At 44.8% G+C, this 230686-nt stretch carries 175 protein-coding genes, 1 tRNA gene and 1 riboswitch (2 of these 177 running past the window's edge); of the genes, 95 read left to right on the top strand and 81 right to left on the bottom strand.

Features of this window, described 5'->3' with window-relative positions; genetic code table 11:
- The 3 genes from NQ546_RS06570 to NQ546_RS06560 all read right to left on the bottom strand — a co-directional run.
- On the bottom strand, window positions 1-143 hold the 5' portion of the coding sequence (locus tag NQ546_RS06570; RefSeq protein ID WP_017141317.1) for a hypothetical protein. 61 nt of this gene lie to the left of the window's left edge; 143 of the gene's 204 nt are visible here — the first part of the coding sequence; it begins with the start codon at window positions 141-143; the stop codon falls past the left edge of the window.
- 166 nt (window positions 144-309) lie between these two features.
- Window positions 310-744 carry a hypothetical protein gene (locus NQ546_RS06565; protein WP_004289276.1) on the bottom strand — a complete coding sequence of 145 codons (435 nt, stop codon included), beginning with the start codon at window positions 742-744 and terminating at the stop codon, window positions 310-312.
- Window positions 741-1079, bottom strand: coding sequence for a hypothetical protein (locus NQ546_RS06560; RefSeq protein ID WP_029429403.1), 339 nt, complete (start codon window positions 1077-1079; stop codon window positions 741-743). Before NQ546_RS06560 ends, NQ546_RS06565 begins: the two co-directional genes overlap by 4 nt.
- A 467-nt stretch (window positions 1080-1546) precedes the next feature.
- On the opposite strand from NQ546_RS06560, the gene NQ546_RS06555 reads away from it, so the two are divergent.
- On the top strand, window positions 1547-2584 hold the full coding sequence (locus NQ546_RS06555; RefSeq protein WP_004289273.1) for an AAA family ATPase: 1038 nt from the start codon (window positions 1547-1549) through the stop codon (window positions 2582-2584).
- A 345-nt stretch (window positions 2585-2929) separates the two neighbouring features.
- Here NQ546_RS06555 and NQ546_RS06550 read toward each other — a convergent pair whose 3' ends face one another.
- Genes NQ546_RS06550 through NQ546_RS06525 form a run of 6 tightly spaced genes read right to left on the bottom strand, consistent with a single transcriptional unit; the run spans window position 2930 to window position 15235 of the window.
- Window positions 2930-5122 carry a hypothetical protein gene (locus tag NQ546_RS06550; protein WP_004289272.1) on the bottom strand — a complete coding sequence of 731 codons (2193 nt, stop codon included), beginning with the start codon at window positions 5120-5122 and terminating at the stop codon, window positions 2930-2932.
- A gap of 2 nt (window positions 5123-5124) precedes the next feature.
- The gene (locus NQ546_RS06545) at window positions 5125-7326 is read right to left on the bottom strand and encodes a HEAT repeat domain-containing protein (protein WP_004289271.1); all 2202 of its coding nucleotides are present in this window, start codon (window positions 7324-7326) and stop codon (window positions 5125-5127) included.
- A 6-nt stretch (window positions 7327-7332) separates the two neighbouring features.
- Window positions 7333-9507, bottom strand: a complete 2175-nt coding sequence (locus tag NQ546_RS06540; RefSeq protein WP_004289270.1) for a HEAT repeat domain-containing protein — start codon at window positions 9505-9507, stop codon at window positions 7333-7335.
- Between the two features lie 31 nt (window positions 9508-9538).
- The gene (locus NQ546_RS06535) at window positions 9539-11101 is read right to left on the bottom strand and encodes a DUF6850 family outer membrane beta-barrel protein (RefSeq protein WP_004289269.1); all 1563 of its coding nucleotides are present in this window, start codon (window positions 11099-11101) and stop codon (window positions 9539-9541) included.
- 20 nt (window positions 11102-11121) lie between these two features.
- Window positions 11122-12396 carry a DUF4876 domain-containing protein gene (locus tag NQ546_RS06530; RefSeq protein ID WP_004289268.1) on the bottom strand — a complete coding sequence of 425 codons (1275 nt, stop codon included), beginning with the start codon at window positions 12394-12396 and terminating at the stop codon, window positions 11122-11124.
- A 13-nt stretch (window positions 12397-12409) separates the two neighbouring features.
- Window positions 12410-15235: a TonB-dependent receptor gene (locus NQ546_RS06525; RefSeq protein WP_004295242.1), complete on the bottom strand. Its 2826-nt coding sequence runs from the start codon at window positions 15233-15235 to the stop codon at window positions 12410-12412.
- Window positions 15236-15738: 503 nt separating this feature from the next.
- On the opposite strand from NQ546_RS06525, the gene NQ546_RS06520 reads away from it, so the two are divergent.
- The 4 genes from NQ546_RS06520 to NQ546_RS06505 all read left to right on the top strand — a co-directional run bounded on the left by NQ546_RS06520 (window position 15739) and on the right by NQ546_RS06505 (window position 19486).
- Complete coding sequence (locus NQ546_RS06520) at window positions 15739-15957, top strand: hypothetical protein (RefSeq protein ID WP_004289266.1); 219 nt, start codon at window positions 15739-15741, stop codon at window positions 15955-15957.
- Window positions 15941-17635 carry a hypothetical protein gene (locus tag NQ546_RS06515; RefSeq protein ID WP_004289265.1) on the top strand — a complete coding sequence of 565 codons (1695 nt, stop codon included), beginning with the start codon at window positions 15941-15943 and terminating at the stop codon, window positions 17633-17635. Before NQ546_RS06520 ends, NQ546_RS06515 begins: the two co-directional genes overlap by 17 nt.
- Window positions 17636-18080: 445 nt before the next feature.
- Window positions 18081-19103 carry a BT4734/BF3469 family protein gene (locus NQ546_RS06510; protein WP_004289263.1) on the top strand — a complete coding sequence of 341 codons (1023 nt, stop codon included), beginning with the start codon at window positions 18081-18083 and terminating at the stop codon, window positions 19101-19103.
- A 179-nt stretch (window positions 19104-19282) separates the two neighbouring features.
- Window positions 19283-19486: a hypothetical protein gene (locus NQ546_RS06505; RefSeq protein WP_004289262.1), complete on the top strand. Its 204-nt coding sequence runs from the start codon at window positions 19283-19285 to the stop codon at window positions 19484-19486.
- Window positions 19487-19874: 388 nt separating this feature from the next.
- On the opposite strand, the gene NQ546_RS06500 is transcribed toward NQ546_RS06505, so the two are convergent.
- Window positions 19875-20153: a hypothetical protein gene (locus tag NQ546_RS06500; RefSeq protein WP_004289261.1), complete on the bottom strand. Its 279-nt coding sequence runs from the start codon at window positions 20151-20153 to the stop codon at window positions 19875-19877.
- A gap of 884 nt (window positions 20154-21037) precedes the next feature.
- On the opposite strand from NQ546_RS06500, the gene NQ546_RS06495 reads away from it, so the two are divergent.
- Window positions 21038-21919 carry a fimbrillin family protein gene (locus NQ546_RS06495; protein WP_004295240.1) on the top strand — a complete coding sequence of 294 codons (882 nt, stop codon included), beginning with the start codon at window positions 21038-21040 and terminating at the stop codon, window positions 21917-21919.
- Window positions 21920-22066: 147 nt separating this feature from the next.
- Window positions 22067-22777, top strand: a complete 711-nt coding sequence (locus NQ546_RS06490; RefSeq protein ID WP_017141312.1) for a fimbrillin family protein — start codon at window positions 22067-22069, stop codon at window positions 22775-22777.
- Between the two features lie 183 nt (window positions 22778-22960).
- On the opposite strand, the gene NQ546_RS06485 is transcribed toward NQ546_RS06490, so the two are convergent.
- Complete coding sequence (locus NQ546_RS06485) at window positions 22961-23620, bottom strand: hypothetical protein (RefSeq protein WP_004289259.1); 660 nt, start codon at window positions 23618-23620, stop codon at window positions 22961-22963.
- Window positions 23621-24194: 574 nt separating this feature from the next.
- Between NQ546_RS06485 and NQ546_RS06480 the strand changes: the two genes are divergently transcribed.
- Entirely contained in the window at window positions 24195-25070 is an 876-nt protein-coding gene (locus NQ546_RS06480) for a patatin-like phospholipase family protein (RefSeq protein WP_004289256.1), read from the top strand.
- Window positions 25071-25086: 16 nt separating this feature from the next.
- Here the strand turns inward: NQ546_RS06480 and NQ546_RS06475 are convergent, their stop codons facing one another.
- The 8 genes from NQ546_RS06475 to NQ546_RS06440 all read right to left on the bottom strand — a co-directional run bounded on the left by NQ546_RS06475 (window position 25087) and on the right by NQ546_RS06440 (window position 39146).
- Window positions 25087-25464 carry a DUF4377 domain-containing protein gene (locus NQ546_RS06475; protein ID WP_004289255.1) on the bottom strand — a complete coding sequence of 126 codons (378 nt, stop codon included), beginning with the start codon at window positions 25462-25464 and terminating at the stop codon, window positions 25087-25089.
- A gap of 1043 nt (window positions 25465-26507) precedes the next feature.
- Complete coding sequence (locus NQ546_RS06470) at window positions 26508-26744, bottom strand: DUF6965 family protein (protein WP_004295236.1); 237 nt, start codon at window positions 26742-26744, stop codon at window positions 26508-26510.
- Between the two features lie 1224 nt (window positions 26745-27968).
- Window positions 27969-28964, bottom strand: coding sequence for a BT4734/BF3469 family protein (locus NQ546_RS06465; protein ID WP_004289252.1), 996 nt, complete (start codon window positions 28962-28964; stop codon window positions 27969-27971).
- A complete protein-coding gene (locus NQ546_RS06460; protein ID WP_004289251.1) occupies window positions 28957-30849 on the bottom strand; it encodes a hypothetical protein in 1893 nt (630 codons plus the stop codon). The genes NQ546_RS06465 and NQ546_RS06460 overlap by 8 nt, the downstream gene beginning before the upstream one ends.
- A 2325-nt stretch (window positions 30850-33174) precedes the next feature.
- Window positions 33175-34809 (bottom strand): antiviral reverse transcriptase Drt3b, encoded by a 1635-nt coding sequence (drt3b, locus tag NQ546_RS06455; RefSeq protein WP_004289249.1) that lies wholly within the window; start codon window positions 34807-34809, stop codon window positions 33175-33177.
- Entirely contained in the window at window positions 34809-35087 is a 279-nt protein-coding gene (locus NQ546_RS06450) for a hypothetical protein (protein WP_081446752.1), read from the bottom strand. The genes drt3b and NQ546_RS06450 overlap by 1 nt, the downstream gene beginning before the upstream one ends.
- Window positions 35084-36382 (bottom strand): antiviral reverse transcriptase Drt3a, encoded by a 1299-nt coding sequence (gene drt3a, locus NQ546_RS06445; RefSeq protein WP_004289247.1) that lies wholly within the window; start codon window positions 36380-36382, stop codon window positions 35084-35086. The genes NQ546_RS06450 and drt3a overlap by 4 nt, the downstream gene beginning before the upstream one ends.
- A gap of 2155 nt (window positions 36383-38537) precedes the next feature.
- On the bottom strand, window positions 38538-39146 hold the full coding sequence (locus NQ546_RS06440) for a hypothetical protein (RefSeq protein WP_204381778.1): 609 nt from the start codon (window positions 39144-39146) through the stop codon (window positions 38538-38540).
- A 379-nt stretch (window positions 39147-39525) separates the two neighbouring features.
- On the opposite strand from NQ546_RS06440, the gene NQ546_RS06430 reads away from it, so the two are divergent.
- The gene (locus NQ546_RS06430) at window positions 39526-40755 is read left to right on the top strand and encodes a site-specific integrase (RefSeq protein WP_004289244.1); all 1230 of its coding nucleotides are present in this window, start codon (window positions 39526-39528) and stop codon (window positions 40753-40755) included.
- A gap of 20 nt (window positions 40756-40775) precedes the next feature.
- Window positions 40776-41993 (top strand): site-specific integrase, encoded by a 1218-nt coding sequence (locus tag NQ546_RS06425; protein WP_004289243.1) that lies wholly within the window; start codon window positions 40776-40778, stop codon window positions 41991-41993.
- 64 nt (window positions 41994-42057) lie between these two features.
- Here the strand turns inward: NQ546_RS06425 and NQ546_RS06420 are convergent, their stop codons facing one another.
- Both NQ546_RS06420 and NQ546_RS06415 read right to left on the bottom strand, forming a co-directional pair.
- Window positions 42058-42351, bottom strand: coding sequence for a helix-turn-helix domain-containing protein (locus tag NQ546_RS06420; protein ID WP_004289242.1), 294 nt, complete (start codon window positions 42349-42351; stop codon window positions 42058-42060).
- A gap of 12 nt (window positions 42352-42363) precedes the next feature.
- Window positions 42364-42567: a helix-turn-helix domain-containing protein gene (locus tag NQ546_RS06415; RefSeq protein WP_080693028.1), complete on the bottom strand. Its 204-nt coding sequence runs from the start codon at window positions 42565-42567 to the stop codon at window positions 42364-42366.
- 528 nt (window positions 42568-43095) lie between these two features.
- On the opposite strand from NQ546_RS06415, the gene NQ546_RS06410 reads away from it, so the two are divergent.
- Both NQ546_RS06410 and NQ546_RS06405 read left to right on the top strand, forming a co-directional pair.
- A complete protein-coding gene (locus tag NQ546_RS06410) occupies window positions 43096-43236 on the top strand; it encodes a histone H1 (RefSeq protein ID WP_192938491.1) in 141 nt (46 codons plus the stop codon).
- A 78-nt stretch (window positions 43237-43314) separates the two neighbouring features.
- A complete protein-coding gene (locus NQ546_RS06405; protein WP_004289239.1) occupies window positions 43315-45273 on the top strand; it encodes an ATP-binding protein in 1959 nt (652 codons plus the stop codon).
- A 76-nt stretch (window positions 45274-45349) separates the two neighbouring features.
- Here NQ546_RS06405 and NQ546_RS06400 read toward each other — a convergent pair whose 3' ends face one another.
- From NQ546_RS06400 to NQ546_RS06340, 13 genes are all read right to left on the bottom strand, one after another.
- Window positions 45350-45535, bottom strand: a complete 186-nt coding sequence (locus NQ546_RS06400; protein ID WP_004289238.1) for a hypothetical protein — start codon at window positions 45533-45535, stop codon at window positions 45350-45352.
- 2048 nt (window positions 45536-47583) lie between these two features.
- Window positions 47584-48150, bottom strand: a complete 567-nt coding sequence (locus NQ546_RS06395; protein ID WP_004289236.1) for a DUF2284 domain-containing protein — start codon at window positions 48148-48150, stop codon at window positions 47584-47586.
- A complete protein-coding gene (locus NQ546_RS06390) occupies window positions 48147-48905 on the bottom strand; it encodes an ABC transporter ATP-binding protein (RefSeq protein ID WP_004289235.1) in 759 nt (252 codons plus the stop codon). Before NQ546_RS06390 ends, NQ546_RS06395 begins: the two co-directional genes overlap by 4 nt.
- A complete protein-coding gene (locus NQ546_RS06385) occupies window positions 48902-49882 on the bottom strand; it encodes a FecCD family ABC transporter permease (RefSeq protein ID WP_004289234.1) in 981 nt (326 codons plus the stop codon). Before NQ546_RS06385 ends, NQ546_RS06390 begins: the two co-directional genes overlap by 4 nt.
- Window positions 49883-51022, bottom strand: coding sequence for an ABC transporter substrate-binding protein (locus tag NQ546_RS06380; protein ID WP_004289233.1), 1140 nt, complete (start codon window positions 51020-51022; stop codon window positions 49883-49885).
- A gap of 11 nt (window positions 51023-51033) precedes the next feature.
- Entirely contained in the window at window positions 51034-53112 is a 2079-nt protein-coding gene (locus NQ546_RS06375; RefSeq protein ID WP_004289232.1) for a TonB-dependent receptor plug domain-containing protein, read from the bottom strand.
- A gap of 18 nt (window positions 53113-53130) precedes the next feature.
- Complete coding sequence (locus NQ546_RS06370) at window positions 53131-54231, bottom strand: YncE family protein (RefSeq protein WP_004293828.1); 1101 nt, start codon at window positions 54229-54231, stop codon at window positions 53131-53133.
- Between the two features lie 28 nt (window positions 54232-54259).
- On the bottom strand, window positions 54260-56350 hold the full coding sequence (locus NQ546_RS06365; protein WP_004289230.1) for a receptor L domain-containing protein: 2091 nt from the start codon (window positions 56348-56350) through the stop codon (window positions 54260-54262).
- A 14-nt stretch (window positions 56351-56364) separates the two neighbouring features.
- Complete coding sequence (locus NQ546_RS06360; protein WP_004293827.1) at window positions 56365-58146, bottom strand: PKD-like domain-containing protein; 1782 nt, start codon at window positions 58144-58146, stop codon at window positions 56365-56367.
- 64 nt (window positions 58147-58210) lie between these two features.
- The gene (locus tag NQ546_RS06355; protein WP_004289228.1) at window positions 58211-59128 is read right to left on the bottom strand and encodes a DUF4465 domain-containing protein; all 918 of its coding nucleotides are present in this window, start codon (window positions 59126-59128) and stop codon (window positions 58211-58213) included.
- A gap of 155 nt (window positions 59129-59283) precedes the next feature.
- A riboswitch (cobalamin riboswitch) is annotated at window positions 59284-59475 on the bottom strand.
- Between the two features lie 386 nt (window positions 59476-59861).
- On the bottom strand, window positions 59862-60191 hold the full coding sequence (locus NQ546_RS06350) for a site-specific integrase (protein WP_004289226.1): 330 nt from the start codon (window positions 60189-60191) through the stop codon (window positions 59862-59864).
- Window positions 60192-60237: 46 nt separating this feature from the next.
- Entirely contained in the window at window positions 60238-61131 is an 894-nt protein-coding gene (locus tag NQ546_RS06345) for a phage integrase SAM-like domain-containing protein (RefSeq protein ID WP_004289225.1), read from the bottom strand.
- Between the two features lie 429 nt (window positions 61132-61560).
- On the bottom strand, window positions 61561-62751 hold the full coding sequence (locus NQ546_RS06340; protein ID WP_004289213.1) for a site-specific integrase: 1191 nt from the start codon (window positions 62749-62751) through the stop codon (window positions 61561-61563).
- Window positions 62752-62922: 171 nt separating this feature from the next.
- On the opposite strand from NQ546_RS06340, the gene hpt reads away from it, so the two are divergent.
- The 24 genes from hpt to miaA all read left to right on the top strand — a co-directional run bounded on the left by hpt (window position 62923) and on the right by miaA (window position 85468).
- Entirely contained in the window at window positions 62923-63459 is a 537-nt protein-coding gene (hpt, locus tag NQ546_RS06335) for a hypoxanthine phosphoribosyltransferase (RefSeq protein ID WP_004289211.1), read from the top strand.
- A 66-nt stretch (window positions 63460-63525) separates the two neighbouring features.
- Window positions 63526-64098: an adenylate kinase gene (locus tag NQ546_RS06330; RefSeq protein ID WP_004289209.1), complete on the top strand. Its 573-nt coding sequence runs from the start codon at window positions 63526-63528 to the stop codon at window positions 64096-64098.
- A 202-nt stretch (window positions 64099-64300) separates the two neighbouring features.
- Window positions 64301-65482: a GTPase ObgE gene (gene obgE, locus NQ546_RS06325; RefSeq protein WP_004289206.1), complete on the top strand. Its 1182-nt coding sequence runs from the start codon at window positions 64301-64303 to the stop codon at window positions 65480-65482.
- Window positions 65479-66291 carry a peptidoglycan editing factor PgeF gene (pgeF, locus tag NQ546_RS06320; protein ID WP_004289205.1) on the top strand — a complete coding sequence of 271 codons (813 nt, stop codon included), beginning with the start codon at window positions 65479-65481 and terminating at the stop codon, window positions 66289-66291. The genes obgE and pgeF overlap by 4 nt, the downstream gene beginning before the upstream one ends.
- 64 nt (window positions 66292-66355) lie before the next feature.
- Window positions 66356-66811, top strand: a complete 456-nt coding sequence (locus NQ546_RS06315) for a DUF6078 family protein (RefSeq protein ID WP_021939908.1) — start codon at window positions 66356-66358, stop codon at window positions 66809-66811.
- 210 nt (window positions 66812-67021) lie between these two features.
- Complete coding sequence (locus NQ546_RS06310; RefSeq protein ID WP_004289203.1) at window positions 67022-67687, top strand: B3/B4 domain-containing protein; 666 nt, start codon at window positions 67022-67024, stop codon at window positions 67685-67687.
- Window positions 67688-67812: 125 nt separating this feature from the next.
- Window positions 67813-68790, top strand: coding sequence for a PhoH family protein (locus NQ546_RS06305; RefSeq protein WP_004289202.1), 978 nt, complete (start codon window positions 67813-67815; stop codon window positions 68788-68790).
- A gap of 25 nt (window positions 68791-68815) precedes the next feature.
- Window positions 68816-69760, top strand: coding sequence for a phosphoribosylaminoimidazolesuccinocarboxamide synthase (locus NQ546_RS06300; protein ID WP_004289201.1), 945 nt, complete (start codon window positions 68816-68818; stop codon window positions 69758-69760).
- Window positions 69757-70494, top strand: a complete 738-nt coding sequence (gene ubiE / locus NQ546_RS06295; protein WP_004289200.1) for a bifunctional demethylmenaquinone methyltransferase/2-methoxy-6-polyprenyl-1,4-benzoquinol methylase UbiE — start codon at window positions 69757-69759, stop codon at window positions 70492-70494. The genes NQ546_RS06300 and ubiE overlap by 4 nt, the downstream gene beginning before the upstream one ends.
- Window positions 70495-70525: 31 nt before the next feature.
- Window positions 70526-71272 (top strand): shikimate dehydrogenase family protein, encoded by a 747-nt coding sequence (locus NQ546_RS06290; protein ID WP_004289199.1) that lies wholly within the window; start codon window positions 70526-70528, stop codon window positions 71270-71272.
- A gap of 1 nt (window position 71273) precedes the next feature.
- Window positions 71274-72224 (top strand): alpha/beta hydrolase, encoded by a 951-nt coding sequence (locus NQ546_RS06285; protein WP_004289198.1) that lies wholly within the window; start codon window positions 71274-71276, stop codon window positions 72222-72224.
- Between the two features lie 39 nt (window positions 72225-72263).
- Window positions 72264-73166: a TPM domain-containing protein gene (locus tag NQ546_RS06280; RefSeq protein ID WP_004289197.1), complete on the top strand. Its 903-nt coding sequence runs from the start codon at window positions 72264-72266 to the stop codon at window positions 73164-73166.
- Between the two features lie 140 nt (window positions 73167-73306).
- Window positions 73307-73888, top strand: a complete 582-nt coding sequence (locus NQ546_RS06275) for a LemA family protein (protein ID WP_004293816.1) — start codon at window positions 73307-73309, stop codon at window positions 73886-73888.
- A gap of 157 nt (window positions 73889-74045) precedes the next feature.
- The gene (locus NQ546_RS06270; RefSeq protein WP_021939907.1) at window positions 74046-75215 is read left to right on the top strand and encodes an AIR synthase-related protein; all 1170 of its coding nucleotides are present in this window, start codon (window positions 74046-74048) and stop codon (window positions 75213-75215) included.
- Between the two features lie 6 nt (window positions 75216-75221).
- A complete protein-coding gene (locus NQ546_RS06265) occupies window positions 75222-75464 on the top strand; it encodes a hypothetical protein (protein ID WP_004289193.1) in 243 nt (80 codons plus the stop codon).
- A gap of 46 nt (window positions 75465-75510) precedes the next feature.
- On the top strand, window positions 75511-76623 hold the full coding sequence (gene prfA / locus NQ546_RS06260; protein WP_004289192.1) for a peptide chain release factor 1: 1113 nt from the start codon (window positions 75511-75513) through the stop codon (window positions 76621-76623).
- 2 nt (window positions 76624-76625) lie between these two features.
- Window positions 76626-78398 carry a DUF4153 domain-containing protein gene (locus NQ546_RS06255; protein WP_004289191.1) on the top strand — a complete coding sequence of 591 codons (1773 nt, stop codon included), beginning with the start codon at window positions 76626-76628 and terminating at the stop codon, window positions 78396-78398.
- A 26-nt stretch (window positions 78399-78424) separates the two neighbouring features.
- Window positions 78425-79255 carry an orotidine-5'-phosphate decarboxylase gene (gene pyrF / locus NQ546_RS06250; RefSeq protein ID WP_004289190.1) on the top strand — a complete coding sequence of 277 codons (831 nt, stop codon included), beginning with the start codon at window positions 78425-78427 and terminating at the stop codon, window positions 79253-79255.
- 84 nt (window positions 79256-79339) lie between these two features.
- Window positions 79340-80566: an HD domain-containing protein gene (locus tag NQ546_RS06245; RefSeq protein ID WP_004289189.1), complete on the top strand. Its 1227-nt coding sequence runs from the start codon at window positions 79340-79342 to the stop codon at window positions 80564-80566.
- A gap of 84 nt (window positions 80567-80650) precedes the next feature.
- Window positions 80651-81691, top strand: a complete 1041-nt coding sequence (lpxD, locus tag NQ546_RS06240; protein ID WP_004289188.1) for a UDP-3-O-(3-hydroxymyristoyl)glucosamine N-acyltransferase — start codon at window positions 80651-80653, stop codon at window positions 81689-81691.
- Window positions 81692-81694: 3 nt separating this feature from the next.
- Window positions 81695-83080, top strand: a complete 1386-nt coding sequence (locus tag NQ546_RS06235) for a bifunctional UDP-3-O-[3-hydroxymyristoyl] N-acetylglucosamine deacetylase/3-hydroxyacyl-ACP dehydratase (RefSeq protein ID WP_004289187.1) — start codon at window positions 81695-81697, stop codon at window positions 83078-83080.
- A 7-nt stretch (window positions 83081-83087) separates the two neighbouring features.
- Window positions 83088-83864, top strand: a complete 777-nt coding sequence (gene lpxA / locus NQ546_RS06230) for an acyl-ACP--UDP-N-acetylglucosamine O-acyltransferase (RefSeq protein ID WP_004289186.1) — start codon at window positions 83088-83090, stop codon at window positions 83862-83864.
- A 13-nt stretch (window positions 83865-83877) separates the two neighbouring features.
- Entirely contained in the window at window positions 83878-84438 is a 561-nt protein-coding gene (locus NQ546_RS06225) for an IS1096 element passenger TnpR family protein (protein WP_004289185.1), read from the top strand.
- 115 nt (window positions 84439-84553) lie between these two features.
- Entirely contained in the window at window positions 84554-85468 is a 915-nt protein-coding gene (miaA, locus tag NQ546_RS06220) for a tRNA (adenosine(37)-N6)-dimethylallyltransferase MiaA (RefSeq protein WP_004289184.1), read from the top strand.
- A 93-nt stretch (window positions 85469-85561) separates the two neighbouring features.
- Here the strand turns inward: miaA and NQ546_RS06215 are convergent, their stop codons facing one another.
- Together NQ546_RS06215 and NQ546_RS06210 are read right to left on the bottom strand one after the other, a co-directional pair.
- The gene (locus NQ546_RS06215) at window positions 85562-87253 is read right to left on the bottom strand and encodes a M56 family metallopeptidase (protein ID WP_004289183.1); all 1692 of its coding nucleotides are present in this window, start codon (window positions 87251-87253) and stop codon (window positions 85562-85564) included.
- A gap of 23 nt (window positions 87254-87276) precedes the next feature.
- On the bottom strand, window positions 87277-87645 hold the full coding sequence (locus NQ546_RS06210) for a BlaI/MecI/CopY family transcriptional regulator (protein WP_004293808.1): 369 nt from the start codon (window positions 87643-87645) through the stop codon (window positions 87277-87279).
- 202 nt (window positions 87646-87847) lie between these two features.
- Between NQ546_RS06210 and NQ546_RS06205 the strand changes: the two genes are divergently transcribed.
- Both NQ546_RS06205 and NQ546_RS06200 read left to right on the top strand, forming a co-directional pair.
- Window positions 87848-88552 carry a hemerythrin domain-containing protein gene (locus tag NQ546_RS06205; protein WP_004289181.1) on the top strand — a complete coding sequence of 235 codons (705 nt, stop codon included), beginning with the start codon at window positions 87848-87850 and terminating at the stop codon, window positions 88550-88552.
- The gene (locus NQ546_RS06200; protein ID WP_004289180.1) at window positions 88542-89156 is read left to right on the top strand and encodes a response regulator transcription factor; all 615 of its coding nucleotides are present in this window, start codon (window positions 88542-88544) and stop codon (window positions 89154-89156) included. The genes NQ546_RS06205 and NQ546_RS06200 overlap by 11 nt, the downstream gene beginning before the upstream one ends.
- Window positions 89157-89625: 469 nt before the next feature.
- Here NQ546_RS06200 and NQ546_RS06195 read toward each other — a convergent pair whose 3' ends face one another.
- The 8 genes from NQ546_RS06195 to NQ546_RS06160 all read right to left on the bottom strand — a co-directional run bounded on the left by NQ546_RS06195 (window position 89626) and on the right by NQ546_RS06160 (window position 100439).
- Entirely contained in the window at window positions 89626-91689 is a 2064-nt protein-coding gene (locus NQ546_RS06195; protein ID WP_004289179.1) for a cytochrome c biogenesis protein CcsA, read from the bottom strand.
- Window positions 91690-91745: 56 nt separating this feature from the next.
- A complete protein-coding gene (locus NQ546_RS06190) occupies window positions 91746-92894 on the bottom strand; it encodes a Rid family hydrolase (protein WP_004289178.1) in 1149 nt (382 codons plus the stop codon).
- 32 nt (window positions 92895-92926) lie between these two features.
- Window positions 92927-93631, bottom strand: a complete 705-nt coding sequence (locus tag NQ546_RS06185) for a hypothetical protein (protein ID WP_004289177.1) — start codon at window positions 93629-93631, stop codon at window positions 92927-92929.
- A gap of 23 nt (window positions 93632-93654) precedes the next feature.
- Window positions 93655-94866 carry a porin gene (locus NQ546_RS06180; RefSeq protein WP_004289176.1) on the bottom strand — a complete coding sequence of 404 codons (1212 nt, stop codon included), beginning with the start codon at window positions 94864-94866 and terminating at the stop codon, window positions 93655-93657.
- A gap of 42 nt (window positions 94867-94908) precedes the next feature.
- Entirely contained in the window at window positions 94909-96342 is a 1434-nt protein-coding gene (locus tag NQ546_RS06175) for a di-heme oxidoredictase family protein (RefSeq protein WP_004289175.1), read from the bottom strand.
- A gap of 105 nt (window positions 96343-96447) precedes the next feature.
- Window positions 96448-97680 (bottom strand): imelysin family protein, encoded by a 1233-nt coding sequence (locus tag NQ546_RS06170; RefSeq protein WP_004289174.1) that lies wholly within the window; start codon window positions 97678-97680, stop codon window positions 96448-96450.
- Between the two features lie 23 nt (window positions 97681-97703).
- The gene (locus NQ546_RS06165; protein WP_004289173.1) at window positions 97704-99080 is read right to left on the bottom strand and encodes a hypothetical protein; all 1377 of its coding nucleotides are present in this window, start codon (window positions 99078-99080) and stop codon (window positions 97704-97706) included.
- Between the two features lie 177 nt (window positions 99081-99257).
- On the bottom strand, window positions 99258-100439 hold the full coding sequence (locus NQ546_RS06160; RefSeq protein WP_004289172.1) for a MalY/PatB family protein: 1182 nt from the start codon (window positions 100437-100439) through the stop codon (window positions 99258-99260).
- A 156-nt stretch (window positions 100440-100595) separates the two neighbouring features.
- Between NQ546_RS06160 and NQ546_RS06155 the strand changes: the two genes are divergently transcribed.
- The 4 genes from NQ546_RS06155 (at window position 100596) to NQ546_RS06140 (ending at window position 104927) form a co-directional block, all read left to right on the top strand.
- Window positions 100596-101387 carry a Cof-type HAD-IIB family hydrolase gene (locus NQ546_RS06155; protein ID WP_004289171.1) on the top strand — a complete coding sequence of 264 codons (792 nt, stop codon included), beginning with the start codon at window positions 100596-100598 and terminating at the stop codon, window positions 101385-101387.
- A 32-nt stretch (window positions 101388-101419) separates the two neighbouring features.
- A complete protein-coding gene (locus tag NQ546_RS06150; RefSeq protein WP_004289170.1) occupies window positions 101420-103162 on the top strand; it encodes an ATP-dependent DNA helicase in 1743 nt (580 codons plus the stop codon).
- A 63-nt stretch (window positions 103163-103225) separates the two neighbouring features.
- Window positions 103226-103840, top strand: coding sequence for an L-threonylcarbamoyladenylate synthase (locus tag NQ546_RS06145; RefSeq protein ID WP_004289169.1), 615 nt, complete (start codon window positions 103226-103228; stop codon window positions 103838-103840).
- Window positions 103841-103916: 76 nt separating this feature from the next.
- Window positions 103917-104927: an AI-2E family transporter gene (locus NQ546_RS06140; RefSeq protein ID WP_004289168.1), complete on the top strand. Its 1011-nt coding sequence runs from the start codon at window positions 103917-103919 to the stop codon at window positions 104925-104927.
- A gap of 80 nt (window positions 104928-105007) precedes the next feature.
- On the opposite strand, the gene nagB is transcribed toward NQ546_RS06140, so the two are convergent.
- The 4 genes from nagB to NQ546_RS06120 all read right to left on the bottom strand — a co-directional run bounded on the left by nagB (window position 105008) and on the right by NQ546_RS06120 (window position 109030).
- Window positions 105008-105820 (bottom strand): glucosamine-6-phosphate deaminase, encoded by an 813-nt coding sequence (nagB, locus tag NQ546_RS06135; protein WP_004289167.1) that lies wholly within the window; start codon window positions 105818-105820, stop codon window positions 105008-105010.
- Window positions 105821-105929: 109 nt separating this feature from the next.
- Window positions 105930-107129: an FprA family A-type flavoprotein gene (locus NQ546_RS06130; protein ID WP_004289166.1), complete on the bottom strand. Its 1200-nt coding sequence runs from the start codon at window positions 107127-107129 to the stop codon at window positions 105930-105932.
- A 62-nt stretch (window positions 107130-107191) separates the two neighbouring features.
- The gene (locus tag NQ546_RS06125) at window positions 107192-108118 is read right to left on the bottom strand and encodes a TIGR01212 family radical SAM protein (protein WP_004289165.1); all 927 of its coding nucleotides are present in this window, start codon (window positions 108116-108118) and stop codon (window positions 107192-107194) included.
- Window positions 108119-108352: 234 nt separating this feature from the next.
- Window positions 108353-109030, bottom strand: a complete 678-nt coding sequence (locus NQ546_RS06120) for an MIP family channel protein (RefSeq protein ID WP_004289164.1) — start codon at window positions 109028-109030, stop codon at window positions 108353-108355.
- Window positions 109031-109406: 376 nt separating this feature from the next.
- Between NQ546_RS06120 and NQ546_RS06115 the strand changes: the two genes are divergently transcribed.
- The 3 genes from NQ546_RS06115 to NQ546_RS06105 are packed head-to-tail and all read left to right on the top strand — an operon-like array spanning window position 109407 to window position 113666.
- Window positions 109407-111623: a S9 family peptidase gene (locus NQ546_RS06115; RefSeq protein WP_004289163.1), complete on the top strand. Its 2217-nt coding sequence runs from the start codon at window positions 109407-109409 to the stop codon at window positions 111621-111623.
- Complete coding sequence (lipA, locus tag NQ546_RS06110; RefSeq protein WP_004289162.1) at window positions 111624-112493, top strand: lipoyl synthase; 870 nt, start codon at window positions 111624-111626, stop codon at window positions 112491-112493.
- Between the two features lie 54 nt (window positions 112494-112547).
- Window positions 112548-113666, top strand: a complete 1119-nt coding sequence (locus NQ546_RS06105; RefSeq protein WP_004289161.1) for a hypothetical protein — start codon at window positions 112548-112550, stop codon at window positions 113664-113666.
- On the opposite strand, the gene NQ546_RS06100 is transcribed toward NQ546_RS06105, so the two are convergent.
- Both NQ546_RS06100 and NQ546_RS06095 read right to left on the bottom strand, forming a co-directional pair.
- On the bottom strand, window positions 113632-114336 hold the full coding sequence (locus NQ546_RS06100; protein WP_004289160.1) for an SAM-dependent methyltransferase: 705 nt from the start codon (window positions 114334-114336) through the stop codon (window positions 113632-113634). The two genes, NQ546_RS06105 and NQ546_RS06100, sit on opposite strands and share 35 nt — an antisense overlap.
- A 102-nt stretch (window positions 114337-114438) precedes the next feature.
- Complete coding sequence (locus NQ546_RS06095; protein WP_004289159.1) at window positions 114439-115296, bottom strand: enoyl-ACP reductase FabI; 858 nt, start codon at window positions 115294-115296, stop codon at window positions 114439-114441.
- 347 nt (window positions 115297-115643) lie between these two features.
- Here NQ546_RS06095 and NQ546_RS06090 point away from each other — a divergent pair, with 347 nt between their 5' ends.
- From NQ546_RS06090 to NQ546_RS06060, 7 genes are all read left to right on the top strand, one after another.
- Entirely contained in the window at window positions 115644-117245 is a 1602-nt protein-coding gene (locus NQ546_RS06090; RefSeq protein ID WP_004289158.1) for a glycoside hydrolase family 28 protein, read from the top strand.
- Between the two features lie 136 nt (window positions 117246-117381).
- Window positions 117382-118611 (top strand): DUF4861 domain-containing protein, encoded by a 1230-nt coding sequence (locus tag NQ546_RS06085; RefSeq protein ID WP_004289156.1) that lies wholly within the window; start codon window positions 117382-117384, stop codon window positions 118609-118611.
- A 13-nt stretch (window positions 118612-118624) separates the two neighbouring features.
- Window positions 118625-120301 carry a glycoside hydrolase family 43 protein gene (locus NQ546_RS06080; RefSeq protein ID WP_004289155.1) on the top strand — a complete coding sequence of 559 codons (1677 nt, stop codon included), beginning with the start codon at window positions 118625-118627 and terminating at the stop codon, window positions 120299-120301.
- An 85-nt stretch (window positions 120302-120386) separates the two neighbouring features.
- A complete protein-coding gene (locus NQ546_RS06075; protein WP_004289154.1) occupies window positions 120387-121040 on the top strand; it encodes an HAD family hydrolase in 654 nt (217 codons plus the stop codon).
- Window positions 121041-121412: 372 nt separating this feature from the next.
- Window positions 121413-124619 carry a SusC/RagA family TonB-linked outer membrane protein gene (locus tag NQ546_RS06070; protein ID WP_394364067.1) on the top strand — a complete coding sequence of 1069 codons (3207 nt, stop codon included), beginning with the start codon at window positions 121413-121415 and terminating at the stop codon, window positions 124617-124619.
- 25 nt (window positions 124620-124644) lie between these two features.
- Window positions 124645-126414 (top strand): RagB/SusD family nutrient uptake outer membrane protein, encoded by a 1770-nt coding sequence (locus tag NQ546_RS06065; RefSeq protein WP_039953094.1) that lies wholly within the window; start codon window positions 124645-124647, stop codon window positions 126412-126414.
- Window positions 126415-126446: 32 nt separating this feature from the next.
- Window positions 126447-128057, top strand: coding sequence for a DUF4957 domain-containing protein (locus NQ546_RS06060; protein WP_004289150.1), 1611 nt, complete (start codon window positions 126447-126449; stop codon window positions 128055-128057).
- A 367-nt stretch (window positions 128058-128424) separates the two neighbouring features.
- On the opposite strand, the gene NQ546_RS06055 is transcribed toward NQ546_RS06060, so the two are convergent.
- Both NQ546_RS06055 and NQ546_RS06050 read right to left on the bottom strand, forming a co-directional pair.
- Window positions 128425-132888, bottom strand: coding sequence for a hybrid sensor histidine kinase/response regulator transcription factor (locus tag NQ546_RS06055; RefSeq protein ID WP_004289149.1), 4464 nt, complete (start codon window positions 132886-132888; stop codon window positions 128425-128427).
- A 178-nt stretch (window positions 132889-133066) separates the two neighbouring features.
- Window positions 133067-134833, bottom strand: a complete 1767-nt coding sequence (locus tag NQ546_RS06050; protein WP_004289148.1) for a pectinesterase family protein — start codon at window positions 134831-134833, stop codon at window positions 133067-133069.
- A gap of 60 nt (window positions 134834-134893) precedes the next feature.
- On the opposite strand from NQ546_RS06050, the gene NQ546_RS06045 reads away from it, so the two are divergent.
- Window positions 134894-135247: a cupin domain-containing protein gene (locus tag NQ546_RS06045; protein ID WP_004289147.1), complete on the top strand. Its 354-nt coding sequence runs from the start codon at window positions 134894-134896 to the stop codon at window positions 135245-135247.
- Here NQ546_RS06045 and NQ546_RS06040 read toward each other — a convergent pair.
- Window positions 135244-136218, bottom strand: coding sequence for a pectinesterase family protein (locus NQ546_RS06040; protein WP_004289146.1), 975 nt, complete (start codon window positions 136216-136218; stop codon window positions 135244-135246). The two genes, NQ546_RS06045 and NQ546_RS06040, sit on opposite strands and share 4 nt — an antisense overlap.
- Before the next feature lie 21 nt (window positions 136219-136239).
- Window positions 136240-137463, bottom strand: coding sequence for a glycoside hydrolase family 88/105 protein (locus tag NQ546_RS06035; protein ID WP_004289145.1), 1224 nt, complete (start codon window positions 137461-137463; stop codon window positions 136240-136242).
- Between the two features lie 292 nt (window positions 137464-137755).
- Between NQ546_RS06035 and NQ546_RS06030 the strand changes: the two genes are divergently transcribed.
- From NQ546_RS06030 to NQ546_RS06015, 4 genes are all read left to right on the top strand, one after another.
- Window positions 137756-139129 (top strand): PTS galactitol transporter subunit IIC, encoded by a 1374-nt coding sequence (locus tag NQ546_RS06030; protein WP_004289144.1) that lies wholly within the window; start codon window positions 137756-137758, stop codon window positions 139127-139129.
- Between the two features lie 49 nt (window positions 139130-139178).
- Entirely contained in the window at window positions 139179-140135 is a 957-nt protein-coding gene (gene kduI, locus NQ546_RS06025; protein WP_004289143.1) for a 5-dehydro-4-deoxy-D-glucuronate isomerase, read from the top strand.
- Between the two features lie 138 nt (window positions 140136-140273).
- Window positions 140274-141716, top strand: coding sequence for an MFS transporter (locus NQ546_RS06020; RefSeq protein ID WP_004289142.1), 1443 nt, complete (start codon window positions 140274-140276; stop codon window positions 141714-141716).
- 186 nt (window positions 141717-141902) lie between these two features.
- On the top strand, window positions 141903-143261 hold the full coding sequence (locus tag NQ546_RS06015) for a transposase (protein WP_004292408.1): 1359 nt from the start codon (window positions 141903-141905) through the stop codon (window positions 143259-143261).
- A gap of 443 nt (window positions 143262-143704) precedes the next feature.
- Here NQ546_RS06015 and NQ546_RS06010 read toward each other — a convergent pair whose 3' ends face one another.
- The 6 genes from NQ546_RS06010 to NQ546_RS05985 form a co-directional block, all read right to left on the bottom strand.
- On the bottom strand, window positions 143705-147145 hold the full coding sequence (locus NQ546_RS06010; RefSeq protein WP_004289141.1) for an AAA domain-containing protein: 3441 nt from the start codon (window positions 147143-147145) through the stop codon (window positions 143705-143707).
- Complete coding sequence (gene tatC / locus NQ546_RS06005) at window positions 147142-147966, bottom strand: twin-arginine translocase subunit TatC (protein ID WP_004289140.1); 825 nt, start codon at window positions 147964-147966, stop codon at window positions 147142-147144. Before tatC ends, NQ546_RS06010 begins: the two co-directional genes overlap by 4 nt.
- Window positions 147967-147993: 27 nt before the next feature.
- Window positions 147994-148206 carry a Sec-independent protein translocase subunit TatA/TatB gene (locus NQ546_RS06000; RefSeq protein WP_004293781.1) on the bottom strand — a complete coding sequence of 71 codons (213 nt, stop codon included), beginning with the start codon at window positions 148204-148206 and terminating at the stop codon, window positions 147994-147996.
- 135 nt (window positions 148207-148341) lie between these two features.
- Complete coding sequence (locus tag NQ546_RS05995; RefSeq protein ID WP_004289138.1) at window positions 148342-150828, bottom strand: bifunctional UDP-N-acetylmuramoyl-tripeptide:D-alanyl-D-alanine ligase/alanine racemase; 2487 nt, start codon at window positions 150826-150828, stop codon at window positions 148342-148344.
- Window positions 150804-151793 (bottom strand): GSCFA domain-containing protein, encoded by a 990-nt coding sequence (locus tag NQ546_RS05990; RefSeq protein WP_004289137.1) that lies wholly within the window; start codon window positions 151791-151793, stop codon window positions 150804-150806. Before NQ546_RS05990 ends, NQ546_RS05995 begins: the two co-directional genes overlap by 25 nt.
- Before the next feature lie 21 nt (window positions 151794-151814).
- Window positions 151815-152447, bottom strand: coding sequence for an HU family DNA-binding protein (locus NQ546_RS05985; protein WP_039953092.1), 633 nt, complete (start codon window positions 152445-152447; stop codon window positions 151815-151817).
- 381 nt (window positions 152448-152828) lie between these two features.
- On the opposite strand from NQ546_RS05985, the gene dxs reads away from it, so the two are divergent.
- From dxs to NQ546_RS05915, 14 genes are all read left to right on the top strand, one after another.
- Complete coding sequence (gene dxs, locus NQ546_RS05980; RefSeq protein ID WP_004289134.1) at window positions 152829-154736, top strand: 1-deoxy-D-xylulose-5-phosphate synthase; 1908 nt, start codon at window positions 152829-152831, stop codon at window positions 154734-154736.
- Between the two features lie 75 nt (window positions 154737-154811).
- Window positions 154812-156152, top strand: a complete 1341-nt coding sequence (gene trkA / locus NQ546_RS05975; protein ID WP_004289132.1) for a Trk system potassium transporter TrkA — start codon at window positions 154812-154814, stop codon at window positions 156150-156152.
- 27 nt (window positions 156153-156179) lie between these two features.
- On the top strand, window positions 156180-157631 hold the full coding sequence (locus tag NQ546_RS05970; RefSeq protein WP_004289131.1) for a TrkH family potassium uptake protein: 1452 nt from the start codon (window positions 156180-156182) through the stop codon (window positions 157629-157631).
- 102 nt (window positions 157632-157733) lie between these two features.
- The gene (locus NQ546_RS05965; RefSeq protein ID WP_239463457.1) at window positions 157734-158105 is read left to right on the top strand and encodes a hypothetical protein; all 372 of its coding nucleotides are present in this window, start codon (window positions 157734-157736) and stop codon (window positions 158103-158105) included.
- Window positions 158106-158222: 117 nt separating this feature from the next.
- The gene (locus NQ546_RS05960; protein ID WP_004289129.1) at window positions 158223-158573 is read left to right on the top strand and encodes an NADH-quinone oxidoreductase subunit A; all 351 of its coding nucleotides are present in this window, start codon (window positions 158223-158225) and stop codon (window positions 158571-158573) included.
- Window positions 158564-159148: an NADH-quinone oxidoreductase subunit B gene (locus NQ546_RS05955; RefSeq protein WP_004289128.1), complete on the top strand. Its 585-nt coding sequence runs from the start codon at window positions 158564-158566 to the stop codon at window positions 159146-159148. Before NQ546_RS05960 ends, NQ546_RS05955 begins: the two co-directional genes overlap by 10 nt.
- A 111-nt stretch (window positions 159149-159259) precedes the next feature.
- On the top strand, window positions 159260-160852 hold the full coding sequence (locus NQ546_RS05950; RefSeq protein ID WP_004289127.1) for an NADH-quinone oxidoreductase subunit D: 1593 nt from the start codon (window positions 159260-159262) through the stop codon (window positions 160850-160852).
- A gap of 99 nt (window positions 160853-160951) precedes the next feature.
- A complete protein-coding gene (nuoH, locus tag NQ546_RS05945) occupies window positions 160952-162028 on the top strand; it encodes an NADH-quinone oxidoreductase subunit NuoH (RefSeq protein ID WP_004293776.1) in 1077 nt (358 codons plus the stop codon).
- 61 nt (window positions 162029-162089) lie between these two features.
- Window positions 162090-162602 (top strand): 4Fe-4S binding protein, encoded by a 513-nt coding sequence (locus NQ546_RS05940; RefSeq protein ID WP_004289125.1) that lies wholly within the window; start codon window positions 162090-162092, stop codon window positions 162600-162602.
- 29 nt (window positions 162603-162631) lie between these two features.
- The gene (locus tag NQ546_RS05935; protein WP_004289124.1) at window positions 162632-163144 is read left to right on the top strand and encodes an NADH-quinone oxidoreductase subunit J family protein; all 513 of its coding nucleotides are present in this window, start codon (window positions 162632-162634) and stop codon (window positions 163142-163144) included.
- 5 nt (window positions 163145-163149) lie between these two features.
- Complete coding sequence (gene nuoK, locus NQ546_RS05930; RefSeq protein WP_004289123.1) at window positions 163150-163458, top strand: NADH-quinone oxidoreductase subunit NuoK; 309 nt, start codon at window positions 163150-163152, stop codon at window positions 163456-163458.
- 5 nt (window positions 163459-163463) lie between these two features.
- A complete protein-coding gene (nuoL, locus tag NQ546_RS05925) occupies window positions 163464-165374 on the top strand; it encodes an NADH-quinone oxidoreductase subunit L (protein WP_039953194.1) in 1911 nt (636 codons plus the stop codon).
- 70 nt (window positions 165375-165444) lie between these two features.
- Window positions 165445-166932: a complex I subunit 4 family protein gene (locus NQ546_RS05920; protein ID WP_004289121.1), complete on the top strand. Its 1488-nt coding sequence runs from the start codon at window positions 165445-165447 to the stop codon at window positions 166930-166932.
- 74 nt (window positions 166933-167006) lie between these two features.
- Window positions 167007-168446, top strand: a complete 1440-nt coding sequence (locus NQ546_RS05915) for an NADH-quinone oxidoreductase subunit N (protein WP_004289120.1) — start codon at window positions 167007-167009, stop codon at window positions 168444-168446.
- A 131-nt stretch (window positions 168447-168577) separates the two neighbouring features.
- Here the strand turns inward: NQ546_RS05915 and NQ546_RS05910 are convergent, their stop codons facing one another.
- Window positions 168578-169447: an AraC family transcriptional regulator gene (locus tag NQ546_RS05910; RefSeq protein ID WP_004293768.1), complete on the bottom strand. Its 870-nt coding sequence runs from the start codon at window positions 169445-169447 to the stop codon at window positions 168578-168580.
- Window positions 169448-169871: 424 nt separating this feature from the next.
- On the opposite strand from NQ546_RS05910, the gene uxuA reads away from it, so the two are divergent.
- From uxuA to NQ546_RS05890, 4 genes are all read left to right on the top strand, one after another.
- Window positions 169872-171044 carry a mannonate dehydratase gene (uxuA, locus tag NQ546_RS05905; protein WP_004289115.1) on the top strand — a complete coding sequence of 391 codons (1173 nt, stop codon included), beginning with the start codon at window positions 169872-169874 and terminating at the stop codon, window positions 171042-171044.
- Between the two features lie 29 nt (window positions 171045-171073).
- Window positions 171074-171889: an SDR family oxidoreductase gene (locus NQ546_RS05900; protein ID WP_004289114.1), complete on the top strand. Its 816-nt coding sequence runs from the start codon at window positions 171074-171076 to the stop codon at window positions 171887-171889.
- Between the two features lie 212 nt (window positions 171890-172101).
- A complete protein-coding gene (locus tag NQ546_RS05895) occupies window positions 172102-174804 on the top strand; it encodes a TonB-dependent receptor (protein WP_004289113.1) in 2703 nt (900 codons plus the stop codon).
- A gap of 63 nt (window positions 174805-174867) precedes the next feature.
- The gene (locus NQ546_RS05890) at window positions 174868-176019 is read left to right on the top strand and encodes a hypothetical protein (protein ID WP_004289112.1); all 1152 of its coding nucleotides are present in this window, start codon (window positions 174868-174870) and stop codon (window positions 176017-176019) included.
- 146 nt (window positions 176020-176165) lie between these two features.
- Here NQ546_RS05890 and NQ546_RS05885 read toward each other — a convergent pair whose 3' ends face one another.
- From NQ546_RS05885 to NQ546_RS05875, 3 genes are read right to left on the bottom strand one after another with little or no spacing between them, the layout of a single operon-like run.
- Complete coding sequence (locus tag NQ546_RS05885; RefSeq protein ID WP_004289111.1) at window positions 176166-177419, bottom strand: mechanosensitive ion channel family protein; 1254 nt, start codon at window positions 177417-177419, stop codon at window positions 176166-176168.
- Window positions 177420-177467: 48 nt separating this feature from the next.
- On the bottom strand, window positions 177468-178472 hold the full coding sequence (locus NQ546_RS05880) for a DUF4435 domain-containing protein (RefSeq protein WP_021940430.1): 1005 nt from the start codon (window positions 178470-178472) through the stop codon (window positions 177468-177470).
- Window positions 178473-178490: 18 nt separating this feature from the next.
- Window positions 178491-179318: an AAA family ATPase gene (locus NQ546_RS05875; RefSeq protein ID WP_004289109.1), complete on the bottom strand. Its 828-nt coding sequence runs from the start codon at window positions 179316-179318 to the stop codon at window positions 178491-178493.
- Between the two features lie 128 nt (window positions 179319-179446).
- Between NQ546_RS05875 and NQ546_RS05870 the strand changes: the two genes are divergently transcribed.
- Complete coding sequence (locus tag NQ546_RS05870; protein WP_004293764.1) at window positions 179447-180358, top strand: DMT family transporter; 912 nt, start codon at window positions 179447-179449, stop codon at window positions 180356-180358.
- 115 nt (window positions 180359-180473) lie between these two features.
- Here NQ546_RS05870 and meaB read toward each other — a convergent pair whose 3' ends face one another.
- From meaB to NQ546_RS05845, 5 genes are all read right to left on the bottom strand, one after another.
- Window positions 180474-181571: a methylmalonyl Co-A mutase-associated GTPase MeaB gene (gene meaB / locus NQ546_RS05865; RefSeq protein WP_004289107.1), complete on the bottom strand. Its 1098-nt coding sequence runs from the start codon at window positions 181569-181571 to the stop codon at window positions 180474-180476.
- A 19-nt stretch (window positions 181572-181590) separates the two neighbouring features.
- Window positions 181591-182661 carry a DUF1573 domain-containing protein gene (locus NQ546_RS05860; protein ID WP_004289106.1) on the bottom strand — a complete coding sequence of 357 codons (1071 nt, stop codon included), beginning with the start codon at window positions 182659-182661 and terminating at the stop codon, window positions 181591-181593.
- Window positions 182662-182775: 114 nt separating this feature from the next.
- Entirely contained in the window at window positions 182776-188592 is a 5817-nt protein-coding gene (locus NQ546_RS05855) for an alpha-2-macroglobulin family protein (protein WP_004289105.1), read from the bottom strand.
- Between the two features lie 1130 nt (window positions 188593-189722).
- Entirely contained in the window at window positions 189723-191180 is a 1458-nt protein-coding gene (locus NQ546_RS05850) for an aminoacyl-histidine dipeptidase (protein WP_004289103.1), read from the bottom strand.
- 174 nt (window positions 191181-191354) lie between these two features.
- Window positions 191355-192338 (bottom strand): lysylphosphatidylglycerol synthase transmembrane domain-containing protein, encoded by a 984-nt coding sequence (locus NQ546_RS05845; RefSeq protein WP_004289102.1) that lies wholly within the window; start codon window positions 192336-192338, stop codon window positions 191355-191357.
- Window positions 192339-192447: 109 nt separating this feature from the next.
- Between NQ546_RS05845 and rsmA the strand changes: the two genes are divergently transcribed.
- The 3 genes from rsmA to NQ546_RS05830 all read left to right on the top strand — a co-directional run bounded on the left by rsmA (window position 192448) and on the right by NQ546_RS05830 (window position 196605).
- Window positions 192448-193233, top strand: coding sequence for a 16S rRNA (adenine(1518)-N(6)/adenine(1519)-N(6))-dimethyltransferase RsmA (gene rsmA / locus NQ546_RS05840; protein WP_004289101.1), 786 nt, complete (start codon window positions 192448-192450; stop codon window positions 193231-193233).
- 56 nt (window positions 193234-193289) lie between these two features.
- Window positions 193290-194636, top strand: coding sequence for a magnesium transporter (mgtE, locus tag NQ546_RS05835; RefSeq protein WP_004289100.1), 1347 nt, complete (start codon window positions 193290-193292; stop codon window positions 194634-194636).
- 115 nt (window positions 194637-194751) lie between these two features.
- Window positions 194752-196605, top strand: coding sequence for a DUF349 domain-containing protein (locus tag NQ546_RS05830; RefSeq protein WP_004289099.1), 1854 nt, complete (start codon window positions 194752-194754; stop codon window positions 196603-196605).
- A 103-nt stretch (window positions 196606-196708) separates the two neighbouring features.
- Here the strand turns inward: NQ546_RS05830 and NQ546_RS05825 are convergent, their stop codons facing one another.
- Entirely contained in the window at window positions 196709-197887 is a 1179-nt protein-coding gene (locus NQ546_RS05825; protein ID WP_004289098.1) for a phosphoribosylaminoimidazolecarboxamide formyltransferase, read from the bottom strand.
- A gap of 94 nt (window positions 197888-197981) precedes the next feature.
- A tRNA-Gln gene (locus NQ546_RS05820) sits at window positions 197982-198055 on the bottom strand.
- A gap of 219 nt (window positions 198056-198274) precedes the next feature.
- Here NQ546_RS05820 and rsfS point away from each other — a divergent pair.
- From rsfS to NQ546_RS05805, 3 genes are read left to right on the top strand one after another with little or no spacing between them, the layout of a single operon-like run.
- Complete coding sequence (gene rsfS / locus NQ546_RS05815) at window positions 198275-198634, top strand: ribosome silencing factor (protein WP_004289097.1); 360 nt, start codon at window positions 198275-198277, stop codon at window positions 198632-198634.
- Window positions 198635-198643: 9 nt separating this feature from the next.
- Entirely contained in the window at window positions 198644-200689 is a 2046-nt protein-coding gene (ftsH, locus tag NQ546_RS05810; protein ID WP_004289096.1) for an ATP-dependent zinc metalloprotease FtsH, read from the top strand.
- Between the two features lie 12 nt (window positions 200690-200701).
- The gene (locus tag NQ546_RS05805; RefSeq protein ID WP_004289095.1) at window positions 200702-201541 is read left to right on the top strand and encodes a phosphatidate cytidylyltransferase; all 840 of its coding nucleotides are present in this window, start codon (window positions 200702-200704) and stop codon (window positions 201539-201541) included.
- A 96-nt stretch (window positions 201542-201637) separates the two neighbouring features.
- Here the strand turns inward: NQ546_RS05805 and NQ546_RS05800 are convergent, their stop codons facing one another.
- The 4 genes from NQ546_RS05800 to NQ546_RS05785 all read right to left on the bottom strand — a co-directional run bounded on the left by NQ546_RS05800 (window position 201638) and on the right by NQ546_RS05785 (window position 205938).
- The gene (locus NQ546_RS05800) at window positions 201638-202381 is read right to left on the bottom strand and encodes a NigD1/NigD2 family lipoprotein (protein ID WP_039953193.1); all 744 of its coding nucleotides are present in this window, start codon (window positions 202379-202381) and stop codon (window positions 201638-201640) included.
- Window positions 202382-202478: 97 nt separating this feature from the next.
- A complete protein-coding gene (gene lpxB, locus NQ546_RS05795; protein WP_004289093.1) occupies window positions 202479-203627 on the bottom strand; it encodes a lipid-A-disaccharide synthase in 1149 nt (382 codons plus the stop codon).
- A gap of 46 nt (window positions 203628-203673) precedes the next feature.
- Window positions 203674-204438 carry a 5'/3'-nucleotidase SurE gene (gene surE, locus NQ546_RS05790; protein WP_004289092.1) on the bottom strand — a complete coding sequence of 255 codons (765 nt, stop codon included), beginning with the start codon at window positions 204436-204438 and terminating at the stop codon, window positions 203674-203676.
- Between the two features lie 381 nt (window positions 204439-204819).
- Window positions 204820-205938, bottom strand: coding sequence for a DUF418 domain-containing protein (locus tag NQ546_RS05785; protein ID WP_039953192.1), 1119 nt, complete (start codon window positions 205936-205938; stop codon window positions 204820-204822).
- 136 nt (window positions 205939-206074) lie between these two features.
- On the opposite strand from NQ546_RS05785, the gene NQ546_RS05780 reads away from it, so the two are divergent.
- The 6 genes from NQ546_RS05780 to NQ546_RS05755 all read left to right on the top strand — a co-directional run bounded on the left by NQ546_RS05780 (window position 206075) and on the right by NQ546_RS05755 (window position 213252).
- Entirely contained in the window at window positions 206075-206554 is a 480-nt protein-coding gene (locus NQ546_RS05780) for a DUF456 domain-containing protein (RefSeq protein WP_004289089.1), read from the top strand.
- Between the two features lie 468 nt (window positions 206555-207022).
- Window positions 207023-207790: a ParA family protein gene (locus NQ546_RS05775; protein ID WP_004289088.1), complete on the top strand. Its 768-nt coding sequence runs from the start codon at window positions 207023-207025 to the stop codon at window positions 207788-207790.
- Window positions 207791-207836: 46 nt separating this feature from the next.
- Entirely contained in the window at window positions 207837-208724 is an 888-nt protein-coding gene (locus NQ546_RS05770) for a ParB/RepB/Spo0J family partition protein (protein ID WP_004289087.1), read from the top strand.
- Complete coding sequence (locus tag NQ546_RS05765) at window positions 208725-209576, top strand: DUF5683 domain-containing protein (RefSeq protein WP_004289086.1); 852 nt, start codon at window positions 208725-208727, stop codon at window positions 209574-209576.
- Window positions 209577-209622: 46 nt separating this feature from the next.
- A complete protein-coding gene (locus NQ546_RS05760) occupies window positions 209623-210921 on the top strand; it encodes a lytic transglycosylase domain-containing protein (protein ID WP_017140917.1) in 1299 nt (432 codons plus the stop codon).
- Window positions 210922-210993: 72 nt separating this feature from the next.
- A complete protein-coding gene (locus NQ546_RS05755) occupies window positions 210994-213252 on the top strand; it encodes a RelA/SpoT family protein (RefSeq protein WP_021940413.1) in 2259 nt (752 codons plus the stop codon).
- A 4-nt stretch (window positions 213253-213256) separates the two neighbouring features.
- On the opposite strand, the gene NQ546_RS05750 is transcribed toward NQ546_RS05755, so the two are convergent.
- Both NQ546_RS05750 and NQ546_RS05745 read right to left on the bottom strand, forming a co-directional pair.
- Complete coding sequence (locus tag NQ546_RS05750) at window positions 213257-213649, bottom strand: MerR family transcriptional regulator (RefSeq protein ID WP_004289083.1); 393 nt, start codon at window positions 213647-213649, stop codon at window positions 213257-213259.
- 31 nt (window positions 213650-213680) lie between these two features.
- Window positions 213681-214649 carry a M23 family metallopeptidase gene (locus tag NQ546_RS05745; protein ID WP_017140915.1) on the bottom strand — a complete coding sequence of 323 codons (969 nt, stop codon included), beginning with the start codon at window positions 214647-214649 and terminating at the stop codon, window positions 213681-213683.
- A gap of 187 nt (window positions 214650-214836) precedes the next feature.
- Here NQ546_RS05745 and alaS point away from each other — a divergent pair, with 187 nt between their 5' ends.
- From alaS to NQ546_RS05730, 3 genes are all read left to right on the top strand, one after another.
- Window positions 214837-217458, top strand: coding sequence for an alanine--tRNA ligase (alaS, locus tag NQ546_RS05740; protein WP_004289081.1), 2622 nt, complete (start codon window positions 214837-214839; stop codon window positions 217456-217458).
- Between the two features lie 502 nt (window positions 217459-217960).
- The gene (locus tag NQ546_RS05735; protein ID WP_004289080.1) at window positions 217961-219403 is read left to right on the top strand and encodes an MBOAT family O-acyltransferase; all 1443 of its coding nucleotides are present in this window, start codon (window positions 217961-217963) and stop codon (window positions 219401-219403) included.
- A gap of 4 nt (window positions 219404-219407) precedes the next feature.
- A complete protein-coding gene (locus NQ546_RS05730) occupies window positions 219408-220325 on the top strand; it encodes a hypothetical protein (protein WP_004289079.1) in 918 nt (305 codons plus the stop codon).
- Window positions 220326-220971: 646 nt separating this feature from the next.
- Here NQ546_RS05730 and NQ546_RS05725 read toward each other — a convergent pair.
- Window positions 220972-222435 (bottom strand): ATP-dependent DNA helicase, encoded by a 1464-nt coding sequence (locus NQ546_RS05725; protein WP_004289078.1) that lies wholly within the window; start codon window positions 222433-222435, stop codon window positions 220972-220974.
- Between the two features lie 95 nt (window positions 222436-222530).
- Here NQ546_RS05725 and NQ546_RS05720 point away from each other — a divergent pair, with 95 nt between their 5' ends.
- The 3 genes from NQ546_RS05720 to rsmD are packed head-to-tail and all read left to right on the top strand — an operon-like array spanning window position 222531 to window position 224548.
- Complete coding sequence (locus NQ546_RS05720) at window positions 222531-223217, top strand: hypothetical protein (protein ID WP_004289077.1); 687 nt, start codon at window positions 222531-222533, stop codon at window positions 223215-223217.
- 15 nt (window positions 223218-223232) lie between these two features.
- Window positions 223233-224012: a DUF3822 family protein gene (locus tag NQ546_RS05715; RefSeq protein ID WP_004289076.1), complete on the top strand. Its 780-nt coding sequence runs from the start codon at window positions 223233-223235 to the stop codon at window positions 224010-224012.
- Complete coding sequence (gene rsmD / locus NQ546_RS05710) at window positions 224003-224548, top strand: 16S rRNA (guanine(966)-N(2))-methyltransferase RsmD (protein ID WP_004289075.1); 546 nt, start codon at window positions 224003-224005, stop codon at window positions 224546-224548. Before NQ546_RS05715 ends, rsmD begins: the two co-directional genes overlap by 10 nt.
- Here rsmD and cls read toward each other — a convergent pair.
- The 3 genes from cls to NQ546_RS05695 form a co-directional block, all read right to left on the bottom strand.
- Window positions 224543-225982, bottom strand: coding sequence for a cardiolipin synthase (gene cls, locus NQ546_RS05705; RefSeq protein WP_004289074.1), 1440 nt, complete (start codon window positions 225980-225982; stop codon window positions 224543-224545). The two genes, rsmD and cls, sit on opposite strands and share 6 nt — an antisense overlap.
- A gap of 73 nt (window positions 225983-226055) precedes the next feature.
- On the bottom strand, window positions 226056-228950 hold the full coding sequence (locus NQ546_RS05700; protein ID WP_004289073.1) for a TonB-dependent receptor: 2895 nt from the start codon (window positions 228948-228950) through the stop codon (window positions 226056-226058).
- 100 nt (window positions 228951-229050) lie between these two features.
- Window positions 229051-229464, bottom strand: coding sequence for a hypothetical protein (locus NQ546_RS05695; protein ID WP_004289072.1), 414 nt, complete (start codon window positions 229462-229464; stop codon window positions 229051-229053).
- 193 nt (window positions 229465-229657) lie between these two features.
- On the opposite strand from NQ546_RS05695, the gene aroB reads away from it, so the two are divergent.
- Window positions 229658-230686, top strand: the 5' portion of a protein-coding gene (gene aroB, locus NQ546_RS05690) for a 3-dehydroquinate synthase (RefSeq protein ID WP_004289071.1). It continues 33 nt past the right edge of the window; the window shows 1029 of its 1062 coding nt (coding positions 1-1029); its start codon is at window positions 229658-229660; its stop codon lies beyond the right edge, outside the window.

Raw genomic sequence — 230686 nt, 5'->3', positions numbered from 1 at the left:
TCTTTGGCAACAGAAGCGCGGGAAGAAAAGACATGGATTTTTCGTGGCGGATTGTCCCGGAAGAACGGTTTACGCCTTTTTCCCTCCAGGAATGTCAGTTTCAGGAACACGGCAATCTTAGTTCCTTCATCGAATATATCCAAGGCTTTCTCTATAAATTCCAGGGCTATTTTATAAGGTGGGTTGGTAATGATAGCCCCATGAAAATTTTTCGGTAGCTTTCAGGAAATCAACACCACCGATACTATAGCCCCGGTCTATAAGGTCAGTAGAATACACCTTTTTTGCCAAGTTCTATCTTTCGTAGCTTTAGAATATTATCTGCATTAAGATCCTGTCCGAATAGCATCTCAGGCCGATATGTTCCACTGTCTGCCCTATCTCTTCAAACAGCTGGAATTTATAGAACCTGATGAAGCTTGTGATGCCAGTATAGAAATTCTTCCCGGCAAAACTCAAGGGATAAATCATCGGGTATCCTCCAACTTGTTGTGGCTGGAATGCGCCTATTCCCACCCCGGTTATCAAGGCCATGTCCGCATCAAAAATGATCGGTTTGTCGGGATCATAGTTGAAGTCCCTGACAAAGAACATTCTGACCTCCTTCTCGCTGATCTCCTTGATCCTGAACTGTGCCATCCCGGAAGTGTTCTCGTCCAATGATTCCTGTACCCGTGATTCCATTTCTTCAATGCTCATATTTGTATTGAGCACTTCTCCGTTTGCTATAAAATAATTTTTCATAATGATTTAGGTTTGGATTTCTGTGATGTGATTGTTAATGTTATGCCCAATTCCCTTTTCAGATAAGAGACAAGGCCGGAATAGGCGTCAATCCGTTTTCTTTCCCTATGTATGATTGATAAAGCCTCTTGTAGGGTCAGATTGATGCAGAGACCGGTTTTAAAAGCGTCTCCATATTTCTGTCGGAGCGCTTCTATGTCTCTTTGGTATTTTTCAGGGATAGGTTTGGATGATACTGCTTTTTCGGTGACATCAGGTGCGGTAACAGTTTCCTGACGATTGGGCATAGGCTCCCGCTCAACTCCCAATATTTTATTGATTAGATTTTCAAACATGTTGCTGTGTGCCATTTATGTTTCAGTTATTAGGCGTTGGGCCGGTAGGAATGGCAAAAACGCGATTTGGAAAAAGGAGAAGAAAAAAATAAAAAGGGCGCCGTCAATCACCTGGTCATTCCCTTTGCCTTTTCCCAGCTATGGCAATTTATATCCCAGATGTTTGTTTCGGCGCTCTTTCTTTGTGAGCATTGTTTCTTCGGTAATAAGGTTTTGGGAAATATCGGACGGAGAGAGACTGTACACCTTATCATATAATAGCGCGCCAAACATGAAAAACGCGCGTCATTTCCAGCCATGCCCTAATCTGTGTATAAGTTCTTTTCAGTTTTCAGTCATGGAAAGGATGGCGGAACAGTGGAGGTTTTGTCATCCTTCCTTCATTAGTATCAAAAAGGCGGTCTGAAAGCGGGAGATTTTTATACGTGTAAAAGTTAAATCAATGTACAACTCAAAACTGTAATAAAATGATGACTGAAAAATTAGAACCTGATGAAAAAACTATCGCTTCCCTTAACGCCAGTCTTGAGAAATGCTGGAATGATGCGGAAAATCCATTGCCGTACATACCTCTTGTTGTGCCACCCATAGAAGTGCCGGAATTCAACCTCTTCGGCAACGGGAAAGAATGGCATACGGAAAAGAAGGATGAATACACGACACCTGCAACACCTGCATCCACACCCAGAGATACACTACAGGCAGACGGAGCGGACGAACTTGACTTTATAATGGGACAATCCTTAAACAATATGATGATGGAAGAGCAACGGAAACCAGTACCGGAGATATTATGGGGAGGTGACGGGAATGGTAACGCGCTATGGTTCGAGAATGAGTTCGCCATCCTTTTCGGGCGGACAAATACGGGCAAGAGCCTCTATGCGGTCCAGATAGCGGAGCATATAAGCGGGCGACTGGGGAAAACCGTATTATACCTCGACCTTGAACTCTCCATGAAGCAGTTCCAGGAGAGATATACCTCAAAGGACGGTGAACTGCATGTATGGCCCGAAAATCTCCACCGCCCGGATCTAAGCATGATCGGAGACGGCCTCTATGATTCGGACAAGTTCCTGCCGTTGATAAGGAGGATGATGGTCAGGGTGAACGCAAAGGTACTGATCCTTGACAACCTCACCTTTCTTGTCAATAACGGGGGAATGAAGGCGGAGGATGTGAAGCCTATCTGCCAGGAGTTCTGTAGCTGGGCGAAGGAAGGCTATTCGATTCTCGTGGTCAACCATACCCCGAAGATTCAGCCGTTCACCACTCTCGACATCAACCACTGTTTGGGCTCAAGCATGCTCACCAACTTCGTACAGTCGGTCTTCGCCATAGGAACGGACAGCAACAATCCCTCGACGGGCAGATATGTGAAACAGCTCAAGAGCAGGAACGGCAGGATAGTATGGGACGGGAACCATGTGATACCTTATGTGATTGACAAGACGCTCGATCCTACAATGCTCCGTTTCATACAGCCTCTTTATTTACTTGTGTAAAATTGTTATGGGTATAGCCAGTTATTATGCTTGTTGCGATTGTTATGTTATCAGCTTTAGTACAGTACATCTGATAATGTATAGGGGAAAGGCTCTTTTATGTAATAAAAAGTATGTAAGTCTGATAGTTACTTAGGCCATATATACTTTAGTAGAAACTATGGCATAACATTTTCCGCAATACTCATTGGCTTCGGGAATGACCATTCAAAGATTTCACATTGAATTAATAAAAATAACCGGAGTAGGATTATGATTTCCTTCTCCGGTTATAATGAGAGTAAAAGTAAAGAAAACACTTTATTGTAATAGGGCGAGATTATACTAAATTATATATCAAAGACTTTACCTATTTTTACCTTTCAACCTATTAATTGTCTTGACGATTTCGTTCATTACCTTTTTCTTAGAAGTTTGGAATGTTTCAAGTTCCTTAATAATGCTTGTCTTATCATGATATAAATTATACCAACCTAATGTTTCGGCAGCCGCTATACGAAGCTCTTCTTCTTGGCTTTCATTTTTGATAATATTCAGTAATGGATCAATGGCTTTAGTGATAGGTTTATTTCGGAACCTACTTATTTCGCTTTGTATCTGTTTGGTAGTGCTTTCCGGATTGCCAATAAGTGCAAAATCCCTTTCAAGTCCTTTCTTTTGGCGAGGAAAGTATTCCAACAATTCATTCACATAGGAAGAATCGTAGAAAGACCAATCGGCAGCCTGTTTTTTCAATTCATTCAAAGCCATATCATGGTCGAATGTATTGATAGCACTAAAAATTCTGAAACGATGGCGGTTTTCATGTCCGCGCAACAGATAGCTTTCTATCCATGCCGGCAACAATTCCGGATTGCAGTTCTTTTCAACATATTCCACCGCATAGCGACGGATCAGCTCATAACTGTCATTCATGGCTGTCTGCAATACATCGGCAACTTCTGTCGGATAGTTCAAAGCTAATAGGCGTAATGCTTCTAACCGCACTACGAAATAGTTCGATTCGTAGTAACTTTTCTTCAGTAGCTCGACGAGCCCACTATAATTTGCCATTGACAATTGGCGGAGCGCCATTGCCTGCATGTCAGCCATAGGGGAATTCAGCTGTTTTTTCCAGAATGTAACATTTCCTTCCTGCACAACTAAAGCTTGGTTGATGTCCATATCCAGCCCGGCATTATTGGTGAAATGAAAAGTCGGGTCACCGATCAGATGATTTTCCAAGAAGCAGGTAAAACGGGTGAACTGCCCGATGCGCATACCGGCAGCTAACAAGCCGAGAAATTCATCCGGCCATTTATCTTGAATGGTGTTAACCGTACATCCCATAGTAGCAATGGTCTTACCCTTATTAAATATGTAAGAACCTACAATGTTGTCATCCAAATGGAAAGAAGCGTTGAAACAAGCATCAAACAATATAAAACGCGCATTAGGAGTCAAAAGACGAATATCTTCAGTATAGATATCCATATTACGATTTACAATGGAATCCGATTTTATTTTCTCCTCATCGAAAGCTTCCGCACACCAACTTTCAGGTACCCCATACTGCTTGGCATATTCTCTGATAGCAGCTTCACGCCCATGTTTCTTGGCGTATGAAGGCACTTTGCTTCGCAAGAATATTTTGGCATTCTCAATACTCAAATTAATACCGGAACCATTTTCATAGCCATTGATATACTGCATGGTGGGGCCACCATGGTGATGGAATAGCATGACATCTAATCCTTCGCGCTGAATCTCGTTCAAGTATAATGGTTTCATCGGATAGCGCATGTCAAAATCATAGAACTTCACTGTATTACCCGATTTGAATATTTGCGGCAATTGCTCACGTAAGGCCATTTGCTCACCGCTCCATGCCAAAGGATCTTCGGAATTGTAACCATGGCCGCGGGCCATAGTCAGTTGGTCAAATGCATTTTGCTTTGCTTTTTCGGCAACTGCCTTTTTTAAGTAATCGCGTAGCATCTGATACCGGTTCTCCCCTTCTAAATGCAATGGACGGATACGGGCCGAATAAATATCCGGTGAAATATACTGTTTAGAATCAGCACGCAATGTCATATAATGATAGTCAGGTATCAAACTGTCTTGTTTAATATAATCAAATTTTAATCCGAAGTCATCATAATAACGGTCGGAAGGAACACTTGATTTCTGCCAATTGGCTTTGGGAGACCTTTTGAAAGCCGAAGATAGATGATGTGCATCACGAATCATTGGAATAGGGATGTCACCTATAAATACGCAACCCTCCAAAGGCATTTTCTCATTCTCATGCAATTTGACAAGCTGCTCACGAATAGGTTCGGGCCTTTTCCAATCATCAATTAGCAAGTAAGTACCTAAGCCTTCTTTTTCTATACTGGTACGATAAGCATCAATTTCACTTTTCGCTTCATCATAACTTTTCTGATCGACTACAATTGCAAAAGTAGTCTTTGTTTTTATACTAGGATGTACAACTGTTTGCGCCTGCATATCCTGTAAGCACAAAGCGGTAATTGCCAAAAGGATGTATTTCTTCATATTTATAAACTTAATCTTTTGATTGTCTGTTCAAGTTCTGCTTTTAAATCTTCCGGAAGATTGGCTGTTTGTTGCATCTTCTTTATTTCTTCAAGAATGTGTGGACGTTGTACAGAATTGGTAAACCATCCTAATGCTTCGGCCATTACTACACGTACTTCCTGTGGATTACCTGCATCACGAATTACATTCAAATAATCATCCACGTGGAAATGGAACGTATAGTTACGCACATTGCGGATTGCACTGATACGTTTTGCTTCCGGTGCAGCTACATCCATCAAAGTCTGATGGACTTTTGCCTCTTGTACACACATTCTCTCCAGACTTCTTAGTAACCGCTTTTTCTCCTCGTTTTCATTCAAACGGTCAACTTTTGCATAAAAGTCTTCTATTACTTTTTCTACTTTCTCTTTCGGATAAAGGCTTAAAGCTTTGTTGGCACTCATTTGTACGCGTAAACGTTCATTATGTTCGACCAATGCTTCCACAATAGCGGGCAATAAGGAATCGTCACCTACAAATCCAGCATAAATGGCACTTTGGCGAGCTACCATTTCATAAGCATCGTTCAAACCTTCGCGTAATGCTTCGATGAAGTTATCGTCCTGATAACGGCTCAACAACTTGATAGCCTCCATACGAACCGTATTGAAACCGCTTTCCCGGTACTTTTTCAGGAGCAACGGAGACAATTCCTTTTGGGTATCGGTATCAGCCAACATACGCATGGCCAAACTTTGTACATCAGCGTATGGGCTGTTTAACAAATTCTTCCAATAAGCTTTGTCATTTTTGTGTAGCGTTATATCGGTACTTAAAGTATTGGCTTCGACAGGAGCAAAACGGAAAGTGGGATCACCAAACAAATGACCCTCAAGTGATGCGATCAGCTTATTGTATTGCCCGGCTCGTACACCATGGGACAACAAACCAATCATTTCAATAGTCCAGCGGTCTTGCAATACGTTACGGGTATTTCCTTGTGCCACCAATGTCTGACCGTCATTAAAAATATATTGTCCTGCTATATAGTCGTTTTCGTGAAAAGAACCGTTGTAGCACGCATCAAACATTATCATCTTCGGATTGGTGGAAAGATTTCTCTTCATTAAATCTTCCGTTACGATACGTTCATCAGCGTAGTGAAGAGAGTCTGCTTCCCAGAACTTAGGATTATCCAGGTCTTTAAAAAACACCTCATTCACTTGTCGCTTTTCCTGCATCTGAATACGTAAGGTGTCTTTATCACGTTTTCCAACATGGGCCATGACTGCATTATAAAGTGTACTCTTCAACATTTTATAACGATTATTGAAATCTGTGCATGCCAATTCATCATTAATAAGCTGCCCTGTTGGCATTCCATGCTCATGAAACATAAATAAGTCAAGGTCCTTTCGTTGCAATTCGCTGAATAACTTATATTTCATAGGGTGTTTCATTCGGAAGTTCCAATGTTTGAATCCCATTTGACGACCAAAAGCTAATGGAAAGTTCTCCATATAAGCTTTTTCGTCATCCATCCATACAATCAGGCAATCGGAATTGTAAGAACCACCATTGAATGAGAATACCCGATCCAATTGATTATGCTTATCTGCCTTGGCAGCAGCAGCTTTCTTCAAATATGAGGCAATGGCCGCATATTTATCCCCTTCCTTTTTTTCCGGATACTTGATACGAGCCGAATAGAAAGTAGGATTTAGCCGCTGGGGACTGTCTTCCGTCAATTTGTAGTAGAAATGCTGATGATTTACTGAGTCTTGCCTGATGAACTCAAACTTTAAGTTCAGATCATCATAAAAGCGGTCGGTAGGTACGGAAGACTGATCCCAAGGAAAGGCTTTCTCATTCATTTTGAATGCAGTAGTCATGTGTTGTGCATTACGTACCAATGCGACAGGCACATCACCGATTAAAACCAGACCTTCCAATGAAGGGCATTCTTGATATGTTTTGATGATCATCTGTTTGACTTGATCTGGATTTTGCCAATCACCGCTGATCAGATAAGTTGCCAAACCATCATCTTCAACCGCAGTTTTGTACTGATGCATGGCATCTTTGGTATTTGCATAAGTCTGGTTATCTGTTATAATAGCAAAAGCGGTAGGTTGCTTGACCAATGGCTTTATGACTGTTGTTTGTGCATTTCCTGCCAGTGGCAAAAGAAATGCCAGATATATTATTTTTTTAATCATGGCCAATTAATTTTTAAGTCTGTAATATGTACGGTCGGCTTCTTCACGAAGGTTCTCGGATAAGCTCTTATCTTTTCTCAGTTGATCGCATACCCGAAGGATGTCAGGCTTCCGATAAGAATGAGTGAACCAAGCAAAAGCCTCCAATAAACAAGTTTTTAGCTTTTCACTTTCACTGGAGTCGGTAAGTAAAGCCAAGAGGCCGTCTACACAGGCATGTGCCATATAATTTTTCAGAGAATTGCAATAAAGGATGCGCCAACGTTCGGAGGTTTCTTTGCTTAATAACTCTTTTTGCATGCTACGACTATTATTGGCATCCTCCAAAACCTTACGCATATCCTCCTTGTCTTGCAACACATAGGTCTCAGCCATTACTTTATCAATTGCCGCCTGTACGGCTGCCTGATCAAAGACCTGAAGCCCCAAACTCACATTAAATGCCACACGCTCGGATAGGTTGTCTTCTACATAGGCTTTGATTTGCGGATAAACATACTCGTTCAGTCCCACATGTTGCATCATACGAACAGAGGTACGACGAATAAATTCATAGGAATCCGTAATGGCCAAGTGTAAGACTTCCCGGAAGTTTTTGTCACCAATCTTCTCAAGCAATGCCAAGCAGGTGAAACGTACCATCATGAACGGGGAAGTTTCAAAAGTTTTTCTTAATAAATCAGAAATACCCGGATAGTCATTGCGATAAAGGTTGTGCAAAGCAAAATTCTGTATGTCGGCATAGGGCGACTGTAATAACTCCAACATGCGGGACTCACTATATGGTTCTTTGAACAAAGCATTGGCATCTACCTCATTGATAGATTGAAAACGTAGAGTAGGGTCACCGGTAATGTGCGATTCGAGAATATTCGTCAATTTAGCCCATTGCCCCACTCGTGCTCCCATGCCTAACAGGCCGAGCATCTCGTTTGCCATTTTATCTTGCAGTACATTGACTGAATTGGCAAAAGTAGTTACGCATTTTCCCTCCGACATGATATAACGTCCGGCAATGTAATCTTTTTCCCGAAAATCACCATTATAGCATGCATCGAAAATTACCATACGGCTATTAGGCTTAAACTCTGTAACTTCCGATAGGATAATACCGGTGCGCAGGTCTAGTAAAGAATCTTCTGCAATTACTTTGGGATCATCATAGCCTGCAATCCAAGTAGTGTCCAAACCATATGTGTTTTTCATCATATCCAGCATTTCGTCGAAAGACTTTTTGTTGTCTTGCTTTCTACGTGCTAAACCACGATAATAGTACTTCATTGCATCTACATGAGCATTCCACCTATTAGTAGCGGGACTACCGGAAAGATATTGACGTTCGGGCATACCATGCTCATGAAAAATAGACAAGTCCAGATCTGTGCGTTTCAGCATATTAATGACATCGTCCTTGGGATAATCGCTGAAATTATAACGGATGAAACGGGCCCGTCCTTCTTTATCGAATACGCCCGGCATCTGTTCGCGGATAGTAAAGGTTTCCGGTGTCCATGCAGTCAATGAGTTAGAGTAAGAGCCATCACCTGTATAGGAGAAGAATTGGTCTAATTTATTGTTTGTCTGGTGCTCAGCCACCACTTTTTTTAAATAGCGGCTGATTTGCGCATGCGGTTCTTCGCCGTTATCAACAGCTTTGACACGTGCAGAATATATGTCACACCGAATTTGCTGTGGAGATTTTATAGCCAAATTATAATAGAAGAAATTATTTTCGACACTGTCCTGTTTCAAAAAATCGAATTGTAGGTCGAAATCATCGTAGAAACGGTCGCTGGGCACTGAAGAGTCTCTCCAGTCATTGTTTTTCTCATCCATTTTAAAAGCGGAAGTCATATGCTGGGCTTTGCGGAGCATTGGAATAGGAATATCACCGACAAATACCACTCCTTCCAATTTATCCTTTTTGTAGAGCTTAACAATAACTTTCTTTACATCTTCCGGTTTCTTCCATTCATTGTATACGATGAACGTAGGCAACCCTTCCTTTCCTAGAATCTCCTGATAGGCTTTAAGCTCGGCTTCGCAAGCCTGAAATGTCCCTTTATCTGTAATTACAGCAAAAGAGGTATCCTTTACTTTCACAGCCGGTTTAACAAATGTCTGTGCCCGCAGAGATAATATGCTGCAGAGCATCAAACTTCCAGTTATTAATTTACGCATGTTTTTGTAATATAGATTTCGTTATGTAGCATTAAAAATTACATCCTAAACTTATCGACAAGTAAGTACGCCCATCATAATCATAGTCAGAGGTATTTATACGATCGAATACAACTTTTGCAAATAAGTTCATACGTCTGTTTTCTCTGACTTGTTGCGAATACGTAACCGACCCGCCAATACGATAGTAATCACAAGTATAATAATTAGTCAGCCCTTGTTGTAATTCGGTTACTGTCGGATAGTCTGCATGGCTACCACCATATACATATTCACCTCCCAGATTATTGTTATACGCAACATGAACATCTATTAAAAGCCTGCGATTCAAGCTATTTCCTAACACAAAATTCTTTTTACCGCCTAAGCCTAAAGATAAATTTTCTGCATTCTGTACAGAATTAGGCATTAAATATTCATCGTCTTGCTTGGTATAATTCACATTTAATTCTGCTTTCCAACTATATTCATTCCCGCGGTTTCTGCTTAATGCATAATTAAGAGAAGCGGTTTGTGTCTTGTACGTAGAACGGATGTTATTATATAATTCCACCCAGCCACTTTGTGATTCAGAGTTATCGCGTTGAGAAATATACTGAATACCATCGATATTGCGGTTTGTATATGTGGTTCTCATATAATTGGTATAGTTCTTTCCTTCCTGAATCATCGTTAAAGAAACATGGGCGGTTTTATCTTTTACACCGGCTATTTTTTTAGGAGTCGTATAGCTCTGCTGAACAGTTTCCGCTTTTACATCGTAACTGCCCTCAAGCAGTAAATTGAAAGACGGCATACTGAAGTTGTACTGGAGAGCTCCACCGAAACGGTCTCCAATATAATTGCTGGTTACACCGCTGCCTATTCCTTTTATGGCTGTTCCCAAACCGTATAATATATAATAATCTTGATCCACATAAGAGTTGACATTACTCATTCTTGAGTCTTCCTTGATAGAACTATACTTGAAACTTGCACCAAACTTGTGTGAATTATTCAACCTGTAAGTAATCCCCGGTGTCAGTTCCAGCGTATAAAAACGGGTATCCACACGCGGGTCACGCTGTTTGGCAGCTAATGTAGCTACATAATTACCTTCCAAACCCAATGCCCAATGATTACCAAATAAAGGAGTAGCTGCACGAAACTTCAGATCGTAATATTGATTTCTCCATTTACTTAAGTGCTGGTCTGCGATATAGTAAGGCATTCCCCTGAATGGATCGGCAATGGAGGCATTATATCCGGCATCCGTCAGATTTTTTTGTGCAAAATTAAATGCTCCCCATACATATGCATTTTTCAGATTGATAAAGCCTTCACTGGATACACCTACGATAGTCTCTTTCTGCCCCTCTTGCGGACGGCAATAGTTTCCGTCCTGTAAGTCATATCCCAATATAACATTCGAATAATTCTGAATATCATCGAATGGCATACCGGCAGCATTCTGTGAATGAGACCATAGTCGTTTTGTTTTCAATTGTTCCATAGCGGCAGGAGAGAAACCCTGTGCCGCTCCCACCATACTTACAAAGCAGGCTATCACTACCAGCAGGCAGCTTTTCATATAGTTCATATATTGTTTTTTCATTGTTCTGTCCTTTTAATTAATTATTGCAATGTGTGATTCCATGAAGGCATTTTTGCTCCATTACGACGCATTACAGGAACAACGCCACGTTCAAAGTCATCCGTACTGTTGTTTGTATCCTGATATATGTATGTGCCTGTTTCTTCGCGAATAATAGGATTACCTTCTTCGCCTGTGGACAATTTACGAGCAATACCTAAACCGCAGTAAGTAGCTCCTACCCAAGTAATACCTGCATCAAGTACACCGGGAACACGTTTTGCATTCATCTTTGACTCATTGTCTACTGCTTCAACAGCATCCAATACATATTTAACAGGTATTTTAGCATAATAAACATTACTGTTCGGTTTGCTTAGATCTGTTGTCTTCATATTTTCATCATTGACCGGATCCCAAGTTTCTCCTTCAGGAACACGAAAAATCGCATAAGCGCCTCCAAATACGGATGTCAAATACTGTGGTATGCTTCCCATCTCTGCTTTTCCTTGATAGAAAACATGTTGCATATCATAAGCTGCCTGGTCAGGGAAATTTGGATTATTCATATTAAACTCAAACTCAGAACTACTGCCGTCGATAGGACTTTGAGGGTTATAGATGTCCAACTGATGATTAGCGGCAAATTGAGAAATAATGCAAGATTCACCTGGTGCTAACGGATATTCGGTTCCATTTCCTGGAAATTTCCACACACGTTCTCCATATGCATAATTATTACCATCCGCTTCCGGCCAAATTGGTAGTTTAGTAGTAGCTGTACCTGGAGTTAGATTTGCGAAATAAATACCGTCCAAATACAAAACGTCAGCAGAGTTATTGTATATCTCATAGAACTGGTCGCGGAAATAGACTCCCCCCTTTTCCGGACGGCTACCGCAATAATAAATCTCCTTGAAAATTAAAGGGCTCACTTTAAGGCCTTGCACTTCAATATTCAATGCGCTGCCATGTTTAAATAATGCTGCATTTACAGAGTTACCATTGATATAATACTCGCTATTTTCTGTATCAATAGCTGTACCGGATACTGTTACTGAATAAATTCCGGGGATAATCCCGTCTACTTTCACACTATTATCAGTTACTTCTTTTACATAATGTAAATCTTCATCGTAATTGTCAAACTTTACAGTCAGATCTTTCAGCGTGGATATATTTTCAACGGTAATATCCAAATATACATCAACTGTGATAGGATTCACTTCTGCTGCGCCAGACATGTCCCTGAAGGAATCGCATCCTATCAAAAGGGTACTTGCCAATGCAAACAAATATATTAAATATTTTTTCATAACTTCCTAAACATTATAAAGTGAGTGATAATTCCAGCCCAAAGAAAAATCGGTTATTCAATTGAGTATACGAACCCGGATTACGTTTGGATTCTCTGCGCGGATAACTTCTGAACATATTGTTGGCAAAGAAAGAAACACGTAGCATATCGCTAATTTCTTTAGTTACATTCAAGTTAAAACAAAAATAAGGACTATATGATTCTTTTATAGCATTATTATGACTTACATTATTCAACATATATCCATATCCTGCATCTTTTACTTGCTGGGTAGTGGTATATTGCCCTTCGGGAAACATATTTACAGACGCATCTTCCAATGCTAAATAGCCCACAGGTATAGAATCGTTTCCAAACGTATTCCAATTAGACTGCTGCCAAATAGCTTGTGCTGTCATCGTAACAACAAAACCGATACGCGGGATATTGTGAGTGGCACGTAAAGTCGTTACAAATTGCTGTTTATAACTTGCATTGCCATCTTGAGAATAAATGGCCACCGGTTTACGGGCTGAAGCAGCATCTTCGCTATTGTCATAGAAGCTATAACCCTGACGCCAACTTTTAGTACGCATCCATGAACCATTTATTTGGAAAGCCGTACGGATAGCATCAATACGTCCGATGTTCAAATCAAATTCTAAACCTTTGGTTTCTATATTTAAATTATTAGTTGGTTTTGCATAAGTAGACAATACCGGTAAGCTACTACTAAGTTCTATTCCGTTTTCTGTGCGCTGGTATTCATTATAGATAAATGTATTGAAGGTATTGAAAGTTTGGCTCATTACATAACCATCCTTCAGACGCTCCTTATAAGCTATTACATTCAGATTGGTTTTACCCACTCGTAAATTAAATCCGACTTCCGCCTTATGATTTTGGGCAATCTTTAAATCTGAGTTATCTACTTGCCGAACTTCTGTGGTGGTCATGAACAAACGCTGGCTTTCCGGAATATTTTCATTGGCAAGCTCATTTATATTGATATATTCAAAATATGCATTTTCCGGATATAAATAGAGAAGAGAAGGCATCTTTGCAGCAATACCGTAACCTCCCTGAAGACTTAATAAATTCGGAATCAAATCAATGGATGCATTTACACGTGGCGAGAAAATACCCCCTACTACTGAGGTATGATCATAACGCACACCAGCCTGAATGTTCAAATCATGCGTACCACTTATAGACCATTTAAAATTATCTTCCACATATGCACCAAATTGGTTAATGAAAGGAATATCCTTATAGTTACGTGGACGGAAAGATGAATTATGACCATATTGACTACGATAAGGAGGAGTACTTGGATCATAAGTTTTTCCCTTACCAACGTTACCGTCACTCCGGAAATCCGCACCAATCAAGATGCGGTTGTTTACATGACCGCTCGCCTTGAATAGAGAACTCGTTACCTTAGCAAACAAATTAACTTCACGACTATCAATCTCATAGTGTCCCAAATAGCTGCTTGGCAGATAAACAGCATAATGATTTATGTCTTCCGGTCCAAAATTAGTAATTTGATTACCATTGACATCATAGATGTGCTGACCTGCAAAGTTACTAAGCACCGCACCGTTTGTAGTGGTCATGGAATAAGGAGATGTGGCAGAACTGTATACGGTTTCATAATAACTGTCTTTATCCATATACGTACCCGACAATACATAGCGTAGTGTTTTTAACCAGCCCTTATTTATATTCCATGTACCATTGGTATTCAAAGTAAAACCTACATCACGACCTTCCGAAGCTGTTTTAGTTTGTTCGTCATCAGGATTACGTTCACGCTGATCCTTACCATAAACAAAATCAAAGCTGGAATTGGTACGTAACTTATTATTAAAGAAAGTATTTGAATAGAGCAACTTTGTTGTGGCACGCTGATAGTGCTGGTAACTGGATATGGGATTGTTCGTATTATAAGCATAATCTGCACTTACATTTAAAGCACCTTTCTTTTTTCCAAGTTCAAAACCGGTTCCCATAGACACCTGATAGATATTAGGATTGGCTTTTGCTTTGATACGTAGCGGCTCACGACCAGCTTTTGTATTAATAATTACTGCTCCTGAGGTCAGATCACCATATTCAACAGAAGGGATACCACGAACAATTTGTATAGACTCTATATTTTCTGTAGAAATACTGCGAACATCGGTTCCACCAGCCGGCGAGGCACCTCCGGCCAATGAAGCGGGTGTTTCCGTACCACTTAATACCGTAGGGTTCATCGCAGATAAATTAGCATTATTTGAGATGGGGGCACCATCACGAATTATTGCAGTACCCATAGCATTCATCGGAGCTTCCGGACCACTGGAACTGGAAACTTGACGGATGTTAATCTGTTGTGCCGAACTCATATCCTGATTCTGTGAAATTCCACCTGGCATCAATGACATTACATCATATAAACTGGTCGCTTGCATATGATCCATAGCAGAGCGGGAAATGTGAGAAGATGTGGATTTGCCCGAACGGCTGTTGGTTGCGGTTACTGTTACTTCTTTCAACTTAAAATCCTCATTCCTCATTGTAAAATTAAGAACCAGGTCCTTACTTACATTTATTAAGGTGTCAATAGAAACTTTGCCCAAATATTGAATTTGCATACGAATTTTACCAGTAGGTACATTTTCCAGCGTGTATCTACCATTTTCATTAGAGGTTGTTCCCAATGCAATTTCAGGAATGGACACAGCAGCAAATTCTAAAGGCAAACGCCTGTTGTTGTGACCGTACTCATAAACAGTGCCTGTAAGTTTTACTTTGTAATTGTTTTGCGATCTAACTGGGAGAGCTACTCCTAAACTAATAACCACAAGCATGTAGATAATAGTATTCCATATACCTATTTTTACTTTCCTTTTCATAAAAATTATAGTATTAGCATTCTTTTTGACAAAGGAAAATGTTTTTTTATTAATATACAAATGTTTATTATGAAAAATATAAATATAATTTCAAAATAAACAATAAAAGCGAGATAATGTAATAAAATGTAATTTGTTATTTTAATGCTAAAACCAGATTGGAATATTAACCGTCTTCTTTTTTCCAGTATCCAGTTCATAATTCTATAGAAACAATTTTCTCTACTTGTTTCTAATCCTCTTTGTTTTGAAATACATACAATAATATTCTCTCAATAAATATGTAATCTAATATAATATTTGGGGGATGGCCTTTGGTTCAATTTCATCAAATGGAATATAATAGCGCACCAGACATGAAAAACGCACTTCATTTCCAGGCATGCCCTAATCTGTGTAATAAGGGCATGTTCCCGTGAGCATGTCCGATTGAGTGTTAAATCTAATTTTTTTAGACAATGAAAAGCAAGAAAGAAATTGTGAGGAAATTCGAACTCCTCGCACAGATCAGAGCCGACCTCAAGGCATGGGAGAAGGCGGAACCCGACTTTGACGATAACTACTTCGACGAGTCGGACGTGATATCCTACTATGACTTCCTGGTCAATAAGTACCAGGACGAGTGGGTCATAATCGATGATATCAGGGAAGGAGGCAGCGATGAGGGAGCTGTTTGACATCACTCCCCATTCCACCGGCCCCGGATTCAGAATGAGGCTCAAGACCGGAGAGATAGATGTTCCCGATGGGCGTGGCGGATACATCGTCAGCTCGGGGATGGGTTCGGGAAAGACCGAGAGCATCAAGAGCCTTATCCGTCACAAACATGATGAGGGTATTCTCTATTGTGTCGATACCAGGGACGAGCTGGAAAAGATGTTCGGCTGGATAGTGGAGAACCTTGTGGTGGAAGGGGTATTGAGGATGGAGGATGTGATGATCATATCCAGTGACCCCGGGAGAGCCGATTTCCTGGGGCAATACAGGGACAACCCCGAAGTGCTCATGGAAAAGAAGGTGATTCTGATAACTCATGTACGCTTCTGGACAGACCTGATAAACCATTTCCTCATCTATAAGCCACAGAAGGAGGTGGCACCGTTCGACGGTGACTTCAGGACGTTGATGGGAAGGGATGACCTGAGGGGATATGTCATCTTTGACGAGACGCCGACCTTCATCAATCCCTTTGTGGAGTTCGACAGGAGCATGCTGGGGATATTCGGAAAGACTGATGAGAACGGCAATATCATCTGCAAGCCCCCTGAAGAGTTGGGCCGGTATTATGACCTTTTCATCAGGGGCGGAAGGAACGACCTCTTCAACCAGGCCTACAGGATCAACCGTATGAAGCGTGACGTGGTGCTGGGGCTCATTCCAAAGTATTATGGTTCATGGGTGATGTCCGATACCGACAAGGTAGGCATTACATTCTACCCGGTTGACCTCTGTCCCGGAGGCATGACAATCTCCACGCATATCCTCATCTTCGAGGGGGCGGGCAATATCCTTTTCAGAGGCTCCACCCGCTTCACCCTTCTGGATACGGAGAGCAAGTACAACACCGTAACGGAGTTCAGGAAAATGGATTTCGGACTGTCCAGAAAATGTTTTGATGAGGCGGGGTTCGGTATATTCGTAGAGAGGATAGGCAGGCTGATAGACAAACCCACCCTGATTGTATGCTGGAAGGATATAAACGGTGACGATGACGGCCCGGGAAAATCCGGATATGCGGAACGTTTCAAGAGGTTACTGGTTGCCGAAGGTGTCGATCCCGGGTTGTTCACCGTCACCTATTATGGAGCGACCGACAACAAGAGCACCAACTCATACAGGGATGTTGGACAGATTCTCCTGTGTGGTGACTGGAACCTTCCGAACACCGAATCGGCTAAAATCCGGAGGGCCTATGGTACCTCCACTGACCCGCACAGTCAGAAGGACTGGTATTTCTCACAGCTCATAACGAGGATAGGCATCAGGAAGCATATCGAGGGTGAGGTATATACGGTCTGGTATACTGATGATTTTGATGAAAGGTTCATAGAAAGGATGGACGCCTACTTCAATGAAAACAGGGTCATAGGCAAGGCTTCCGTTTCTCATAATGACTGGGAAAAGAGGCTGGACGGGATGAAGATCAGGAGCAACATTAAAGAGGAAATCAGACTGTTGGCCAGGTATGACAAGGATATGCAGAGGGCTATAACCATGGATAGTGAATATACGAAGGAGGTTACTTTTGCCTATCTGGAGATGATTGGTATAAAAAGGTATGTCAGGGAAAGACGTAAATATGACAGACTACTGGAAACCTTGAATAAATTGAAGATTACCCTGGTGATAAAGTAAAAACGGAATGGGCGGGATTTGTGGCCACGCCCATCCCTTTCCTTATATCAGCTGTTAGGATAAATATTTACTCACCCGCCTTTTTTTGATGTACAATCTAATATATATAGAGAAGTAAAAAAAAGCGGGTATTATAGTAAACAAAGGGGTTGTGGAATAGAAAGTGAAGAAAGAGACCTGCTTCGCGGTCTACCAAAGTGAGAGAAAAAAAATAAACAAAATAAAAAAACATCCTTCTCTCTCCACTCTGGCAGGATACGAAGTAGCCTCTCTCTTCAATCTTTCATCAACCGTTTCCATAGCTCCTTTACTGAAAAATAGTGGTTCTTCCTGAGAGACGAAGATACTGAGAGGACCGGCTTTCTCCCAAAGAAAAGCCCGGTCCGGTCTCTGGGAAGGTTCACGATACAATAAAACGAATAACCTATAAAAACAAGTTACTATTATGATAAACAAAAACATAAGCTACTACTTTAATTCAAGCGATTCAAAAAGCAGGATCTATTATAACTTCGACCATATCCTTGAACTTATAGCATCCAATCCCAAACTTTCCAAGCAGACAGACATGGTTAGAAAACAGACAACAGAGAAAGCCTACAAAGAAGAGAAACACAAACTCCCCATGATAGCCCCTTCCGGAATATTCGACTACAGAAACGATGACTCGACCAACCTGCGCCAGTATTCCAATCTTCTTGTGCTTGACTTTGATGATTTCGGGTCACATGAGGCGGCAGGAGAATTCAAGGAAAGACTCATTCAATATACCAATCCTCTCCATCTTTACGCAGTATGGTTCTCCCCGGGTAATAGAGGTGTGAAGGCGGCTATGATCCATGACAACACCAACCCGGACCATCATTACAATCTTTTTTGGCAGGTGAAGCAAAGGTTATATCCAAAGACTGATGAATTCGATAAGAGTTGTCATAATCTAAGCCGCACGTTCTTCCTGAGTTATGATCCTGATGTCTATGTCAACCCCGGGAAAGACACGTTGGTTCCCTACCACTTTGAATATGACCCTTCCATTCCTGAACCTGCTGCGAAGAGTTATAATCATGGTGGTTCCGGCGGTTGTTTTATCCATACGCCGGAAGAGATTGAAAGGAATACAGGTTTTCAGAGGTTATGGAAGGACAAGACACTGATTAACTACGTGGACAGGAAATGGAGAAAAGAGTATCCGGACAGCTATGAAGATGGTAACAGACACAAATCCATCCTTTCTAGAGCAAAATGGTTGTGTCTGTATGGTGTCTTGTATGATACTGCACTGGAATATCTCATCGGTACATTCGGCAGGCATGGTATCTCTGAGAATGACATTGAAAGTATGGCAGTCAACAACTATAATGCCAACCGTGAAAGCTTTGGTGTCTCAAGGATGGAACTGTATGATAAGAAAGAACGGGGAATAGTGTACAGGAATCAGATGTTGAGGGAGAATACACCGTTCAGATAAGATTTAGGGTATCGGTTGGTAAAAGAGGTAAATATGGAACGCTTACCTCTTATTTTTTCTTCTTATGGTATGAAAAATATACCATAAGAATTAACATATTTCCAGGAAGTTTTGTATTTTTGTAACGTATTATTGCCATAACTGTTGAAATTAGATCTATACTTCAGAACACAAAAGATATGAAGAAATTCGTAGAACTCAAGACCGTTGAGAAAGGGAATGTCCTTGTCAATGTCAACCATATAGTCAGTATTGAAAGCTTGACAGACGACACCTTGAGAATACTGCTTGTCGGAAGCAGTAAAGATTCTTCTATGCTGTACTATACCGTATCCGAGAGTACGGAAACAATGAAAAGGAAATTATGGGAACTCCTGTTGTAGTAAGAAAAGAAATCTTATCATCACTGGACCGACTTTTATATAGTCCCTGCCCAAATCAGAAAAAAGAGCAACAAGTATGGCAACCTGAATAACAACCCGGGTAAAGAGAGATAATACAGGTAATATTCTAATCTTTTTCCGGGAGTTTTTTATTGTTATCCGATTAGCCAATATAGAAAGTCAAAATTTCCAAACCTACAGTATACCTTGTTTCGTTACGATATGTTTGCAGGTCATTAGGCAGTCTCTGAAAAAGCAGCATTTGCCTCCACTGGTCATAAGATTAATTGATCCCCCTCTTGCCAGTGTAGTTGTCGGTATATGCCCCGAAATAAAATGATTTCCGGATGACTTTCCCCATAATTTACCCCAAGGATGCAAGAACGGCTTATCCAACCACTATTTCCACGGTCTCCATCACAGCGGTGCCTGATTCCAAGCGGAACCAATACCATAGCCAGAGCAGAATCCCGCCCAGCCAAAGCAAGACCACATCAATATGCTCCACCCGCAGTATTCGGCTGATCAGTATACAAAAAAGTACCCCACAAAGCACATGGGAGGTCACCATGGTAACAAGCTGGTCGTTGGTCACTCTTATCAATACAAAAATACCTATAATAGGAATAAGAGATGTATAGTCAATAAAATGTTGTCTGTCATTCATGATGTGAACTTGGAGATTAGGAGTATAAAGATAAGAAAATAAAAGCAAATCACAATTGGTATGAAAAAAAGTAAAAGTTAATTTATGTTTTCAACAAACCAAAAGTCACAATTATTTCATGAAACAATCCTCTATAATAAAAATACTTGAGAAAACTAAGAAGAATTATTATTGTATGTTATTCTTGTACTTGACGTTGAATATGAGATTTGCGCCCTTAATGGAATGTCATCTTTATTCCATCGTAAGTAATATCAGTTATATACAGGCGAGAAGAAAGAAGTAATACCGCCCTTCTTGAACGTACTGCCATGTTATCTGTTACTTCCGGTTTTGAACATAACCAACTTCTCTTTGGTTGTAAATCCATCATATTGACAGTTCTCTGAAAATAAGGAATATTGAAAGCTGGAGATTCATAAAAAAAACTCCGGTTCTTTATTTTTATGCCCATTTTGGAAGGTCAACCAAATTGAAACGGCACACAATTTTGCGTGCCTCTCATTTTATTGCCAATGTCCCTATCGTCTTTCCAAAATCTTGAAAAAAAGAAAGAAGCCTCTGTGCTGATGACGATGCGGAGTTTTATACTATCTGCACCCATATTGCCCCGAATAATTGATATAGCCGAAGTATGGCTTATAGCGCTTGTGCCTAAAACAATTACATTCATGTTCGGTATCGCGCAACGAACCTACTCTTCACCGAAATATCCCATTTTGTGAGGAAACCGATAATAGGGGGAAACGTGGGAAAATTTTCCAAGTAAGAGAATTCAAATGACCAAACATTTCCCAGTCTATATTGTTATAACAGCAAAAGTATATCTGTTTGATTATAACAGCCTTTTTAAAACGATTAATAAACAGCAAAAACCTTGACGTATGAAAAAGTTTATACTAATGACAATGACTGCAACCCTTATGGCAGGTTGCAGTACCGATGAAGAGAATGAATGTACTTCTCCTCCAAACGAATACCCCGTTGAAATCATGGCAAGTGCAGGTGTCTCAGGTATCCAGACAAGAGGCCCGATCAACACCGGCCAATCTGTCACTGCCGGTTTCATAGCTTCTGCAAGCGGCGGAGACTATAGCACCAACTTGTGGACCGCAGCCGGCACCTTTACCGCTTCGACCACAGCCTCCGCCACCTTTTCACTCACCCCCGCGCAATACTACCCCGCTGACGGCAGTACAGTCCATATCAAGGGGTACTATCCCCAAGGAACGCTATCCGGCAACACTGTCACATTCTCGGAAACAGACGGTTCCAATGACGTGATGATTTCAGGCGAAGCCAGCGGGAACAAAACAACAGGCGGAGCACTGGCTTTCACTTTCAACCATCTGCTGACCCAGTTGCAATTCACCTTTAAGGCAGGTACAGGATTTCCCGCTACCGGAAAAACCGTAACCAGTATTACCCTCAAAAACCAGCAGACTCCCGCCTCGCTTAATATCAACGACGGTACCGTCTCTTACAATCCGGCAGGTGCCGGCATCACTTTCACCGGTTCGTATGCCATCAGTGCTGACCCCGGTACTACAGCCACAATCTATCCGATGGTAAAAAGCGGCGCCACGAATGTGGTGATGGACATCGTTGCGGGTGGAGTGACCTATCCTAACGTAACGGTAAACTTAAATACGGAAACAGGAAAGGCCCACAATATCATACTGACTTTTACCCCCAAAGGTATTATAGTCTCCGCGATCGTCACGCCATGGGTTACCGGAGGAACGGGGGCGTCTGTTGTGCAGTAATTCATCCTATAATACACATTCCGACAGTGAAGTTCTCCACCCGAATACTCATAGTAATAATGCCGCTGTTATCCGTAAGTTGCGGCAGTGATATGGAGGAAGTATCTTTCAACAGTGAAGGGTACCCCTCCCCAATCCACCTTGCCATTGTGGAAGCCCCCCCACACAAGGTCCATCGTCAACAGTATCAACGATATCAGTGTCGGTTCTTTGGGAATCTATGAAGTGGCGGAAAGTGGAACTTCCGGTACATTTCCCTGGACAACTTCCCCTTTATTGAACAATGTAGCTCCTGCCGGTATAAGTGGAAATGAACTCACTTTCTCGCCTCCATTATACTATCCGGCAGGAGGGCATAAAGTCATCTTTTACGGTTATTATCCACGTACCACAGCTACGAACGGAACCAGCTACATCACCCCTCCCGGAAACGGGACAGCTCCCACTTTCAATTTCACCCTTACAGGACAGGAGGACATCATGCATGGTGCCAGCGTTGCCGGTGGAAGCTATTCTCCCGGAACGGCCATACCGATTACCTTCAAGCACAAGCTAACGCAAATACAGCTTAATGTCTCGGCTTTGGGTACCCTGCTTTCAAGTATCAAAATTCTAAATGTAAGAAATACCGGCTCCATGAATCTGGAAACTGGTGCGGTTACCTACGGCAACAATACGGTGGACATCACACTTGACAAAGCCGGTCTGACAACCACCGCCCCAGTGATGGTACCAGCCGATGTCCCCGTTTATCTGGTGGAAGTTGCTTTCATGGGACAGCTGCTTCCCCGCAAATATCTGATAAGACCGACATCAGGAAAATTCCTGGAGGGAGTAATCTATACGGTAACACTGTGAAAACGGTTTTGACCGGGTATTCTCATTCGGTACTGTAGCAATTACCCAATTATTAGCAGTAGACAATTAAGAATACATAATGTGTAAATCTTATGGAAATTCTCTCTTAACTATTGATTATAAAACCGTTCCCTCTTGTCATACATTGTAATAGTCAAGACTTGTCCACAGGTTCCGTTTACTTTATCTGTGATGGCTCCCTTTTTCCTTGACCAATATGACTTCCAGCTGGTCATCTTTCAGCATCTGTCTCCCTCTGGGTGAAGCCAACAGCATGAACTTGCTCGTCCTGTGCCTCCAGGTCAGCAAATCAATGGAGCGGTGCAGTCTTTCTTTTATGGTGGAATACCACCAGCAGGGGAATGACAATGCACAGACCGCTTTCCCATCAACAATTTTTTGCAGTATAGAGATACAGGAGTTACATTCCTCCTCGCTTATTTTCTCCGGTTTGTCAAAAGGAACATAATAGGATGTATAATACCCGTTTTTCGTGAAAAGCCTCAAGGCTTCCAAATTTCTGCTTTCAACAATCAGGTTGTCTTTTCCGATATGACAAAACCCGACAAGCTTTTCCAATTCTGACAGCATTTCCGTCTTGTTTTCCTGCTCCAGATTCTTGATACCCATCCACATTTTGCCGTCTGTTTTCTCCATATGTGAAAAATAGGGATCTATCACAAGACTAAAACTCGTGTTGACATCATGGGTTACATCAAATGTTCCGTCCTTCCTGAAAACGACATCCACCTCCACATTTGGGTACTTGGCATCCAGCTCATGAAGCTTTTCCAGTGAGTCACAACGGTGCAGCCATATTTTTTCCTGAAAATCATCCAACATACTCCATTAATAGAATCAACTCCCACCCATACAAAGAGCATTGTCGGTAATAATACGGTTAGAATCCTCTTTTTATACATATTATAGAACTTTATAACAGTGGTCTATTGACAAAAGTATGAAATAATCGGCAACTAACACATTGCCATTTGAAAAAAGAGGATGTATCCAGGCAGCTGATAATTAAAATATAGAGGCAATATAAACACGGATAGTATAAGATTCCGTATCGACATCAACGTGGGGACTTCCCTCATTCTTCTCAAGATTTTGGAGAGATAACAGGGACACTGGAAATAAAAATGGACAGGCACGTAAAATCATGCACCGTTTCAATTTGACCGACTTCCTAAAATTGCCATAGAAATAATGAGCGGGAGTTCTTTTATGAGTCTCCCGCTTTCAATATTCCTGATTTTCAAAGAACTGCCAATATCATGGATTCCCCCCCCCAAAAAAACAAGTGATGCTCAGAACCGGAAGCGACGGAATGTGAATTTCATAGAAATATGAGCGAAAAACTTTTCTGTAAATCAAAAAAAATCCTTTATTTGCAAATCAAAACGCTTTGAACATGAATACAGACAAATCCGGACTTGTTCTGGAAGGAGGTGGATTGCGGGGCGCATTCACCATAGGGGTACTTGACGCTTTTATGGAAGGCAACTTGTTTTTCCCATATGCGATAGGAGTGTCGGCAGGGGCAATCAATGGATTGTCCTATATTGCGCGCCAGCCGAAACGGGCTTTCCATTGCAATATCCTTTCGCTGAAAGAGCACGCTTATGTAGGAATCGGACACTTTCTAAAAGGAAAAGGATACATTGACCTGGAGTGGCTTATACGTACGTATCCCGAACAGACGTTTCCTCTTGATTTCAGGACATACAGTGCTTCCCGAGAGCGTTTTGTCATGGTCACGAGCAACTGCCTTACCGGAGAGGCCGAATATTTTGAGGAAAAAAGTGACAAGGACAGAGTTCTTGATATCTGCGAGGCTTCCGGCTCCCTTCCCGTCATGTGTCCCGTTAAACATTTAGATGGAATTCCCATGACAGACGGAGGCGTATGCGATTCCATCCCCTTACTTCATACAATAAATGAAGGATATATTGACAATGTGGTGATACTGACGCGAAACAAGGGATACCGGAAGCCGCAAAGGGACTTCAATCTTCCTGCATTCCTCCTACGAAAATACCCTGAGATACGCCGAAAGCTCATATTACGCTATAAGCTATACAATGAACAGCTTGACTATGTTGAAGAATTGGAGAGTAAAGGAAAAGTCCGGGTGATACGTCCTCAAAAACGGATGAATGTCACCCGTACAACGACAGACATAAGAAAGTTGGAGCGGCTCTATTGGGAAGGTCTTGAGGAGGGGAGACGGTTTATAGAGGAAAACCGGCAGGGACATCAAGGATGGGGTGACAAAAGCCTCCTTTAACACGACATTCTAAAATTTATGGCAGACCGGCAGACCCTTTTTTTTCTTTTGACAACACCTTTATCAGCTCAAACATATATCTGGAAGTGTCTTGGGGAGGATTCTCATGCTCTACCCGAAGCACAAGCAATCTGTATTCATACCCGGGTTCATAGTTGAATCCCTTGATTTCCGAATACATATACTGCCATTTTTCTGCCGGCTCATGCTTGACAAGCAGACAGGCCATTGGACCTACCCCGTACCCGATGCGTGTTTCCGACGCGACCGTAAGAAGGACCTCTTCCTGTCTGTTATCCACTACCCCGGTCATGACTGTATTTTTGGTACTTTGACACCCCTGCATTACTGACAGTACCAGACAAAGCATTCCAACGTACATTGTTCTTTTCATATCATATGCAAATAGTCTGAATCCAATGCAAATATATGCATATAAACCGTATCAATGGCAATATCATATAATAAAAAATCCTATTACTGAACTCTCTTGATGTAGGAGATGGGAAGACAAACAAACTTTCCACCCCTTACAGAAAAGAGATACAGCCATATCTTCAAAATAAATAATGTCATGTTCCCTAATCGTGGTTCCAGTATACGACACGTGCATTCATTGTCTATCTGTTATTTTTACAAAAGTAGCATAGTTGCTTAAAGCCTGATATTAAATAGATTGAGCTATTACAAAAATTATCTAAGATTATAATATACAAAAAAGACAAGTTTGGTTCATGGAATACTATGTCAGATATGGACTGGTATTGACAATGGAGAACTTCTCAGAACATTCCACACATGGTTTCCGTTCTATCCATCCAAGCCTTCCGGATAATGGTGCATAATGGTTACGGTTACATCTCTTCCCGGTAGTGCCATCATATTTTGGAAGGCTTTTTATTTTTTATAGAGTGAGAAAGACAGTCCGATTTGAAATTAGCGAATATCCTCACGAACCAATAATATTCCCGGGCTGTGTTTTATCATTAGCTAAAAATCAAAACGTTTATTGATCAAATTTCCTCAAAGATAAGGCAACCGGATGAGATAAGCAAATACCCGTCCTGTCATCACTGGCAGAACGGGCATAAAATACTACTCAAACACATTGTATCCATATATTGAGATGAAAACCGGATGTATACACACAATTCATAAGGGAAGTCAGCAAAAATGAAACAGTTTATTATGATGATTTATCCTCTTGAAAAAACAAATACCGGCTCTGACTACCCTTGAATACAACTTCTAAATCTATGTCTGAAAGTTAGGATATTCAGATGAAATATGCAAATGAAATCATACAAAAAACTCTCATCCTATCATCACTGACCGGACAAGAAATTGGATTTATTATTGGAGATATGTTATCATGGCTAAACAAAGGTAAGGGATATGTCAGGCTTCCGGTTATGCTGGCGTGATAAAAACAGCCTGCTATGGGATACCCTCCACAAAATCCTTGAGCCTATATAACCGGATGATGGCTGAATTGTATAAAGGGTTGGGATAATATAAGTTTATTTCCCGGATACTTGTCTTTACATATTCACATACATCCGTTATATGCTCCGAATCAATATATATTTCTTGGGGAAGTTGTGCCGTCAATGCCCAGCGGACAATATCCCTTACAGACTCCTCGTCAAACCGGCAACTTTCTTTTCCTATCATACTGCCATCCATTTTTCGGTGCAAATATAAGATTTATCCGCTGAAGAAAGGTTACGGCACTTCCTTGTTCTGATATAAAAAACTCATGACCTGTATCTCCCAATACACATCACTCGATAAAATATGCCCCATCCATCACCGGACAGAGCATATCGACAGTAGTTCTATTGCTATTGTTATGTAGAGAGAGTTTCGATGGCACAAAGATAATACGAAATCAGGATATATTCACCGCCGCCGTCAATTTCCCCCACTGATATCTCTCCAGTTTTCCAAATGATGGATATTCAAGTTGTCTATGTGGGAGAATAAAACCGGCATTTTTTTTGTTGGCTTATTTTAATATTATTGATATCTTTGTCAGGGAGTTGTGAAATTCCATAATAGAATAGTTTAATTAATACTACAATTTGAGTTTTTGTACTTGAAGGGCTTTTTGTCTTGGCGTAGTTCAGAAAGTTCTTCTTTATTGCTTTCTAGAGATTGGGATTTTAGAGAGAAAATAAAAAAAATTACCCAGTTTTTTTTATGCACATTCTAATATATAGAGAGAAGTAAAAAAATACGGGTAAAATAATAGATAGATAAAGATAAAGATAAAGAAGAGTAGACCGGCTTCGCAGTCTACTAAAGTGAGGATAAAAAAATAACAAAACAAATCTTCTTCTCTCCACTCTAGCAGGGTACGTAGTAGCCTCTCTTATTCAATCTCTCATCAACACCAACCATAGCCTCCTTATCTAATTCCAGTGCCTCTCTTCTCTTCGGGTCATTCCTACCGGGAAGAAAAAAGAAAGGGAAACCATAAATATCACCGTCTCCCTTCTGATTTATAATAGATCTACAGCCCGAACTCCTTTCCCAATCTCCGGACCATACTTACACTCACTTTCCCGGTACCGGCTATTATCTTCATTGAGCCATCATCCGCATATTCTTCCCCTTCAACTTACACACATAAAAAAACGCGTTTTTCAAACGTATCTTGATTGTATTACTAATTTACAAATCGACAGAAACAGAGACCGTCATTTGCGTGACGCCCCTTTTTACTACATAGGACAAACGAGCAATCGATACAGCTGATTGTAACACCCATAATGCCCATAAAAACGGATCAGAAGTATCAGAGGTAAATTCACATCCAAGGAATTGGGAGACAAGGACTATCGGAGTTACATTTAGAGGCTCGTGGATATTATTGTCAAGGATAATGCACCACCTCTAAACAGACCTCTGTTTCCTGTATTCATTATAGCTTTTATAATTACCCCGCTCGGAACCGAACAGATTTCCATAGGTCCGGTAGGCTTTGGAAACCTCCGCTTGAATTTCATGCAAAGGAGAGCCTGCGGGAATAAATACGCTTTCCAGATATTGCAATGTTTTTACACTTTCAATTCCTGCCCTGCATAAGACCGCCGCCTGTTGAAAGATGGAATTTCTGCGATTTCCAACTTGATAATTCTGTTTGTATCTGTGAAATTTCAAGTCGCATATATTCAAAATCTGTTCATCAGTCAGTGAATTGATCTGTGAATTCAAGCGATTGATAAATGATTCTGTCACTGTCGGCTGATGGACTTCAAAACGGCTTATTCCCGAAGGTACAGGGTTGTTTTGGTCGCTTGCCCGTTTATCGTCATAATCAGGATTATAGCGGAAGGGATAATCCTGTGCATTGTCATTCACATACAGATCCGGGTCATAACTGGCATAACAGGCTTTAGAATACTCCCGACAGGACTGGTCTACCTCACAGTGGTAATGAAGCTTGAAATGTTCAATGACCTGTGCGTAGCAATTCTCATATTCTTCCGGTGTCGTGACCGGTGACTGGACAAGCACTTTCAGACCGTCCCCGCTAGGACTCGTGAAATATGCCAACACCCATGGCTCTTGTGAAAGTATATGCCTGAGGTATCGAAGTTCTTCCGTTGCCTTATGGTCAATATCAATGCACATAACTCCGGATAATTGTTGCATTCCGGCTTTATTCCTTTGCGAGAATATTCCTTGCCACATGATTACTTGAAGTCTCTTTTTTAATTCGGAGCGTCGGGAGGGATCTGCCCGAATTAACCGGATTTTTTCTGCAAGTTGATGGTTTTGCCCGCCAGTTCTGATCGACCTCAACAGGGATTCAATCGTTGCCGTCTGCCTTGAAGTGGTATCCAGAATGTTGTTATACCACGACACATATTGTTCCAATTTACTCATATATTCTATATCCGTTATTTTCTTTCCCGTCAATTACGACTTTTGTAGGATAGGATTTTGGGAAAAACATCGTTATCTGTTTTGCAAATCCTGTTTTGGCCAGACCATTTTTTTGATAGGCCGATTGCAGGATGGCTTTTGGAAGTCTGTTTGTATATTCCTTGCCGATCAGAATTGATTTCTTAAGTTCTGCGGCAATCCTCTCTTTGGCATTCAGAAAATCCAGCTCCGAATCCAATTTTTTCCTGTCATAGTTCAAATTCCGTATAACCTCCGGTCCTAAAACATTATAGTACTCTTTATAACGGCTTGGAATATCCGGGCATGCTTCAGCCCATTGTCGCAGTTGCTGGCTGCTGAGACACCCTGAGGTATATATCCTGATCCTGTCGTTATAAGTTGGTGCCTTGTCAATCTCATTGAGGAATCGGGCAAACATCGGGTCAAGCCCCTCATAAAGGTCCCGCGCAACTATCCGGTTGTCTTTGAGCAATGCGAGCAGGGTATTCTTGCTTCTATATTGTTTCTTGATGTCTATGGCTCTCAATTCTGCAAGTCTGACCAAATGGTTTATGCCTACCTTCCGCTCTCCACCGACATCTTCGAATACAGTCAGATAGTTTTTTCCATAAGGCCTTTTTCCTGTCTGTGCGTCCTCGACAATATCAAGCACATCCGGATCTGACACATTCTGATAGTATTGAAAAAGTTTGTATGAAACATCCGTCTTGTGATTGATAGTATCCGTTGCCTCATTCAAATCAATGTCCTCAGCATCCTTACACTTATAATAATACCTGATTTCATCCCGGTAAGGATTGGAAAAGGTCCTGCAACGGCCAATGATCTGAACCAGATCAATGGAAATGTCAAGGCTGAGATTATCCCTGTTGGAATCGGAGAAAATATAGACACATGCACAGTCAGAATGCAAGTCCGCTCCTTCAAAAGAACATCTTGTGGCGAAAGTAAAGGTCCTGTTTTCTGTTTTATATTCATCCCTACCCGGGAAGTGACCTATCTCAAAACCGATTCTTCTTAAGTTTTTTGCATTTTCGTAATTATCGGCACAAATAACCCGGGTATCATCAGGAGTAAGTTTGTTGTCCGCAATGATTTTGAGGATGTCTGTCATGCTGTTAAGATAGAACACCGCCTCTGTCGACGGGTAGGGCGCATTCATCTTTTTCTGGAAATAGCCGTCCTGCCGATAGTCGTTTATTATATCCCGGACGGTTTGCCTTGTGCTGCCCATTTGCTGGATAATGGGATGTACATATAATAGCCTTTCCGGTGCCCAATCGAAAGACACATAGGTCATATCTTTGAATACGGGCACTTCATCAAGATACACTTCGTTCAATGGCGTTGCAGTGATAAAGATGCAACGGTTTGGAAGCCTGCCAAACAGGTTGACAATTTCCATAGACTTGGCGCCTTTCATCGGTGCGTCGGTGAAGATGCAGGTCATTTCATCTCCGACTATCGTGAACAGGTCAATCAGGTTCCATCGGGTCAGGCAATCGACCACTTCACCCAAAGAATCATACGTACACATTATCTTCGGCACATCCCTGACCCCGTTGCGTATATAGTTCTGCAGTCTGTTCCTGGAAATATTCAGGTCAATGGCCGGATCACTCCGGTCAAAGTAATATGCGTGTCCGGTCAATGCATCCTTTGTCTTGCTGGTAATCAGCTCTCTTCTGGGGCTTGCAAGAATGACCGGTATAGTACAGTCTGTAAGATAGTAATTGGTCATTCCACAGCCACACACAATCTTGTTTACAATAATCTTTTTCCCGAACTGCCTCAGTGCCACGTCAAGGCCGGGCCACTGGGAAAGATAATGTACGTTCGGAATTGATAGTCTTTCTTTTTTCATTTTTTCTGAATTTAATTTTGTACAACCATACTTTTCTTATTATTAAGAGAATCAGTGGATTTGAAAGTCTGTATTCCTCTATTTTTTTGAAATTTACTATAATAGAAGAGGTAGAAAAAAGGAGGAGGGACATCGCTTCGCTCAAAACCCCAACACTACAGGATGAGAGAAAATGTATATTGCGGGGTTTAGGCTGACGCAGGAAGCCTGTTCTTTCCTTTCCGTTCTCTCTCTTAAAATTTCTTTTACACAATGCTCTGTAAATAACAGTGTATGTTATCCTTATTTCCGGATTTAATATCATTGGAAGCGGGCTCTTTGGGGATAAGCTCATAAAGATTAGGCTAATGAGATTTCAATTGTCAATCCCCTGAAAAAGTTATCTGAACCGGTTCGAGCCCTTGACTTAAAAATGTCATACTTTTGCTTATAGGGAGAACTGACATCACTCTCCCGTACAATCCTGCCATTTGTGGCACTGTAATTACGATAAGATCTCATTTCTTCTTTTTCTGTCTTATAAGTTTCCATAATGAATTTTATATATAGAATCGTATAACGCTCAAATATATCCAGCGTCACGATACTTTTTCATGTTTAAGGTTCACGATGAGACTTGACCTCCCTTTTTGTCATTTAGAACGCAGTCAGGAAGCCCCAGAATGGAAAGTATGACAATGATGTAACCAATGCGGAGACCGTTTGAAATGAACCACTCTCTGTATTGTCTATCAGTCTGAAATCACCCGGTAGGCTTATATGTTGAAGACTACAAATTACAGGCCTCCTCTGTGTTTTTTAATCATTTGAATGGCAATATGTTATAATGCATGTGGAATTTGTACCCTTTTGAATTTGTATCCCTCTGTCAAACCTTTACAATGTATATCTTTCCACCGGTACTTTCGGCACTATCGACTGACAGAGGGAACCATTAAATGACTATACCGGACCGGTCCTATATATCATTTGCGGTCAGCCGAAGGTAGACTATATATCAGTTATACTACAGATCAATATCCACTCAAGCGGCGTGAGCCTACAACTGACGAAGAAAAAAAGATATATAATGTTTTATACAATTTTTTTTCTTAAAATGAGGAATATACCTTAAAGAGAGAATGATTTCCAGTTAAAAAAATTGATTGCGTTCCGTTAACCTGTCTGATAGCAATTATGGTAATCAGAAATCTTGCAAGTATTATGCCGGACTCCATTATGATCTGTCATCATAGTAACCAATTGTAATACCAGCCATGTGGAGTTTAGGGCAATCGGATTCAGAAGTGACGGTTTGGGTATCTCTATCGTTAAGGGCAATTCGGTTCAGTGCCTATATATTCGGGAGATTATGATATAATACTTGCTCTCCCGATAAACCAAGGTACTTCAGTTTTTTGCCCGTTCATATCTCCCGGCCTTTGTGAAATGTTAGACAGGCATTTAGCCGGTAAGAGTATAACGACTCTTTGCTGCTGTCCTGACCAATACTTAAGTAGATCGGAAGGTAGTTATAAAGAAGCGATGAGTATAGGATATGGTTTGCTGTCAGTTCATCATTGGTAGAAGGGTTATCTCAGTATCAGTATGGGAACTAATCCGGTAACTGGACTCTATATTGGCTACTCATCCACTCTATTCATCATTACCCGTACGGATTTGGGATGAAGTGTTGGTTATATGGCTACTTGGAAAATGGAATAATGTAAAATATTTTATATATCATACAATACTATGCCCGTTCTGTGGGGCATGATAAGTCAGCCTTTTTTCTTATGTTTATATTATATATAGGTGGGTAGCGTTTTACACACTCTAAGGATAGATAGTTTTTCACCGGTTAATAAATTGATATCCAATTTAGAAAGTCGTATTATATTGTTTTTTCCCAAAGAGCCGCATTTTGAACATTTACCCGCCTGAAATGTAGTGTTTACCCACCAGCGGATGATATTTACCCCCCTGAAAAAAAGAAAAAGGAGGGCACCGATAATATATCCCCCAATTTTTGGAATTATAAGTTAATCGGGCCTTTCAAAAGGCATTTACAAGCATTTTCAAACAACGTTTGCAACCACTCCCCCCTAATAAAGTTATGCAACCACACTAAAGTTATATACTCAAATATTTACTTGCAGATTCAATATATTAAATAAAAAAAAGCAGTATCCTTTCCGGACAAATGTGTGTGAGGATTACCCTCTCGCTTGACATTTACTAAGGAATTTTCCTTTCATTACTTTATAATTTATATATGCCCAGCGTATTAGTGAGTTACCCAATTCAGCAACTAAACTACTGCCATACTCAGATACTACTTCTTATTTATTCATAGGCAGGTCTATATTCTTTCTTTGTTAAATATCGCTCCAAATTTACACTTTTATTCCAATTAAAAAACCAATAATTACTTTTATTTATTTCAGTCCAAATTTCTCCAGCTTTTTTTCTATCTACTTTTCTTACAGATTCTATAATGTCTAATTGATCTTTTTTTTCAATATAAGGGCATACAATCCAATCAAAATAAAGCATAGCTAACTCCGCGCTTTTTAAACTATCATGCGTCTCTTCGTATCTCCTTTTTACTTCACGAATAATTTCCTCTTTTATCTTATGAAATACAACTTCATCCTTTATCACATATAGAATTGTACAAATTTGAAAATAGTTTAATTCCATATAACACTGAGGACTTTTATCTACATATAAACCAAATAAATCCTTGATAATTGATAGGTCAAGTTTCCTATCCAACAAACAGCTTATTGCAATAAGAATATTTAACACTTCAATATTTGTATCTCCTTTACGATCTTGAAATCTATAAATATCAAAACAACGCTTTACTTCTCTATTAATTTTATCTTCTACTTCTAATTTCATATCTCTTGACATACCAATCATTGTGCCTATTGATAATTGGATTATACGACATATTTTAAATGAGGCAGTAGCACACATATCCAAAGAATAAACATAAAAACTTATATCCAATATTGTTAAAAGAATATTAGTATCAGAAAAAAAAGTACCTTCTTTAATTTTTGATATAAACGTACCCTTTAGTAAACGAACAATTAACCCTAGCAGATGCCTATTCAGCGCATCATAAGATACGCTATATTTATGAGCCAATGTACGAAATTGATGTAGAAATAAATTTGCAACTTTATATGGCTTACTTATACTTCTAAACTCACCTTCTTCGGTTATGACATATTTGTCAACAAATGAAGTAAACATCAATAATAATTCTTGTCGAGCACAGGTTACATTAGTCGGAAATGGCTTTTCTTGAATATTTGTTTTAGATTCATTAATATACAATTTATATATTTCCAATTGTTCCTTAAAAACATCAAGAATCAAACTCAATGTTTCTTTTTTATTAGCAAATATAAAATGATCATCTACATAGCGCCGTATTTCATAATCGGACCCCAATTTTAAATTCTTTTCCCTTAATATATTAAGAACATTAAGATCTATACGCTGAAAGATAATCTCTGCAAAAATTCTGGAAACTTCTGGTCCTACTAAAATTCCATTTGTTTCGTTATAATTACTTCTTTGCATTAATTTATCAAAGGTTGTCTCAAAAGATATGGCATCAATATTATTTTTGGCACACTCTTTACCTTTTATAGCCCACGCTATAGAGTGAGTATAGATATGATAAAAACAACTAGCAATATCCATATTCATCATAAAATGGAACTTTTGTTCTAGTCTTAACAAATCCATTTGTTGGTGAAATTTAAAAATCATATCAATTGTCCTATAAGTGAAATAAGAACGATATATAGGAACTTCTTTATCTTGAATTTCATCCTCTAACTCCACTATCTTTTCCTCTTTATCAATTACCTTTTCTGCACTTTCCAAATTAAAAGTACACTTTGCTACATTATGTATATGTCGTAATGAATATGGACTAATATTGCAGAGATGTATCATTAACAGTTCATAATGTTCATATAAATCCACAAAATCAAGTTGGGATGCATAATACTTAGTAATCGACTTTTAATCCCACCATTCTTCTTTATTGTATAGTTAAAGGGAATTGTCCATGTGTTTGAAAAAGAAAACTGATGATTAAAAATCGCTCTTAACTTTTCATCCAACATATTATAGTAAAAACCACTATTGTCCAATAATAAAGGAATTTCATAGGGAAGCATTTCTGTTAATAAAGCTCTATACTTATTTTTAACTATAGGAGTGTCATTCATAGCCAACATTTTTTTATTTCACAAAGTAATTTGGAATGAAAATAATGAGACACATGATTTTCAAATCCAAAATAAAAAGAATACTTAGACAATCTTTTTTTTTGTTCTTTACTCAATAAAGAAGACAGTTTATATCCAAAACTGCCTTTTTTACAGTGCAACATCTTATTATAATATAAATTTAGCTCTCGAAGTTGCCTTTCTTTTTCTGATTCACTTATCATTTTATAATTAAAATAAACCCCTGATTTTATGGGAGTTAAATCAGCAATGTTACCAACTGTAAAATTCCCAGTAAGATATTTTATTCTATTAACAAGCATATCATAATTTTTATCGTGAATAAATCTCACAAATGCCTTTGTTAATTTCGTTTTTATCACTTCTACCTTATTTTCAGCAATTGATACCAATAATTCATTTTTTTGTTTCCTATTTTTTCCTATTTTTTTTAGAGAAAAAGAATATCCTAAATAACTAAACTTCTGATTTGAAGTCAATTTCGTTTCATCTAAAACATAAGATTTGTCCTGATTTAAAGTTAATTTCATTTTTTCTAGCAACACAGGGATTGTATTATACACTTCATCTCTAGCTTTTTCACAATTACAAAAAATAATTATATCATCAACAAATCTCGCATAATAGTATACTCCATTAATTCTTTGTACATCCAAATCAAAATACTTCATAAATAATTCTGAAATAGCCGAACTAATACTTAATCCTCTAGGCAGTCCTTTTATAGAATAAATTAAAGGATGAGAAAAAAGATTTTCTAATAATTCTATTGTCTGATAATTGACCCTACTATCGCTTTTAAGTTTATTCAAAACAACATCACGATCTATACTTTCGTAAAATGACTTTATATCTAATCTTATTATCCACAATGGATAGGGATCTTCTAATATAATTTTTACTTGCCTAATTATTTGGTTTCTATTTGCCTGAGAAACATTATATACCCGCTTTATATTTTGATATAACTTTCTTATTATTAGATTCTGGCACAAATAATCTATAGTTCCCTTTTCTTTCCCATTTATATATAAACCACCTACATAATTTATATGAAATTGATATATACCTTCCAATATATCATGAAGACAGCAAGATTCTATCTGAGAAATTAATTCCTCACGATTCAGTCCCAAACTACGACGTTCATATTGAGTTGTAAGCTTTTGTAATTCAGTACCAGAAAACACCAAACTATACATGTCTATCTCAAAGTTATTAATTACTATATTTTCACAAAATTCGCATTTTTTCTTATACAAACAAAATTTCATCTCTATTTAAACAAAGAATAAACCATATTGCACGAAAATTGCACAAATCACCGGAAAATAGAAGAAATGGCATGATTACGGATGAAAAAGAAATATTATCTTTGCCCTTGTAAAAGAGCTACTTAAGTAAGAGCGTGAAACGCAAAGATATAGGAAGATATCGGCACAGCCCGGTTTCATAATCATGAGGTCCACGGGTCAATCCCGGGTCCCGCTACAAAATAAATCACTGAAATTAAGACTGTTGAGAGGCTTCCACTCTTGGCGGTCTTTTTTATTTAAGATCTACGGGAACACAGAGGGAACACAAAAAAACTTTTAGGCCCCATTTTATTTACTAATAATCATAATCCATCTTGTTTCAGATTACAGAACAAGGCTCAGTATTCATAAGACCGGCAATGCAACAAACAAGCGGTAACGGATGTTCTTATTTTCTATAGTTTACTTTGGTTAAGTTGGTTTCAGTTGGCAATATGGTGTGTAGAACTTGTTAATATTGTTACTCAGATACGGGAAAGACAGCGAAGGATAGTATCAAACATACTGGATAATATTTGTCATTTATTGGGTGAAACCGAGGTGGGAAGCTGTGAAGTAACATGGGAACCTATACCTGTGAAGTGACATGAGAAGCAGGTGTGAACTAATCTATATGTTTGCTTATTGATTTATAGCTGATTACATAATATTGAGAAGTGTGAACTTTAATTATGCAAATAGACTGAATCCCCTAAAATGCAATATCCCCATATTTTATCATCGGTTCACAGCCATAAAAACAAATACGGTAAAAAGTATTGAGACTATGGACTGATGAGAATGGGCAACAGTAAAGAGTGCCTGAATAATAAACGGGAGGAAATATAAAACTCTCTCCACATTACTCCAGGCACGTTTATCTATTGCCCGTTCATCTCCCTTGCATTGTGGAGTATTAAAGTATGGAACTGAAGGGATATTATCATTCAGCCGGTAAGGATATTATGACTCTTTTGCTGCTCTGACTAATACTTAATACAGCGGGCGGTTAGTTATAAAAAAGAGATGAATATAAGATGTAGTTTACTGCCGGTTCATCATTGGTAGAAGGGGCATCTCAGTATCAGTATGGGAACTAATCCGGTAACCGGACTCTGTATTGGCCACTCATCCACCCTATTCATCATTACCCGTACGGATTTGGGATGAAGTGTTGGATGATTGTAACAGGTTGGCAACTTTCCCGTTGGTTTCAGCTATGTCCAATACGGGTGTAACCGAAATTTTCCGTTGTAACCTAATAGGGGGAACTGTAACCTTGTTGTGTAACCTTATTATGTAACCCTACAATGCAACCTTGATAGCATTTCTGTTGATTTACAAGATATTATTACGTAATGTAACTGTAACTTTACTTTTATGGAAAAACGTTTTTAGACCGTCAGACATATTTCTTATGCTTCTTATAATTGCGTTACATGGTTACAGTTCACTATCGGAAGGAAAGAGACAAGGACTTTACACTTACTTTCTATGTTTCACATGTGGGGATGTTCAACATGGTTACAACAAATACTGTTTTTTTGAAATGTAAATAAATGAGACTTATGTTGTTCAAGGCAATACCCTGCGCCATCTCATTTTCTCTGTAACAAATCAAGCCATCGGGATCCATTTATCAGAAAAGAATTTAAAACTCTGTATTGGTTACTCATCCACCCTATTCATCATTGCCCATACAGATTTGGGATGAAATGTTGGATATATGACTATTTAAGGATTAGAATATGGAATTGGAGCAATGTAAATATTTTACATATTCGTGCAGTGCTATGCACATTCTGTGAAGCACGATAAACCACTTTTTTTTCTATGTTTACATCATGTATAGGTGTGTAGCGTTTTACACACTCTAAGGATAGATAGTTTTTCATCACTTAACCAATTAATATTCAATTCAAAAAATCGTTTTGTACTGTATTTCTCAAGGAGCTGTATTTTGAACGTTTACCCACCTGAAATATAGTGTTTACCCACCAGCGGATGATATTTACCCTCCTTGGAAAGCGATGTCTGTGCTTTCGGGAAGTAGTATTTTCCTTGATATGTATCAGCTTCGTACTTTCATTTTCTATATTATCTGAAAATATATTTTACCATTATATTATAAATATTATCTACCCTTATCCCGCTTTTCATACTCCTCCAGCTCCTCCATGCTTCTGATATTCAGCACCTCCACGAATTTCAGGACCTTTTCATCGCCATTCATCAGGGATTCGAGCCTGGCCTCCCTCATAATCTCCCCGTTGAGAAAGATGTTCCTCAGGCCCAGCTCCGTGATATTGTTCTGGAACATCTGTATCAGTACCGCATCGTTCCGTTTGAATGCGATGAACCATACGACGGAGGCAATCTTGGCTACCTTATCACGCAATCGTGTATTGTCCTTGTATTTATCCTTGTCTATCTCATCTATCCTGCCGACGTCCTTGAGTGTTTTCACGGCTTCCTCAGTGTCAGCTAGTTTTGTGATGTCTATACCTTTATTCTTCAGCCTGGAGAGTTTCAGCAGTAGGTCACCGGCAAAGACGTAGTTGAATACGTCTGTCTTCTGCTTGGGGTTGGCCGGAACAGTTGGAGCCGGTGTCTGTTCGCCATCTTCCGGTTCTGGCTGGCCTCCCATATCGAAAATGCCGTCACCAAGCTTCTTCTTGAATGCAGTTGTCACCTTCCTGGATTTGTCCTTGGCGGTCAGGTGGGCGTATATCTTATCCAACATCTGGGTATCTTCATGGCCCGTCGCAATGATTATATCCTCTCTCGGAACACCCCTACGGCACATGATGGTAGAGAATGTGTGCCGTGCAGAATAAGTAAAATTTAGAAATGCAATAAAAAACAGAATGACGAGAATTAAACGTAAATCGTTTATAATTAAGCATTTTGCGAAAATTGCATAATAAACAGACCTGCAAAAGAAAACAAAATATTGCAGCGTTTCAGTTACCAGACTGTTAGCCGCCTGTTTCGGAAACAACGGCAGGTAACCAAGTTTTTACCGATAGGAACAAAGCGGATTTGTATTCACTGTTTATCAATGTTTTGCATGCCAAAGGACGCTTTTCAAAGGAGTATTTTTACAACCTAAAAAGAGCGTTATGAAAGTGGAAAAATTCAAGGTGCTGCTCTACCTGAAAAAGAGCGAGCCGGACAAGACCGGCAAGGCCCCGATCATGGGACGGATCACCCTCAACCGCACGATGGCGCAGTTCAGCTGCAAGCTCTCCTGTACCCCCGGACTATGGAACGCACGTGAGAGCCGGCTGAACGGCAAGAGCCGTGAAGCGGTGGAGACCAATGAAAAAATAGAGAGACTGCTGCTTGCCGTACACTCGGCCTTCAATTCCCTCATGGAAAGGAAAAAGGATTTCGATGCCGCCGCGGTCAGGGACATGTTCCAGGGTAACGCGGGCATGCAGATGACCCTGCTCAAACTTCTCGACCGGCACAATGAAGAGATGAAGGCCCGTGTAGGCGTGGACCGTGCGCCGACAACAATGTCGACCTACGTGTACACCCGGCGCACCCTTGCCGAATTCATCAAAACGGAATTCAAGGTCTCGGACCTTGCTTTCGGACAGCTCAACGAGCAGTTCATCCGTGACTACCAGGACTTCTGCCTGGAAAAGAAGAGACTGGCGATGGAGACGGTGCGCCATTACCTGTCTATCTTGAAAAAGATCTGCCGCATCGCCTACAAGGAAGGGCACTCGGAGAAATATCATTTCTGCCACTTCAAGCTGCCCAAGCAGAAGGAGACAACACCGAAAGCACTCAGCCGTGAGAATTTCGAGAAGCTGCGTGATCTGGAGATACCAGAAAAACGCAGGTCACATGTCATCACCCGGGATCTCTTCCTCTTCGCCTGTTACACCGGTACCGCCTATGCCGATGCGGTAAGCATCACCCGGGAGAACCTCTTTTGGGATGACGAGGGCAGCCTCTGGCTGAAATACCGGCGGAAGAAGACCGACTACCTCGGACGCGTCAAGCTGCTGCCGGAGGCCCTCGCACTGATCGAAAAGTACCGTGACGATACCCGCGCCACCCTCTTCCCGCCGCAGGACTACCACACGCTCAGGGCCAACATGAAATCCCTGCGCCTGATGGCGGGGCTCAGCCAGGACCTCGTCTACCACATGGGAAGACATTCTTTCGCCTCCCTGGTCACGCTCGAGGAGGGGGTTCCGATCGAGACCATCAGCAAAATGCTGGGACACTCCAACATAAAGACCACCCAAGTCTACGCGCGCGTGACCCCTAAGAGACTGTTCGAGGACATGGACAGGTTCATCGAGACGACCCGTGATTTGAAACTCATTCTTTAATCCTAAAAAATATCATTATCATGCGCAGTACATTCAAACTCTTATTCTACATCAACCGTAACAAGGTGAAATCGGACGGTACGACCGCCGTCCTCTGCCGCATCAGCATTGACGGCAAGAAGTCAGCCGTTACCACCGGCATCTATTGCAGGCCCGGTGACTGGGACAGCAAGAAGTATGAAACCAAAACAGTCAGGGAGAACAACCGCCTTGCCGCCTTCCGCAGCCGGCTGGAGAAGGCGTACGGGAACCTGCTGAGGAACCAGGGGGTGGTCACGGCCGAGCTGCTCAAGACCACCGTGTCAGGTGCCAATTCCGTGCCGGAATATCTCCTGCAGGCCGGAGAGGTGGAACGCGAACGTCTCAGGGTCCGCTCCAAGGAGATCAACTCCACCTCGACCTACCGCCAGTCGAAGACCACACAGCTCAATCTCAGGCAGTTCGTCGAATCCCGCGGGATGAAGGACATCGCCTTTTCGGACATCACCGGGGAGTTCGCCGAATCGTTCAAGGTCTTTCTCAAGAAGGAGCTGGGACACAGGAACGGGCATGTGAACCACTGCCTGTGCTGGCTCAACCGGCTCATCTACATCGCCGTGGACCGGGAAGTATTGCGGACCAACCCGATAGAAGATGTGGCATACGAGAAGAAAGATGCACCTAAACTAAGGCATATCAGCCGCAATGAACTGAAGCGGATGATGGAGACCCCGATGCCCGACCCGATGATGGAGCTGGCGCGCAGGACATTCATCTTCTCCTGTATGACCGGGCTTGCCTACGCGGACACGAGGGCTCTCCATCCCCGGCACATCGGGAAGACCTCGGAAGGGAGAAGGTATATCCGCATCCGCCGGGCCAAGACGGACGTGGAGGCGTTCATCCCGCTGCACCCCGTGGCCGAACAGATACTGGAGCTTTACAACACCACGGATGAGGGCAAGCCGGTATTCCCGCTGCCTGTCCGCGACGTCCTCTGGTACGAGGTGCACGGGATGGGCGTGGCACTGGGGATGAGGGAGAACCTGTCCTACCATATGGCCCGGCATTCGTTCGGGACCCTGACGCTGACCGCGGGTATTCCGATAGAGAGCATCGCCAGGATGATGGGCCATACAAACATCGACAGCACGCAGGTCTACGCCCAGGTCACCGACCGGAAGATATCCTCGGACATGGACCGGCTGATGGAAAGAAGAAAGTCCGCGGATGCGGCCGGCAAGGAAGCCGCCGACTAAATAAGGATTGCCGCCGGAATCGTAAATGCAATTCCGGCGGCAATCCTTAAACTTGAATACGATATTATACCAATGCAGGGTGATAATTCTCCTCCAGCAGCTTCTCGATGTCCGACTGCCTGTACAGGATCTTCCCACCGAGCTGGATATAGGGAATCCGTCCTTGGTCCCTGTAATCCTGCAGGCACCTGCGGCTGATCTTCAATGTCTCGGAAAGCTCCCTGTCGGTCAGGAACTGTTCCCCGTTGAAGGGAGGACGGTTGTCACAGGCAAGACGTTCCACTTTTTTCTCTATATTGTCCAGCAGGGCGAAGAACCTGCGGATGCGCCCGTCTTCCTTATCGATAATTCCTTCCATTTCTTCCGTTCTTTAAAGGTATCCGTTCTTTCTTCTTTCCCTCACCGCCTTCTCCTTGCGTCTGATGCCAACGTAGGTCATCAGCTTCTCCACATCCTCGGGTTTGTAATAGAACTTCCGCTGGAGGCGGGTGAACGCCAGCCGTCCAGTATCGCGGAGGGTCTGCAGGGTACGCGGCGAGATGTCAAGGCGCAGGCAGACATCCTGGCCGTCCAGTCACTCGCCGGGTTCCTTACAGCGGTTTCTCTCATACAATCTGTCCACATGTGTGGACAGGCTCTCGACACGTGCTAGCATCCTCTCAAGGACACCGGCCTCGATGTAGCATATTTCCATATTTTCAACTCATTTAAATGTCGGAGCGAATATAAGGGAAAAAAACATGAGAGGCAAGCACGACCGGCACACTGGCAGGAATAGTCATGGATAGTCGGCTATTGTCATGCGAAAGAGGTAAAGAAAAAATCCCCACCGTACAAAATAAGTATCAAAAAAATGAGTATAAAACCTCTGGAGTGCTCCATATAGGCTAAGAACTTTATCATTGCGATTTCAACAAGTGGTTCCAAACGAGGAATTGCTCCTGAACCTTATGTGTCCTTCGTAGTCTTTTCAATAAAAAGAGACTGGAACATTTAATTATTTGGAATTTAAATCTTATTTTTGTAACTATGATTATAAAATCACTGGTCAATAAACACTTTTTAAGGATATAAACAAACTTCTTGTTGACATTCAGAGAAAATTTGCCGTTTTCAAAAAGATGTGGAACAGCTGGTTTCCAAAGGCAACAATGTGGCAGGTATGAAAGCACGTAAAGCTACGTTGGAATTAAGGAGTTTGCTTAAGGAATTCCGTAAGATGTCGGTTGAAGTGGCCAAGTGATCTTTTATCGTCAAGTAGAATATATGTTGAGTTTATTTTATATGAAATAAATAGCCTTCAAAAAATTGTAGTATCATCATGGAACAGAAATCAAACGTTCAATACAGGGCAGAGAAAGAATATAAGAATAGCCGTGAAAAATTCTTTCTTTTATTAAGAGAGATAATTTCCAATTCCATACATGCCGTTTTAATTCGGCAAAATAAAGAAACGAATTTTATCCCTCAGCTAGACCTGAATATTACTTTTGATGAAAATCAATGTAAAATCGAATTAAGGGATAATGGTGAAGGCTTTACAGAAAAAAATCGTCTCTATTTTGAAGAACTTGATAAAAAAAACCTGGAAAAGGAGCAGTTTAATTTCCATCCTTTGGGCCAAGGGAGATTGGCTATTGTATACTTTACCGACTCATCTGAATATGAAACGGTGTATAAGGATAAAGATGGTACATATCAAAAGCGAACCATTCCATATCCAAATACATCTGATGGACTTTTTAATTTTGATGAGTTTGTAGAAGAGATGCCAGAAATAAAAGATACCTATACCAAGCTGACAGCATACTTAAACAAACAAAACACATTAGGACGAGCAAAAACTTTTTTTTATAAATACCCAAACTCAAAAGCATTTAAACAATGGTTTATAGAAACTTTTTTTCCATTCATTGTAACCAATGAACAGCTTGTAGTAAATATTATTTTCAATGGAGAGGATGTTACTGTAAAAAAAGGAAATATTGAATCTGAAACAGAAAGAAAACCTTTTGAAATCAATCTCGCAGAGGGTAATAAATCTTTTATGCTATGGTTGATAAAAAAAGGAACACAAATGCATGGAGAGAATCCGGTAACCTGTTTTGCAAGGAACTTGAAAGCAGATTTATCCAATGGAAAATTAAGTTATTCAATTGATAATAATGACGGTTATTTATTGTATTTAACATCGGAATATTTCGATGAACATGTCGACACAAAAGGCGAAAAAATAGAAATCCCAGTTGATGATATATTAAAAATAAATAAGAAAATAAATGAGATCTTGGATATTGAATTTAGCTCTATTATAGAGAACAACCAAAAGGAGACAAAGCGTAATTTAAAGAATTTCAAAAAGAAGTACCCCTCGCTTGAGACATTTATTGAAGATAGTAATATTATCGATGATAAAAAGATAGTAAATGAGAAAGATATTGTACAATCTGCTATTGACGAGAAGAGTAGGATAGAGAAAAAGTTCTGGAATCAAATAGATAGAGAGTTCGAAAATGAAGAAGATAAACTTTTTAGTGATTCTGAAGAATGTTATAAGCTTTTAAACTCAAGTTTGCATATATATGTCAAACATCGAGAAAGTGTATTGAAACGTTTGCATATGTTAATTCAAAAATTTGATGAAGACGGAAATGATAAATCAGAATTAGAAAGCTCTGTACATGAACTCTTTATTAAAAGAGGAACAACTTTAAGTGATTCTTCAAATATCAATCATTTACATAATCTTTGGATTCTTGATGACAAGTTCACAACATTCTCAAACGATTTCAAAGTTAAAAGCACCAAGTCAGGGCAACCTTTGTCAGATGTTTACATTTGGGCTGATGACCCAGAAAAAACAAAACAAATTCTGATCCTTGAGTTAAAATCAACAACAAACGCACATAATGCAGGAAATACCAAAGAAGGAATGATAGCACAGGTTAAAAGATACGCTCACGATTTTTATAAGCATCCACATAAAACATTGAATTGGACTGTGAATACGGAGCAAGTACAATATACAGGTATCATTCTTGCTAGAAAATCCGATATAGACAAGGAGTTGACATCCAATAGTTTTAGTGGCGGATATAAACCTATCCCATTCCTGGCAAATTCATATTACTTTGAGGACAATTTTTCTAAGGATGATAATCCGAGAAATAAAATGGATATTAGGATAGAATTATATTCCTTTGAAGACATTTATGAACTTGCATCGAATAGAAACAATGTATTCTTTAAGTTATTAAAGAAAGAATTTGATATTGAATAAGTTAAGGAGAAGAAAGAAGGGAATAAAACTTTTTTTAGGATAGGGATAAACGGAATTCATAGGTTTGAATCATTCATTACCTATCAAAAGAAAGCAAGATACGGTGAGATGTTAAGGAGCAGGCAGACATCCTGACCGCCCAGTCATTCTCCGAGTTCCTTACAACGTTTTCTCTCATACAATCTGTCACATGTGTGGACAGATTCTCGAAGCATGTCAGCATCCTCTCAAGGACACCGGCTTCAATGTAGTATATTTCCATACGCTCAATTTTTAATGTTCGTTGATACGAATGTAAAGAAAAAAAGATACCTGCTAAACAGAACCAGTCCACTGGCAGGAATAGTCATGGATAGTTAGTTTTTGTCATATGGGAAAGAAAAAGAAAGCCGAAGCAGGGCTGGATTCACTCCCCCCCTTGGGTATGTGAAAGGAACGTTGCGATGAAAAAAACTCCTCTTCACACATGGACGAAACAACGCCGAGAATTCGGTAATAAAAGATGTGGCTTCTCTGCCCGGGTAAATGCCATGATTACAGAGTTCTTCATGTTCCTATACCATCAGGCTGGTTACCTTCAGATTAAAAACTTATCCAACCTGTGACAGACCCGGATGGGAAAGGCGATGATACCGCCGGATACGCACATAGCCATATGTTTAGATATAGAGATACGACGATAACGATACGCCCTTCTATCGGAATAAGGATATAGCGATATACACGGATAACCATATATAATTATCGGAATAGAGGTATGGCAGGTTGTGGGTGTATGACAGCGTCCATATACCTGATTTCGTTTTTATTATCGGTATTTCAAATGTTCCAAAAAACTCTTTAACAGATTACCATCTGGGATGATCTCCTAAATTCACATGTACCGGACTTTCTATTTACCTGATTACCAAACAGCCGGAATACCAACAAACAGGATACCTTGAAATCCTTTTTCCCTAATGACAATCGGAGAAAACTACCATAACAAACATTCTTGTACCTGATGGCATAATATACCTGAACAGCCCTTTGACGGCTGATTGACCGGAACTTCAGATCCGAGCTTGTCTCCAAAAACAGCCGGCTATTTGTTGAAATCTGTCATTCTGTAACCGTCCCTTCCATCCGTTTTTTCTCTGTGGGCGTCGTCTTTTTTTCTCGTGGTATTATGGTCATGTTACCGGATGGGAAGAGCCATCTCCATCACAACCATGAATTATAGTGTAGCCATATTTGTATATAGCCGTATAATACGCTAGCCGGATAATGCTATCACAGAATTGCAATATAGCTGGATATTAAAATAAGGATAGCCGGAAGCGAAGGGAGCACGCACCTTTCCAGATACAGATATCTTAAAATCTCCATTTACAGAAGTGTATAAATATCAATTCACTAATGGAGAACTATAAAGAAAAACATAAGTCACACATGGCTACCTGTCATTCTCCATTTGCAGATGTGTATAAGTAGCAATCTATTAATGGAGACGATGAAGAAAAACAATAAGGTGTATACGGCTACCTGTCATTCTTCATTTGCAGATGTGTAGAAGTGGCAATCCATTAATGGAGACGATGAAAAAACAATCAGGCATATACGGCTACATGTTATTCTCCATTTGCAGATGTGTATAAGTAGCAATCCATTAATGGAGACGATGAAGAAAAACAATCAGGCATATACGGCTACATGCCATTCTCCATTTGCAGATGTGTATAAGTATCAATCCGTTAATGGAGACGATGAAGAAAAACAATAAGGCATATACGGCTACATGTCCATTTCTCCATTTGCAGAAGTGTAGAAGTAGCAATCTATTAATGGAGACGATGAAGAAAAAACAATAAGGCGTATACGGCTACATGCCATTCTCCATTTGCAGAAGTGTATAAGTAGTAATTCGTTAATGGAGAATAAGGTATGTAAAGGGCAGATTTTCCGTATATTCGCCTCCTTATCCCCGAATTATGGGCGTAAGTCACATGGTTATGGAGATATATCTATCTTTTAATGGGGAGAACAGCCGGCAAATATCTGATGGAAAAGCCACACAAAATACAGGAAAATAGCCACACAACACTCTGATACACAATAATTATTGGATAAACGTGGTCCGCTCCTGCGGACAGCAAGTTGTGTTTTCGTTTAACGAAAACAGGACGGTTTAACGGAGAATACACCGATAAACCGTTACTTATTTCAAGCTCCAGCGTCGCTTTTTACATATCTAACTATAATTCATTTGAAATCACAAAACAGATTGAACCGAATGTGGTTAGTTTGTCTGTTTATTTCATGTCCGAATCATTAGTATGCTATGTTGCAAAGTTCGTATTCATTATGAAAAAATCCGCTTACGAGAACAAGATATTCAGGTAATTTGCCATCCTTTCCCCAAAGAAGTTCGATGTTAAAAAGTTCAGAAAGCGTTTTGGCTATGTCAAATCCGAAGGCTTCGAGTGACGGACGCACTTTTTCCGGGTGTCGGCATGGTGTGCCGCAGTTACGCGTACACTCGTTATCTGAGCAGTGAAGACATTTACCTATATAGGCAAATGAACGCCCTCCATATTTCCGTTCCATATCCAATAATTCGCTCTCGATTCGTATCCGTTCCGGTAAAATGAGTTTTTGTGTATATTCAATCGGAATATCTTTGTCTTCAGGGATTATCTTCGTTGCCATAAGATGTGCATACTTGTATTGTCGGAGAAACGATTCCGTATCAAAATCAAATGGAGGACACCCCCAACTTTTACCGTAATTGGTACATTGTTTGCAAAGTTCAAGAAAATGTGGTTCGTCACGGAATTCGGCGATGTATCCTTCAACAGTGATGTCTGAAGTAAAATTTTCTACAGTGTATATACTCATTGTTTCAAAATCATTGTACCGCATAAGGAGTCGAAACGGATGTTTTCATTTTGGAAAAGTCTGTCAATGTATCCGCTTTTCTGCATTTCAGACGCGGTCAAGCAACTTAAATTCGGGGTATCTAACAATGCTATCGAATCGCACATGGACAACGCGATGTCAAGTTCATGTGTCGAGAACATGATACATTTTTTCTCGTCGTGGACAAGCCTACGAAGCAACGCCACAAGTTCGTAGCGATTAGGCATGTCAAGAAAGGAAGTCGGTTCATCAAGGAGAATGATAGGAGTATCCTGTGCCAATGCACGAGCAATCATCACACGCTGGCATTCGCCATCCGACATTTTATCCATCGTGCGGTTTGCATAAGCCTCCATTCCCACCGAAATGAGCGATTGCATGACTATCTCCTTATCTGTTTCTTGCATCCTACCTATCCAGTTGGTATAAGGAGCACGGCCTATGGCTACGACATCCTTGCACCGCAGGTTGGCGATGCGCGTGCGCTCGGTCGTGACGACAGCCAGCGTTTTTGCCATATCTTCGGTTTTCATGCAGGCGATGTCGTGCCCGTCGAGAATGATTTTTCCGGAATAACACCGGTTCAGACCGGCTATGGCGCGGAGCAACGTCGATTTTCCTGTCCCGTTTCTTCCGATAAGGGCTGTCAGTTGACCTTTTTTTATCGTGGCATTTACCTCGTGGAGCAACGAGTTTTCTTTGTAACCTATGGAAAAATGCTGTAATTCTATCATGCGGTGATGGATTTGTTGCGTAAAACCACCCATACGACGATTGGGATTCCCAATAGAGCTGTAATGGCGTTGATCGGCAAGGTGAATATTTTAGAAATGATGTCGCAAAGAAGCAATATCGATGCTCCCGAAAGAATTGTTCCGGGCAGAAGGACATGATGATCGCTATTTTGGAAAAGCATTCTTGTGACATGAGGCATAGCGAGACCTATGAAACCTATCGGACCGCAAAAAGCGGTTATCGTTCCGGCGAGCAGCGTTGTCGAGAGAAACAACAGGCTGCGTGAACGCCGAATATTCAGTCCCATTGTTACGGCATATTCCTCTCCGAACAGCAGGAGGTTAAGCGGTTTGATGGTCAGTACAGCCAACAGCAGTCCGGCAAACACCGATGGAACAAGAATCAGAAGTTGTCCGGAGGTGACGTCACCCAAAGCCCCCATCGTCCAAATGACAAAGGCTTTCAGCGATTCCTCTTTGCTGAGGTACTGCAATATCTGCACGACAGCACCTACGCCCGATGAGAACATCATGCCCAGAATCAGGATTACCATGATGTCTTTTATTCGCTGTCCGACGGCAGTTATCACGAGCAACACGACAGCCGCACCCACCCACGCTGCTCCGGCAATGCCTATTGATGAACCGATCCCGGCAAGTACCACAAGTGCCACACCGAGACTTGCACCGGAACTGATGCCAAGGACATAGGGACCGGCAAGAGGATTACGGAAGAGGGTCTGCATCTGAAGACCGCTGACCGATAAGGCAGCCCCGGCCAACAGTGCCACTATAGCTTTTATGAGGCGTATGTTGAGTACGATTTTTTCCGTGGCACGGGAACAATTTCCCCCGGTCAGTGCTGCCCATACATCGCGGATCGGAATGTTGACAACTCCCACGGCCAAGTCCAGTAAAAAAAGACCGACCGTGAGCGTAATCAATATGGAGAATAATATAGTCGAACGGGAACGCATCTATTTCAGTTGCTTGTAATACACACACTCTTCCTGCACCAGTTCAGGATGGAATATCTTCACGAGGTCGCGGAGCACGATGTCAGGATTCACGACGGCAGACTCGTAATAGTCGTTACCCCCGGCTGTGTTGGTACGGGCGTTGTTGTTATACACCTCTCCATTTTTGAAACATCGGGTATCGGTGAATTTCGGACATGATGCCTTCAAGTCGTCAAGGGAGTTCGCCATTCCCACGTTCAACCACATGTCCGCATCCGACGCGAGCAGATATGCTTCTTCTAAGTCAATGGGGATAGAAGCGTTTCCCGTGTTCTTCTGGTAGATATAGCGGCCTCCCGCATCAGTAATCAAGCGGGCTACATAACTTTGGGTTGAAGGCATGAACCACGAGTCGCCATAGGGAACATTAAGCATAACCGAAGGAGTGCCGAGGGTACTGTCGGCCACTTTCTTTTTCAAGGCGTTGTATCTGACCGGGATTGCGGCAAAGGCTTTTTCACCCTTCTCACGTTTTCCTGTGACTTCTGAAAGCACTACCATCCATTCGGCCTTGCCGAGAGGCGACTCTTCAAGATAATCGCCGACATACATGAACGGTATGTCGAGTTCTTCGAGTTTGCTTTCCATTGCGCTTGCGCCGTTCACCCCATAGAGCAGAACGAGGTCGGGATCGAGCGAGAGCAGCAACTCGTAGTTGATGTTCCCTTCATAGCCGACATCGCCAATACTGTCGCGGCGGGCTTGGATGTCTGGGTTGGAAATGTAGTCGATTCCCGAAACGCCGGTTATACACCGGACTTCACCGATTGCGTCAAGCATGGCGATATGAGTGGAAGACATCGCCACGATACGTTTGGCGTCTCCTTTGAGTACCTGTCCTGCAAACCCTTCGGGAACCTCTTCACCGTTGCGGACGATAAACAGCCATGTGGTTACACTGTCCGCTCCCTGCCAGGGATTCCTGACGGTTATCAGTACGCTTTCCTTCCCGCCCGCCCCTTTGATGTCGAAGCCGGAGGCATATTCGGGAGCATAAAGCAGCAGGTTGAAATCATTGATTTTTGAGCTTTTGTTGTGGCAGCCTGTAAATGCCAGAGAAAGCAACAAAATCAGGCTTAAATTCTTTAATGCGTTCATATTGATGCAGATTATCGTTTACTATTTTTGTTTTTTCCGAACTTGGGTGTTATGCCGATGAATATCTCGAAATTGATGCCCGGCATGGGACGGGACAATACGGAAAGGTATTCTTCATCGAACAGGTTGTTGATGCTGCCCTTTAGCGACAGATCGGCCCATCGGAAAGAGAGCTGTTTTTCCAGTGTCACGTTATTCATGAAGTAAGGGGGCAGATAGCCCGTCAGGGTATAGTCATTACTCGACATGGTATAACGCTGGCTGTAATAACACCATTTGTAAAGCAGGCTCCATGTCCGCCATGACAGACGTCCGGTCACCGTTGCGGAAAACTCCGGCACGTATGGCAACTGTTTGCCGACGGATTGGTCTGCCGGACTCATCGGTTCGCTCTCGTTGATCGAGGGAGTCCACGAGAAAGTTCCGTTCATATCCAGTTTCCAGTCCTTTCCGAGCATTATATCAAGGTGGGCGTTGGTCTCTGCCCCGTAAGCATGTACCTTTTTGAGGTTTCTGGGGGAGAAGAATCCCTTGGTTGTGGGTAGCCAGATGATCCAGTCGTCGATGTGCGAATCGAACCAGTTGATACCACCGCTCAAAGCATATACATTTTCTTTCCCCACCGAGAACGACAACCCCACGTCGTATGTGAAGCCGTGCTCGCTTTTCAGGTCGGGATTACCGCCCGGCAGAAAATAGAGGTCGTTCAGCGTGGGAAAACGGTAGTTCCGGGAGATGGATGCTTTCGCCACGATATTGCCTTTTTTCGACAGTACCCCGTCGATGAAGAAAGCCGGGATAACCGGGGCCCATTCCGTACCGAACATATCCTCGCGAAGGACAAGCGAGGCGGCAAAATGATCGACAGGCCGCCATTTCGCAGAAACGGAACCGGAAAACTCGACACGTCCCTTGTCATACCCGACAACAGCCTTGTTACCTTCCTGCGAGATGATATTTTTGTCCGCGCTTTCCACCAAATGCTGGTGTACGGAAACACCGGCCGTGAACAGCCATTTCTCTGAAGGAGCATAATCCCCGTCCGCACTTCCGTAGAACGTGTTAATCTTACTGCGTGAGCGGGTCATCGAAGCCATTTCGCCGTTTCCCTTGTCCCGCTTGTAATCATAGGCCATCCATGTGTGTATATAGCCGCCTTTTACACCGACCTTCCATTTCTCCCGCACGCGATCCCACGAGAGGACGCCGCGAAACGTCTGCTCCCTTTGGCGGTTCTCGAAGTCCATGTCGTTCCCGTAATCCGTGCTGAGCATCGCCAGTTCCCGGTTGGAATTGATATACCAGGCGTTTAGCCCGAACTTGTCGCCTTCGCCCGTGTTATAATAAATTTCCTGCAAGACGTGCAGATCCTTATAAGCCCCGCTGCGGTTGCGTTCCGTCGGGTAATAGGAACCGATGATGTTCTTGTCCTCGTCATAGATGTTTTCCTTCTTGTCTCGGTTTCGGTATTTGTAGTCGTTGGGGGAAGAGGAATACACCACACGGGTGGAGGACTGCCAGTGTTTGTCACCGTAGGTCAGGCGGAGAAACTCGTCGAACGTGCTGAACGACCCCACTCCCTGCACGTACTGCAACCCGAACCCTTCATGGTTGGCCGGAGAAGTGGAGAGCCTGACCAGACCACCCAAGCCGCCGCCCGTTTCGTTTACCGATGACGTTCCGTGCAGCAGCGAGGCATCATCGATAAAGTAAGAAGGGATGGTGGAAAAATCCGTCATGCCCAGCATCGGGTTGTTAATGCGCATACCATTCCACGTCACTTGGGTATGCGAGGGAGAGGTACCCCGGAAAGCCACGGTGGATAACGTGGCGCGTCCGTAGTTCTTGACAAAAACGGATGAGTTGAATGTCAGCACATCGGCCATAGACAAGGCGATGTTCTCTTTCATGGCGATGGAATCGAAACGGGTTCGTTGCACGCCTATATCCTTCATAGGTCGTTTGCCCACCACCGTAACCTCCGGAATACGTAGTACCCTTTTGGTAATGCTGACGGAATTTTTCTGCTGGGCGGCAAGCAGAAAGGGCAGGCTTACCCCCACGAACAATAGAATAAGATGTCTTTTCATTTTTGTCCTCCTTCCTCGTTATTTCCAGCAGAAAGCTCCCGGAATGATTCCCACGTAAAATTCATCGATCAGCTTGCCTTGCGGCGAATAGCGATACACGATACCTTGTTGCTGGTAATCAATAGCGTCGGCCACATATACCTCCCCGTTGTTGGGATTGACCGTAAGGCCGTAGTATTTGGTGTCCCGAAACTCCAGAAAAGGCCGGACGGGAACACGGTCGGCTTCCACCGGCATTCGCCAAATATCGTTGTTGATCCAGTAAAGTGTATCCCGTGTACCGTTGAGCTGGACTTCCGAAGGCCAGTCGCCCAGCTTAAACTTGAACTGTTTCTCTACGGTGAAAGTCTCGGCGTCTATACGATAGAGAGACGGTGCCTCGTAACCGTATGGGCTGCCCTCGTAACCGCCATCCGTGATGGTCCACATCTTGTTGTATTTGTCCATGACCAGCGAAGTAGGTTGTATGCCGATGGTCAGTTCGTCCACGACCTTGTCCGTCTCCGTGTCGATTTTCAGGATGCGGTTCTGGTACGACCAGCAGTTCACATAGACGTACTTGCCGTATTGTACCATTTGTTCGGTGGAACCCGATTCCATGTCCATGTCTGGACATTCGATATAGCCGGTAATCTCGTATGTCTTGGGGTTGATGATGAAGATACGGTAGTCCCATATCTGCGTCACATAGGCTTTCTCATCCGACAGAAAATGGATATACCGGGGTGAGGTGAAACCTGTGATACGGCCCACTTCCTTGAAAGTATTGATGTCGATGGCGAAAATCACATGCGAGTTGTTCACCACGATCCAGCCTATACCGTCCCGGATAACCATAGACTGGGCCACATCGCCCAACTTGAACCCGTTGGCACGGTAAAACACTTCATTCTCCACTTCGCACGTGGCGGGATCGTAGTAGGAAAGCGTGGCATTGCTGTACTGGAAATTCCCCTCGTTGGTAATGAAAAGACCAGAGGCCGATACAGAGAAATCTTCCATCTCTCCGTAATCCCATTTCATGCAACTGCCGAAAACTGGCAGGCAGAAAAGAAAAAGGCAAATCCGTTGTATTGTTCTGCTCATTGTCATTCGGATAAAAAAGAGTACCCGAATCATTACGGGTACTCTGGTTAAGGTATAAGGTTTAATCCTGCTGCGTATATTGTTTGTCCTTCATATTTTGGAAGGTTGGGTTATACCCACATTTCGTCACGCTCCAACTTTCCCCCGTAATCATTCCGTTTTCTATAAACTTGCCGAAGAAAGTGTAGTCGGTAAATTTCGTCAAACCGTCAAAAACAACCCCATGCAAGGTCTCCAACTTCTCCATGGAAAGTGTTTCCTGAGAAAGAGAAGTCGCACTTTTTATCTGTAGCGTACCATCTATAGTCTGTAATTTATCACAAGTAATGCCTGTTGCTTTATTAACGAACACCCCTTCACCTCCTACGTGAAGCAATTCCGGAATATCCAGCGATTTACTTTGTAAAGATATTGCTAACGAACCCTCTCCCTCTTTATAATATACAGGAGAAGCTGAACAACAAACTTTGGATAGTAAGGGCAAGTTACAACTGGTAAAATTTCCAGATAAATAGAACTGTCCTCCCACTTCTTTCAAGACTGGCATTGTGATTGAAGCAAACATGGGTATTTGGATATATCCATATCCATCTATGATTTCCAAGTCGGGAAATTTGGCATTGCTTCGCATTTGGCCTGTCACATTTAGATTTCCATATACATGTTGAATTGTCGATATGGTATAATCGGTATTGTTGGTGGTTGGCTTACAAGTGAAGTCTTTGATATTCTTGAACGTGATTTCAGGGAACTTATTATTCGTGAGACTGGTGATGACAAAATTTACATTTGACAAATCTTCGGCTGTTTCAATTTTGGAGAGCTGCACCTTGTTTATAATTTCAATCTGGGGCGCTGTTTCTCCGAAGGTTTCAAATCGGGCGTTCGGCAACAGCAGTGTTCCGCTCACATCTTCAAGATAATCCAGCGTGATGCTTCCAAGTGTGGTGATCTTGCTCCAGTCGGGAAGTTGTTTGAGTGCCGTGAAATTCTTTATCTTTATCTGTCCCTTTATCGTTGTCAGTTTGTCCATTCCACCGAAAGCCTGAAGCACGTCATTTCGTTGGGGAACAAAACTACCGGTAGGAGGAGCTTCCATATTGGCTTCCATAATAATACTTCCGTTTACTGTTTCGATTTCCGGAAGGTTGATGGTTTCCAACATCACGGGGACGGTATGGAAATCAAGGCCACCGGTCTCTTTCAGCTTAAGGAAGCTCATGGAAGTCAGCTTGGCAAGATTGTTTACGGACAAGACCCCTCCGACACTTGTCAGTTCCGGTATTTCCAAAGACGCAATCGAACCGGCTGCTGTGTTCTCTTCATTGAGTCCTTGAAGATTCAGATCCTGACCTACAGTAGTCAGAACCGGAAACTCAAAACTCTGTAACGACGACGCATTGAACATCACGCTTCCTTCAATAGTTGCCAGTTTCTCGAATAGGACATACGTCACTTGGTCGTTATATACCGATATGTCTCCGGAGAGCGTTTCCAATGCTTTCATGGAAATCATGTGAAGTTCCGTAGCTTTCGAGGCGACATCGGTCGAACCTACCTGTAAACCTCCGGCAGAAACGATATTATCCAACCCTGTCAAGTCTGCACCGTTGTAACTGTTACGAATGACAATGTTGCCAGTAACCTCTTTCAAAGATGCCAATGCAGATATGTCAGTGATTTTTTCTGCCTCTTCCGCATCAGAGCCGATAATCAGGTTCCCTTTGACAACGGTTGTTTTGGTTGCGGCAAAAGAAGCTACCTCCTCGGTGGTCTTCAACTCCACATCTCCGTCAGATTCTATCTCGCTTTTCACGACCTTATAGGTATATTCGCGGGCATCTCCGTTATAGGATGTCACCCGGAAGGTTCGTTCGTTATCCCAGTCCGTTACCGTTTCAGGATCAGGTATGATTGTTGCAGAAGTTGTGTACTTGAATTCCACTTCGGCGTTGTTCAGCGATACCGTATAGGGAACGGTTATTGTTACTGTATTGTCCGTAATGTCGGCCGTGTACGATTTCCCGTCCACGGTCATCACGACCGATGTGATGAAATTTTCATCTGCATCTTCAGGTATAATTTCATCGTTTTTGTCACACGCTCCCAAAAAGAACAAGGATAGGAGCATGGGAAGAAAATAAATTTTCATACTTGTAATTTTTATTATTTGGTTAGATCCTCAAAAGAAAATACCTCCGTAGAAACTTCGCCCAGCCAGCCGCTTTTGGCCAGAACACCGCATTGTATTTTGATAAAGTCAATATATTGCAGATTGGCTTCCGTTCCATCGGCATGGATGGCATTGGAAATTTTGAAACCGTTCCTTTGTCCGCTTCCATCCACCGTACTGCCGCCTTCTATCTGGTCGTTTCCGAAATTATCCACGTACCCCCAGTCATAACTCTGATTATCCCAATAACCGGTTTGAGAATCTTGGGTGTTGCGGGCGGCCAGACAAGTGCCTGTCAGGGTATAACTGTTTTCCGAAATCCAAGCCGGATAATAATAGTCTTGTGTATGATAAGCGGACAGATAGTCTACCCAGCCGTTTCTACCGTCGGAACTGATCCATTGGACATCCATTTTTTTGCCTTCCGGACGGTAATAGGTCACTTCAAAATTCTGTATTGTTTCTTCCTTGCCTGCTTCAGATCCTTTCAGTTCGTACCACTCGTCATCCGGCAATCCGTTTCCGTTTATATCTTGCATGACCCATACGATACCCGGTTCGGAACTGCCGTCAAAGGCGTTCCCCTGAACACAGAAATCATATTGGTTACCCGAATTGGGAATACTGTGGTCGAAGCCGACGATGATATAACCCCCGAAAGAACCTAAAGAGACGTGCAGTTTGTCTTTCAAACGCTGTGTTGCCCATGCGACAGCCGCTTCAGGGGATGTTTCGTTGCCGGTCATACCGCCTATCGTGCTCGTCTCGTTGATAAATTGGCCGGGAGCTGGGGTATATTCATAGACTTTATTCCAGAGCTTGGAACTTCCCGAAGCCCGGAAGCCGTCTTGTTCCTTTTTGTCCACACAAACGACTTTTACGGTGGCAGTGACAGCCGTTTTCCCTTTGTCGATATTCCTGCTTATTTTTTCCGTCGGTGTGTCTTCCGACACAGTACAGGAGACGGTGTATTCTCCGGGTGCGGACGGCGTGAACTTGAACATGCGTTCCACTTCTCCTTCCATGACCTGACCGTCCACACTCCACTCAAAACGGGGATTGTCGAAATACTCCAACAACGGACGCAGGAAAACAGGACGGTCGGCAAAAGTGTACCTGTCCGTGGATGTTTGCAGGTAAGACGGGGTCGGGAATTTGACAACGTAGGGCATCGTTTCCACGACCTCTACGCTTACGTCTTTCGTTGTTGTCCCATCTATATTGGAAGCGTTGATTGTCACCGTATAAACACCGAGTTCTTTTTCATTGAAAGTATAAGTATTCTCGGTGGAAACGATTTTTCCTTCCCGTACCCATTCGATTTTGAACCCTTCGACATCCGAATGCTGAATATCGGGAGTAAATGTGTAATCGGTATTCCGGACGACTTTTAGCCCCTGCGAAGGTAGTGCCAGTGAGATGACCGGAGGGGTGAGTTCTTTCACTTCTACTTTCAGTTCCTCTTCGGCATAGCCTTCCGCATTGTCTACTCTTAGTTTGACATAAAAATCCCCGCATTCATTCCATGTACGTTGAAGAGACGGACCCGAAGAAACCAGCGTACCGTCTATCGTCCAAGCAAAAAGAGCATCTTCAACATTCTGGTATGTCGGGGCGATAGTCAATTCGTGATCGACCTTGACCGTGTAAATACCGGTCTCGCTGTCAAGTTCTATTATAGGTTGTCCTCCTACTTCTTCGGTAATGACTTCATCCTTGTTGCAGGAGGTGAACAGCATACAGGCAGAAATAATAAAATAGTGAAAACGATGCATGATGTGTGGATTTTAGAAAAATAACAGGGATACCCCCGACAGAAGGGATATCCTTGTATTCTTTTTATTGTATGGTGATATCATCAATACAGATATAAGCCGGAGTATTCAAACCGTATGCTCCCGAATCCGAACCCTCGAAGTTGAATTTCACACTTTGCACCCCTTCGGCATTGATTTCCCAATAATCCCATGTCGTGATAGGATCAACCTGTTGTTGGCCGTTACGATAATCGGCTAAAAGACGTTTGTAAGTGCGGATCAGACCGCCATTCGCATCATAACATTCCAGATTCACTTGGAAATACCCTTTCATCTCTTTCAGAGGAGTCGCTACCCCCGTAGAACCGAACTGATTACCATAAGTAATGACACCATAAGTGTATGAGGTGTTGCAGATCCACAGGCCGACCAATTTCCGGGGAACATTGAAATAAAATTCTGGTTTAGCCATCCATGCCTGATTGTAAGCATCCACATATCCGTAAACGACACCGAAATTGGAACCGCTGTGCCCGGCTTCCTTATTCTGTCCTTCCGCTTCCACCGCAGTGTTATAGACAGAACATTGGTTTAGATAAGAATACCACCAGTCTCCGGTATTTCCCGACTGATTGGAGCGGATGTTCCAGTTGGAAAGTGCGATGCCGCCGCTGGAATACTCTGTGCTTCCACCTACAGTATTAAACATTGAAAGGAAGAGATATTCTTCCGGAGTATTGTCGTAAATGGTGGTTACTTGAGGATACCCTTGGTACGAATAAAGATTTTCTCCGGCCGAGGTAGGTCCTGCTAACATGCCGGGATCGAAATCATCGAAAGTGATAGTTAAAGTACCGTCCGAATTTGTCACAGCACGGGTTTGCGAAGTTCCGGAATCAACCGGGTCCATCAAAAAGTCATCGTCCGAGCTACAGCCAGAGAACAAGGCGGTTGCGGTAAATAGACAGGCACCTGCCAGAAAGCGTAATTTTCTTTTCATAGGTCACTCATTTTAATGTAAAACATATTATTAACAAACACAAAAAATTCCCGTTCGTGCGGACTTACACGAACGGGAATATGTCTGTCTTCAAATATTGAATGGCCGATGAGCTATTCCTTATTTGATTACGACCCGTATATCCCGCAGGTGTAAATCTCATTCCGGTCATGGCAGGTCTTCTGACTCGTCCCGGTCATCGTGCCTTCCCGGTATTACACCAGTGGCAAAAGTTCGATGTCCGTTTTTGTGGACTCACAGCAGCGGGTACTGTCCCGGATTTTCACCGGGTTCCCTTTTCATTCGGAAGGCGTAAACCTCCCGAAACCATTTCCCGACTGCAAAATTATCTATATTACATATCAATTCCAAATAATTCATAATATTTATAATAAAACACACAAAGCATGACAACCGTACTGTTTTAATTAGAGCATTCAAGTTTACGACAAACGAAGACGGTAATTATCATACACAATATCCATAAACCAACAAAACAGCTTGCCATTTTCCATAACAATGCGTTCTGGAATAGATAACTGTTAGCTGCAATTATGCAAGCAAAAAAAGCAGACAGAATAATGACTATTAATATCATGCACCAGAAATTAATCCTATAAATTTATGGAAAACAAGTAAGGGAATGGAAGTTCCGTTGCCGCATGGATGCAGGTGAAGGACCTTCTCTTTTAACGTTGGATACGCCAATGCACGCCAACGGAAGACTCTGATATTATCTGTTTGGAAAGGATATAGGATGTGCGTTACTTTGTCGCATATTCAGAATCTTAAAAAGAATTTTAGTATGGAACTGACAATTATTGAAACAAGCGCGTATTAGGAGTTGAGAAAGCTGGTCAGCACGCTGGTCGTACAGATGGGCGACTTCCAGAAAAAGATTGCCCCGCCTGCGCCGGACAAGTGAATGGATGCGCAGGACGTATGTGATGGACTTATGCCCAAACACTTTCTGAAGAGTTTCCAGCAGCATCCCCTTGAGTATGGCCAGAACGGCAAATGCGTGGCGTCCGATGTGCGGGGTGACCTCGCCCCGGAGTTGCATTTCCTGCCTATGATTCCAAGACTGAGCCGCATGGCATTGTATTCACCTACCGGAAAGACACATTCGGGGAGTCTTTCTTTTCATCCGTACCCCTATATTTTTCAATCAGTTCGATAGCAATGGGCAATAATTTTACGACATACGCCACTCCCGTTTTTATACGGTTGCCCATCAGCCATGTACCGCCGTCGGAGTCGGTATGGATATTATCGTATGTTATGGCTTTCAAGTCCACATAGGAAAGACCGGTGAAGCACATGAACAGGAACATGTCGCGCATGGCACGCTGGCGTTTGTATCTCGGTTCTATATGGATTATCCTTTGCAGTTCCTCTTCGGAAAGGAAAGAACGCCTCTTGTATTCGGGCATACACTCGAATGATGCGAACGGATGAACCCGTATCCAGCCTTTTTCCTGCGCGATATACATCAGCCACTTCAAGGTATTGACACGCCCGAAGACAGTGGAGTTTGCCAAAGCGCATGTACCGAGCATCCAGTTGTAGTAATCCTCGATGAATGATTTCTCAAGTTCTTCGATGACAATATCCTCTGCATTCTTCTTGCTTTTCATGAAAAGCAGGAGACTCTTGTAATCGGCAACCAGACCGCAGTAGGTGCTTTCGGCTTTCTCTATGCCGATTTTCTTTTTATACGGTTCCAGCTGTTCCCTGAAAAGGTTCATAAGGGTGTGGCATTCCTCTGAGAAGCCGACATAGCGGTTATAGACTTTCTTGGCTGTAACAAAACTGTCGTGGTCGCAGATGTACTGGTAGTGCCTGGTGATTTGCGCCTTGATATTGTCAAGCTCCTGATTGAGTGTACGGGCCTCCTCGGACTTGCCTTTGGCCCGGTTGGTTTTGACGTCCCACAAAGCGAGGGACACTTCTTTCTTACAACTGAAACCGGCTTGGGTTCCATTGATGGTGATACGGCCCATAATCGGTGTCTTTCCGTTTTTTACAGACTGTTTATTCTCAAAACACTTAGCTATACATGGTCTGCGATAAGCTAAGAGAGATTCCCCTTACACAAAAGCATGGCATCTCCTTGTCGTATCTCGCCTTTATACTTTTATGTATAGTAGTCTACCGGATCGAATGAACAAGACCTATCCCATACATAAACCAATTTAGACTGCTATGTTATTTTTGAGGAAGAAGATGGAATGAGACCAGATACCCTCTTTAAGGCTGACTGTAAGTCGATTAAATGTAGAAAAAGATTGCTTTTGTCACAAGTAAAGTGTATATTTGCATTGAAAGAATCGTTCTTTGACAGAGGCAAAAGAAAACAGAATATTGTAATTCGCTCGTTTCTAAATCGTTACCTGATATTAATTAAACAGAAATAACTGTTTAATTTTCAATTAGATAGAGATTGTATGATGTTTCGCGGTATGGGTGTGGAGCAGCTCATAGAGCGGTTTGGTATATTTGGTGCCGTTCTCTTCATAGGTTATAGCTTCATTAAGGCCTGCTTCTTGAGCTATTGCCCTTAACTCACCATTCAATGCGGAACGTCTTTCCTTATAATATTTGATCTCCTTTCCGGTATACTTATTTATGATTTCCTCAGCCATCGGAACCAAAGGAATGATTGCCTTGGCTCCGGTCTTCTGCTGGACGATAGATATTGTACCGTTCTCCTCATCCCTTTCGTTATCACCATTAAAAAGCTTCTGCATATCACTGACGCGTTGGCCAACGAGGCATTGTAGTACGAACAAATCTCTTATCTCCATTTTCTTTTTGATCTGCTTTTCTGTGCCAGTTGGTCGGTACTCATAGAGCCGCTTAATCTGTTCTTCCGTCAGCGCCACCTCTTTATTACGTGCAAGCTCCTTGTTGGACTTATCTTTCGTCAGCTCGAAACTTTCAAGATTACTCTCATCCCACTTGAAAGGGATGTCAAGCCGTTTGGAAGCCTTTCTAAGAATTGGGAAAAGGGTACCTCCTATAATATTCTTTATGGTAGAAGCTTTTTTACCATCCTTATCTTTCTTGCCTTCTTCTATCAAAAATTGCTGGTATTTGGTGAATGTATCCAGGTTCATACTTTCCCAAGTATCAGGTATGGAGTGCTCATATAGAAACCGTTTGAACTTGTTGATATTGGATCTGTATTGACTCTTTGAACTATCTACAATATCCTTCTCCTCTATGATCTGTTTCATGATGAAGGTGGCAGGTTTCTCCGTTTTTTTCTTCATAGTATCCTTATAGATATATTGTTTGAGTAAAATGATGGCCCTGCGTTCTATTTCCTCAGGGTGGTCGCAAAGGTACTGCTTGTATTCCGAAAAATAAAGTTTTAGCTTACTGATCTTTTCGTTAACGATGGTGTTGTTCTCGTTGTCCAGCTCAGTCAACCGACAGCTGATATAAGCCTCCTGTTTCTTTACGTTCCACTGGTTCGGATATACTCTTACTCCAGTAGAAAGTTTTATCTGTTTATTCCTGACGCGTGCTACAAAATAAACGTTCGTCGGCTTTTCGGACTTGGGCTTTCTCAGGTTGAATTTACATCCGATCTCGTTGATGAAAAACTGTGCATTCATAAAGCGGTTCTTTAAGTTCGTTCTTTTTTTACGTTCTTTAATCCCGTTCTTTTAAAGCACACAGTGACGAATCGAATTAAATTACAGCTCTTTGAGAATATGCTAGAACAAATATTTCCTCTTTCGAACAAATTCACTATTTTTGCGTCAACTTTCTAAAAACTCCCATTTATGGATACCATACAAATAAAAGACAAAATGTTCACCGTTTCCATCAAGGAACAGGACATATTGAAAGAAGTGTCTCGTGTAGCGAACGAAATCAACCGCGATTTGGCCGGTAAAAATCCGCTTTTCCTTAGTGTATTGAACGGTTCGTTCATGTTTACCGCCGACCTGATGAAGCGCATCACCATTCCCTGTGAAATTTCTTTCGTAAAACTTGCTTCTTATCAGGGAGTATCTTCTACGGGAGTTATCAAAGAAGTAATCGGCATCAACGAAGATATCTCCGACCGTACAATCGTTATCGTCGAAGATATTGTAGATACCGGGCTCACCATGCAGCGTCTGCTGGAAACTCTGGGCACACGCGGACCTAAAGACATCCACATCGCCTCATTGCTGGTGAAACCCGAAAAGCTGAAGGTCGACTTAAACATCGAATACGTAGCCATGAACATTCCCAACGACTTCATCGTGGGCTACGGCCTGGACTATGACGGATTCGGACGCAACTATCCCGACATCTACACCGTAGTGGATTGAATGCAGGAAAGAGGTATTAAGAAGAAAAGGTATTAAATTGTGAATCATTAAATAATAGCTAAACAAATGTTGAACATTGTAATTTTCGGTGCTCCCGGTTCAGGAAAGGGAACACAAAGCGAGAGAATCGTAGCAAAGTATGGCATCAACCATATCTCAACCGGAGACGTGTTGCGTGCAGAAATCAAAAACGGGACAGAACTGGGTAAGACAGCCAAAGGCTACATCGACCAGGGCCAACTGCTGCCGGACGAATTGATTATCGACATCCTGGCAAGCACGCTGGACAGTTTCAAAGACAGCAAAGGCGTCATCTTCGACGGATTTCCCCGCACCATCGCACAGGCTGAGGCATTGAAGAAAATGCTTGCCGAACGCGGACAGAGCGTAAACGTAATGCTGGACCTTGACGTACCCGAAGACGAACTGATGAAACGCCTCATCAAACGCGGACAAGAGTCGGGCCGCGCCGATGACAACGAAGAGACTATCAAGAAGCGCCTCACAGTATATCATTCGCAGACAGCTCCGCTGATAGACTGGTACAAGAACGAGAAACTCTATGCACACATCAAAGGTATCGGTGAACTGGAAACCATTACGGCAGATGTTTGCAAAGCAATTGACGCAGCGAAATAAGTCGTAAAAAGACTCTTCTTACAAACAAAGGGTTTGTGCCGGAATGATAACTGAATTTCATTCCGGCACATTCCCTTTTTTATGCTTCCTACGAAAATCACCGGTTGCACAGCCCGTTACAAGAGAAAAAAGCCCGATTATTTCCGCTTATGCCGGAGAATAACTACTTTTGCACACATTATCTCAAATAATAAAAAAGAATATGGCTGAATCGAATTTCGTTGACTACGTAAAAATCTATTGCCGTTCCGGTAAGGGCGGCCGAGGCTCCACGCACATGCGGCGTGAAAAATACATACCCAATGGCGGCCCCGACGGTGGTGACGGAGGACGAGGAGGTCACGTAATCCTTCGCGGAAACCGCAACTACTGGACATTGCTGCACTTGCGCTACGACCGTCACATCATGGCAGGCCATGGAGAATCGGGTTCAAAGAACCGCAGCTTCGGCAAGGACGGAGAAGACAAAGTGATCGAAGTGCCCTGCGGTACGGTGGTGTACAATGCCGAAACCGGCGAATACATCTGCGACGTCACCGAGCATGGACAGGAAGTTGTCCTGCTGAAAGGCGGACGCGGCGGACTGGGCAACTGGCATTTCAAGACCGCCACCCGTCAAGCCCCCCGCTTTGCCCAGCCGGGCGAACCGATGCAGGAAATGACGGTTATCATGGAGTTGAAGCTGCTGGCAGACGTCGGTCTGGTAGGTTTCCCGAATGCGGGAAAATCAACGCTGCTCTCGGCGGTATCTTCAGCTAAGCCGAAAATAGCCAATTATCCCTTTACCACGCTGGAACCCAATCTCGGCATCGTGTCCTATCGCGACGGCAAATCGTTCGTCATGGCGGACATTCCCGGCATCATCGAAGGTGCAAGCGCAGGCAAAGGCCTGGGACTCCGCTTCCTGCGCCACATCGAGCGCAACTCGCTCCTGCTGTTCATGGTTCCCGCCGACAGCGACGACATCCGCAAAGAGTATGAAATCCTGCTGAACGAACTACGCACCTTCAACCCCGAAATGCTGGACAAGCAGCGCGTGCTTGCCGTCACGAAATGCGACATGCTGGACCAAGAGCTTATGGACGAAATAGAGCCTACCCTGCCCGAAAACATCCCGCACGTATTCATCTCGGCAATCTCCGGCATGGGCATCTCCGTTCTGAAAGATCTGCTGTGGGAAGAGCTGAACAAGGAGAGCAACAAGATAGAAGGCAAAGTGGAAAGCATCGCTCACCGCGCCAAAGACATGAGCCACCTGAAAGAAGAGCTGAAAGAGGAAGGCGAGGACGAAGACCTCAACTACGAATACATTGACGACGAGGACATCGAAGACCTCGAAGACTTTGAATATGAAGAAGAGGACTGGGAGGAAGACGGAAAATGATCTCCCTGACAAAAGATAAAAGAATGTTGGGATATGAGGCGCTTGCCCCCTATCCCGACATTTCTTGTTTTGTAACCACCCGTCACGGCGGATGCAGCACCGGCAACTATGCATCCTTCAACTGCACCCCCTACACCGGGGACCATCCGGATTGCGTACGCAAGAACCAAGAGTTGCTATGCGCCGCCCTGCCCTTCACACCGCGGGAACTGGTTATCCCTTTCCAAACTCATGGCATCAGCTCACTCATCATCGACGAAACCTACCTGAACGCAACGCACAGCGAACGTCAATCCATGCTGCAAGGCGTCGACGCACTTATCACACGCACACCCCGCTGTTGCATCTGCATCTCTACCGCCGACTGCATCCCCATACTGCTCTATGACAAGGAACACCATGCCATTGCCGCCGTCCACGCAGGCTGGCGGGGAACGGTTCGCCACATTCTTGCGCATACTCTCCGCCGGATGCAGGCAACCTGCGGTACGGAAGGGAAAGACATCATAGCCTGCATAGGACCGGGCATCTCCTTCGCCTCTTTTGAAGTGGGAGACGAAGTACACGAGGCATTCCGCGCCGAAGGTTTCCCGATGGAACAGATATCCGCGTGGAAACCCGAAACGCACAAATACCACATCGACCTATGGAAAGCCAACCATTTGCAGCTCTCCGATTTCGGGGTGCCTTCCCGGCAGATAGAGACCGCCGGCATCTGCACTTACCGGCAGCACGAGGACTTCTTCTCGGCGCGACGGCTGGGCATCAAGTCGGGACGCATACTGTCGGGAATAATGCTGAACGGATAGGAGAAGCGGAAGGTATCAGAGATATAGAATGATAAACGATAAACTTAAATATAACAAAAACAACATGAAACCAAGCCTGAAAACCAAGCCTCATAACTATGCCTATTGCTTTGCCACGAACGAACAATGCCCGCAACGCAGAGAGTGCCTGCACGCACTGGTGGCGGAACTCCCCATGAAAGCGTCCCGGACTCCGGAATTCGTGATATGCTCCATAGACCCGCGCTACATAGCCACACTGGAAGGCAAAGGCGGCTGCGCACTCTTCCGCAGTTCCACACCCAGCCGGTACGCCTGCGGAATGTCGCAACTGTATGACGAAGTGCCCAGCAAAGCGGTAAGCCAAGTGAGATGGAAGGTACAACGCTGCTTTACGTGCCGCAGCTTCTACTTCGCCGGCCGCAAAGGCGAAAGGCTCATTTCGCCCGACGAACAGAAAAAGATCGCCGCCGTATTCCGTCAACTGTGCCCCGGCATACAGCCCGTATACGACAGGTTTGAAGAGGCATACGAATGGTGACATGCCACATCCCCGGATAAAGAATCAGAGTTCTAACAATCAGCGGGTTACAAGTTTATTTCAGTTTACTTAAAATAAACTGTCGGTTTATTAGGAATAAACCTCCGATTTAATACCAATAAACCTGAAGTTTAATAGTAATAAACTGACAGTTTAACGGCACCGGACCGGCCGTTCCCCTAAAACAAGCCATAAACAACGAAGAACATCATGTACAACATCACCGTATCAGAAGAAATCAAAAGAGCCTGCCCCGTCTTTAAAGGAGCAGCCGTATATGCAGAGGTCACCAACACCACATTCTGCAAAGAGCTTTGGGACGAGATAAACGCCTTTACACATGAGCTGACCGCCACCACACAAGCGGATGACATCAAACTGCAACCTGCCATTGCAGCCACTCGCGAAGTCTACAAGCGTTGCGGAAAAGATCCGAGCCGTTACCGTCCCTCGGCCGAAGCATTGCGCCGCCGCCTCATGCGGGGATTGGAACTTTACCGGATTGATACGCTGGTGGACCTGATCAACCTTGTTTCACTCCGCACCGGATATTCCATAGGCGGCTTTGACGCAGACAAGATACAGGGCAACAGCCTCGAACTCGGAATAGGACGTGCGGAAGAGCCTTTCGAAGGCATCGGACGCGGAGTGCTGAATATCGAAGGGCTTCCCGTCTACCGCGACTCCGCAGGCGGCATAGGCACCCCGACCAGCGACAACGAACGCACCAAAATGGGACTCGAAACCCGGCATATCCTCGCCATCGTGAACGGTTATAGCGGGAACGACGGACTGGCGGAAGCTGCCGGAATGATACAGGAGCTCCTGCGGAAGTATGCCGCTTCCGACGGCGGAACAGTGCTCTACTTTGAATAAGCAATGATGTCACCGCAAACCATTGTGCAAAAAAATAACGGCCGGAAACGCCCAAGTATGCAAACGTTTCACTACATTTGCAAAACGTTTCACCTGAAAAAAGAATTGAACTTTAAAACATATCAATGATAGAAAAACTGATTGTTCTTGAGGATATTGACCCGGTTATTTTTTACGGCGTAAACAACGCCAATATGCAACTGATAAAAGCCTTGTACCCTAAGCTCCGCATCGTTGCCCGCGGCAATGTGATCAAAGTGCTGGGAGACGAAGAAGAAATGTGCGCATTCGAGGAAAACATCACCAAACTCGAAAAGTATTGCGCCGAATACAATTCACTGAAAGAGGAAGTTATCATTGATATAATCAAAGGCAATGCCCCGCAGGCGGAAAAGTCGGGCAACGTCATCGTGTTCAGCGTGACGGGAAAACCAATCATCCCCCGCAGCGAAAACCAGTTGAAGCTGGTGGAGGCTTTCGCCAAAAACGACATGGTATTCGCCATCGGCCCTGCCGGATCGGGTAAGACATATACAGCCATTGCCCTTGCCGTACGCGCACTGAAGAACAAGGAGATAAAGAAAATAATCCTCAGCCGTCCCGCCGTAGAAGCCGGAGAGAAGCTCGGCTTCCTGCCCGGTGACATGAAGGACAAGATAGACCCGTACCTGCAACCGCTGTACGACGCATTGCAGGACATGATACCTGCCGCCAAACTGAAAGAGTACATGGAATTGAACATCATTCAGATTGCCCCCCTCGCTTTCATGCGCGGACGCACGCTGAACGACGCCGTAGTGATTCTGGACGAAGCGCAAAACACCACCACCCAACAGATAAAGATGTTCCTCACCCGCATGGGCACGAACACCAAAATGATTGTTACCGGTGACATGACTCAGATTGACCTGCCTTCTTCCCAGACTTCCGGCTTGGTACAAGCACTCCGCATCCTGAAAGGCGTGAAAGGCATCAGCTTCATCGAACTGAACAAGAAAGACATCGTACGCCATAAGCTGGTAACCCAGATTGTGGAGGCCTACGAGAAGTTCGAGAAAGAAGCAAAAGCGGAACGAGAGAGAAAGAAACTCACCACACAGTAAATATTAACTCATAAATATCACAAAGATGAAAGCATTAACAGCAACAGATTTCAACTTTCCCGGACAAAAGAGCGTCTATCATGGAAAGGTACGCGATGTGTACAACATCAACGGTGAAAAGTTAGTTATGGTCGCTACCGACCGCATTTCGGCCTTCGACGTAGTATTGCCGAAAGGCATTCCCTTCAAAGGACAAATGCTGAACCAGATTGCAGCCAAATTCCTCGACGCCACCACCGACATCTGTCCCAACTGGAAAATGGCCACTCCCGACCCCATGGTAACAGTGGGCGTGATGTGCGAAGGTTTCCCGGTTGAAATGATTGTACGCGGTTATCTCTGCGGTAGCGCATGGCGCGCCTACAAAAGCGGCGTCCGCGAAATCTGCGGCGTGAAGCTGCCCGAAGGCATGAAAGAGAACCAAAAGTTCCCCGAACCTATCATCACCCCGACTACGAAAGCCGAAATCGGCGAACACGATGCCGATATCTCCAAAGAGGAGATTCTTGCCAAAGGCCTGGCTACTCCCGAAGAATATGCAATTCTGGAGAAATACACAATGGCCCTCTTCAAACGCGGTACGGAAATCGCAGCAGAACGCGGCTTGATCCTTGTCGATACCAAATATGAATTCGGCAAGCACAACGGCACCATCTACCTCATGGACGAAATCCACACTCCGGACTCCAGCCGTTACTTCTACTCCGAAGGTTACGAAGAGCGCTTTGCCAAAGGCGAACCGCAAAAGCAGCTTTCAAAGGAGTTCGTACGCGAATGGTTGATGGACAACGGCTTCCAGGGCAAAGAAGGACAACAGGTTCCGGAAATGACAGACGAAATCGTAACTTCCATCAGCGAACGCTACATCGAACTGTACGAACACATCACCGGTGAGAAGTTCGTGAAAGAAGATACAAGCAATATCGCCGAACGCATCGAAAAGAACGTAACGGAATACTTGAAGAAATGAACTACCCCCAAGAGTACATCAAGCCTTACGGTAACGAGGGCAAGAAGAGTGAACAGGTCGAAGAAATGTTCGACAACATCGCCCCTGCTTACGACAAGCTGAACCATACCCTGTCAATGGGCATAGACCGCAGCTGGCGCAAGAAGGCGATTAACGCGCTCCGCCCCTTCCACCCCCGACGTATCATGGATGTAGCGACCGGAACCGGCGACTTTGCCATACTTGCCTGCCGCGAACTGCAACCCGATACGCTGATAGGAACCGACATCTCCGAAGGCATGATGAATGTGGGACGTGAAAAAGTAAAACAGGCGCACCTCTCGGACAAGATTTCCTTTGCCCGGGAGGACTGCACCTCTCTCTCGTTTGCCGACGGAAGTTTTGATGCCGTAACCGTAGCGTTCGGCATCCGCAACTTCGACGGACTGGACAAAGGGCTGTCCGAAATATGCCGCGTGCTGGTGCCCGGCGGACATCTCGTCATACTGGAGCTATCCACCCCGGACCGCTTCCCTATGAAACAGCTCTTCTCCGTCTATTCCAAAGTCGTGATTCCGCTGCTCGGCAAATGTATCTCGAAAGACAACAGCGCCTACACCTACCTGCCTCAAAGCATCCGCGCCTTTCCGCAAGGCGAAATCATGCAGGGAGTAATCCGCAAGGCAGGATTCAGCGAAGTACGTTTCCGGCGGCTGACTTTCGGAATATGCACTTTATACATCGCTAAGAAATAGCCACTTATCTTCCCCTTTAACACACTTGGATATGCAGAAATATGGTCTAATCGGTTACCCGCTGAAACATTCGTTCTCCATCGGATACTTCAATGAGAAATTCAAAGCAGAGAACATCGACGCAGAATATGTGAACTTCGAAATTCCCCGCATCGAAGACTTCATGGAAGTGATTGAGGAGAATTCCAACCTCTGCGGACTCAATGTAACCATTCCTTATAAAGAACAAGTCATCCCCTACCTTGATGAACTGGACAAGGATACAGCCAAAATAGGCGCGGTCAACGTCATCAAAATCATCCGTCTCCCCAAAGGAAAGGTCAAACTGATAGGCTGCAACTCGGACATCATCGGATTTACGCAATCCATTGAACCGCTACTGCAACCCCACCACAAGAAAGCGCTGATTCTGGGTACAGGCGGTGCTTCCAAAGCCGTATACCGCGGTCTGGAGAACTTAGGAATAGAAAGCGTCTTCGTGTCACGCACCAAAAAGGACAGCAGCTTCCTCACCTACGAGGAACTGTCTCCGGAGATTATGGCCGAATATACGGTCATAGTCAACTGTACGCCTGTCGGCATGTTCCCCAAAGTGGACTTTTGCCCGAACATTCCATACGAAGAGCTTACCCCCAACCATTTGCTCTACGATTTGTTATACAATCCAAACGAAACACTCTTCATGAAGAAAGGCAAAGCACAAGGGGCTGTCACCAAGAATGGACTCGAAATGCTGCTGTTACAAGCCTTTGCTGCATGGGAAATTTGGAACAAATAACATGAAAAAAAACATCAGATACGGTCTGCTCGGACTGTTAGCGGTAGCAGTGGTCGCCCTCACAGGCGGGAGCTTCTACATGCTCGGCTACTCGCTGACACCGAAAGACAATAAAGGTAAGGATATTCCGGGATCGTACGAATATATGCACAGCAAATATCCGTTCATCACGCCCTGGCTGGACAGCCTGCAAACCACAGGCGCACTGCGTGACACTTTCATCATCAACCGGAAAGGCCGGCAACTGCATGCAATGTTTGCCTCTGCCGCCAAGCCCACCGATAAGACAGCAGTCATAGTGCATGGTTATACGGACAATGCCATCCGCATGCTGATGATAGGCTATCTTTACAACAACGATCTGAATTACAATATATTATTGCCCGACTTGCAGGACAACGGTCTGAGCGAGGGTCCTGCCATACAAATGGGATGGAAAGACCGGCTTGATGTGCTGAATTGGATGAATATCGCCAACGATATTTTCGGAAAACGCACCCAAATGGTAGTGCATGGCATCTCCATGGGAGCCGCAACCACCATGATGGTATCCGGAGAAGCGCAACAGCCTTTTGTGAAATGCTTCGTAGAAGATTGCGGTTATACGAGTGTATGGGACGAGTTTTCATTCCAACTGAAAGATATGTTCGGACTGCCTGAATTTCCGTTAATGTACACCACCAGCTGGCTATGCAATGCCAAGTATGGTTGGAATTTCCAAGAAGCTTCTTCCTTGGAACAAGTGAAGAAATGCAGCCTTCCCATGTTCTTCATCCATGGAGATGCGGATACGTACGTACCTACCCGTATGGTCTACCCTTTGTATGAAGCCAAGAGCGAACCGAAAGAATTATGGATTGTACCCGGCGCCACGCATGCCATGTCCTACAAAGATTATCCGCAGGAATATACGGAGCGCGTAAAGAAATTTGTAGGGAAATACATCCGTTGATGTGATTTTTACTACCTTCGCTCCTACAAATACAATAATATGAAACGAATTATATCCATAGCACTCTTCTTGTGCATACTTGTTTCCTTGCAGTCACAGGAAATTTACACCACTAAGAATATTCCTAAAGTACACCTTCAGGACAAGACACGCTATGTTTGCAACCCGGCCGGCATCCTCTCCGTTTCGGCATGCGGCGAAATAGACCGGATGCTTTATGCATTGGAACAGCAGACCGGCATTGAAACCGTAGTGGCCGTCGTACCGTCTATCGGCAATGAAGACTGTTTTGAGTTTTCGCATCAGCTGCTCAACGAATGGGGTGTGGGTAAGAAAGACAAGAATAACGGCCTGGTTATCCTGCTGGTAACCGACCAGCGTTGCATCCAGTTCTATACCGGATATGGATTGGAAGGAGACTTGCCCGATGCCATTTGCAAACGTATTCAGACCCGAGACATGATTCCTTATCTGAAAGACGGCAACTGGGATGCGGGTATGGTGGCCGGCGTACGTGCCGTATGTGTCCGCCTTGACGGCAGCATGACAAACGACTCTGACGAAAACAGCGGTGAATCTCCGATAGGGCTGATTCTGGCTGTCATCGGTTTCTTTGCGATCGCTATCGTGGCAGGAATACTAAAAACACGCGCTGCAAGCAAATGTCCGCAGTGCGGCCAGCATAAACTGCAACGGAGCAACAGCGTGCTTGTCTCACGTCGCAACGGAGTACGGACAGAAGATGTCACCTACACGTGCCGCAACTGCGGTCACAAAGTGGTGCGCCGACAGCAATCTTACGATGAGAACTACCGGGGAGGTGGTGGAGGAGGCCCTGTCATTTTCGGCGGAGGCGGCTTTGGCGGAAGTGGCGGAGGCTTTAGCGGAGGTAGCTTCGGAGGAGGTATGGGCGGTGGCGGAGGAGCCGGCTCGCGGTTCTGACCCCTCATTCTCCTAAGAAGGAAGAAGAATGGGTTGTCTGCATAGACAATCAATCAGTGATATATACCTAAGAATATTGTTTAATGAAACGCCTGCTTGCCTCTTCAAGGAGACAGGAAGGCTATAAAAAAAGAAGAAGTATGAAAAAATCAACCATTATCATCATTGTTGTTATAGCCCTTCTTGCCATTTGGGGTGTTACCGGCTACAACGGGCTCGTCACTATGGACGAAAATGTCAGCGGACAATGGTCTAACGTCGAAACACAATATCAACGCCGCGCCGACCTGATTCCGAACCTCGTAAATACAGTCAAAGGATATGCTTCTCACGAAAAGGAAACGTTGGAAGGTGTGGTGGAAGCCCGCAGCAAAGCCACTCAAATGACCATAGACGCCAACGACCTGACACCGGAAAAACTGGCTGAATACCAAAAAGCACAGGGCGCGGTTACTTCCGCCCTTGGCAAACTGCTTGCCATTACCGAGAACTATCCCGACTTGAAAGCCAATCAGAATTTTCTGGAATTGCAAGCCCAACTGGAAGGGACAGAGAACCGCATCAACGTAGCACGCACCAATTTCAACAATGCTGCAAAGAACTTTAATACGGCAATCCGCCGTTTCCCCAAGAACATTCTTGCCGGTATTTTCGGCTTTGAGAAACGCGCCTACTTTGAAGCCGCCGAAGGCAGCGAACAAGCACCTAAGGTGGAGTTCTAAAGAAACGGATTGAATATCAAATATCCCCTCATCCGGTGTCATGCCTGCACAGACTTGCAAGTACGACACCGGATGAGGGGATATTTTTTATGCAAAGCTAAGGCTATAAGCGAAATAATCACTACTTTTGCACACAATTGAACTAACTTATTATCTCATGAGCAACCAACGATATATGATGAGAGGCGTCAGTGCATCAAAAGAAGATGTACACAACGCCATCAAAAACATCGACAAAGGTATTTTCCCGCAGGCTTTCTGCAAAATCATTCCCGACATTCTGGGCGGCGATCCCGAGTACTGTAATATCATGCATGCCGACGGCGCAGGAACAAAATCCAGCCTGGCCTACATGTACTGGAAGGAAACAGGTGACCTCTCCGTTTGGAAAGGCATTGCACAAGATGCACTGATTATGAACATCGACGACCTGCTTTGCGTGGGTGCAGTAGACAACATCTTGGTATCAAGCACTATCGGACGCAATAAGTTGCTCATTCCGGGAGAAGTAATCTCCGCCATTATCAACGGAACGGATGAACTGCTGGCCGAACTTCGCGAAATGGGTGTAGGCGTATATGCCACCGGCGGCGAAACGGCCGATGTCGGCGACTTGGTACGCACCATTATCGTAGACTCTACGGTAACTTGCCGCATGAAGCGCTCGGATGTCATCAACAATGCCAATATCCGTCCGGGTGATGTGATTGTAGGCCTGTCCTCCTGCGGGCAAGCCACTTATGAGAAAGAATATAACGGTGGTATGGGTAGCAACGGACTTACCAGCGCCCGCCACGATGTTTTCTCCAAATACCTCGCCGAGAAATATCCTGAAAGCTATGACAAAGCCGTACCCGACGAGTTGGTATACAGCGGAAAACTGAAACTTACTGACAGCGTCGAAGGCAGTCCTTTGGATGCCGGCAAGCTGGTGCTCTCTCCTACCCGCACGTATGCGCCGGTAGTGAAAAAGCTGCTCGATGCCCTCCGTCCCGAAATTCATGGCATGGTGCACTGCTCCGGCGGCGCACAGACCAAAGTTCTGCATTTTGTAGGTGACAACTGCCGCGTCATCAAAGATAACCTTTTCCCGGTTCCTCCGTTGTTCAAGACTATCAAAGAACAAAGTGATACGGACTGGAGCGAAATGTACAAGGTATTCAATATGGGACACCGCCTTGAAGTGTACCTCTCTCCCGAACATGCGGAAGAAGTGATTGCTATCAGCAAGAGTTTCAATATTGATGCACAGATTGTAGGACGTATCGAAGAGAGTGACAAGAAGGAATTGATTATCAAGAGCGAGTTTGGAGAATTCAGATACTAATTAAGAATGAGCACAGAAAACGATAGTACTTACATCAAAGTTCCTAAAAGTGTGGTTCAGATAGGTGCAATCGCCATTTTATTCGTTATCATCGACCTTATCAGTGAACTGATAGGACTTTTTCAGGAACCTGAAACAAGGATTGACCGCATCATTATACGCTCAATAAGCATAATAGGCTGGTCGTGTATAGAATATATCACCGTTGACACGATATGGCAGAATCGTAAACATGCTCCATGGAACTAATTGCTGAAAACAATATCGTTTTAAGAGAAGAGTGTACAAATAGATTATGGCAGATAACAACACCATATTAGAAAAGCTGGAAGGACTCGTTGCCCGCTTCGAAGAAGTATCCACGCTGATAACCGACCCGGCAGTGATTGCCGACCAGAAGCGCTACGTCAAACTCACCAAAGAATACAAAGAGCTGGGTGACCTGATGAAGGCCCGCAAAGAATACATGCAGGTATTAAGCGGCATTGAGGAAGCCAAAGAAATCATCGCCAACGAAACCGACGCCGAAATGCGCGAAATGGCTCGCGAAGAACTCGACGCCTGCCAGACGCGCCAACCTGAACTGGAAGAGCAGATCAAATTGCTGCTTGTCCCTGCCGACCCGCAGGACAGCCGCAATGCTATTCTTGAAATCCGCGGTGGTGCAGGCGGTGACGAAGCAGCTATTTTTGCCGGAGACCTTTTCCGCATGTACACCAAGTACTGCGAAACAAAAGGCTGGAAACTGGATATATCCAGCGCCAATGAGGGCGCAGCCGGCGGTTTCAAAGAAATCATCTGTTCTGTGACAGGAGATAATGTATACGGTACGCTGAAATATGAGTCGGGAGTACATCGCGTGCAGCGTGTGCCTGCCACCGAAACTCAGGGACGTGTACATACATCGGCCGCATCCGTAGCCGTACTGCCCGAAGCCGAAGAATTCGATGTAGTGATCAATGAAGGAGAAATCAAATGGGACACTTTCCGAAGTGGCGGCGCCGGCGGTCAGAACGTAAATAAGGTGGAATCCGGTGTACGCCTACGCTACAACTGGAAAAACCCGAATACCGGTGTCGTAGAGGAAATTCTCATTGAATGTACCGAAACACGCGACCAACCGAAGAACAAAGAACGCGCCCTCTCCCGCCTGCGTACCTTTATATATGATAAGGAACACCAGAAATACATCGACGACATCGCTTCCAAACGAAAGACAATGGTTTCTACCGGTGACCGTTCGGCAAAAATACGTACCTACAACTATCCGCAGGGACGTATTACGGACCACCGCATCAACTATACAATTTACAATCTCTCCGCCTTTATGGACGGCGACATTCAGGACTGCATAGATCACCTGATTGTTGCGGAAAATGCAGAGAGGCTAAAAGAAAGCGAATTATAGTTATGAAAAGGCTATCAGTAGAGAAAGCGTTTCACACAGCTGCCGAGGCGTTTCAGAATTGCTTGAAGCGTTTTCCGGTTACGGTAACCTTTATCTTTGTATTCACAGCCTATCTCATCTATCTGACATCAACAGGCTGGAAGGGCGAAGACCGGTTACTGTTCATAACCGGCTACTATCTATCGGTAGGCATCCTGCTTTCACTCACACTTCATCTCTGGAGTGAAGAAGTGAAAAGCCGTTTGTGGAAGACGGGCATACAACTTGCCGCACACGCACTGCTTATAGCCGACGCTTTCCTTCTCTATTATTATCTTGCCACAGAAAGTTCGTGGATCGAGATCGGTATTGCCCACGCTGCTGCTATTCTCGCCGTAGGACTTTCTACTTTTTTCCTTTCATTCTTACGTGAAAAGAATGACGTTGCAAGCTGGAATTTTGCACTGAACGCCATTTCTTCATATATTGTCACGCAGGTTATAGGACTCATCCTATGTGCAGGCATCAGCCTGCTGATGTTTTCGCTCCACCAATTATTTGAGATACACATCAGCGGAAAATGCTATGCCTACATCTACTATCTGTGCAACGTGTTGCTCGGATTAATGCTGTTCCTCGGATTACTGCCGCAAGGAGATGACAAGCATAACCGGGAGCCACATTCTTCAGAGTTTCTGAACGGTATTCTGCACTATCTGTTCCTGCCTCTTACGGCCGGCTATCTGACAGTCCTTTATATTTATGCCACCCGCATACTTGTCAGCTGGGAATTGCCCATAGGCTGGGTATCATGGCTTATTGTAGCGCTAATGACAGTATGTATCGCCATCCAATTCGGGTTATACCCCACCCGCTTCAAAGAAGGCAAACGGTTCGACAACTGGATTGCCCGCTGGATGCCCATATTGATATTGCCATTGTTGCTATTGATGACAATAGGCATTATACGCCGCTTCAATGATTACGGCATCACCCTCAACCGGCTCTATCTAGCGACACTCAACGGTTGGTTTTATATTGTCTGCATCGGGTTGTTCATCATAAAGGCCCGACGCATCAATTGGATACCCATTTCATTTGCCATTATCTTTTTGCTGACGTCTGCATTGCCTGTCAACTATGCCAGCATCACAAAAAACACTATTCTCAACGAAATAAGGGACGAGATGCAACACAGTTGCCAAACAGAAGCTCCCTTATCATTGCAACAATACAAGGAATGGATATATTCGCTGCCGGAAAAGAAAGCCATACAGATAAACAGTAAATTCAAGTATTTGAGCAACTGGTTCGGTACGGAAAGTGTCACTCATCTGATAGACAAGAATGTAACTTACAATCTGTATTCTGTGGCAATGGATCTGGAAGCGGATACAGTGGCTGTCGAGACTGGCAATAAACGGGTTACTTACAGTGGCGAAACCGACAGTCAAACAATTGTTGATATTCCCGAAGGTTACACCCGGTTTATCGCTGTACCCGATAATGGCGCGTCATCCCACCGGCTCACCATTTCCCGGCAATACCTCAAGAACGGCATATTACCTGTCCCGCTCGATACCCGGACAGGCAAACTGAACGACAGCGTATACATCGAACTCAAGACATTGGAACAGTTGGAACAGAACAGCAAACATGGACACATACTGCCTACTCCTTTCCAGTGCAACTCCCCCAAAAACCTGTTCATACTGACCGGCTTCGACTTTTATTATGAAAAAGAAAGCAACGAGGATGCAAGAATGAGCATAAAAGGATATTTATTTAAAAAGTAGAACTATCAAACTAACAGAATTGCTATATGAATAAACAACAGCTCTTTGAAAATATCAAACGCAAGAAATCATTTCTCTGCGTTGGTTTGGATACGGACATCAAAAAGATTCCGGAGCATCTATTGAAAGAAGAAGATCCCATCTTTGCTTTTAATAAAGCAATTATCGACGCAACAGCCGACCTGTGTATCGCCTACAAACCAAACCTTGCTTTTTATGAAAGTATGGGTGTAAAAGGCTGGATCGCTTTCGAAAAGACTGTAAACTATATCAAACAAAACTACCCCGACCAGTTCATCATAGCCGATGCCAAACGTGGTGATATAGGCAATACTTCCGCCATGTATGCACGCACTTTCTTTGAAGAGTTGGATATCGACTCGGTGACCGTAGCGCCCTATATGGGTGAAGACAGCGTTACTCCGTTCCTCACTTACGAAGACAAATGGGTTATCCTGCTTGCCCTGACCAGCAACAAAGGATCGCACGACTTCCAGCTGACAGAGGACCGGAACGGCGAACGCCTCTTTGAAAAAGTATTGCGCAAGTCACAGGAATGGGCAAACGATGAACAAATGATGTACGTAGTGGGCGCCACTCAGGGACGTGCTTTCGAAGATATCCGCAAGATTGTTCCCAACCACTTCCTTTTAGTACCCGGCGTGGGTGCACAAGGCGGTTCATTGGAAGAAGTCTGCAAATATGGTATGAACAGGACCTGTGGACTGATTGTGAACTCCAGCCGCGGCATCATCTATGTAGATAAGACAGAAAACTTTGCAGCTGCTTCACGTAAAGCCGCTCAGGAAGTACAGGCACAAATGGCTGAACAACTGAAGAAAGTGATTAATGATTAGTGACCGATGATTTACCGGCAGGCTGTTCATATCTAAAAAAACGCCAACAAACCACCAACCATTAATAACTAACAACGATAAAAGGTGCAAGCAAGAAAAATCATCAACGACCCGGTGTTCGGGTTCATTAACATACCGAAGGGGTTGCTGTACGACATTGTACGGCATCCCCTTTTGCAACGTCTGACCCGTATCAAGCAGCTGGGATTGTCGTCTGTCGTATACCCCGGCGCACAGCACACCCGGTTCCAACACTCCTTGGGCTCATTCTATCTCATGAGCGAAGCTATCCAGCAACTCACAGCCAAAGGCAATTTCATCTTTGACAGTGAAGCGGAAGCCGTACAAGCGGCTATTCTGATGCATGACATCGGTCATGGCCCGTTCTCTCATGTACTTGAGGACACTATCGTAAAGGGTGTTTCGCACGAAGACATCTCTTTGATGCTAATGGAGCGCATCAACAAGGAGATGAACGGACAGCTCACGCTTGCCATCCAGATATTCAAAGACGAGTATCCCAAACGTTTCCTACATCAGTTGGTAAGCGGGCAACTGGACATGGACCGGCTGGACTATCTGCGCCGCGACAGCTTTTACACAGGAGTTACCGAAGGGAATATAGGTTCAGCACGTATCATCAAAATGCTCGATGTAAAAGACGACCACCTGGTCGTCGAGTCCAAAGGAATTTATTCCATTGAGAACTTTCTCACTGCACGCCGCCTGATGTACTGGCAGGTATATCTGCACAAAACATCGGTTGCATACGAGAAGATGCTCATCAGTACATTACTACGTGCCAAGGAACTGGCCGGAAAAGGTATGGATTTGTTTGCTTCGCCTGCATTGAAATTCTTCTTGTATAATGATGTCAACCGGGAAATATTCTACAATAATCCGGATTGTCTGGAGAACTACATCCAACTGGATGATAACGACATCTGGACAGCCCTGAAAGTATGGAGCACCCACCCGGACAAAGTACTTTCCACACTAAGTATGGGCATGATTAACCGTAATATATTCAAAGTGGAAATCTCCACCGATCCTTTCAGCGAGGAACGGAAAAGAGAAATCATCCGGCAAATCAGCGGGCAACTGGACATCCTTCTTCCCGAAGCAAGTTATTTCGTTGCCACCCCGAGCATTGAGAAGAATATGTACGATCCTGCAGACGACAGCATCGACATCCTATACAACGACGGATCCACTAAAAATATAGCCGAAGCATCGGATATGCTTAATATATCCCTGCTCTCTAAAAAAGTAAAAAAATACTACTTATGCTATCAACGTTTGCATAGATAAGTATAAAATATTCATCACAGGACAAGGATATATAAAAAAAAAGTCCGTTATTTGTGTTTTGAAACCATCTAACAACAATAAGACATGGAGTTCTCTGCTAAACAAATTGCAACATTTATCCAAGGAGAAATCGTAGGAGACGAGAATGCAACCGTACATACTTTCGCCAAGATCGAAGAAGGAATACCCGGAGCAATCTCTTTCCTATCCAATCCTAAATACATACCCTATTTGTACGAAACCCAATCAAGTATCGTTTTGGTGAACAAGGACTTCGTTCCCGAACAGGAAGTTAAAGCGACTATGATTAAAGTAGACAACGCTTATGAAAGCCTTGCCAAATTGTTAAATCTTTATGAACAGAGCAAACCCAAACGTACCGGGATTGATTCTCGGGCCTATGTTGCCGAAACAGCCAAAATAGGCAAGGATGTTTACATCGCTCCCTTTGCCTGCATCGGAGAGTACGCAGAAGTGGGAGACAATACGGTAATCCATCCGCATGCCACCATTGGAAGCGGAGCCAAAGTGGGCAGCGACTGTATTATTTACGCAAATGTGACAATCTATCACGACTGCCGCATAGGCAACCGCTGCATTCTGCATGCCGGTTGCGTCATCGGTGCGGACGGATTCGGATTCGCCCCTACTCCCGAAGGTTATGAGAAAATTCCCCAAATAGGTATCGCCATATTGGAAGATGACGTGGAAATCGGAGCCAACACTTGCGTAGACCGCGCTACAATGGGAGCGACTATCGTACACAGTGGTGTGAAATTGGACAATCTGATACAGGTAGCCCACAATGATGAAATCGGTTCACATACGGTAATGGCCGCACAGGTGGGCATAGCCGGCTCCACCAAAGTAGGTGAATGGTGTATGTTTGGTGGCCAGGTGGGTATAGCCGGACATATTCATATCGGAAACAAAGTGAACCTTGGTGCTCAATCAGGTGTTCCCAGCAGTATCAAGGAGGGCAGCCAATTAATAGGTACACCGCCTATGGAAGTGAAATCATATTTCAAGTCACAGTCCGTATTCCGCAAGTTGCCGGATATGTACTTTGAGATGAACGCCCTCCGTAAAGAGCTCAATGAATTAAAAAAACAATTAAATAAGTAACCAATGTTGAAACAAAAGACACTGAAAGACAGCTTCTCACTCAGTGGGAAAGGTCTTCATACAGGACTTGACCTGACCGTTACTTTCAACCCTGCTCCGGACAACCATGGATATAAGATTCAGCGTATCGACCTGGAAGGTCAGCCTGTTATTGACGCTGTTGCCGATAATGTGACCGAGACAACACGCGGTACTGTACTCTCCAAAAACGGAGTTAAAGTAAGTACCATAGAGCATGGTATGGCTGCGCTTTATGCGTTGGGCATAGACAACTGCCTGATTCAGGTAAACGGTCCGGAGTTCCCTATTCTGGACGGAAGCGCTCAATATTACGTCAACGAAATTGAACGTGTAGGCACAGTAGAGCAGAATGCTGTAAAGGATTTCTATATTATCAAGTCTAAGATTGAGTTCCGCGACGAGGCAACCGGTTCGTCCATCATCGTATTACCCGACGAGAACTTCAGCTTAAATGTATTGGTATCTTACGACTCCACTATCATCCCCAATCAGTTTGCTACATTGGAAGATATGACGAAGTTCAAGGATGAAGTAGCCGCCAGCCGTACTTTCGTTTTTGTACGTGAAATAGAACCGCTGTTACAAGCCGGCCTCATCAAAGGCGGCGACTTGGACAACGCCATCGTTATCTACGAGCGTGAAATGCCGCAGGATGCCTACGACAAGCTTGCCGACGTAATGGGCGTTCCCCACATGGATGCCAAACAGTTGGGTTACATCAACCACAAGCCGTTGGTATGGCCCAATGAATGTGCACGTCACAAACTGCTGGACGTTATCGGCGACTTGGCGCTAATCGGCAAACCCATTAAAGGCCGTATCATAGCCACGCGTCCGGGGCATACCATCAACAATAAGTTCGCCCGCCAAATGCGTAAGGAAATCCGCCTGCACGAAATACAGGCTCCTTCATACGACTGCAACCGCGAACCTATTATGGACGTGAACCGTATTCGTGAACTGTTGCCGCACCGCTATCCGTTCCAACTGGTAGACAAGGTAATCGAGATAGGCGCCAACTATATTGTAGGTGTCAAAAACGTAACAGCCAACGAACCTTTCTTCCAGGGACACTTCCCGCAGGAACCGGTCATGCCCGGCGTATTGCAAGTAGAAGCTATGGCGCAGACAGGTGGCCTGCTTGTTCTGAACTCAGTAGACGAACCGGAGCGCTACTCCACCTACTTCATGAAAATAGACGGTGTTAAGTTCCGCCAGAAAGTAGTGCCGGGAGACACTTTGATTTTCCGCGTGGAACTAATGGCTCCTATCCGCCGGGGCATCTCTACCATGAAAGGCTATGTATTTGTAGGCGAAAAGGTAGTATGCGAGGCTGAATTTATGGCTCAAATAGTAAAAAACAAGTAAGTTAATTATGATAAGTCCCTTAGCGTATATTCATCCCGAAGCAAAAATCGGGGAAAACGTAGAGATTGCTCCTTTTGTTTTCATTGACAAGAATGTGGTAATCGGCGATAACAATAAGATTATGGCAAATGTCAACATTCTGTACGGATCACGTATCGGCAATGGAAACTCAATCTTTCCCGGAGCCGTAATCGGTGCCATTCCGCAAGACCTGAAATTTAGAGGAGAAGAGACTACTGCCGAAATAGGCGATAACAATATTATCCGCGAAAACGTAACAATCAACCGGGGTACAGCCGCCAAAGGAAAAACAATCGTAGGCAATAACAACCTGCTAATGGAAAGCGTACACGTTGCCCACGACGCCCTCATAGGAAGCGGTTGCATTATCGGTAACTCAACAAAAATGGCTGGAGAAATCGTTATAGACGACAACTCCATAATCAGTGCCAACGTCCTGATGCACCAGTTCTGCCGCGTAGGAGGTTTCGGCATGATACAAGGCGGATGTCGTTTCAGCAAAGATATACCGCCGTATATCATAGCCGGCCGGGAGCCTATTTGCTATGCAGGTCTCAACATTGTGGGACTGCGTCGCCGCGGTTTCTCCAACGAAACGATCGAGGCCATCCATGATGCCTACCGCATCATCTATCAAAGCGGAATGAACAATACGGACGCTTTGAAGAAGATTGAAAATGAAATGGAAATGACACCCGAAATCAGCTATATTGTAAACTTTATACGTGAATCAGCTCGCGGCATTATTCCTGCAAGTAAATAAAAAAGTTAACATTATGATATATAGATTTACTCTCATCTCCGACGAAGCGGACGACTTCATCAGAGAAATACAGATTGATCCGGAAGCTACATTCTATGACTTCCACGAGGCTATCCTGAAATCAGTAGGCTACGCCAACGACCAAATGACTTCTTTCTTCATCTGCGACGACGATTGGGAAAAGGAGAAAGAAATCACTCTCGAAGAAATGGATGACAATCCGGAGATAGACAGCTGGGTGATGAAAGATACTCCAATCAGCGAATTGGTAGAAGACGAAAAGCAAAAACTGCTGTATGTATTCGACTACATGACAGAACGCTGCTTCTTTATCGAGCTCTCTGAAATCATCACCGGAAAGAGTATGACCGGAGCCAAATGTACAAAGAAAGCGGGAGAAGCACCCAAACAAACCATCGACTTTGAGGAAATGGCTGCTGCCGGCGGTTCGCTTGATTTGGACGAGAACTTCTACGGCGACCAAGATTTTGACATGGAGGACTTCGACAAAGAAGGCTTTGGAGGTTTGGACGAAGGTGCCGCTGATATTCCTTACGAAGAAGACAAATTCTGATAAACCGGTTCGGGCGAATAATAATTTGCTCCAATGATAATGGAATATCCCATGAGGATATGCCCGTTTCGGAGGATGCAACTGTTCTTCGCCCGAATTATTTTATTACGGCCTCATGAAAACATTGATAGTACTTATAGGACCTACGGGAGTGGGTAAGACGGAACTCAGCCTCCGCCTGGCGGAGCATTTCAGAACATGCATAGTTTCTGCCGATTCAAGACAACTTTACGCCGATTTGAAAATCGGTACGGCTGCCCCCACTCCGGAACAACAGCAACGTGTACGGCACTACTTTGTCGGCACACTGCAACTTACCGACTATTACAGTGCCGCCCAATATGAAACCGAAGTGCTGCAGCTTCTTGAGAAACTCTATACCGAGCATGAGGTCGTACTCCTGACAGGAGGCTCCATGATGTACGTAGATGCCGTATGCAAAGGCATTGACGACATTCCCACCGTAGATGCCGATACCCGCCGGATGATGCTTCACAAATACGAGACAGAGGGGTTGGAGAACCTCTGCACCGAACTGAAGCTGCTTGATCCGGAGTATTACAAAACAGTAGACTTAAAGAACCACAAACGGGTAATACATGCCTTGGAAATCTGTTATATGACCGGAAAGACCTACACCTCTTTCCGCACGCAACAAAAAAAGGAACGCCCTTTTCGTATCATAAAAATAGGTCTCACACGTGACCGTCAAGAGTTGTACGACCGCATAAACCGACGCGTGGAACAGATGATAGCCGACGGACTTGTGGAAGAAGCACGCAGCGTCTATCCTTATCGGGCGCTCAACTCCCTGAATACAGTGGGTTATAAGGAAATATTCAATTACCTTGACGGCGAATGGACACTGCCTTTCGCCATTGAGAAGATTCAACAGAACTCCCGCATTTACTCCCGTAAACAAATGACATGGTTCAAACGGGACGAAGAAATAAGCTGGTTCAATCCCGGACAAGAGGAAGAAATACTTGCTCATATCGAGAATTGCATGGCCCAGGACAAAGATAAATAATCAATCCGGATTAAGCGTATCACATAAAAGAAATCAGTCCTTACAACACAGTAGGTTGCAAGGACTAACCGATAAGATGTATAACCGACTCAGTTATTCGGTATATCCCTTTAAGGTAATCAACAAAACACCGTTTTGCCCCTTTTCCCCATACTTCTCTTCCAGTATAGCCTTATCTTTCAGTACAGTTATACTTTTTATTCTATCGGGATTCAGGGCGCGCATCACCGCCCAATCCACTTCTTTACCATTTACAATACAAAGCGGCTGCTTACCCTCCGCGTAAGAAAAAGTTACCCCTTTATCTAGTTCTCCGGCAGTTGAACCGGAAGCCTCAACCAATTTCAAGCCGAGAGCATCCTCCGTCAACCTGAACATAACGGGTAGTGTATAACTCACTGCTACCGCTTTTCCACGTTGCATGCCCGGCATCCACCTAGGCATAGATTCTATCACGCGGATAGCCTCCGCATCCAACTCAGGATCTACGCCACGAAGAATATGCGCCTTTTTAATGTCACCATCCTTACTAACGATAAAGCCAACAACCACCCTACCTTGCACCTTGTTCTTCTGCGCCTCCACCGGATAGCGCATATTCTTTGCCAGATATTGCATCAAGGCTTCCATTCCTCCCGGAAATGAAGGCATCTGTTCTACAACATTAAATACCGGTTCTCTGTCTTTCACACTGTCTTTAGAAGCATAGCCCACTACCACCAGTTCGTCCATTTGTTGCACTGCCACCTTGCTTTTCCGGTTCACAGAGTCTTTCGGAACTGACTGCACAGGCAATAACTGTCCGGAACTTTCCGCAACTTTTGTTTCTACAATTGCCGTTAAATCATTAACTTTGACGGCAGAAATTTCTTCCACTGTTTCAGACACTTCGGGACGGGCAAAAGCTGTTACTGCAATAGCAGCTACCGGAAGTACATAGAGATACTTCAAACGTGCCCACGGACTTGATTTTTCTTTTAACATCATAGTGATACGTTTTTTAAGTTTACTGTGATTAAAGCTGTTGGCCATAGAGTAGAGCCTTGTGCCAACGGCTTTTTTTATTAATAATAATTGATATTGTCTCGCATCCACACCCTCATTGATAACAGTTTCATCAGCTTCGTATTCATGGATATTCTGTAACTCCTGTTTCAACAGCCACGCTGCCGGATTAAACCATTGAAAGAATATGCATATATCCGCCGCAAACAAATCCCATGAATGGCGGTTACGAATATGCGCCAGTTCATGAGTAAGGATCTCCCTACCGTTCTCATGCAAGTCTTTCTGTGAAATAACGATATATCTCATCCAACTAAATGGTGAAATATCCCGTTCATGCACTATCAAAACCGCCTTAACAACCGTTACAACATAATCACTAACCTTCTCTCTCCTACCCGACTTCAACAATACCCATAAGCCAAACAACGAATATATATTGCGGAGCATGAAGAAAAGAATACCGAACAGATATACCAGCAACAATCCCTGTATCCACGTAACCACATTCTCCTGCACCTGCACTGCATGAGTTTCCGTACCTGCCAAATCTGCCAACAACAGCCACTGCTCCCACGTCATCATAGTCTGATACATCTCAACCGGCCGTCTCACACTGACTTCTACAAACGGCAACAGACAAGATAACAGCAGAATCCCCAACAGAGCAATGCGATTGAAACGATGAAACGTCTCACGGCTCAACAACAAACGGTAAAACAGATAAAATACCGCCAGACAAAAGGATGATTTAAGTATATAAACAAATAGTATGCCCATAGAAGTATACGTATTGACGGTTACTATTCCGAAAGTTTGCCTTTTTCCACATCCTGTATCAGTTGCTTCAAGTCGTCCAGTGAAAATTCTTCCTCATTCACCAGTGATGACACCGCACTCAAATAGGAATTATTGAAATATTTGCTAATGACATTCTTCAATGTTCCTTTCTTAAAGTCCTCCACACTTACCATTGCATAATACTGATACGTGTTGCCAAACGTGTTGTGATTCAGAAAACCTTTTTCTTCAAGCCCTCTTACTATGGTGGAGAGTGTATTGAAATGCGGTTTGGGTTCTTCATAGAACGCCAGTATCTCTTTCACAAACAGCGGTCCTTTTCTCCAGAAAAAACCCATAATTTCTTCTTCTTTTGCAGTCAGTCCTTTCATAGCTATTCTTTCTTTTTTCACAAAGAACTAAATTATTTAGTTACAAAACTAATTTATTTAGTTAATATAAACTAAAGACTTTAGTTCAATGATAAATAATGACTGTGTGCAGACTCAAAATACCTACAAATAGCGATTGCAATTCTCGAAGAAAAACCGTTACTTTGCGCTCGGAACACATAGTGAAAAGGAATAACTTACAATGAATGAACAACATAAATATCGGGCTACGGACAAGATGAGCGATCTCATCTGCGATAACTACTCCTTATTAATGGTGATGAGCCGCTTCGGTTTGTCGCTTGGATTCGGAGACAAGAGCGTAAAGGATGTCTGTGAGAGCCAGCATGTAGACTACCGCACTTTCCTCGCCGTAGCCAATTTCATCAGCGAGGAGCAATACTCTTACAGTATTGACAACGACTCATTCTCTATTCCGGCACTCATGGATTATCTGAAGCGTGCGCACACCTACTTTCTCGACTTCAACCTGCCTGCCATGCGCCGCAAACTGATAGAAGCCATAGACTGCTCCAGAGACAACGATGTGGCCTACCTCATTCTCAAATTCTTTGATGAGTATGCCAAAGAAGTGCGCCGCCACATGGAATACGAAAATGAAGCCGTCTTTACTTACGTAGAACAGTTACTGCAAGGCAGACTGTCCGACGAATACGACATTGCCACCTTTGCCAGTAAGCACAATCAGATAGATACCAAACTGAAAGAGCTGAAAAATATCATTATCAAATACTATCCCGAAAAAGAAAACAATAATCTCCTGAACGCCGTCCTGTTCGACATCTTCAACTGCGAACAGGATCTTGCTTCACATTGTCAGGTGGAAGATTATATGTTTGTTCCTGCAGTAGCACAAATTGAAAAAAGGCTGAAAGATGAACAATAATATTTCTCTGAAAATAGTTGTTGCAGAAACTTCGGTCATTGTACGAAGTGGTCTTGCGGCAGTGCTCAAACGTATTCCCAATCTGAACGCACATCCCATTGAGGTGTCTTCACCGGAAGCGTTACAGAACTATACTTATCTCCATACTCCCGACATTGTAATCGTAAACCCTACTTTCGGCGGCTGGTTCGACCTGCCTTCCTTTAAAGCAGACCACAGTAAGAACAGCACCAAATACATTGCATTGGTATGTTCCGTCATAGACAACAATGCTTTGAAAGAGTATGATGAAAGCATTGCTATCTGTGACGATCTTGAAGCAATTACCGGTAAAATCAACCACCTTCTCCACGCTGAAGAGGAAGAAGAGAAAGACAACGAACAGGAAACGCTCAGCCAACGCGAAAAGGAAATCATTACTTGCGTTGTAAAGGGCATGACCAATAAAGCGATTGCCGACAAACTGTATCTCTCTATCCACACCGTCATTACTCACCGCCGCAACATTGCACGCAAGTTGCAAATACACTCTCCCGCCGGTCTCACCATTTATGCCATTGTGAACAAACTGGTGGAATTGCAGGACATCAAAGATTCACTATAAAAGGAGTCACACAACGAGCTCGCAATCAACAGCATACATATACCAAATCAAGACCATGCTTTGGTACGAAGAATACCTTACTGTGGTACGGCTTGTACCACAGTAAGGTATTCTTCATACCATAGTAAGGTACACGTCGTACCATCTGATGGTACAAACCCTACCAACCTTTAGCATATACCGAAACCTTTGAACTTATTTTTTGCAGAGCCTGTCGGGAAGAAATAATACAGCCTGATAATTCAGGAGTATTCGTGTGGAATCATAAATAATCCCCGTCTCACGATATCGCATCGGAAAGCGGGGATCCTTTTATCTTCATAAAAGTGGTTACGTAATTATGACTAACTAATTCATTCTTTAAATCTGATATTGCAAAGATACGCCATTGCATCCGATGCCGCAATCACTCGATATAGGTATATTAAAGAATGGCAGTCATTATAAATAGGTAACATCACCGTTCTAATCAGGCATTTGCATAGCTATGCATGCCACCCAAGACGTAATTCACCCCGAAATAGGTCATCAATACTGTAAGGAAAGCCGCAATCATATAGATGTGAAAGAACAACGGCCTGCGGAAAGCGGACAGGCTCTTCGAATGAAACGCCATTCCGTACACGAGGAACGTGATTAATGCCCAAACCTCTTTAGGATCCCACGCCCAGTACCGCCCCCACGACACGTTTGCCCAAACAGCTCCCATGAAAATGCCTGCACCCAAAAAGAAATTCGCCGGATAGAGCAAGAGACGGCTGAGAAGCATCAGCATCCTCTCATGTCTGCGAATGCACAGAGCAAGTATTCCATTCAGCATTATAAAGGCAAAAAGCGCATAGGACATCATTATCAGCGAAACGTGCATACTGAGCCATGGAGACACAAGTACAGGCATCAAAGGGGTAATCTGCGGATTCATCTGCCCCAAATGAGCAACGAGTAACGCAAATCCCGAAAGCAGAAAACCGAAAGGAACCGTAAACGGAAACCTACGGCGAAACAAGCACGCCAACACCAGTGTACACAAAGCCATAAACTGCATCGTCTCATATCCGTTGCTCAACGGAATGCGTCCGCCCACATACCAACGCAGACCATATCCAAAGAGCTGGAAAAGGAATGCCGCATAAAGAGCCACAACAAGAAAACGGTTTATCCGGCGTGACAAACCACTCCGCTCCGAAGAATGGCGCAGACCGCAATATACCAAATGGAAGAATGCCAGCAAACCAACCGTCAGATTGAACATGAACAGGCATTTACTGAAAGGAATACGGTTGTAGATAAGCTCCGCACGTATCTTTGACAATGGCAACGGCTTCACGCTGCCATCTTTAGGCAAAGGGCGAATCAAGGTTCCCTTTTGGAGCATCAGAATTAATCCCACCTTTTCGTCCGTTTCTACGATTGCCTTTTCCAAAGGGGACATTTTCCGGCCGGTTTCCTGTCTGCCCTGCCAGAAGTCTTGCAAACGATACCGCTGTCCGTCAAACAAGTCGGCCACAGAAGCATAAGGCGTTTTCAGGTTCAACAAACGGCATAGCTCCCGATTCTTAATATAAATCATCGGTTCGTACTGCCACACTTCCGGACGCAGCAACCATCCGCCGATAATCTGTTCGGGAGTTAAACCCGCATAGGACGGCCGTCCTGTCAGTTTCACCACAAAATCACGAGCAAGCGTATTGAAGGGCACTACCCTGTCATGGTAAATAACCTGTTCACAAGCCAGACTATCCGCCTGCCTGATGCTTAAAGCCGGAAGCGTCCGTCCCTGCACCTGCATACTTCCCGCCAACAGCAAAAGACAGAACACGCCCCCCTCCCTAAGCAACGGATGATTCATCAGCCTGCGGAATTCTCCCCCATGGCTGAAGAGTAGTCCAATCATAGAAATTCCCAGCAGTACATACCCTGCATAGGTAGCTCCTATTCCCCAAGGGTCATAGTTCACTGTCAGCCAACTACCTCGTTTGTCTTCATCAAAAGACGACTGATAGAAGCGGAAACCCTGTTCGGACAGGATGCGGTTCATGGAAACGGTGCGGCTGCAAGAGGCACTGTCCGTATCCTGCCCCGACCGCAAGATACGAATATGGCTGACATAATCCGCAGGAGCTTCCGTACCGGGATAGTGTTCCACCCGAAAGCTGTCCAAGAGTAATGTAAAGGGTAAATCTATCCTCCGGCCGCTCTCCTGTTCCACAAAGCTACCTACTTTATTTCCTACGGTAAGGTGCACATATCCTTTCCGGCTGCTGACAAACGTAAGCATGGCTCCCGCCAAAATCACAAGGAAGGAACCATGCAACAACAATGTGGGAAGATGCTTCCATAGCTGCCGTCTGATTAATGCCATAACAGCCAGAGCAGCCAGAATCCCCCAGAGACAACAAAACCAAAAAGTATGATATATATACTTTTCTACAAAATCTGTCCCGCATGCCTGCTCCAGGAAAGTAGCTATGGCAAGCAGACATACAAGGCAGATATATACAGCGATGAGTAATCGTTTCAAGTTATGTGACATCAGTTATTGGCCTGATTAAGTATGAATGCTGACTATTATCCGGTTCTTGTTTCAATTCAGAAAGGAGCATACTCCTTGTTTTCAAGCGCCTTTACCCCCATGCACTCCATTTCTATCAGCCAGCCCGGACGGCATACCGGCGCATGGACAAACACTTTGGGAGTAGCGGGGAAACGCTTGTCATACATCTCCTTGACGACTGCATAATCAGCAATATCACGCAAATAGACAATCATCTGCCCCAAATCATCGAACGTACAGTCCGCTTCTTTCAAGAGGGCCTCCACGTTTTCCCACATCCGTTCGGTCTGCTTGCGGATGTTGCCTGGATGCACCACTTCGCCCTTGTTGTTGATGCTTGCCGTACCGGAAATGAAGACTTGGCGACGGTCGCCGTAGTCCACATACGTGCCGCGTTCAAAACTGACGCCATACTCATAAGTGGGATTCAGATACGCGGGCGCATACAGAAAATGAACCTGTCCGGACTTTATCCCGTCGACGGCATACGTGTCCATCAGCACCGACACTTTCGGGTCGGCATGGCGTCCGCCAATACCGGTGCTCGAAATGTAGTGCGTCTTCTCCGTCAGGTTCTGTGTGATGAACACTTCATTGCGAGCTTTCACCACTCCGGCATAGTTCACGTCCACATTCTGCACGAAAAACCAAGTACGTATACAATTGTCTGCCAATTTGCATCCCTGTTCCATAAGCTGCATCACGTAATCATTCAGCAACAGGCGGGTTTGATATTCGGAGTTGGCCGCACGATTGAAGGCATTGCCACTCCAAAGATGGCGGTAAGCGCCATGCCTCACCTCAAATAATCCGTTGTGAAGCACTCTTGTCTGTACTCCGGACTGCAAATACACCCATAATGCAATCTTGGTTCCATTCAGCGGCGGCTGCTCCACAATGGAAAGTGCGCAGTCCGAACTCTCGGTGGTAAGCGCCAGCAGCATATCCGATTGGTTGGCGGCATCGCTCAGGAAATAACGCTTGAAAACAGCAACAGCACCACGTATTTCACCCTCCAGTAAAGCGAAGTAAGCATTCACTACTGCATTCAATTGTTGCTCGTATGTGTCTTCCGGGCAACGTGCATGTATCATCACATGATATTCCGAAACACCGTTGTCCGCATCATATTTAAAGATTTCGGCTGATGCATTTTCAGTTTGCCTTTGTTGTCTATTGTTCATAACAATATTGGTTTTCGTTATTGTTGATAAAGTTATTCTTCGGCTCCGGAGTCTATCCAGTCTTTAAGCATTTCCAATGCTATCGACGATTCTATCTCTTGCGAATGGTCGTGTCCCCACTCCTTGCTGATAGGGGAAGCAAGGATCTGATACAACATACTTTCATCGGAATTTCCCGGACTGACCCGCATCCATTCTGGGCTTACAACGGAAGGACGGTTGACCAAGCCATCATAGCTGACACCTTCTTTCAAGTTCAGTCCAGCAGCGGCAGTCGTACTGGTTCCATGACAACCTACACACGACCTACCAATAAAAATACCCTGCTGAACGGCATTGAACATACCGGCATCGATTGTCCCGGCATCCAATTGGGTAGTATCTGCATCTACAGTAGAAAAATCTTGCGTGTAAAATGAATACACGCGCTCGCGTATACGGTTTGTCACACAAAGTTCAATAGAGGTAACCTCTTCGCCGATTCCGGCCATCAGCAAGTCTACGTCACCATTATTCGGAATAGATTTTGCAATCAGCGAATACTCCTTCTCATTATTGAAACCTGCAAGAACCACCGTATAGCCGTCCGGCCATGTATCCACTCCGCTCATATTCACGTGCAGTTTCACTACACGCCCTTCTTCCGGAACAATGAGCCTGTCCTGATAGAGCCTGCCCTCGTCGCAGGAAGCGAAAACGAATATGAACAACGATAAGAAAAGAATATGTTTCTTCATAGATAAATCCTTTTTTCAATCTGTTAGAATGTGTATTGCAGCAAAACGGTCGCGGAATGCGTGGCCAGCCCCAAGTTATCATTATCGCGGTCGAGCTGTGTGTCATGTCCCCAACGGGCTGTATACTGATACATAGCCTGCAACTTCAAATTGCAACCTTTGAAGAAATAATTCATACCCACAGCCGGCATGTTCAGGAAACCGTCGTCACCGGTACCGTTACGGTTGAAGAAGTCGTAACGTGCGGCTACCTGAACACGAGGAGCCACAAAATAACCGCCCTGCACATAACCGCCTAAATAATGATATGTCTCATCAATCTTCTGACGTTTGGTGAAACCTACATTCATATAATACGCCTCGGCAGCCAAATAAAGTTTGTTCTTCAACATGGCAAACTCCAATCCGACACGCATGTCGTTTGTACTCTCATTTTCACTCTCTACATTAACAGAACCGGACAGGCCGAAAAGCATCTTATCTTCATGCAGGCGGTTCGGATTACCTTGCGTAGAAGGCATCACTCCTTTAGGCATATAAGTCAGACGACCTGCATAGAGCAAAGACGGAATGTGCCAGTCGTCACTGATAGTTTTTGATGCTGTATTCACAGAAATTCCCGTACCGTTGAACAAGCCGACCTCATAGCCGAACTTCTCGCCTATCAGTCCATGCAGTTCCACTCCCAGGTCAAAACCGGTAGCCATGTTCGGGGTAACAGCATTCAGCGAATAAGGCATGATGACTGGAGAAGTCAACGAAACCGGCAACTGCGGCAGTAATGTCTCACCCAACGTAGTCAGGTAGGCATGCGAGAAAGGTGTCTTGAACTTGCCTACACGCAATGCCAGCTGCTTCTTGAACTGCACGTCAAACCAGGCCTGCTGCAACAAAGCACCACCGCTGGCCGCCGCATTGATGGATAGGTTGAAAGACACTTTTCCGAAAGCCTTACCCGTAAAGCCCAACACCGCATAAGGTACCGAGAAACCGGAATTGGCGAAATTATCCTGATTATATGCCTTATCTAAGCCTTCATCATCATACCAGTTCAGATTGGCGCTTGTCTGTACCAGCAAATAGGGTTTGAAAACAAAGTCGCCTTTCTTGCTGGAAATAGTAAAACCTTCCCTCCCGTCCAACGACACCACGCCATTCTCCGTATCTTCTTCGTGCTGTGCCATTGCCATCAACGGCATAGCGGCAAACGAAGCCAATAATATTAATTTCTTCATACGATTATATCGTTTCTTATTTAAATACTGTGTAACTTGTTATTATAGTGAATTGATAAATGCAACCAACGCATCACGATCTTCCTTACTCATATTCTTAAACAGATTCTTGGAAGCCTCCGCCTCACCACCATGCCACATAATGGCCTCAACCAAATTACGGGCACGCCCGTCATGCAGAAAATAAGTATGCCCGTTTACAATCTCCTGCAAGCCGATACCCCACAACGGAGTGGTACGCCATTCATTGCCGCGTGCAAGACCACTGACATAGTTGTCATTCAATCCCACACTCATAATTTCCGAACCCATATCATGGAGCAGGAAATCCGAATACGGATGAATGGTCTGGCTGCCCAACCAAGGGAGCTGCGTTCCCATCAACAAAGAGCTGCCGCGCGGTTTGGTATGCAAGGTGGTGACATGGCAAAGGTGGCATTTGGCTTCATAGAACCTCTGCTCGCCTTTGATAACCTGTTCGTCATCCACATTGCGGCGGGCCGGTACCCCCAGGCATTGCAAGTAGAGGTCCACATCCTCCATATCCTCTGCCGATACATCCAACTGATCATAAGACAGCCCCATCATACTGCCCTGTTCCATTTGCAATTGCCCTTCACAGATTTCTTCCGGATAACGGCTGTTGGTAACTCCCAAATCGCTGGAGAAACCCAATTCTACGGTCAGGTCTGCATGCTGTGCCTTGTTACCCGACAATCCCAAACTCTTCACACCTTTCTCCGTAATGTAATTACAGCGTCCGCTAATGCCGTATTCGGGATAATTGCTTTTGGCAGCAAGCGCCTCAATCTCTTTCGGATCGAGCGCCATCATCTGTCCCATTCCCACATGCCGCAGGGGGATGCGAACCGTACAGAACAAATCCTCCGGTTTTATTTCTTCCGCATACCAGTCCGTTATCGTATAAGTAGGCTTGGCAAGCTGATAAGGAGTACCGTCGGGAAACTTAAAATCTTCATAGGTATATTCCACTTTCAGCTTTCCTTCCGCCTTTACGCCATAAATGGACTGGTCGTGAAGTACACGCCCGTAATTGGGAAAGAAAGCACCGTTCTTGCGGGTGATATATATCAGCATAGAAGAGAAACCGCTACTGCCCGATCCTCCCTCGCTCCATAACGTAGGACGCGTACGACCTGCGTTATGATGGCAACTGCCGCAAGAATATCCGGCATAGACAGGTCCTAAACCGCCGCCCGTTCCGTTAGTGCTGGTACGGACATCATCGTAAAGTCCGTCTCCGTTATTGAAACGTGAGTTATAGACTCCCGTCACCCAGTCGGCCGGGGTGTCGTATGCCTTGGAAGAACGCATAAATACAGTGGCCGTACCGGCAGACAACTCATAACCGCCCGGTACTTCTATATCCAATATATCATAAGTATCGCCCTCACAAGCACAGCAAAGCAACAAGCCAAGCAACAACGGAAACAAACGTTTTTCTAAATCTCTCATAAGCAACAGAGTTTATTTTACACAAAATATCAGAACACAACAAATAGGTAAAGGAGACGACAATACACTCCTTTACTTATTTGTCCACACGATTATATCCGAGATTTATTCCGTCGGTGCCGTACGAGGATCGCCATCCTTGAAAAGAAGGAATTCCAATGTATGAAAGCCACGAACATTCTGAGCGGATGCAATGCTCTCTACCGGATCACCGTTTTCATCGGTAATGAATTCGCCGTTCCATTGTAACTTGGTGAAGTCTCCCGAGTTCAGGATATTGACAATCGCATCCGCATCCAGCGGCCAGCTATCCATATTGGGGTCCAAACCTTTATCGGCTACAGGACCGAACAAGAACGCTTCACTTGTTTCCCATGGCCTACGGGCAACAATCCATTGGGCTGCAGCAGCCTTAAAGTTCGCATCGGTCGGATTTTTCTGTAAAGTGCTTACTTTCTCCAACAGAACAGCTACTTCATTTTTCAAATCCAAATAAGTGGGAAGTACCACATCGTTCACATAAGTACTCACAACGCCGTCCAATGCTGCATCATTATACGTATCTTTCTTCTGAGTAATCTCCGGAAGTAGTCTGTTATTCAATAAATCAGCCAAATCCGCACAAGCTTGTTGGGCAGCCAATGCTTCTGCACTACTGATATGGTTACGGAAAGGAGCAGGAATAGCCAAGATAGCGTCATGAGCTTTCTTGATGGCTTTCCGGACATCATCTGCCAACTCACTATTATTGCCTTTGACTACATTATAAATAGAGTTTGCAGCGATTACGGAATTTGTCAAATCCATTACATCATTATTCACTCTCACATCTCTCGTTCCGCAAATCGCACTGTAAATAGAAATGATATTGTTTGAATAATCCTCGCGGGAGTGCCAGCTAAACCAAGATTCCACAGCATACAAGGCATCTTGTGACTTTCCTGCTACATACAAATCGTATGGGTCGCCGATTTTTGCATCACCTACCTCATTAGCTATATCCCAGCAGCCTTCGATAATCTGCTGAACGCAGTTATTGGCAGTACCAAAGTAAGCCGAATTATTATGATTGATAAAAATCGAAGCATAGGATTCTCCATCGTTATAGCTGGTTTTCCAATCATCATAAAGCGTTGCGGCATCTTCTTTCAACAGATTAGTAACGTTAATCATGTAGCTATACCAGTTGGAAGCATTATCTTTAGTAATGTTAATTTCTTCTACAGCGCCATTACCATTTCCATTAGAAGGATCATCGCCATCACTACATGCGGACATCATTCCGCCCAAAGACAGCATGCAAGCTGCAACGTACAAAAAATACTTTTTCATTTTCATTGTTATTATTTGAGATTAATGCATTATTTCTTTATAAACCAACCGACATAGGCGATACCGATGGAAAACTCGTTTTCACTATTGTATTTGCCTTTGCCGAATACCTTGCCCGTACCGATTTGGCGGGTCATATAATCAGCCTTTACCACCAGATTGGGCAAAGCATACCAGTTCAGGCCGGCAGTCCACATACTCACCTGATTTCTCTTGTCCATAGGAAGCTGGCCTTTTTCTCCTTCTTCCTGAGGATTGTAATATTCATAACGAGCAAACGGATAGATGACAGGCACTTTCTTACTGTCGTTGCAAATAGAACGGAGATTGATGCCGACCTCACCGGCATAGCTCACAGCCCTCTTGGCAACTTGTACCACGCGTGTATAAGGAGAAGAATTGGACAAACCTTTATTCTTATTGCTGATAGCGGTAGCCCCTGTCAGATTGCCGAACACAAAGTTCGTGCGAGCCGTTACATACTTATTCTTGTACTGACCGTCGACGGTATAAATGCGTAACGGTGCTTTTACCCCGGCATAAGTAGCAACTTTATCGGAATTGGATGCTGTATTGACACAATAATAGAAAGAGCCGCCTATGCGCAAACCCGGTACACCTCTATAATCCAAACGAGCAACATAAGCGGGAGAAGTAAAATTATCCACCTCAAAGAAACCCTGTTTTCCACCTGCAACCCAATTATTTCGGTCAAAACCATTCGCATTCAGTCCCACCACAACCAATGCCTGATAATCGAATGTAGCATATCCCCTGCCGAAAGAACCGAAGAACTCGATACCCGTTTCATGCCAGGTGGAAGGAAGAATGGTTGTCTCACCTTCCGGACGATAAGTTCCGAAAAAGTTGACAGGCTCATGGTGTGTATTAGTGAGGCCTACCGGCACAATCAAGTGTCCGGCACGAACATTAAAAGCAGGATGTATCAGACGTGTTATATGGAATTGTTCCAAAGCGACCTCACCGCCTTTCTCTATCTCCGTTTCATACTCTCCATTTTCGGAATTTTCCAATTCTACAGCCGTACCGGTACCACCGGATTCAAATTCTATTTCAGCTCCCAGTATCCATTTGGAATTGAACTTATAATCGAATGCCAATACAAAACGCGGGATAGCAATCGTATTACGATGATCGTCCGAATTGCCTCTATTGCCACCAAAGAAACGGTTGATGCCGTAATCTTTAAAACTGGCTACCATTTCTCCATATCCACCGAAACGGAATTTCTTGTAGCTGTCACCATCCGGAGTACTTGTCGCTTTTTTCTTCAGTGTACTCTCGGCAGTATCACCTTTTGCGCTTGCTTCATCGGGTTCCCCTGCCCATAAAGCATTGGCCGATAACACAAGACACAATGCTAATAAACTCGTTAATTTTCCCATCTTTTATCTTAATTTTTGTTGGGACAAAGGTAGGGGTAGTTAAAAACGGTAACAATACCTAAAACGGAGTATAACTTAAAGATGAGATAATTATAATTAGGTATGTCTAATTAAGACAAAAAAATCCCTACTGCGCTCTGCAATAGGGATTAACAATCTAAGAAAACGATTTAAGCCTTATATCCTTGCCTTCTCTTCTTTAACCGCTGCGGACAATTGCTGCAAGGCCGTTTGCAAAACAGAACGAGGACAACCGACATTCAGCCGCATAAAGCCTTCTCCCGGTTTACCGAACATTGCTCCGTCGTTCAGAGCCAAATGAGCCTTTTCTGTAAAAAGCCTTACCAGCTCCTCTTGTGACAAACCCAACGCCCGGCAATCCAAGAAAATCAGGTAAGATGCTTGCGGGCGTATCATACTGATGCCCGGAACATGCTCTTTCAGATAATTCTCCGTAAAATCTATATTACCCTCTACATAGCCAAGCATCTGCTCCAGCCACTCTTCACCCTGTGTATAAGCAGCCGCAGCACCGATATAGGCCAACAGATGTCCTTCGCAAAACTCACCGGCTTCCATGAACTCACGAAAACGATGACGAATATCCTCATTAACCGCTATGGCATACGAACTACCCAATCCGGGCATGTTAAAAGCTTTACTGGGAGCCATGAAAGTAAGAGAAATCCTTGCAGCATCCTCAGATACAGTAGCAAAAGGATGATGCTTATAAGGAGGTAACGTTAAGTCCGCATGTATCTCATCCGAAATGACCATAGTCCCGCTGTCTTTGCAGACAGTCGCTATCCGACGCAGTTCGTCAACCGTCCAAACACGCCCACCGGGATTATGGGGATTGCAAAGGATGAGTACCTTACATCCCTGAATATCCCTGGAAAATCGTGCAAAATCAATATGATAGTGACCTTCACACAAATCAAGCGGAGAATAGACGACTTCACGTCCTAAACGTTCGGTCACCAGGAAAAAGGGGTGATATACCGGAGTCATCACCATTACCTTATCCCCCGGTCGGGTAAAACATTGCAAAGCAAAGGCCTGCCCCCGCACAATTCCGGGCACAAATGTCAGCATATCACGTGAGATGTCCCACTGGTGGCGCCGGTGCAACCAATTACAAATGGAAGTATACCATTCTTCACAAGCAAAGGTATATCCCAAAACCGCATGATCAAGGCGTTTGCGCAAAGCATCCATTACGAAAGGCGGCGTACGGAAATCCATATCGGCCACCCACATAGGAAGCAAATCATTGCGTCCCCATACCTTTTGTACACCGTCCCACTTTACGGAATCCGTACCGCGACGTTCAATTATTTCATCAAAATTATACTGCATAAGGTTCAAGTAAGTTTAATTTGGAAAAAGACAATATGCTTTCTCATTAATATGCTTTGGATTTTCTATTTTAATCGGACAAAACAAAATTACCGCAAAAGTACGAAATATCTTCGCTTTTAAGTAAATTTGCCAACCAATTTAAAAGAGACATATATGATTAAAGCTCTGTTTTTTGACATTGACGGCACACTGGTGAGCTTCAAGACTCACCTGATTCCCACTTCCACCATCGAAGCACTGGAAGCCGCTAAGGCCAAAGGCATACAGATATTCATCGCAACCGGTCGCCCGCGCGTCATCATCAATAACCTCGCCCCTCTGCAAGACCGGAAGCTGATAGACGGCTACATCACCATGAATGGCGCCTATTGTTTTGTAGACGATACCGTCATCTACAAAAGCCCCATTCCGACAACCGAAGTGGACATACTGACAAAATTCTGCCACGAACGTAATATTCCCTGCATACTCGTAGGCGAACATGATATTTGTGCAAACCAACCGGGTGAGATTGTAACGGAAATATTCAATAATCAACTCAAAACAGACCCGATTGAACCACAACCCTATACCAACAACCATTCCAACAAAGAGTTTTACCAGTTAACGCCTTTCATCAATGCCGAAGAAGAGCAAATGATAGTACCCTTTCTTCCCAACTGTGAAATGGGACGCTGGCATCCGGCTTTTGTGGATGTCACCGCCAAAGGTAATACCAAACAGCATGGCATTGATGAAATAATCCGGCATTTCGGTATCCGCCTGGAAGAGACAATGGCTTTCGGCGACGGCGGGAATGACATCAGCATGCTACGCCATGCAGGCATCGGAGTTGCTATGGGCAACGCCAAAGACGATGTGAAAGTCATAGCCGATTATGTCACAGCAAGTGTTGACGACAACGGCATAGCCGATGCACTAAAACACTTTGGGATTTTGGAATAATTACTAATATCAATTACTAAATTACCGATAACTTGTCTTTTGTACCCGACACCCAGAACAAGGAGTTTCAAGATGCTTTGAACCTCATTCAGTACACTCGCCAGTCCGTTTTCCTGACGGGAAAAGCGGGTACAGGCAAGTCCACTTTTCTCCGGTATATCTGCGAGCATACCAAGAAGAAGCATGTGGTATTGGCTCCTACGGGAATTGCCGCTATCAATGCCGGAGGAAGCACATTACACAGTTTCTTCAAACTGCCGTTTTATCCTCTCCTGCCCGACAATCCCGACTTCAGCTTACAACGAGGTCGTATCCATGAATTTTTCAAGTACACCAAACCTCATCGTAAACTGCTCGAAGAACTGGAACTGATTATCATCGACGAGATTTCCATGGTGCGGGCAGACATCATCGACGCTGTCGACCGCATCTTACGTGTCTATTCACGCAATCTCCGGGAACCTTTCGGCGGAAAACAAATCCTGCTGGTGGGTGATGTCTTTCAGTTGGAGCCTGTGGTGAAAGGAGACGAACGGGAAATACTGAATCGCTTCTATCCCACTCCCTATTTTTTCTCTGCAAGAGTTTTCAATCAGATAGATCTTGTATCGATCGAACTGCAAAAAGTCTATCGCCAAACGGATGCAACATTTGTCGGCGTATTGGACCACATACGAAACAATACAGTGGGCGCTACCGACCTTCAACTGCTCAACACCCGCTATGGCACACAAATAGAGGAGTCCGAAGCGGATATGTATATCACTCTCGCCACCCGCCGCGACAATGTGGACCATATCAATGACAAGAAACTTGCAGAACTGCCGGGAGAACCCGTTACATTCAGCGGTGAAATCACAGGCGACTTCCCCGAAAGCAGCCTTCCCACCTCACAGGAACTGGTGCTCAAACCGGGTGCTCAAATCATCTTCATAAAAAATGACTTCGACCGCCGCTGGGTAAATGGCACAATCGGCATCATCAGTGGTTTCGATCCCTTTGAAGAAACACTCTATGTCATTACGGACGACGGCAAGGAGTGTGATGTGAAGCGGGAATCATGGCGGAACATCCGTTATAAATACAACGAGGAGAAGAAACAAATCGAAGAAGAAGAGTTGGGTACGTTTACCCAATACCCCATACGGTTAGCATGGGCCATCACCATTCATAAAAGTCAGGGACTGACTTTCAGCCGGGCGGTTATCGACTTCACCGGAGGAGTATTTGCCGGCGGGCAGGCATATGTGGCACTCAGCCGATGTACCTCTTTGGAAGGAATACAACTGAAGAAGCCCGTCAGTCGTGCCGACGTATTTGTGCGTCCCGAAATCATAGGATTTGCCGAACGTTTCAATAACCGCCAGGCCATTGACCGCGCCCTGAAACAGGCACAGGCAGACGTACAATACGCAGCGGCAACCAAAGCGTTTGATAAAGGCGACTTCGATACTTTCCTCAACGAATTTTTCAAAGCGATCCATTCCCGCTATGACATAGAGAAGCCTGTTGTGCAACGCCTTATCCGTAAGAAACTAAACATCATCAATCGGCTGCGCGAAGAAAACCGCTCTTTGAAGCAAGCGGCTATTGAAAAAGAAAAGTCTTTGGTGAAATACGCCCGCGAATACATCATCATGGGCGACGAGTGTCTCAAACTGGAGATGAAAGAAGCCGCCATGAAGAACTATGAAAAAGCCGTTGCACTCTGCCCCAAATTCAAAGAGGCATGGAAGAAGATTAAAAAATTAGAGAAAGAGATGCTAAAAAGGTGATTCTCTTGCTTTTGAGAATATTTACGAGTATTTTTACGCCCAACTTATTAATCCGATAGTATCATGCTTCTGAAACTTTATGAGAAAAACAACAGTGCGGCAGATTTACAACAAGTAATCGACATCCTGAACAACGGCGGAATCATCATCTACCCTACCGATACCATGTATGCTATCGGCTGTCATGGATTAAAAGAGCGTGCGATAGAACGCATCTGCCAGCTCAAGGCTATTGACCCGAAAAAAAACAATCTTTCCATCATCTGCTATGACCTGAGCAGTATTAGCGAATATGCCAAATTCGACAACAATACGTTCAAGTTAATGAAACGCAACTTACCGGGTCCTTTTACTTTCATCTTAAATGGTACTGTCCGTCTCCCAAAGATTTTCCGCAACCGTAAGGAAGTAGGTATCCGTATGCCCGACAACCCGATTATTCAAGAACTGGCACGCTTTCTGGATGCTCCTATCATGACCACAACCCTTCCCTATGAAGAAAACGAGGATATTGAATACTGTACCGACCCCGAATTGATTGATGAAAAGTTCGGCAATATCGTAGATTTGGTAATCGATGGCGGCATAGGCGGCATCGAAAGCTCCACAATAGTAGACTGTACCAATGGCGAAGCAGAAATCGTACGTCAGGGAAAAGGCTGGCTGGATGAAGGATAATAATTAGTCTCTCCATACTTTTCAAAACCTTTTCAGTCGTTGTTATGTTTCTTTCTCAAAAGAAGCAACAAACTCTATGAGTACAAAAGAACAATACTGGAAATATTCCCTGATTATCATCATCATTGGATTAGGAATCATACTGTTCAGACAGATTACCCCTTTCTTAAGCGGTTTATTGGGAGCATTGACCATTTATATACTGGTCAGACGCCAAATGATCTATTTGTCCGAGAAGCGAAAGATGAAACGGAGCATAGCTGCCACGATCATCACAGCAGAAGCTATTTTATGTTTTCTCATTCCTTTAGCATTGGTTGTATGGCTGGCAATAATAAACCTGCAAAACATCAATCTTGATCCGCAAGCCATTATCGCACCATTTGAACAAACGGCTGCTATCATCAAGGCAAAAACCGGATACAACATACTGGGAGGAGATAGCCTTTCTTTCGTTCTCTCATCCCTGCCACGCATCGGACAAACCCTAATGGGCGGCATCAGCAGCTTTGCTGTAAATATGTTTGTGCTCGTCTTCGTTCTCTACTTCATGCTGATAGGCGGAAAAAAAATGGAACAGTACGTCAACGGAATTCTTCCTTTCAATGAAACCAACACACAGAATGTAGTGCACGAAATCAATATGATTGTCCGCTCCAATGCCATTGGCATCCCCCTGCTTGCCATAATACAAGGCGGAGTAGCAATGATAGGCTATTGGATATTCGGCGCTCCCAATATTCTGTTTTCAGGCTTCCTGACAGGATTTGCCAGCGTTGTTCCCATGGTAGGCACAGCACTGATATGGGTCCCCATAGCCATATATATGGCATTGATTGGCAATTGGCTCCAAGCCATTGGCCTGGCAGCCTTCGGTGCCCTTGTCATCTCACAGCTTGATAACCTGATACGTTTTATTATCCAAAAGAAAATGGCGGACATTCATCCGCTTATCACTATCTTCGGAGTGGTCATCGGCCTTTCTCTTTTCGGATTCATGGGTGTCATTTTCGGTCCGCTGCTACTTTCCCTTTTCTTCCTTTTTGTCGATATGTTCAAAAAGGGATACCTGGATGGAGAAAAGTAACAAAAGGATATAGCTATAAATAAAACTGCCCATTCCTCCTATAACGAAAGAACGGGCAGACATTTATATGTAATACTCCTTTACTTCAACAAAGATGCCGGCTCCAGATGCTCAGCTTCGATATCCTTGAAGTAGCGATAAGTACCTACCTTCAACTCTACCGTAGCAGCATCGTCACAAACGATAATGCCCTTTTCGTGCATTTGCAGGGCACTGATTGTCCACATCTGCATGATAGGGCCTTCTACTGCATGATACAGCGCACGAGCTTTGTTATGACCGTTTACGATAATCATCACCTCTCTTGCACTGAGCACAGTACCCACGCCTACTGTCAACGATGTCTTAGGCACTTTGTTTACGTCATTATCAAAGAAACGGGAATTAGCAATAATAGTGTCGGTAGTCAATGTCTTCTGACGAGTGCGCGAAGACAAGGAAGAACCCGGTTCGTTGAATGCAATGTGCCCATCTGGACCAATACCGCCCATAAAGAGGTCAATGCCACCATATGACTTAATTTTTTCTTCATAGCGTGCACACTCCGCATCGAGGTCGGCGGCATTGCCATTCAAGATATTGGTATTTTCCGGTTTGATGTCAATGTGGCTGAAAAAGTTGTTCCACATAAAAGAATAATAGCTTTCGGGATGTTCCTTCGGCAAGCCGACATATTCATCCATATTGAAAGTCACTACATTCTGAAAAGACACGATGCCTTTCTTATTCAGGTCGATTAAAGCCTTATACATCCCCAAAGGAGAAGAACCGGTAGGACATCCCAATACAAACGGTTTTTCGGGTGTGGGATTAGCGGCTTTGATTTTGGCAGCTACATAATGCGCCGCCCACTGTGATACGGATTGATAATCCGGTTGAATGATTAGTCTCATTACAATTACTTTATTAGGTTAATAAATTTGTTCTATCATGAATTACAAAATACGAAGTACGCCAAATGAAACGGGGGAAAGAGAGACATCCGTAATTTGTAATTACTGATTATTTCCTGTCTTTCTTCAAACGTTCTGCCATAGCACGCGCCAAGAGTTCGCATTGCTCATAGGTGATGTCCTTCATAGCCTGCTTCATTTCCACCGGGTCACCTACGATTTCAAATTTACTTTTTTCAGCAAATTCACCCATGCGCTTCACTGCAGCACCTGCCCAACAGAATGAACCGAAATAGCCCAAATAACGTCCTTTCACCTCGCGTACCAGTATTTTGGAAAGCAGCGATTCTATTTCCGGATAAATCTGATTGCTATAAGTGGGACTACCCACAATCAGTCCCCGGTATTTGAATATATCGGCTATGATATAAGAAGGATTGCTCTTGCTGACATTGTGCATCACGATGTTCTTGATGCCCTGAACGGAAAGTTCCGCAGCTATTGCCTCTGCCATTTGTTCGGTATTGCCATACATGGAACCGTAGACTATGACTACACCTTCCTCAGCTGCATAACGGCTCAGACGGTCGTAGATACCGATAACCTTGGCTATATTGTCCGTCCACACAGGTCCATGAGTGGAACAAATGGTAGAGATAGGCAATCCGCCCAACTTTGCCAAAGCCTTCTGTACAGGAGAACCGTATTTACCTACGATATTAGAATAGTAACGTACCATTTCATCCCAATACTTATCCAGATTCATACGCGTATCCAGGAAACCTCCGTCGAGCGTACCGAAGCAACCGAAGCCGTCACCGGAAAAAAGCACCCCTTCCGTTTCATCAAAGGTCATCATTGTTTCGGGCCAATGCACCATAGGTGTCATATAGAAACGGAGTTTATGGTGCCCTAAAGCCAGAAAATCCTCATCTTTCACCATATATTGCTCGCCCGTTACGCCATAAAATCCTTCTATCATACCGAAAGTCTGCTTATTGCCAACTATAATGATGTCGGGATAATGTTGTTTGATTAAGCGAATAGATCCGGAATGATCTGGCTCCATGTGGTTGATGATAAGATACTGAATAGGGCGTTCGCCAATGATACTTTTTATTTTCCGAAGATAAACCTCAAAGTAACAAATGTCTACCGTATCGATCAATGCAACTGTTTCATCGTCTATCAGGTAGGAGTTATAAGACACTCCATAAGGCAATGGCCACATACCTTCAAACAAATGCTTATTGCGATCATTCACTCCCACGTAGTGGATTTTTCCTTTTATCACTGTTTTTGGGTTCATTGTTTTTATCCTCTATTTAGATTGATTCCATATTTAGCAACGGCAAAAATAAGGCTTTTTTCTCACATTTCATACTTCTTCCCTTGATATGCATCAAGTTCTTTCATTCTTTTTTGAACCCGGTGGTTAAATTCATAATTTTTCAGTCCCCAGTCCGGTGCTATAAGTAAGTCTTTCGGAGACTGCGAAACAAAACGCTCCAAAACAATGTCCGGACGAAGATGTTCCACATAGTCTACAACAAGATCAATATACTCCTCTACATCAAAGAGGTGGAAGTCTTCGGGGTTCTGCTCATATTCCAAAGCCATACGAGTACCCCGTATCAGCTGTAACTGATGAATTTTCAGCGTAGTAAGCGGTAGTTGCGACAAATCATGCGCCTGTGCCACGATACTTTGACGGGTTTCGCCCGGCAAGCCCAGAATCACATGCCCGCCTGTCAATATGCCACAAGCCGCCGTCCGGCACACTGCATCAGCGGTGGTCTGAAAAGTATGCCCGCGATTAATTCGGCGGAGTGTTTCATCACAAGTACTCTCAATGCCATATTCCACCAAAAGGAAAGTATGCTTATTGATGCTTTCCAAATACCGGAGCAGATCATCCGGCATACAATCCGGGCGAGTGCCGATGACCAGCCCTACCACTCCTTCTACTGACAGCGCCTCTTCATATTTCCGTTTCAAAGACTCCAATTCGCCGTATGTATTTGTATAAGCCTGAAAGTAGGCCAGATACTTCATTTCCGGATATTTATGGGCGAAGAAACGTTTTCCTTCCTCCAGTTGCAAACATATCGGTTTCTCTGTGCGGCAGTAGTCCGGATTAAAAGTCTGGTTATTGCAATAGGTACAACCGCCATATCCTTTATTTCCGTCACGATTGGGACAAGTGAAACCTGCATTCAACGAAATTTTCTGCACTTTATATGGGAAATAACGTTTCAGAAACGCGGGAAATTCATTATAACGAGATGTTGTACTCATAGTTCTATTATATTTAAAAGCAAAAATAGGTATTTTACATTATATATTACATTAATATAGGCAGCTTTCTCGTGTTTTTCATTTTCAGCCTGCTCAAACACAAAAAAAGAACCTACTGACGTCAGCCAGTAGGTTTCTTTATTCTATCTATTTAAACAAATAAAAGCGCCCTGTTTAGAAGGTATTAAAAACAGCAACCTCCCCATTCAGGAAAATAAGCTTACCCATCACATGTCAACCCTTTTTTTCTGCAAATATATTCCACACTCCAGCACTCAAAGCCGCACCGATGAATGGACCAATAATGAAAATCCAAAGTTGGCTTAATGCCTCTCCTCCCTGAAAAAGAGCAGGCCCTATACTACGTGCCGGATTGACCGAAGTCCCGGTATAACGAATACAAGCCAAGTGAACAAGTACCAAAGAAAGGCCAATGGCAAGTCCTGCAAAATTTCCTGCACCTTTCTGGGCATCGGTAGTACCCAGCACAACCAGAACAAACACAAATGTGAACACAACTTCAGCCAACAGACCACCCATTATGGAAACTCCTTCCTGACAGACATTGGCACCCGTTCCTACCAAACTGGCATTAGAAGTCAATCCCCAAAGAATCACAGAGCCTAAAATAGCTCCAATCACTTGAAACAGCATATACATACCTGCTTCTTTCCCACTAATGCGTCCGGACAGTAAACATCCCAAGGTTATTGCCGGATTGATATGACAACCGGAAATACCGCCAATAGTGTATGCCATAGCTACTACCGAGAGCCCAAAAGCAAGTGCGGTTCCTATCACCGTAGATGATAAATTGGGATCGGCTGATGTACATGATAAACTGATTGCTGTGCCACAACCCATGAGGACGAGAACCATAGTTCCGAACATTTCTGCAATGTACTTTTTCATAACTACAATTTATTAAATTAAACTTGTCGCGTTTCCATGTATCTCCACAAAAAGACTGCACAGTAAACACAAAATAACTTATGCCACAAATATAATATTTAAGTTACACATAGCTTATATTTCTTTCTTTAAAGTATGCAAGATCCTTCACTAATACAGAAAAAATGTTCATAAATACCTCTAAATCTATATTAAAAGCGCTTTCTGTCAAAAGGCATAGCTACAAAACTGCCCCCTCTTAATAACACGCAAATATCAGACATGTAAAATCAACAAAAAGTCACCAGTAAAAGACAAGCAGGGAATTTATCATTTATTAATTAGATTAGATTTTCTCTTTATCGTATATTTGTACCCAATAACCGAATTAAGAGATATGAAAAAGATAAGTTTTGCACTTCTTTTCTGCCTTTGTACACTGGCAAGTTTTGCCCAAAGCGGCAAACCACTCAATTTAAAAGAGATTGTATCCGGGGAATTTATTCCTCAAGGAATTTCAGGCGTTATTCCTATCCCGGGAGACGGGGAGCACTATTCGCAAATGAATGCGGATAAGACTCAAATTATCAAATACTCTTTCAAAACAGGTAAACCGGTGGAAGTGTTGTTCGACGCCGCTACCGCCCGCGAATGTCCGTTCAAGAAGTTCGACAGTTACAGTTTTTCTCCGGACGGTAGCAAATTGCTTATCGCAACCGAAACAACTCCAATCTACCGCCGTTCCTATACGGCAGTACACTATATATATAGTCTGAAGCGAAATTTGGACGGCAAGATAAACAATGTAGTAGAAAAGCTGTCAGACGGCGGTCCTCAACAAATTCCTGTTTTCTCGCCCGACGGATATCAGGTGGCCTTTGTTCGTGACAACAATATTTTCCTCGTGAAACTGCTCTACGGCAACAGCGAAAGCCAGGTAACCGAAGACGGCAAACGCAATGAAGTATTGAACGGTATTCCCGACTGGGTATATGAAGAAGAGTTTGCTTTTAACCGCGCATTGGAATTCAGTCCCGACAGCAAGATGTTGGCGTTCATCCGTTTTGACGAGAAGGAAGTGCCGTCGTATACTTTCCCTGTATTTGCCGGAGAAGCGCCTCATATGACTCCTTATGAAAAATATCCGGGAGAATATACCTATAAATATCCCAAAACTGGTGAAAAGAACTCAAAAGTATCCGTACATACTTTTGACATCAAATCCAAAGTAATTCGTAAAATCAACGTTCCGCTGGAAGAAGGGGGATATATCCCACGCATCCGTTTTACGCAAGATCCGAACAAGCTGGCGGTTATGACGTTGAATCGCCACCAAAACCGGTTCGATCTGTACTTTGCCGATCCGCGCAGCACCGTCTGCAAGCTTGCCGTACGCGACGAAAGCGACACTTATATTCGTGAAAATGTATTCGATAACATCATTTTCTACCCGGAAAACTTCAGTTTCGTCAGCGAAAAGAGCGGATACAACCACTTGTACTGGTATAGCATAGGCGGAAACCTTATCAAACAGGTTACTTCCGGCCCTTATGAAGTGCAGGACTTCCTGGGTTATGACCCCGAAGATGACTGTTTCTATTTCAGCAGTAACGAAGAAAGCCCGCTACGCAGCGCTATCTATAAGATAGACCGCAAAGGCAAGAAGATTAAGTTATCGTCACAAGCCGGAACAAATAGCGCACAGTTCAGTACAGATATGAAGTACTTCATGAACCGTTACTCAAATTTAGATACTCCTACTGTCATTACCCTGAATGATAATACAGGGAAGACATTGACTACGCTTGTAGACAACGCTGTTCTAAAGCAAAAGTTAAGAGGATATGATATGCCCCAAAAAGAGTTTTTCTCGTTTCAAACCTCTGACGGAATTACCCTGAACGGTTGGATGATGAAGCCGACCAACTTCTCCTCCAGCAAAAAATATCCGGCTTTGATGTATCAGTACAGCGGTCCCGGTTCGCAACAGGTTCTTGACAAGTTCGGTGTGAGTTGGGAGACATATATGGCATCTCAAGGATACGTTGTAGTATGTGTAGACGGACGTGGAACCGGCGGACGCGGTGCGGAATTTGCCAAAGTAACTTATCTGAACCTCGGTATCAAAGAAGCCAAAGACCAGGTAGAAACGGCTTTATATTTGGGACGGCAACCTTATGTGGACAAAGACCGTATCGGCATATGGGGCTGGAGTTATGGCGGATACATGACCATTATGAGCATGAGTGAAGGAACTCCGGTGTTCAAAGCAGGAGTTGCCGTTGCTCCGGTCACCGACTGGAATTATTACGATACCGTATACGGTGAGCGTTTCATGCGCACCCCGAAAGAAAACGCCGAAGGTTATAAAGCTTCATCCGCCTTTACACGTGCCAACAATTTGCATGGTAACCTGTTATTAGTACATGGCATGGCTGACGACAACGTTCATTTCCAGAATTGTGTGGAATACGCCGAGCACCTCGTACAACTTGACAAGCAATTTGATATGCAGGTTTACACCAATCGTAACCACAGTATATTTGGCGGTAACACCCGTTTACATCTGTACACCAAGTTGACGAATTTCTTTAACCGGGAGTTGAAAAAATAAATGACTGAAAGAGTACGTAAGCCGGAATGGCTCAAAATCAGTATCGGCGCTAACGAACGTTACACCGAAACAAAGCGCATTGTAGAATCCCACTGCCTGCATACAATCTGCAGCAGTGGGCGCTGTCCCAATATGGGAGAATGTTGGGGAAGAGGTACAGCCACTTTCATGATAGGCGGAGACATCTGTACCCGTTGCTGCAAATTCTGCAATACGCAAACTGGCAAACCTATGCCCTTGGATCCGAAAGAACCCGTACACGTAGCCGAATCTATCGCCTTAATGAAGCTCTCTCATGCCGTTGTCACTTCTGTGGACAGGGATGACCTGCCGGATCTTGGTGCAGCTCATTGGGCGCAAACGATTCGTGAAATCAAACGCCTCAACCCCGAAACGACTGTTGAAGTATTAATTCCCGACTTTCAGGGCAGAAAAGAGCTGATAGATAAAGTAATCGAAGCCCAACCGGAAATAATCTCCCATAATATGGAAACAGTGAAACGTATCAGTCCACTGGTACGGAGCGCAGCCCGCTATGAAACAAGCCTTGAAGTGCTGCGACAAATAGCAGAAAGCGGTACCACCACCAAATCCGGTATCATGGTCGGTCTTGGAGAAACTCCGGATGAAGTGGAAGAACTAATGGATGACTTACGCAATGCAAATTGCCAGCTACTTACTATCGGACAATATTTACAGCCTACGCATAAACATTATGCGGTAGCCGAATATATTACTCCCGCCCAATTTGCCATTTACAAAGAGCTTGGATTAAAGAAAGGGTTCACCCAAGTGGAAAGTGCACCATTGGTTCGTTCATCTTACCATGCAGAAAAATCGACCCTATATCTACAAAAAAGGATGAAATAAAGAACATTTCACACAAGCCGTTTGTTAAAAAGGAAACGGCAAAATAACATAAGAATGGGCAAGCAAAAAGTTCTATCATCCAAGTTTAATATGTCGCTGGGATATATTCCCGTCATTATATCCATTATATTATGCGAATTCATAATACAAGACATAGCTATCTACATCGGTACAGGTGTAGGATTATTGTTTAGCATCTATATGTTGCAACGCAAAGGCTCACATGTCCCCCCGATTATACTATATTGCACAACAGGAATGTTATTGCTATTGACTATAACGTCCTTTTTCTCCACCGATTACTGTTCGGAAGCAATGTTTCCATTGACATTGGAAATCAGTGCCATTATTCCGCCATTCGTTATCTTTCTGAACAGAAAACGCTTCTTAAATTACCACGCCGCCCAAACTCATAAATGCTGCAAACAATTTTTCGCACAAGGAGCCGAAGCTGCCATAGTATCTGCCCGCGTGTTACTGCTTTTTGGATTCTTACATTTCCTTATCATATTACTCACCATATTTTTCGGTCATCCGCTGAGTAACACGACACGATATGTTTTATTCCGTATCGTTCCTCCCAGTGTATTCATACTGAGTATTCTGTTCAACCAATTCGGTATATACTATTTCAATAAGGTGATGAAACATACCGTATTCATACCCATAGTAACTACAAAAGGAGATGTCATTGGCAAAGCGATAGCCTCAGAAGCTATTAACCGGAAAAATGAATATATCAATCCGGTCATTCGCATCACCGTAGCCGCACATGGCATGTTGTTCTTATTGCCACGCCCTCAGTGTTGCATGTTTGAGAAGGGCAAAACAGACCTGCTAATGGAAAGCTATTTGTTATATGGAGAGACTTTAGAACAAGGAATAAAAAGAGTATTACTGAATACCCTGCCAACAGCTTCATTGCAGGATCTCCACTTTAACTTTATGTATCATTTTGAAAATGAAGCGACCAATCGCCTGATTTATCTCTTCACTCTGGATTTGGATGATGATTCGATCTTATGCAACAAAAAGTTTAAAGGTGGAAAGCTTTGGACATTTCAGCAAATAGAACACAATCTTCATCGAAACTTCTTCAGCAGTTGTTTCGAACATGAATACGAACAGATAAAGGAGATTATTTATACAAGAGAAAAATACAAGGAATCTTAGAGAGATCGGGAACTCTCCCCTGCCATTCCTTCACTGTTTTAGTTTTAATATATTCTCCCTCACATGTAATATTGGCAGCAATACAGAGCTTTGTCTGAGGACGGCAATTATGCAGGATATCCTCTATCATCTTATTATTGCGATAAGGAGTTTCTATGAAAAGCTGGGTTTGATGCTCATTGTACACACGCTGTTCCAACGCCTTCAATTTCTTGGCACGTTCACCGGGTTCAATAGGCAAATATCCATGAAAAGCAAAGCTTTGTCCGTTGAAACCGGAACCCATAACCGACAATATAATCGAAGAAGGCCCCACCAGCGGAATCACCCTCAAGTTCTTGCGTTGGGCTATCGCCACAACATCCGCCCCCGGATCGGCAACTGCCGGACAACCAGCCTCAGAAATCACTCCCATAGAGTTTCCGTCTTCAAGCGGCATCAAATATCCGGAAATATCTTCCGGTGATGTATGTTTATTAAGCGTATAGAACGTAAGCGAGTCAATATCTATTTCCCTATCTACTTTCTTCAAAAAACGACGTGCCGAACGCACATCCTCTACTATAAAATAGCGGATACCCAAAATAACTTCTTTATTATAAGAAGGCAATACTGTTTCAACAGGAGTGTCTCCTAAAGTAACAGGTAACAGATAAAGCGCAGGAAGCATGGCAATGATTGGTAGTTAGCAACTAGTGATTAATGATTAGCTATTAATGATTAGTGGCTTGCCATAAGCCGGCATAGCCAACTAATCATCAATCACTATTTATTATCCATAAATTATATTTCCGTTTTCATCTTTGTATTCATCCAGACCTTTTTCATAAGTAGCCATGGCACGCAGACTCATACCTACACTGGAGAAACCTCCGTCGTGGAACAGATTCTGCATAGTGACCTTACGAGTCAAGTCGGAGAACATAACGATACAGTAATCAGCACATTCATCAGCCGAAGCATTACCCAAAGGAGACATACGGTTGGCGAAGTCGAACAACTTGTCCATACCTTTTACTCCGGAACCTGCAGTAGTCATTGTAGGTGACTGTGAAATCGTGTTGACACGTACATTGTGCTCACGTCCGTAGATGTAACCGAAACTACGGGCGATAGACTCCAACAGTGCTTTCGCATCCGCCATGTCGTTGTAACCATAGAACGTACGTTGTGCAGCTACATAACTCAAAGCCAGAATAGAACCATATTCAGCAATAGCATTCATCTTCTTGGCAGCTTGTATCATCTTATGGAAAGAAACAGCCGAAATGTCCAGCGTTTTATCCAACATATCATAATCAAGATTATCGTATGTACGTTTCTTACGTACGTTAGGAGACATACCGATAGAATGGAGAACGAAATCCACCTGGCCGCCCAGCACTTCCATAGAACGTTTAAACACATTCTCCAGATCTTCCACACTGGTAGCATCTGCTGCAATGACCTCGCAATTCAGCTTCTCGGCCAATGCCGAAACTTCACCCATACGTACAGCAACAGGTGTATTAGACAAGGTGATAGTGGCACCTTCTTCTACTGCTTTTTCCGCTACTTTCCAGGCAATGGATTGCTCATTCAGAGCACCGAATATAATGCCTCTTTTTCCTTTCAACAAATTGTAACTCATACCTTATTTTACTAAAATTGAGCTGCAAAGATAGTGCAAAAACCTCGAAAGCATGCAAAGAAAAGGCTAAAACCACAAAAAATACACCAAAACCAACAATTAGTACACATCATTTCAGCCAAATCCCGATACATTTGCAATAGGTAATTAAGAGGTTTTTTCATAATATTTAAAGGTTAGAAAATTAAGCCACTATTATTTCTTTCGTAAGCAACTCGTGAGAGCCGCTTACGGAAAGATAATAAAAAAGAGGAAAAACAAGAAATTAATAGCCGGATACGATGAAAACACCAGTCTTCAATCTACCTTGTAACTGCATATAATTAGTAATTAATATAGTATCACGAATGGACACATTATTCAAAAAGCTACTTGTGCTTACCACATTTTCTCTTGCGTTACTCCCTGTACAGAACGCTGCCCATGCCCAGTGCAAAAACTCCATAGATGAAAGCATCTATAAAGAGCTTCCTTTTAATATGCCAAAAGTAGAACAGCCTTCATTTCCGGATTATACAGTCAATATTCTGCAATTCGGGGCGAAAGGCGATGGAATTACCTTAAACACAAAAGCAATTAATGATGCCATTAAAGCAGTCAATGCAAAAGGTGGCGGCAAAGTGGTTATACCGGAAGGATTGTGGTTAACAGGTCCTATCGAACTGTTAAGTAATGTCAATCTATATACGGAAAAGAATGCATTGATTGTCTTTTCGGATGACTTCAATGCCTATCCTATTCTCGAAACATCATTTGAAGGCTTAAATACCCGCCGTTGCCAATCGCCTATCTCAGCACGCAACGCAGAAAACATAGCAATTACAGGCTACGGCGTATTCGACGGTTCGGGTGACAGTTGGCGTCCTGTAAAGAAAGGCAAACTTACCGCCGGACAATGGGATGCTCTCGTGAAGTCAGGTGGTGTTGTAGACAAATCCATATGGTATCCCACAGCCGGCTCATTAAAAGGAGCATTAGCCTGTAAAGAGTTCAATAATCCCGAAGGTATTGAGACCGAGGAAGAATGGAATGAAATCCGCCCATGGTTGCGCCCGGTATTACTGAATATCGTCAAGAGCAAAAAAGTCTTATTAGAAGGGGTTACGTTTAAAAACTCACCGAGTTGGTGTCTGCATCCGCTATCTTGCGAGCACATCACCATCAACCAGGTTAAGGTATTCAACCCCTGGTATTCTCAGAACGGTGACGCCTTAGATTTGGAATCCTGCAAGAATGCTCTGATAATCAATAACATTTTTGACGCCGGTGATGACGCTATTTGCATTAAATCCGGTAAAGACAAAGACGGACGCGAACGCGGCGAACCTTGTCAAAACGTCATCGTGAAAAACAACACAGTACTACATGGCCATGGCGGCTTTGTAGTGGGCAGTGAAATGTCCGGAGGTGTGAAAAACATCTATGTGGCAGACTGTACTTTCCTCGGTACAGATGTCGGTTTACGATTCAAAAGTACCAGAGGACGTGGCGGTGTTGTAGAAGGAATCTACATTCACAACATCCACATGATTGACATACCTCACGAACCACTACTGTTCGATTTATTCTATGGCGGTAAAGCAGCCGGCGAAGAAACGGAAGAAGATCTGAAAAGCCGCATGAAAGCATCCATACCTGAAGTGACTGTCGAAACACCTTCTTTCCGCAATATCCACATCTCCAACATTATCTGTAAAGGTTCCGGGCGTGCCATGTTCTTCAATGGATTGCCTGAAATGCCCATCAGGAATGTAACAGTAAAGAATGTGATCATCAGTGATGCCAAAGAAGGGGTTGTCATCAGCCAGGCAGAAGGTGTTGTACTGGAAAACATACACATAGAGACTAAAGGACATACACTGAATGTCAAGAATGCCAAAAACTTAAATATTGACGGAAAGACATATTCTGCCATTGGTGCAGAAGGAAAAGTTATGAATTTCAAGTAAATTCCGATAAGCAATGCAAACCGTTCAATGCGAGTTGCATAAATAACAAATCAAAGCAGACAGCTTTTTTAATCCAAAAGAGAGCTGTCTGTTCTTTTAGTTTAATTTTGTAACTGTAATTAAAATACACTCTGTTATGAGAACAGCCTTTTTAGCCGGTTTCCTGTTGTTGTGGACATCCATTCTTAGTGCGCAACCACAGACAAGTTTCAAAACGATCTCAATTGAAATAAGTAATTCATGGACAAAAGATAAAATCGATGCTCCGGTAGTTCTAAAGATTGAAGATTTACAATCCGGTTTCCATGTACGCTCAGCTGTCGTATTGAACGGTGAGGAAGAAATACCCTCACAATTGGATGACCTGAACGGAGACTTGCAAGCTGACGAGTTGGCTTTTGTCATGAATATTCCTGCCAACGAAACGAGTACGCTAACAATCACCTTGTCATCTGCCAAAACAAATAAGACCTACCCGGCACGTGTCTTTGCCGGAATGAGAATACGGGATATTCCAAAACAAAAGCGTACTCCCATACAGTCGGTTACCGTACCGGGCACCACTAATTTCTACAATATGGTACATGGCCATGGCCCAATGTTCGAATCTGAATTAGTCGCTTATCGCGTCTACTTCAACCAAAAGCAAACAATAGACCCTTACGGTAAATTCAACAAAGGACTTGAGATACAAGAAAGCAGCTTTTATCCCAATGCCGAACAACTTGCACGCGGGTTTGGAGATGATGTATTAATGGTTGGGAACAGTTGCGGTGTCGGAGCCTTGAAAGGCTGGGACGGAACAAAAGCCACCCATATAGAACCGGTAGCCTTCCGCACTGAAAGTATTCTTGCTTATGGACCTATACGCACTATCGTTGACGTAGCTGTAAAAGGTTGGAACTATCAAGGAAAAGAGTTGAACATGACCAACCGTTATATACTTTATGCGGGACATCGTGATCTGCTGGTAGAGACTTTCTTTGACGAACCGCTGAAAGATGAACTCTTTTGCACCGGTGTACAAAACATCATGGGCAACGAGACACTCTCGGATTCTGACCATAAAGGTTTAATAGGCAGTTGGGGAAGACACTGGCCTGTGAACGACACTGTGAAATATGCAAAGGAAACAGTAGGCATCGCCACTTATATTCCACAGAAATACATCCGCAAGGAAGTAAAAGACAAAGACAATTTCCTTTATACAGTTTCAGCACCGGGGAGCAACCGATTCCATTACTATACAATGTTCACTTCTTGCAAGGAAACCTTCGGTTATCCCACACCCGAAGCATGGTTTGCCTACATGCACAAATGGAAAGAAGAATTGCAGCATCCGGTTCAGGTGAAAATTAAAAACTAAAAAACCAAGCCACATGAAAACAAGAAAGACACTTTTAGGCATTTGCCTGCTGCTTGCATCACCGCTGGCTGCGCAAGAGAAGAATTATGTTTCCGAAGTATGGGTAGCCGACCAAGGCAACGGTAAATATAAGAATCCGATACTCTATGCAGACTATTCCGACCCGGACGCCTGTCGTGTAGGAGATGATTTCTATATGACCTCCTCCAGTTTCAACTGTCTGCCGGGCTTACAGATTCTACATTCCAAGGACCTCGTAAACTGGAGCATTATCGGTGCTGCCATCCCTTATACCCTGACTCCTATCGAAACGCCCGAACGCCCGGAACATGGTAACCGCGTATGGGCTCCTGCTATCCGTTATCATAACGGTGAATTCTACATATTCTGGGGGGATCCCGACCAGGGCGCCTTCATGGTAAAAGCCAAAGATCCGAAAGGCCCATGGACAGAACCCGTACTCGTTAAACCGGGTAAGGGAATTATAGACACTTGCCCTTTTTGGGATGAAAACGGAAAAGTATATATGGTACACGCCTATGCAGGAAGTCGTGCCGGATTGAAAAGCATCATTTCCATTTGCGAACTGAATACAGATGCCACCAAAGCCATCACACAGTCGCGCATCGTCTTCGACGGACATGAAGCGCATCAGACATGTGAAGGGCCGAAACTCTACAAAAGAGGAGACTATTACTATATATTCCATCCTGCAGGCGGCGTACCTACCGGGTGGCAGGTTGTGCTCCGTTCCCAAAACATATATGGCCCTTACGAATGGAAGAAAGTATTGGCACAAGGCAACAGCCCCGTCAACGGTCCTCACCAAGGAGCATGGGTAGACACCCCTACGGGCGAAGATTGGTTTCTTCATTTTCAGGATGTAGGCGCTTACGGGCGATTGGTACATCTGCAACCTATGAAATGGATAAACGATTGGCCTGTTATCGGCATAGACAAAGACGGTGACGGCTGTGGTGAACCGGTATCAGTTTATAAAAAGCCGGACGTAGGCAAAACATACCCTATCTGCACTCCACAGGAAAGTGACGAATTTGATGGCTACACCCTTTCCCCGCAATGGCAATGGCATGCCAATATCAATGAAAAATGGGCTTACTATGCAGGGGATCAAAGCATAATGCGGCTTTATTCTTATCCCGTTGTCAAAGAGTACAAAAATCTATGGGATGTAGCCAACTTATTATTGCAAAAGACACCTGCAGCCAACTTCACCGCTACCATGAAGCTGACCTTCAGACCTACGGGAAAATACAAAGGAGAGCGCACCGGTCTGGTCGTCATGGGCCTTGACTATGCCGGACTGATTCTGAAGAATACGGACAAAGGCCTGGTCTTGTCCCAAGTGTCCTGTCGTAAAGCCGACAAAGGCACTCCCGAAACAGTGAACGGCACAACCGATTTAAAAGATAACACTATTTACCTTCGTGCCAAATTTTCCTCTGACGGAAAGCGGATTTCCCAAAGTGAAGGCGGGCACGACCTGTTAGTAACATGCAACTTCAGTTATAGCCTCGATGGAAAGAAATACCAGTCGTTAGGTAATCCGTTTCAGGTAAAAGAAGGTAAATGGATCGGTGCTAAAGTGGGGATGTTCTGTACCCGTCCGGCCATTGTAACCAACGATGGCGGTTGGACAGACGTGGACTGGTTCAGAATCACAAAATAACAGATTCATATAGAAATCCACCGTAAATTTCTATACAACCCGGTGGATTATTATATCTTTGCACCTCAAATTAAAAAGAAGAGTAATGAAGAAGCTTGTTATATTCGACTTAGATGGTACACTGTTGAACACAATCGCCGATCTGGCACAAAGCACCAATCATGCCTTGAATGTACTTGGCTACCCTACACACGAAGAATCAGCCTATAACTTCATGGTAGGTAACGGTATTAACAAGCTGTTTGAACGGGCTCTTCCCGAGACTGCAAAGAATGAAGAGAATGTACTCCGCGTCCGCAAAGAATTCATTCCTTATTACGACGCACACAATGCAGATAAAAGCCACCCCTATCCCGGTATTCCCGAACTATTGGAACAAATACAGTCACAAGGATTACAGATTGCTGTTGCATCCAACAAATATCAGGCAGCAACACAAAAACTGATAGCACACTATTTTCCAAAAATACATTTCGTTGCAGTATTCGGACAGCGGGAAGGGGTCAATGTAAAGCCCGATCCCACCATTGTGGAAGACATTCTTGCCATTGCCAAAACAGATAAAAGAGATGTGCTCTACGTCGGCGACTCCGGAGTAGACATGCAGACAGCCATCAACGCCGGTGTAACTTCTTGCGGGGTGACTTGGGGATTCCGCCCACGAACCGAATTAGAGGAGTTCCATCCTGATTACGTTGTGGACAAAGCAGAAGAAATCATTGATATAATAATGGAATAACAGCATTACAAAGGGGCTGTCTCCATGCTTACTTAAAAATACACATCATCAAAAACAATTTTTCCACAAGACCTTTCCTGTTATCAATCCACATCTCTGGCCGCAAATAAATCTCACACCTGCCCGCCCTCTTTTCCAGACTTCGTTCAAACCGGCAACTTCTTTCTGCATTTCTGCTTTACAACATACTCCTGAAGGGTTTTAACTCCCTTATGCTACACAGATAACAAAAAGTACCAACCTAAAAACAAAAATTACACATCTACTTTTTCATATCAATTTACATTTGCAAAAAGGAGTTAACAATGTGTAGAGAAACTCATCTGAATGAGAAACACTTTTTAAATCATAAATATGCAAAGAATGTCTAAAATGAAGAACACGCGCACAATGTTACTATTCTTATTGGTAACCATGATATCGCTTGGCGTATCAGCGCAAAACGTAACCGTAAAAGGTACAGTGAAAGACAAAGCAGGAGAAACCGTTATCGGAGCCTCCGTAGTACAAAAAGGAAATACCGGCAATGGTACAATCACCGACATTGACGGTAATTACTCTCTAAACGTTCCGTCCAATTCGACTTTAATATTTTCTTACGTAGGTATGACTACACAAGAAATTGCCGTCAAAGGACAAAAAACTATCGATGTAATTTTGGCAGACGATGCACAAGCGCTGGAAGAAGTTGTGGTTATCGGATACGGCGCCGTTAAACGTAAGGACTTGACCGGTTCTGTTGCCACTGTCAATTCGGAAGTATTGGCAGCAGTACCCGTAGCTTCCGCTACCGAAGCATTAACAGGTAAAATGGCAGGTGTGCAGATTACGACTACAGAGGGTTCTCCCGATGCAGAAATGAAAATCCGCGTACGTGGTGGCGGTTCCATCACAGGAGACAACACTCCATTATTCATTGTTGACGGTTTCCCGGTTGAATCCATCTCCGATATTCCGGCATCAGACATCGAAGATATCACCGTATTGAAAGATGCATCTTCCACAGCCATTTATGGTTCACGTGGTGCCAACGGTGTAATTCTTGTAACAACCAAGTCTGGCAAGGAAGGAAAAGTAAGCGTCAGCTACAATGCTTATTACAGTTGGAAGAAAATAGCCAAAACACTCGATGTGTTATCCCCCAAAGATTATGCCAAGTGGCAATACGAACTGGCAGGCCTCATCAAATCCGATGATATGAGTTCTTATGAGAACTATTTTGGAGCCTACACAGATATGGACATGTATGACAATATACCTCATAATGATTGGCAAGACTTAACATTCGGTCGCACCGGTCATACATTCAACCACAATTTAAACATCAATGGCGGTAGTGATAAAATAAGATATGCGTTCAGTTATAGCCACATGAATGATAAAGCCATTATGGAAGGCTCCAACTACAAACGTGACAACTTCAGTTTGAAGCTGAATACCAAACCTGTAAAAAATGTAACATTGGACTTTTCTGCCCGTTACTCCGATACCGATATCAAAGGCGGTGGTGCAAATGATGTCAGCAGCACTTATGATTCGGATAAGCGTTTGAAGTATGCTGTAATTTACACTCCGATTCCACTCTCAAATCTTGATGCTTCAGCAGGCAGCTCTGACGACGACTTAGGAAATCTGTATCACCCGCTAACCGCTATTTCGGATAATGACCGCGAGCAAGAGCGTAAAACCCTGAATATAGCAGGCAGCTTCGGCTGGGAAATATTCAAAAATTTCAAAATAAAAACAGAAGTTGGTTATGACGACTATCGCAACAGCGACCAACGCTATTGGGGCCTTACAACTTATTACATTAAAAATGTGCCTTCGGACGCTAATCAAGGTAAGCCTGCCGCTCAATTCGCCAATACAAGCCGCCACAAATTCCGTAACACCAATACTATCAGCTATGATTTTTCCAAGTTATTCAAGGGAGACAGCCATCACTTAAATGCAATGATAGGACATGAATGGATTATAACCAAATCCAAAGTACTCACCGATATAGTTCATGGATTTCCAGAATCATTTACAGCAAAAGACGCATGGAAATTCTCTTCACAGGGGGTACCATTCTCTATTGACAACTACATCAATCCGGACGATAAATTATTGTCATATTTTGGTCGTATAAATTATGATTTCCAAAGTAAATACCTGATCAGTGCAACATTTCGTGCCGATGGTTCTTCCAAGTTTGCATCCGGTAACCAATGGGGGTATTTCCCTTCAGCAGCCGTTGCATGGCGTATTTCTTCCGAGCGTTTCATGGAAGGTACTCAATCCTGGCTGGATGATTTAAAACTTCGTTTCAGTTATGGTACTGCCGGAAACAACAATATTCCCTCCGGACAGATGAACTTAAATTACGTATCATCTGCAACATCATGGATAAACGGTTTCAGCAATTATTGGGCAGCATCTAAGACGATGCCCAACTCCGACTTGAAATGGGAAACGACCATAACCCGTAACATCGGTTTGGACTTTACAGTCTTAGGCGGCAAACTGAATGGTAGCATCGAAGCTTATCTGAATACCACCAAAGACCTGTTAATTCAGTTTCCTGTTTCCGGCACAGGATATGACTATCAATACCGCAACATGGGAGAAACTCAAAATAAAGGTATTGAAGCAACTCTTAACTGGACGGCTATCGACAAAAAGAATTTCGGTTTAAGCTTTAGCGCTAACATTGGTTTCAACAAGAACAAGATTAAAGATCTCGGTATTATGAACGATTTTGGAGCAGAAACCTACTGGGCTTCTTCTGAAATCGGTTATGACTTCTGGATCGCCAAAGGTGGTGCAGTGGGCAAAATGTATGGTTACCGTTCTGCCGGTCGCTATGAAGTCAGCGATTTCGAAGGCTATGATGCAACAAGCAAGAAATGGATTTTAAAAGAAGGAGTGACCGATGCATCGGCCGTTGTAGGTACATTACGGCCGGGTATGATGAAACTGCAAAATATTGACGGCAGTGAAGACAATAAAGTAACCTCTGACGACCGTGAGATTATTGGTGACGCCAATCCATTGCATACAGGTGGTTTCACAATCAATGCACGTGCATACGGTTTCGACTTAAGCGCTAACTTCAACTGGAGTTATGGTAACGATGTTTACAATGCCAACAAGATTGAATTTACTCAAACCGGTAAATATCAATATCGTAACATGATTTCAGACATGGCTGACGGAAAACGCTGGACCAACTTAAATGCCGACGGTACCATCTGTAATGACCCTGCCAAATTAGCAGAAATGAATGCAAACACCACAATGTGGTCTCCTTATACTGCACGTATGGTATTCAGCGATTGGGCCGTAGAAGATGCTTCATTCCTGCGCCTGAATACTTTAACTTTAGGATATACTCTACCTAAAGCCTTGCTTAATAAGGTAAAGATACAGAATCTGCGCTTCTATGTAACCGGTTACAATTTATTCTGCATCACCAATTACTCCGGATATGATCCTGAAGTCTCAACTATTCGCAAAACAAATCTGACTCCGGGTGTCGATTACTCAGCGTATCCCAAGAGCCGTCAGTTTGTCATAGGTGTCAATTTGAACTTCTAAACCACTAATAAAAAGAAAAATAAATATGAAAAGATTTATATACATATCACTTTTATCCCTATCATTGACAGGTATAGTAACCTCTTGTGATTTGGATGCTCCGGCGCAGTCTGCAATGGAAGAGCCCAACTTGTTTTCAGTAAAAGAACTGGCTGAAGCCGCAGTGATGGGCATACACCAGTCTTTTGGCGAAACCAACTCCTATCGCGGTCGTTTTCTTCCTTACTATGGACAGAATTCCGATATTGAATGGATAAACAACATGGATGCTTCAAAAGTGGCGGATGATGGCAAATACGAACTATGCACATATGCTGCACGTCCCTCCAACACTCAAATGAATACGGCAAATAATGCTTGGGCTAAGTTCTATGAAGGTATTGAGCGCGCCAACTTATGTATTCGTGGACTGGAAACCTACTCAGATCTTAAAGATGCTGATTTCGCCCAACTTCTGGGTGAAGCAATGACATTGAGAGCAGTGCTCTATTTGGATTTGATTAAAGGCTGGGGAGATGTTCCCGCACGCTTTGAGCCCAACACTTCCGAAACCGTTTACCTTCCAAGAACCGACAGAGACGAAATCTATATCCGACTTTTAAGTGATTTAGAGAAAGCAGCAAATATGGTTCCTTGGCCCAATGAGTCCAAAGTAACCCAAAGCACAGAACGTGTCAATAAAGCTTTTGTGAAGGGACTTCGTGCACGCATAGCCCTCTACGCTGCCGGTTACAGCCAGCGCACAGACGGAGTACGCAGAAGCACAAACCCCGAATTGAGTGTTGACAAAATGTATACTATTGCAAAGAACGAATGTGAAGACGTTATAAAGAACAGTGGTTGTGAATTAGGCTCATTCAAAGAAAATTTCACCAAATTATGCCAAGACAACACTACAGCCGGTGGTGAATCCCTTTGGGAAATCCCATTTGCAAGTGGACGCGGCCGCGTACTATATACATTTGGAGTAAAACATAATGTTGCCGACCAATACACCGCACAGGCTCAAGGCGGAATTAATGGCCCATTGCCTTACCTATTCTACGATTACGATATACAGGATGTACGTCGTGACATCACTTGCGTACCCTATGAATGGGGCAAAGATTTAGTAAACGGAAAAGCAAAGCAGGAATTACGCAGTTTAAAAAGCTGGTGTTTTGGAAAATTACGTTATGAGTGGATGAACCGCATTGTGACTTCTACCAACGACGACGGTGTAAACTGGCAATATATGCGCTTAGCAGACGTCTACTTAATGGCTGCAGAAGCAATTAATGAATTAGAAGGGAACCCGGCAAATGCCGCACAATATCTAAAACCCATCTTAGACCGCGCCCTGCCGGCATCTAAAGTGACAACATACATGAATCAGGCAACTACCGATCATGATGCCTTCTTCAATGCCATCGTCGAACAACGTGCATTTGAATTTGCCGGTGAATCCTTAAGAAAAGCCGACCTTATTCGTTGGAACTTATTAAAAACGAAATTGGATGAAGCCAAAGATAAGATGAAAAAACTGGCACGACGTGAAAGTCCTTATAATGATCTCTCTGACAAGCTTTACTACAAAACTGCAGAAGATGGTGAAACCTTGCTTTTCTACGGATTAAATCATGGAGAAACAGAGAATGCTCCGGCCGATTATGAAAGCACCACATGGATTAATACAGAAAAGTTACCCGACGCCTTGATTGATGTACTTTATCAAAAGAATCCTGATGAAAACCAATACTGGCCCATCTGGCAGACATTCATCGACAGCAGTAACGGCACTTTGAACAACAATTAATAAATTGTTAAACATACACAATAAAAAAGATTATGAACAAGTTCAAAAAATACACATATCTGTTAGGATTAGCATGTGCAGTCCTGACAACAGCATGCGAAGACCAAAGCGAAGAAGTCACAGCTTTGGAGCATGACCACCTGTTTGCTCCCTTCGGTTTGGAAGCGAAAGTCAACAACACCATCGACGTACGCTTAAGCTGGACTATAAACTCCGAAGCATCATTCTACGATATAGAAATTTTCGCCAATGACAGTTTGACATTTCAAGGTACACCAGTACGTACTTATACCAACCTTACAGCCGAAGATATGCCTTATGATGTAACAGGACTTGAAGGTGATACCAAGTACTCCGCACGTTTTATGTGCAAAGGTGACAATATTAAAGATTCCAAGTGGAATGGTATCTATTTCAAAACTGAACCGGAAAAACTCCTGAAGGAAGTTGACGAAGATGATTTAACAGCTTCTTCTGCTACTTTGTACTTTGAATTGAACAGAACATTCACCGAAGTTATATTAACTCCGGAAGAGGGAGAGCCTGTAAAACAGGCTATATCAAGCCAAGATCTCCAAAGTGGAAAAGTCATAGTCAACGGCCTTTCAGGCAACACCACCTATACAGCTAAGTTGCTCAACGGTGAAAAGAACTGCGGAGTCCGTACTTTGACCACTTTGATTGATCCTGCAACAGCAATAGTAGTATCCCCCGATGGTAAGTCCCTGCAAGACGCTGTAACTGAAGCAAACGAAAACAAAAACCTAATCTTAATTCAAGCCGGCACTTATGACATAGGTGAAGTAGAGGTCAATAAAGAGATACAGATTGTCGGCGAGCGCTTCAAGAACAAGCCTGTCTTGGTGGGTAAATTCAATATGATTGAAGGTTCGGGAATCGTCATGCGAAACATTATCATGGACGGTAACGGAGCAGCAGTAAAAAGAATGTTCTCATACGAAGACGGAACCACAGCCAAAGAGTTCAAGATCGAAGCAAGCGAAATCAGAGGTTATAAAGAAGGAATATTCGCAATCAATAATCCGTCAAAGCCCATAACAGTAGATGCTATCACCATAAACAACTGTCTCATTTATGATATTGCATGCGATGGCGGCGACTTTCTTGATAGCCGTTCAGGTACAATCAAGAAACTGACCATCACCAACAATACCTTCTATAATTGTTCTCAGGTAAAAGCACGTGAATTCATCCGCATTGACGGCACTGAAGACAAAAAGCCCTGGAATCCTGAGGTTACCGAATATAGCATCAAATTGGAAAACAATACCATAGTCGGTGCAGTCAAAACCTTTAAACGTCTGATGTATGTCAGATATCCGGGTGCAAAAATTTCTATGAAAAGTAACCTATTTATGAACTTCTCCGGTTATCTCAACGATCAGAAGTATATTGAAGCAGAGAACATCACCGCAAGCAATAACCGATACTACGAAGCCAAGAATGCCGGTATAATCCGATATAAAAGTGGAGAAGAATATATCGTTACATTTACAGACCCCAACTGCGTAAAAGAAAAGTTTGTAGATCCTGCATTCAAGGATGAAGCAAATGGAGACTTCACTATCACCAATGAAGATCTTATCATAGACAAGGTAGGTGATCCACGCTGGTTGAAGTAAACAACATTATAGATTCTACTTAAAAGAGTCGTATCAAAATAAAATTCAGTAATCATCTGTCACTCCGTTCTGAATTACAGATGATTACTGAATTTTGTTTTAACTCAATTCCTATTAGGGGACTGCAACTGGCACGCATGAAAAAACTTTCAGCCCTCCTGGAGAAAGAATTTAGGGCACTTATTCCAACTCATCCTCTCCCCATAACTCTTTGTCCGAAGGGGCTTTCCAGAGGCTCCAAGCTATTGCCGAGCCAATAACAAGCAAACTAATTAAATACACGATCATAGTTACGGTTTGGTTTTGTAATTATTCAAAAAGAACATATCAAAAACATTAATGTTCATTCCGGGTACAAAACAGCAGCCTATTTCAGTACCTTGTCCCTATACTCCGTTGGTGTCATCCCCATTTTCTGTTTGAAGCATTTACTGAAATAACGCGGATCGTTGATACCTACCATGTAGGATATTTGCGTCATGGAATATTCTCCCGTTTCTATCAGTTGTACTGCACGATTAATGCGCATTTCCTTGATGAATTCAATAGGCGCCAAACCGGTCAGGGTCTTCAGTTTCTTGAAGAAGACAGAACGGCTGACAGCCAGCTCGTGCACAAAATCATCCACTATCAGTTCACCGTTATCCATGTTCTTCTCCATAAATTCGACAAGGCGGTCCATAAACTTACGGTCGTTGGGAGACATGACCGGAGATTTGTCCGTTTCCGGATTATCGGTAAGACGCTTCTCCGTCTGTTCATCGGAAACAGGTATAGCCATTCCCGCCGACATCAAGTCCTGACGGTACAGCATTTGTAACTTCTGCCGCTGAACAAGCAAATTCTTCACACGCGCTTTCAAATAAGTAGCACTGAAAGGTTTGGTTATATAATCATCGGCACCATACTCCAGACCTTCCAACTTGCTTTCAATGGACGACTTTGCGGTAAGCAGCACAATAGGGATGTGGCTGGTTGTCATATCCGCACGTAACTCGCGGGTCATGGCAATACCGTCTTTCTCCGGCATCATCACGTCACTGATAATAATATCCGGCAAGAGCTTCAAAGCCTTATCACAACCCTCCATGCCGTCAGCAGCTTCTACAATACGGTATTCGGGCGAGAAAATGCTCCGCAGAAATATGCGCAACTCGGCATTATCTTCCACCAGAAGCATCAGTCCTTTGGATGTTGCCATGTCCTCATTCTCCTGTGCTTCTCTTTCCGTTTCCGATTGCGGGGAGACCGTTTCTTCCGTTTGCTGCCGCTGCACCTCCAGGCAAACCGTTGCATCATCCTGCATGAATTCCACCGAATCGTCATAATGCTCTTTTCCTTTCTGGAAGTCGATCTTGAAACAGCTTCCCTCGCCCAGTTTGCTGTCTACCGAGATCAGTGCCTTATGCATTTCCACCAGTTCCTTCACCAATGACAGACCGATGCCTGTGCTTGGATTGAACAAGTTACGGTCTACCATATTCTCGAAACGGACAAAGATCGACTTCTTCTTGTTCTCGGCAATACCGATGCCCTGATCCTGCACGCCAATGGAAACAGTGTCTTTGTCTTCATGGATAAACACCTTAATCATCTTTCCATTCGGAGTGTACTTGAAGGCATTGGAAAGCAGGTTGAAGATTATCTTTTCGTACTTGTCGGCATCTATCCACAGATAGAGTCCGGGCTTCTCCGTTTCAAACAAGAAATCAATCCGGTGCTCCTCGGCTACGGAATCGAAGTTTTCCATGACCTTACGGGTGAACGCCACCGCATCAACACGTTGCACCTGCATCTTCATCTTCCTGTTCTGTATCTTCCGGAAATCGAGTATCTGATTGATCAGATGCAGCATACGGTTCGTATTGCGTTCCACAACCTGCAATTGCTCACGAACATCCGCCGGCAACCGCTTATTGCTCAAGACATACTCCACCGGACCGGAAATCAAGGTCAAAGGCGTGCGCAGCTCATGGGAAATATCCGTAAAGAAACGCAGTTTCATGTTCGTCATTTGCTGCTCTACGGATACCTCATGCTTTAAACGATAGATTGTAAACAAGATGTAGACAGCCGTTACGATAATCAGCAGCACAAACAGCACATACAGGAAATAGGCGAAAGGAGTCTCCCAAAAAGAGGGAAGCACCTCTATATCGAGCAAGCGCGTATTCTCCGTCCACACCCCCTCGGCATTGGTAGAACGTACCTTAAACACATAATCTCCTTTGGGCAAGTTGGTATAAGTAGCCATTCGCTGCTTGCCGACGTAATTCCATGATTTTTCAAAGCCTTCCAAAATATAAGCATATTGGATTTCCGAAGGGTCCGTATAGTCGAGCGCCGCAAACTGAATGGTGAAAATATTCTCTTTGTGGGAGAGCTTCAACCGGCGGGTATCATCCAGACTGCGTTGCAATACCGAATTTTCACCCGGAGTCACATCTTCATTCGATATCAGCAACTTGGAGAATACCAACGGCGGAACATACGTACTTTTCCGGAGTGAGTCCGGTTTGAAAAGGAAGATGCCCTCACTCGTTCCATACATAAGGTTTCCCCACGAAGTGTAGAGCGACGCCGCTTCACTGAAGCGCAGGCGGAACGAGAGATGTTCGTCGGCATAATTCTCAAACCGTTCTTCTTCCGGTATAAACTTGCTGATGCCATTCTCCGTACTCATCCAAAGATTTCCTTTGTTGTCCTCACGAATAGAGAGCAATATGTCCGAAGGCAAACCGTCCTCTACACAATATGACTTGAACGCCGCATCACCGTCCTCGTCTATGGACTGCAATTTGTTCAGCCCGCCGCCAAAAGTGGCCAGATAGAGCTCCTTCTTTCCGGTAGACAGAATCCAATGCACATCGTTGTTGCTCAAACTGTACATGTCATCCTGTATGCGCTGATAATGATGAAAGACAGCATCTTCAGGGTTCTTGAAGTCTCCGTTCACCCTCAATGCCCCTACGGTCGTGGCAATCCAGATATTCCCCCGATGATCCCCTGTGATGAAACGCACCTTATGACATTTGTTAATAGGGAAACCTTTCAGATTGTTGCGGTGGCTGACAAATATTTCCTCGCCGTCCTGATTGTGCGTCAAATAATTGACGCCTCCTCCGAAAGTAGCAACCCAAATGCGCCCTCTGCCGTCCTCGTACACACAATATACGTTATCATCACTCAAGCTATATATGTCTTCTTTCCGATGCCGGTAGCGCGTCAGCTTATAACACATTCCGTTCCGGGGCTCCGCTTTTACGAGTCCCTCTCCCTTTGTCGCAATCCAAAGGTTGCTCTTACTGTCTTGATATATAAAATAGACATTTCCCTTCAAAGGAGCGCCTGCATGCGATATGGTTCCGGCCTCGGTCAAGTATCCGCGCTCCGAATGGTCGTTGCCATACACCCGCAACTTTCCGTTTTTCAGTCCTACCCAAAGATTGTGTTCGGCATCCTCGCAAAGCGCACGCACTTCGTTGCTCAAAGATTCGTAGCGGTGAGGCTCCGGAGTTATCATACGGAACGGCGACGCCTGAAAAGTTATTTTCTCCAACCCTTTGGAATGCGTGCACATCCACAGATTACCCTGCCTGTCGGAAAAGGCCGAATGGATCTTGTTGGAGAACCGCCAGTTTGCATCTGACAGTCCGTTGTAGAAAGACTGCAAACGGTTGTTTTCTCTATCGAAACGTGAAAAGCCGCCCCCATAGGGATGCACCCATACCGTCCCGTAAATATCTTCGTGTACGTGAAAAGCCGGACGCGAACGGTCTGTGCTGGTGGGCTCCACCGGTATCACTTCCGTTTTCAGGACTTTTGTTTTCGCATTGAAATGGGCCACAGTACCCGGCACTTCCTGTTCGAACCATATTTCCGAGTACTTGTCCATATAGACAGAACGGACGGGTGCCTTAGGAAGTCGCGAGGCTTCATAGTGTTCCATTCCTTTAGACGCTACATCATAGACGAAGAAACCGTCTGTCTTCGTTACAATCAGAATTGCCTGTTCATTTATCTTTTTTATCTCCACAACACGTGAGGAGGCGGGTAGCTGTAATAGTTCGAACTGTCCTCCTTGCTTTTGGTAACGCCATATCCGCCCATGATCCGAACCGAAGAATATCTCATTCCCATATTCCTGCGCCACATAAAAGAACTGCCCTTTCCCCTTTTCTCGTTTTGCTGTCTCCACGAAATAAGAAGCCATTGTGCGGTTTCCGGCAGCGAGCATTCCCAATCCGTTGTTGGTCAAAACCCACTCGTTGCCGGCATGATCCTCATAAATATCGTACACACGCGTTGCCGGAAGCAACCCCGATTTATCGGAATACCACTCCGAAGAAAGGCGATAGGTAGCCGGATCCGTTTTCACACGAATAGCGCCTTCGTTTTCCGAAAGCAGCCATACTGAACCGCATGGCAACATTTTTATTGAAGTTATGACAATCCTGCCTCCTTTCTCCTCCGTAGCAGGTACGTGCTCGAATTTCTCGGAACGGGTGTCAAAGCGATAGACCTGATTATCGTATGTCTGTAACCAAAGGAAACCGTATTTGTCTTCATACATGTGGTCCACGCGGTTGTTCGTCAAATTAATCCGGTTATCAAACTTGGCTTTATAGGTCCTGAAAACATAGCCGTTGAATTTATTGATTCCATCCCATGTGGAAAACCACATGTTTCCTTTCCTGTCTTGCAAAATACTCATAACCGTATTTTGCGAAAGACCTTCTTCGGATGAATAATGGGTAAAAAAACAGGCCGGCTGTGACTTAACCGGCAATATGTACAACAAAGAAATGATCAGGTATAGGATATTTTTCATAATATAATAATCGTTCTGTGGTGTAAAGATACATATTTCGTTGAAAAACCTTGTACCTTTACACTTATTTTAGGCGTTTGCTTTCTACAAACGCCTGCAACAACAGCCCACTTATCCCTGGAGAAATGGAAAAGAATACTTATCGGACGATGTGCCTGATATAAAATAGTTTTGTCAGTTAACGCTTTATACTTACCAATGCATTACCGTTTGCAACCGGATTCCAGTTATCACTGCCGGACAGTACGGATTCCATTTCATAACCTTTCAAATCTTTCAACTGATGCGAGAAAGCAGCGCGGGCTTTGGGGTTGGCTCCCGGTCCATAGCTGTCATATTCAGCGTAAAAGGCTGTCCTCTCCGCCTCTTTCTTGTTCCAGTTGTGCCACCCGGCAGGAAGAATATGCTTTCCCAAATCACAATGCACAAATACAGCCCTGGCAAAAGGACGCCATGGACGGGACAAGTACACTTTTGTCACCCCTGCATCCGCAGTCAGCTTACAGTCATAGAATACATAGCCGTATTTCTGTCCCTCGTCGGTAGAAGGAGCCGTAACATAACCGTCACGTTTGCTGTGGATGTGGCAGCGATTGAAAACAGCCGTAGACCAACCGAATATAAAATCCACTGTTCCCTCTATATAACAATCCTCATAATACTGCCGCACTCCCTTCCCGTAGGTGTAGAGTGTATCCTGAAAACCGAGGAAACGGCAGTTTTTAAAATACACGCGATCGGCGCTTACAAAACAGGCAACTGCCTGACCTACCGGACCTGATGTGTTCTCGAACGTGATATTCTCCGCGTAAAAGTCGGGTGCATAAATATAACAGGAAGACGAACCGGACGTTCCTTTGTTTTCACCAAAGATATTCGGTTTGCCGGCATAATCATCATACGATATGACCGCCCCTTCCTGACCTATCAGGGAGATATTAATCTTACTTTCAGGCACAATCAGCTTTTCTTTATACACACCCTTGCGTATCAGTATCGTGGTACGTACATTTTTACGGAAATCGGGAACGGCATTAATGGCTTCCTGTACAGTAAAGAAATCACCGCTACCGTCTTGTGCCACCACGAAATCATAATGGCGAACATACTTTGCCAATTCCGGCACTGCTTTTGCTATGGCATCTACCGTAATACCTGCTATGACACGTGCACCATATACATTTAAGTGGGTATTGTCCTCACGTCCTTTAGGCATGGATGCGATTGTATTGGCAGGCACCCACATAAAAAGTTTTTTCGATTCTTTCGGGCCCAACCCCTCTACCAGCTTATGGGTAAGCCTATTCATATCAATAAAAGGCACATCCAATTCCTCTGCCACATTACGTGGGGAGTCCAAATAGGCTCCATGCGTATCAATCAGCTTATCTCCTTCCCTCACCTCATCATCCTGTGAAGCATCCCTTTTGGCATCCGGATTGATCCCCTTGCGAATATCATCCTGAAGAATAGCTTCCGCCACAGCCTTATCATTGGAAGTACCAAATTTACGGCGTACAATGGAATTGAAAAGTACCGGGATACCACCTTTTGCCCTTGTTTCGTTCACAAACTTGCGAAGGTTGGCATCGAATGTCGTTCCTGGATCCGTATGGCGCTCTGCTGACAGTTTCTCGTCATTATGTCCGAACTGGATAAAAACATAATCTCCTTTTTTTATCAGCGAAAGCACTTTGTCCCAACGTCCTTCGTTAATAAAACTCTTGGAACTGCGCCCGTTCATGGCATGATTGTCCACTCGTATATCCTCAGAAAAGAAACCGGGCAGTACATGCCCCCACCCTCTTTCCGGATTGCCACCGGTCAACGACTTATTCGCCATTGTAGAATCGCCGATCATAAATATAGTGATTACCGGCTTGTCCGCCTTGAAAGCCGAACATAGGAAAAGCACTGCCAAGAGCAGAATCAATTTATTTTTCATGGTTTTCAAACTTATTGTTTAATGTCGTATATTTGCCAAAATAAAACAATTTTCTACACAATGAAAAAGACAAGAAGCAATACATTCATTCTCGAAAACGAGAAAGCATGGGAACCCGCCGGTGAAGGCGTCGTTCGCCAGATACTGGGATATGACGGTCAGGTTATGCTCGTTAAAGTCAAATTTGAGCAAGGTGCAGTGGGCACCCCTCACACCCACTATCACACCCAAACAACCTATGTGGCAAGCGGAAAATTCGAATTCACCGTTAATGGCGAAAAGCAGATTGTGTCGGCAGGTGACGGCGTTTACATCGAACCGGATGCCGAACATGGATGTACTTGCCTGGAAGCCGGTATACTTATCGACTGCTTCAGTCCCATGAGAGCAGACTTCCTGAAAGAAACCCGTTAAAGTTCCACTTCTTTCCATTCACTGCATCTCTCGAAGAGATAGGCAGGATTACCGTACTTGGCAGCTTCCCTTCCGGTCAGTTGCTTAGCCCATTTTACCCGGCCTGCGCAGTCGGCCCCTTCTCCCGTACTGCCGAATTCGGCATATCGGGCTGTTTTTTCATTCTCCGAATTACCCCAATTATGCCAGCCTTCCGGACGGATATGCTTCCCCATTTCACAATTAATAAACACCGTAGCTGCATACGGCCGCCAAGGACGGCCCAAATAGACTTTATCAACTCCCGGAGCAGCAGTCAACTTACAGTCTCTAAAGACATATCCCACTTCAACATCTTTCGGAGTGGATGCCGCCGTTATGTATGAATTGCTTTTGCTATGGATGGTGCAATTCCGGAACAATGCCGTAGACGGTCCGAAAATAAAATCGGTAGTCCCCTCTATATAGCAGTTCAGAAAATAGAGCCGGGTGCCTTTCGCACCGGTATAAATAGTATCCTGATTTCCCAAAAAGCGGCAGTTGATAAAAATCAGGCGGTCGCCTTCCGTATGAAGCGCAACAGCCTGCCCCAGTCGCGCAGCATTATTCTCAATCGTCAGGTTCTTAAAAGTAATGGAGTTTCCCTCTACTTTCAAAGTGTAAGTACGGAAAGTCCCCATTTTGTTTATATTGGCATGATCATCGTAAGTGATTATTGTATTTTCCGCATTTTCACCGATGAAATCGACATTTTCCAACCAAGAAGGAAGAATAACCTTCTCCTTATATACACCTTTTTTAACCAGTACTGTCACTTTATAATCCATAAAGGCCCGGATGCCCTCCATGGCTTCGGTCAGCGTGCGGTAATCCCCGCTACCGTCACGTGCCACAACAATCGTGTCTTTCCACTGCTGTGCCGCAGACAAGGAACTGCCCCCACAAAGTAGAGCTATCACAAAGCTGCACAATATTTTCATACTTGCTTTCATTATTATTTATGATTAACGGTGTTATTTCTGATTAACAGTTGCTTTCACATCCTGAAGACGTTCCCACTCCAACGATGCAAGAATAAACGGGCCTACAGCCTTAGGATCGTTATTGCGGACAGTCTCATTAATGTAATAATCATAATCTCCCGAACGATAAACTTTTCCACCGAGCCCGGCTACGGCGCATGCTTTTGTTATGCTTATCACACCGTTCCCATCCACCTCAATGAAATTATCAAGAATGCCTTTGTATCCTTTAATAGCTACCGCCAGATAAGATTTATCAATATACCCTTTGCGCACCCCTTTGAATAAGGAATACACAAACATTGTGGAACAAGAAGATTCCAGATAATTTCCCGGTGCTCCACTCTTGTCCAACACCTGATACCACAAACCGCTCTTGGAATCTTGCAGACGCTTTATCTGGGCAGCTATTTTATTGAAAATTACCAGCATGGAATCTCTACCGGGTTCATGTTTCGGGATAAAATCGAGAGCATCTACAAACGCCATTGCATACCACCCCATGGCACGCCCCCAGCTATGTTTCGACTGGCCGGTAACAGGATCGGCCCAACGCTCCTTACGACTTACGTCACATGCGTGACGATACAGGTCGTTCTTCGCATCATAAGTATGACGGGCTGCCATCAGGAATTGATTGATAACATCGGCATAATCCTTTACCTGATTATTGCGAAATGCATATTCTGCATAAAAGGGAGCTCCCATATAAATACCGTCCAGCCATACTTGATTCGGATAAATCTTCTTATGCCAAAAACCTCCGTCTGCATTACGGGGATGCTCATCAAGCTGACTTCTCATCAAAGCAAGCGCTTTCTTGTATTTCTCATCTTTTGCCTGTTCGTAAATGCGGAATATAAACTTGCCGGAGTTGATGCGGTCAAGACTGTATTCCTCACGTTTGTACATTTTGATAGTACCGTCGGCATTTATCATGGTATCGGCATAGGCTAAAGCATAATCATAGATTTTCTGATCTCCGTAACGATCATACACATCCAACATAGCCTGAAGTTCCAAACCATGACAATAGTCCCATTTCAATTTCGGCTGAAAATCCAACCGCCAAGCCTCCGGACAACGAATCATCTCAGATTCCACCATACGTACCGACCAAGGCAAATCAGCACTCACACGTTGCGCAAACATGCCCAAAGAGAAAAAAAACAATGAACCGGATACAATAAATTTACAAATAAAGTTCTTCTTCATGAATATGTTCTTTTTTGGTATTAGACTTTACTGTTTTTCATGAAACAAAAGTAGAGGTTTCTTTCCAAACCTCTGTGCATTTTTTGGCGTAGAGGGTGCATTTTTTGATTTTCGTGTACGAAAACGAACAAATTTGTGCACGATAACGACAAATTTGTCCAAAATCGTCCTGATTTACTATTTATTATGCCTTTACAATTTGATTAATAAGGAAAAGGTTTTATTTTTGACCCCGATTTTCAATTCATACTATTGTTAAACATCGTCATTTATCAATTAAATCACATAAAGAATGGAACAAGTTTTTAGTTATATCATCGCTTTAGGAGCGTCTGTTATGATGCCTATTATTTTTACAATCATAGGCATGTGCATTGGCATGAAATTTGGAAAGGCTCTGAAATCAGGTCTCTTCGTTGGAGTTGGATTTGTGGGCTTAGGTGTAGTCACTGCCCTTCTGACAACAAACTTTGATACCCCCCTGAAAGCTATATCCGATTTGTATCACCTACAACTGAACGTATTCGATATGGGATGGCCCGCCGCAGCTGCCGTAGCTTATAATACAGCTGTCGGTGCACTTATCATTCCCATCTGTTTAGGTGTCAACTTCCTGATGCTTATAACCAAGACCACACGTACTGTAAACATAGACTTGTGGAACTACTGGCACTTTGCTTTCATCGGTGCCGTAGCTTACTTTGTTACCGGTCAGAATTTGGCATGGGGTTATTTCGCCGCTATTATCTGCTACATCATCACATTGGTTTGTGCAGACCTCACCGCTGAGAAATTTCAAAAGTTCTATGATTTGGACGGTATCTCTATTCCTCAACCTTTCTGTCAGAGTTTCACTCCGTTTGCCATACTCATCAACAAGGCATTAGACAAAATTCCCGGTTTCTCCAAGCTGGAAATTGATGCAGAAGGTATGAAAAAGAAGTTTGGTGTAATAGGCGAACCACTGGTATTGGGAGTTATCGTAGGTATGCTCATAGGCTGGGCAGCACAGCTCGACATCAAGAAAGTGCTCTTCTTGGGTATCACAATGGGAGCTGTAATGGAACTTATTCCCCGCATCACCTCCCTGTTCATCGAAGGACTGAAACCTATCTCTGAAAAGACTTCAGAACTGGTAAAAGTCAAATTCAACGGTAAAAAAGTGCATATCGGTATGAGCCCTGCATTGGTTATCGGTCATCCTGCCACATTGGTAGCGTCGGTCATCCTTATTCCTGTTATTCTGGCACTTGCCGTATTCCTGCCGGGCAACCAGTTCCTACCATTGGCTTCACTTGCCGGTATGTTCTATCTGTTCCCAATGATACTACCCTTTACTAAGGGTAATGTGGTGAAGACACTCATCATTGGTCTTGTCACCCTGATATTAGGTTTGTACTTCGTGACCGACATGGCACCGGATTTCACATTGGCAGCCAATCAAGTATACGCCGAAACGCACGATCCTACTGCACACATCCCCGAAGGTTTTGATGGCGGCTCCATTGATTTCGCAGCTTCTTTCTTCGGCTGGACTATATATAGAGGTGTAAAACTTTCGTATGTAGGAGCCGCACTGCTGACGCTGATAGCAATTGCCATGATGCTTATCAACCGCCGCATCATCGTACGCAGCGAAAAAGAAGCTCAAAAGAGTTCTAAATAAAGGAAACATTCAATCACAGCATATTAATAATTAAAAGTTTATATCAGATATGAAAAAATTAGCAATAGCCCTGATGTTGGGTACTGCCGCACTTACGGCTTCCGCCCAAGTAAATTACACAGTACAGACAGCTTGCCATCCGTCGGATGTAAAGCACTATGACACACAACGTCTTCGTAGCGCCTTTATGATGAGCAAGGTAATGGCACCGGATGAGATCAACGTGACTTACACTCTCTATGACCGCCTGATTTATGGAGGAGCAATGCCTGTAAACAAAGTATTGAAACTGGAAACATTCCGCGAATTGGGCCCGGAAATCACTTACTTCCTCGAACGTCGCGAATTGGGCGTAATCAATACCGGTGGCGATGGAGTGGTTACCGTAGACGGTAAAGAATACCCCATGAAGTATAAAGAAGCGCTTTATGTGGGTTGTGGCAATAAAGAAGTAACTTTCAAGAGTAACGATGCTGCCAACCCCGCTAAATTCTATATCAATTCGGCACCGGCTTACAAGCCTTACGTTACCCAGTTGATTACAACCGACGCCAAACTTCAGAAAGCTAATCCTAAGAAATATGCTTTAGGCATCTCCGACCACTACGGAAAAATGGAAGACAGCAACGACCGTATTGTAAACCAGCTGATTGTAAAAGACGTTTTGGAGAGAGTGAAAAATGGCGGTACAAACCAGTTGCAGATGGGACTCACCGAACTTGCTCCCGGTTCTGTATGGAACACGATGCCGGCTCATACTCACACACGTCGTATGGAAGCCTACTATTACTTCAACCTGCCTGCCGGCAATGCCATTTGCCACTTAATGGGCGAACCCCAAGAGGAACGCCTCGTTTGGCTGCACAATGAGCAAGCCATCACTTCTCCGGAATGGAGCATCCATGCAGCTGCAGGTACCAGCAACTATACCTTTATCTGGGGTATGGGAGGCGAAAACTTGAAATATAGCGATAAAGATGAAATAAAATACATAGATATGAAGTAATATCTATAAATAAAATAGGCATAGTTGCTTGCAACTATGCCTATTTTATCATTTTATCCATGATTTACATCAAATATTACCACCAACCTAACACAAAAACACGTATTTTTGCAACACATATAAATAAAATCTATTATCATGAGTACAATTCAGAACACACTGGGCAAGATGTCCAATTATCGTTGGACCATTTGCGCCATGTTATTCTTTGCGACAACAGTTAACTATCTCGACCGCCAAGTATTATCGCTTACTTGGGATGAGTTTATCAAACCCGAATTTCACTGGGACGAATCACATTACGGTACAATTACAGCAGTCTTTTCATTTGTATATGCAGCCTGTATGTTATTTGCAGGTCGTTTCGTGGATTGGCTGGGATCTAAAAAAGGATATTTATGGGCTATCGGCATCTGGTCTTTAGGTGCTTGTATGCACGCTCTTTGCGGTATTATCACAGAACACTTCGTAGGTCTGCACAGCGCGGCAGAATTAATGGGAGCCACAGGTGATGTCGTTGTCACGATTGCCACAATCAGTATGTACTGCTTCTTAGGAGCACGTTGCGTGCTCGCATTGGGAGAAGCAGGAAACTTCCCCGCCGCTATCAAGGTTACCGCAGAATACTTCCCCAAAAAGGACCGCGCCTACGCTACTTCTATTTTCAATGCAGGCGCTTCTATCGGAGCTCTGATTGCTCCGTTGTCCATACCTTTGCTGGCTAAAGCTTGGGGATGGGAAATGGCCTTTATCGTAATCGGCGGACTTGGTTTTATATGGATGGGCTTCTGGGTGTTTATGTACACAGCGCCTGCCAAGAGCAAACATGTAAACAAAGCCGAGTTGGAGTACATCGAGCAAGACAGCTATGAGGATGCAGCACAAACAACTCCCCAGACAGAAGAAAAGAAAATGAGCTTCCAGCAATGCTTCGGTTACAAGCAGACCTGGGCATTCGCTATCGGTAAATTCATGACTGACGGTGTATGGTGGTTCTTCCTTTTCTGGACACCTTCCTACCTGAACACTCAATTTGGAATCAAGACTTCTGACGGACTGGGCATAGCTTTGATTTTCACGCTGTATGCCATTACAATGCTTTCAATCTACGGTGGTAAGTTACCTTCTATCATCATCAAGAAAACAGGTTTAAATCCTTATGCAGCACGTATGCGTGCCATGTTGATTTTTGCTTTCTTCCCTCTGTTAGTATTGCTGGCTCAGCCTTTAGGCACTATTTCTCCATGGTTCCCGGTTATATTGATCGGTATCGGCGGGGCAGCTCATCAGTCATGGTCAGCCAATATATTCTCTACGGTAGGCGATATGTTCCCAAAGACTGCCATTGCAACGGTTACCGGTATAGGTGGCATGGCAGGCGGTATAGGTTGCATGGTATTGCAATACATTGCCGGTGAACTGTTCGTTTATGCAGGAGAAACCAATATGACATTTATGGGCTTTGAAGGAAAACCGGCAGGTTACTTCGTCATCTTCTGCGTGTGTGCTGTGGCATACCTGATTGGCTGGTGCATCATGAAAGCGCTGGTTCCGAAATATAAACCTATCGTACTGAACTGATACTAATAATAATGTATGGATACAAAAAAAGCTCTTTCTTAGGGACATTCATTAAATATTACAAAATCAGCCAACTAATTCATACACAAATTATTGCGAATTAGTTGGCTTTTTTGTATCTTTAGGTATTCCCCCGAAAATAAGGTTTGACGGCCAAAACGGGGGAAATATCCAAACTAATAAGATATGGCAAAGATAGTGAATATTTCAGAAATTCACCCTACTTTGGGTTTTACAGAATTTGATATTCTGGAAAAATACCGCAAGAGTTTTAATGAGAGTGAGCTTGGCAAGCTTCATTCAGTCTTTCCGTTTGAATGTATGGCAAAAGCCGCAGGCCTGTCGGCCCGGCGCCTGGGACGCAGGAACAGATTCAGTCCTTCCGCAAAGATCGCCCTTATGGTCCTGAAGGCATACACCGGATTCTCCGACAGGCAACTGGTGGAACATCTGAACGGGAACATACACTACCAGATTTTCTGTGGAATTATGATTCCCCCGTCCCTTCCCATAACCAACTTCAAGATAATCAGTGCCATCCGTAATGAGATAGCATCCCGCCTTGACATTGATTCTTTCCAGGAGCTCCTGGCTTCACACTGGAAACCTTATCTTGATAACCTTCACGTCTGCATGACCGATGCCACATGCTATGAAAGCCACATGCGTTTTCCTACGGACATGAAACTCCTTTGGGAAAGCCTCGAATGGCTCTACAGGCATATATGCCGGCATTGCAGGGAGCTGGGCATAAGGCGTCCGCGCAACAAATACAGGAATGTGGCGGAATCCTATCTGTCCTACTGCAAGAAAAGAAAGAGGAGAGCTTCAAGGACAAGAATGCTTAAGCGCCGTATGATCAAGCTTCTTGAAAAGCTCCTCAGTCAAAGGGATGGGATCCATAGCGAGTACGGTGCTTTACTCCGATATACCCAGGATTATCATAAGCGTCTTTCCATCATCAGAAAGGTGCTTGTACAAGAAAAGGAAATGTTTGAAGGGCGGAAAGTCAGTGACCGCATCGTCAGCATTGACCGTCATTATGTACGTCCCATCGTCAGAGGCAAGGAAACCAAGTCCGTCGAGTTTGGTGCAAAGGTCAATAATATACAGATAGACGGCATATCGTTCATAGAACACCTCTCGTTCAAGGCATTCAATGAGGGTATACGCTTGAAGGACTGTATCCGTATGCAGCAGAAGCTTATGAATGTAAGGGTAAGATGTGTGGCTGCCGATTCCATATATGCCAATAATGCCAACAGAAAGTTCTGTACAAAATATGGGATATCCACATCCTTTGTGCGCAAGGGAAGGGCGGCCAAAGATGAGCCTTTGAGGAAGGTGCTTAGAAGCGAACTCTCAAAAGAAAGGGCAACACGGCTTGAAGGAAGCTTCGGCACTCAAAAGCAACATTACTCGCTCTCAAGGATAAAGGCCGGAAACAGGAAGACGGAAATACTGTGGATTTTCTTTGGAATACATACGGCAAATGCCATACTGATGATAGAAAAAATCAGAAACAAAACAGCTAAAGCAGCATGATATGATTTTACTCACAGAATCAGAAGAGGTCATCAGACTTCTTCCGGAACGTCATGTCCTGTCGGATAGAATTATGTGAGAAAGCACGGAAAAATGGCAATAAGAATGGCATATGAAGTGGTCATGCCCTATCATCTTCATATGCCATCTTATTTTTTAGAGACATTTACTGAATATCCCTTCTTATGAAAGAGCTTTTTTTGTCCTCTTAACAACCTGAAGATTCCTTATCAAATCAATAAGAGAACAACCGTCAAGGCGAAAAAAAGGGAAGTCTCACGACTTCCACAATTCTTCTAACCTTAAATCTAAATCTCTATGAAAAAAACGTGTTGCAAATATAAGGCTTTATTACACACGTTGTTATTAATAAAGTATATAAAGAGAATGAAAATATTTAAGATTTATTAAACGAAGAACAGAACACAAGAACCGACCAACTTTTACAATCTACAATATTTCAGTAAGCGGGAATAAATCGGATTCTGCTCCAATAATTGAGGAACTCCGGTTATGAACATCTGCTTGCGGGCTCTGGTCAAAGCCACATTCAGTTTACGGTCAATCTGTATTCCATTCTCCTCTGTCAAATTAGCAAGCAATCTCAACTGATATGCCCTATTCACGCAAAAAGAATAGATGATAATATCACGTTCGCTTCCTTGAAAACGCTCCACCGTATCCACCAAGACATCATTCAAAGCCGGTATATCCAAAGCGGCGATTTCTTTCTTTATTAATGCTATCTGGCTGCGATAAGGGGTGATTATTCCCAAAGCGGAAGCCTTAAAACAGCCGTTGGCAGAGACATATTGCTGAAACACAGCTGCGGCTAACCGGGCAACAATCCTTGCTTCCGAATGATTCATCTTTACCGACTGCATAGGCGGTTCGGGAGTAGAGGGAAGAAAAGCGACACGACGCGTCAGCAAAGCGGCAAACTCATTGGTAGAAAGTTCGGGAGAGAGTTTGAGAGAACCAGTTTGATGTTCCAATCCCACCGGCTGCAACAAACCGCCATAAAAGGCATGGTTCGGAAAAGCAGCAACTTCCACATTCATGCGTCCCTGACGACAAAGGATATCAAGAGAACGGAGAGCAGAAAATGGAGAACCGGCAACCGATGATTGCGAATCTCCGGTCGAAGGTTGCAAACAGCAAGCCGAACGCTGTTTCATGGCATTGCGGTAAAGACGTTCAAAAAGGGAATCTTTCAAGTTACACAAACCAATCGTCCGCAAACCTTCGTCGTAGACTTCCGACTGCTCCGATGACTGAAGCACTACTGCCGGAAGCTGTTTATGATCTCCTATCAGAACAAACTTACCGATAGCATTTCCACCGGTAACACCGCGCATACAAAGTAACCCTAACAGTTGCGGTTCCAATATCTGTGTCGCCTCATCTATCAAAGCCACATCAAAAGTTTTCAACCGGAACAGTTCTGCTTTGGCAGACAGCGTAGCAACTGTTCCCACAAAAATACGGCAATGCGCCATACGTTCCTGCACTTCGCGACGTGTAGAACAAGTCTCCAATACATTCTCTATCAAGTACGGACGATAAGCCTCCTCGCATGAAAGCTCATTGCCTATACGTATAAAGTTAACTTCCGGAGTAATGGCCGTCAGCATCTTGCATATCTCGTCCACCGCCCGGTTGGTATATGAAAGCAAAAGAATCTCTTTCCCCTCCCGATAAAAAGCCTCCACCATCCCCCGCAAAGCACGAGAGGTTTTGCCTGTACCCGGCGGTCCTATCAGCAAAAAATAATCTTTAGCAGCCTGCGCCTTTAACGTAATACGTACAAAGTCATCGGTAGCAGCAGCTATGGCACCATCAAAAGCACTATCAAATTCCGGTTCACGCTGATTCAACAACAAGTCCCGACGGTCTTTCGTGGCAGACAGGAAAGCCGACAGTCCCGAATACATACTGCGAAAAGAAGTATCCATATAGTCATGCTCTATCGCGTAACGGCTATCCATTGGCAACACACTGATATTCTGCTGCGTTGCACGAAGCCTAATGCAAACATCGCAATCGGAAATATACTCGATATTTCCTTTAAACACCATTTTATTGGTAACATTATCTTCGTTTACGTTCCGTTCATACAGAACAATCGCGTCTCCTTGCCGGAAATTGGGCAAAGTATCAGCATCCGGATGCACACGTTCCAACACCAAATAAGGTTTATGGATATCCGCTGCATGATTCTGCCGTATCACCAAATCATATAAGATCTCCCCGTTCTCGCTTTTCTCCGCCAAAGTAGCAAGCCATAAAGCTGCTGCTCCGGCACGTCCCTCATACTCCACATCACCGGATTTCGAAGTATAGAGTTCTTTGGTTATAAAGTTATACAATGCATAGAAATACGACTGTTCCAACGCTGACAGCGCATTGATCCTCTGTGTCACAGCATCAATCGAAGGACACAAATAGCGTTTCCATAAAATGTTGTCAAGTTGCCGCTCATTCAAGGTTTCGGATTTAATATCTTGCAGGCGCTCCGCTGTATATTGAGGGCTATTACACAACTGGATACCATATTCGTTTGCCACAATACGATTTCTAACATCCATGACCCGACGCAACATAGCCCATGAAGGACGTGCAGGATAAAGCAACGGATAACGCGTATAGAGCAAATACGACTTCACACGACGGTGATCCCTTCCCATGGCATACTCCAATACCGCCTGATACAATAACATCTGCACCTTGTTATTCTCTTTCGGCTCTACCTTTCCCCGGATAGTATACTCATCCGCCTTACCCGATTTCATTTCGATGAAAGACGACATATCGCGCTGCATATAATCCAGACGTCCCTGCAAGCCCAATGCTTCGCATATATAGGACGGTTCTAACACAGCATCCGTTTTATCCAGTTCATAACCCGATTCCCGGAAAGTCTTTGTTACCGTTTGCCTGATATTATCAAAATGCCGTTTGCAGTCAGCAAAAAATTCACGTTCCTTTTCGTGGTCGCGCAAATCGGCACAGGCAGCCAATTCAATGGGATACGAACGGAATGCTTTTTTCATACACGCCAAATAGTCCGGTTCTCCCTCTGCATGAATCCATTCATCCAGAAAGAGATTGGCTATATTACCCAACAAAAGCGGACGGGTATTATCGGGCGTTTGCAATCTTGCCAACAGGTAATTTGCCGGATGATGCCCATACTCCCTGAAACATTCTGCCAACGAACTGATGTCGAGCAAATAATCCGGCTCCAAAATTATGAAAGAAGGCGTAAGCACACCCGATTCATCAATCGCCACATCCAGCAAATTAACTTGGGCATGCCGCCACAACAAACCGCAAGTTTCTGCAAATTCGTCATTTATTTGCGGCACATTATAGCGCACCCGTAACGGCTCGTCAGCCACAGTGTCTACGGGTAACACATACAGATAATTCTCATCGGCATACTGGAAACTGACACGCATGCGCCGTACACGTTCCTTTGCCACAGGAGCAGCAATATACGCAGCATCCGCATGCGGCAACAAGCGGTACAGCTCGGCCGGAACAGCTTCGCCCGTCAAACGTTTTACAAAAAAAGACAATGTTTTGGCATCGCGCAGCAGTTGCTCCCGCGAAGGTTCTGCCTGACGGTTCAAAACGGCATTGGAGGTAAGCCGGAAAGTATGCAAACGATTCTGCTCGGCGACAGTCAGTCCGAGCTTGGAAGATACAAAGTTGATACGGGCGGAAAGGTCGGTCATTTGCAGACTGCTGTCCGCCATTTGCGTACGGCACAAGTGCTCAAGCAGTTCACGCAACTGCCGGTAAGCCGATCTCAAGGAAAAGTCCTCTGCACAACAGGCTTCCAACAGTAAATCAAAATATTCCTTTATTTCCGAATTCATTCCTTTTCCGCCTCTGCCACTTCTTCAACCCCGTCAGTTTTCTTATCCTTAATCATCAGGATACTCATCTCATAAAGCATATAAAGCGGTACGGCAACTACGGTCAACGTAAACGGGTCGCCTGTGGGCGTTATAATGGCAGCGACAATGACAATGGCCACCACAGCATGACGCCGATAACTACGTAAGAGCGTCTTATGCACCAACCCCAGCAACGAGAGCAGCCACGTCACCAGCGGAAGCTCAAAAGCGAGTCCCATGCAAAGTACCAGCATCATAAAATTATCAATATACGAATTGAGGGAAATCTGATTCTCTATCGCCGCACTAAGCTGATAAGTGGAGAGAAAACGCAATGTCAGCGGATAGACCATGAAGTAGCCCAGCAACACTCCGACGAAAAACATCACCGTACCCAAACAGAGCGCTTTCTGCACTCCCCTGCGTTCACCGGGATAGAGTGCGGGCCTAATGAACCTCCATATTTCAAAAAACAAGTATGGCGCAGCCGTCACCACCGACATCCAAAAAGCCGTAGAGATATGGATGAAGAACGGTGCAGCCAAATTTATATTGATCAGTTTTATATGGAACTCCTGCGTAAAGAACTCATCGTGCAAATCAAATCTCTCACCGATATAACGCAACAGGTCATAGAATATGAAATCATCGTGGCATGGAGCAAGCACTACATTATCAAACAAGTAGGGCATTGCAATGAAGTAACCCACAGCCAATATGAACCACACGCCGAGAATACGGAACAATACCCGGCGCAGTTCGTCCAAATGATCCCAGAACGTTAATTCTTTATCTGACATGGTGAGGATATGCCAATGTGAGAATGATTATTTATCCACAGGTTTATCCACCTCTTCCTTTGCTTTGTTTATTTCGTCTTTAGCCTCATTCACACCCTCCTTGAAGCTCTTTACGCCTTTACCTAAGCCACGCATCAGTTCAGGAATTTTCTTGCCGCCAAACAACAGCAGAATAACCAGTGCGATGATAATCCACTCGGAACCGCTGGGCAAGAAGCCCAATAAGAGTAAGTTTGTCATAGTCATATCGGATTAAATTTGCTTGCAAAGATAATAAGATTTATGATTTATGATTTACGATTTGCAATTTATTCCGTTGGCATGCTCACATTATGCCGCGGATTACAGTTCACAAATCAGGCATCACACCCCCTTTCAATCCTGATAATATATTCTCTTAACACGTGTCGAGACACTTGTCAGCACCTCATACGGAATGGTTTCAAGCACATCGGAAAGAACGGTTATAGGCAGATGATCCCCGAAGATTTCCACACTGTCACCTTCCTTACAGTCAATATCCGTTACGTCGATCATGCAGACATCCATACAAATATTGCCTACATAGGGAGCGCGCTGCCCGTTCACCAGACAATAGGCGCGGCCGTTGCCCAAATGGCGATTCAGCCCGTCGGCATAACCGATAGGAATGGCTGCGATGCGCGAAGGGCGCACCAAATGTCCCTTGCGGCTATATCCCACCGTATCCTCTTCGGGCACATCACGTATCTGCAGAATGGTGGTCTTTAACGTACTGACATTATTCATAATGGAATTGTCTATCGGACTGATGCCATACAACCCGATTCCCAGCCGCACCATATCAAACTGCGCCCCCGGAAAACGTTCAATACCGGCAGAATTACATATATGGCGAAGTATCTTATATGGAAATGCCTCCTGCAACAGCATGGAAGCCTTTTCAAAAGTCTCTATCTGCTTACGCGTAAAGGCATCGAATTGCGGAGCATCACTCCCCACGAAATGCGAGAACACCGAACGGGGAATAACCGCGTTCTGCCCTTTCAGACGTTCTATGAGCCGGGGCATATCTTCCGGAGCAAACCCCAACCGGTGCATACCGGTATCCAGCTTCACATGGATAGGAAAATTGGTAATCCCCTCTTTCTCGGCTTCCTTAATCAATGCGTCCAGCAGGTGGAAGCTGTACACTTCCGGCTCCAGCTTATAATCGAACATCGTCTTGAAAGCGGTCATTTCCGGATTCATAATGATGACGCTTGCCGTAATGCCGGCTTTACGCAGGTCCGAACCTTCATCTGCCACGGCAACAGCCAGATAATCCACATGATGCTCCTGCAAAGTTTTGGCTATCTCATACGATCCGGCACCATAGGCGGAAGCCTTCACCATACACACCATTTTGGTTTCGGGTTTCAGTTTACTGCGATAATAATTCAGATTGGCAATCATCGCACCAAGATTCACCTCCAATATCGTTTCGTGAACCTTTCTCTCCAAAACCTCCGTCAATGCATCGAAACCAAACTTACGCGCGCCCTTAATCAGGATTATTTCATTCTCCAGCGACAGTTCACCTTTTCCAATGGCATCAATCAGCGCAGCCGTATCAGGATAAAAAGCTTTCTCGATATTAAATCGTGAGGCACATGAGGAGATTTCATTTCCCACACCAATAACACGTTCTATTCCCCTGCTGTTCACCAACTGTGCCACCTGGCGATAAAGAGTAGGAGTATTCTGCCCGGTTTCCAATATATCCGAAAGAATAAGTGTCCTCTTCAGTCCCTTGCTCTGTGAGCGACGATACAGAAAATCGAGCGCTATGTCCAAAGAACCGAGATCCGAATTATAACTATCGTTTATCAGCAAGCAACCATTTTTACCCTCTTTCACTTCCAGACGCATTGCCACCGGCTCCAATTTTGCCATACGCTCCGTTATCTGCCCGGCAGGAAGCATCAGATACAGGCAGGCTGCCAAACAGTTCAACGAGTTCTCGATAGAAGCATCATCTATGAACGGCAATGTAAATGTGTTGTCCATATCCAAATAACGATAGGAAATTACGGTAGAGTTCTCCTGCTTTTCCACCTTGTTGATATACAAGGGGCGCTCCATATCTCTCCTGCTCCATGCTATTTCGCGGGCCGAAAAGATGGATTTACTTACACAATTACTGATAAACTCGTCATCACCATTATAAATCACGACATCACAATCCTTAAAAAGCGCCAGTTTTTCCATGCACTTCTCCTGCAAAGAGAAAAAATTCTCCTGATGTGCGCCGCCTATATTGGTTAGAATTCCGATGGTCGGCTTGATGATATTTTGCAAAGCGCGCATTTCTCCCGGCTCCGAGATTCCCGCCTCCAAAATGGCAAGTTCTGTTTGCTCGTTCATCTGCCATACAGACAAAGGCACACCTATCTGCGAGTTGTAACTGCGGGGTGAACGGGTGATAACACGTTCCGGACTCAGCAACTGGTGCAGCCATTCTTTCACAACTGTCTTTCCGTTGCTGCCGGTAATACCGATAACAGGAATCTGGAACCGGTCACGATGTTGTTCCGCCAGCTTCTGCAATGCTTTCAACGGACTTGGCACAACCAATAAGTTGAGATCCGGAAGTGGAGAGCCAAGCGCTTCCGCTTCTTTAAGCCCTTCTTCACTAACGACAAAGTTGCGGACACCGCGCGCATACAGATCGCGGATATAACGGGCTCCGTCATTCCGTTTGGTTGCCAAAGCAAAAAACAATGTTTCTTCAGGGAAACTCAAGGAGCGACTGTCCGTAAGTAACCAGTCAATCGTAGCGGACAACTCTCCTATCCGCCGCGCACCAATGATTTGAGCTATATTTTCAATCGTATATGACATAATTCTCTTTCTTTTTGAAAATCTAAGTACGGGTATTTTCCGTTAAGTCGGTCTATTTTTAACACAATTTGTCCTAAAAAACGCTTATACTCCTCAGAGCCGGGATGAAAGGGCTTGTGTGCCAATGCCCTACGTATATTTTCACTTTCTTCTATGATCTGTAACGTCTCCGGCGAAAAACAGGCGGACGAGAAGCGCTCCCACACATACTGCACAGCCACTTCGGAAGGATGCACCATATCTTCAGCGTAGAAGCGGTAATCCCGCAATTCATCCAAAACCAATTCATAGGCGGGAAAATAGAATACATTCTCCGGAAAAGCAGCTTGCAGCCGGTCCACCGCCAACAGCAGCGTAGCCTTGCTGAGTTGATTGGCATGCAACCCGTCGCGCACGTGACGGATAGGACTGACTGTGAAAATCACTTTCAAGTCAAGATTCCGCGCCAACAATCCGGAAAGCAATGAAGTATAGTCCAATACTATTTCATCAACCTCCAACCGCCTGCGGGTAAATTCTTTCTCCGGTTGCTTGTGGCAGTTGCCCACAATGCGTCCCGTATGCTTCTGTTCGTACACCCATGCTGTGCCGAAAGTCAACAATAAGCAATCCGCATTAAAAACAGTATTGTGAGCCGAGGCAATCCGTTCATTGATAATGCGTAATGTTTCTTCTACCGATGAGGACGAAAAATCCCCATGATGCATCGGGCTGTGCCAACATTCACGAAAGAAGAACAAATCGTCTTGAGCATATCTCTTTCCTTCAACGATTTCCCGTAAAGCGGCAGAGATAGAAAGCGGATTATACAGCACTCCGTATGGATTGACATCACAGCGGAACTTGGCATTGGTGAGCCTCATGCCGATGTGTGTGGCAAAGCAAGAGCCGAACAACATCAGTCGGTCGGCATGCGTCAACTGCGGCAAACTTCCGGGAATTTCCACAGGGGTATAAAAATTCATAAGCAAACCGGTATTAAATATTCATTCTTCAGACTTGATATATACGCGGTGACTGCCAAATCCGCTGAAGCCGATGCCCGTTCCCGGTGTATGCGACAACTTACGCAGCTCAACGGTTCCTGACGAACGAAGCAATCCCGTCAGTTGGCAATACGTACGGACGGTGAGAAAAGGATGTGCTTCCAAATGTTTTCGTGCTATCTCCAACCGTTGTCCGGCAGTATATTTTTGCGAAGAGCGGACAGGCTTCCACGGTGCACGCCGCAGCGTACAGTGCCTATTGGTTTTATACACCAGTTCCTTTTCCGCCTGAAAATTAATTTTCCCCACAAAGATGCTCTGCGCATTGCGATGGGTGGCGTCACCGTCCGCTTCTTCACGCTCCTTGTCGGCGCCTATCACCAGCCCCGGAGTGAACGTACCGATGCCGTCTATCTTTGCCGAAAAGCCCCGCGCCATTGTATGCGCCATTGCCTCCGCCAGCTCGCAGATGATGCCCTCGACCATCCCCGGAGAAAAGCCGCTCCGTAGGGAGATATATTCCGCCAATTCGCGGGTTGAACTTTGTCCCAACAATACCATTTGCGGGTAAGTCACCCGTTCGCCTTTCCCTTGCAGGTCAGGCATTTCTTTCATTACATAATGCGTAGGCATTTGCTATCTTCTTTTTTTTAAAAGGTTCCACACTCTTATTTCTTCCTGTACTCCCTATCCAAACTTACTTCATCCGGCAAGGGAACCTATCTTTGCAGTATCCAAGACTTGGAATGAAGGCTTCATTTCTTAGAATAAAGCTTTCATTCTAAGGAATTGAACTTTCAGTTTCAGAAATCAAAGCTCAATTCCAAGTCTTGGATACTACAAAGATAGGTTTTCCCGCCGGGCAAAACAAGTTTTCATTGTATATTTCATAGCGGAAAGGATTTATCCCTCTTTTCTATGTAAAAAGAAGACGACAAAATAAAAAACAGATAAAATGATATAGTCATCCGTTTTCTTTTCGTATTTTTGCATTTTGTAATCTTCAGTACAGTGATGAAAACAGAGTCAACAACATATAACTTGCTAAATTCCATTTCTTATCCGGAAGACTTACGTAAATTAAGCGTAGAACAACTTCCGGAACTTTGTGAAGAATTAAGGCAAGACATCATTCAAGAACTTTCATGCAATCCGGGACATTTTGCTGCGAGTTTGGGTACGGTGGAACTGACCGTAGCGCTGCATTACGTCTACAACACTCCATACGACCGCATCGTATGGGATGTGGGGCATCAGGCTTACGGGCACAAGATGCTCACCGGACGTCGCGAGGCTTTCTGCACCAACCGCAAATTCAAAGGCATACGTCCTTTTCCCACTCCCGTAGAAAGCGATTACGACACCTTTACCTGCGGACATGCCTCCAATTCTATTTCGGCGGCTTTGGGTATGGCTGTCGCAGCAGCCAAGAAAGGAGAAAAAGACCGCCACGTAGTAGCCGTCATTGGCGACGGCAGCATGAGCGGAGGACTGGCTTTCGAGGGCTTGAACAATGCTTCGTCCACGGCCAACAACCTGTTGATTATCCTCAACGATAATGACATGGCGATAGACCGCAGTGTGGGTGGCATGAAACAATATCTCTTCAACCTGACCACATCGAACCGCTACAACCAGCTACGCTTCAAAGCATCCAAAATGCTATTCAAAATGGGCGTACTGAATGAAGACCGGCGTAAAGCGTTAATCCGCTTCTCCAACAGCCTGAAATCAATGGCAGCCCAGCAGCAGAACATCTTCGAGGGGATGAACATCCGCTACTTCGGTCCAATAAACGGACACGATGTAAAAAACCTGGCACGCATCCTGCGGGATATAAAAGATATGCAGGGTCCTAAGATCCTTCATCTGCACACAGTCAAAGGCAAAGGCTTTGAACCGGCAGAAAAAAATCCGGGCATCTGGCATGCACCGGGCAAATTCGATCCGGAGACAGGCGAACGCATCACGACCGATACCAGCAATCTGCCCCCTCTGTACCAAACCGTATTCGGAGAGACATTGGTGGAATTGGCCGAGAAGAATCCGAAAATTGTCGGTATCACCCCCGCCATGCCCACAGGATGTTCCATGAACCTATTGATGAAAGCCATGCCCGACCGCGCCTTCGACGTGGGTATTGCCGAAGGACATGCCGCCACATTCTCCGGCGGTATGGCAAAAGAAGGGCTGCAACCTTTCTGCAACATTTATTCGTCCTTCATGCAACGGGCCTACGACAACGTGATACACGACATTGCCATCCTGAAGCTACCCGTCGTACTTTGTTTGGACCGCGCCGGACTGGTAGGCGAAGACGGACCTACGCATCATGGAGTATACGATCTTGCCTATTTCCGCCCTATCCCTAATCTGACTATATCTTCACCTATGGACGAACACGAGTTGCGCCGGCTGATGTACACAGCCCAACTGCCCGATAAGGGTCCGTTCGTTATCCGTTACCCGCGTGGACGCGGCGTACTGGTAAACTGGAAATGTCCACTGGAAGAAATCCCCGTAGGCAAAGGGCGTAAACTGAAAGACGGCAAAGACCTGGCAGTCATCACCCTCGGCCCGATAGGAAACATTGCCGCACGCGCCATTAAACGGGCGGAAGCAGACAAAGGAATCTCCATAGCCCATTACGACCTGCGTTTCCTCAAGCCTCTGGATGAAACATTATTACATGAAGTAGGACGTAACTTCAGTCGCATCCTCACCATAGAAGACGGTGCACGAAAAGGCGGCATGGGAAGTGCCGTACTGGAATTCATGGCAGATCATGACTACACCCCGCATATAAAGCGTATCGGCGTGCCCGACACATTTATTGAACATGGTACGGTACAAGAACTATACCGGTTGTGCGGAATGGATGAAGAAGGAATCTATAATATATTAATTAAGAATGATGAATGAAGAACCGGGCTGCGCCATGCGCAAGCCATCCGCAAGGAAATTCTTCATTCTTAATTCTTCATTTCTAAAAATATTGTGAAGATTATTATTGCAGGTGCCGGCGCAGTAGGCACACATTTAGCCAAACTCTTGTCGCGCGAGAAGCAAGACATCATATTGATGGACGACAACGAAGAAAGGATGAGCACGCTCAGCTCCAACTTCGACTTGATGACCGTCACCGCCTCTCCCACCTCCATTACAGGATTAAAAGAAGTAGGAGTAGGAGAAGCCGACCTCTTCATTGCCGTCACCCCCGATGAAAGCCGCAACATCACCGCCTGTATGCTTGCCACCAACCTCGGTGCGCAAAAGACCGTAGGGCGCATTGACAACTACGAATACCTGCTACCCAAAAACAAGGAGTTCTTCCAGAAGTTAGGGGTAGACTCGCTCATTTATCCGGAAATGCTCGCTGCAAAAGAAATCGTATCATCCATCCGCATGAGCTGGGTGCGCCAATGGTGGGAATTTTGCGGCGGTGCACTGATTCTGATAGGTGCCAAGATGCGCGAAAAGGCTGAGATTCTGGACATCCCCCTGCACCAACTGGGCGGACCGGAACTGCCCTATCACGTGGTAGCCATCAAACGCGGTAACGAAACATTGATTCCTCGTGGCGACGATGTCATAAAGCTGCACGACATTGTCTACTTCACCACCACCCGCAAATTCGTTCCATATATCCGCAAGATAGCCGGCAAAGAAGATTATGCCGACGTACGCAACGTCATGATTATGGGCGGAAGCCGCATTGCCGTGCGCACCGCACAATATGTTCCCGACTATATGCAAGTGAAAATTGTGGATAACGACCTGAACCGATGCAACCGGCTGACCGAATTATTGGATGACAAGACAATGATTATCAACGGAGACGGACGAGACATGGACTTACTCGTGGAAGAAGGATTGAAGAACACCGAAGCCTTTGTTGCACTAACCGGCAACTCGGAAACAAACATCCTTGCCTGTCTGGCGGCAAAGCGTATGGGAGTAAGCAAAACAGTGGCGGAAGTAGAAAACATAGATTATATAGGTATGGCGGAAAGCCTTGACATCGGCACTGTCATCAATAAAAAGATGATCGCTGCCAGCCATATTTACCAGATGATGCTGGATGCCGACGTCAGCAATGTGAAATGCCTGACTTTCGCCAATGCTGATGTAGCGGAGTTTACCGTCAAGGCAGGATCCAAAATAACCAAACACCCGGTAAAAGACCTCGGCCTGCCCAAAGGAACCACTATCGGCGGACTGATACGTAACGGTGAAGGTGTTGTGGTTATGGGTAACACGCAAATACAACCCGGCGACCATGTGGTGGTATTCTGCCTGAACATGATGATTAAGAAAATCGAAAAATACTTTAATTAGCGAAGAATTAAGAGTTACTTGACAGACGTGATCAACTTTAAGACAATTATACGGATTATCGGTATTCTGCTATTGCTGGAAACAATCATGCTGTTGGCATGCTCGGGCATATCATATTACTATAACGACGAAGCACTGCTCGACTTTTGGAAATCGGCAGGAATCACAGCCGGAGCCGGTCTGCTCATGGCAGTTGCCGGAAAAGGGGGCGACAAGCAGTTAACCCGTCGCGACGGTTATGTATTGGTCAGCTTTGCCTGGGTAGCCTTCTCCCTCTTCGGTATGTTGCCTTTTTACATCAGCGGATATGTCCCCGACATTACAAATGCTTTTTTTGAAACCATGTCCGGCTTTACCAGTACGGGAGCCACCGTACTGGACAACATAGAGTCGCTTCCCCATGGACTTTTGTTCTGGCGCAGCATGACGCAATGGATAGGCGGTTTGGGAATCATCATGTTCACGATTGCAGTGTTGCCCATCTTCGGAGTCAGCGGCCTGCAAGTATTCGCAGCCGAAGCCAGCGGCCCCACCCATGACAAAGTGCACCCGCGCATCGGCATTACAGCCAAATGGATATGGGGAATCTATACCGGACTTACCTTTATCCTCGTAATCCTGCTAATGCTGGGAGGAATGAACTGGTTTGACAGCATATGCCATGCTTTCGCCACCACAGGCACAGGAGGTTTTTCTACCAAACAGGCGAGTGTGGCATACTATCATTCTCCCTACATAGAATATGTTATCTCCCTTTTTATGTTTGTCTCCGGCATCAACTTTACGTTGCTGTTGTTTTTTGTCAACCGGAAATTCAAAAAAGTCATTGATAACGCTGAATTGAAATGGTACTTCTGGTCGGTAACCGGATTTACCACCGTAATTGCCGTTATCCTTCATTATACCAGTTCGATGGGCATGGAAGAAGCCTTCCGCAAATCATTGTTCCAGGTTATCTCCCTGCACACTTCCACCGGCTTTGCCACAGACGACTACATGCTATGGACGCCCATACTCTGGGGATTACTGACCATCGTCATGATAATGGGAGCGTGCGCAGGCAGCACGACAGGCGGACTAAAATGTATTCGAATGGTCATTCTCGCCAAAGTGTCACGCAATGAGTTCAAGCATATCCTCCACCCCAACGCCGTATTACCGGTACGCGTAAACAAGCAAGTCATATCGCCTTCCATTGTTTCTACCGTACTGGCATTCTTCTTTTTATATTTCATTATTGCTATCATCGGCATATTAATAATGATGGGAATGGGGATAGATGCCGAAGAATCTATCGGCTGCGTTGTGTCCAGCATCGGGAATATGGGTCCGGGATTAGGAGATACCGGCCCGGCATATTCGTGGAATTCCCTACCCGATGCCGCTAAATGGCTGCTGTCGTTCCTGATGTTGCTGGGACGTCTGGAATTATTCACCGTTTTACTTTTATTCACACCGGAATTCTGGAAACGGAATTGATTTAGGATAAAAAGTGTAAAAATAGTCATTTTTTGTCATGCCGAGATAGCAAAATGAGAGATACTTATTATATCTTTGCGCCCTGAAAAGAGATATGGAGGTATGAAACAGTGCATAAAATATTGTATGATAGCCATACTCGCAGTTTTATTACACAACGGTGCAATAGAAGCTGCGGATTTATTATGCACTCCGGTTGACCACCAGACAGAGAGTTGCACCCTAACTCAAGCACCTACCACCCGGCAAGCCGTTCAGAACTATTACCAACATTCATCATCCACCGCTTCCTGTCTGGAACATGTGGATAATATGCAAGTACCGAGTAATAAAAGTTCTATGTTGCGCACCGGCATCATCCGTATGCAACAAATGCTACGTGCACAGAGTTATGACCGCATACCCGACCTGCACCATACTCCTGTACCCGATCTGCATTACTACGTATTCGGGTTAAGAAAGATTATCGTATAAAACGAGTGATAGACAGCGGGGAATCCTTTTACATATTGTCATTCTATCATCTTATTGTCCTATCGCTGTATTATTACCGTATATCTATATTTATACATCTAAAATCTTATCAGATTTATGAACTTTACTTTGTTAGTAGTCGTCCTGTTGACGGCAATTGCTTTCGTGGGTATCGTCATCGCGCTGTCTAATGCGATAGCGCCCCGTTCGTACAATGCGCAGAAAATGGAGCCGTACGAATGTGGTATTCCCACCCGCGGTAAATCATGGATGCAGTTCCGGGTGGGTTACTACCTGTTTGCCATCCTGTTTCTGATGTTCGAGGTGGAGACGGTTTTCCTGTTCCCTTGGGCAGTCATTACAAGGGAGCTTGGAGTAGCCGGGCTTTTCAGTATTTTATTTTTCCTTATTATATTAATTCTGGGTCTTGCTTATGCCTGGAGGAAAGGAGCTTTGGAATGGAAGTAACGAAGAAACCCAACATAAAATCTATCCCTTATGAGGAGTTTACAGACAATGAAACGTTGGAGAAATTGGTTCGGGAACTTAATGCAGGAGGTGCCAACGTGGCCCTCGGCGTACTGGACGATTTCGTTAATTGGGGACGCAGTAACTCACTGTGGCCGCTTACGTTTGCAACAAGTTGTTGCGGTATCGAATTTATGGCCCTCGGTGCAGCCCGCTATGATATGGCACGCTTCGGGTTTGAAGTAGCCCGCGCCAGTCCGCGTCAGGCAGACATGATCATGGTGTGTGGAACAATCACAAACAAAATGGCCCCGGTGCTGAAACGTCTGTACGACCAGATGGCCGACCCTAAGTATGTGATAGCCGTAGGTGGCTGCGCAGTCAGTGGCGGTCCGTTCAAGAAGTCTTACCACGTTGTCAATGGAGTGGATAAGATCCTGCCGGTAGACGTATATATTCCGGGATGCCCTCCCCGACCCGAAGCATTCTACTACGGAATGATGCAGTTGCAACGCAAAGTGAAAATCGAAAAATATTTTGGCGGAGTAAACCGAAAAGAAGAGAAGAACTTGTGATTAGTGATTAGCGATTAGAAATTAGTGATTAGAACGGTACAAATATCAATAAATAAGTCTATAAATCAATAATCCTTAATTGCTAAACTCCAGACATTATATAAGTTAAGTATGGAAATAAAATATATAAATCCCGCAGCCTTGCATGACGAGATGCTGCGCCTACGGCAAGAAGAGCAGATGGACTTCCTTGAATGCCTTACAGGCATGGACTGGGGTGAGCCGGACACAGCTAAAGATACTCCCGACACTCCACGAGGCCTTGGCGTTGTTTATCAGCTGGAATCTACTGCCACCGGCAAACGGATGGCAGTTCGCACCGCCACCCTCGACAGGGAACATCCCGAACTGCCTTCAGTGTGCGACATATGGAAAGCCGCCGACTTCCTGGAACGTGAAGTATTCGATTTCTATGGGGTGGTTTTCATCGGTCATCCCGATATGCGACGTCTTTATCTGCGCAATGATTGGGTAGGCTATCCGATGCGTAAGGACGATGATCCTGAAGCACAAAACCCTCTGCGTATGGATAATGAGGAGACAGTCGATACAACCACCGAACTGGAGCTGAATCCGGATGGAACCGTAAAGAACAAAGAATCGCTACTCTTCGGTGATGATGAATATGTAGTAAATATCGGTCCGCAGCATCCTGCAACCCATGGTGTAATGCGTTTCCGCGTGTCACTGGAAGGTGAAATCATCGAAAAAATCGATGCCAACTGCGGCTATATCCACCGGGGCATCGAAAAGATGTGCGAGAGCCTGACATACCCGCAAACACTGGCTCTAACCGACCGTTTGGACTATCTGGGCGCCCACCAAAACCGCCATGCCCTATGCATGTGCATCGAACAAGCAATGGGTATAGAAGTCAGCGAACGCGTGCAGTACATCCGCACAATCATGGACGAATTGCAACGCATCGATTCACACTTGCTTTTCTACTCCTGCCTGGCAATGGACCTCGGCGCACTGACCGCTTTCTTCTACGGTTTTCGCGATCGCGAGAAGATTCTGGACATCTTTGAAGGAACCTGCGGCGGACGCCTCATCATGAACTATAACACAATTGGCGGCGTACAAGCCGACATTGCTCCCGACTTCCAGAAAAAGGTAAAAGAATTCATTCCTTACCTGCGCGGCATCCTGCATGAATACCACGATGTATTTACGGGAAACATCATTGCGCAACAACGTCTGAAAGGCGTAGGGGTACTGTCTCGTGAAGATGCCATAGCCTTCGGCGCCACCGGAGGCACAGGTCGTGCCAGCGGTTGGGCTTGCGATGTGCGTAAGCGTATGCCTTACAGCATGTATAGCAAGGTGGACTTTAAAGAAGTTATCCGCACCGAAGGTGATTCCTGGGCACGCTATCTCATCCGCATGGATGAAATCATGGAAAGCCTGAATATCATCGAACAGTTGATAGACAACATCCCCGAAGGCAACTATCAGGAAAAGATGAAACCGATTATCCGCGTGCCGGAAGGCAACTACTATGCCGCCGTAGAAGGCAGCCGCGGTGAATTCGGGGTATTCCTCGAAAGCCATGGCGACAAAATGCCCTACCGCTTGCATTTCCGCAGTACGGGGCTTCCATTGGTATCTACCGTAGACACAATTTGTCGCGGTGCAAAGATTGCCGACCTTATCGCTATCGGTGGAACACTGGACTATGTAGTACCGGATATTGACAGGTAAATTAATTGATTAATGATTAACGATTAGTGATTAACCCCTTGCAGTATTGACAGTGCAACCTGTTAGTCGCTAATCACTAACAACTAATAACTAAATAACGTGTTTGACTTTAGTATAGTAACCAATTGGATTCACCAGATGCTGACCTCCTTTATGCCGGAAGGTCTGGCGGTGTTCCTCGAATGTGTAGTGATAGGCGTATGCATCATCCTTATGTATGCGGTGCTTGCCATTATTCTGATTTACATGGAGCGTAAGATATGCGCTTTCTTCCAGTGCCGCCTCGGTCCGATGCGTGTAGGAAAGTGGGGACTGCTCCAAGTGCCCTGCGACGTTATCAAGATGCTGACCAAAGAAATCATTGACCTGAAATTCTCCGACAGGCTTCTCTATAACCTGGCGCCATTCATGGTTATCATCGCTTCATTCCTGACATTCGCCTGTCTGCCCATCAGCAAAGGGCTGGAAGTTCTGGACTTTAACGTAGGTGTCTTCTTCCTGCTTGCAGCTTCAAGCATCGGCGTGGTAGGTATCCTGCTTGCCGGTTGGAGTTCCAACAATAAGTTCTCACTTATCGGAGCCATGCGAAGCGGTGCACAAATCATCAGCTATGAACTTTCGTGCGGACTGAGCATTCTGACAATGGTTGTTTTAATGGGTACGATGCAGTTCTCCGAAATCGTAGCCGGACAAGCTGACGGATGGTTCATCTTCAAAGGACATATTCCGGCAGTGATAGCGTTTGTTATTTATCTGATTGCAGGCAATGCTGAAACCAACCGCGGCCCGTTCGACTTGCCGGAAGCAGAAAGTGAGCTGACAGCCGGTTATCATACGGAGTACTCCGGTATGGGATTCGGCTTCTTCTATCTGGCAGAATACCTGAACCTGTTCATCGTTGCCAGTGTTGCAGCCACTATTTTTCTGGGAGGCTGGATGCCGCTGCACATCGTCGGTCTGGACGGTTTCAATGCAGTAATGGATTACATTCCGGGATTTGTATGGTTCTTCGGCAAAGCATTTTTCGTAGTGTTCCTGCTGATGTGGATTAAATGGACATTCCCGCGTCTGCGTATCGATCAGATCCTGAATCTTGAATGGAAATACCTGGTACCTATCTCCATGGTAAACCTGATATTGATGGTGTTGATTGTCGTATTCGGACTACACTTTTAACCGACGCCGACGTTGCATCGGAACAAAGTTCCCATTCGGATAAATCTAAAACAATAAAATAATGAAAGATAATAAAGAACATAACTCTTATATAGGCGGCCTCATAAACGGTGTCAGCTCCCTGCTGACGGGCATGAAAACCACTATGACCGTTTTCTGCCGGAAGAAGACCACCGAACAATATCCGGAGAACCGGAAGACACTGAAACTCTCCGAACGCTTCAGGGGTACGCTGACGATGCCCCACAACGAGCAGAACGAGCATCATTGCGTAGCTTGCGGCCTGTGCCAAATGGCTTGTCCCAACGACACCATCAAAGTGACGAGTGAAACCATAGAGACGGAAGACGGTAAGAAAAAGAAGATATTGGCGAAATATGAGTACGACCTCGGTTCGTGCATATTCTGCCAGCTCTGCGTCAATGCCTGTCCGCATGATGCCATTACATTCGACCAGAATTTTGAGCATGCAGTATTCGACCGTAGCAAACTGGTGCTGACGCTGAATCATCCGGGCAGTCACGTAGAAGAGAAGAAGAAATCCGCCGCTCCCCAAGCTGAAGTAGCGAAGTAATTAGTCATTCATAATTAGTAATCAAAAACATGGAATTCAATCTTGAAACAATAGTATTCTACTTCCTTGCGGCTTTCATTACCGTATTTTCCATACTGACGGTAACTACCAGACGCATGGTACGCTCGGCCACTTACCTGCTGTTCGTTCTTTTCGGTACGGCAGGCATCTATTTCCTGTTGGGATATACATTCCTCGGCTCTGTACAGATTATGGTGTACGCAGGCGGTATCGTCGTCCTCTACGTCTTCTCCATCCTGCTCACCAGCGGTGAAGGCGACATCGCGGGAAAGCTGAAACGCAGCAAGTTCCTTGCCGGGCTGGGCGCTACCATAGGCGGAGCCATTATAGTAGTATTCATAACCCTGAAACATAAGTTTATCGCCACCACCGACGTGGTGCCTCTTGAGGTCAACATCAAGACTATCGGGCATCACATGCTGAGCGGCGACAAATATGGTTACCTGTTGCCTTTCGAAGCTGTCAGCATCCTGCTGCTGGCATGTATCGTAGGCGGATTATTAATCGCACGTAAAAGATAAGAATTATGATACACATGGAATATTACCTGATAGTCTCGGCTATCATGTTTTTCGCCGGCATTTACGGGTTCTTTACCCGTCGCAACACATTGGCGATATTAATTTCGATTGAGTTGATACTGAACGCTACCGACATCAACTTCGCAGTATTCAACCGTTTTCTGTTTCCCGGCGGACTGGAAGGTTACTTCTTCTCACTGTTCTCCATTGCCATTTCGGCAGCCGAAACAGCAGTAGCTATTGCTATCATGATTAATATCTATCGTAACATACGCTCTATCCAGGTGAACAAACTGGATGAACTCAAATGGTAATAAATATGGAATATACGATTCTAATCCTTCTTCTTCCCTTACTCTCTTTCCTTGTTTTGGGATTGGGCGGTAAATGGATGTCACACCGTACCGCCGGAAGTATCGGTACGGGCGTGTTGGGTGTGGTGACGGTGCTCTCCTACCTCACCGCAATACAGTATTTCACTGCTCCCCGGCTGGCAGACGGCACATACGCCACACTGATGCCTTATAACTGTACATGGCTGCCGTTCACGCCTTCACTCAGCATTGACCTGGGAATCTTGCTCGACCCCATTTCGGTGATGATGCTGATTGTCATAAGTACCGTTTCATTCATGGTACACCTCTACTCCTTCGGCTACATGAAAGGTGAGCGCGGTTTTCAACGTTATTATGCCTTTCTTTCGCTTTTCACCATGTCCATGCTCGGACTCGTGGTGGCTACGAACATCTTCCAGATGTATCTGTTTTGGGAACTGGTGGGCGTGTCTTCCTACCTGCTGATTGGTTTCTACTATACCAAACCGGCAGCCATAGCCGCCAGCAAAAAGGCATTCATCGTTACCCGTTTTGCCGATTTGGGCTTCCTGATCGGTATTCTGGTCTACGGCTACTATGCCGGAACCTATACTTTCCAGCCCGATGAAATGGCACTGCTGAAAGGCGGCGCTACCATGATTCCGCTGGCACTGGGACTGATGTTCATCGGCGGAGCCGGAAAGAGCGCCATGTTCCCGTTGCACATCTGGCTGCCCGATGCAATGGAAGGTCCTACTCCCGTCAGCGCACTGATCCACGCCGCCACAATGGTGGTTGCAGGCGTGTATCTGGTGGCACGTATGTTCCCGCTCTTCATAGACTATGCGCCTCAGGTGCTGCACCTCGTTGCTTATGTGGGCGCATTCACCGCATTCTATGCCGCCAGTGTAGCTTGCGTGCAAAGCGACATCAAGCGTGTGCTTGCCTTCTCCACTATCTCACAGATAGGCTTTATGATGGTGGCACTCGGCGTATGCACCTCCCTGAATCCCCACGAAGGCGGACTGGGTTATATGGCAGGCATGTTCCATTTGTTTACACATGCCATGTTCAAGGCCCTGCTGTTCCTTGGCGCAGGCAGCATCATCCATGCGGTGCACAGCAACGAGATGTCTGCTATGGGCGGATTGCGCAAGTACATGCCGGTTACGCATATCACTTTCCTGATAGCCTGTCTGGCCATCGCCGGTATTCCACCGCTCTCCGGGTTCTTCTCCAAGGACGAGATACTGACAGCCTGTTTCCGGTTCAGCCCCGTCATGGGTTGGATAATGACAGTGATTGCCGCAATGACTGCATTCTATATGTTCCGCCTCTACTACGGCATCTTCTGGAGTGACAAACGGTCAGCAGCCAATGATGAGCACTCATCACACAACGCTCACCACACTCCTCACGAAAGCCCGTTGACAATGACCGTCCCGCTAATGTTCCTTGCTCTGGTTACGATAGTTGCCGGCTTCATTCCTTTCGGACACTTCGTCAGCTCAAACGGTGAAGCCTATACCATTCATCTGGACTGGGGTGTGGCAGGCACAAGCATTGCCATTGCCGTCATCTCCATAGCTTTGGCCACTTATATGTACAAAAGCGGGAAACAGCAGGTTGCCAATGCGCTTGCCCGCCGCTTCAACGGTTTATGGACAGCTGCCTATCACCGCTTCTACCTCGATGAAATCTACCAGTTCATCACCCACCGCATCATCTTCGGTTGTATCAGCCGCCCGATAGCCTGGTGGGACCGCCATGTGGTGGATGGCTTCTTCGATTTCCTTGCCTGGGGCGCTAACGCCACCAGCGACGAGATACGAGGCTTGCAAAGCGGACGCATCCAGCAATACACATTCGTATTCCTGCTGGGCACACTTGCACTGATACTGCTGCTGTTGCTGTAAACGAGAAACATAAGTTGATATCGGTTTATCAACCAATAGAACAATAACAATTAATACAATAATTATAAAGATGAATTTCTTATCCATATTCGTACTCATCCCCTTGCTGATGCTGCTGGGACTTTGGCTCAGCCGCAGCATAGCACAGATACGTGCGGTGATGGTGACCGGTGCTTCGGCATTGCTCATTGCCGCTGTCGGACTGACTGTCGCCTATCTGCAAGCCCGTCATGGCGGCGCTACGGATGAAATGCTGTTCCGCGCTGACGCGGCATGGTATCCGGCACTGAACATTCACTATTCCGTAGGCGTAGACGGCATCTCGGTGGCCATGCTGCTGCTCTCGGCAATCATCGTTTTCACCGGAACATTCGCTTCCTGGCGTCTGCAACCGCTGACCAAAGAATATTTCCTGTGGTTCACCCTGTTGTCAATGGGTGTATTCGGCTTCTTCATCTCCACCGACCTGTTCACCATGTTCATGTTCTATGAGGTGGCCCTCATACCGATGTATCTGCTGATCGGCGTATGGGGTTCGGGGCGCAAGGAATATGCCGCCATGAAGCTGACATTGATGCTGATGGGTGGTTCCGCTTTCCTGCTCATCGGTATTCTGGGCATCTACTTCGGCAGCGGCGGCACCACCATGAACCTGCTGGAGATAGCCCAACTGCACAATATCCCTATTGAGCAGCAACGAATCTGGTTTCCGCTTACCTTCCTCGGTTTCGGCGTATTGGGAGCCCTGTTCCCGTTCCACACATGGAGCCCCGACGGTCACGCATCCGCACCGACTGCCGTTTCCATGCTGCATGCAGGCGTACTGATGAAGCTGGGAGGTTACGGATGCTTCCGCATCGCCATGTATCTGATGCCTGAGGCCGCACAGGAACTCGGATGGATATTCCTCGTGCTGACGGGCATCTCCGTAGTGTATGGTGCATTCTCCGCCTGCGTACAGACCGACTTGAAATACATCAATGCCTACTCTTCCGTATCGCACTGCGGCCTGGTACTTTTCGCCATTCTGATGATGAACCGTACCGCCTGCACCGGCGCCGTACTGCAGATGCTTTCGCATGGATTGATGACCGCCTTATTCTTTGCACTCATCGGTATGATTTACGGACGTACACACACACGTGACGTACGCGAGCTTAACGGGCTGATGAAGATAATGCCTTTCCTTGCAGTATCCTACGTCATTGCCGGTCTTGCCAACCTCGGTTTGCCGGGCCTCAGCGGTTTCATTGCCGAAATGACTATCTTCAACGGTGCGTTCCAACATCCCGATACATTCCACCGCGTATGGACCGTCATAGCCTGTACGAGCATCGTAATCACCGCAGTCTACATCCTGCGTCTTGTGGGCAAGATCCTCTACGGCACTTGCACCGACAAGCACCATCTGACACTGAGCGATGCCACTTGGGACGAGCGTACCGCTGTAATCATCCTCATCGCCTGCGTAGCCGGACTCGGTCTTGCCCCGCTGTGGATGAGCAACATGATTGGAGACAGCGTTCTGCCGATAGTCAACAATTTAGTGATGAAGTAATGAAGTGCCGAATCATGAATCACCAGTTACCAATCGCTAATTATTAATCATTAATCAATTCATCACTAAATAACATGGATTACTCCCAATTTCTTTTAATGAAAGAAGAGCTGTCGCTGATAGCGGTCATCGTTATCCTGTTCATAGCCGACCTCTTCATGAGTCCGGATGCGCACAAGAATGACGGCAAGCCAATGTTGAACACTATGCTGCCCGTTGCTCTGCTCATTATCCATACGCTTATAACCATTGTCCCCGGTCCGGCGGCTGACGCTTTCGGCGGGATGTACCACAACCAGCCCATACAGAGCATCGTCAAGTCCATCCTCAGTGTAGGTACGCTCATCGTATTCCTTATGGCACACGAGTGGATGCGTCTTCCCGATACGGCAATCAAGCAAGGCGAGTTCTACATACTGACCCTCTCCACACTGCTGGGCATGTACTTTATGATTTCCGCAGGACACTTCCTGATGTTCTTCATCGGACTGGAAACGGCAAGCATCCCGATGGCTGCTTTGGTGGCCTTCGACAAATACCGCCACCATTCTGCCGAGGCAGGCGCCAAATACATCCTTACCGCCCTGTTCTCCAGTGGTTTGCTGCTTTATGGCATTTCACTGATATACGGTTCGGTAGGCACGCTCTACTTTGCCGACATCCCGGCACATCTGGACGGGAACCCGTTGCAGATTATGGCATTCGTATTCTTCTTCTCCGGCATGGGTTTCAAGATTTCGCTGGTACCTTTCCACCTGTGGACGGCAGACGTTTACGAGGGTGCTCCAAGTACGGTAACCGCTTACCTGAGCGTCATCTCCAAAGGATCGGCGGCATTCGTGCTGATGACAATCCTTTACAAGGTGTTCGCGCCCATGGTGGTGCAATGGCAGGAAGTGCTTTACTGGGTGATCATCGCCTCCATTACGCTCGCCAACCTCTTTGCGCTTCGTCAGGAAAACCTGAAGCGACTGATGGCGTTCTCCAGTATCTCACAGGCAGGATACATCATGCTGGGTGTGATCAGCGGGACATCGCTGGGCATGACCTCGCTGGTATACTACGTACTGATTTACCTGTTTGCCAACCTTGCAGTCTTTACGGTTATCACGATTGTGGCATTGCGTTCCCATAAATTCACGCTGGAAGATTACAACGGACTGTACACCACCAACCCCAAACTGGCGTTCCTGATGACGCTGGCATTGTTCTCTCTGGCAGGTATCCCCCCGTTTGCAGGTTTCTTCTCGAAGTTCTTCATCTTTGCGGCAGCGTTCGAAAGCGGTTTCCACTTGCTGGTATTCATTGCGTTGATCAACACGATCCTGTCACTTTACTACTATCTGAAGATTGTGAAGGCAATGTACATCAACAAAAGCGATGAGCCTATCGCCACTTTCCGCAGCGACAATTACACACGCGCCAGCCTTGCCATCTGTACGCTGGGCATCGTGGCGCTGAGCATTGCCAGTGTGGTATACCAGTCCATCGACAAATTCTCATTCGGAATGTAACGGTTGCTTTCCCGCAAAATAACTTTTATAACATCCCCTTTCACCGTCCGCGCCCTCCTGCCCATAGGAGGAGGACGGGTGAAAGGGGATATTTATTTTCATATTGCTGCACTGCCGCATGCAGCATTGCATCACTTCATTATCTGATTTCTGTATTGCGTGGGAGTCAGCTTGGTGAGTTGTTTAAAGGTGCGGTTGAAGTGCGAGATAGAGTCGAAGCCACATTCTACGGCTATTTGCGAAACCTCCATATCACCGATAGTCAGCAATTTGCACGCGTAGCCTATGCGCATGTCCGTCACATATTGCAAAAAAGTCCTCTCCGTCACTTCCTTAAAGAACCGGCAAAAAGCGCTGCTGTTCATATTCGCCATTTCGGCAATCTCGTCGAGTTTGAGTGATCGGGTATAATTGCTGTTGATAAAGGAAATGATTTTATCAATCCGTTTGTTTCCCACTGCCGGAAACTTCTCATAGTAGAAAGGGCTTGCCAGCATCTTCCTCTGAACGGAGACAGACAGTTCCTGCAACAAATCCAGCAATCCCGCTATCTGTCCAAATCCTTTCAGTCCGGGAAAGCCGGACATCATGCCGCACACCGGACCGCTACCGGCGGTATGGAGAAGCACCCCCCGCTTAGACTCCTCCAGCAGCAGCCTTATCTGGTGAAACTGCGGATAATGGTCGAAAGAATATTGCATAAAATTCTCCTCGAACTGAACGATAGTCCCCTGAACACGTAGCATGGGATTGCCGCACCGATATTCATCGTCACTCCGCATATAATGAGGCAGGTTGGGGCCGAACAATATCACATCCCCGTCGGCAAACTGCTCTATGCAGTCGCCTACAAAGCAGCAGCCGCGGCCTTTCTTCACATAGATAATCTCGTACTGGCTGTGGAAGTGCCAGGGATAGGTGAAGCGGTCGTAGTCGTAGTAACGCGCTTTTATCGGATTGGACTCCGATATCTGGAGCTGTTCGTTTATTATTTGTCTCATAACGCTGCTTGATGTTGGTTGCGGCATCCATCGCCCTGCCGGCAGAACAAAGATACGAATAATAATCAGTTATCCAAACCGGAGCTTTCCATATAGCTAAGTATCAGCGACCTTGATGTCCCACCATCATTTTCAATAATGGGACTTATACTCCCGCCACTTCCATTTACGAGGGAACGATGTTCTCTATACGACTGAACCCGGCTCTCATTACGATTGAAACACACTCCCATTACGACTGAAACAGGCTCCCATTACGTGTGCAAATATCTGCTCGCCTCCCCGTAGAAGCAACCGTAACATTTTTCTTCCGATACATGCAAATATCTGCAAACATCCTGCAAATATCCATTCATGAGCGAAGTGTTTTAGTGCCTATATTTGCAATAAATAATCATTTTAAATCATTAATACAAAAAGAAGTATGGAAAAGACTTGGAGATGGTTTGGCAAGAAAGACAAAATAACGCTTGACATGCTGCGGCAAATCGGTGTGGAAGGTATCGTTACCGCCTTGCACGATGTGCCCAACGGCGAAATATGGACAGAAGAGGCAATCAATGATTTGAAGCAATACATTGAGTCCTACGGCCTGCGCTGGTCGGTTGTAGAGAGCCTGCCCGTATGCGAAGCCATTAAATATGCCGGACCGGAACGCGACAAGTTGATAGAAAACTATAAAGTCAGTCTCGCCAATCTAGGTAAATGCGGCGTCAAGACCGTATGCTACAACTTCATGCCCGTCATCGACTGGATACGTACGGACTTGCAGCATCCATGGGCGGACGGTACCTCATCGCTCTACTTCGACCGGGTGCGTTTTGCCTATTTCGACCTCCGCATCCTCCAACGTGAAGGAGCGGAAAAAGACTATTCCCCGGAAGAGCTCGCCAAAGTGGAGGAACTGGACAAAACCATTACCGAAGCCGAGAAGGAAAGCCTCATCGACACGATTATCGTAAAGACACAGGGATTCGTCAACGGCAACATCAAAGAGGGCGACAAGAACCCGGTGAACATCTTCAAGAACCTGCTGGCCCTGTACAAAGGCATAGACCGCGACGCACTCCGCGAAAACATGCGGTATTTCCTTGCCGCAATCATGCCGGTGTGCGAGGAATACGGAGTGAACATGTGCGTACATCCCGATGATCCTCCTTTCCAAGTATTAGGGCTGCCGCGCATCGTCACCAACGAAGAGGACATCGCCTGGTTCCTGAATGCGGTGGACAATCCACACAACGGACTGACTTTCTGTGCCGGCTCGCTCAGTGCAGGGGAGCACAACGACACTCGTGAACTTGCCCGGAAGTTTGCATCGCGCACCCACTTCGTGCATCTGCGCAGCACCGCAGCCATGCCGGGCGGAAACTTCATAGAAAGCTCACACCTGTCAGGACGCGGACATCTCATCGACCTCATCCGCATCTTCGAGAAAGAAAACCCGGCCCTGCCGATGCGCGTAGACCATGGACGGATGATGCTGGGCGACGAGAACAAGGGATACAACCCCGGCTACTCATTCCATGGCCGCATGCTGGCACTGGCACAGGTGGAAGGAATGATGGCAGTGGTACAGGATGAAATGAAAGGATAAAACTCTAAATAAAAAAAAGAAAAAAGATTATGAACGAACAATTCAGTATTGCAGGTAAAGTGGCAGTCATCACCGGTGCAGGTGGTGTTTTGGGTGGCAGCATTGCCAAATGTTTTATGCAACAAGGCGCCAAGGTTGTGGCAGTGGACATCCGTCAGGAACAGCTGGACAAGCGTGTAGAAGAGTTGAAGACATACGGCGAGGACGTAATCGGCATTGTGGGTAACGTGCTGGACATCGCCAGCCTTGAGAAACTTGCCGACGACATTGTGGCAAAGTGGGGACGCATCGACATCCTGCTCAACATTGCCGGTGGAAACATGCCGGGCGCAACATTGGCTCCCGACCAGCACTTCTATGACATGGACATCTCCTGCTGGGAGAAAGTAACCAACCTGAACATGAACGGAACCGTTTATCCGTCTTTGGTATTCAGCAAGGTCATGGCAAAACAGGGTAAAGGATGCATTGTCAACGTATCTTCCATGGCTGCTTACAGCGCCATTACGCGCGTTCCGGGTTACTCGGCAGCCAAAACAGCCGTTGCCAACTTCACCCAATGGCTGGCAAGCGAACTGGCTCTGAAATATGGAGACGGCATCCGCGTCAACGCCATTGCTCCCGGTTTCTTCATCGGCGACCAGAACCGCGCCGTACTCATCAACCCCGACGGCTCACTGACCGACCGCAGCAAGAAAGTATTGGCAAAGACTCCGATGAAACGTTTCGGCGACATCAACGAGCTGAACGGCGCCGTACAGTTCCTGTGCAGCGATGCCGCCAGCTTCGTCACAGGCGCACTGCTCCCCATTGACGGCGGCTTCAGCGCATTCAGCGGCGTGTAAGCAGAAAGTTTAAATAAGGTTGTGAAGCATAACAGCATAAGGCAAAGCCTATGTTGTTATGCTTCATTTTTTTCATGGCTAAATGTCTTTTTAGGATTCGTGTAACAGAACCTTAACACTTTTGAAAGCGTAATGTATACGCCGCGTATCAGCCGCGTAACATTCTCTCCTCATCTTTGCAGCGAATTAAGAAACGCATTAAAAAGACAAGCATGAAATCAGATTCAGGAAAAGTTCTCTTCTTTATTTTATTTCTCACACTCTCTGCCATGACGGTCGTGGCAGGCACCATTAAAGGCACCGTCACCGACAAGCAGACCCGGGAACCTCTGACCGGAGCCACCATACAGATAGCAGGAACAACACAAGGCACCGTTGCCGATGTGGACGGTAACTACTCCTTGGATGTAAACAACGGAACTTATACATTGGCCATTAAATATGTAGGCTACAAGGACATCATCATAAACAACGTAAAAGCCGGCAAATCCGACCTCATACTGAACTTTGAGCTGGAGAGCGACGCACAGGCTTTGGGTGAAGTGTCGGTAGTGGCCAGAAAGAACCTTGAGGGCGAACGCGCCTTGCAGATGGAACGCCGGAAAGCAACCCTCGCCATCGAGAACCTCGGTTCGAAGGAGATGAGCCTCAAAGGCATCGGCAATGTGGAAGAAGGAGTAAAGAAGATTACGGGCATCTCCGTTGCCGATGCAGGCCAACTCATTGTGCGCGGACTGGGCGACCGTTACAGCACCACAACCCTGAACGGACTCCCCATAGCCTCGCCCAACCCCGACAACAAACTGATTCCGCTGGACCTTTTCCCGTCGAGTACCGTACAGAACATCACAGTGAGCAAGGTATATAACGCGGAAGCCTTCGCCGACTATTCGGGTGCACACATCGACATCAATACCAAAGAGAATATCACCGAAGACTTCTTCAACATCGGTTTCAATACCGGCGGCAAATTCAACACACTGGGCAAAGACAGCTACCGGATGAACCGCAACGGCTCGCTGTTCAGAACCTCCGGTGTGGACCAGGCCGCACTCAACATGCCCCTGTCTGAATTCGACAACTACGTAAAGACAAGGAATATATTCGACACCTCATTTGCCGTAAAGAAGAAATCCTCCCTGCCGGACTTCAGCGGCAACCTCGGTTTCGGCAAAAATATCGGCATCGGCAACCAGACACTCAGCATACTGGCATCCGCAAGCGCCGGCAACAGCTTCCAGAACATGGACGACGCTTTCTACAAAACCCTGGAAGCCACAGGCAGCGTGCAGGACAACTTTGCCTACGATAGCTATGCCCAGGAACTGAAACTGGCCGCATTGGGGCACATAGGCTACACCCTGCGCCGCCACGACCGCATAGGCTACACCTTTTTCTATGCACGCAACGCCACCGACACCTACCAACGTCGTGAGGGTATAGACGCCGAAGACCACGAACTGACAGGAAGCAACAACATCACCCACATCTACTCCTTGCAGAACCACCAGTTGGACGGGGTTCACAGCTTCGGCGGACGCGGGCAGTGGGAACTCACCTGGGGCGGCTCATACAGCAAGACGGGCAGTGAAGAACCCGACAGACGCCAAGTGATGTACATAAAGAACGACAACGGCGCACTCAGCCTCTTCAAGCTGAACCGTCAGGAAACCATGCGTTACTTCGGCAGCTTGGACGAGGAAGAATGGAACGGCAACCTCGCCATGCGCTGGAAATGGAACGAAAACAACTTCCTGAAGTTAGGCGTCAACTACAAGAACAAAAGCCGCGACTACAAGGCAACCCGTTTCTACTATAACCTCAACAAAATAGATCCCGTCATCACCGATATTTACGACACCGACGGATTTCTGAACCAAGAGAACATAGCCGACGGAAATGTAGTGGTGCAACGCGTGATGCAGCCCAAAGACAGTTATCGTGCCGGAAACGAAATCTACTCCGGCTATCTGCTGACTGATTTCTACCCTGTACCATCATTATTAGTAAACCTCGGCGTGCGCTACGAAATCAGCAGGCAATGGGTGGACTATGCCACCGACGGCGGCGACTGGTATGCCGAACGACGCAACCTTGACAAAAATGACCTCTTCCCCACCCTGAATCTGAAATACACAGTGAACGATGCCAACAGCATCCGCTTCTCCGCTTCGCGTACCGTCACCCGTCCCTCGTTCATCGAAATGGCGCCCTTCCTCTACCAAGAGTCCTACGGCTCGGCGCAAATCCGCGGTAATAACGAATTGCAAAACGGTTACAACTACAATTTCGACCTGCGCTATGAACACTTCGGCAAGAACGGAGACATGATTTCACTGACCGCCTACTTCAAATACTTAGACAGTCCGATAGAACGTATCCAAGCCTTGCAAGGCGGAGCCACGCTACACAGTTTCCAAAATGCAAACAACGGCATGGCAGGCGGTATGGAAGTGGAGTTCCGCAAACAACTGATGAAAGACCTCCGCCTGGGAGCCAACATCAGCTACATGTACACCAACGTGAAACTGCCCGAAGGCGGCGCCTACACCAACAAGGAACGCCCCCTGCAAGGTGCATCCCCTATCCTTGCCAATGCCGACCTCACCTACTCGCCCCGCTTCGGCGAAGAACGGCAACTGAACCTCGCCCTGCTCTACAACCTGCAAGGCAGCCGTATCCATGCGGTAGGCGTATCCAAACTGGGGGACATCAAACAGCAAACCCTGCATACACTGAACTTCAGCGCCGGCTATGACATCAACAGCCACTTCAGCCTGAAACTGCAGGTGAACGACCTGCTGAACCGTACCGTCATCTTCAAGCAGGAAGTACCCTCTACCGGAGAGGAGGTAGAAGTGGAACGCTACAAGAAAGGCGCCAACCTTGAAATAGGTTTCAGCTACAAACTGTAAAAACAAAATATAGAGAGAAACAAAAAGTTATACGAACGATAACACTAATTTAATTCATTTATTATGGAATCTTTAAAATGGAAATTTTTATCACTTGCCCTCGTGGCAAGCATGTCTTTCCTCACTTCTTGCAGTGATGACGACAACAACGGCGGAAACGACAACGGTGAAGTGGAAACCCTAAAAGGAACGATTACCTCGGATGTAACCCTGAAAGCGGGCACCACGTACAAACTGAGCGGCGAGTACATCGTCGAAGCAGGCGCCACACTGAACATCGAGGCAGGCGTAAAGATTATATCCGTCTACGACGATATAGTGGATTATATCCTGATAAAGCAAGGTGCCAAAATCAATGCCATGGGTACGGCAAACGCTCCTATCGTCATGACCAGCGAAAAGGAAGAACCGGGTGCCTGGGGCGGTATCCACATCTGCGGCAAGGCACACACCAATGCCGAAGGAGGTAAAGGAAGTTCCGAAATCGGCGGTGCCGTTTATGGCGGCAACGACGATGCCGACAACTCCGGCAAACTGCAATATGTGCGCGTAGAATACACCGGCTATGCTTTCGATGAGGAACATGAAGCCAACGGAATCACGTTCTACGGTGTGGGCAGCGGTACAATCGTAGACCACTGTCAGGCCTACAAAGGCTCGGACGACGGTTTCGAATTCTTCGGCGGCTCTGTAAATGTCAGCAACATGGTGGTGGTGAGTTGCAGCGACGACTCTTTTGACTGGACCGAAGGATGGAACGGAAAGGGCACCGACCTCGTTGCCTACCAAGAACCCAAAGCCACATTGGGCTACGACTGCGACTGCCTCATCGAAGCCGACAACAATGAAAACGACAATGCAGCCAGCCCCATATCACACCCTACACTAAAGAATCTCATCCTTGCAGGTAATGGTGAAAGCAAACAGGGTATCCGCCTGCGCCGCGGCACCCAAGTCCATATAGACAATGCCAAAGTATGCGGCAAAGGCCAACCACTGGCAATAGAAAGCGCATTGACCAACAGTGCTTTGAAGAACGGCACTTCCCTACTGGCCAACATGACTATTTCTGCCGAACTGACAACCGACGGCGACTACACCAATGCCGATTTCATTGCCGCAACAGGCAACAAAGTGGACGCCGCCTTGTCATACGCCTCTTTCGACGCCATAAAAGCGGAATGTGACTGGATGAACGGAAACTGGGTGAAATAAGCATACATTGCTCATTGAATATTTTATTAGGAGTTTATTAAAAAAGGAGGTTGTGTCAAAAAAACGCTGACACAACCTCTTACTTTTCCGGTTCTCACAAACCGTTATATCTATGAAGTCTCCGCCGGATACTTCACCGCAGAAAATCAAGACAACACCCTTTGGAAATCCCTTCCGGACGGTGACTGGAACACCTGCAAATCGAACTCTGGAATAATGGCCAGTACATGGTCGAAGACATCGGCCTGTACACCCTCGTAGGGCACCCAATCCTTGATAGCACAGAAGAAATAAAGCTCCATAGGAATACCATGATCGGTGGGTTGCAACTGGCGAACCATGCAGACAAGCTCTTGGTTCACATCGGGAAGGCTCTTCAAATAGGCAGTCAGATAAGCCCGGAATACTCCCAAGTTGGTTTGACGGCGGCCGTTGACAAGGACGGAGTTATCAATATGATGCTCTTTATTGTACTCCTCTATCACCGCCTCTGTATGCTCCACATAATCTTTCAGCAAACGGATCTTCCGATATTTGTCCAGCATCTCCGGCGTGCAGAACTTCACGCTGTTCATATCAATATTAATGGAACGCTTCACACGACGTCCGCCGCTCTCACGCATCCCCCGCCAATTCTGGAACGAGTCGCTGACAAGCAGATAGGGCGGAATTGTAGTAATGGTATTATCCCAGTTACGCACCTTCACTGTGTTCAGCGTGACTTCTATCACCGTACCGTCAGCTCCATATTTGGGCATTGCAATCCAGTCGCCCACCTTCAACATGTCATTGGCAGACAACTGCACACCGGAAACAAACCCCATAATCGAATCCTTGAACACCAACATCAGTATAGCGGCAGAAGCGCCCAGACCGGCCAGCAATGACAACGGAGATTTATCAATCAGGATACTTACCACAATGATGGCCCCTACAAACCACAGAATCACCTGAACCGTCTGCAACATTCCCTTCAGCGGCCGGTCACGTAGCTGCTCCTTCTCGCTGTACACGCTATAAACAGCTTTCATGAATGAGTTTATGAAACTCAGGAAAGTGATGAGAATATAAATGAGGCAAACACGCTGGATGAATCCCAAAGTGGAAGAACTCGTCTCGGCAAAAGCCACCGGAATAAAAATATAGATTATAACGGGAGCCACCATCCGGCTGAGATGAATCAGCACCTTACGGTCAAAAACAATATCATCCCATGTAGCTTTTGTTTTCCTTATCAGGTGCGCCACCACCTTCAACAAGATATTCCGGCAGAGAACATCTGCCAGAAAAGCAACGATCAGTACAAGCGCAAAAGCTATAAACTGGTCGAGCATATCAGCCAAGGAAGGGGCTGTTCCCCAGGAAACCAATAATTCGTCGATATTCTTTAATATGTCCATGATAAGAAGGGGATAAAAGATAAAACTAAAATATCAGGTATAAAAAGATTAAAGGTGCTCCCGTTCGAGAAACTCCCGTATATCTTCTTTCAACCACTGATAGAGATAAAGGTTCTTGTAACCGCTGTTTTTCTTCAACATAACGGACACATTGACCTGACTGTTCTCATAGCCTGTCAGCTCATTGCGAAACTGCTCGTTATGCTCCGCCAAACGTTTTATCTCCTGCTCGCGCTCACGACGGAGCACTGTGCAAACGGGTATCAGCAATTTCAAGACCACGCAGTCCATGATGTGATGTCCCTGCATATAAAGATAGGTGTTATCAGGAATCAGCCCTAATTTCCGCAGCTCCTCGCCCAGCTTGTCGACGTGCTCTATGTGTTGCGGGAAACGGGTCCGCATCTCGGACAGCTTGGCAGATACCGCACGTTGCATATTGTCCAGAGCGCTATAAGGATGACGGAGACTTATTTCCTGAAGACGGACATAGTTGTTGAAGTCATACATGGGAAATGTGTGCGTATCATGCTGCCGGTAGAACCACACATTCCATAGGAACAACGGATAAGCGATTTGTGAATAACGCTTCAGGAAAGCGGGAAAGTCAAGAATATAACGGTCGTTCAACGTTGCCTGCACGCATACTTCATGGAGACTCTCGGCAAAACAATGGAAGTTCTCAATGGCATATCCGTAAGTCTGGAAAATATAAGGGTTGCGGTTTATCTTCCGCGATACGTTGGTGGCTCCCTGAAGCAGAAAGTCGTAATCACTGTCCACACAAGCTATCAGACTGCGTCCCAGCTCCGTAGTGTTGAGCGTATTCATCAGCACCATTTTCTTACCCTTGGCCAATGAAGTGGCGGAAGGAAGCATTACCTGAAAATAGCGTTCTTCATTCTCGAACTCTGCCAAAAGAGTACGCCAAAATGCTATATCATCATAGCTTTCCACATATGCCACAATGCGCCTGCGCCCTTTCTTCGATGAGAATTTATGCGCGGCGTCCAGATAAGCCGAGGTCAGATTATGTCGTAAAGATGTTGCCACGTCACTAATCGCTAATCACTAAACACTAATCACCGTTGAAATATCCTCCACCTCCGTCACAGCATCCAACCATCCTTCCATGATGACGGCAGGCGAATGAGTGGTAAGGATAAGTTGTACATTCGGATTCAGATCACGTATCATGCCGATAAGTTTCTGTTGCCATTCTATGTGTAATGACGCTTCCGGCTCATCCATAAAGAGTACGCAATGCTCTTCATTACGTACAAGGACCGTCAGCAGAATCACCAGCATTTGTTTCTCACCGGACGAAAGTTTATAGGGCAAAAGCTGCTCGCCGTCTTGAAAGAAAACGATGTCATTGCTCTTCCTGTCGATTTTCTTACGGGTGTAGCTGAACAGTTCGTCCACCATATCCTGAAATTTCCGTTTAGGAACGGACAGATCGGGAGCCAGTTTTCGCTGTTCGTCATCACCGCTCAGCAGTTCAATCATTTTGTTACCGATGTTCACCTGATAGTCAAGGTAGCGACGTTGAAGCAGATAGAGCTGCCAATCCAACTCGGACTTCACATTAGGATCCGCCATACGGGCGGTAAAATCTCCCATGATAAGGGGACGGTCGTAGCTGCGGATCACATCATAAGGAATGAAGGTAGCCACCGGATTATCGAAGAAAACATGTACCCCGTTCTTCTCATCACTCTTTACTTCTCCTGTGGTCTGTTCCAGATAGCCCACCGAACGGTTCAGAATTGTGGTCTTTCCCACTCCGTTGATGCCGGAAAGTATATTGACGTCAGGACGCAACTCCCAAGCTATGTTGTAGCGATGCCACAACCCATGTATTTCGATACGCTTGATGTAATTAGCTTGTATTTCCATGATTTCTTATTTTAAGCCCTGTCACTTTGTTACAAAAGTATGGCAAAATAAAAGAAAAAACAAATGTAACTTACTATTCTTTGTTTCAAAAAAATATTGTTCTTTTGCAGCTCAAAAGAAATACAGATATGAACAAGAACATACAAGGTCACCTGTTTGCTTTGACCGCCAATATCCTATGGGGATTAATGGCGCCTATCGGCAAATCCGCATTGGCTGAATTTTCAGCTTTGTCCGTTACAACTTTCCGTATGGTGGGTGCGGCAGCCTGCTTCTGGTTGCTCTCACTGTTCTGCAAACGCGAACAAGTGGATCACCGGGACATGTTGAAGATATTCTTTGCAACGCTTTTTGCATTGGTATTCAACCAGGGAGTGTACATCTTCGGCCTGTCCATGACCTCACCCATCGACGCATCCATCGTAACCACCACCCTTCCCATCGTCACCATGATTGTAGCCGCCATTTATCTGAAAGAACCTGTTACCAACAAAAAAGTGTTGGGCATCTTCGTAGGAGCAATGGGAGCCTTAATACTGATTATGAACAGCCAGAATACCGGAAGTGGCGGTGGCAGCGTCATAGGTGACTTGCTATGCTTGATTGCCCAAATCAGCTTCTCTATCTACCTGACCGTATTCAAAGGACTGTCCCAGAAGTACTCCCCCATTACACTGAACAAGTGGATGTTTGTATACGCCTCAATGTGCTATATTCCCTTCTCTTATCATGGAATAGCTGCCATTCAATGGGCTGAAGTTTCCACTGCGGCATTGGTGCAAGTGGGTTATGTAGTGGTGGGAGGCAGCTTCCTTGCCTATATATGCATTATGACGGCACAAAGATTACTGCGTCCCACAGTAGTGAGCATGTACAACTATATGCAACCCATCGTAGCTTCAATAGTTACGGTCGTAATCGGTATGGCAACATTCAATCTGGAAAAAGGAATTGCCATTGCACTGGTGTTTCTCGGTGTATATATCGTAACGCAAAGCAAGTCACGCAAGGACTTCGAGAAAGAGGGGAAAGAGGTGTAAGGAAGCAAAGCTTCGTTTATTATGAATTATGAATTATGAATTATGAATTATGAATTATGAATTGCCATGCGGCATAACAGCACAACCAATTCATAATTCATAACTATTAAATTCCTTATTTTTTCAGCTCTGCAAAATAAGTATCCAACAGATTCTTTGCAGCGACAAAAGACGTCAGATTGCCTTTCAGTACCTGATTCTCCTTGCCGGCCAGCATCGCTTCAATCTTGGGGTTCTGATAGAAACTATCGCGAAGCTGTTCGTTAATGGTTTCATACATCCAATATTTGCTTTGTTCATTACGGCGATGTTCAAAATAGCCGTTATCTTTTACAAAGTCAATATACTTATATACCATGTCCCATACTTCCTGCACTCCAAGATTATAGAAACCCGAATAGGTCAGCACTTGCGGTGTCCAGCCGCTCTCCGGAGCCGGAAAAAGATGCAGCGCATTACGAAATTGAGTAGCAGCCAGCTTGGCACGTTCCAGATTATCTCCGTCCGCCTTGTTGATAACGATGCCGTCTGCCATTTCCATAATACCGCGCTTGATACCTTGCAGTTCGTCGCCCGTACCGGCAAGCTGGATAAGCAGGAAAAAGTCCACCATTGAGTGCACAGCAGTCTCACTCTGTCCCACCCCTACCGTTTCAACGAATATCTTATCAAATCCGGCAGCCTCGCAAAGTACGATTGTCTCACGCGTCTTACGTGCCACCCCTCCCAATGAGCCTGCCGAAGGGCTGGGACGGATGAAAGACTTGGGATGGACGGAAAGTTTCTCCATACGGGTTTTGTCGCCCAAGATGCTGCCCTTACTGCGTTCGCTGCTTGGGTCGATAGCCAATACAGCCAGTTTCCCCCCGTATTTCTCCAACACATGCAATCCGAACACATCAATAGACGTACTCTTACCGGCTCCCGGCACCCCACTGATACCGATACGAATGGAGTCTCCCGAATACGGCAGACATTTCTCTATTACCTCCTGAGCTATGGCCTGATGTTCCAGTTTTACACTTTCCACCAACGTCACAGCCCGGCTCAATATCGTAACATCACCCTTAATAATACCCTCTACGTACTCTGCTACGGAAAGTTGACGTTTTTTGGGCTTCCGCTTCAAATAAGGATTGACGGACGAAGGTTGCTCAATGCCTGCATTGACAACCAAGCCTTTATATTCTCCGCTATTTTCAGGATGTTCCATGATAAGATTTATGGTTTGATTATTTCGCTTTAATATTAATCTCTACTTTCGATTGCATCGGATCATTCGTAATCATCAGCAAACGCAGATGACGGCGTTTCTTCCCAATGTTCTTTTTCACAACAGTAACACGAAGGCGGGTACTTTCTCCCGGTTGCAACACACTCTTCTTCAAACTGACGCCCACAGCCGGATGAAAAACCTGAAGCTTACTGATTCGTAAAGGAGAACGTCCGGTATTGGTTATGATAATATCCTGACGTGCCTTTGATTTCTTTGCCAATACGGCACTCATATCGATGTCCTTTGTGGAAAGATTGACAACGGGAGCATTTGCCTTTTCTGCCTCGGTCATGCCTGAAAAATCGGGTAACAGAATGGCAGAAACGGGTATTTCATTTTCATCGCCCACCTTGTCACCGGAAAAACGCGCCAAGTAGACCGATGCTTGCGTCAGCCCGAAGTCCGTCAGCCGTTCGGAATCCAGTGTAACGGTTATAACGCCCTTCTCACCCTTTTGCAAGACATTAGGCTTAACCTCTGTTTGCAGATAAGGCGGCAGATGCATCAGCACAGGTTCGTATGGACGGTCCGACAGGTTCACGACTCCAATATGCACGACGGGCTTTTCGCCGGCTTGCACATCAGGAAAATCAAGGCTGTTCTTATCAATACGTATCTGCCCGATAAGATACGGATGGGTTTTAGTAAAATCCTTTATTTCCTGCACCACTTCTCCATTGAACTTCAAATAGACCAAATGCGGCTGCGCATTGCTGTAAATGGCTACGGATTTATTGAAATGCCCCAAAGCCTCCGCATCAAAAGTGACATCGACCACTCCCTTTGCCCCAGGAGCGATAGGAGTCTTTGTCCACCGGGCTACGGAGCAGGCGCAATCGGGCTCCACGTCGGTAAGTACCAGCGGCTGGTTACCTGTGTTCGTAATGGAGTATTGCACCGTTACCGGATGTTTCCATTCAATCTGTCCGAAATCGTACGTCTCCGTATTGGAAGTAAAACGCGGTTGTGCTACGGCAGTCAATGCCGTAGCAGCAAGCGCATATAAGGTGATAAAACTGCGTTTCATTTATATTGTTTCTAAATTAGCTGCACAAATGTAAAGTTTTTAAGTGATATACGCAGACTTTCTTTCCGCTTTTTATAACCTATAAACATTCAATAGCAACTAAATCTATCTACTCTATTTGATAACAACAGTACCTCCCGCAGAATGAGAAGCATATTCCGGCGCATAAGCACACTCTACGGTAGCCAGTCCGGTTTCGTACGTTCCTCCACGAGCAACCCGGTAGCTATGTTCCAATACATAAACTCCTTTGCCCAAATGATCGAAGAAGAAATTAGTTCCGGCATCTTCCACTTCTGCATAATAGCCCATGCCATTATTCCAACGATAGCCTGAAAGTGAACTTACCGGTTCGAAGCAGGCTCCACGCTGGTCTTTCAGCTGGATAAAATCCATAGCCCGGTCCAAACTAAGAGTCAGCCGGGATACGACCTTATCACCTACCGAAAGCTGCGTGCCCTCCGACAGCGGTTGCAAGGACTTCTGTCCGTCGGCCGAGATACGCTCTACAAAGAGTCTCTTCTCAACATTCAGTTCACTGCCCTGTTGCTTCACATCGGATATGGGCGACAAGTATTGTGCATAGACGGCCCCCCACGCAATGCCTGCATCTCGCTTCTCTACGGTAACTGACTTAACCTTTACCTCAGGACTGCCTTGAACAAAGGCCTCCTTGATGTATCCCAATCCCGGAACAGCGGTCTTTGCAGGCGAGAAAGTCTCCAATACCTTATCTCCCAAAGTGATGCGGACATCTCCTTTACTTTCCAGCAAATCGCTACCCTGACAAAGCAATGCATAAACCGCATCGGCAGTAGCTACCGGAGAATTCCAGCTTGTCGTCTGTTTCTGTTTCAGCAACCAAAGCTTCATTTCTTCTATCAAAGCATCGTTGCCGCCCGCCTCGCGCAGGGCTTCCATTACAGCCACATGTGCAGGAACCGGCAGCATACCCCAAGTATAAGGATTGGCATGGAAAGCAAAATGCGCTCCCATTTCGTCCGTTTGCACAAGATGTTCTTTAATAGAAGCTATAAACCCATTCGCTTCCGTCCTGCGTCCCTGTTTCTGCAAGATAATGGCGGTCTGCGCTTTGCAAATCATTGTACCGTTCACGAGGTTACGTCCCAACTTGGTAAGGAAGTAATCGAACATTTTTGCATACTCACCGGAGAGTTTTACCGAACCGAGAGCCACCAAATACATGTATTCCATAGTGGCATCCGACAGGGTGGTAATCTTAGTCCCGTTCTTCTCTGCCTTACGGATAGCACGATATTCTTTCAGCGCTTCTTCATTCAGATAGTCAAAAGCCTTGGCTTTCATCACCGCAACTTCTTCCGGCAATGCCCTATCCGTAAGTAAAGAAAGCCGGACAAGCAGTCCGGTGATATATCCCGTTACATAACGGTTGCCGGACATACCTCCAAACCAGCTCCATGCCCCTTCTTCGTTCTGCAGTTCTTTCAATTTGAGCAAGGACGCCATATTACGGTAATTCAATTGATTTACATCGAACAAAGTAGCGATACGCTGCTGCTGTTCCGCCTCGGTAGTGGCTTCGAGCAGCCAGGGGGACTCGCCCAACAGAATATTCTTCACATCCTGATTTTTCTCTAACTGACTGAGGAAAGTATCTTTTGTTCCGCCCGACAAACGCCAGTTGTCGAATACCGCTTTAATGCGCGGCTGGCTATTGGCGATATAGCCCGCCAAAGTATTGGCATAGAAAGCAGTTGCCCAAGAAATGGCATTATCCGTTGCAGGTTGGCTCAGTACAGGCAGGGCTTGTACGGCATACCATGCCGGATTACCCGTAAATTCTACTGTCAGGCGGCGGTCGGTCGCTGTACGGCTGTTGCCGTTGAAAAGGCTGTCCAGTGAGAAAGTACGTGTTTCCCCACCACGAACAGGCATGGCGAGTGTTTCTGTAATATACTCCTTATTGCTCAGAACAGGCAACAGATGCTGTTCACCGTCACTGAACTTGCCGCCGTCGGCCACCATGCGGACACCAAGCAGGTCGTAACGGTCTGTTACGTCAAACCGGAAATCAACCGATGCCGTCTTTCCTGCTTCCACTGAGAATTTTTGACGACGGGTGGAAATAATCTTCTCCGTCATCGGGTCAAAGAGGGTTAATACGGCCGTCCCTCTTATCTCCTTATCCGTCAGATTGGCAATACCGGCAGCTATCTGTGTCTTATCACCTACCCGCACAAAGCGCGGCATATTCGGAGTCAGCATAAACTCTTTGGATGTAACGGCAGTAGCATCCAGCATGCCTGTCATCATATCCTTGGTATGGGAATAACCGCGGAAATTCCAACGTGTCAGGCTCTGCGGCATAGTAAATGAGAAAGTGACCTCTCCCTGTTCGTTGGTACGCAACTGAGGATAGAAGAAAGCCGTTTCTGCAAAATTAGTACGCAAACCTGCCATAGGCTGTAACGCCTGCTCATCAAGTGGGATGGTCTCCGACTCAAAGACAACATCTGTCACACTTTCCTCAGCCAGCGCAGGAGCATATTTCACTTCAACCGCCCGTCCGGTCTTCATTTTAGTACGTGTAGCTCCATACCCGACAATCGTCGGTTCACAAAGGACAGCATCGTTTTCGACTATCTGCAATACTTCCGCAATTCCGTTATAAGGAGAACAGAAGTAATCAAAACGCCAGACGGGAACTCTCCACGACTTCAATGGGAAATAAGGAGTATAACTCTTTCCGTAATTGCTACTAAGATCCCAGTAGAAATAAGGGATATACCGATTGTAATAGACACTCAATGACTGATGACGGCTATAAATCCGGTCTAATGAGGCATCGTACATCATTGCCAGCATCTCGGCTGCAGCAGGAAAACCTTGCGGAGTCTTGATGACCAGCTTCCATTCCTCCTCCTGTCCCGGACGCAAACGATCGCGGAAAACCTCCCACTTCATATCCAGTGTCCGTTTGGGCAAACGCTTCCGCAATTCTACCCGGCGGGTATATAGCTGACCGTTTTTAACAAAAGTGAACTGTACGGCAACTCCGTCTCCATACTCCTTACGATAAGGATATTTCATACGAACAATTGAGTCACTCAACGACAAGGTACGGCTCTCCAACCTCCCTTTCTGCCCGAAAACATCAACCAGAACATACGCATCCTGCATTGAAGTACCGAAATAAAACACCGCCGGATGAGTTGCATCAAACTCCGTATTCTTCTCATAGAGGAAAGTCTCTACGAACATAGCCGGACGCGGATCCGCCAATGAGAACAGCATAAGGTTCACCGCATTATCCGCATTGCTAACCTCTTTACCGTTACGGTCGCGAACCGACAGAATAAAACGGTATTCTCCCGACGGCAATTGTTTCCAGGCTGCAAAATCTTTTATTTCACCCGACGTAAATACACTCTCGTAGACAGGTTTATCAGCTATCTTCCCCGATTTAGAATCTATAACCGGATAAAGCCGGCACATTCCTTCCATGGGTAACGTCTCATTGTAAGCATTCATCACTGCCAGTTTTCCCGATATGGAATCTTCCCGGCATAATTCCCTGTTGATATCGGACATAAAAAAATAGGCTTGTCCGGTAGCACTCAAACTATATTGCGCGGTCTGGGTCTCGCCCGCATCCCCGGTAACCGACACTTCTACCTGATAAGAGAAACGCTCTCCTCGCGTCAAATCCGCATCAGCATCCGGTATCAGGACAACGGGAATGGAGAAGTTGCCTTTAGCATCCAGTTGCACTGTATCTGAGACAAGCGGGGCAGACGGTTGTCCCCAATATCTCCAGTGGTTACGTCGGGTCACAGTGTATACTGCCGGAACATCCTGAACAGCCATACCATTGTATGCCTTGACATTTCCGGTGATACTTACCGTATCCCCCAAACTGTAGGCCTGTTCCACAGGATTAAACACAATCTCAAAAGTAGGCCGTTTATAATCCTCCACCCGTACGGGAACAGCCGCTTTATCCTTTACTTCAACCATGAAGTTGCCATTGAGGCAAACAGCAGGCAATACAAATTCTGTTGTAAAAGAGCCGAACTCATTGGTGTCCACACTCTTCTGCACCAGCTCTTTCCTGTTCACATCCAGCAATCGTACCAGGTAATTCTTTCCTGCCAAGACATGAGCCGTATCGGCTGTTTGTTCATAAGAAATCCCTTTGACGTAGACAGTCTGACCGGGACGATACAAAGAACGGTCGGTCAACAGAGTGATATGCTCTGTCGGGCCCGATTCACCACGTTCGTAATATCTATTCAGATAAATGCTTTGGGGCAACATAGCAGTATCCGTCCCTTTGCGTGCCACATAGCTGCGGATAGCTTTATTCCATTCTATAACAGCCTTTCCACCGGCGTCAGTGGTAACATCCTGCAACAGTTTACGGTTTTCTTCATTATAAGTGGAATAGAAACTGACTTTTGCGCCGGAAATGGGCTGCCCGCTACGGCCATCTACCGTAACCACTTCCATTTTATTGTCCAGCAGAGCCAGTGTCAGCACCTTGAAGCGAGTCGAAACAAGGAACTGGTCTGCCGTACGGGCTGTTACGGCATCGGGTACAATTTGCAATATATAAACGCCCGGTTCATCGGGTACATATAGTTTCAAAACCGTACGTTGCAAGTTGTTCAATAGCTCTCCCGGTTCCCCGGCCTTCTTAGCCAAAGGTTCCAGCTCGAAATGAGTGGCAGACATCCTGCGGGCATGCTTCTGATAAAAAGTATTGTTTATTCCTGTGTCCATCCAGGGAACCTCGGACAAGTCCGTGCGATATAGATTCAACGTAAATCCTTTCAGGTTGCGATAACTCACATTCAGTTCCAAAGAGTCACCGGGGTAGATACTCCCCTGGGTATTAATATCCAAATGAGGTTGCAGGATGCTTTCCCGTATGTTACGTAGTTCGTTGACACGCTTATAAGCGGAATAACGCTTCACGCCTTCATCGCACGTCTGCAAAGCCTCATCCATATGGGATGCTCCCATGTTACGGAGCAAGTCGGCTTTACAGATATAGGCTTCCGCACAAATTTCACGCGCTCCATATTCTCGAATCAGATTGTCCAACGCACCAAGATACTCCTTGTCAACTTGCGCCTTCCGTTCGCGATAAGTGGCATACGGCTCCCTGCTTATGCCACTTCCGGTTCTTTTCCATTTCCAATAATCGAGCGTGGCCAACACAGTCGCATCTTCAGCCCCGGCACGATGCCGGTAAGTATTTATCATTCCCTCATAAATACCGGCAATGCGCATACGTTGCAATGAGTCCGCCCGAAAGCCATCCAATAAGAGATAAGTGTCCACCGCCCGGGCTGCCAGTAGATGATACATATCGTGACCGTAAAAACGACTACCATCTTCCTGTACAACAAAAGGCACGTATTCCTTGGAGGACACCTCAAGCAGACGAACGGAATCTTGCAATGAAGCAAGATTATGCTCATCCACCTTAGTTACAAAAATATTACTACTCCACTCGCGAATGTCAGCAGGCGCTTCATCTGTATCCAAAGCTGTACGCCCTGACAACAACTGCCGGTTATATCGCATATAATCAGCATATTCACGAGCGAGCAAAGAGTGCAATATAGCTTTACTTACCGGATTTTGTTCCGATTTTGCCCAGTTTTCCAAATTTCTCAAATTGACATACAAGCTATCCGGCGTAAGTCTTTCCTGATAGGCTTCCCGGCAAATATATGCCTTCAGCATTTGCGGAACATTCTTTTCCTGTTCGGCTTTACGGTAGATTTGCCCCGTCAATTTCACTACTGTTTGCGGCAAACTTTTCTTTTGGGCTTGCTCTACCTGTTTCCACAGGCTGTTATATGACTGGGCTTGTAAGGTAGACAAGCACAACCCGATCATCAGCAGCAACAATGTAAAAAAACTTCGAATTTTATTCATAGCTATTCTATTTGTTATTAGTTTTTGTTTTTTATGCGAATCAAGAATCAAATCAAAAAAAAATTCTCTGTATGATTACCTTCATTCATATCCCAACCTGACAGTTCATACGCCTTATATCCATTCCCTCGCCGAACCTGTCCGTCTCTTGCCTATGATGAATTACTATTAAAAGGCTTATAATTGCATATTAAAAGCCTTTTAATATATTATTATAAGCCTTTTAATGGCAATTCAACCGTAAAGCTATATCGGCTCATCTATACAAACATCTCATATCTTTACTATATGAATGTGCATTGTAAAAATAACAAATTAATAGTCACATTGTACCGTTTTTTAGAAAAAATAAAAAAACAAAGCATATACTGACATAAATACCTGCAATAATAAAAAAAAGCGGGGGATACATTCTCAGAACATATCCCCCGCTATCTTATCTGCTACTACACTCATCTCGGGTAGTTATAATACTTCATTGCTTCAATCCAGTTCTCGCCGACTTTAGCAAGAACGTTTCTAAAAGAGCTTACAATCTTTTTTCCCATAATCTTAAAAATTAAACTAATACCCTGAAAACTTTGTTTCTTTACTTTTTGATGGTATATCCCATCATTAACATCTCATTACGACCTACCTCTGCGAGAATACGTCTGAATGAACTCATAATCTTTTTTTTCATAACCTTAAAAAATTAAACTAACACCTTGAAAACTGAAAACTAAATTCTCTCTTTAAAAAGGGGATGAATACTTAAAGCATTACATAACCCCAAATGTTCTTATCGGCCTCGCCGAAATGTCTGAACAATTTTCTTAACTTTTTCATTTTGTTATCCTCCTAAAATCAATCTTGTTATTCTTAAAAATAACCTGTTATCCTATTATTTCTATGTTTTACAACACAAAAATAAGGCCTTTGTTCAAGATAACAAGTGATTTCACATAGAAAACTATGTTTTACAACATATTTATTGACCTAAATCAATTTTCTTCAAAGTGACGGTACAAGAAAAAGACAAGTTGACAGTAAGGCTAAGAAATTCTGACAGTCTGGAGACAAGATGACAGCAATAAAAAAAAGCAGGGCACATCAATACCCTGCTTTCTCCTTATTATATATAAGAAAAATTACTTTTCCGGAGTCTGCTCCAGTGTTGCAACCAGAAAATCGTAGAATTTTGTAACAGAAGGAATATATGCACGTTCATCCGGTGAATGTGGTGAGCGCAATGTAGGACCGAAAGAAATCATATCGAGTCCCGGACAATTAGCACCGATAATGCCACACTCCAAACCTGCATGGATCACTTTCACTGCCGGCTCTACACCAAATTGCTGCTTGTAAGACAAGGTCATGGCATGCAAAATCGGAGAATCGACATTAGGTTGCCAGCCAGAATAAGCGCCACTCAGTTCCACTTTCATACCTGCCATCGAGAAACATGCCGTCAAACTGTCTGCCAAGAAATCCTTCATTGTATCGCAAGAGCTGCGAGCGAGAATACGGACATCGGCTTTACCGCCCCCAATCGTTACAATGGCCAGATTGGAAGAAGTCTCCACTGTGTCAGGAACAGTAGGAATCATACGCATCACCCCGTTCTGGCAAGCCATCAGCACACTAATCATATTATCCTGAATCTCTTCAGGAACAATGAAAGCAGGCAAGTCCACATTCTCCAACTTCAAAGTTATGCCTTCTTCAATTGGAGCATACTCAGTATTCAGCAATGCTTCATATTCCTTTATGTAATCTTCCAACCCTTCAACATCTTCGGGATTGAAAACCAAGACAGCATGCGCCTCGCGCGGAATAGCATTACGCATATTGCCGCCCTCAAAACTCGACAGACGGCAATCGAATTCAATCAACAAGTCATGCACTATACGGGCAAGCAACTTATTGGCATTGCCTCGTCCCTGATTGATCTCCAATCCGGAATGTCCACCGCGCAAGCCTTTCAAGATTATCTGACGGGCCACGAAATCGGCAGCGGGCTCTTCCTCTTTATATTCCAATGTAGCTGTGATATCAATTCCTCCTGCACAACCGATATAAAGTTCTCCTTCGTCTTCCGAATCGAGGTTCAGCAAAATCTCGCCTTTCAGTGTACCCGGTTTCAAGCCGAATGCACCATACATACCCGTTTCCTCATCCTTAGTAATCAATGCTTCCAGCGGACCATGCTTCAGGTCTTTTGCTTCAAGTACAGCCATAATGGCGGCCACACCCATGCCGTTATCGGCACCCAACGTAGTGCCTTTGGCCTTTACCCAATCACCGTCAATGTATGTTTCAATGGGATCTTTGGTAAAGTCGTGAACAGTATCGTTGTTCTTCTGCGGCACCATATCCATATGCGCCTGAAGAATAACTCCTTTACGGTTTTCCATACCCGGAGTGGCAGGCTTACGGATAATGACATTGCCCACCTCATCGACAAATGACTCCAAACCTAAACTCTTACCGAAACTTATTAAAAACTCAGTTATTTGCTCCATATGTCCAGACGGACGGGGTATCTGAGTCAGCGAATAGAAATGCTTCCACACATTTTGTGGAGCCAACTGCAAAATTGTACTCATAATTATAAAAGTTGTTTTCGCAAATATAAGAGTTATTTTCCAATATACCTCTAATCGGAATTGTAAAAGTCAACATGATCTTCCTTCCATATATCGCAATACTCCCATACACACATACGACATCATATAGAAAGTTCTGCACCAATACGGGATTTTGCGGAAAAGGAGATTTTCTTACCTCGAACGGTTTGCCATTGAAACGTGCAACGCCCCATAGATGCCGAGTATTATGACCAGCAATGTCTGGATGCCATGTACAATCAACGCAAATATACCTGCATCAGTAGCACTCACGCCATAAAGCATCATCATGGTGATTACTGCAAAGTGCCAAGGTCCCGCCCCATTAGGCGTCGGAACGATTACGGCAAAGGTTCCGCCTACAAACATCACCATTGCCGCCTGAAAACTAAGATGTTCTGTAAAAGAGAAACAATAGAAAGTCAAGTAGAAATGATAGAAATAGCACCCCCATATAGACAATGTATAGAAAACAAATAACGGGATGTTCTTCACATTGCGAAGTGACATCACCCCTTCACATACATTCAACACCACCCCCTTCACTTTCTCAAAGAAAGAAAGCATCCGCATCAGATAGTAGGCAAGTACCAGTACTCCAATAACAGAGAACAAAGAAACATAGAACCAAGGGGAAGTAAGCAGATGCATCAGCGAGGGAATTTTCGTACCCGTTTCCTGAAAAAAACGGAGAAACACAGGCATCTGGGCCATAAAAGTAAGCCCCGTAATCAAAAGAATACACAAGGTATCCACCAAACGCTCCGTTACCACAGTACCCAAAGACTTGGAAAACGAGACATCATCGTACTTGACCAGTACACCGCAACGCGACACCTCTCCCACACGGGGAAGCATTAAATTGGCAGCATAAGAAATGAAAATGGCATCCACACAATCACTCCTCTTAGGATAAGCCCCCAGCGGCTCCAGCGTCTGCCGCCAGCGCCATCCGCGCAGCACATGGCTCATCACTCCAAAAAGCAGAGAAAGCAACATCCAGCCCCAGTCCGTCCCATGCAGAAGCACTTCTTTTGCGCGTTCAAAATCAAAATCACGATACACCCAATACAGGATAAATCCGCCCAAAAGAATGGGCAATACGATTTTCAATGTCTTTTTTATAATCTTATTCATCGTTTTCCTTTAAAATTCATCCGGCACACATCGTAATTTGTGATTTGTAACTCATTATTCGCCGAAAAGGATTACCTTTGAACCGCAAAAGTAACGATTTAGTTGATACATGAGATTAGTTAAACCTAAAAAGTTTCTCGGCCAGCACTTTCTGAAAGATCTGAAAGTGGCACAAGACATTGCCAATACCGTAGATGCCTGCCCCGAACTCCCAGTACTGGAAGTGGGACCGGGTATGGGGGTACTGACGCAATTTCTTTTACCCAAAGGACGCACAGTGAAAGTTGTGGAAGTAGATTACGAATCAGTGGCCTATCTACGGGAAGCTTATCCGCAATTGGAGGACCACATCATAGAAGATGACTTTCTGAAAATGAACCTTCAGCGCCTATTCGACGGGCAGCCTTTCGTACTGACGGGCAACTATCCCTATAACATATCCAGTCAGATATTCTTCAAGATGCTGGACAATAAGGATCTGATCCCATGCTGTACGGGCATGATACAGAAAGAAGTAGCCGAACGCATAGCAGCCGGTCCGGGCAGTAAGACGTACGGCATTCTGAGCGTACTGATACAGGCGTGGTACCGCGTGGAATATCTCTTTACTGTACATGAACACGTATTCAACCCGCCTCCGAAAGTAAAAAGCGCTGTCATCCGCATGACGCGCAATGATACGCAACAACTGGGATGTGACGAAAAATTATTCAAACAGGTTGTAAAAACAACGTTCAACCAGCGCCGGAAAACCCTGCGCAATTCCATAAAACCGATACTCGGCAAAGATTGCCCGCTAACCGAAGACGTTCTTTTCAATAAACGTCCCGAACAGCTGTCCGTACAAGAGTTCATCGAGCTGACCAACCGAGTGGAACAGGCATTACGCGAATAATGCACAGCCAATCAGTAAGATTGGCACATTAATGACATTAGCACATCATTAAAAATATGGAAATAGACGAAGAATACATAGATAAAGTCAAAAGCTTTATAGAGCAGAAAGACGCAGACAATGTCAAGGCGCTCCTCATCGACCTGCATCCGGCAGATATTGCCGAACTGTGTAATGACCTCGCGCCCGAAGAAGCACGCTTCGTTTATCGTCTCCTCGACAACGAAACAGCCGCCGACGTACTGGTAGAAATGGATGAAGACGTCCGAAGAGACTTTTTGGAGCTCCTGCCTTCGGAAACCATTGCCAAACGCTTTGTAGACTACATGGATACGGACGATGCCGTAGACCTGATGCGCGACCTCGACGAGGACAAACAAGAGGAAGTCCTCTCCCATATTGAAGACATCGAACAAGCTGGAGACATCGTCGACCTGCTGAAATATGACGAAGATACCGCCGGCGGTTTAATGGGTACGGAGATGGTTACCGTCAATGAAAACTGGAGTATGCCGGAATGTCTGAAGGAGATGCGCTTGCAGGCTGAGCAATTGGATGAAATCTACTATGTCTACGTCATTGATGACGACGAACGCCTGCAAGGTGTTTTTCCGCTAAAAAAGATGATCACCTCCCCTTCCGTCTCCAAAGTGAAACATGTAATGAGGAAAGACCCTATTTCCGTTCATGTAGACACCCCCACAGACGAAGTGGTACAGATTATCGAGAAATACGACTTGGTGGCAGTCCCCGTCATCGACAGCATAGGCCGTTTGGTAGGACAAATCACCGTAGACGACGTTATGGACGAGGTTCGCGAACAATCGGAACGCGACTACCAGTTAGCATCCGGTTTGTCACAAGACGTAGAGACGGACGACAACGTCATGCGCCAAACCTCCGCACGCCTTCCCTGGTTGCTTATCGGCATGCTGGGCGGCATCGGCAACTCCATGATATTAGGAAACTTTGACGCAACCTTTGCCGCACATCCCGAAATGGCACTGTATATCCCTCTGATTGGCGGTACGGGCGGAAACGTGGGAACCCAATCCTCCGCAATTATCGTGCAGGGCCTTGCCAACAGTTCCCTGGATGCCAAAGATACATTCAAGCAGATAGCCAAAGAATCCATAGTGGCCCTGATCAATGCGACTATCATATCGCTATTGGTATACATATACAACTTTGTACGGTTCGGAGGTACGGCCACTGTGACCTATTCAGTATCCATCAGCCTGTTTGCCGTTGTTATGTTCGCCTCCATATTCGGGACACTGGTACCGATGACACTCGAAAAGCTGAAAGTAGATCCGGCTATCGCCACAGGCCCGTTTATCTCCATCACCAATGACATTATCGGTATGATGATGTATATGGGCATCACCGTATTATTGGCCTGAAACGGTAAAATCGAAAAAAAACAATGAAAAAAGTATGAAGTAATCATTTTATTTCATTAATTTGTAACCTAATGTAACCCGAACGGGGCATCCCGTTTCTAAAAAGTAAATACAAATGACGGACACTCATGACACTAATCTCCCCGACAAAGCGGTGGAATTAGAAGAAGACAAGAAAACAGCAGAGGTTTCTGAGCCGGCAACAACAGAAACTTCAGCTGAAGCAACCTTGACAGACAAGCCGGCCGAATCTGTTCAAAAGCTCACAAAAGAAGAAATCCTGAATAAGCTTAAAGAAATTGCGACGGATGTAGAAAACGCAGCCAAATCGGAAATAGACAGCTTGAAACAGGCTTTCTACAAACTACATAACTCCGAGCAGGAAGCTGCAAAGAAGCTATTCGTTGAGAATGGAGGAATTATTGAAGAGTTTGTTCCACAAGCCGATGCTTTGGAAGAGGAATTCAAGAATACCATGTCCGTCATCAAAGAAAAAAGAAGTGCGCTCAATGCAGAGCAAGAGAAACAGAAAGAACTCAACCTGCAAATCAAGCTTTCTATCATTGAGGAACTAAAGGAATTGGTAGAGTCTCCTGAAGATGCCAACAAGAACTATACAGAGTTCAAGAAATTGCAACAGCAATGGAATGAAGTGAAAGTTGTGCCCCAAGCCAAAGTAAATGAGTTGTGGAAGAATTATCAACTGTATGTCGAAAAATTCTACGACCTCTTAAAGCTGAACAATGAGTTTCGTGAATATGATTTCAAGAAGAACCTTGAAATAAAGAACCATCTTTGCGAAGCCGCTGAAAAATTGGCCGACGAACCGGATGTGGTCTCCGCTTTCCACCAATTGCAGAAGCTGCATCAGGAATTCCGCGATACAGGCCCGGTGGCAAAAGAATTACGCGATGAAATATGGGCGCGTTTCAAGGCAGCCTCCACGACTGTAAACCGTCGCCACCAACAACACTTTGAAGCCCTGAAAGAGACTGAGCAACACAATCTCGATCAAAAGACCGTAATTTGTGAAATCATCGAAGCCATTGATTACAACGAGCTCACCAACTTCTCTTCTTGGGAAAACAAGACACAGGAAATCATTGCCTTGCAAAATAAATGGAAAACCATCGGTTTTGCCCCGCAAAAGATGAACGTGAAGATATTTGAACGCTTCCGCAAAGCATGCGATGAGTTCTTCCAAAAGAAAGGCGAATTCTTCAAGTCCCTGAAAGAAGGCATGAACGAAAATCTGGAGAAGAAACGCATCTTATGCGAAAAAGCAGAAGCCTTGAAAGACAGTACCGATTGGAAAACAACGGCAGAAGAGTTGACCAAACTGCAAAAGGAATGGAAAACAGTAGGTCCCGTTGCCAAGAAATACTCAGACACTATATGGAAACGGTTCATTTCTGCCTGTGACTATTTCTTTGAACAAAAGAACAAAGCAACCTCTTCGCAACGTTCCGTTGAACAAGAGAACCTGGAAAAAAAGAAAGTCATTATCGAAAAGCTAACTGCCATTGATGAAACAATGGATGTAGAAGAGGCTACGCTATTGGTTCGTGAACTTATGAAAGAATGGAATAGCGTAGGGCATGTACCTTTCAAAGAAAAGGATAAGATATACAAACAATACCATGGACAGATAGACAAATTGTTTGAACGTTTCAACATCAGCGCTTCCAACAAGAAGCTGAGTAACTTCAAATCGTCTATCAGCAATATCCAGGAAGGTAGCCCGCAAGCCCTCTACCGCGAACGGGAAAAGCTGGTACGTGCCTGCGAAAATATGAAAAATGAATTGCAGACCTACGAAAACAATCTGGGCTTTCTGACAACATCTTCCAAGAAAGGCAGCAACTTGCTGACAGAGCTTAACCGTAAAGTGGAAAAGTTAAAGAGTGACATCGAATTGGTGAAGCAGAAAATTAAAGTGATTGACAACTCAATCAGCGAAGCAGAATAGTTTTTGAGCCTATGATATGAGGTTATAAAAAATGACAGTATTTAATATTTCACCACAGATTATCATCACGTGTAATCTGTGGTGATTTTTTATGCAATCATTTTTAATGATGGAACAGACGGACACCGGTAAATGCCATTGCTATGCCATATTTATCACAAGTCTCTATAACATGATCATCACGTACCGAACCTCCTGCCTGCGCTATAAACTCCACACCACTCCTGTGCGCACGTTCAATATTGTCACCGAATGGAAAAAACGCATCAGAACCCAGCGCAACACCTTTCAAAGTATCCAACCACGCACGTTTCTCCTCACGAGTCAGAACCTCCGGCTTTTCAGTAAAGAACTGCTGCCAAACACCGTCGGCCAATACATCTTCGTAATCATCACTGATATAGACATCAATTGTATTGTCGCGGTCAGCACGTCGTATTTTCTCCACCCAAGGCAAATTCAGCACTTTCGGATGTTGGCGCAAGTACCATATATCAGCCTTATTTCCCGCCAAGCGGGTACAATGAATACGGCTCTGCTGTCCGGCACCAATACCGATGGCCTGCCCTTCCTTTACATAACAAACAGAATTAGACTGAGTATACTTCAATGTAATAAGTGCTATCATCAAATCACGCTTGGCGGCTTCGGGAAAATTCTTATTCCTGGTAGGGATATTTGCAAACAACTCCTCCCCATTCAACTTAATCTCATTACGACCTTGCTCAAAAGTAACCCCGAAAACATCTTTATGCTCAATCGGAGCCGGTTTATAAGCTGGATCAATCTTGATTACATTATAAGTACCCTTACGCTTATTCTTCAATATCTCAAACGCCTCATCGGTATATCCCGGCGCAATTACTCCGTCAGACACTTCACGATTTATGAAACGGGCAGTAGCCTCATCACACACATCACTTAAGGCAATAAAATCACCATAAGAAGACATACGATCGGCACCGCGAGCACGCACATAAGCATTGGCAAGCGGTGAAAGCTGCAAGCCATCAACAAAATAGATTTTTTTCATTGTTTCGTCCAGCTCCAATCCGATAGCGGCTCCTGCCGGACTTACGTGTTTAAATGAAGCGGCGGCCGGCATCCCGGTAGCCTCTTTCAGTTCTTTTACCAACTGCCAACCGTTCAGGGCATCCATAAAGTTGATATACCCCGGACGTCCGTTCAAGACTTCGATAGGCAACTCTCCCTCCTGCATAAAGATGCGGGCCGGCTTTTGATTAGGGTTACAGCCGTATTTCAAAGATAGTTCTTTTGCCATAATTATTATTGTTTGGATAACTGCAAATACGTTTTATGGTAATAAAAAAACCTCCTAAAATCACAATTTAGGAGGTTTCATTTTACGATAAATATGGTTGGGCTATCTGGACTCGAACCAGAAATGACAGGACCAGAATCTGTAGTGTTACCATTACACCATAGCCCAATTGAGCATCACTTTTCTGTTTTGCGGTGCAAAGATACAAAGATTTCGATAAACCAAAACATTTTCTGCGATTTTTTTCATTAAAAACTGATAAGATACCATTACACAAAGAATTATATACCTAAAAAAAAACAAAAAATGAAAGACTTTTTCCCTTTTGCGTGTTTGATATAATAAATCAACGTATATTTGTCACCTGTTTAATATTAATAATGTGTAATGAACGAAGCTAAGAAACTAATTCAACAAATAACAGAAGGTATTCAAGATAAAAAAGGAAAGAAAATCGTCATAGCAGACCTTACCCAAATAAGCGATACGATTTGTAACTATTTCGTCATCTGTCAAGGAAATTCTCCAAGTCAAGTAAGCGCCATCGTAGATTCCATAAGAGACTTCACCCGTAAAGGAGCAAACAGCAAACCTTTTGCGGTAGACGGACTGCGCAATGCCGAATGGGTAGCCATGGATTATTCCGATGTACTGGTTCATGTCTTTCTGCCGGAAGTGCGTGAATTCTATAATCTGGAGCATCTATGGGCAGATGCCAAATTAACTCAAGTTCCCGACCTCGATTAATTTAGACTTATGGACAATAACACCAATAAAAAACCTACTAAAACCAATATGCCTAAGTTCAATTTGAACTGGTTGTATATGATTATAGCTATGATGTTACTGGGGCTGTACCTCACCAATGAAAGCGGTACATCCAGCAAAAACATCCCCTACGATGAATTCCAGGAATACGTCCGCAACGGTTATATAAGCAAAGTAACCGGTTATGACGACAACTCAGTGGAAGCATACGTCAAACCGCAATATGTACCTAATGTATTCAAGGCGGATTCAAGTCGCGTAGGCAAGAATCCGTTGATTACAACAGAAGCTCCCTCACGCGAAAGCCTGGGTGATTTCCTGCAAAAAGAAAAAGACGAAACACGCTTCGACGGCTCTATCAGCTACGAAAAGAAGCGTAATTATTTCGGTGCAATCCTCTGGCAGATATTACCGTTTGCATTCCTTATCGGTTTCTGGATATTCCTCTCCCGCCGCTGGAGTGGTGGCGGCGGCATGGGCGGCGGCAGTGGCATTTTCAGTGTCGGCAAATCCAAAGCACAGTTATTCGAGAAAAACTCTCCGGTGAAAGTAACATTTAAGGATGTTGCCGGTCTTGCAGAAGCCAAACAGGAAGTAGAGGAGATCGTAGAATTTCTGAAGCAACCGCAGAAATATACAGACCTGGGTGGTAAAATTCCTAAGGGAGCATTGCTCGTGGGGCCTCCGGGAACAGGTAAGACCTTGTTGGCAAAAGCTGTGGCCGGGGAAGCCAATGTACCGTTCTTCTCATTGGCAGGTTCCGACTTTGTGGAAATGTTTGTCGGCGTAGGTGCTTCACGCGTCCGCGATTTGTTCCGCCAGGCCAAAGAGAAAGCGCCTTGCATCGTATTCATTGATGAAATTGATGCCGTAGGACGTGCACGCGCCAAAGCTGCCGCCATGGGTGGCAATGATGAACGCGAAAACACATTGAACCAGTTGTTGACAGAAATGGACGGTTTCGGTTCCAACAGCGGTGTTATTATTCTTGCCGCAACCAATCGCGTGGACGTTCTGGACAAAGCATTGCTGCGTGCCGGACGCTTCGACCGTCAGATACATGTAGACTTACCGGACGTGAACGAGCGCAAAGAAGTATTCGGTGTGCACCTGCGTCCTATCAAGATAGACAATACGGTGGATGTGGAACTGCTGGCCCGCCAGACTCCCGGTTTTTCCGGCGCCGACATTGCCAATGTGTGCAACGAAGCAGCCTTGATTGCTGCCCGTCATGGAAAGAAGTTTGTAGAAAAGCAAGACTTCTTGGATGCGGTGGACCGCATTGTAGGCGGCTTGGAAAAGAAAACTAAAATCACTACCGAAGAAGAACGCCGTTCCATCGCCATACACGAAGCAGGCCACGCCAGCATTTCCTGGTTACTGGAATACGCCAATCCTCTGATTAAAGTAACAATCGTTCCACGCGGCCGCGCCTTAGGTGCAGCTTGGTACCTCCCCGAAGAACGCCAAATTACGACCAAGGAACAAATGTTGGATGAGATGTGCGCCACTTTGGGTGGACGCGCCGCAGAGGATTTATTCCTCGGAAGAATCTCAACCGGTGCAATGAACGACTTGGAACGCGTAACCAAGCAAGCATACGGCATGATTGCCTACCTAGGCATGAGCGACAAGTTACCGAATCTCTGTTACTACAACAACGAAGAATATTCTTTCAACCGCCCGTACAGCGAGAAGACCGCCGAACTGATTGATGAAGAAGTGAAACGCATGGTAAACGAACAGTACGAACGCGCCAAAAAGATTCTCTCCGACAATAAAGACGGCCACAACCAATTAGCCCAGCAGTTGATCGACAAAGAGGTAATCTTTGCAGAAGATGTGGAAGCTATTTTCGGCAAACGCCCATGGGCTTCCCGCTCTGAAGAAATCATCAGCGCCAGCAAGACTTCCAAAGAACTGAAAGAAGCGGAAGAGCAAGAAGCCGCCAGAGCCGAAGAAGCAGAAAAAGAGGTGAAAGAGGAAGAAAGCCGTAACACAGAAGCCTCCGATAATACCGAATCAAAAAATTAAAACGAGAACACCTTGAAAAATAATTTCATACAACGTGCGATTACGGGTGCATTATTTGTAGTCATATTGGTGGGCTGTATTCTTTACAGCCCCCTCTCATTCGGAATCTTATTCACTATCATCGCCGCATTGAGCGTACATGAATTTGCTCATTTGGTAAATAAGAGCGGTGAAGTCAGTATCAACAGAATGATTACCGCTTTAGGCGGAGCCTATTTATTCCTTGCACTCATGGGATTTTGTACATCAGCCATCGATGCGCGTGTATTTCTTCCCTACTTGGGGCTGTTGCTCTATTTAATGATCACAGAGCTATATCTGAAAAAGAAAAATCCCATTGGCAACTGGGCATACTCCATGCTAAGCCAGTTATATGTGGCCTTGCCTTTCGCATTGCTGAACGTACTTGCTTTCCAGAACTCACCGGAAACGAGCAGCGTAACCTACAATCCCATCCTGCCCCTTTCTATCTTCGTGTTCATCTGGTTGAGCGACACAGGTGCCTATTGCGTAGGGTCCTTAATAGGCAAGCATCGTCTCTTCGAGCGTATCTCTCCTAAAAAGTCTTGGGAAGGCAGCATAGGTGGCGCAGTTTTTTCCATTGCTTCATCCTTTGTTTTCGCCTACTTCTTCCCGTTTATATCCATGTGGCAATGGGCAGGCCTGGCCGTTGTTGTGGTTATCTTCGGCACTTGGGGAGACCTGACCGAATCGCTGATGAAACGCCAATTAGGCATAAAAGACTCCGGCAACATTCTTCCGGGACATGGTGGGATGCTCGACCGTTTTGACAGCGCTCTAATGGCTATTCCAGCAGCAGTATTCTATTTGTATATACTATCAATGATCTAATAAAGAATCACCAAACGGATAAGACATAAAAAAGGGCATAGAGGTTGATGTGAATATCTTTCCTCTATGCCCTTCACTCTTACTATTAAGAAATACCTATTTCAACTGCATCTTCGACAAATCAAGTTCCTGTATATTTTTTGTATTATCCTCACTGTTCTTAAAGTCAAATACCAACTCCACTTCATCATTTACTTCCGAATTAATCTTCAGTTTGATACCTTGCGTTTCAGAGGTAATATTCAGGCTATTCAGATTATAGGATACCGCCCCTGGACTGCGCAATCCGGTCAGGTCATCATAGTTATTATAACGGAGTTCCAAATGTATGTAGCCATCCTCCCCGTACACTTCCGCATCGTCTTGCGAGCGTACCAGACTGATACGATGTTTCTTTTCGGAAGGCAGGTTCTGCTGGAATACAATATTCAGATACCCACCACTGATCCCGATATCTCCCTTGAATATCGCAACAGGGTCATTACCGAATTCTTCCTCAGTCTCAGGAGTTAAGGTTTCAACCTCTTTAGTCAATACGTCATATAGGCGCAAAAGCTTCACAGCGTGGTCGTATCCGTCAAACCCGTCGGATAAAGGATTGAATATAGTAATTACACGCTTTCCGTCGACAGGCTCGTACCATCCTAAATCCGTATTTACAGGCCAAAGCGTTCCCCACACATCACAGTCCAGATAGAAAGCATTTCCGGTGACACGCACCGTAGCCCACAACGGCGGGGTGAAGTCACCGATTGAATACCCGTCGTTGTCATCACAGGATTGCAGCGCCGGCATTACAGCCAGGCAGACTACCATAAATAACCAATGTAGTTTTCTCATAATCAAAGTCCTTTCGTTTGTTTCTGTATAGAAAATACAAAAGCCGGGCATTTACTGCACCGGCCCTTTCCCTTTTAACAAGAAATTAAATATCATCCTACTTTTTAAAACTTTTCTCAAGCAAAGCCACCATTTCTTTGGCAGCCCGTCCGGGTGCTCCCGCTTCGCCCAAGCGGGACGCCATGTAGTCGTAACCGGAGAGCATCTGCCGGCGGTATTCCCCATCATAAAGGATGCGCCGGAGTTCCGCGCGTACCTGCTCCACCGTCATGGTGTCGGCAACCAGTTCTTTCACAACTTCCCGGTCGGCAATGAGATTCACCAGGGAGATATACTTCACTTTCAAGACATGCCGCTTCAGAAAGGCAATCACCTTCCCTATCGGCGTATGATAGCACACTGCCTGTGGCACCCGGAACAAAGCGGTTTCCAGCGTCGCAGTACCTGAGGTGACCAATGCAGCCTCCGCATGCCGGAGTAAAGGATAAGTGCGGTTAAAGATTATCTTCACATCCGAGTTGCCGACATATTCTTTGTAATATTCCGGAGAAATGCCCGGAGCCCCCGCCAGCACCAACTGATAATCGGGGAACGAAGCTGCCGCCCGGATCATATCCGGCAGATTATCTTTGATTTCCTGTTTACGGCTACCCGCCAGCAAAGCGATAATAGGTTTTGAAGAAAGGCCGTTGGCCAGCCTGAACTCATCCGGCGTTTCCGAACAAGCAGCCTGAAAGGCTGTAACCTCATCCATTGTCGGATTACCTACATAATGTATGGGATACCGGTGCTTGCCCTCAAAGAATTCCACCTCAAACGGAAGAATAGAGAACAACTCGTCTATATCCCGTTTGATGTTCTTGATGCGATACTCCTTCCATGCCCATATTTTGGGAGAGATATAATAAAATACCGGAATTTGCGTGCGAGCATGAATAAACTTGGCTATATTCAGGTTGAAGCCCGGATAGTCCACCAATATAAGTACATCCGGTTGCCAGGCCACAATATCCTCCTTACAGCGTTTCATATTGGCGAAAATAGTGCGCAGGTGCAGCAAGACGGGAATGAAGCCCATATATGCCAATTCCTTATAATGCTTCACCAAGGTTCCGCCTACCGCCGCCATTAAGTCGCCTCCGAAAAAGCGGAACTCCGCCTGCGGATCCTCCGCCTGCAAAGCGCTCATCAGGTGGGACGCATGCAAATCACCGGAAGCCTCGCCGACAATCAAATAATACTTCATACGCGCTTATGTTTAAACATCCTGTACAGTCTGAACGGCAGCCCGCTTAGAACCACGTTTTCAATTCATCTATCAATCCATACGCAGTTACATCTACGGTGGTCGGGGTGATTGCCACATAGCCGTTTTCAAGTGCCCAATGGTCACTCTTTTCATTACCGGTTTCAGCATCTTCAAATTCTCCGGTCAGCCAATAATAGTGCGCATCTCCTCTGTGGGCGAAATTCTCCCACTCATTGATCCATTGCCCTTTGGCCTGTTCGCAGACTCTCACCCCTTTCAGTTCTTTGGTATCGGGAAAGTTGACATTGAGACAAGTCAACGGTGGCAATCCTTTTTCCAATACCCGGCGGGCTATCTCACGAATATACGTTCCTGCCGGTTCAAAATCGGCATCCTGGTCGTGGTTGCATAGTGAAAAACCGATAGAGGGCACACCTTTCAAGCAGCCTTCGATGACGCCCCCCATTGTACCGGAATAATGCACATTGACAGAAGAGTTGTCACCATGATTAATGCCGCCCACAACAAGGTCGGGTTTACGGTCGAGCACTGTATGAAACGCCAGTTTGACACAGTCAGTCGGCGTGCCGGAACATTTGTAAACCGTCAGCCCCACATCCTTACGGAGCAACTGATAGCGGATAGGCTCCGTCACAGTCAGCGCACAGGCACTGCCCGAACGGGGTGCATCAGGCGCCATTACCACAATCTCGCCCAACGGACGGAGAAACTTTATCAACTCACTAATTCCTTTCGCAATGATGCCGTCATCATTGGAAACCAATATTAAAGGCCTTTGATTTTCCATATTTCTAATTGTTTTATTATGATTTTATCCGCACTCATACCATTAAGTCTTCATCACAGGCAACACAGAATCTCACAGAGTGTTCTCTCTTCTTACAAAGAAAAAGGATACTGCACAAAGAAAAAGGATACTGTCGAAACCGCATCATGCCCTCACTGAGGCTCTATGCACTTTGCAGTGAGATAAATCCTCGATTTATCAGCCGACGATACTCATACGGACAATCACTTAATTTATTGCTCACAAAATTAGCGAAAAAGAAAGAAGCCGGCAACCCTTTACCCGCTAATTTTCCCGATGCACAAAACCCGGAGGAGCCTGTCTTGTCCAACATCCACACAGCCAGGCTGGTGCAGACGCCACACCTTTGCCGCAGCCACCCTACTTCAGCCACGTGAGACGATGCCACACAGCCTCAAGCGGACCTTGCCTATGCGTCCTGAGCCACCGGCGGCAGAACCATATTTGAGCAGACATTACCCCCAGACCCACTACGAAGCTCCATGCAATGCCCAACGTTGATGCCAGCCCTAAGGCGTAGGGAAAGAATATCAGACTTCCGATGATTGACTGACTGATGTAGTTCGTGAGACTCATCCGCCCATAAAAACGCAGTCCGTCGGTCATTCTGCCAAACACGTCGTTCTGATACAATATCACGAACATAGAAACGAGCATACCGGTAAAGGCCATATTGTACCACATTGTCAGGATGATCTGCAAAGCATCCACAGCAGAAGTCTTTGCAACATAAAACAGAAAACTCGCAATGAAGCTCCCCACAAAAATCTTCACCCAAAAACCTGCTCCACGACTAAAGTAATCTCCCCGCGCAAGAATCATCCCCAAAATAAAAAGTCCCGGAGCCTGCAACAACCGTCCCGTATCGACAGCCCAAAACAAACTTGCCAACTGCCCTATACCTGCATTAGCGACAATCATGTCCCAAAAGTTGCCCGAATCGGTAACAGTTTTCAGCGTAGGATAATAGGTGTCATTGAGCAATGTGGGTATAAAGTCGATGCCGAAACACTCCAGCAATTCAATCGGCTGAATCAAAAACAGCGATGCAATGAGCAAAAGATTTCTTTGGGAAAGTTTGCGCAACGGAATCATAACAAACCCCATTATCGCAAAAAGCAGCAGCACATCGCCTCCGGGAAAGAATGCAGCATTGAGGGTGGCAAAAAACATCAGTATGACCAGCCTCCATGCGAAACGTCCTCCGAAGTCGCCGCCTTTAGCCTCTTGGTTTCGCTGCTGGACAATGAACGTGAATCCGAAAAGAAGAGCGAAAACCGTATAACTCTTTCCGGCAAAAATGAAGAACAGAGCGTCCCAGACACTCTGATTGAGCAATTCTGCCGTTTTGGATGTCGCTTCCGGATAGACACCGTAAATAAAATGTTCCACAAAATGCAGCAGCATAATGGCAACTACTGCAAAACCTCTGAGAGCGTCGACCGAGTCTACGCGTTTCATTTGGGGGATTTGGTTCATACAATCATTTTTCATTTTGCAAAAATAAGAAAAAGAAGAGTGATTTCCCGCAATAAATTCCTTCGTAAAAGCATATAAGTATTATTTTTGCTCGCAAAACGGAGAAACTTGGCGTTTTTCCAAAAACATCGGCGCTATGGACATTCTGTTTATTATCATAGGTATTCTCTGTCTCCTCACCGGCCTGGCAGGCTGCTTCCTGCCCGTAATACCCGGTCCTCCCGTTGCTTATGCGGGATTACTGCTGTTGCATTTCACCGACAAGGTGCAATACTCCACCACCCAATTATTGCTATGGCTGCTGCTCGTCATCATTTTACAGGTGCTCGACTATTTCATCCCCATGCTGGGCAGCAAATATAGCGGAGGAACACGCTGGGGAACGCGCGGATGCCTTGCAGGAACAATCATCGGACTGTTCTTCATGCCCTGGGGCATTGTCCTCGGCCCGTTTTTGGGAGCGTTTATCGGAGAACTTCTCGGCGGCAAGGAAACCCGCCAGGCATTAAAGTCCGGAATGGGTTCTTTGTTTGGTTTCCTGTGCGGCACAGTGCTGAAATGTATCTTATGCGGATACTTCGCGTGGGAATTCGCATCAGCGCTGGTACAGCAATAAGCAGCTTTCCTCATCCTTCAATCCCTTTATTCATGCGGGATAGAGATCAACCGACAACAAGCGTTTTTTTTACACGCAGCCCGTCATCAGTTTATTCCCATTAAACTTCTGGTTTATTAGGCATAAACTCCCGGTTTATTCCTAATAAACCGGGAGTTTATCTTAAGTAAACAATAAATAAACCAAGTGAAAGGGGAATTTCCACCTCCCAATTATTGCTTTAGAAATCTTAATCTTCCGCAAGCGAGACAAAAAATCTGCTTCATTTCAAGATAAATACGTATATTTGCTCACTAATCAGGAAAAGAAAGCCTAAAGCACACGCTTTTAGACTAAAAAAACGGAATAAGCCACCCGGGAGTTATTAACAAAACAGGCGACTTTTCAACCGTTTTTGCAATCTTTCTCCTTTTTAGTAGGTGCTATTCGGAATTATCACTTATTTCGCTGCCAATAAACATTGAAATTATGGGAAAAATAATTGCTTTGGCAAATCAAAAAGGTGGTGTAGGAAAAACAACAACGACCATTAACCTCGCAGCTTCTCTCGCCACGCTTGAAAAGAAAGTTCTTGTTGTAGACGCAGACCCCCAGGCAAATGCCTCATCCGGGTTGGGCGTAGACATCAAGCAGGCAGAATGTACTATCTATGAGTGTATTATAGACCGCGCCAATGTGCGGGATGCCATTCACGACACAGAGATTGATACATTGAAAGTTATTTCCTCCCACATCAATCTGGTAGGTGCCGAAATAGAAATGCTCAATCTCAAGAACCGGGAAAAGATACTGAAGGAAGTGCTCGCCCCGCTGAAAGAAGAGTTTGACTATATCTTGATAGATTGCTCTCCGTCGTTAGGGTTGATCACAATCAATGCGCTTACGGCAGCCGACTCGGTCATCATCCCGGTACAAGCCGAATACTTTGCTTTGGAAGGTATCAGCAAACTGCTGAACACCATTAAAATCATCAAGTCCAAGCTGAACCCCGCGCTCGAAATCGAAGGCTTCCTCCTGACGATGTACGACTCGCGCCTGCGCCAGGCCAACCAGATTTACGATGAAGTGAAGCGCCATTTCCAGGAACTGGTATTCAGCACCGTCATCCAGCGCAATGTAAAGCTGAGCGAAGCACCCAGCTACGGGCTTCCCACAATCCTGTACGATGCGGACTCCACCGGAGCCAAAAACCACATCGCACTGGCCAAAGAGTTAATCAGCCACAACGAGAAGTAATATCCCGCATGGCAAATGTAATAACCGTAAAACAGTAAAGAAATAGATGGCACAGAAAAGAAATGCACTTGGACGCGGGCTGGATGCCCTGCTCTCTATGGATGAGGTGCAGACCGAAGGCTCTTCTTCTATCAATGAAATAGAATTGTCGAAGATTGCCGTCAATCCTAACCAGCCCCGTCGCGAATTCGACCCAACAGCGTTGCAGGAGCTTGCCGAGTCTATTGCAGAAATTGGTATCATCCAACCCATCACCCTGCGCAAGCTATCCGACGATGAGTATCAGATCATTGCCGGCGAACGTCGCTTCCGCGCCTCACAAATAGCCGGGCTGACAAGCATCCCTGCCTACATCCGTACGGCCGACGATGAGAATGTCATGGAAATGGCACTCATCGAAAACATACAGCGCGAAGACCTGAACTCCGTAGAAATAGCGCTCGCCTATCAGCACCTGCTGGAAGAATACGGCCTCACCCAAGAACGCCTCAGCGAACGCGTAGGAAAGAAACGCACCACCATCGCCAATTACCTGCGTCTGCTGAAACTGCCGGCTCCCATCCAAATGGGCCTGCAGAACAAGCAGATAGACATGGGACATGCCCGCGCCCTGATAACGCTGGGCGACCCCAAACTGCAAGTGAAGATTTTTGAAGAGATACTGGAGCATGGCTATTCCGTCCGCAAAGTAGAGGAAATAGTAAAGTCCCTGAATGAAGGCGAAACCATAAAAAGCGGCGGCCGAAAAATCGCGCCCAAACGCTCCAAACTGCCCGAAGAGTTCAACATGCTGAAGCAGCAACTTTCCAGCTTCTTCAGCGCCAAAGTGCAACTGACCTGCTCCGAGAAAGGCAAAGGTAAAATCAGTATCCCGTTCAGTAACGAAGAAGAATTGGAACGTATCATCGGCATCCTTGATACGCTGAAAAAATAAATGACGAAAAGAAGAAAAATATACCAAATCAGTATCGCCCTGCTGCTCTGCTTCATACAGACGGCAGGGATTGCTATGTATGGTCAGAGCCGCCCGCGCGCCGCTTCCAAAAGGATACACAGGCTGCAGGCAGACTCCCTCCATACCCTGCGGAAGGCTGTACAGATGCAAGCCGACAGTCTGACTCCGACAACGGACAAACCAATGCCGCATCAGGCTGTTACGCCCGCCGACAGCATTGCCACCGCCGACAGCATTGCAGCCGAAAATAAGAAAAAATTGCTGGAAATGACCTCTTCCCCCACCCTGCAGGAACAGGAAGTGCCGGCCGACAGTCTGCATAAAGAGATAAACAGGAAGATGTGGATTCCCAACCCCACGAAAGCAACCTGGCTGGCGCTTGTGATCCCCGGAGGAGGACAAATCTACAACCGGAAATACTGGAAACTGCCCATCTTCTACGGCGGATTTGCCGGTTGCGCCTATGCCCTGACATGGAACAGCAAAATGTACAAGGACTACTCTACCGCCTATAAAGACGCAATGAACGGCAATATGCAGTCCAGCAGCATCACCGACCTGTTGCCGCCCGGATATACAATCTCCGAAACCCAATTGAAAGAATTGCTGCGCAAGCGAAAAGACACTTACCGCAGATACCGCGACCTAAGTATCTTCGCTTTCATCGGGGTCTACCTGCTGTCTGTCATAGACGCTTATGTGGATGCCGAATTATCCAATTTCGACATAACCCCCGATCTCAGCATGAAGGTAGAGCCCGCCGTCATCAATACCCAAACAAGCAATTCTTCCAACCGCTCCGTTGGATTGCAATGCAGCTTCAGATTTTAAAGAAACAAATAAAACAGATTTATCCATGACAAATAAACCCGCATACATGAGAAAAATAATCATAGGTTCCTCACTTCTGTTCAGCATATTGCTCGCAGTTCCACAGGCACACGCCCAGGAAAGCGTAGACGTAATCATTCACGACAACGGGACGGAACGCCGGGAAGTTATCGACTTGCCCAAAAGCATGACCTACCCCGTAGACAGTCTGCTCAACGACTGGAAAGCCAAAAACTATATCGATTTGGGAAAGGATTGCAGTACCTCTATCGTAAATCCTGAGTTCAGCGACTCCATATACATCGACCGGCTCTCACGCATGCCGACCGTCATGGAAATGCCGTACAACGAGATTGTACGCAAATTCATCGACATGTACACCGGACGTCTCCGCAATCAGGTGGCTTTCATGCTGAGCGCCTGCAACTTCTACATGCCCATTTTTGAAGAAGCCCTCGACACATACGGCTTGCCATTGGAGCTGAAATATCTGCCTATTATCGAGTCGGCCCTCAATCCCTCTGCCGTATCCCGCGCAGGCGCTTCCGGACTATGGCAGTTCATGCTTAATACAGGCAAAATATACGGACTGGAAAGCAACAGTCTGGTGGACGAACGCCGCGACCCGATTAAAGCTACCTGGGCCGCCGCACGTTATCTCAAAGACATGTATGCCATCTACCAAGACTGGAACCTGGTGATTGCCGCCTACAACTGTGGCCCGGGAACAATCAACAAAGCCATTCGACGTGCAGGCGGCAAAACGGACTATTGGGAAATCTATAATTATCTGCCCAAAGAAACACGAGGATACGTACCCGCCTTCATTGCCGCCAACTACGTAATGACTTACTACTGCAAACACAACATCTGTCCCATGGAAACCAATATTCCGGACGCGACAGACACCATACAAGTGAACCGTAACCTGCATTTTGAGCAAATAGCCGATGTCTGCGGTATCAACATGGATGAAATCAAAAGCCTGAACCCCCAGTACAAAAGAAATATCGTTCCGGGTGACAGCAAGCCCCGTACACTCCGCCTGCCGATAAACTATATCAGTACTTTTATTGACAGCCAAGACACGATCTATGCCCACCGCAGCGCAGAACTGTTCAAAAACCGCCGGACCGTATCCGTTGCAAACACCCGCAGCACAGCGCGCAGCAGCAAAGGGAAAAGTTCCCCACAAGGAGAAGTAACCTATCACAAAATACGCAGCGGAGAAACCCTGTCGACCATCGCACGCAAATACGGCGTGACCGTCAACCAGATAAAAAACTGGAATGGCATGAGCAGCACCAGAATTAATGCAGGAAAGCGACTGAAGATTTACAAATAAAGACATAAATACTTGCCCGGTGTTGAAAATTGCTTATTTTTGCAAAAAGTGAAGAAAAAAGGAGAACGGTATATGGAAGAGAATGTAAGCCAGAAGGAGAAAGAGAAAGCCGAAGAAGAAATGATTGAACAGGCATTCCAGGAACTGTTGAACGATTATTTGGCAACCAAGCATCGCAAGCGCGTCGAAATAATAACCAAAGCATTCAATTTCGCCAATCAGGCACACAAGGGAATCAAACGCCGTTCGGGTGAACCTTACATCATGCACCCTATCGCCGTCGCAAAGATTGTCTGCAACGAAATAGGTCTCGGATCCACCTCTATCTGTTCAGCCCTTTTGCACGACGTGGTGGAAGATACCGACTACACCGTTGAAGACATTGAAAATATCTTCGGCCCCAAAATAGCACAGATTGTGGACGGGCTGACCAAAATATCAGGCGGCATCTTCGGCGACCGCGCCTCGGCACAAGCAGAAAACTTCAAGAAGTTACTGCTCACCATGTCCGACGATATCCGCGTTATCCTTATCAAAATAGCTGACCGACTGCACAATATGCGCACCCTCGGCTCCATGCTTCCCAACAAGCAGTTCAAAATAGCCGGTGAGACATTATACATTTATGCGCCGCTTGCCAACCGGTTGGGGCTATACAAGATAAAGACGGAACTGGAAAACCTGAGTTTCCGGTACGAACATCCGGAAGAATACCGCGAAATAGAAGAAAAACTTGCAGCGACAGCCGTAGAGCGCGACAAAGTATTCAAAGAGTTCACCACCCCGATACGCGCCCAACTGGACAAAATGGGATTGAAATACCGCATTCTTGCCCGCGTCAAATCCATTTACTCCATCTGGAACAAGATGCAAACCAAGCATGTGCCGTTCGAGGAAATCTATGACCTGCTTGCCGTACGCATCATCTTCGAGCCTCGCAACATGGAGGAAGAACTGAACGACTGCTTCAACATCTACGTATCCATATCCAAAATATACAAACCTCATCCCGACCGCCTGCGTGACTGGGTGAGCCATCCGAAAGCCAACGGTTACCAAGCCCTGCACGTTACCCTCATGGGCAACAACGGACAATGGATTGAAGTCCAGATCCGCAGCGAACGCATGAACGACGTTGCCGAACAAGGGTTTGCCGCCCACTGGAAATACAAAGAAGGCGGCGGCAGCGAAGATGAAGGAGAATTGGAGAAATGGTTGCGCACTATCAAGGAAATACTCGATGACCCCCAACCGGATGCCATTGATTTTCTGGACACTATCAAACTGAACCTGTTCGCATCGGAAATATTTGTGTTTACCCCGAAAGGTGAAATCAAGACCATGCCGCAGAATTCGACAGCGCTGGATTTTGCTTTCTCCCTGCACACAGACATCGGCAGCCACTGCATCGGCGCCAAAGTGAACCACAAACTCGTACCTCTCAGCCACAAACTGCAGAGCGGTGACCAGGTAGAAATTCTGACTTCCAAATCACAACGCGTACAACCGGAATGGGAAGTGTATGCCACCACTGCACGCGCACGCGCCAAAATCGCATCTATCCTGCGCAAGGAAGCCAAAGCCAATCAAAAGCAAGGTGAAACAATCCTTTCCGAATTCTTCAAGAATGAAGATATACGCATGGACGACGGAGCATTGGACAAGCTCACCCGTCTGCACAATTTCCATACCCGAGACGAACTGCTCGTCGCCGTCGGCAGCAAGAAGCTCGTATTGGGCGATGCGGATAAAAATGCATTCAAGGAGAAACAGAGCACCAACTGGAAGAAGTTCCTGACTTTCTCTTTCGGCAACAAAGACAGCAAGGATGCCAAGGAACAACCCGAAGAAAAAGCCCCGCAAGAGAAAATCAATACCAAGCAGATATTGAAACTGACGGAAGAAACCATCCAAAAGAACTATATCATGGCGGATTGCTGTCACCCCATTCCCGGTGACGATGTGCTGGGGTACATCGACGAACAGAACCGGGTGATTATCCATAAACGCCAATGCCCGGTAGCCGCACGTCTCAAAAGCAGTTACGGCAACCGCATCATCGCAACCGAATGGGACACTCACAAAGAGCTTTCATTCCTTGTAACTATCTATTTGAAAGGTATTGACAGCATGGGATTGCTGAATGAAGTGACGCAAGTCATCTCCCGCCAGCTGAACGTGAACATCCGTAAACTGACCATAGAAACCACTGACGGTATATTTGAAGGTAAGATACAACTCTACGTACATGACGTAGACGATGTACGCAGCATCTGCAACAACCTGAAGCTGATACAGAACATCAAGCAAGTGACGAGAATAGAAGGGTAGTTCTTTATGGATGCTCTTTCATCAGGTTCTCTTTCAATGCCTCTACATCTTCATAAGTAAAAGCATCGAGAGCTTCCTTCATGCCGGTAAGCTCTTCACGAATGCTTCTCAACCGTTCTACGATTTCAAAGTTCCGGAGAGTGGCTTCTTTATTGTCTTTCATGCGCTGACGCGCACCGGGCAATGTCATTCCGCGCTCCTTGACCAGATGATAAATCAGCTTCACCGTCTCAATATCTTCCTTACGGTACTGGCGTATGCCACGCCCCCCCTTCTTGGGCCGGAGTTGCGGAAACTCTTTCTCCCAAAAACGGAGCAGAGATTCGTTGACATCAAACATTCCGGCAACCTCACTAATGGAGTAATACAATTTCAGTTCTTTATCGGTGTTCTGCATGGCAACCTATCAATTAGTCGTTTATAATCCATCAATCAAGCACCTTACCATGATTAGCCGCAAGCTGTATCATACGGTCATAGTCTTCGGCGCTCAAATCCATAAAGTAATAGTTTACGGGATTCACCACCTGCCCCTTTACATGCACCTCGTAATGAAGATGCGGGCCTGTGCTTTTTCCGGTACTCCCCACTTCGCCTATCACTTCACCCCGCACTACCCGTTTACCGAGCTTGGTGCGGAACCCTTGCAGGTGGGCATACCATGTCTGATAGCCAAAGCCATGATCCACGATGATAAGATTTCCGTAACCGGTTTCCCACCCCATTTTCACCACCGTACCGTCACCGGTTGCGTAAACTTCCGTACCTGGATGCGCCGAAAAGTCCATGCCTGCATGAAACTTGGTAGTCCCGTAAATAGGATCAATACGTGTTCCGTAACCGGAGGCAGTCTTACGCAAATCCTTATTCGAAATAGGTTGGATGGCAGGTATGCAACGCAACATCTCATCATGATTCTTGCACATCTCCACCACATCGTCAAACGAACGTGACTGAATATAAAGCTGTTTCGTGAGCATATCCATTTTCTGCGTAGTGTTCACTACCAAATCGGAATTCGCCATATCCATTAAATGCTCATAACGGTTTGTGCCGCCATATCCCGCCTTACGAATAGCCGAAGGCACCGGATCGGCCTGAAAAATGACCCGATACAGATTATCGTCACGTTGCTGCACATCCTGCAACACCCCCATAGCCTCGTCCATTCTCCGCGAGAGTACATTATATTGCGCCTTAAGCTGGCTGTTTTCTTTCCGCAACTCCTTCTCGGAGGGCGAACCGAAAATCAGCAATAATACGATGAAACTGCCAGCTCCCAGTCCCATGCCAAAAAATAACCGGCGTAATATGCTCAACGCACGTTGCCGGACGGTTGGATAAATTCGGTCATAAGTCTGTGTCCGCGGATTATAAATGTAGTAAACTTTGCGCATCGGGAGTAAATATTTCATTATCAATGCGGCAAAAATACGAAAAACAAGCTATCTTTGCACTGTTTTTTCAAGAATTATAAGATTTATGATTTATGATTTATGATTTATAGAAGAGATAAATCATAGAATATGTAAGTCATAAATCACAAGCTGTAAATTCAGAAATCATAAATCAGAAATAAGAAGTATGTTGACTGCAAATGAAATCAGAGACTCGTTCAAGAGTTTTTTCGAAAGTAAAGGTCACCAGATTGTGCCTTCGGCTCCCATGGTGATTAAAGATGACCCCACGCTGATGTTTACCAACGCGGGTATGAACCAGTTTAAAGATATTATTTTGGGTAACCACCCGGCGAAATATAAAAGAGTGGCGGATTCACAGAAGTGTCTTCGCGTCAGCGGAAAACATAATGACTTGGAAGAAGTAGGCCATGATACCTATCACCACACAATGTTCGAGATGCTGGGCAACTGGTCGTTCGGTGATTACTTCAAGAAAGAAGCTATCTCTTGGGCATGGGAATATCTGGTAGACGTATTGAAGCTGGATCCGAAAGATCTCTATGCCACCGTCTTCGAAGGTAGCCCCGAAGAGGGTCTGGAACGTGACAATGAAGCAGCCTCCTACTGGGAACAGTTCCTGCCGAAAGACCATATCCTCAACGGAAACAAACACGACAACTTCTGGGAAATGGGCGATACAGGTCCTTGTGGCCCCTGCTCCGAAATTCATGTGGATTCACGTTCGGAAGAAGAAAAAGCCAAAGTTCCCGGTTCGCAACTCGTAAACAAAGACCACCCGCAGGTTATCGAAATCTGGAACCTCGTATTCATGCAGTTCAACCGCAAGGCAGACGGCAGCCTCGAAGGGCTTCCCGCCAAAGTAATTGATACGGGTATGGGCTTTGAACGTCTGGTGCGCACTCTGCAAGGCAAAACCTCCAACTATGATACCGATGTCTTCCAGCCTATATTGAAGGCTATCGGAGACATGGCAGGAACTACATACGGTGTAAACGAGCAACAGGACATTGCCATGCGTGTGATTGCCGACCACATCCGTACAATCGCTTTCTCTATCACAGACGGCCAATTGCCAAGTAATGCCAAGGCAGGTTACGTAATACGACGTATTCTTCGTCGTGCAGTACGCTACGGCTATACGTTCCTCGGACAGAAGCAGGCATTCATGTACAAATTATTACCTGTACTGATTGAGAATATGGGCGGTGCGTATCCCGAACTGAATGTACAGAAAGAGTTGATAGCCAAAGTCATCAAGGAAGAAGAAGATTCCTTCCTCCGCACTTTGGAGACCGGTATTCGTTTGTTGGATAAGACCATGGCAGATGCCAAAGCAGCCGGAAAGACCGAAATCAGCGGCAAGGACGCCTTTACGCTTTATGATACTTTTGGCTTTCCACTCGACCTTACGGAACTGATTCTCCGCGAAAACGACATGACGGCCGACATCAAAGAGTTTGACGCAGAAATGCAACAGCAAAAACAGCGCGCACGCAACGCCGCTGCCGTTGAAACCGGCGACTGGATTACGCTGCAAGAAGGCACAACCGAATTCGTAGGCTATGACTATACGGAATACGAAACATCCATCCTGCGTTACCGGCAGATTAAGCAGAAAAACCAAACATTGTACCAGATTGTACTGGACAAGACTCCGTTCTATGCCGAAAGCGGCGGTCAGGTAGGCGATACCGGCGTGCTGGTGAACGAATTTGAAACGATTGAAGTTATTGATACAAAAAAGGAGAACAACCTTCCTATCCATATCACCAAGAAGCTGCCCGAACATCTGGAAGCTCCGATGATGGCTTGCGTGGATACCGACAAGCGTGCCGCTTGCGCCGCCAACCATTCTGCCACCCACTTGTTGGACGCTGCATTACGCGAAGTGTTGGGCGACCATGTTGAACAGAAAGGCTCTTTAGTGAATTCGGACTCTCTGCGTTTCGACTTCTCTCATTTCCAGAAAGTAACAGATGAGGAGATTCGTCAGGTAGAACACATTGTAAATGCCAAGATACGCGCCAATATTCCTTTGAAAGAATATCGCAATATACCTATTGAAGAAGCTAAAGAATTGGGAGCTATTGCGTTGTTCGGCGAGAAGTATGGTGACCACGTACGTGTTATCCAGTTCGGTTCCTCCATTGAATTCTGCGGTGGCACACACGTAGCCGCTACCGGAAACATCGGGATGATGAAAATTGTATCCGAAAGTTCCGTTGCCGCCGGTGTCCGCCGTATCGAAGCCTATACCGGAGCCCGCGTAGAAGAAATGCTTGATACATTCCAGGATACAATGCGCGATTTGAAAGCACTCTTCAACAATGCTCCCGACTTGTCCGGTGCAATCCGCAAGTATATCGAAGAAAATGCCGGTTTGAAGAAACAGGTGGAAGACTTCATGAAAGAGAAAGAAGCGCAACTGAAGGAAAAACTTCTGCAAAATATTCAGGAAATAAACGGTGTGAAAGTTATCAAGTTCTGTGCAGCCATGATACCCGCCGACGCAATCAAGAATATCGCTTTCCAGCTCCGCGGAGAAATCACAGAAAACCTCTTCTTCGTTGCAGGAACAGTATTCGAAGGAAAACCGATGCTGACAGTAATGCTAAGTGACAACCTTGTAGCCGGCGGTCTAAAAGCAGGCAATCTTGTGAAAGAAGCCGCCAAGCTGATTCAAGGTGGCGGCGGCGGCCAGCCGCATTTCGCAACTGCCGGCGGTAAAAATCCTGACGGGTTGAGTGCAGCGGTAGATAAAGTAATAGAATTGGCAGGACTTTAAAACTTATATCATAAATAAAAGACTCCGCTTTTAGCTGAAAAGTTAAAAGCGGAGTCTTTTTAATAGCATCCCCACTTTTAATGAAACGGCATCAGTATTAAAACATTTTTATCAGCCTAAAGAGAAATATTTTAATATTCTTGCAGGAATAATATTCTCACTGAGCGTTATATTGTAAAAAGAAAGCGTAACTTTGCAGCGTCCGACAGGAGAAATTGCCGGACAGTAGAAAGCGTTTTCTGCTTTATCCTAAGTATCGAAATCTGGAAAATTTCAAGGCAAGGGGATGAAGACAATGTAACGCTCATTCTGTTTGTATATGTACGAGAACAGTCCATACTGTATCTTGTTCATCATACTACAGCGTGGGAATATTGTTTCTTCACTCATTCTTGCTAGGTTTTTCCAGATACCTGATACTTGATGAGTAGAACAAGTCTCACGCTCTTCTCATATTAATCAGCACCGCCCACTTTGAAGACTTATAGGCATATTAAGAATCATGTTATTCAATTCTTTTGAGTTCCTGCTTTTCTTGCCGATAGTCTTCCTGCTCTATTGGTTTGTATTTAAACGGTTGAAGTGGCAAAACCTTTTTTTGGTCGTTGCCAGTTATGTGTTCTATGGTTGGTGGGACTGGCGCTTCCTGATACTTATCGCCCTCACCACGCTATTCAGTTATGTCAGCGGACGACTCATTGCCCGGTACGAAGGACAACAGAAGCGGCAGAAAGCCCTTAGCGCTATCAACATCGTACTAAATCTTTCCATTCTCGGCGTATTCAAATACTATAACTTCTTTGCGGAAAACTTCGCCGCCCTGTTCGGTAACATAGGTTGGCAGATAGACTGGGTAACACTTGACATCCTCTTGCCCGTAGGTATCAGTTTCTACACCTTTCAGGCATTGAGCTACAGTATTGACGTTTACCAAAAGAAATTACCGGTTTGCAAAGATATCATTGCCTTTTTTGCCTACATCAGCTTCTTTCCACAGTTGGTAGCAGGGCCGATAGAACGCGCCACCAACCTGTTGCCACAGTTCTACAAGTCGCATACTTTCAACTATGCGCAAGCCGTGGATGGTTGCCGACAGATACTTTGGGGATTCTTCAAGAAGATGGTAGTGGCGGACAACTGCGCTACCGCTGTTAACTTAATCTGGGGAAACTATACCGACCAGTCCGGCTTTACGCTATTAATGGGCGGCTTCCTCTTCACACTTCAGATTTATGGAGACTTTTCCGGTTACTCGGACATCGCTATCGGTACGGCGCGCCTGTTCGGTATCAACCTGATGCGTAACTTCAGCTTTCCTTATTTCTCACGCGACATTGCCGAGTTCTGGCGCCGTTGGCATATATCGCTGACCACATGGTTTCGCGACTACATTTACATACCTCTCGGTGGCAGCCGATGCGCACGTTGGAAGGTCATGAGGAATACGCTGATTATCTTTCTCGTCAGCGGTTTGTGGCACGGGGCAAACTGGACATTCATTATGTGGGGCGTTTATCATGCGCTACTGTTCTTTCCACTGATGCTTTTGGGAAAGAACAGAAAACACACAAATAATGTAGCGGCGGGGCGATTATTACCTTCCATGAAAGAATTCGTCCAAATACTTTTCACCTTCCTGCTTGTACTGATTGGCTGGATTATTTTCCGGGCAGAAAACATCAAGCAAGCATGGGACTATCTTAGCAGAATGTGTTCACCAAGTTTGCTGGACTTACATTTGCAATACGGCAAAAAAGCATTACTCTATACTTTTGTACTCTTGATGGTGGAATGGCTGCAACGGGATAAACAACATGCGCTGCAAATCGAAGGAACCGGTATACTTAAATATCGCGGTATACGTTGGGGAATATATATTTTATTAGCGCTCTTCACTTTAGTTTTTGCAGGTACACAAGCGGAATTCATTTATTTTCAATTCTAAGGTTATGAAAAAATTTATAAACAAGATCCTCCTAATAGCAGGAATCCTTATCACCTTAATACTGGCAATAACAATGCTTCCTATGGAACAAGACGGGTATTTACAAGCCTATAACAAGAAATGCCAACTGCTGGAAGACACGCCTTCTCCCCGAATCATCTTTGTCGGAGGCAGCAATTTAGCTTTCGGGTTAGACAGTCAACGAATAAAAGACTCGCTAAATATCAATGTGATTAACTATGGACTTCATGCCGGCATCGGACTGAAATATATGATTGATGACATATCCACCTATGCAAGAAAAGGTGACATTATTGTATTCGCTCCGGAATACGAACACTTCTATACAATAGCTTATGGAGAATCCGTAACCCTCACGCCCCTTATGGCAGTTACACATTGGGAAAAAATTAACTTACTGGATATAAGGCAATGGACAATTCTAATAGCCGGAATTCCACAATTAGCAAAAGAATGTTCTTTAATGCCCAAAATCAGAAGTTCCAAAGATTACAGTGTTTCAGGATTTAATGAATACGGAGACGAGACACAACATTGGACGTTAGAAAGCCCCGGAACCGGTAATGCCCAACCTATCAACGAAAGATTGGATGAACAGTTTGGTAAATATTTCACCAGTAAGATTAAGACTCTTCAAAAGACGTGCTCTGTATATGTCATTCCACCCATCTATGTAGAAAAAGGTTATCATGAAAATAAGAAAAAGATGTCGGAGGTTGAAGAGTTTCTCCAAAAGGAAGGATGCCCTTTTTTAGTAACACCGAAGGTGCACGTATTAAGTGACGAATATGCGTATGATACTTATTATCACATGAATCGTCAAGGGGTAGATAAATACACCTCCTTTATCATAGAAGAATTAAAGCCTTTGCTCAGACACAAACATGACAACTTTAAATAGACTGCCAGAAAATATGCAGATTATCCAAACAGATCGCAAAAGATTCTCTTTAGAAGAGCTGCAAAATAATTGCCCGAACACTTGACATCGCCTCCGGGATGTTGTATATTTGTATCGTCAATTTTTAGATACTTCAATTTTAAATTAGAATGAACGGAGAGGCATTGCTTCTCCGTTTTTATTTTCCCATAACTCTTCCCTATTTGAAATGACGTGCGTTTGCAGGGCAAACGACGCATGTTTGCTCCCCAAATGCCTCACCTTAACAGGCTAAATATCTGGAATTTGCGATGAAATTCCCTAAGGTTTTGGTAATTAGCATTGAGGTTTAGGATGCTAAAGTGCAAGATTACGGATGATGTATTCAGAGTTAACACATGATGCATTTAAGGCAAACAGATGATGTGTTCTACTCAAACAGACCATCTGTTTGGAAAGCAAAAACGGGAAGCCGAAGCCTCCCGTACATTAAACTTTCATAAATCTACTCTTGACAAAAATCATATCATCGTGTATACATCCACTGTTCTGCCTGATATACTTTGCAGCCTTCGGGCAATGCGACAGGAGAGAGTGCATTGTCTTTGATTTTAGCTGTTTCATATTTAGAAAATGCTTACAGTGAGGCAAATACTGCATCAAGTGTTTAAATAATTTGTTCAGTCGGATAATTTACCAGATACAACGTACCCGTAGCACGCGTAAAAGCAGTGTACAGCCAACGGAAATAATCCGGTGTCAGATATTCGTCCGTCATATACCCCTGGTCAAGAAAGACATTCTTCCACTGTCCCCCCTGCGCCTTATGGCAAGTTACGGCATAGGCATACTTCACCTGTAAAGCATTGTAATAAGGATCGGCTTTCATCTTCTTCATTCTTTCGCGCTTCATCGTAATATCGGCGTAATCTTCGAGGACAGTATAAAAAAGGCGGTCATTATCTGCTTTGGGTAAAGCAGGCGCATCGCTGTGCAAAGTATCCAACAGAAGATTCACCTCCAACTCAAGATCATTATAATCAGGAAAAGCCAGCATTACATCCGCAAAGCGAAAACCATATAGTTCACGCGTACGGCGTACACGACGTACTACGGCAGTTTCTCCATTGGCTATGAAGTCGGGAATTTGTGCCACCACTTCTTTCCTCTCTCCATTACGCAGCATGTCCGCTTGAAGCTGTTCCGTCCAAAAATAATTATTTTTCGCAACCATCAGCAAGTCTCCCGTATTCAGTTCGTCCTCCCTCCAAAGAATCTGGGCTCGAATACCATTATTATAAATATTTGTCCGCTTGTTGGAGCGGCACACCACAATCGTTTCATCCAACCCGTCATGATCGTAACATGCTTCAAGCGCATCTATCAATTCATTCCCCGGCAATACTTTAATATCCGCAAATCCCGTTACTTTTATCCTCGGCAACGCCCCGCATTCATCTTCGGCTATGAGCTGCCGCAAACGGGTGGCGTTCCACAGAATACCCGATTGCCGTTCCTGACGGACCACCTGTGTCAAATCCACCTCCTGTACTTCCAGCCCATATCCTTTCAGGGCATCAGCAAAAAGAGCCGGACTTTGCTCCTCACCCACCGGCGGAAGCTGTGCCGTATCGCCCATCAACAGAAGACGACATCCCACGCCGGAATAGACAAACTGCACCAAATCATCCAACAAACGTCCCGTACCGAATGACGAACCCGCCAACCCGTCATTGGAAATCATGGATGCCTCATCCACGATATACAAAGTATGAGTTGTCAAATTATCGTTCACCGAGAAATTACTTGTTTCATTAGAGAATGATTGCTGTCTATAAATTTTTTTATGAATTGTAAACGCCGGATGCCCCGCATAAGCAGAAAAAACTTTCGCCGCCCGTCCCGTCGGAGCCAGCAATATTGACTTTTGTTGCAACTGGTCCAATGTCTTGACCAAAGCGCCGACTAATGACGTTTTCCCCGTTCCGGCATAACCACGAAGCAGAAAAACCGCCTCGTTACAGGATGACAACAAGAACTCCGACAAAGATTTTATTGCAATTTCCTGCTCCGAAGTTGGTTGATAAGGAAAATTTTCCTTAATTTGCCTTTCTAAATAGTTATTTATCATTTTTGTAATAGAAAAAAGTAACGGGAACTGTCGTTTTTAAATTTATTTCTTTTATTTTTGCGGTGCGAATATAACAACTAAAAAACATATTTATCATGAAAACAGTATTTAATATCGTTTTAGGCTTATGTGCTCTGGTCTTAGTTTATATCTGCTATGCCAGTATCATGGGTCCTATAAACTTTGAAAAAGCCAAGAAGCACAGAGACGCAGCAGTTATCGCACGTCTGATCGACATTCGTAAAGCACAGTTGGAATATCGCGGTTTGCACAACCAGCAATATACTGCCAGCTTCGATACGTTGATTGACTTCGTAAAGAATCAGAAACTTCCGTTCATCTTCAAACAAGGAGAATTGGACGACAAACAGTTGGAAGACGGTTTGACAGAGAAGAAGGCTATCAATATCATCAATAAAGCCAAAAAGACCGGTAACTATGCAGAAGTAAAGAAGTGGGGATTGGAAAATTTCAAGCGTGACACCATGTGGGTAGCCGTATTGGATACTATTTTCCCGAAAGGCTTCAACGCAGATTCTATGAGATACGTTCCTTTTGGCAACGGTGCACAATTTGAAATGGCTATCAAAAACGATACAGCTAAATCTGGCGCTCCATTCTGTCTGCTCGAGGTTAAAACTCCGTATGATGTATATCTGAACGGTTTGGACAAGCAAGAAATTGCTAACCTGAAAGATCTTCAAACTAAGTTGGGCAAATACTCAGGCTTGATGATTGGTAGCTTGGAAACAGCTAACAACAACGCCGGTAACTGGGAATAATCCACCGACATACGTATGATAGAAACAACTGATTTTACAAAATCGGAACAATATACCTTATCCATCCGTCTCAGTACGGATGGATTTTCTTTTTCTATATTCAATCCTCTCGGCGACGGAGAGCTTTCTTTCCACGAACATGAGGTAGACACTTCTTTGTCCCTCACTGCCAATCTTAAACAAGCCTTCCGAGAAGTAGAATGGCTGAACCATTCTTTCCGTCGTGTCAATGTGCTCATGGCAAACAAGCGTTTTACGTTTATTCCGCTGGAGTTTTTCGAGGACGAGCAAACAGAGACCGTATTCTATCATAATCATCCCAAGCAAGACAATGAAGTTGTACAATACAACATCCTGCATAAAAACAACATAGTCGTACTGTTTGGCATGGACAAGAGCACCTGCTCCCTTTTGCGCGAGCAATATCCCGATATCCGTTTCTATTCGCAGGCAAGCCCGTTTATTGAGTATTTTGCAACCAAAAGTCGTTTAGGCAATTGCAGGAAAATGTACATACATCTGCGTAAAGAAGCCGTAGACATATATGCTTACGAACGCGGCCGGTTGATATTTGCCAATGCCTTTGCCTGTAAGGAGACCAACGACCGTATCTACTACATTCTCTATATATGGAAACAGCTCGGCATGGAGCAAGAACGTGACGAACTTCACCTCACAGGCGAACTGTCCAACAAGGAAGAGCTATTGCCCGAACTAAAAAAATTCATCCGGCAGGTATTCATCATGAATCCAGCCTATAATCTTGACCTACAAGCTATCAACCTATGCGAGTAATCAGCGGAATATACAAAAGAAGACGCTTTGACGTGCCTCACAGCTTCAAGGCACGCCCCACTACGGATTTTGCCAAAGAGAATCTATTCAATGTGTTATCCAACTACATAGACTTTGAAGAAGGCGTACGCGCCCTCGATTTGTTTGCCGGCACAGGAAGCATCAGTATTGAACTCGTATCCAGAGGTTGCGACCAAGTCATCAGCATAGAAAAAGACCGCGACCACTATGCTTTCATCTGCAAAATAATGCGTGAACTAAAGACCGACAAATGTCTGCCTGTCCGCGGTGATGTATTCAAGTACATACGAGGTGGCCGCGAACAGTTCGATTTCATCTTTGCCGACCCGCCTTATGAATTAAAAGGACTTGAGACTCTACCTGATCTGATCTTTGAAAATAACCTCTTAAAAGAAGAAGGTTTATTTGTATTAGAACATGGGAAGACCAATAACTTTGAAAGCCATCCTCATTTTATAGAAAGAAGAGTGTATGGCAGTGTCAATTTCTCCTTTTTCCAATTTTCCAAGTTATAAAAGCGGAGCCAGCAGACGTACCACGCTTTCTGCCGCTTTATGATACCAAGGACGTTTCGCCCAATTTTTGGAGAATACCTGTACACATTCCCGTTGGTCTTGCAAGAATATCTCACGCATTTGGAGAGCAGTTTCCGTATCATATATAAATGCATTCACCTCAAAGTTATGCTCAAAGCTTCGGAAATCCACGTTTGTAGAGCCCACAGTAGACAATTCATCATCCGACACCATCAATTTGGAATGCAGGAAACCTTTTTTATAGAAATATACTTTCACTCCTGCCCGCAGTGCCTCTGCCAAATAAGAACAAGAGCCTAAATGCGTCAGTCTGTTATCCGCGCGATAAGGAAGCATCAAACGCACGTCCACCCCAGCTAAAGCAGCTGTTTGCATAGCGACAGCAACGGCTTCCGTAGGCAAGAAGTAAGGAGTTTGTATGTAGAAATATTTCTTCGCTCCCGTTATGGCCATGCCAAGCCCCTGCATAATCTCTTTCCAAGGTCCTATCGGCTCACTTGTTACAATCTGCGCCAACGAAGTACCACAATTATCCACTTTCGGAAAATAACGGGCGGACGTAACTAATGTACGATCTACAAAATACCAGTCGAGCAAAAAGACAGTCTGCAAACCATGCACAGCCTTGCCTTCTAATAAAAGATGCGTATCACGCCAGATTCCCCAGGAAAAACCACGCATATAACGCTCTGCCAAATTCATACCGCCAATAAACCCGATGCGTCCGTCAATCACCACTATCTTACGGTGATTACGATAGTTCACTTTACTGGTAAACAAAGGGAAGCGCACTTTCAGAAAGCTACGCACCTCTACTCCTGCCTCACGCATCTGTTCGTAAAAGCGGTTAGGAACATGCCAACAGCCCACATCATCGTAAATAACACGTACTTCTACTCCCTGCCTTGCCTTATCTATCAACACATCGCGCACCATACGTCCGATAGCATCATCCTCAAAAATATAGAACTCCATATGAATATGCTTCGTAGCATTCTGTAACTCACGTAGCAAAGCTTGAAGCATGGAAAGCCCATGCGTATAGATTTCTACACGATTCCCGTCAAAAGGGAAAGCCTGATTTGTGTTGCGAAACAAAGAAATAAGACGGCTATAATTTACAGGAAGCGTGCACGAGTCCTGAGCAAGGTATTCAGCCATCGGTTTTTTCAACAGGCGGTTGTAGCTTTTCTTACCAATGACACGTACACGACGCTGACTACGACCGAAAAAGAAGTAAAGTACAAGCCCCACTAATGGCAAAAACATCAATATCAATATCCATGCCATCGTTTTTACCGGGTTACGGTTATCAAGAATGATAACCGTAATTGTTCCGATAATTGCGCCAAAATAGATTATATCAAATGCTACTGTGGCAACGAGGCCGGCTATGAAATTCCAATCAAACATACATCTGTCATAAAGAGCAAAACAAATGTATGAAAAATAGAGGAACTTTTGCGGCCTATTACATTGATTAACATTAGAACGGACGATGTCCTCTGCTAAATCCTCCCCGCTGCCCGCCAGGACCACCAGGGCCTCGGCCCATACTTTCGCGTGCGGACTTGCTGCCGAAAATATTCAGACGATAAATAAAGTGCAACATACAATAACTGTTGACGCCATTATAGGAAGACACCGAACGGGCATCTGCTGTCAGCGAACGGCTGATATTACTCTGCTGTTTCAGAATATCGTACATTTCAAAACTTACGGTAGCCGCCCCTTTCAGGAAAGACTGCGAAAGTTGAGCATTCCAGATCAGCTCATTGCGGTTCATGCTGCTATCTGTATAACCGCGACGGCTTTGATTGGTGATATTAGTGGAAATCGTCATCTTCCAAGGCATCGTTATATTGGTTAAAGCGCCGTAAGAAAAAGTATAAGGTTCTTGATTGTTTTCCGGACGCAGCTTGCTGCGTTCAGCAGTATAAGAGATAGAACCATTCAGCCCGAATTCAAACCAATCATTACGATAAGCTCCATTCAACCGTTCACCCAATGTAAGTCCGGTAGTGGTATTCTTGTCATCTATTTTGGTATCATTATTGTACAAGAAAGACACATTATTGGTGTAATTGATATTAGAGAACGAGTTAATGGTAAATTTCTTATTCTTTAATGCTGTATTGAACCCGAACATACCGAAAGCGCTCCAGTTTCCATTAATATTCTTAGGAGTCGTAATTCTTCCACCGGTCTGTTCATTATATACCGTACTGTTACTGATACTATTCTGCGTAGCCGAGAAGTTGACATGCGTCACTATACCACGCTGCAATTCTGCATTATACGTATTGTAGAAGAGACGCATACTATGCGTAAATGCAGGCTTCAAACCCGGATTACCCACTCTGACATTCAACGGGTTTGAGTTGTCGACGATAGGTAACAAGTTCTCCATACTTGGCTGACTGCTACGTCCGCGATACATAAACTGCAGCTGGCTCACCTTGGAGAAACGATAACGAAAATCAATATTCGGAGCAAAGTTGAACACATTGCGTGTCGTATCAATCATATAATCACCACGTTTATAGGACAGCGTCGAATGTTGAGGTTGGAAAGACATTCCTGCACTCAGTTGATACTTCTCTCGAATGAAGCGCAACGATACGGACGCGTCATGATTATAATATCTGTACTCCGCGTACTTACCCAAACTATCCACCGGATGTGTTTCATAACCGGGAGGCAGAGGCCCGTTGATGTCCCAATCGGGATAGCTCAACATATCAAACGTAGTTTTGTCACTCTCACTGTACTTATACTGAAACTGATAGCGGAACTGCAGGAAAGTAGCTCGCGCAATCGGTTCGCTGTATGTCAACTGAGCACTATAATTATAATTGTGTGTAGGAGTTGTGACATACTGGTTACGGTATAGTATGGAATCGCCTCCCAATATGCTCTGAATCTGGTAGTAACGCGTTTCAGACTGTGAATACTGGTCATTGTCGTTGTCACCATAGCTAAAGCGCCCACGAAAAGTAATGTTACGCCCCCGGTTATTCAACTTTCTATTCAGTTGCAAAGTAGCCTCCGTAGAGACGCTCTTGCTTTTGCTTAGAGAAGCATCATTTGTTGCATTGACACGAATATCCTCCAAAGGATCATCCGTCATCTGGTCAAAATTAAGAAAGTCGTTCGGATTGGTAACCAAGCTATACGGATCGGCATTGAATGTTCCGGACTCAGAACCGGAAGCATTATCAGTTTTTCCGTACGAAAAGTTCGGACGGAAAATGATGTTTGTCATAGAGTCCGGTTTCCACTCCAAACGAAAATTAGCATTAAAGTTTATATTCTTGTTTCTATTGACAGAATTAGAGTTGGAATATGAATTTCCATTTTGCAGGAAACGTTCGGAAGAATTGGTACTGATAATATCCGCCCCTCTGTAATTATACCGGGCACTACCGCCAATATCCAGTTTGGACGTCTCCGCAGCAAAGTTAGCACCTAATGTTTTTGTTGCCACCAAACCATTATTCCTGCGCCAGCGCGGACCACCTCCACCACCGGAGAACCCCTGATCGTTAACGTTATTCGCCGAACCGATTAAGGAGAACTTGGTTTTATCCACAAAATGATTCACCATCATGCGGGCCATATAACGGTCTTCCGTACCATAAGCAAGATCTGCATTACCGAACCATCCCCTGTTCATGCCCTTCTTCACAGTAAGGTCCAGCACTGTTTCTTCCTCACCGTCATCTATCCCGGTTATACGTGCCAGATCCGACTGTTTATCATAAGTTTTCAGTTTATCAATCATGTCGACAGGCAGATTTTTCAGGCCGGTCTTCACATCACCGCCAAAGAACTCCTTACCATCCACCATAATTTTCTTCAGTTCCTTACCGTTAATCTTCACATTACCATCATCATCAACTTCCGCTCCGGGAAGTTTTTTCACCAGTTCTTCCAGCATGGCACCTTCCGGTGTACGATAAGCAGTAGAGTTATACATCAACGTATCTTCCACCACCTGCACTTGCGGTGCTTCAGCAGTAACTACTGCTTCGGCAAGCATAATAGCATCCGTTTCGAGTGTCACTGTACCCACATTTTTATTGAGTACATTGGCGTAGAGATGTAAAGGAATAAACTTATTCTTAAAACCGATGTAGGAAACTTTCAAAACATACTTTCCGGCACTCACTTTGGGTAAAGTGAAGCGGCCATTTCCGGTAGTAGCAACACCGGCAGCATAAGCACTGTCCGGTAATGATAATAATTGAATAGTAGCTTGTACCGCTGGTTCGTTCGTATCCTCAACCACGCGGCCGGATACGGTAATGTTTTTTGTTTGTGAGAATACAGAAAATGTAGTTGCAAGCAACAACATCGCTCCGGTGATAAATCTTTTCATGCCCTGTCTTCTAAATAATCAACAATGTTTATTTGTTACTGCTTCATTTGACAAACTTACGGGCAAAAGGTTTAACGCCTTACAGATTGATTTTACTTAATTATCGATTATTTCGTTTAAACAACCGATCAACAGTCGCTTTTTTTATACCAAATTCAAGGCAAAGAACATTCATTATCAGGAATATCAGGAAAGAAGAAGAGTCTACGGACAAGAGATCACCTTGTGCCACCCGATAAAGCATGCCGCCAAAAATAAAAAGTACAGTCAGGAATATCGCATTCCTTGTGGCCTTATTTCGTATTTCTTCCACTTCTTTACATTCTCCTTTTGTCAAAGCGAATATTATCATCAATGCTCCCAACATCATCAGAAGTTTGGAACATTCTTTATAAAACAACAAATTAGCATCCGTTACTTTGCCCATCATCATCATTAAGAACGGAAGGAACAAGGCTAACGCAATTACAAAATATCCAAGCGGGCGACAGTACACAGGAAGTAAAGCTTTCATTTTCTTAATTACAAATTACAGACTACAAATTACCAAATAGCGGAATGCAGATAGAGAAGTATCTTACAAATCCATGTATTTTTGGAGACAAAGATAACGTTTTATTGTTGAAAGAACTATCTTTGTAGCACAATAAATAAAGGGAGTCCTCTTCCCTTTAGTAATTTGTAACTTATAATTTGTAATTGACCAAATGAGTAAACTAGAAGTAATTCTTTGTGAGAGTCTGGAAAACAGCCTAGCAGAAGCCATCGAAAAGTGTCCTCATGACAGGCTTTTTATCCTTACCGACGAACATACCCACCGTCTTTGCTTGCCACAGCTGCAAAATATTCCTGCAATACAGGATGCAACTGAAATCATTATCGGTGCAGAAGATGTACACAAAAATCTGGAAACTCTGGCTTCCGTATGGCAAGCCCTAAGCGAACAGGGAGCCACCCGCCATTCACTGTTAATAAATTTGGGTGGAGGCATGGTGACCGACCTCGGCGGTTTTGCCGCCGCCACCTTCAAGCGTGGAATAGCGTATATCAATATCCCCACTACCCTACTTTCCATGGTAGACGCCTCAGTAGGCGGAAAAACAGGCATAAACTTCAATGGACTGAAAAATGAGATCGGCGTCTTTGCTCCTGCCTCCAGTGTGCTGTTGGAAACAGAGTTTCTACGCAGCCTCGATGCTCATAATTTCTTCTCCGGCTATGCAGAAATGCTGAAGCATGGTCTCATCAGTACTCCCGAACACCTCACAGAATTATTATCTTTCGATACGGAACAAATAGATTATGCCGCCCTCAAAGCAATGGTCGGCCGTTCTGTTCAAGTGAAAGAGAATATTGTAGAACAAGACCCCAAAGAACATGGCATACGCAAGGCACTTAACCTCGGTCATACCATAGGACATGCTTTTGAGAGCCTTGCTTTAGCAGAGAATCGTCCGGTGCTACATGGCTATGCCGTAGCCTGGGGAATTGTATGTGAGCTTTACCTCTCACACATAAAAACAGGCTTTCCAAAAGAGAAAATGCGCCAGACCATTCAATTTATCAAAGAGAATTACGGAGCCTTTGCCTTCAACTGTAAACAATACGACCGTCTCTACGAACTAATGCTGCACGACAAGAAAAATACTGCCGGCATCATCAACTTTACTCTGCTCAAAGAAGTAGGCGATATATGTCTGAACCAAACAGCAGATAAGGAAACTATTTTTGAAGTA

Source organism: Bacteroides eggerthii, from assembly GCF_025146565.1.
In the GTDB taxonomy this organism is placed as follows: domain Bacteria; phylum Bacteroidota; class Bacteroidia; order Bacteroidales; family Bacteroidaceae; genus Bacteroides; species Bacteroides eggerthii.
Note: the sequence above shows the minus strand (reverse complement) of the source record. Positions and strands in the feature narration are given on the sequence as shown.

Coding starts and splice junctions, on each gene's coding strand:
- NQ546_RS06565 (WP_004289276.1), bottom strand. CDS start 744: ATGAAAAATTATTTTATAGCAAACGGAGAAGTGCTCAATACAAATATG.
- NQ546_RS06560 (WP_029429403.1), bottom strand. CDS start 1,079: ATGTTTGAAAATCTAATCAATAAAATATTGGGAGTTGAGCGGGAGCCT.
- NQ546_RS06555 (WP_004289273.1), top strand. CDS start 1,547: ATGATGACTGAAAAATTAGAACCTGATGAAAAAACTATCGCTTCCCTT.
- NQ546_RS06550 (WP_004289272.1), bottom strand. CDS start 5,122: ATGAAGAAATACATCCTTTTGGCAATTACCGCTTTGTGCTTACAGGAT.
- NQ546_RS06545 (WP_004289271.1), bottom strand. CDS start 7,326: ATGATTAAAAAAATAATATATCTGGCATTTCTTTTGCCACTGGCAGGA.
- NQ546_RS06540 (WP_004289270.1), bottom strand. CDS start 9,507: ATGCGTAAATTAATAACTGGAAGTTTGATGCTCTGCAGCATATTATCT.
- NQ546_RS06535 (WP_004289269.1), bottom strand. CDS start 11,101: ATGAAAAAACAATATATGAACTATATGAAAAGCTGCCTGCTGGTAGTG.
- NQ546_RS06530 (WP_004289268.1), bottom strand. CDS start 12,396: ATGAAAAAATATTTAATATATTTGTTTGCATTGGCAAGTACCCTTTTG.
- NQ546_RS06525 (WP_004295242.1), bottom strand. CDS start 15,235: ATGCTTGTGGTTATTAGTTTAGGAGTAGCTCTCCCAGTTAGATCGCAA.
- NQ546_RS06520 (WP_004289266.1), top strand. CDS start 15,739: ATGAAAAGCAAGAAAGAAATTGTGAGGAAATTCGAACTCCTCGCACAG.
- NQ546_RS06515 (WP_004289265.1), top strand. CDS start 15,941: ATGAGGGAGCTGTTTGACATCACTCCCCATTCCACCGGCCCCGGATTC.
- NQ546_RS06510 (WP_004289263.1), top strand. CDS start 18,081: ATGATAAACAAAAACATAAGCTACTACTTTAATTCAAGCGATTCAAAA.
- NQ546_RS06505 (WP_004289262.1), top strand. CDS start 19,283: ATGAAGAAATTCGTAGAACTCAAGACCGTTGAGAAAGGGAATGTCCTT.
- NQ546_RS06500 (WP_004289261.1), bottom strand. CDS start 20,153: ATGAATGACAGACAACATTTTATTGACTATACATCTCTTATTCCTATT.
- NQ546_RS06495 (WP_004295240.1), top strand. CDS start 21,038: ATGAAAAAGTTTATACTAATGACAATGACTGCAACCCTTATGGCAGGT.
- NQ546_RS06485 (WP_004289259.1), bottom strand. CDS start 23,620: ATGTTGGATGATTTTCAGGAAAAAATATGGCTGCACCGTTGTGACTCA.
- NQ546_RS06480 (WP_004289256.1), top strand. CDS start 24,195: ATGAATACAGACAAATCCGGACTTGTTCTGGAAGGAGGTGGATTGCGG.
- NQ546_RS06475 (WP_004289255.1), bottom strand. CDS start 25,464: ATGAAAAGAACAATGTACGTTGGAATGCTTTGTCTGGTACTGTCAGTA.
- NQ546_RS06470 (WP_004295236.1), bottom strand. CDS start 26,744: ATGATAGGAAAAGAAAGTTGCCGGTTTGACGAGGAGTCTGTAAGGGAT.
- NQ546_RS06465 (WP_004289252.1), bottom strand. CDS start 28,964: ATGAGTAAATTGGAACAATATGTGTCGTGGTATAACAACATTCTGGAT.
- NQ546_RS06460 (WP_004289251.1), bottom strand. CDS start 30,849: ATGAAAAAAGAAAGACTATCAATTCCGAACGTACATTATCTTTCCCAG.
- drt3b (WP_004289249.1), bottom strand. CDS start 34,809: ATGATACATCTCTGCAATATTAGTCCATATTCATTACGACATATACAT.
- NQ546_RS06450 (WP_081446752.1), bottom strand. CDS start 35,087: ATGAATGACACTCCTATAGTTAAAAATAAGTATAGAGCTTTATTAACA.
- drt3a (WP_004289247.1), bottom strand. CDS start 36,382: ATGAAATTTTGTTTGTATAAGAAAAAATGCGAATTTTGTGAAAATATA.
- NQ546_RS06440 (WP_204381778.1), bottom strand. CDS start 39,146: ATGTTGGATAAGATATACGCCCACCTGACCGCCAAGGACAAATCCAGG.
- NQ546_RS06430 (WP_004289244.1), top strand. CDS start 39,526: ATGAAAGTGGAAAAATTCAAGGTGCTGCTCTACCTGAAAAAGAGCGAG.
- NQ546_RS06425 (WP_004289243.1), top strand. CDS start 40,776: ATGCGCAGTACATTCAAACTCTTATTCTACATCAACCGTAACAAGGTG.
- NQ546_RS06420 (WP_004289242.1), bottom strand. CDS start 42,351: ATGGAAGGAATTATCGATAAGGAAGACGGGCGCATCCGCAGGTTCTTC.
- NQ546_RS06405 (WP_004289239.1), top strand. CDS start 43,315: ATGGAACAGAAATCAAACGTTCAATACAGGGCAGAGAAAGAATATAAG.
- NQ546_RS06400 (WP_004289238.1), bottom strand. CDS start 45,535: ATGGAAATATACTACATTGAAGCCGGTGTCCTTGAGAGGATGCTGACA.
- NQ546_RS06395 (WP_004289236.1), bottom strand. CDS start 48,150: ATGAGTATATACACTGTAGAAAATTTTACTTCAGACATCACTGTTGAA.
- NQ546_RS06390 (WP_004289235.1), bottom strand. CDS start 48,905: ATGATAGAATTACAGCATTTTTCCATAGGTTACAAAGAAAACTCGTTG.
- NQ546_RS06385 (WP_004289234.1), bottom strand. CDS start 49,882: ATGCGTTCCCGTTCGACTATATTATTCTCCATATTGATTACGCTCACG.
- NQ546_RS06380 (WP_004289233.1), bottom strand. CDS start 51,022: ATGAACGCATTAAAGAATTTAAGCCTGATTTTGTTGCTTTCTCTGGCA.
- NQ546_RS06375 (WP_004289232.1), bottom strand. CDS start 53,112: ATGAAAAGACATCTTATTCTATTGTTCGTGGGGGTAAGCCTGCCCTTT.
- NQ546_RS06370 (WP_004293828.1), bottom strand. CDS start 54,231: ATGATTCGGGTACTCTTTTTTATCCGAATGACAATGAGCAGAACAATA.
- NQ546_RS06365 (WP_004289230.1), bottom strand. CDS start 56,350: ATGAAAATTTATTTTCTTCCCATGCTCCTATCCTTGTTCTTTTTGGGA.
- NQ546_RS06360 (WP_004293827.1), bottom strand. CDS start 58,146: ATGCATCGTTTTCACTATTTTATTATTTCTGCCTGTATGCTGTTCACC.
- NQ546_RS06355 (WP_004289228.1), bottom strand. CDS start 59,128: ATGAAAAGAAAATTACGCTTTCTGGCAGGTGCCTGTCTATTTACCGCA.
- NQ546_RS06350 (WP_004289226.1), bottom strand. CDS start 60,191: ATGCAACTCCGGGGCGAGGTCACCCCGCACATCGGACGCCACGCATTT.
- NQ546_RS06345 (WP_004289225.1), bottom strand. CDS start 61,131: ATGGGCCGTATCACCATCAATGGAACCCAAGCCGGTTTCAGTTGTAAG.
- NQ546_RS06340 (WP_004289213.1), bottom strand. CDS start 62,751: ATGAATGCACAGTTTTTCATCAACGAGATCGGATGTAAATTCAACCTG.
- hpt (WP_004289211.1), top strand. CDS start 62,923: ATGGATACCATACAAATAAAAGACAAAATGTTCACCGTTTCCATCAAG.
- NQ546_RS06330 (WP_004289209.1), top strand. CDS start 63,526: ATGTTGAACATTGTAATTTTCGGTGCTCCCGGTTCAGGAAAGGGAACA.
- obgE (WP_004289206.1), top strand. CDS start 64,301: ATGGCTGAATCGAATTTCGTTGACTACGTAAAAATCTATTGCCGTTCC.
- pgeF (WP_004289205.1), top strand. CDS start 65,479: ATGATCTCCCTGACAAAAGATAAAAGAATGTTGGGATATGAGGCGCTT.
- NQ546_RS06315 (WP_021939908.1), top strand. CDS start 66,356: ATGAAACCAAGCCTGAAAACCAAGCCTCATAACTATGCCTATTGCTTT.
- NQ546_RS06310 (WP_004289203.1), top strand. CDS start 67,022: ATGTACAACATCACCGTATCAGAAGAAATCAAAAGAGCCTGCCCCGTC.
- NQ546_RS06305 (WP_004289202.1), top strand. CDS start 67,813: ATGATAGAAAAACTGATTGTTCTTGAGGATATTGACCCGGTTATTTTT.
- NQ546_RS06300 (WP_004289201.1), top strand. CDS start 68,816: ATGAAAGCATTAACAGCAACAGATTTCAACTTTCCCGGACAAAAGAGC.
- ubiE (WP_004289200.1), top strand. CDS start 69,757: ATGAACTACCCCCAAGAGTACATCAAGCCTTACGGTAACGAGGGCAAG.
- NQ546_RS06290 (WP_004289199.1), top strand. CDS start 70,526: ATGCAGAAATATGGTCTAATCGGTTACCCGCTGAAACATTCGTTCTCC.
- NQ546_RS06285 (WP_004289198.1), top strand. CDS start 71,274: ATGAAAAAAAACATCAGATACGGTCTGCTCGGACTGTTAGCGGTAGCA.
- NQ546_RS06280 (WP_004289197.1), top strand. CDS start 72,264: ATGAAACGAATTATATCCATAGCACTCTTCTTGTGCATACTTGTTTCC.
- NQ546_RS06275 (WP_004293816.1), top strand. CDS start 73,307: ATGAAAAAATCAACCATTATCATCATTGTTGTTATAGCCCTTCTTGCC.
- NQ546_RS06270 (WP_021939907.1), top strand. CDS start 74,046: ATGAGCAACCAACGATATATGATGAGAGGCGTCAGTGCATCAAAAGAA.
- NQ546_RS06265 (WP_004289193.1), top strand. CDS start 75,222: ATGAGCACAGAAAACGATAGTACTTACATCAAAGTTCCTAAAAGTGTG.
- prfA (WP_004289192.1), top strand. CDS start 75,511: ATGGCAGATAACAACACCATATTAGAAAAGCTGGAAGGACTCGTTGCC.
- NQ546_RS06255 (WP_004289191.1), top strand. CDS start 76,626: ATGAAAAGGCTATCAGTAGAGAAAGCGTTTCACACAGCTGCCGAGGCG.
- pyrF (WP_004289190.1), top strand. CDS start 78,425: ATGAATAAACAACAGCTCTTTGAAAATATCAAACGCAAGAAATCATTT.
- lpxD (WP_004289188.1), top strand. CDS start 80,651: ATGGAGTTCTCTGCTAAACAAATTGCAACATTTATCCAAGGAGAAATC.
- NQ546_RS06235 (WP_004289187.1), top strand. CDS start 81,695: ATGTTGAAACAAAAGACACTGAAAGACAGCTTCTCACTCAGTGGGAAA.
- lpxA (WP_004289186.1), top strand. CDS start 83,088: ATGATAAGTCCCTTAGCGTATATTCATCCCGAAGCAAAAATCGGGGAA.
- NQ546_RS06225 (WP_004289185.1), top strand. CDS start 83,878: ATGATATATAGATTTACTCTCATCTCCGACGAAGCGGACGACTTCATC.
- miaA (WP_004289184.1), top strand. CDS start 84,554: ATGAAAACATTGATAGTACTTATAGGACCTACGGGAGTGGGTAAGACG.
- NQ546_RS06215 (WP_004289183.1), bottom strand. CDS start 87,253: ATGGGCATACTATTTGTTTATATACTTAAATCATCCTTTTGTCTGGCG.
- NQ546_RS06210 (WP_004293808.1), bottom strand. CDS start 87,645: ATGAAAGGACTGACTGCAAAAGAAGAAGAAATTATGGGTTTTTTCTGG.
- NQ546_RS06205 (WP_004289181.1), top strand. CDS start 87,848: ATGAATGAACAACATAAATATCGGGCTACGGACAAGATGAGCGATCTC.
- NQ546_RS06200 (WP_004289180.1), top strand. CDS start 88,542: ATGAACAATAATATTTCTCTGAAAATAGTTGTTGCAGAAACTTCGGTC.
- NQ546_RS06195 (WP_004289179.1), bottom strand. CDS start 91,689: ATGTCACATAACTTGAAACGATTACTCATCGCTGTATATATCTGCCTT.
- NQ546_RS06190 (WP_004289178.1), bottom strand. CDS start 92,894: ATGAACAATAGACAACAAAGGCAAACTGAAAATGCATCAGCCGAAATC.
- NQ546_RS06185 (WP_004289177.1), bottom strand. CDS start 93,631: ATGAAGAAACATATTCTTTTCTTATCGTTGTTCATATTCGTTTTCGCT.
- NQ546_RS06180 (WP_004289176.1), bottom strand. CDS start 94,866: ATGAAGAAATTAATATTATTGGCTTCGTTTGCCGCTATGCCGTTGATG.
- NQ546_RS06175 (WP_004289175.1), bottom strand. CDS start 96,342: ATGAGAGATTTAGAAAAACGTTTGTTTCCGTTGTTGCTTGGCTTGTTG.
- NQ546_RS06170 (WP_004289174.1), bottom strand. CDS start 97,680: ATGAAAATGAAAAAGTATTTTTTGTACGTTGCAGCTTGCATGCTGTCT.
- NQ546_RS06165 (WP_004289173.1), bottom strand. CDS start 99,080: ATGGGAAAATTAACGAGTTTATTAGCATTGTGTCTTGTGTTATCGGCC.
- NQ546_RS06160 (WP_004289172.1), bottom strand. CDS start 100,439: ATGCAGTATAATTTTGATGAAATAATTGAACGTCGCGGTACGGATTCC.
- NQ546_RS06155 (WP_004289171.1), top strand. CDS start 100,596: ATGATTAAAGCTCTGTTTTTTGACATTGACGGCACACTGGTGAGCTTC.
- NQ546_RS06145 (WP_004289169.1), top strand. CDS start 103,226: ATGCTTCTGAAACTTTATGAGAAAAACAACAGTGCGGCAGATTTACAA.
- NQ546_RS06140 (WP_004289168.1), top strand. CDS start 103,917: ATGAGTACAAAAGAACAATACTGGAAATATTCCCTGATTATCATCATC.
- nagB (WP_004289167.1), bottom strand. CDS start 105,820: ATGAGACTAATCATTCAACCGGATTATCAATCCGTATCACAGTGGGCG.
- NQ546_RS06130 (WP_004289166.1), bottom strand. CDS start 107,129: ATGAACCCAAAAACAGTGATAAAAGGAAAAATCCACTACGTGGGAGTG.
- NQ546_RS06125 (WP_004289165.1), bottom strand. CDS start 108,118: ATGAGTACAACATCTCGTTATAATGAATTTCCCGCGTTTCTGAAACGT.
- NQ546_RS06120 (WP_004289164.1), bottom strand. CDS start 109,030: ATGAAAAAGTACATTGCAGAAATGTTCGGAACTATGGTTCTCGTCCTC.
- NQ546_RS06115 (WP_004289163.1), top strand. CDS start 109,407: ATGAAAAAGATAAGTTTTGCACTTCTTTTCTGCCTTTGTACACTGGCA.
- lipA (WP_004289162.1), top strand. CDS start 111,624: ATGACTGAAAGAGTACGTAAGCCGGAATGGCTCAAAATCAGTATCGGC.
- NQ546_RS06105 (WP_004289161.1), top strand. CDS start 112,548: ATGGGCAAGCAAAAAGTTCTATCATCCAAGTTTAATATGTCGCTGGGA.
- NQ546_RS06100 (WP_004289160.1), bottom strand. CDS start 114,336: ATGCTTCCTGCGCTTTATCTGTTACCTGTTACTTTAGGAGACACTCCT.
- NQ546_RS06095 (WP_004289159.1), bottom strand. CDS start 115,296: ATGAGTTACAATTTGTTGAAAGGAAAAAGAGGCATTATATTCGGTGCT.
- NQ546_RS06090 (WP_004289158.1), top strand. CDS start 115,644: ATGGACACATTATTCAAAAAGCTACTTGTGCTTACCACATTTTCTCTT.
- NQ546_RS06085 (WP_004289156.1), top strand. CDS start 117,382: ATGAGAACAGCCTTTTTAGCCGGTTTCCTGTTGTTGTGGACATCCATT.
- NQ546_RS06080 (WP_004289155.1), top strand. CDS start 118,625: ATGAAAACAAGAAAGACACTTTTAGGCATTTGCCTGCTGCTTGCATCA.
- NQ546_RS06075 (WP_004289154.1), top strand. CDS start 120,387: ATGAAGAAGCTTGTTATATTCGACTTAGATGGTACACTGTTGAACACA.
- NQ546_RS06070 (WP_394364067.1), top strand. CDS start 121,413: ATGAAGAACACGCGCACAATGTTACTATTCTTATTGGTAACCATGATA.
- NQ546_RS06065 (WP_039953094.1), top strand. CDS start 124,645: ATGAAAAGATTTATATACATATCACTTTTATCCCTATCATTGACAGGT.
- NQ546_RS06060 (WP_004289150.1), top strand. CDS start 126,447: ATGAACAAGTTCAAAAAATACACATATCTGTTAGGATTAGCATGTGCA.
- NQ546_RS06055 (WP_004289149.1), bottom strand. CDS start 132,888: ATGAAAAATATCCTATACCTGATCATTTCTTTGTTGTACATATTGCCG.
- NQ546_RS06050 (WP_004289148.1), bottom strand. CDS start 134,833: ATGAAAAATAAATTGATTCTGCTCTTGGCAGTGCTTTTCCTATGTTCG.
- NQ546_RS06045 (WP_004289147.1), top strand. CDS start 134,894: ATGAAAAAGACAAGAAGCAATACATTCATTCTCGAAAACGAGAAAGCA.
- NQ546_RS06040 (WP_004289146.1), bottom strand. CDS start 136,218: ATGAAAGCAAGTATGAAAATATTGTGCAGCTTTGTGATAGCTCTACTT.
- NQ546_RS06035 (WP_004289145.1), bottom strand. CDS start 137,463: ATGAAGAAGAACTTTATTTGTAAATTTATTGTATCCGGTTCATTGTTT.
- NQ546_RS06030 (WP_004289144.1), top strand. CDS start 137,756: ATGGAACAAGTTTTTAGTTATATCATCGCTTTAGGAGCGTCTGTTATG.
- kduI (WP_004289143.1), top strand. CDS start 139,179: ATGAAAAAATTAGCAATAGCCCTGATGTTGGGTACTGCCGCACTTACG.
- NQ546_RS06020 (WP_004289142.1), top strand. CDS start 140,274: ATGAGTACAATTCAGAACACACTGGGCAAGATGTCCAATTATCGTTGG.
- NQ546_RS06015 (WP_004292408.1), top strand. CDS start 141,903: ATGGCAAAGATAGTGAATATTTCAGAAATTCACCCTACTTTGGGTTTT.
- NQ546_RS06010 (WP_004289141.1), bottom strand. CDS start 147,145: ATGAATTCGGAAATAAAGGAATATTTTGATTTACTGTTGGAAGCCTGT.
- tatC (WP_004289140.1), bottom strand. CDS start 147,966: ATGTCAGATAAAGAATTAACGTTCTGGGATCATTTGGACGAACTGCGC.
- NQ546_RS06000 (WP_004293781.1), bottom strand. CDS start 148,206: ATGACAAACTTACTCTTATTGGGCTTCTTGCCCAGCGGTTCCGAGTGG.
- NQ546_RS05995 (WP_004289138.1), bottom strand. CDS start 150,828: ATGTCATATACGATTGAAAATATAGCTCAAATCATTGGTGCGCGGCGG.
- NQ546_RS05990 (WP_004289137.1), bottom strand. CDS start 151,793: ATGAATTTTTATACCCCTGTGGAAATTCCCGGAAGTTTGCCGCAGTTG.
- NQ546_RS05985 (WP_039953092.1), bottom strand. CDS start 152,447: ATGCCTACGCATTATGTAATGAAAGAAATGCCTGACCTGCAAGGGAAA.
- dxs (WP_004289134.1), top strand. CDS start 152,829: ATGAAAACAGAGTCAACAACATATAACTTGCTAAATTCCATTTCTTAT.
- NQ546_RS05965 (WP_239463457.1), top strand. CDS start 157,734: ATGAAACAGTGCATAAAATATTGTATGATAGCCATACTCGCAGTTTTA.
- NQ546_RS05960 (WP_004289129.1), top strand. CDS start 158,223: ATGAACTTTACTTTGTTAGTAGTCGTCCTGTTGACGGCAATTGCTTTC.
- NQ546_RS05955 (WP_004289128.1), top strand. CDS start 158,564: ATGGAAGTAACGAAGAAACCCAACATAAAATCTATCCCTTATGAGGAG.
- NQ546_RS05950 (WP_004289127.1), top strand. CDS start 159,260: ATGGAAATAAAATATATAAATCCCGCAGCCTTGCATGACGAGATGCTG.
- NQ546_RS05940 (WP_004289125.1), top strand. CDS start 162,090: ATGAAAGATAATAAAGAACATAACTCTTATATAGGCGGCCTCATAAAC.
- NQ546_RS05935 (WP_004289124.1), top strand. CDS start 162,632: ATGGAATTCAATCTTGAAACAATAGTATTCTACTTCCTTGCGGCTTTC.
- nuoK (WP_004289123.1), top strand. CDS start 163,150: ATGATACACATGGAATATTACCTGATAGTCTCGGCTATCATGTTTTTC.
- nuoL (WP_039953194.1), top strand. CDS start 163,464: ATGGAATATACGATTCTAATCCTTCTTCTTCCCTTACTCTCTTTCCTT.
- NQ546_RS05920 (WP_004289121.1), top strand. CDS start 165,445: ATGAATTTCTTATCCATATTCGTACTCATCCCCTTGCTGATGCTGCTG.
- NQ546_RS05915 (WP_004289120.1), top strand. CDS start 167,007: ATGGATTACTCCCAATTTCTTTTAATGAAAGAAGAGCTGTCGCTGATA.
- NQ546_RS05910 (WP_004293768.1), bottom strand. CDS start 169,447: ATGAGACAAATAATAAACGAACAGCTCCAGATATCGGAGTCCAATCCG.
- uxuA (WP_004289115.1), top strand. CDS start 169,872: ATGGAAAAGACTTGGAGATGGTTTGGCAAGAAAGACAAAATAACGCTT.
- NQ546_RS05900 (WP_004289114.1), top strand. CDS start 171,074: ATGAACGAACAATTCAGTATTGCAGGTAAAGTGGCAGTCATCACCGGT.
- NQ546_RS05895 (WP_004289113.1), top strand. CDS start 172,102: ATGAAATCAGATTCAGGAAAAGTTCTCTTCTTTATTTTATTTCTCACA.
- NQ546_RS05890 (WP_004289112.1), top strand. CDS start 174,868: ATGGAATCTTTAAAATGGAAATTTTTATCACTTGCCCTCGTGGCAAGC.
- NQ546_RS05885 (WP_004289111.1), bottom strand. CDS start 177,419: ATGGACATATTAAAGAATATCGACGAATTATTGGTTTCCTGGGGAACA.
- NQ546_RS05875 (WP_004289109.1), bottom strand. CDS start 179,318: ATGGAAATACAAGCTAATTACATCAAGCGTATCGAAATACATGGGTTG.
- NQ546_RS05870 (WP_004293764.1), top strand. CDS start 179,447: ATGAACAAGAACATACAAGGTCACCTGTTTGCTTTGACCGCCAATATC.
- meaB (WP_004289107.1), bottom strand. CDS start 181,571: ATGGAACATCCTGAAAATAGCGGAGAATATAAAGGCTTGGTTGTCAAT.
- NQ546_RS05860 (WP_004289106.1), bottom strand. CDS start 182,661: ATGAAACGCAGTTTTATCACCTTATATGCGCTTGCTGCTACGGCATTG.
- NQ546_RS05855 (WP_004289105.1), bottom strand. CDS start 188,592: ATGAATAAAATTCGAAGTTTTTTTACATTGTTGCTGCTGATGATCGGG.
- NQ546_RS05850 (WP_004289103.1), bottom strand. CDS start 191,180: ATGAGTACAATTTTGCAGTTGGCTCCACAAAATGTGTGGAAGCATTTC.
- NQ546_RS05845 (WP_004289102.1), bottom strand. CDS start 192,338: ATGAATAAGATTATAAAAAAGACATTGAAAATCGTATTGCCCATTCTT.
- rsmA (WP_004289101.1), top strand. CDS start 192,448: ATGAGATTAGTTAAACCTAAAAAGTTTCTCGGCCAGCACTTTCTGAAA.
- mgtE (WP_004289100.1), top strand. CDS start 193,290: ATGGAAATAGACGAAGAATACATAGATAAAGTCAAAAGCTTTATAGAG.
- NQ546_RS05830 (WP_004289099.1), top strand. CDS start 194,752: ATGACGGACACTCATGACACTAATCTCCCCGACAAAGCGGTGGAATTA.
- NQ546_RS05825 (WP_004289098.1), bottom strand. CDS start 197,887: ATGGCAAAAGAACTATCTTTGAAATACGGCTGTAACCCTAATCAAAAG.
- rsfS (WP_004289097.1), top strand. CDS start 198,275: ATGAACGAAGCTAAGAAACTAATTCAACAAATAACAGAAGGTATTCAA.
- ftsH (WP_004289096.1), top strand. CDS start 198,644: ATGGACAATAACACCAATAAAAAACCTACTAAAACCAATATGCCTAAG.
- NQ546_RS05800 (WP_039953193.1), bottom strand. CDS start 202,381: ATGAGAAAACTACATTGGTTATTTATGGTAGTCTGCCTGGCTGTAATG.
- lpxB (WP_004289093.1), bottom strand. CDS start 203,627: ATGAAGTATTATTTGATTGTCGGCGAGGCTTCCGGTGATTTGCATGCG.
- surE (WP_004289092.1), bottom strand. CDS start 204,438: ATGGAAAATCAAAGGCCTTTAATATTGGTTTCCAATGATGACGGCATC.
- NQ546_RS05785 (WP_039953192.1), bottom strand. CDS start 205,938: ATGAACCAAATCCCCCAAATGAAACGCGTAGACTCGGTCGACGCTCTC.
- NQ546_RS05780 (WP_004289089.1), top strand. CDS start 206,075: ATGGACATTCTGTTTATTATCATAGGTATTCTCTGTCTCCTCACCGGC.
- NQ546_RS05775 (WP_004289088.1), top strand. CDS start 207,023: ATGGGAAAAATAATTGCTTTGGCAAATCAAAAAGGTGGTGTAGGAAAA.
- NQ546_RS05770 (WP_004289087.1), top strand. CDS start 207,837: ATGGCACAGAAAAGAAATGCACTTGGACGCGGGCTGGATGCCCTGCTC.
- NQ546_RS05765 (WP_004289086.1), top strand. CDS start 208,725: ATGACGAAAAGAAGAAAAATATACCAAATCAGTATCGCCCTGCTGCTC.
- NQ546_RS05760 (WP_017140917.1), top strand. CDS start 209,623: ATGAGAAAAATAATCATAGGTTCCTCACTTCTGTTCAGCATATTGCTC.
- NQ546_RS05755 (WP_021940413.1), top strand. CDS start 210,994: ATGGAAGAGAATGTAAGCCAGAAGGAGAAAGAGAAAGCCGAAGAAGAA.
- NQ546_RS05750 (WP_004289083.1), bottom strand. CDS start 213,649: ATGCAGAACACCGATAAAGAACTGAAATTGTATTACTCCATTAGTGAG.
- NQ546_RS05745 (WP_017140915.1), bottom strand. CDS start 214,649: ATGCGCAAAGTTTACTACATTTATAATCCGCGGACACAGACTTATGAC.
- alaS (WP_004289081.1), top strand. CDS start 214,837: ATGTTGACTGCAAATGAAATCAGAGACTCGTTCAAGAGTTTTTTCGAA.
- NQ546_RS05735 (WP_004289080.1), top strand. CDS start 217,961: ATGTTATTCAATTCTTTTGAGTTCCTGCTTTTCTTGCCGATAGTCTTC.
- NQ546_RS05730 (WP_004289079.1), top strand. CDS start 219,408: ATGAAAAAATTTATAAACAAGATCCTCCTAATAGCAGGAATCCTTATC.
- NQ546_RS05725 (WP_004289078.1), bottom strand. CDS start 222,435: ATGATAAATAACTATTTAGAAAGGCAAATTAAGGAAAATTTTCCTTAT.
- NQ546_RS05720 (WP_004289077.1), top strand. CDS start 222,531: ATGAAAACAGTATTTAATATCGTTTTAGGCTTATGTGCTCTGGTCTTA.
- NQ546_RS05715 (WP_004289076.1), top strand. CDS start 223,233: ATGATAGAAACAACTGATTTTACAAAATCGGAACAATATACCTTATCC.
- rsmD (WP_004289075.1), top strand. CDS start 224,003: ATGCGAGTAATCAGCGGAATATACAAAAGAAGACGCTTTGACGTGCCT.
- cls (WP_004289074.1), bottom strand. CDS start 225,982: ATGTTTGATTGGAATTTCATAGCCGGCCTCGTTGCCACAGTAGCATTT.
- NQ546_RS05700 (WP_004289073.1), bottom strand. CDS start 228,950: ATGAAAAGATTTATCACCGGAGCGATGTTGTTGCTTGCAACTACATTT.
- NQ546_RS05695 (WP_004289072.1), bottom strand. CDS start 229,464: ATGAAAGCTTTACTTCCTGTGTACTGTCGCCCGCTTGGATATTTTGTA.